This is a genomic window from Flavobacterium agri (assembly GCF_013401995.1).
Lineage (GTDB): Bacteria > Bacteroidota > Bacteroidia > Flavobacteriales > Flavobacteriaceae > Flavobacterium > Flavobacterium agri.
The window spans coordinates 229439-460124 of the sequence record NZ_JACBJI010000003.1; the positions used below are offsets into that span (position 1 = coordinate 229439).

General features: G+C 47.1%; 215 protein-coding genes, 2 tRNA genes and 1 pseudogene (2 of these 218 cut by a window edge). 104 read left to right on the forward strand and 114 right to left on the reverse strand.

Annotated elements, in window-relative coordinates:
• The 6 genes in view from HZF10_RS08355 to HZF10_RS08380 are tightly spaced (at most 55 nt apart) and all read left to right on the forward strand, a layout consistent with a single transcriptional unit that may run on beyond the window.
• Positions 1 to 582 carry the 3' portion of a glycosyltransferase gene (locus tag HZF10_RS08355; RefSeq protein WP_176005740.1) on the forward strand. 543 nt of this gene lie to the left of the window's left edge, so the window shows 582 of its 1125 coding nt (coding positions 544–1125); its start codon lies off the left edge, out of view; it ends in the stop codon at positions 580 to 582.
• Positions 569 to 1558 (forward strand): glucosamine inositolphosphorylceramide transferase family protein, encoded by a 990-nt coding sequence (locus HZF10_RS08360; RefSeq protein WP_176005741.1) that lies wholly within the window; start codon positions 569 to 571, stop codon positions 1556 to 1558. Before HZF10_RS08355 ends, HZF10_RS08360 begins: the two co-directional genes overlap by 14 nt.
• On the forward strand, positions 1558 to 2625 hold the full coding sequence (locus tag HZF10_RS08365; protein ID WP_176005742.1) for a glycosyltransferase: 1068 nt from the start codon (positions 1558 to 1560) through the stop codon (positions 2623 to 2625). Before HZF10_RS08360 ends, HZF10_RS08365 begins: the two co-directional genes overlap by 1 nt.
• Complete coding sequence (locus HZF10_RS08370; RefSeq protein ID WP_176005743.1) at positions 2622 to 3968, forward strand: O-antigen ligase family protein; 1347 nt, start codon at positions 2622 to 2624, stop codon at positions 3966 to 3968. The genes HZF10_RS08365 and HZF10_RS08370 overlap by 4 nt, the downstream gene beginning before the upstream one ends.
• A complete protein-coding gene (locus HZF10_RS08375; RefSeq protein WP_176005744.1) occupies positions 3934 to 4944 on the forward strand; it encodes a glycosyltransferase family 4 protein in 1011 nt (336 codons plus the stop codon). Before HZF10_RS08370 ends, HZF10_RS08375 begins: the two co-directional genes overlap by 35 nt.
• A gap of 55 nt (positions 4945 to 4999) precedes the next feature.
• Positions 5000 to 6388 carry an exopolysaccharide biosynthesis polyprenyl glycosylphosphotransferase gene (locus HZF10_RS08380; protein ID WP_176005745.1) on the forward strand — a complete coding sequence of 463 codons (1389 nt, stop codon included), beginning with the start codon at positions 5000 to 5002 and terminating at the stop codon, positions 6386 to 6388.
• Between the two features lies 1 nt (position 6389).
• Here HZF10_RS08380 and HZF10_RS08385 read toward each other — a convergent pair whose 3' ends face one another.
• The 3 genes from HZF10_RS08385 to HZF10_RS08395 are packed head-to-tail and all read right to left on the reverse strand — an operon-like array spanning position 6390 to position 8986.
• On the reverse strand, positions 6390 to 6767 hold the full coding sequence (locus tag HZF10_RS08385; RefSeq protein ID WP_176005746.1) for a hypothetical protein: 378 nt from the start codon (positions 6765 to 6767) through the stop codon (positions 6390 to 6392).
• Positions 6768 to 6769: 2 nt separating this feature from the next.
• Positions 6770 to 7891: an Lnb N-terminal periplasmic domain-containing protein gene (locus tag HZF10_RS08390; RefSeq protein WP_246282513.1), complete on the reverse strand. Its 1122-nt coding sequence runs from the start codon at positions 7889 to 7891 to the stop codon at positions 6770 to 6772.
• A gap of 27 nt (positions 7892 to 7918) precedes the next feature.
• Positions 7919 to 8986, reverse strand: coding sequence for a putative type IX sorting system protein PorV2 (locus HZF10_RS08395; RefSeq protein ID WP_449531340.1), 1068 nt, complete (start codon positions 8984 to 8986; stop codon positions 7919 to 7921).
• Positions 8987 to 9140: 154 nt separating this feature from the next.
• On the opposite strand from HZF10_RS08395, the gene HZF10_RS08400 reads away from it, so the two are divergent.
• From HZF10_RS08400 to HZF10_RS08410, 3 genes are read left to right on the forward strand one after another with little or no spacing between them, the layout of a single operon-like run.
• On the forward strand, positions 9141 to 9851 hold the full coding sequence (locus HZF10_RS08400; protein ID WP_176005747.1) for a CDP-alcohol phosphatidyltransferase family protein: 711 nt from the start codon (positions 9141 to 9143) through the stop codon (positions 9849 to 9851).
• 53 nt (positions 9852 to 9904) lie between these two features.
• The gene (locus HZF10_RS08405; protein ID WP_246282515.1) at positions 9905 to 10693 is read left to right on the forward strand and encodes a glycoside hydrolase family 25 protein; all 789 of its coding nucleotides are present in this window, start codon (positions 9905 to 9907) and stop codon (positions 10691 to 10693) included.
• Entirely contained in the window at positions 10693 to 11649 is a 957-nt protein-coding gene (locus HZF10_RS08410; RefSeq protein ID WP_176005749.1) for a tetratricopeptide repeat protein, read from the forward strand. The genes HZF10_RS08405 and HZF10_RS08410 overlap by 1 nt, the downstream gene beginning before the upstream one ends.
• A gap of 243 nt (positions 11650 to 11892) precedes the next feature.
• Here HZF10_RS08410 and lptB read toward each other — a convergent pair whose 3' ends face one another.
• The 4 genes from lptB to HZF10_RS08430 all read right to left on the reverse strand — a co-directional run bounded on the left by lptB (position 11893) and on the right by HZF10_RS08430 (position 14900).
• The gene (gene lptB, locus HZF10_RS08415) at positions 11893 to 12666 is read right to left on the reverse strand and encodes an LPS export ABC transporter ATP-binding protein (RefSeq protein ID WP_176005750.1); all 774 of its coding nucleotides are present in this window, start codon (positions 12664 to 12666) and stop codon (positions 11893 to 11895) included.
• An 87-nt stretch (positions 12667 to 12753) separates the two neighbouring features.
• On the reverse strand, positions 12754 to 13101 hold the full coding sequence (locus tag HZF10_RS08420; RefSeq protein WP_176005751.1) for a carboxymuconolactone decarboxylase family protein: 348 nt from the start codon (positions 13099 to 13101) through the stop codon (positions 12754 to 12756).
• A 3-nt stretch (positions 13102 to 13104) separates the two neighbouring features.
• Entirely contained in the window at positions 13105 to 13935 is an 831-nt protein-coding gene (gene tatC, locus HZF10_RS08425) for a twin-arginine translocase subunit TatC (protein WP_246282517.1), read from the reverse strand.
• A complete protein-coding gene (locus tag HZF10_RS08430) occupies positions 13935 to 14900 on the reverse strand; it encodes a KpsF/GutQ family sugar-phosphate isomerase (protein ID WP_176005752.1) in 966 nt (321 codons plus the stop codon). The genes tatC and HZF10_RS08430 overlap by 1 nt, the downstream gene beginning before the upstream one ends.
• A gap of 90 nt (positions 14901 to 14990) precedes the next feature.
• Here HZF10_RS08430 and recQ point away from each other — a divergent pair, with 90 nt between their 5' ends.
• Both recQ and HZF10_RS08440 read left to right on the forward strand, forming a co-directional pair.
• Positions 14991 to 17186 carry a DNA helicase RecQ gene (gene recQ, locus HZF10_RS08435; RefSeq protein WP_176005753.1) on the forward strand — a complete coding sequence of 732 codons (2196 nt, stop codon included), beginning with the start codon at positions 14991 to 14993 and terminating at the stop codon, positions 17184 to 17186.
• 141 nt (positions 17187 to 17327) lie between these two features.
• Positions 17328 to 18470, forward strand: a complete 1143-nt coding sequence (locus tag HZF10_RS08440; protein ID WP_218833180.1) for a transglutaminase domain-containing protein — start codon at positions 17328 to 17330, stop codon at positions 18468 to 18470.
• A gap of 123 nt (positions 18471 to 18593) precedes the next feature.
• Here the strand turns inward: HZF10_RS08440 and HZF10_RS08445 are convergent, their stop codons facing one another.
• The gene (locus HZF10_RS08445) at positions 18594 to 18830 is read right to left on the reverse strand and encodes a hypothetical protein (RefSeq protein ID WP_176005755.1); all 237 of its coding nucleotides are present in this window, start codon (positions 18828 to 18830) and stop codon (positions 18594 to 18596) included.
• 104 nt (positions 18831 to 18934) lie between these two features.
• On the opposite strand from HZF10_RS08445, the gene HZF10_RS08450 reads away from it, so the two are divergent.
• Positions 18935 to 19981 carry a DUF2891 domain-containing protein gene (locus HZF10_RS08450; RefSeq protein ID WP_176005756.1) on the forward strand — a complete coding sequence of 349 codons (1047 nt, stop codon included), beginning with the start codon at positions 18935 to 18937 and terminating at the stop codon, positions 19979 to 19981.
• Positions 19982 to 20008: 27 nt separating this feature from the next.
• Entirely contained in the window at positions 20009 to 21574 is a 1566-nt protein-coding gene (locus HZF10_RS08455; protein WP_176005757.1) for an NAD(P)/FAD-dependent oxidoreductase, read from the forward strand.
• Positions 21575 to 21619: 45 nt separating this feature from the next.
• Here the strand turns inward: HZF10_RS08455 and HZF10_RS08460 are convergent, their stop codons facing one another.
• Both HZF10_RS08460 and bla read right to left on the reverse strand, forming a co-directional pair.
• The gene (locus HZF10_RS08460) at positions 21620 to 22603 is read right to left on the reverse strand and encodes a HEAT repeat domain-containing protein (RefSeq protein WP_176005758.1); all 984 of its coding nucleotides are present in this window, start codon (positions 22601 to 22603) and stop codon (positions 21620 to 21622) included.
• Between the two features lie 173 nt (positions 22604 to 22776).
• Positions 22777 to 23478 carry a BlaB/IND/MUS family subclass B1 metallo-beta-lactamase gene (gene bla / locus HZF10_RS08465; protein WP_176005759.1) on the reverse strand — a complete coding sequence of 234 codons (702 nt, stop codon included), beginning with the start codon at positions 23476 to 23478 and terminating at the stop codon, positions 22777 to 22779.
• 134 nt (positions 23479 to 23612) lie between these two features.
• Here bla and idi point away from each other — a divergent pair, with 134 nt between their 5' ends.
• From idi to HZF10_RS08490, 5 genes are all read left to right on the forward strand, one after another.
• The gene (idi, locus tag HZF10_RS08470; protein WP_176005760.1) at positions 23613 to 24140 is read left to right on the forward strand and encodes an isopentenyl-diphosphate Delta-isomerase; all 528 of its coding nucleotides are present in this window, start codon (positions 23613 to 23615) and stop codon (positions 24138 to 24140) included.
• A 35-nt stretch (positions 24141 to 24175) separates the two neighbouring features.
• Positions 24176 to 24586: a 6-pyruvoyl trahydropterin synthase family protein gene (locus HZF10_RS08475; RefSeq protein WP_176005761.1), complete on the forward strand. Its 411-nt coding sequence runs from the start codon at positions 24176 to 24178 to the stop codon at positions 24584 to 24586.
• A gap of 216 nt (positions 24587 to 24802) precedes the next feature.
• Positions 24803 to 25765: a type I phosphomannose isomerase catalytic subunit gene (locus HZF10_RS08480; protein ID WP_176005762.1), complete on the forward strand. Its 963-nt coding sequence runs from the start codon at positions 24803 to 24805 to the stop codon at positions 25763 to 25765.
• A gap of 44 nt (positions 25766 to 25809) precedes the next feature.
• Positions 25810 to 26076: a hypothetical protein gene (locus tag HZF10_RS08485; RefSeq protein ID WP_176005763.1), complete on the forward strand. Its 267-nt coding sequence runs from the start codon at positions 25810 to 25812 to the stop codon at positions 26074 to 26076.
• Positions 26077 to 26146: 70 nt separating this feature from the next.
• Positions 26147 to 26220, forward strand: a tRNA-Thr gene (locus HZF10_RS08490).
• 783 nt (positions 26221 to 27003) lie between these two features.
• Here the strand turns inward: HZF10_RS08490 and HZF10_RS08495 are convergent.
• From HZF10_RS08495 to HZF10_RS08560, 14 genes are all read right to left on the reverse strand, one after another.
• Complete coding sequence (locus tag HZF10_RS08495) at positions 27004 to 27729, reverse strand: DUF4369 domain-containing protein (protein WP_176005764.1); 726 nt, start codon at positions 27727 to 27729, stop codon at positions 27004 to 27006.
• 76 nt (positions 27730 to 27805) lie between these two features.
• Entirely contained in the window at positions 27806 to 29644 is a 1839-nt protein-coding gene (locus HZF10_RS08500; protein ID WP_176005765.1) for a M61 family metallopeptidase, read from the reverse strand.
• Positions 29645 to 29700: 56 nt separating this feature from the next.
• Positions 29701 to 30627 carry an alpha/beta hydrolase family protein gene (locus HZF10_RS08505; RefSeq protein WP_176005766.1) on the reverse strand — a complete coding sequence of 309 codons (927 nt, stop codon included), beginning with the start codon at positions 30625 to 30627 and terminating at the stop codon, positions 29701 to 29703.
• 45 nt (positions 30628 to 30672) lie between these two features.
• Entirely contained in the window at positions 30673 to 30951 is a 279-nt protein-coding gene (locus tag HZF10_RS08510; RefSeq protein WP_176005767.1) for a DUF2805 domain-containing protein, read from the reverse strand.
• Positions 30952 to 31041: 90 nt separating this feature from the next.
• Positions 31042 to 31878, reverse strand: a complete 837-nt coding sequence (locus HZF10_RS08515) for a sterol desaturase family protein (RefSeq protein WP_176005768.1) — start codon at positions 31876 to 31878, stop codon at positions 31042 to 31044.
• A gap of 61 nt (positions 31879 to 31939) precedes the next feature.
• A complete protein-coding gene (locus HZF10_RS08520) occupies positions 31940 to 33295 on the reverse strand; it encodes a sensor histidine kinase (protein WP_176005769.1) in 1356 nt (451 codons plus the stop codon).
• A gap of 230 nt (positions 33296 to 33525) precedes the next feature.
• Positions 33526 to 33891, reverse strand: a complete 366-nt coding sequence (locus HZF10_RS08525; RefSeq protein WP_176005770.1) for a DoxX family protein — start codon at positions 33889 to 33891, stop codon at positions 33526 to 33528.
• Positions 33892 to 33923: 32 nt separating this feature from the next.
• Entirely contained in the window at positions 33924 to 34835 is a 912-nt protein-coding gene (locus HZF10_RS08530) for an EamA family transporter (RefSeq protein WP_176005771.1), read from the reverse strand.
• A 63-nt stretch (positions 34836 to 34898) separates the two neighbouring features.
• Entirely contained in the window at positions 34899 to 35522 is a 624-nt protein-coding gene (locus HZF10_RS08535; RefSeq protein ID WP_176005772.1) for a matrixin family metalloprotease, read from the reverse strand.
• Positions 35500 to 36057, reverse strand: coding sequence for a pentapeptide repeat-containing protein (locus tag HZF10_RS08540; protein WP_176005773.1), 558 nt, complete (start codon positions 36055 to 36057; stop codon positions 35500 to 35502). The genes HZF10_RS08535 and HZF10_RS08540 overlap by 23 nt, the downstream gene beginning before the upstream one ends.
• 26 nt (positions 36058 to 36083) lie before the next feature.
• Positions 36084 to 37082, reverse strand: a complete 999-nt coding sequence (locus HZF10_RS08545) for an LLM class flavin-dependent oxidoreductase (protein WP_176005774.1) — start codon at positions 37080 to 37082, stop codon at positions 36084 to 36086.
• 88 nt (positions 37083 to 37170) lie between these two features.
• Positions 37171 to 37617, reverse strand: a complete 447-nt coding sequence (locus HZF10_RS08550; protein ID WP_176005775.1) for a GNAT family N-acetyltransferase — start codon at positions 37615 to 37617, stop codon at positions 37171 to 37173.
• 5 nt (positions 37618 to 37622) lie between these two features.
• Positions 37623 to 37781: a hypothetical protein gene (locus HZF10_RS08555; RefSeq protein WP_176005776.1), complete on the reverse strand. Its 159-nt coding sequence runs from the start codon at positions 37779 to 37781 to the stop codon at positions 37623 to 37625.
• A gap of 93 nt (positions 37782 to 37874) precedes the next feature.
• Positions 37875 to 38753 carry a hypothetical protein gene (locus HZF10_RS08560; protein WP_176005777.1) on the reverse strand — a complete coding sequence of 293 codons (879 nt, stop codon included), beginning with the start codon at positions 38751 to 38753 and terminating at the stop codon, positions 37875 to 37877.
• 160 nt (positions 38754 to 38913) lie between these two features.
• Here HZF10_RS08560 and HZF10_RS08565 point away from each other — a divergent pair, with 160 nt between their 5' ends.
• Entirely contained in the window at positions 38914 to 39519 is a 606-nt protein-coding gene (locus HZF10_RS08565) for a murein L,D-transpeptidase catalytic domain-containing protein (RefSeq protein WP_176005778.1), read from the forward strand.
• A 335-nt stretch (positions 39520 to 39854) separates the two neighbouring features.
• Here HZF10_RS08565 and aqpZ read toward each other — a convergent pair whose 3' ends face one another.
• Positions 39855 to 40574, reverse strand: a complete 720-nt coding sequence (aqpZ, locus tag HZF10_RS08570; protein WP_176005779.1) for an aquaporin Z — start codon at positions 40572 to 40574, stop codon at positions 39855 to 39857.
• Between the two features lie 247 nt (positions 40575 to 40821).
• A complete protein-coding gene (gene htpG, locus HZF10_RS08575; protein ID WP_176005780.1) occupies positions 40822 to 42708 on the reverse strand; it encodes a molecular chaperone HtpG in 1887 nt (628 codons plus the stop codon).
• 194 nt (positions 42709 to 42902) lie between these two features.
• On the opposite strand from htpG, the gene HZF10_RS08580 reads away from it, so the two are divergent.
• The 5 genes from HZF10_RS08580 (at position 42903) to HZF10_RS08600 (ending at position 47858) form a co-directional block, all read left to right on the forward strand.
• The gene (locus tag HZF10_RS08580; RefSeq protein ID WP_176005781.1) at positions 42903 to 43379 is read left to right on the forward strand and encodes a lipocalin family protein; all 477 of its coding nucleotides are present in this window, start codon (positions 42903 to 42905) and stop codon (positions 43377 to 43379) included.
• Between the two features lie 18 nt (positions 43380 to 43397).
• On the forward strand, positions 43398 to 44087 hold the full coding sequence (locus HZF10_RS08585) for a YiaD family glycine zipper/OmpA-like lipoprotein (RefSeq protein WP_176005782.1): 690 nt from the start codon (positions 43398 to 43400) through the stop codon (positions 44085 to 44087).
• A gap of 196 nt (positions 44088 to 44283) precedes the next feature.
• On the forward strand, positions 44284 to 44946 hold the full coding sequence (locus HZF10_RS08590; protein ID WP_176005783.1) for a TetR family transcriptional regulator C-terminal domain-containing protein: 663 nt from the start codon (positions 44284 to 44286) through the stop codon (positions 44944 to 44946).
• Positions 44947 to 45225: 279 nt separating this feature from the next.
• On the forward strand, positions 45226 to 46548 hold the full coding sequence (locus tag HZF10_RS08595) for an ABC1 kinase family protein (RefSeq protein WP_176005784.1): 1323 nt from the start codon (positions 45226 to 45228) through the stop codon (positions 46546 to 46548).
• A 368-nt stretch (positions 46549 to 46916) separates the two neighbouring features.
• Positions 46917 to 47858, forward strand: a complete 942-nt coding sequence (locus HZF10_RS08600; protein WP_176005785.1) for an ABC transporter ATP-binding protein — start codon at positions 46917 to 46919, stop codon at positions 47856 to 47858.
• An 89-nt stretch (positions 47859 to 47947) separates the two neighbouring features.
• On the opposite strand, the gene HZF10_RS08605 is transcribed toward HZF10_RS08600, so the two are convergent.
• The 3 genes from HZF10_RS08605 to HZF10_RS08615 form a co-directional block, all read right to left on the reverse strand.
• Positions 47948 to 50374: a S9 family peptidase gene (locus HZF10_RS08605; RefSeq protein ID WP_176005786.1), complete on the reverse strand. Its 2427-nt coding sequence runs from the start codon at positions 50372 to 50374 to the stop codon at positions 47948 to 47950.
• A gap of 90 nt (positions 50375 to 50464) precedes the next feature.
• Positions 50465 to 51286, reverse strand: coding sequence for an AraC family transcriptional regulator (locus HZF10_RS08610; protein WP_176005787.1), 822 nt, complete (start codon positions 51284 to 51286; stop codon positions 50465 to 50467).
• 35 nt (positions 51287 to 51321) lie between these two features.
• Complete coding sequence (locus tag HZF10_RS08615; protein WP_176005788.1) at positions 51322 to 52341, reverse strand: SDR family NAD(P)-dependent oxidoreductase; 1020 nt, start codon at positions 52339 to 52341, stop codon at positions 51322 to 51324.
• 197 nt (positions 52342 to 52538) lie between these two features.
• Between HZF10_RS08615 and HZF10_RS08620 the strand changes: the two genes are divergently transcribed.
• Genes HZF10_RS08620 through HZF10_RS08630 form a run of 3 tightly spaced genes read left to right on the forward strand, consistent with a single transcriptional unit; the run spans position 52539 to position 54698 of the window.
• Positions 52539 to 53546, forward strand: a complete 1008-nt coding sequence (locus HZF10_RS08620; protein WP_176005789.1) for a 3-oxoacyl-ACP synthase III family protein — start codon at positions 52539 to 52541, stop codon at positions 53544 to 53546.
• 15 nt (positions 53547 to 53561) lie between these two features.
• Positions 53562 to 54056 (forward strand): L,D-transpeptidase family protein, encoded by a 495-nt coding sequence (locus tag HZF10_RS08625; RefSeq protein WP_176005790.1) that lies wholly within the window; start codon positions 53562 to 53564, stop codon positions 54054 to 54056.
• Between the two features lie 3 nt (positions 54057 to 54059).
• A complete protein-coding gene (locus HZF10_RS08630) occupies positions 54060 to 54698 on the forward strand; it encodes a hypothetical protein (RefSeq protein ID WP_176005791.1) in 639 nt (212 codons plus the stop codon).
• Positions 54699 to 54831: 133 nt separating this feature from the next.
• Here HZF10_RS08630 and HZF10_RS08635 read toward each other — a convergent pair whose 3' ends face one another.
• Both HZF10_RS08635 and HZF10_RS08640 read right to left on the reverse strand, forming a co-directional pair.
• Complete coding sequence (locus HZF10_RS08635) at positions 54832 to 57204, reverse strand: TonB-dependent receptor (protein ID WP_176005792.1); 2373 nt, start codon at positions 57202 to 57204, stop codon at positions 54832 to 54834.
• A gap of 212 nt (positions 57205 to 57416) precedes the next feature.
• Positions 57417 to 62012, reverse strand: coding sequence for a T9SS type B sorting domain-containing protein (locus HZF10_RS08640; RefSeq protein WP_176005793.1), 4596 nt, complete (start codon positions 62010 to 62012; stop codon positions 57417 to 57419).
• A gap of 442 nt (positions 62013 to 62454) precedes the next feature.
• Here HZF10_RS08640 and argS point away from each other — a divergent pair, with 442 nt between their 5' ends.
• The 7 genes from argS to HZF10_RS08675 all read left to right on the forward strand — a co-directional run bounded on the left by argS (position 62455) and on the right by HZF10_RS08675 (position 70342).
• Complete coding sequence (gene argS, locus HZF10_RS08645; RefSeq protein WP_176005794.1) at positions 62455 to 64233, forward strand: arginine--tRNA ligase; 1779 nt, start codon at positions 62455 to 62457, stop codon at positions 64231 to 64233.
• Positions 64234 to 64275: 42 nt separating this feature from the next.
• On the forward strand, positions 64276 to 64629 hold the full coding sequence (locus HZF10_RS08650) for a four helix bundle protein (protein ID WP_176005795.1): 354 nt from the start codon (positions 64276 to 64278) through the stop codon (positions 64627 to 64629).
• A gap of 153 nt (positions 64630 to 64782) precedes the next feature.
• Complete coding sequence (locus HZF10_RS08655) at positions 64783 to 66135, forward strand: SGNH/GDSL hydrolase family protein (protein ID WP_246282519.1); 1353 nt, start codon at positions 64783 to 64785, stop codon at positions 66133 to 66135.
• Positions 66125 to 67549, forward strand: a complete 1425-nt coding sequence (locus tag HZF10_RS08660) for a LysM peptidoglycan-binding domain-containing protein (protein WP_176005797.1) — start codon at positions 66125 to 66127, stop codon at positions 67547 to 67549. Before HZF10_RS08655 ends, HZF10_RS08660 begins: the two co-directional genes overlap by 11 nt.
• Entirely contained in the window at positions 67546 to 69042 is a 1497-nt protein-coding gene (locus tag HZF10_RS08665) for an MBOAT family O-acyltransferase (RefSeq protein ID WP_371315645.1), read from the forward strand. Before HZF10_RS08660 ends, HZF10_RS08665 begins: the two co-directional genes overlap by 4 nt.
• Before the next feature lie 242 nt (positions 69043 to 69284).
• The gene (locus HZF10_RS08670) at positions 69285 to 69749 is read left to right on the forward strand and encodes an META domain-containing protein (RefSeq protein WP_176005798.1); all 465 of its coding nucleotides are present in this window, start codon (positions 69285 to 69287) and stop codon (positions 69747 to 69749) included.
• A 134-nt stretch (positions 69750 to 69883) separates the two neighbouring features.
• Entirely contained in the window at positions 69884 to 70342 is a 459-nt protein-coding gene (locus HZF10_RS08675; protein WP_176005799.1) for a hypothetical protein, read from the forward strand.
• 209 nt (positions 70343 to 70551) lie between these two features.
• Here HZF10_RS08675 and HZF10_RS08680 read toward each other — a convergent pair whose 3' ends face one another.
• The 3 genes from HZF10_RS08680 to HZF10_RS08690 all read right to left on the reverse strand — a co-directional run bounded on the left by HZF10_RS08680 (position 70552) and on the right by HZF10_RS08690 (position 74448).
• On the reverse strand, positions 70552 to 72858 hold the full coding sequence (locus HZF10_RS08680; RefSeq protein ID WP_176005800.1) for a TonB-dependent receptor plug domain-containing protein: 2307 nt from the start codon (positions 72856 to 72858) through the stop codon (positions 70552 to 70554).
• Positions 72851 to 73750, reverse strand: a complete 900-nt coding sequence (locus HZF10_RS08685) for a FecR family protein (RefSeq protein WP_176005801.1) — start codon at positions 73748 to 73750, stop codon at positions 72851 to 72853. The genes HZF10_RS08680 and HZF10_RS08685 overlap by 8 nt, the downstream gene beginning before the upstream one ends.
• 155 nt (positions 73751 to 73905) lie before the next feature.
• Positions 73906 to 74448, reverse strand: coding sequence for an RNA polymerase sigma factor (locus HZF10_RS08690; protein WP_246282521.1), 543 nt, complete (start codon positions 74446 to 74448; stop codon positions 73906 to 73908).
• 132 nt (positions 74449 to 74580) lie between these two features.
• Between HZF10_RS08690 and HZF10_RS08695 the strand changes: the two genes are divergently transcribed.
• Positions 74581 to 75903, forward strand: coding sequence for a LamG domain-containing protein (locus tag HZF10_RS08695; RefSeq protein ID WP_176005802.1), 1323 nt, complete (start codon positions 74581 to 74583; stop codon positions 75901 to 75903).
• 64 nt (positions 75904 to 75967) lie between these two features.
• Here HZF10_RS08695 and HZF10_RS08700 read toward each other — a convergent pair whose 3' ends face one another.
• The gene (locus tag HZF10_RS08700) at positions 75968 to 76141 is read right to left on the reverse strand and encodes a hypothetical protein (RefSeq protein WP_176005803.1); all 174 of its coding nucleotides are present in this window, start codon (positions 76139 to 76141) and stop codon (positions 75968 to 75970) included.
• Positions 76142 to 76681: 540 nt separating this feature from the next.
• Here HZF10_RS08700 and ffh point away from each other — a divergent pair.
• From ffh to HZF10_RS08720, 4 genes are all read left to right on the forward strand, one after another.
• Entirely contained in the window at positions 76682 to 78022 is a 1341-nt protein-coding gene (gene ffh / locus HZF10_RS08705; protein ID WP_176005804.1) for a signal recognition particle protein, read from the forward strand.
• Between the two features lie 148 nt (positions 78023 to 78170).
• A complete protein-coding gene (locus HZF10_RS08710; RefSeq protein WP_176005805.1) occupies positions 78171 to 79055 on the forward strand; it encodes a bifunctional 5,10-methylenetetrahydrofolate dehydrogenase/5,10-methenyltetrahydrofolate cyclohydrolase in 885 nt (294 codons plus the stop codon).
• 90 nt (positions 79056 to 79145) lie between these two features.
• Positions 79146 to 79781, forward strand: a complete 636-nt coding sequence (locus HZF10_RS08715) for an HD domain-containing protein (protein WP_176005806.1) — start codon at positions 79146 to 79148, stop codon at positions 79779 to 79781.
• A gap of 253 nt (positions 79782 to 80034) precedes the next feature.
• Entirely contained in the window at positions 80035 to 80961 is a 927-nt protein-coding gene (locus HZF10_RS08720; RefSeq protein ID WP_176005807.1) for a magnesium transporter CorA family protein, read from the forward strand.
• On the opposite strand, the gene HZF10_RS08725 is transcribed toward HZF10_RS08720, so the two are convergent.
• The 3 genes and pseudogenes from HZF10_RS08725 to rluF form a co-directional block, all read right to left on the reverse strand.
• A complete protein-coding gene (locus HZF10_RS08725; RefSeq protein WP_176005808.1) occupies positions 80962 to 81513 on the reverse strand; it encodes a hypothetical protein in 552 nt (183 codons plus the stop codon).
• Entirely contained in the window at positions 81510 to 81980 is a 471-nt protein-coding gene (locus HZF10_RS08730; RefSeq protein WP_176005809.1) for a hypothetical protein, read from the reverse strand. The genes HZF10_RS08725 and HZF10_RS08730 overlap by 4 nt, the downstream gene beginning before the upstream one ends.
• Before the next feature lie 330 nt (positions 81981 to 82310).
• Positions 82311 to 83096: pseudogene (rluF, locus tag HZF10_RS08735) on the reverse strand (23S rRNA pseudouridine(2604) synthase RluF); the annotation flags it as partial.
• A gap of 92 nt (positions 83097 to 83188) precedes the next feature.
• Here rluF and HZF10_RS08740 point away from each other — a divergent pair.
• Both HZF10_RS08740 and HZF10_RS18170 read left to right on the forward strand, forming a co-directional pair.
• Positions 83189 to 84778, forward strand: coding sequence for a S8 family peptidase (locus HZF10_RS08740; RefSeq protein WP_176005811.1), 1590 nt, complete (start codon positions 83189 to 83191; stop codon positions 84776 to 84778).
• A gap of 95 nt (positions 84779 to 84873) precedes the next feature.
• Positions 84874 to 85200 carry a GIY-YIG nuclease family protein gene (locus tag HZF10_RS18170; protein ID WP_371315646.1) on the forward strand — a complete coding sequence of 109 codons (327 nt, stop codon included), beginning with the start codon at positions 84874 to 84876 and terminating at the stop codon, positions 85198 to 85200.
• 87 nt (positions 85201 to 85287) lie between these two features.
• Here the strand turns inward: HZF10_RS18170 and HZF10_RS08745 are convergent, their stop codons facing one another.
• Genes HZF10_RS08745 through HZF10_RS08760 form a run of 4 tightly spaced genes read right to left on the reverse strand, consistent with a single transcriptional unit; the run spans position 85288 to position 88620 of the window.
• Positions 85288 to 86130 (reverse strand): alpha/beta fold hydrolase, encoded by an 843-nt coding sequence (locus HZF10_RS08745; RefSeq protein ID WP_176005812.1) that lies wholly within the window; start codon positions 86128 to 86130, stop codon positions 85288 to 85290.
• Between the two features lie 30 nt (positions 86131 to 86160).
• Positions 86161 to 86949, reverse strand: coding sequence for a zinc ribbon domain-containing protein (locus tag HZF10_RS08750; protein WP_176005813.1), 789 nt, complete (start codon positions 86947 to 86949; stop codon positions 86161 to 86163).
• A 2-nt stretch (positions 86950 to 86951) separates the two neighbouring features.
• Complete coding sequence (locus tag HZF10_RS08755; protein ID WP_176005814.1) at positions 86952 to 88046, reverse strand: Nif3-like dinuclear metal center hexameric protein; 1095 nt, start codon at positions 88044 to 88046, stop codon at positions 86952 to 86954.
• Between the two features lies 1 nt (position 88047).
• The gene (locus HZF10_RS08760) at positions 88048 to 88620 is read right to left on the reverse strand and encodes a hypothetical protein (protein ID WP_176005815.1); all 573 of its coding nucleotides are present in this window, start codon (positions 88618 to 88620) and stop codon (positions 88048 to 88050) included.
• Between the two features lie 45 nt (positions 88621 to 88665).
• Between HZF10_RS08760 and lpxK the strand changes: the two genes are divergently transcribed.
• Positions 88666 to 89682: a tetraacyldisaccharide 4'-kinase gene (lpxK, locus tag HZF10_RS08765; protein WP_176005816.1), complete on the forward strand. Its 1017-nt coding sequence runs from the start codon at positions 88666 to 88668 to the stop codon at positions 89680 to 89682.
• On the opposite strand, the gene HZF10_RS08770 is transcribed toward lpxK, so the two are convergent.
• The gene (locus HZF10_RS08770; RefSeq protein ID WP_257008558.1) at positions 89662 to 90738 is read right to left on the reverse strand and encodes an acyltransferase family protein; all 1077 of its coding nucleotides are present in this window, start codon (positions 90736 to 90738) and stop codon (positions 89662 to 89664) included. The two genes, lpxK and HZF10_RS08770, sit on opposite strands and share 21 nt — an antisense overlap.
• A 175-nt stretch (positions 90739 to 90913) precedes the next feature.
• Here HZF10_RS08770 and HZF10_RS08775 point away from each other — a divergent pair, with 175 nt between their 5' ends.
• Entirely contained in the window at positions 90914 to 91726 is an 813-nt protein-coding gene (locus HZF10_RS08775; protein WP_176005818.1) for a purine-nucleoside phosphorylase, read from the forward strand.
• A gap of 79 nt (positions 91727 to 91805) precedes the next feature.
• Here HZF10_RS08775 and HZF10_RS08780 read toward each other — a convergent pair whose 3' ends face one another.
• The 5 genes from HZF10_RS08780 to HZF10_RS08800 all read right to left on the reverse strand — a co-directional run bounded on the left by HZF10_RS08780 (position 91806) and on the right by HZF10_RS08800 (position 98236).
• The gene (locus tag HZF10_RS08780; protein ID WP_246282523.1) at positions 91806 to 93935 is read right to left on the reverse strand and encodes a tetratricopeptide repeat-containing hybrid sensor histidine kinase/response regulator; all 2130 of its coding nucleotides are present in this window, start codon (positions 93933 to 93935) and stop codon (positions 91806 to 91808) included.
• Positions 93936 to 94005: 70 nt separating this feature from the next.
• A complete protein-coding gene (gene gap / locus HZF10_RS08785) occupies positions 94006 to 95004 on the reverse strand; it encodes a type I glyceraldehyde-3-phosphate dehydrogenase (protein WP_176005820.1) in 999 nt (332 codons plus the stop codon).
• A 54-nt stretch (positions 95005 to 95058) separates the two neighbouring features.
• A complete protein-coding gene (gene lipA, locus HZF10_RS08790; protein WP_176005821.1) occupies positions 95059 to 95928 on the reverse strand; it encodes a lipoyl synthase in 870 nt (289 codons plus the stop codon).
• Positions 95929 to 96065: 137 nt separating this feature from the next.
• Positions 96066 to 96824 carry a TerC family protein gene (locus tag HZF10_RS08795; protein ID WP_176005822.1) on the reverse strand — a complete coding sequence of 253 codons (759 nt, stop codon included), beginning with the start codon at positions 96822 to 96824 and terminating at the stop codon, positions 96066 to 96068.
• 167 nt (positions 96825 to 96991) lie between these two features.
• On the reverse strand, positions 96992 to 98236 hold the full coding sequence (locus HZF10_RS08800) for an MFS transporter (RefSeq protein ID WP_176005823.1): 1245 nt from the start codon (positions 98234 to 98236) through the stop codon (positions 96992 to 96994).
• Between the two features lie 156 nt (positions 98237 to 98392).
• Here HZF10_RS08800 and HZF10_RS08805 point away from each other — a divergent pair, with 156 nt between their 5' ends.
• Positions 98393 to 98602 carry a zinc ribbon domain-containing protein YjdM gene (locus HZF10_RS08805; protein WP_176005824.1) on the forward strand — a complete coding sequence of 70 codons (210 nt, stop codon included), beginning with the start codon at positions 98393 to 98395 and terminating at the stop codon, positions 98600 to 98602.
• Between the two features lie 128 nt (positions 98603 to 98730).
• On the opposite strand, the gene HZF10_RS08810 is transcribed toward HZF10_RS08805, so the two are convergent.
• The 8 genes from HZF10_RS08810 to recF all read right to left on the reverse strand — a co-directional run bounded on the left by HZF10_RS08810 (position 98731) and on the right by recF (position 106032).
• Positions 98731 to 99537 carry an energy transducer TonB gene (locus HZF10_RS08810; RefSeq protein ID WP_176005825.1) on the reverse strand — a complete coding sequence of 269 codons (807 nt, stop codon included), beginning with the start codon at positions 99535 to 99537 and terminating at the stop codon, positions 98731 to 98733.
• Positions 99538 to 99812: 275 nt separating this feature from the next.
• A complete protein-coding gene (locus HZF10_RS08815) occupies positions 99813 to 100364 on the reverse strand; it encodes an RNA polymerase sigma factor (protein WP_176005826.1) in 552 nt (183 codons plus the stop codon).
• Positions 100355 to 101458, reverse strand: a complete 1104-nt coding sequence (locus HZF10_RS08820) for a glycosyltransferase (RefSeq protein WP_176005827.1) — start codon at positions 101456 to 101458, stop codon at positions 100355 to 100357. The genes HZF10_RS08815 and HZF10_RS08820 overlap by 10 nt, the downstream gene beginning before the upstream one ends.
• Before the next feature lie 649 nt (positions 101459 to 102107).
• Positions 102108 to 102470: a hypothetical protein gene (locus HZF10_RS08825; RefSeq protein WP_176005828.1), complete on the reverse strand. Its 363-nt coding sequence runs from the start codon at positions 102468 to 102470 to the stop codon at positions 102108 to 102110.
• A 55-nt stretch (positions 102471 to 102525) separates the two neighbouring features.
• The gene (gene murB, locus HZF10_RS08830) at positions 102526 to 103539 is read right to left on the reverse strand and encodes a UDP-N-acetylmuramate dehydrogenase (protein ID WP_176005829.1); all 1014 of its coding nucleotides are present in this window, start codon (positions 103537 to 103539) and stop codon (positions 102526 to 102528) included.
• Positions 103539 to 104207, reverse strand: a complete 669-nt coding sequence (locus HZF10_RS08835; protein ID WP_176005830.1) for a DUF2461 domain-containing protein — start codon at positions 104205 to 104207, stop codon at positions 103539 to 103541. Before HZF10_RS08835 ends, murB begins: the two co-directional genes overlap by 1 nt.
• Positions 104207 to 104914 carry a thioredoxin domain-containing protein gene (locus HZF10_RS08840; RefSeq protein ID WP_176005831.1) on the reverse strand — a complete coding sequence of 236 codons (708 nt, stop codon included), beginning with the start codon at positions 104912 to 104914 and terminating at the stop codon, positions 104207 to 104209. The genes HZF10_RS08835 and HZF10_RS08840 overlap by 1 nt, the downstream gene beginning before the upstream one ends.
• Before the next feature lie 38 nt (positions 104915 to 104952).
• Entirely contained in the window at positions 104953 to 106032 is a 1080-nt protein-coding gene (recF, locus tag HZF10_RS08845) for a DNA replication/repair protein RecF (RefSeq protein WP_176005832.1), read from the reverse strand.
• A gap of 130 nt (positions 106033 to 106162) precedes the next feature.
• Here recF and HZF10_RS08850 point away from each other — a divergent pair, with 130 nt between their 5' ends.
• The 6 genes from HZF10_RS08850 to HZF10_RS08875 all read left to right on the forward strand — a co-directional run bounded on the left by HZF10_RS08850 (position 106163) and on the right by HZF10_RS08875 (position 112303).
• Positions 106163 to 106954, forward strand: coding sequence for a tetratricopeptide repeat protein (locus HZF10_RS08850; RefSeq protein ID WP_176005833.1), 792 nt, complete (start codon positions 106163 to 106165; stop codon positions 106952 to 106954).
• A gap of 1 nt (position 106955) precedes the next feature.
• Entirely contained in the window at positions 106956 to 107474 is a 519-nt protein-coding gene (gene ribH, locus HZF10_RS08855; protein ID WP_176005834.1) for a 6,7-dimethyl-8-ribityllumazine synthase, read from the forward strand.
• Between the two features lie 236 nt (positions 107475 to 107710).
• Complete coding sequence (gene mutL, locus HZF10_RS08860) at positions 107711 to 109576, forward strand: DNA mismatch repair endonuclease MutL (protein ID WP_176005835.1); 1866 nt, start codon at positions 107711 to 107713, stop codon at positions 109574 to 109576.
• Positions 109573 to 110391, forward strand: coding sequence for a rhomboid family intramembrane serine protease (locus HZF10_RS08865; RefSeq protein WP_176005836.1), 819 nt, complete (start codon positions 109573 to 109575; stop codon positions 110389 to 110391). The genes mutL and HZF10_RS08865 overlap by 4 nt, the downstream gene beginning before the upstream one ends.
• A 3-nt stretch (positions 110392 to 110394) precedes the next feature.
• Entirely contained in the window at positions 110395 to 111249 is an 855-nt protein-coding gene (locus HZF10_RS08870) for a rhomboid family protein (protein WP_176005837.1), read from the forward strand.
• A gap of 1 nt (position 111250) precedes the next feature.
• Positions 111251 to 112303, forward strand: a complete 1053-nt coding sequence (locus HZF10_RS08875; RefSeq protein WP_176005838.1) for an endonuclease/exonuclease/phosphatase family protein — start codon at positions 111251 to 111253, stop codon at positions 112301 to 112303.
• A gap of 122 nt (positions 112304 to 112425) precedes the next feature.
• Here the strand turns inward: HZF10_RS08875 and HZF10_RS08880 are convergent, their stop codons facing one another.
• From HZF10_RS08880 to HZF10_RS08945, 14 genes are all read right to left on the reverse strand, one after another.
• Complete coding sequence (locus HZF10_RS08880) at positions 112426 to 113037, reverse strand: WbqC family protein (protein WP_176005839.1); 612 nt, start codon at positions 113035 to 113037, stop codon at positions 112426 to 112428.
• A gap of 4 nt (positions 113038 to 113041) precedes the next feature.
• A complete protein-coding gene (lepB, locus tag HZF10_RS08885) occupies positions 113042 to 114598 on the reverse strand; it encodes a signal peptidase I (protein WP_176005840.1) in 1557 nt (518 codons plus the stop codon).
• Positions 114599 to 114660: 62 nt separating this feature from the next.
• Positions 114661 to 115359 (reverse strand): 4-hydroxy-tetrahydrodipicolinate reductase, encoded by a 699-nt coding sequence (gene dapB / locus HZF10_RS08890; protein WP_176005841.1) that lies wholly within the window; start codon positions 115357 to 115359, stop codon positions 114661 to 114663.
• Positions 115360 to 115920 carry a DUF5683 domain-containing protein gene (locus HZF10_RS08895; protein ID WP_176005842.1) on the reverse strand — a complete coding sequence of 187 codons (561 nt, stop codon included), beginning with the start codon at positions 115918 to 115920 and terminating at the stop codon, positions 115360 to 115362.
• Positions 115917 to 116816, reverse strand: coding sequence for a ParB/RepB/Spo0J family partition protein (locus HZF10_RS08900; protein WP_176005843.1), 900 nt, complete (start codon positions 116814 to 116816; stop codon positions 115917 to 115919). Before HZF10_RS08900 ends, HZF10_RS08895 begins: the two co-directional genes overlap by 4 nt.
• A gap of 6 nt (positions 116817 to 116822) precedes the next feature.
• On the reverse strand, positions 116823 to 117587 hold the full coding sequence (locus HZF10_RS08905; RefSeq protein WP_176005844.1) for a ParA family protein: 765 nt from the start codon (positions 117585 to 117587) through the stop codon (positions 116823 to 116825).
• 263 nt (positions 117588 to 117850) lie between these two features.
• Positions 117851 to 118681: an alpha/beta hydrolase family protein gene (locus HZF10_RS08910; protein ID WP_176005845.1), complete on the reverse strand. Its 831-nt coding sequence runs from the start codon at positions 118679 to 118681 to the stop codon at positions 117851 to 117853.
• A gap of 44 nt (positions 118682 to 118725) precedes the next feature.
• Entirely contained in the window at positions 118726 to 119607 is an 882-nt protein-coding gene (locus HZF10_RS08915; RefSeq protein WP_176005846.1) for an SDR family oxidoreductase, read from the reverse strand.
• Between the two features lie 70 nt (positions 119608 to 119677).
• On the reverse strand, positions 119678 to 120079 hold the full coding sequence (locus tag HZF10_RS08920; RefSeq protein WP_176005847.1) for a response regulator: 402 nt from the start codon (positions 120077 to 120079) through the stop codon (positions 119678 to 119680).
• Positions 120076 to 122406 (reverse strand): PAS domain S-box protein, encoded by a 2331-nt coding sequence (locus tag HZF10_RS08925; RefSeq protein WP_176005848.1) that lies wholly within the window; start codon positions 122404 to 122406, stop codon positions 120076 to 120078. Before HZF10_RS08925 ends, HZF10_RS08920 begins: the two co-directional genes overlap by 4 nt.
• 149 nt (positions 122407 to 122555) lie before the next feature.
• Positions 122556 to 124679: a methylmalonyl-CoA mutase gene (gene scpA, locus HZF10_RS08930; protein WP_176005849.1), complete on the reverse strand. Its 2124-nt coding sequence runs from the start codon at positions 124677 to 124679 to the stop codon at positions 122556 to 122558.
• A gap of 1 nt (position 124680) precedes the next feature.
• Positions 124681 to 125397: an energy transducer TonB gene (locus HZF10_RS08935; protein WP_176005850.1), complete on the reverse strand. Its 717-nt coding sequence runs from the start codon at positions 125395 to 125397 to the stop codon at positions 124681 to 124683.
• 48 nt (positions 125398 to 125445) lie between these two features.
• Complete coding sequence (locus HZF10_RS08940) at positions 125446 to 126819, reverse strand: methylmalonyl-CoA mutase subunit beta (protein ID WP_176005851.1); 1374 nt, start codon at positions 126817 to 126819, stop codon at positions 125446 to 125448.
• Between the two features lie 36 nt (positions 126820 to 126855).
• Positions 126856 to 127695 (reverse strand): AraC family transcriptional regulator, encoded by an 840-nt coding sequence (locus HZF10_RS08945; protein WP_176005852.1) that lies wholly within the window; start codon positions 127693 to 127695, stop codon positions 126856 to 126858.
• Between the two features lie 111 nt (positions 127696 to 127806).
• Between HZF10_RS08945 and HZF10_RS08950 the strand changes: the two genes are divergently transcribed.
• From HZF10_RS08950 to HZF10_RS08980, 7 genes are all read left to right on the forward strand, one after another.
• The gene (locus HZF10_RS08950) at positions 127807 to 128637 is read left to right on the forward strand and encodes a phytanoyl-CoA dioxygenase family protein (protein ID WP_176005853.1); all 831 of its coding nucleotides are present in this window, start codon (positions 127807 to 127809) and stop codon (positions 128635 to 128637) included.
• Between the two features lie 61 nt (positions 128638 to 128698).
• The gene (locus tag HZF10_RS08955; protein ID WP_176005854.1) at positions 128699 to 129472 is read left to right on the forward strand and encodes an IolE/MocC family protein; all 774 of its coding nucleotides are present in this window, start codon (positions 128699 to 128701) and stop codon (positions 129470 to 129472) included.
• The gene (locus HZF10_RS08960; protein ID WP_176005855.1) at positions 129459 to 130829 is read left to right on the forward strand and encodes a sugar porter family MFS transporter; all 1371 of its coding nucleotides are present in this window, start codon (positions 129459 to 129461) and stop codon (positions 130827 to 130829) included. The genes HZF10_RS08955 and HZF10_RS08960 overlap by 14 nt, the downstream gene beginning before the upstream one ends.
• Positions 130830 to 130869: 40 nt before the next feature.
• Positions 130870 to 132783 (forward strand): beta-L-arabinofuranosidase domain-containing protein, encoded by a 1914-nt coding sequence (locus HZF10_RS08965; RefSeq protein WP_176005856.1) that lies wholly within the window; start codon positions 130870 to 130872, stop codon positions 132781 to 132783.
• Between the two features lie 130 nt (positions 132784 to 132913).
• A complete protein-coding gene (locus tag HZF10_RS08970; RefSeq protein WP_176005857.1) occupies positions 132914 to 133528 on the forward strand; it encodes a hypothetical protein in 615 nt (204 codons plus the stop codon).
• 115 nt (positions 133529 to 133643) lie between these two features.
• A complete protein-coding gene (locus HZF10_RS08975) occupies positions 133644 to 134591 on the forward strand; it encodes an IS1595 family transposase (RefSeq protein ID WP_176005858.1) in 948 nt (315 codons plus the stop codon).
• A gap of 110 nt (positions 134592 to 134701) precedes the next feature.
• Positions 134702 to 136228 carry an alpha-amylase family glycosyl hydrolase gene (locus HZF10_RS08980; RefSeq protein ID WP_176005859.1) on the forward strand — a complete coding sequence of 509 codons (1527 nt, stop codon included), beginning with the start codon at positions 134702 to 134704 and terminating at the stop codon, positions 136226 to 136228.
• Between the two features lie 63 nt (positions 136229 to 136291).
• Here the strand turns inward: HZF10_RS08980 and HZF10_RS08985 are convergent, their stop codons facing one another.
• Both HZF10_RS08985 and udk read right to left on the reverse strand, forming a co-directional pair.
• Positions 136292 to 136642 (reverse strand): FtsB family cell division protein, encoded by a 351-nt coding sequence (locus HZF10_RS08985; protein WP_176005860.1) that lies wholly within the window; start codon positions 136640 to 136642, stop codon positions 136292 to 136294.
• Between the two features lie 55 nt (positions 136643 to 136697).
• On the reverse strand, positions 136698 to 137306 hold the full coding sequence (udk, locus tag HZF10_RS08990) for a uridine kinase (protein WP_176005861.1): 609 nt from the start codon (positions 137304 to 137306) through the stop codon (positions 136698 to 136700).
• A 193-nt stretch (positions 137307 to 137499) separates the two neighbouring features.
• Between udk and HZF10_RS08995 the strand changes: the two genes are divergently transcribed.
• From HZF10_RS08995 to HZF10_RS09010, 4 genes are all read left to right on the forward strand, one after another.
• Complete coding sequence (locus tag HZF10_RS08995) at positions 137500 to 137946, forward strand: lipocalin-like domain-containing protein (RefSeq protein ID WP_176005862.1); 447 nt, start codon at positions 137500 to 137502, stop codon at positions 137944 to 137946.
• Between the two features lie 191 nt (positions 137947 to 138137).
• Positions 138138 to 138896: a LexA family transcriptional regulator gene (locus HZF10_RS09000; RefSeq protein ID WP_176005863.1), complete on the forward strand. Its 759-nt coding sequence runs from the start codon at positions 138138 to 138140 to the stop codon at positions 138894 to 138896.
• Between the two features lie 19 nt (positions 138897 to 138915).
• Complete coding sequence (locus tag HZF10_RS09005; RefSeq protein WP_176005864.1) at positions 138916 to 139368, forward strand: VOC family protein; 453 nt, start codon at positions 138916 to 138918, stop codon at positions 139366 to 139368.
• A gap of 128 nt (positions 139369 to 139496) precedes the next feature.
• A complete protein-coding gene (locus tag HZF10_RS09010) occupies positions 139497 to 139775 on the forward strand; it encodes a hypothetical protein (RefSeq protein ID WP_176005865.1) in 279 nt (92 codons plus the stop codon).
• Here the strand turns inward: HZF10_RS09010 and HZF10_RS09015 are convergent.
• Both HZF10_RS09015 and trhA read right to left on the reverse strand, forming a co-directional pair.
• Positions 139772 to 140326: a dihydrofolate reductase family protein gene (locus tag HZF10_RS09015; protein ID WP_176005866.1), complete on the reverse strand. Its 555-nt coding sequence runs from the start codon at positions 140324 to 140326 to the stop codon at positions 139772 to 139774. The two genes, HZF10_RS09010 and HZF10_RS09015, sit on opposite strands and share 4 nt — an antisense overlap.
• Positions 140327 to 140384: 58 nt before the next feature.
• On the reverse strand, positions 140385 to 141020 hold the full coding sequence (gene trhA / locus HZF10_RS09020; RefSeq protein WP_176005867.1) for a PAQR family membrane homeostasis protein TrhA: 636 nt from the start codon (positions 141018 to 141020) through the stop codon (positions 140385 to 140387).
• A 361-nt stretch (positions 141021 to 141381) separates the two neighbouring features.
• On the opposite strand from trhA, the gene HZF10_RS09025 reads away from it, so the two are divergent.
• Positions 141382 to 141570: a hypothetical protein gene (locus HZF10_RS09025; RefSeq protein WP_176005868.1), complete on the forward strand. Its 189-nt coding sequence runs from the start codon at positions 141382 to 141384 to the stop codon at positions 141568 to 141570.
• A 212-nt stretch (positions 141571 to 141782) separates the two neighbouring features.
• Here HZF10_RS09025 and HZF10_RS09030 read toward each other — a convergent pair.
• The 7 genes from HZF10_RS09030 to HZF10_RS09060 all read right to left on the reverse strand — a co-directional run bounded on the left by HZF10_RS09030 (position 141783) and on the right by HZF10_RS09060 (position 151442).
• Positions 141783 to 141857 (reverse strand) — tRNA-Pro (locus HZF10_RS09030).
• A 162-nt stretch (positions 141858 to 142019) separates the two neighbouring features.
• On the reverse strand, positions 142020 to 144035 hold the full coding sequence (locus tag HZF10_RS09035) for a glycoside hydrolase family 97 protein (protein ID WP_176005869.1): 2016 nt from the start codon (positions 144033 to 144035) through the stop codon (positions 142020 to 142022).
• 13 nt (positions 144036 to 144048) lie between these two features.
• Positions 144049 to 145287: a glycoside hydrolase family 99 protein gene (locus tag HZF10_RS09040; RefSeq protein ID WP_176005870.1), complete on the reverse strand. Its 1239-nt coding sequence runs from the start codon at positions 145285 to 145287 to the stop codon at positions 144049 to 144051.
• A gap of 63 nt (positions 145288 to 145350) precedes the next feature.
• Complete coding sequence (locus HZF10_RS09045) at positions 145351 to 146856, reverse strand: RagB/SusD family nutrient uptake outer membrane protein (RefSeq protein WP_176005871.1); 1506 nt, start codon at positions 146854 to 146856, stop codon at positions 145351 to 145353.
• A gap of 24 nt (positions 146857 to 146880) precedes the next feature.
• Positions 146881 to 149817, reverse strand: a complete 2937-nt coding sequence (locus tag HZF10_RS09050) for a SusC/RagA family TonB-linked outer membrane protein (RefSeq protein WP_176005872.1) — start codon at positions 149815 to 149817, stop codon at positions 146881 to 146883.
• 25 nt (positions 149818 to 149842) lie between these two features.
• A complete protein-coding gene (locus HZF10_RS09055) occupies positions 149843 to 150922 on the reverse strand; it encodes a hypothetical protein (protein WP_176005873.1) in 1080 nt (359 codons plus the stop codon).
• A gap of 1 nt (position 150923) precedes the next feature.
• Entirely contained in the window at positions 150924 to 151442 is a 519-nt protein-coding gene (locus tag HZF10_RS09060; RefSeq protein WP_176005874.1) for a DUF5004 domain-containing protein, read from the reverse strand.
• 383 nt (positions 151443 to 151825) lie between these two features.
• Here HZF10_RS09060 and susR point away from each other — a divergent pair, with 383 nt between their 5' ends.
• The 3 genes from susR (at position 151826) to trxB (ending at position 154954) form a co-directional block, all read left to right on the forward strand.
• Complete coding sequence (gene susR, locus HZF10_RS09065; protein WP_176005875.1) at positions 151826 to 153424, forward strand: SusR family glycan utilization regulator; 1599 nt, start codon at positions 151826 to 151828, stop codon at positions 153422 to 153424.
• An 89-nt stretch (positions 153425 to 153513) separates the two neighbouring features.
• Positions 153514 to 153894: a hypothetical protein gene (locus tag HZF10_RS09070; RefSeq protein WP_176005876.1), complete on the forward strand. Its 381-nt coding sequence runs from the start codon at positions 153514 to 153516 to the stop codon at positions 153892 to 153894.
• Positions 153895 to 153988: 94 nt separating this feature from the next.
• Positions 153989 to 154954: a thioredoxin-disulfide reductase gene (trxB, locus tag HZF10_RS09075; protein WP_176005877.1), complete on the forward strand. Its 966-nt coding sequence runs from the start codon at positions 153989 to 153991 to the stop codon at positions 154952 to 154954.
• Between the two features lie 151 nt (positions 154955 to 155105).
• Here the strand turns inward: trxB and HZF10_RS09080 are convergent, their stop codons facing one another.
• From HZF10_RS09080 to HZF10_RS09120, 9 genes are all read right to left on the reverse strand, one after another.
• The gene (locus HZF10_RS09080) at positions 155106 to 155939 is read right to left on the reverse strand and encodes a GIN domain-containing protein (protein ID WP_176005878.1); all 834 of its coding nucleotides are present in this window, start codon (positions 155937 to 155939) and stop codon (positions 155106 to 155108) included.
• Between the two features lie 104 nt (positions 155940 to 156043).
• A complete protein-coding gene (locus tag HZF10_RS09085) occupies positions 156044 to 159619 on the reverse strand; it encodes a M1 family aminopeptidase (RefSeq protein WP_503328421.1) in 3576 nt (1191 codons plus the stop codon).
• Positions 159620 to 159636: 17 nt separating this feature from the next.
• Positions 159637 to 160509, reverse strand: coding sequence for an ABC transporter ATP-binding protein (locus tag HZF10_RS09090; protein ID WP_176005880.1), 873 nt, complete (start codon positions 160507 to 160509; stop codon positions 159637 to 159639).
• A gap of 185 nt (positions 160510 to 160694) precedes the next feature.
• Complete coding sequence (locus HZF10_RS09095) at positions 160695 to 161468, reverse strand: nuclear transport factor 2 family protein (protein ID WP_176005881.1); 774 nt, start codon at positions 161466 to 161468, stop codon at positions 160695 to 160697.
• A 69-nt stretch (positions 161469 to 161537) separates the two neighbouring features.
• A complete protein-coding gene (locus HZF10_RS09100) occupies positions 161538 to 162275 on the reverse strand; it encodes a head GIN domain-containing protein (RefSeq protein WP_176005882.1) in 738 nt (245 codons plus the stop codon).
• Positions 162276 to 162279: 4 nt separating this feature from the next.
• Complete coding sequence (locus HZF10_RS09105) at positions 162280 to 164067, reverse strand: PspC domain-containing protein (protein WP_176005883.1); 1788 nt, start codon at positions 164065 to 164067, stop codon at positions 162280 to 162282.
• Positions 164064 to 164402, reverse strand: coding sequence for a PadR family transcriptional regulator (locus HZF10_RS09110; protein WP_176005884.1), 339 nt, complete (start codon positions 164400 to 164402; stop codon positions 164064 to 164066). Before HZF10_RS09110 ends, HZF10_RS09105 begins: the two co-directional genes overlap by 4 nt.
• Positions 164403 to 164441: 39 nt before the next feature.
• A complete protein-coding gene (locus tag HZF10_RS09115) occupies positions 164442 to 165191 on the reverse strand; it encodes a GIN domain-containing protein (RefSeq protein WP_176005885.1) in 750 nt (249 codons plus the stop codon).
• Between the two features lie 186 nt (positions 165192 to 165377).
• A complete protein-coding gene (locus HZF10_RS09120; RefSeq protein ID WP_176005886.1) occupies positions 165378 to 165965 on the reverse strand; it encodes a DUF4870 domain-containing protein in 588 nt (195 codons plus the stop codon).
• A gap of 155 nt (positions 165966 to 166120) precedes the next feature.
• Here HZF10_RS09120 and HZF10_RS09125 point away from each other — a divergent pair, with 155 nt between their 5' ends.
• Together HZF10_RS09125 and HZF10_RS09130 are read left to right on the forward strand one after the other, a co-directional pair.
• The gene (locus HZF10_RS09125) at positions 166121 to 166573 is read left to right on the forward strand and encodes a DUF4442 domain-containing protein (protein ID WP_176005887.1); all 453 of its coding nucleotides are present in this window, start codon (positions 166121 to 166123) and stop codon (positions 166571 to 166573) included.
• A gap of 80 nt (positions 166574 to 166653) precedes the next feature.
• Positions 166654 to 167559: a TIGR01777 family oxidoreductase gene (locus HZF10_RS09130; RefSeq protein WP_176005888.1), complete on the forward strand. Its 906-nt coding sequence runs from the start codon at positions 166654 to 166656 to the stop codon at positions 167557 to 167559.
• Positions 167560 to 167722: 163 nt separating this feature from the next.
• Here the strand turns inward: HZF10_RS09130 and HZF10_RS09135 are convergent, their stop codons facing one another.
• On the reverse strand, positions 167723 to 170305 hold the full coding sequence (locus HZF10_RS09135; RefSeq protein WP_176005889.1) for a T9SS type A sorting domain-containing protein: 2583 nt from the start codon (positions 170303 to 170305) through the stop codon (positions 167723 to 167725).
• Between the two features lie 212 nt (positions 170306 to 170517).
• On the opposite strand from HZF10_RS09135, the gene HZF10_RS09140 reads away from it, so the two are divergent.
• From HZF10_RS09140 to HZF10_RS09175, 8 genes are all read left to right on the forward strand, one after another.
• Entirely contained in the window at positions 170518 to 171066 is a 549-nt protein-coding gene (locus HZF10_RS09140; protein WP_176005890.1) for a nucleotide exchange factor GrpE, read from the forward strand.
• 46 nt (positions 171067 to 171112) lie between these two features.
• Entirely contained in the window at positions 171113 to 172228 is a 1116-nt protein-coding gene (gene dnaJ, locus HZF10_RS09145; RefSeq protein ID WP_176005891.1) for a molecular chaperone DnaJ, read from the forward strand.
• A 236-nt stretch (positions 172229 to 172464) separates the two neighbouring features.
• Positions 172465 to 173412, forward strand: a complete 948-nt coding sequence (locus HZF10_RS09150; RefSeq protein ID WP_176005892.1) for an ABC transporter ATP-binding protein — start codon at positions 172465 to 172467, stop codon at positions 173410 to 173412.
• Positions 173409 to 174707 (forward strand): ABC transporter permease, encoded by a 1299-nt coding sequence (locus HZF10_RS09155; RefSeq protein ID WP_176005893.1) that lies wholly within the window; start codon positions 173409 to 173411, stop codon positions 174705 to 174707. Before HZF10_RS09150 ends, HZF10_RS09155 begins: the two co-directional genes overlap by 4 nt.
• 439 nt (positions 174708 to 175146) lie before the next feature.
• Entirely contained in the window at positions 175147 to 176310 is a 1164-nt protein-coding gene (locus HZF10_RS09160) for a sigma-54-dependent transcriptional regulator (RefSeq protein WP_176005894.1), read from the forward strand.
• Between the two features lie 100 nt (positions 176311 to 176410).
• Positions 176411 to 177061 (forward strand): DEAD/DEAH box helicase, encoded by a 651-nt coding sequence (locus HZF10_RS09165; protein WP_176005895.1) that lies wholly within the window; start codon positions 176411 to 176413, stop codon positions 177059 to 177061.
• 74 nt (positions 177062 to 177135) lie between these two features.
• On the forward strand, positions 177136 to 177978 hold the full coding sequence (locus tag HZF10_RS09170; RefSeq protein ID WP_176005896.1) for a hypothetical protein: 843 nt from the start codon (positions 177136 to 177138) through the stop codon (positions 177976 to 177978).
• Between the two features lie 6 nt (positions 177979 to 177984).
• On the forward strand, positions 177985 to 178791 hold the full coding sequence (locus HZF10_RS09175; protein WP_176005897.1) for an alpha/beta hydrolase: 807 nt from the start codon (positions 177985 to 177987) through the stop codon (positions 178789 to 178791).
• On the opposite strand, the gene HZF10_RS09180 is transcribed toward HZF10_RS09175, so the two are convergent.
• Both HZF10_RS09180 and HZF10_RS09185 read right to left on the reverse strand, forming a co-directional pair.
• Complete coding sequence (locus HZF10_RS09180; protein WP_176005898.1) at positions 178784 to 179680, reverse strand: archaemetzincin; 897 nt, start codon at positions 179678 to 179680, stop codon at positions 178784 to 178786. The two genes, HZF10_RS09175 and HZF10_RS09180, sit on opposite strands and share 8 nt — an antisense overlap.
• A 245-nt stretch (positions 179681 to 179925) precedes the next feature.
• Positions 179926 to 181146: an MFS transporter gene (locus tag HZF10_RS09185; RefSeq protein ID WP_176005899.1), complete on the reverse strand. Its 1221-nt coding sequence runs from the start codon at positions 181144 to 181146 to the stop codon at positions 179926 to 179928.
• Between the two features lie 130 nt (positions 181147 to 181276).
• Between HZF10_RS09185 and HZF10_RS09190 the strand changes: the two genes are divergently transcribed.
• The 3 genes from HZF10_RS09190 to HZF10_RS09200 all read left to right on the forward strand — a co-directional run bounded on the left by HZF10_RS09190 (position 181277) and on the right by HZF10_RS09200 (position 183844).
• Positions 181277 to 181804: a GNAT family N-acetyltransferase gene (locus tag HZF10_RS09190; RefSeq protein WP_176005900.1), complete on the forward strand. Its 528-nt coding sequence runs from the start codon at positions 181277 to 181279 to the stop codon at positions 181802 to 181804.
• Positions 181805 to 182319: 515 nt separating this feature from the next.
• Positions 182320 to 182898, forward strand: coding sequence for a Crp/Fnr family transcriptional regulator (locus HZF10_RS09195; protein ID WP_176005901.1), 579 nt, complete (start codon positions 182320 to 182322; stop codon positions 182896 to 182898).
• Positions 182899 to 183103: 205 nt separating this feature from the next.
• Positions 183104 to 183844 carry an SDR family oxidoreductase gene (locus tag HZF10_RS09200; protein ID WP_176005902.1) on the forward strand — a complete coding sequence of 247 codons (741 nt, stop codon included), beginning with the start codon at positions 183104 to 183106 and terminating at the stop codon, positions 183842 to 183844.
• A gap of 69 nt (positions 183845 to 183913) precedes the next feature.
• On the opposite strand, the gene HZF10_RS09205 is transcribed toward HZF10_RS09200, so the two are convergent.
• Both HZF10_RS09205 and HZF10_RS09210 read right to left on the reverse strand, forming a co-directional pair.
• Complete coding sequence (locus tag HZF10_RS09205) at positions 183914 to 187144, reverse strand: reprolysin-like metallopeptidase (protein WP_176005903.1); 3231 nt, start codon at positions 187142 to 187144, stop codon at positions 183914 to 183916.
• 308 nt (positions 187145 to 187452) lie between these two features.
• Positions 187453 to 189012, reverse strand: a complete 1560-nt coding sequence (locus HZF10_RS09210) for a T9SS type A sorting domain-containing protein (protein WP_176005904.1) — start codon at positions 189010 to 189012, stop codon at positions 187453 to 187455.
• 78 nt (positions 189013 to 189090) lie between these two features.
• On the opposite strand from HZF10_RS09210, the gene abc-f reads away from it, so the two are divergent.
• Entirely contained in the window at positions 189091 to 190725 is a 1635-nt protein-coding gene (gene abc-f, locus HZF10_RS09215) for a ribosomal protection-like ABC-F family protein (RefSeq protein WP_176005905.1), read from the forward strand.
• Positions 190726 to 191035: 310 nt separating this feature from the next.
• Here abc-f and HZF10_RS09220 read toward each other — a convergent pair whose 3' ends face one another.
• The 4 genes from HZF10_RS09220 to HZF10_RS09235 form a co-directional block, all read right to left on the reverse strand.
• Positions 191036 to 193207 (reverse strand): VWA domain-containing protein, encoded by a 2172-nt coding sequence (locus tag HZF10_RS09220; protein WP_176005906.1) that lies wholly within the window; start codon positions 193205 to 193207, stop codon positions 191036 to 191038.
• A 31-nt stretch (positions 193208 to 193238) separates the two neighbouring features.
• On the reverse strand, positions 193239 to 194273 hold the full coding sequence (locus HZF10_RS09225; protein WP_176005907.1) for a hypothetical protein: 1035 nt from the start codon (positions 194271 to 194273) through the stop codon (positions 193239 to 193241).
• Positions 194274 to 194275: 2 nt separating this feature from the next.
• The gene (locus HZF10_RS09230; RefSeq protein WP_176006076.1) at positions 194276 to 194776 is read right to left on the reverse strand and encodes an RNA polymerase sigma factor; all 501 of its coding nucleotides are present in this window, start codon (positions 194774 to 194776) and stop codon (positions 194276 to 194278) included.
• Between the two features lie 180 nt (positions 194777 to 194956).
• Positions 194957 to 195787: a DUF6929 family protein gene (locus tag HZF10_RS09235; protein WP_176005908.1), complete on the reverse strand. Its 831-nt coding sequence runs from the start codon at positions 195785 to 195787 to the stop codon at positions 194957 to 194959.
• Between the two features lie 101 nt (positions 195788 to 195888).
• Here HZF10_RS09235 and HZF10_RS09240 point away from each other — a divergent pair, with 101 nt between their 5' ends.
• A complete protein-coding gene (locus tag HZF10_RS09240; RefSeq protein ID WP_176005909.1) occupies positions 195889 to 196770 on the forward strand; it encodes a PPK2 family polyphosphate kinase in 882 nt (293 codons plus the stop codon).
• Positions 196771 to 196913: 143 nt separating this feature from the next.
• Here the strand turns inward: HZF10_RS09240 and HZF10_RS09245 are convergent, their stop codons facing one another.
• Positions 196914 to 197489 (reverse strand): hypothetical protein, encoded by a 576-nt coding sequence (locus HZF10_RS09245; RefSeq protein WP_176005910.1) that lies wholly within the window; start codon positions 197487 to 197489, stop codon positions 196914 to 196916.
• A 283-nt stretch (positions 197490 to 197772) separates the two neighbouring features.
• On the opposite strand from HZF10_RS09245, the gene HZF10_RS09250 reads away from it, so the two are divergent.
• Positions 197773 to 199158, forward strand: a complete 1386-nt coding sequence (locus HZF10_RS09250) for an MATE family efflux transporter (protein WP_176005911.1) — start codon at positions 197773 to 197775, stop codon at positions 199156 to 199158.
• A gap of 111 nt (positions 199159 to 199269) precedes the next feature.
• Positions 199270 to 199497 (forward strand): DUF8828 family protein, encoded by a 228-nt coding sequence (locus HZF10_RS09255; RefSeq protein ID WP_176005912.1) that lies wholly within the window; start codon positions 199270 to 199272, stop codon positions 199495 to 199497.
• A gap of 24 nt (positions 199498 to 199521) precedes the next feature.
• Here the strand turns inward: HZF10_RS09255 and meaB are convergent, their stop codons facing one another.
• Both meaB and HZF10_RS09265 read right to left on the reverse strand, forming a co-directional pair.
• A complete protein-coding gene (meaB, locus tag HZF10_RS09260; protein WP_246282525.1) occupies positions 199522 to 200607 on the reverse strand; it encodes a methylmalonyl Co-A mutase-associated GTPase MeaB in 1086 nt (361 codons plus the stop codon).
• 111 nt (positions 200608 to 200718) lie between these two features.
• The gene (locus HZF10_RS09265) at positions 200719 to 201126 is read right to left on the reverse strand and encodes an Rrf2 family transcriptional regulator (protein WP_176005914.1); all 408 of its coding nucleotides are present in this window, start codon (positions 201124 to 201126) and stop codon (positions 200719 to 200721) included.
• A gap of 151 nt (positions 201127 to 201277) precedes the next feature.
• Between HZF10_RS09265 and HZF10_RS09270 the strand changes: the two genes are divergently transcribed.
• From HZF10_RS09270 to HZF10_RS09280, 3 genes are all read left to right on the forward strand, one after another.
• On the forward strand, positions 201278 to 202189 hold the full coding sequence (locus HZF10_RS09270; RefSeq protein WP_176005915.1) for an AEC family transporter: 912 nt from the start codon (positions 201278 to 201280) through the stop codon (positions 202187 to 202189).
• Positions 202190 to 202476: 287 nt separating this feature from the next.
• Positions 202477 to 203115: a peroxiredoxin gene (locus HZF10_RS09275; RefSeq protein WP_176005916.1), complete on the forward strand. Its 639-nt coding sequence runs from the start codon at positions 202477 to 202479 to the stop codon at positions 203113 to 203115.
• Between the two features lie 40 nt (positions 203116 to 203155).
• Positions 203156 to 204574 carry an FAD-binding oxidoreductase gene (locus HZF10_RS09280; protein WP_176005917.1) on the forward strand — a complete coding sequence of 473 codons (1419 nt, stop codon included), beginning with the start codon at positions 203156 to 203158 and terminating at the stop codon, positions 204572 to 204574.
• Here HZF10_RS09280 and HZF10_RS09285 read toward each other — a convergent pair.
• From HZF10_RS09285 to HZF10_RS09315, 7 genes are all read right to left on the reverse strand, one after another.
• Positions 204569 to 204730 carry a hypothetical protein gene (locus HZF10_RS09285; RefSeq protein ID WP_176005918.1) on the reverse strand — a complete coding sequence of 54 codons (162 nt, stop codon included), beginning with the start codon at positions 204728 to 204730 and terminating at the stop codon, positions 204569 to 204571. The genes HZF10_RS09280 and HZF10_RS09285 overlap by 6 nt on opposite strands.
• Before the next feature lie 596 nt (positions 204731 to 205326).
• Positions 205327 to 205917 (reverse strand): hypothetical protein, encoded by a 591-nt coding sequence (locus HZF10_RS09290; protein ID WP_176005919.1) that lies wholly within the window; start codon positions 205915 to 205917, stop codon positions 205327 to 205329.
• Between the two features lie 16 nt (positions 205918 to 205933).
• On the reverse strand, positions 205934 to 206512 hold the full coding sequence (locus tag HZF10_RS09295) for a hypothetical protein (protein WP_176005920.1): 579 nt from the start codon (positions 206510 to 206512) through the stop codon (positions 205934 to 205936).
• Positions 206513 to 206612: 100 nt separating this feature from the next.
• Positions 206613 to 209972 carry a preprotein translocase subunit SecA gene (gene secA, locus HZF10_RS09300; protein ID WP_176005921.1) on the reverse strand — a complete coding sequence of 1120 codons (3360 nt, stop codon included), beginning with the start codon at positions 209970 to 209972 and terminating at the stop codon, positions 206613 to 206615.
• Between the two features lie 92 nt (positions 209973 to 210064).
• A complete protein-coding gene (locus HZF10_RS09305; protein ID WP_022828503.1) occupies positions 210065 to 210286 on the reverse strand; it encodes a DUF2795 domain-containing protein in 222 nt (73 codons plus the stop codon).
• Between the two features lie 161 nt (positions 210287 to 210447).
• Positions 210448 to 211017 carry a cob(I)yrinic acid a,c-diamide adenosyltransferase gene (locus HZF10_RS09310; RefSeq protein ID WP_176005922.1) on the reverse strand — a complete coding sequence of 190 codons (570 nt, stop codon included), beginning with the start codon at positions 211015 to 211017 and terminating at the stop codon, positions 210448 to 210450.
• 9 nt (positions 211018 to 211026) lie between these two features.
• Positions 211027 to 211743: an ABC transporter ATP-binding protein gene (locus HZF10_RS09315; protein WP_306454592.1), complete on the reverse strand. Its 717-nt coding sequence runs from the start codon at positions 211741 to 211743 to the stop codon at positions 211027 to 211029.
• Positions 211744 to 211957: 214 nt separating this feature from the next.
• Here HZF10_RS09315 and HZF10_RS09320 point away from each other — a divergent pair, with 214 nt between their 5' ends.
• From HZF10_RS09320 to HZF10_RS09340, 5 genes are all read left to right on the forward strand, one after another.
• Complete coding sequence (locus tag HZF10_RS09320) at positions 211958 to 212626, forward strand: hypothetical protein (protein WP_176005923.1); 669 nt, start codon at positions 211958 to 211960, stop codon at positions 212624 to 212626.
• A gap of 280 nt (positions 212627 to 212906) precedes the next feature.
• A complete protein-coding gene (locus HZF10_RS09325) occupies positions 212907 to 213596 on the forward strand; it encodes a phage tail-like protein (RefSeq protein WP_176005924.1) in 690 nt (229 codons plus the stop codon).
• A gap of 1 nt (position 213597) precedes the next feature.
• Positions 213598 to 214293: a phage tail-like protein gene (locus HZF10_RS09330; protein WP_176005925.1), complete on the forward strand. Its 696-nt coding sequence runs from the start codon at positions 213598 to 213600 to the stop codon at positions 214291 to 214293.
• A 78-nt stretch (positions 214294 to 214371) separates the two neighbouring features.
• A complete protein-coding gene (locus tag HZF10_RS09335) occupies positions 214372 to 214623 on the forward strand; it encodes a DUF7218 family protein (RefSeq protein ID WP_176005926.1) in 252 nt (83 codons plus the stop codon).
• Between the two features lie 57 nt (positions 214624 to 214680).
• Entirely contained in the window at positions 214681 to 216045 is a 1365-nt protein-coding gene (locus HZF10_RS09340) for a T9SS type A sorting domain-containing protein (protein WP_176005927.1), read from the forward strand.
• Here HZF10_RS09340 and HZF10_RS09345 read toward each other — a convergent pair whose 3' ends face one another.
• Together HZF10_RS09345 and HZF10_RS09350 are read right to left on the reverse strand one after the other, a co-directional pair.
• Positions 216046 to 216819 carry an O-methyltransferase gene (locus HZF10_RS09345; RefSeq protein ID WP_176005928.1) on the reverse strand — a complete coding sequence of 258 codons (774 nt, stop codon included), beginning with the start codon at positions 216817 to 216819 and terminating at the stop codon, positions 216046 to 216048. It abuts the gene before it with no gap.
• A complete protein-coding gene (locus tag HZF10_RS09350; RefSeq protein WP_176005929.1) occupies positions 216819 to 218678 on the reverse strand; it encodes an ABC-F family ATP-binding cassette domain-containing protein in 1860 nt (619 codons plus the stop codon). The genes HZF10_RS09345 and HZF10_RS09350 overlap by 1 nt, the downstream gene beginning before the upstream one ends.
• 373 nt (positions 218679 to 219051) lie before the next feature.
• Here HZF10_RS09350 and HZF10_RS09355 point away from each other — a divergent pair, with 373 nt between their 5' ends.
• From HZF10_RS09355 to HZF10_RS09365, 3 genes are all read left to right on the forward strand, one after another.
• Positions 219052 to 219483: an Hsp20/alpha crystallin family protein gene (locus tag HZF10_RS09355; RefSeq protein ID WP_176005930.1), complete on the forward strand. Its 432-nt coding sequence runs from the start codon at positions 219052 to 219054 to the stop codon at positions 219481 to 219483.
• Positions 219484 to 219594: 111 nt separating this feature from the next.
• Positions 219595 to 220728, forward strand: a complete 1134-nt coding sequence (locus tag HZF10_RS09360; RefSeq protein ID WP_176005931.1) for a glycosyltransferase family 2 protein — start codon at positions 219595 to 219597, stop codon at positions 220726 to 220728.
• A 117-nt stretch (positions 220729 to 220845) separates the two neighbouring features.
• Positions 220846 to 222270 (forward strand): dihydrolipoamide acetyltransferase family protein, encoded by a 1425-nt coding sequence (locus HZF10_RS09365; protein ID WP_176005932.1) that lies wholly within the window; start codon positions 220846 to 220848, stop codon positions 222268 to 222270.
• Between the two features lie 58 nt (positions 222271 to 222328).
• Here the strand turns inward: HZF10_RS09365 and HZF10_RS09370 are convergent, their stop codons facing one another.
• A complete protein-coding gene (locus tag HZF10_RS09370; protein WP_176005933.1) occupies positions 222329 to 222589 on the reverse strand; it encodes a hypothetical protein in 261 nt (86 codons plus the stop codon).
• 151 nt (positions 222590 to 222740) lie between these two features.
• Here HZF10_RS09370 and HZF10_RS09375 point away from each other — a divergent pair, with 151 nt between their 5' ends.
• The 10 genes from HZF10_RS09375 to HZF10_RS09420 all read left to right on the forward strand — a co-directional run bounded on the left by HZF10_RS09375 (position 222741) and on the right by HZF10_RS09420 (position 228236).
• Positions 222741 to 223514: a 3'-5' exonuclease gene (locus HZF10_RS09375; protein WP_176005934.1), complete on the forward strand. Its 774-nt coding sequence runs from the start codon at positions 222741 to 222743 to the stop codon at positions 223512 to 223514.
• A gap of 55 nt (positions 223515 to 223569) precedes the next feature.
• Positions 223570 to 224181, forward strand: a complete 612-nt coding sequence (locus tag HZF10_RS09380) for a fumarylacetoacetate hydrolase family protein (protein WP_176005935.1) — start codon at positions 223570 to 223572, stop codon at positions 224179 to 224181.
• A complete protein-coding gene (locus tag HZF10_RS09385; protein ID WP_176005936.1) occupies positions 224181 to 224525 on the forward strand; it encodes an Hpt domain-containing protein in 345 nt (114 codons plus the stop codon). Before HZF10_RS09380 ends, HZF10_RS09385 begins: the two co-directional genes overlap by 1 nt.
• A gap of 65 nt (positions 224526 to 224590) precedes the next feature.
• On the forward strand, positions 224591 to 225847 hold the full coding sequence (locus tag HZF10_RS09390) for a CinA family nicotinamide mononucleotide deamidase-related protein (protein WP_176005937.1): 1257 nt from the start codon (positions 224591 to 224593) through the stop codon (positions 225845 to 225847).
• 75 nt (positions 225848 to 225922) lie between these two features.
• Positions 225923 to 226159 (forward strand): 50S ribosomal protein L28, encoded by a 237-nt coding sequence (gene rpmB / locus HZF10_RS09395; RefSeq protein ID WP_176005938.1) that lies wholly within the window; start codon positions 225923 to 225925, stop codon positions 226157 to 226159.
• Between the two features lie 29 nt (positions 226160 to 226188).
• Positions 226189 to 226371 (forward strand): 50S ribosomal protein L33, encoded by a 183-nt coding sequence (gene rpmG / locus HZF10_RS09400; RefSeq protein WP_176005939.1) that lies wholly within the window; start codon positions 226189 to 226191, stop codon positions 226369 to 226371.
• 10 nt (positions 226372 to 226381) lie between these two features.
• Positions 226382 to 226534, forward strand: coding sequence for a DUF4295 domain-containing protein (locus HZF10_RS09405; protein WP_169528377.1), 153 nt, complete (start codon positions 226382 to 226384; stop codon positions 226532 to 226534).
• A gap of 372 nt (positions 226535 to 226906) precedes the next feature.
• A complete protein-coding gene (ftsY, locus tag HZF10_RS09410) occupies positions 226907 to 227860 on the forward strand; it encodes a signal recognition particle-docking protein FtsY (protein ID WP_176005940.1) in 954 nt (317 codons plus the stop codon).
• A complete protein-coding gene (locus tag HZF10_RS09415; protein ID WP_176005941.1) occupies positions 227861 to 228040 on the forward strand; it encodes a hypothetical protein in 180 nt (59 codons plus the stop codon).
• Positions 228033 to 228236 (forward strand): hypothetical protein, encoded by a 204-nt coding sequence (locus tag HZF10_RS09420; RefSeq protein WP_176005942.1) that lies wholly within the window; start codon positions 228033 to 228035, stop codon positions 228234 to 228236. Before HZF10_RS09415 ends, HZF10_RS09420 begins: the two co-directional genes overlap by 8 nt.
• Here HZF10_RS09420 and HZF10_RS09425 read toward each other — a convergent pair whose 3' ends face one another.
• Positions 228237 to 229100, reverse strand: a complete 864-nt coding sequence (locus tag HZF10_RS09425) for a hypothetical protein (RefSeq protein ID WP_176005943.1) — start codon at positions 229098 to 229100, stop codon at positions 228237 to 228239.
• A 17-nt stretch (positions 229101 to 229117) separates the two neighbouring features.
• Positions 229118 to 230179 (reverse strand): serine hydrolase domain-containing protein, encoded by a 1062-nt coding sequence (locus tag HZF10_RS09430; protein ID WP_176005944.1) that lies wholly within the window; start codon positions 230177 to 230179, stop codon positions 229118 to 229120.
• Between the two features lie 163 nt (positions 230180 to 230342).
• Between HZF10_RS09430 and HZF10_RS09435 the strand changes: the two genes are divergently transcribed.
• A protein-coding gene (locus HZF10_RS09435) for a lipocalin-like domain-containing protein (protein WP_176005945.1) crosses the window boundary here: on the forward strand, positions 230343 to 230686 show its 5' portion. It continues 76 nt past the right edge of the window; only the first 344 of its 420 coding nucleotides appear in the window; it begins with the start codon at positions 230343 to 230345; its stop codon lies off the right edge, out of view.

Sequence of the window (230686 nt, forward strand, 5' to 3'; positions counted from 1 at the left end):
TATTCTGAAGGCGACAAGACCGATGTGCCGATGCGAAGTTTCGATTCCGGAGTGAAATTTCTGTTCGTAGGTTCGCTCGCGCCGGGGAAACAACCGATGTATGCGCTTAAGCTCGCACAAAAAATCGGTCAATCGGGAATTGATGTGAAAATCGATTTTTACGGAGAAGGAAAAGAACGTCAATCGCTCGAAACATACATTTCGGAAAACCAGTTGCAGCAATTGGCCGAACTCAAAGGCAACCGCAATGAAGCCGAAGTGCGCGAAGCTTATAAACACTCGCATTTCGTACTTTTACCGTCCAAAAGCGAAGGCTGGCCTAAAGTTGTGGCCGAAGCCATGTTTTGGGGAAGCGTTGCCGCAGCGACCGCGGTTTCCTGTGTGCCTCAAATGCTTGCCGATGGATCGAGAGGCATTTTGCTCACGGGCGATATTGACCGGGACGCGTCACAAATTCTAAACCTCATTTCGAATACAGATTCATACCAAAAGATTTCAATCAACGGGACGCAATGGTCAAGAACCTACACACTCGACCGTTTCCGTTCCGAAATAAAGCATTTGCTCGATGAGAAAGTATAGGAAATTGCTGTTTATTTTGTGTATTTTAGGAATTATCGCGTTGGTTTACATCCATTCGCGCACACCGTTCTGGCTTGAAGAAGGGGGAGATTGGTCGGTTGGGCACGGATTGTCGTCTGAATCGCTGCCGACGGTAGTTCCGAACCCATCGAAGCTCATCACGCCGAAAGACCTTCAAAAAACAGACAAGAATTCCAAATTTTTGGCCGATCCGTTTTTCATCAAGGAGAAAGATTCGTTCTACATTTTTATTGAACACCGCCATTTCGAACCGTTCAAAGCTAATCTTGCGGTTTTGGGTTCGGCCGACGGCGAGCATTACCAATTCAAAGGAACGGTGCTCGACGAACCGTTCCATTTGTCGTATCCGCAGGTTTTTAAACACAAAGGCAAATTCTACATGGTGCCCGAAAGTGCGGCGGCCGAGAAGATATTGCTGTATTCTACCGATAAATTCCCATATGGATGGAAGGTCATCGACACGCTTTTCGCGGGCGGAAGACTGAAGGATCCGAGCATTTACGTTTCGGATTCGCTCAACATCATGGTCGCTTCGGACGACAATCTCAACATGTTCCTGTTCAAAGCCGATTCGTTAAGAGGACAATGGAAAAAGGTAAAACGCATCCTCAGAGGTTCTGAAGCGCGTGCCGGCGGACGAATTTTCGAGAACAAAGGCGATCTGATACTTCCGGTACAGGATTGCGCGCGAGGTTACGGTTCGGCTTTGTCGTTGTACAAGTTCGATTTTTCGGGCAAATCGCCCGAATTGGTCAAACTCACCGACGATTATCTCAAAGCCCAGCCTCATATCCCCGAATTGGCTTACGGTATGCATCAGTTCGATATCCAAAAGACCGACAAAGGCTATTACTATGTGTACGACGGTAACGATGTGCTCAAAGGTAGGGCGAAACAGTCGGTCTATTATGCGTTGAAACTTACGTTTAACGATTTGCTCAATGTTTTCCGTTAATGAGAATTCTGCAGATTATCGATTCGCTTGAAAGCGGTGGAGCCGAACGCATGGCCGTCAATTACGCCAATGCGTTGGTTTCCAGATCCGATTTTTCGGGTCTCGCCGTAACGCGTAAGGAAGGCGGCCTCAAGCAATCCTTGTCCGACAAGGCCGGCTATGTTTTCCTTGGGCGCAAATCTACTTTCGACTTTGGAGCGATTTTGAGATTGCGCGCGTTCTGTAAAAAAAACCGCATCGGATTTCTTCATGCCCACAGTACTTCGTGGTTTTTGGCGGTTTGCGTGAAGTTGACGATGCCTTCGGTAAAAATCATCTGGCACGACCATTACGGTTTGAGCGAATTTGCCGAAAAACGCAAGGATAAAGCGCTGCGGCTCGGATCGTATCTGTTTTCGGGAATCATTTCGGTCAATGAAAAGCTAAAGAGTTGGGCCAAATCGGAACTCAAATGTTCAAACGTGGTTTACCTGCCGAATTTTGCGCAGCCGACGCCCGAAACCGCATCGACAGAATTGCAAGGACAAGCCGGAAAACGCATACTTTGCCTGGCCAACCTACGCGAACAGAAAGATCATTTCATGTTGGTCGAGGCCGCTTTGAAAATGCGATCGCACGACTGGACGTTCCATTTGGTCGGTAAAGATTTCGAAGATGCGTATGCTGCCGATTTGCGCAAGCTGATTTCCGATAAAGGCCTTTCGGATCGCATTTTCATTTACGGATCCAGACTCGACATCAATCACATCATTTCACAATCCGACATTGCGATACTGACGTCCAAATCGGAAGGTTTGCCCGTGGCATTGCTCGAATACGGATTCGCCTCGAAACCGGTAGTAGTGACAGCGGTCGGTGAAATTCCCACCATTGTCGAGTCGGGAAAGAATGGTATCTTGTGCGTCCCGTCCGACGCTGAAAGTTTCGCCAAAGCGCTCGATGAATTGACTGGGAATGAAGCGATGCGCAAGGCATTCGGAGAACAACTTTACGACACCGTGAGTTCACAACATTCCGAAAATGCGGTGATGGAAAAATATTTGGGCTGGCTTGGTCAAATGCTATGATACAGATCGATAAGAAATACTTGTTTTTGATTTTGGGACATCTGTTTCTGGGAGCGGCGATTTACGCGATTTCGCCATTGTCCAAGGTGTATGCCGTAGCGATGTTTGTGGGCGGTGTCTACTATATCATGAAAAATCGTGACAGGAACAACGAAGCCCTTTACGTGGCGGCTTATATCGTCGGTGCCGAGGTGTTGTTGCGTATGACGGGCGGAAATATCCTTTACGAGTACGCAAAATATACCGTAGTTGTCGTGATTTTGCTCGGAACTTATTTCAGCGGATTTTCCAAAAACGGTGTTCCTTATTGGATTTTCCTCGTGTTGCTTGTACCCGGCGTAGTATTGGCCACACAAACACTGGGTCCCAATGTCGAAATGCGAAAAACCATTTCGTTTAACATATCTGGACCGTTGTGTTTAGGGATTTGTTCACTTTATAGCTACAGGCGAAAAATGACCCAACAAGAAATTTTCGACATTTTGCTTTGTGCCGGACTTCCGATCGTTTCGGCCATGACGTACCTCATCATTTTCACGCCCGATCTCAAGGAATCTATAACCAGTACGGGATCGAACTATCTCACTTCGGGAGGTTTCGGCCCGAATCAGGTGGCAACCGCTTTGGGTTTGGGTATGTTCGTGTTCGCATCGCGCGTGATTTTCAACTCGAAAGGCATGTTTCTACTGGTCATTAACCTTATTCTTGCATTGAACATCTCGTATCGAGGCCTTATTACGTTTTCAAGAGGCGGTATGATTACCGGAATGATGATGTTGGTCGCACTGATCGCAACTACTTATTTCCGCGTAAATGATTCCGGGAAATCCAAAATGAAAATATTTATGGTAGGCGCGGTGGCCATGTATTTTTTGGTATGGGGATACTCATCTTCCCAAACCGGCGGATTGATTGATAAACGCTACGCCAACCAGGACGCCACCGGTAAGGTCAAAGAAAGCAGGTTTAGCGGTCGTGAAGAGCTCGCGGCCAATGAAATTGAAGATTTCCTTAGTCATCCGGTATTCGGAATCGGCGTGGCAAAAGGAGCTGCATTAAGGGCAGAATCGGGTCAGGGAGGTCTTTCGCATAACGAATTGACACGTTTGCTGGCCGAACACGGTTCATTCGGAATACTCGCGCTGATCATCCTGATCGTAACGCCGCTGATGCTCTACCTTGACAACAAAGAACACATTTTCCTGTTGCCGTTCCTGGTGTTCTGGCTCTTCACGATCAACCATGCGGCCATGCGATTGGCTGCACCTTCTTTCATTTATGCGCTGGCCTTGTTAAAAATCACTTCGTATGACAAAGAAAAGGCTGCTGTACATCGGGAATAAACTCGCGGGTCGCGGCAAAAATCCGACTTCTATCGAAATTCTCGGGCCTTTGCTCGAATCGGAAGGATTTGAGGTGAGATACGCTTCATCGGCCAGCAACAAAATCGTTAGGTTGTGGTCTATGTTTTTCTCTACCTTGCGCAACGCATTTCGGATTGATTTCGTTTTAGTCGATACCTACAGCACTTCAAATTTCTGGTACGCCATTATGGTAGCAGGATTGTGCCGCATACTTCGCTTAAAATATATCCCGTTGCTTCACGGTGGGAATCTTCCGCAAAGAATAAAGAAAAACCCGGAGCTCGCGCGTTTCATTTTTGCGCATTCGTTCCTCAATGTGGCGCCTTCACCTTATCTCAAAAGCGTTTTCGAAAGCGAAGGTTTCCAGGTGGAGGTTGTCCCGAATCCTTTGATGACCGAAGTGGAAGCCCAGAACCGATCGGTTTTTCGCCCTAAGTTGCTTTGGGTGCGTTCTTTTTCGACGATTTACAATCCTGCAATGGCGGTAGATGTCGCCCGATTGCTGTCTCGCGACTTCGACGATGTGGCTTTGTATATGGTCGGCCCCGATGTAGAAGGGAACCTTGAAAAAGTAAAGACGTATGCCCAAAACCACGGCGTACACGTACTATTCACGGGTAAACTTTCCAAAAAAGAGTGGATGCAAATGGCGCATGAGTGCGATTTCTTTATCAATACGTCAAACGTAGACAATACGCCTTTCAGCCTGATCGAAGCCGCTTCACTGGGTTTAGCCGTCGTTTCTACCGATGTGGGCGGCATACCGTACCTTTTCAAAAACGACGTATCGGCTGTTTTGGTGCCAACCAATGATGCCCGACAAATGGCCCGACGCATTTCCGATTTAGTCGCCGATGTTTCGAAAGCGCAAACTTTGGTCGCTTTGTCCAAAGAACTTGCCCAAAGCTTCAAATGGGAAAACATCAGGCCAAAATGGCTTGAAATTCTGAAATAAGCACCGTTTCATTTTAAGCTAATTCCTTAACTTGCGCGCTCATTCAAGGTTGACGATGAATAGGAAAAAGATACATTTTGAAGTTTCGGAACGCAAAATCCTGCTCAGGGTTTTCGATATGCTTTCCGTACTCGTTGTTTTGTATCTTATGGGTAAGGTTTTTAATTTCAACTACTTTGATATTTCGGCGAGCAATTTTATTTGGACGATCGTACTCGGGCTTTACCTCACGATCATCGGAAGCGTGTTCGAGATGTACAACCTGCAGGTGGCGAGCAACGAGTTCCAGATGACCAAAAGCATCGTGCTGACGGCTTCGGTGACGGTACTCATTTACCTGCTCACGCCGTTCTATTCGCCCGTGCTTCCTAATAGGATCCAGATTTTGTATTTCTATCTGGCCGTTTTGGGCGCACTTTTCCTTTGGCGTATTTTTTACGTAAAATTTCTGGCTTCACAGCGTTTCATCAAAAAAGTGATCCTGATTTGCGACCGCGACCAGGCCAAGGAGCTTATCACTGGGCTAGAAAGCGTCGATCCGCATTACAAGGTTTTGGGATATGTGAATACCGACAGCAATTCGCCCCATACGCCTGAATTTGGGTTCATCGAGCACATCGGTTCCGAAAAACTCGACAAATTCGTAGAGGACAACATGGTTTCAGAGGTCGTCATCGCATCACAAAAAACCGATGGCATCACGGTAAATATCTACAACCAACTGATCCATTTGCTAGAGAAAGGCTTCATCATCAGGGAATATACCCAGGTTTACGAAACCATTACGCAACGCATACCGGTTCAATATGTAGCGCGCGATTTTTACCGATATTTCCCTTTCAGCCGAAGCAACCAAAACCATTTGTATCTGTTGGTGGTGCGTCTTGTCGAAATCCTGTTCTCGATTTGCGGGATATTGGTCGGCATCGTGCTTTTGCCTTTGATCCTCATCGGAAACGCCATAGGTAATAGAGGTTCGTTATTCTACACACAAGAACGCGTCGGGCGCAACGGAAAGGTTTTCAACATCCTCAAATTGCGTACGATGATCAAGAATGCCGAGGCCAACGGAGCGGTTTTCACGACCACGAACGATTCGCGCATCACGCCTTTCGGGAAATTCATGCGAAAGACGCGTATAGATGAATTCCCGCAATTCATCAACATACTTAAAGGCGATATGGGCGTGATCGGCCCTCGTCCCGAACGTCCGGTTTTTGTGAAGGAAATCGCCGACGTCATGCCGTTTTACGAAACGCGTCACGTGATCAAGCCAGGTTTGACGGGATGGGCGCAGGTCAATTATTCATACGGCGATTCTATAGACGACAGTTTGATGAAGCTGCAATATGACCTGTATTACATCAAGCACCGCAGCGTTTTTCTCGACATCAACATCACCGTAAAGACTTTGAGTACGGTTTTGTTCTATCGCGGACAATAAATCACAGAAGTGTAGGCTGGGAGAAGATTCTTCCCACAATCGCCAAGAAACTCAGCGCTTGAATGATGATGAATCCGATCAACGACGCGCGCAAGTACTTTTTCATGTACGTCGCTTTGCGGAAAGGAAACAACGCGATTACAAATCCGATCACGAATCCTGCAATCAAAGGCCCGACGAGATAAGCGCCCAATGCATATCCGATTTTGACCGCCGTATCCATGCCATTGCGGATCAACAGCAGGAAAAACGTAATGTTCACCGCGCTCACCATTACCGAATAATTCAGGAATCGCTTCGTAGACAATTTTAGGTCGCGTCCGCGTTGGTCGCTCTCGAGTTGCTCGACGAAATTTTGGTCTATCTGGTCTTGTTCCATAATTATCTGAAAAGCGATTTGTTTTTGGCGCGCAATCCCAAACGCAGCAGCAAAACCGCATGGGCCACGATCATTGGCGCTACGATAAGCAAGTGGGATTTGTTGAGCATGTAGATCAAATAGACGCCGAGGCATCCCAAACACAATAAACTGGTTATATATACGCCTTTCGCGTTGCGTCGTCCATAGGAAATCACCAAAAACAGCAACAACGGGTTGATGAGCAAGGCGTTGTAATTCCATTGCAGTTCGGTGTGGAACGAATACCATCCGGCCACGCAAAAGAAAATGCCCAAAAGCGACATCACCGTAAAATAGACGAGCGTTACCTTGTCGTTGTTGACGAAAACGATCAGCAACAAAAGCGCGATGTATGTGTAGACATTGTTCCACCACGATTTCGCAGCGGCTTCTTCCTCGAAAACCAACCACGATTTGTTCGATTTGAGTAACGGTTTGCCCGAATTTTTGGCCGATGCGATGCTTTGGTACAATTCGATCGGAAGGAACAATTGCTTGGCGTTTTCGTCTACCCTTGTCCCGAAAAGGACGCTGGTTCCCCATTGCTCGTAGAAATGTCCGTCGAATTCGGGATAAATGATCGCGCGGTACGAGGTTTCGGTATTCCCGATTTTCACGACCGTGTTTGGCGCTACATATTCGTTGATCAGATCGGCTACTTTCGTCGTACAGTTGCGGTCGATGAACTTATACGTATAAAAACGCTCCTGGGAAACCAGAACCGTATTGAGTTTGTTGAAAAGCTGCTGTTTTTGAGGCTGCGTCAAATCCAAAACCTGTTCAAAAACAGAGCGTTTCTCGTAATCGTAATTGTAAAGGAAATCCTCGAAAGTGCTCGTCGATACGAAATACTGCAGATCGCCCTTGACGAACTTGAGCGCGAAATTCGGCGTCGAAAAATCGAACGTGCCGTAATTGTAAACTTTGTCGATGCCGTTTGCCGAATCAGAAATGCGCAATGCCGTATGCCCGAAAAGCGAGTACAGTTCATTGCCTTTGCCGCACGTGAGCACGCTGACTTGGGCCGAATCGGACAACGTCATGAATTGGGCCGAAGCCGAAATACCGACAAACGCAAAAATCAAAAGGAGAAGCCGACGCATCGAAAGGAATTTCGTGCAATTTACGAATTAACGGAAAATGCTGAGGTCGACTTTGAGTGAAAAGATATTCGAATACAAAGCCGCGCTCTGGTCGCCCAAATCGGTCAACGCATAATCGACCTGAATGCCTTTGTACTTGAAGCCGACGCCTACGTTGGGCTGGAATCCGACGCGTTCCGAACCGTCGAGTTCGGTGATGTTCTGGAAGTTTCCGACGCCTGCGCGAACGAAAGCCAAATCGATATAGCCGAGTTCGAAACCGACCGCCGGATCGATACTGACGGCCGAAGTCGAAATGATGTCGTTCGTCTGCTCAAAACGGCAGTTGAGATTAATCGCGCCCAAAAGCGTCATCTCGTTGTGGAATTCGTGTTTTTTGGAAATGCCGAGTTGTAGTTTCGGAAGCGTGATCTCTGTACTTTCGGGCAATTCCTGGTTTTGTCCCTCGACGGCGTCCTGTACTTTTTCGAATTCTTCCTCGTCTATCGCCCAAATGTTGTACGTGGTGGTGATGTCGCGCGCCATGGCCCCGAATTTCCATCCGTTGCGTTCGAACTGGATGCCCAAATCGAACCCGAATCCCCACGAATTCGCGAATTTACCTATGATGCGACGGATCACTTTCGCGTTCGCACCGATCGACAATCCTTCGATTTTCATGTGGCGCGCATACGAAAATAGGAAAGCGTAATCGGCGGTCGAGAAAAGGCTGATGCGGTTATAATCGATATTGCCCTGCTCGTCGATCAATTGGGTAGTGTTCATGATGTCGTCGACTCCGAAACGGATTGCAGAAATTCCCCAGGCGCTGCGGTCGTCAATCGGTTTGGCGTAGGCGAGGTAATCGTATTGGGCGATGTTGGCGAAATAGCTCGCGTGCATCGCGCCGACCTGTCCGTCCTGAAGGTTGAGGATTCCCGCAGGATTCCAATACACGGCATTCACGTCGTTGGTACTGGCCGTCACGGCGTTCGACATACCGAGTGCCGCCGCGTCCACACCAATATTCATGAACTCGTTCGAATACTTGCGCGTGGTCTGTGCCGAGGCATGCAGACATCCGAAAGCGAACACGAGCGTGAGAAGTTTTTTCAAAGCGGAATTTTTTTTCAAAAATAGTCTTTTTTGGACGCATCCAGCCTATAAAATCGGCACGTGCGCAAAGCGTTAAAAACTCTCTTAAAAACGTATTCGGCTTAAAGTTATTGTACTACATTTGCGGGAAACCGACAATAAAAATCCAGACTTGATGCGCCTTTTGCGACAATTGCCCAACCTGATTACGCTTCTCAATCTTTTTTCGGGTTGTATCGCCTTGATTTTCGCCTTCCACGACAATTTCCTGTACGCTTTCGGCTTTGTGGCTTTGGGTATTTTCTTCGATTTCTTCGACGGATTTTTCGCCCGAATCCTCAACGCATCGTCTCCATTAGGACTGCAATTGGATTCGTTGGCCGATATGGTCACGAGCGGCGTCACACCAGGTTTGGTGATGTACAAAATGCTTTTGGATACGGTAAAAAGCCACGATCTTCCCGTTTGGCTGCCGTATTTGGGATTTGTGATTACGTTGGGTTCGTGCTACAGATTGGCCAATTTTAACATCGACACGCGCCAGACCGATTCTTTCATAGGATTGCCGACGCCTGCGAACGCTTTGTTTATTTTGAGCCTTCCGTTGGTTTTGGCCAACACCGATTCGTTGATCGTGCTCGAATTGCTCGTCACGCCCTGGGTGTTGTTGCTCATTACCGCTTTGAGCGCGTATATGCTCAATGCCGAAATCCCGCTTTTCGCGCTAAAGATCAAGAAGTTTTCGCTTAAGGAAAATTCGCTCCAGATTACATTCCTGGCGATTTGCATCCTGCTTTTGGTTTTCTTCAGATATGCCGGAATCCCGCTTATCATCTTAACTTATGTGGGCATGTCGCTCGTGACCAACAGACTCGTGAAAAAGTAATGGCGTTGCGCAAAAGTTCAACGCGTTCGCGTTCAAAGTCGAAGAAAACACCCATGGAAAAATGGCTCGTGCGTTCCGTATGGATCGCGATCGCGCTTTTGGTCTTCGTTGGCGTGGCTTGGCATTATAGAAACGGGCTCGCGTATTACTTCAGTTTTAAAACCGACAAAAAGATTTCCGCAGAAGAACAGAAGCTCATCGACGTGCGAAATGTCGAGGTTTTGACGCGCCATCACGGCAACGCGATCGGTTTCGACGTATCCGAATATCAAGGCGAGATCGATTGGACGAAAGTCGATTCGGTAGAAAGTTTGTATCCGATCGATTTCGTATTCATCCGCTCGACGGCCGGAAAGGACAAAATGGACGCCTGTTTTAAGGAAAATTGGGTCGGAGCCGGAAAAAGAGGCTTGATTCGCGGCGCTTATCATTATTATCGTCCCAACGAAAATTCCCTCGAGCAAGCCGCGCATTTCATTTTGAATGTCCGACTAAAACCAGGCGATCTGCCTCCGGTGCTCGACATTGAGAAAATTCCCGAAAACCAGTCTATGGATAGTTTGATCGTCGGTCTTCACAGATGGTTGAACGCCGTAGAAAAGCACTATAAAGTACAGCCGATCATTTATTCGGGCGAAAAATACTACGACGATTTCCTAAAAGAGGAATTCGAAGGTTACACGTTCTGGATTGCCAATTACAACTTTTTTGTCGAGCAGATAGAAGACGAGTGGACGTTTTGGCAATTTACCGAAAGTGCCGAGATTCCGGGTGTTCCGGGTCCGGTTGATATCAATATTTACAATGGGCCTAAGGCCAGGTTACAAAAGCTCCGGATTTGATGGAATTTCTTAAATCTTTTTTTTCGGGTAAAACGCAAACCGACGAGGACAAAGCGTTCACCGATTTTTTCAACGATTCTTTTGCGCGTTATTTCAGTTTGGCCGATCCCGATTTCCGGGCAGAACTCGACAATAAGTTCGGCGATCCGATGTTGCCGCAGGAATATTTTCCTTCAGCCTATGAAGAATGCCTCAAAACTACCGAGGTTTGGGAAAAGCGAAGTATTCTTTTTGCCGCTCTCGACCAGCATTACTTGCTCATGCTTACCAAATGGCAGGCGATGGAGCGTTTCCTTATCGATCGCTTTCCCGAGAAAGCGTTGGCTTATGTCAAGGAATTCGGCAATGAACAGGATTTCGAGGATGTCGATTTCCTGACTTCGTTCGCGCGTTGCCTGTTCGTGCTTTCGCGTTATTCCGAAGGGTTGAAATATGCCAGAAAAGCGGTTTCCCTCGATCCTGAATCCAATCGCGCACAACTCGCTTTGGCCGATTTGCTGCATCTGACCGGTGAACGAGACAAGGCGCACGAAGTATTCAAAAAAGCGGTCGCATCAAGCTCATTGGCGCGTTCGGGTACGACGGGATACGGTTTGTACGATTTGGTGTGTTTCAAGAACGATATCGTGCACTCTTCGGTGTATGCGGTCGGGCTTTTGAAAAGTTCCGAAGCACCGGAAACGGAGTGGGCAAGGGTAGAACCTGAGTTTTATTTTTGTCCGTATTTCAAGTCGCAGCACGCATTTTACCTGATCCAAAACAAGCAAAGTCTTAAAGGGATGAACAAACTCGTCGCGCTTGCAAAAGAATTCCCGACGTATAAAGAAGGAGTCGTAAATGCGTACAGTGTAATCAAGCAGTACCAACACCAGATGGGCAAAGATGACTTGATGAAAGGCGATGAGGAATTTTTGTTGAAGGTTTTGAATAAAAACGGATGGGTTGGGAAACCGTGATTTTTCGTTTTTAGTTTAAGACCTAACAGGTTTCCTAAACCTGTTAGGTCTTAAGGTCAAAGTTCGGGTTTTACAGAATATATGCGCTACAGTTTTTCTGTACTTATTGTTAAAAATCGGATTGAGATGAATCTTCCGCTGAATGTTCAGAAAAAATTAGACCTAACAGGTTTCCAAAACCTGTTAGGTCTAACAACCTCAAAGTTAAGTCTCAAAATCCAACTTCAAGTACATATTTTATACCTATTCTGTTAAATCTGCATTTTCCGATTTAGGCTTGAAATCCAACTTCTTCTTGCGCAATTCAAAGTTCTGACCTAAATACACGCGACGAACCATTTCGTCCTGAACCAATTCTTCGGGCGTCCCTGCTTTGAGGATTCCGCCTTCGAACATCAGATAACTCTTTTCGGTAATCGCCAACGTTTCCTGCACGTTGTGGTCGGTAATCAGAATCCCGATGTTCTTGTCCTTGAGTTGGGCCACGATACGTTGGATATCTTCTACCGCAACCGGGTCGACGCCCGCGAAAGGTTCATCCAAAAGAATGAATTTCGGATCGGTCGCCAAAGCGCGTGCGATTTCCGTACGACGTCTCTCGCCGCCAGACAAAAGATCGCCGCGGTTGGTCCTGATGTGCTGAAGCGAGAATTCATCGAGCAACGACTCCATTTTGGCTTCCTGTTCGTCTTTGGTGAGATTCGTCAGCTGCAACACGCTCATGATGTTGTCCTCGATGCTCAATTTGCGGAACACTGAGGCTTCCTGAGCCAGATATCCGATACCGTTCTGTGCGCGTTTGTACATCGGGAAATCGGTGATGTCGGTCTGGTCGAGGTAAATCGTGCCGCTGTTCGGCTTGACCAAACCCACGATCATATAGAAAGAAGTCGTTTTTCCGGCACCGTTCGGCCCGAGCAAACCTACGATCTCGCCTTGGTTCACTTCTACCGAAATCCCTTTGACGACGGTTCTTTTTTTATAGGTCTTGATTAAATTTTCGGCTCTTAATTTCATAGTCGGATGTCCAAAGTCTGATATCGAACGATATTGCCGACAAATAAACGAATCGGCTCATTAACCTTTTATTCTTTTAACAAACAATTATTTCGATTCCTCGAGCTCTTCCCAAAATTCATACGCGCGTCTCAAATGCGGGATCACGATCGTACCGCCGACCAAAGTCGCGATACCCATAGCTTCCATCATTTCTTCTTTGGTTACGCCTTCCTTGAAACTCGTCTCGAGGTGATATTTGACGCAATCGTCGCAACGCAAAACCGTCGAAGCCACCAATCCGAGCAATTCCTTGGTCTTCACATCGAGCGCGCCTTCCGCGTAAGCGTTGGTGTCGAGGTTGAAAATACGCTTAATGACCTTGTTGTTGTCGGCCAAAAGCTTCTCGTTCATTTTGGAACGGTAGTCGTTGAATTCTGTAACTAAATCAGCCATAACTTACGTTTTTTCGATTATTTCTTTCTTTTTCCCGACGATGGCCGCAATCAAGATACTGCCTTCGAAAATAATCAGCATCGGAATTGAGACGATGATCTGGCTCACCACATCGGGCGGTGTCACGATGGCCGCGACGACGAGGATTCCGACCACCGAATATTTGCGTGTCTTGCGAAGGAATTCGGCCGAAACCAATCCGAGTCGGCTCAGGAAATAAATGATGACGGGCAATTCGAAAAACAATCCGCACGCGATCAAAGACGTCTTGAACATGCTGATGTACGAATCCAGATTGAACTGGTTCTTGATCAGGTCGCTCACTTTGAACGTGGCGAAGAAGTTGACCGACATCGGAATGATCAGATAATACCCGAACAATACGCCCAAAAAGAACAAAAGTGACGAAACCGAAATGAACAGTCGCGCGCCTTTGCGTTCCTTCTCGTACAAGGCCGGGCTTATGAAACGCCAGAATTCCCAAAGAATGTAGGGAAATCCGATGATAAATCCGCCCACGATACACACCCAGACGAGAATATTCACCTGGCCTTCCATGTCGGTATTCTGAATGATGAAATTGAAGTCGTTCGCCGTAATGCAGATGTCCGAAACCTCGAGCTGGTGCGCCAAATCGCAGAAGAAACCGTACGTGACGAAATCGGGTTTGAGAGGCGCGAGCACCAAATCGTCGAAAATATAATCGCTTACGAAAAAAATCACCGTCGCCATAATGAGCACGACGATCGTACTGCGCACCAAAAGCCAGCGCAATTCCTCGAGATGATCCATGAACGACATTTCGTTCAAGGGCTTTTTTGGATTTTTAGCCATTATACCACTCCTTCTTTTAAAATGTCATGCAAATGGATGACACCTTTATAAGTGCCTTCATCTACGACGATAAGTTGGGTGATCGCGAAGTCTTCCATAGTATTCAACGCGTCGGTCACCATATTTACGGAAGATACCATTTTCGGGTTTTGCGTCATGATGTCTTTTGCGGTCAAATCTGTAAAAGAATCGCGTTTTTCGAGCATTCTTCGGATGTCGCCGTCGGTGATGATGCCGATCACATGGTCGTTTTCGACAACCGCGGTCACGCCCAATCGTTTCTGCGAAATCTCGATGATGACGTTCTTGATCGACGAATCGGCCGAAACCACGGGACGATGCGTCTGGTCGAGCATATCGCCCACACGCAACAGCAGTTTCTTTCCGAGCGCGCCTCCGGGATGGTATTTCGCGAAATCCTCGGCTCCGAAATTGCGCATTTCGATCAAACAAACCGCCAAAGCGTCGCCCATAACGAGTTGAGCCGTGGTAGAATTGGTAGGAGCGAGGTTGTTCGGATCGGCTTCGGCAGCGACGGTCGTATCGAGGACCAAATCGGAACCTTTGGCCAAAAACGACGTGACGTTTCCGGTCATGCCGATGAGTTTGTTTCCGAAGCGCTTCAATATCGGAACCAAAACCTTGATTTCAGGACTGTTTCCGCTTTTCGAGATGCAGATGATGACGTCTCCGGGTTGCACCATTCCCAAATCGCCGTGAATGGCTTCTGAAGCGTGCAAAAACATAGCAGGAGTTCCCGTAGAATTCATCGTCGCCACGATTTTCTGGGCGATGATCGCGCTTTTGCCGATTCCCGTAACGACGAGTCGGCCCGAAGCGTTGAGTATAAGTTCGGCCGTCTTGGCGAAATCTTCGGTAAGGATGTTGGAAAGGTGGGCAATCGCTTCACTTTCAGCGAGTATGGTTCGCTTAGCCGAAGCCAGTATTTTTTCGGTATTTATCAAAAGATTGTGATGCTAATAAGTTTGTAAGCCTGAAAATAAGTGTTATCTTTAGGGAAAGCAAATGTACGTAAATTACCCTTATCCCTTAGAATGAATCTACCCGAAATTGATATACACCAGCAGTTACGGAAGTATTTTGGTTTCAGCCAGTTCAAAGGCTTGCAGGAGCAAGTCATCCGAAGCATTTTAGCAAAACACGACGTTTTCGTCATCATGCCTACGGGTGGCGGCAAGTCGCTTTGTTACCAATTACCGGCGCTGATAGAAGACGGAACGGCCATAGTCGTATCGCCTCTTATTGCGCTTATGAAAAACCAGGTCGACGCCATCCGCGGGATTTCTGCCGAAGTCGGTGTCGCCCACGTGTTGAATTCCTCGTTGACCAAGTCTGAAATCCAGACGGTCAAAAACGATATAATGGCGGGAAAGACAAAGCTTCTTTACGTTGCGCCTGAATCGCTCATCAAAGAAGAGTACGCCGATTTCCTCAAAACCCAGAAATTGTCGTTCGTCGCCATAGACGAAGCGCATTGTATTTCGGAATGGGGACACGATTTCCGTCCCGAATACCGCAATCTGCGCAGTATCATCAAAAACTTTGGCGATATTCCGATAATCGGATTGACCGCTACGGCGACCCCGAAAGTCCAGGAAGACATCCTCAAAAATCTCGATATTCCCGATGCCGATGCTTACAAAGCGTCGTTCAATCGCCCGAATCTGTATTATGAAGTGCGTCCGAAAACGAAGAACGTCGAGGCCGATATCATACGGTTTATCCGCAGTCACAAAGGAAAATCGGGTATCATTTATTGCTTGAGCCGCAAAAAAGTCGAAGCTATTGCCCAGGTTTTGCAGGTCAACGGGATCAATGCCGTTCCGTATCACGCCGGATTGGATGCCAAAACGCGCGCGAAACATCAGGACATGTTCCTCATGGAAGACGTTGAAGTGGTTGTGGCGACGATCGCTTTCGGAATGGGAATAGACAAGCCAGACGTGCGTTTCGTAATCCATCACGACATCCCGAAATCGCTCGAAAGCTACTATCAGGAAACCGGTCGCGCCGGACGTGACGGAGGCGAAGGTCATTGCCTTGCGTATTATTCGTACAAAGACGTCGAAAAACTCGAAAAATTCATGTCGGGGAAACCCGTAGCCGAACAGGAAATTGGGTTCGCATTGTTGCAGGAAGTCGTGTCGTATGCCGAAACGTCTATGTCACGCCGCAAATTCCTGTTGCATTATTTCGGAGAGGAATTCGATCCCGAAACCGGCGACGGAGGCGACATGGACGACAACATGCGCAATCCGAGGAAGAAAAAAGAAGCCAAGGACGATGTCAAATTGTTGCTCGAAGTCGTGCGCGACACCAAGCATTTGTACAAAGCCAAAGAAATCGTCTTCACGCTTATAGGAAAAGTCAACGCCGTCATCAAGGCGCACCGCACCGATATGCAACCGTTTTTCGGAGCCGGTGCCGACCAGGAAGAACGTCATTGGATGGCTTTGATACGGCAAGTACTCGTAGAAGGTTATCTGTCGAAAGACATTGAAACATACGGCATCCTCAAAATCACCGAAAAAGGACTCGATTTTATCAAAAGTCCGCATTCGTTCATGATGACCGAAGATCATGAATACGACGAAAACGAAGACGATACGGTCGTTACCGCGTCCAAATCTTCGGGAACCGCCGACGAAGCGTTGATGGCCATGCTGCGCGACCTTCGCAAAAAAGTGGCGAAAAAGCTCGGTGTGCCGCCTTTCGTGGTGTTCCAGGATCCGTCGCTTGAGGATATGGCGCTCAAATATCCGGTGTCCGTAGACGAACTTTCTAACGTACACGGCGTAGGCGAGGGCAAGGCCAAAAAGTACGGAAAGGATTTTGTCGAACTCATCGCACGTTATGTCCAGGACAACGACATCACACGTCCCGATGACCTCGTCGTAAAATCGACAGGAGCGAATTCGGCCAACAAATTATACATCATCCAAAGTGTCGACCGCAAACTTTCGCTGGACGATATCGCCAAAGCCAAAGGCATGAACATGGATGCGCTGCTCAAGGAAATGGAAATGATCGTGTACTCGGGTACCAAACTCAACATCAAATATTGGATAGACGACCTGCTCGACGACGACCAACAGGAGGAAATACAGGACTATTTCATGGAATCCGAAACCGACAGGATCGAAGACGCGCTCAAGGAATTCGAAGGCGATTACGATATTGAGGAGTTGCGTTTGATGCGGATCAAGTTTATTTCGGAAGTCGCGAATTGATACAGCTTTAAACCAATCGTTCCTGAATTTCGTTTTAGGGAATTAGGTTTTGTGGATTCCGACGAAGGAGGAATCTAGTTAAGTGCGCATTGGCTGAGATTCCTCCTTCGTCGGAATCCCAAAATGAAAACAACAAACAGAATGCAGAAAGCCAAAATCATTTTTCTCCTTGCGCTTCTGCAATATTTCTGTGTTTTTTCCCAAGAAATCGATACCCTGGACACGGACGGATATTCCGTCCATATACTCGAAACGCCGCCACCTCACTACATTCTGCCTTTCCATTCGCTAGACAGCATCGCCCACACGATCAAATACACGGGCAACCTGGAAAAGACGACTTACGAACTCACCAAAAACTATACGTCACAAACAGAAAAAGCGCGCGCTATCTTCGCTTGGGTCACTTACAACATCGCGTACGACTACAAATCCTACAACAAACAAAAAGACCCCAAGTTCCCGAAATGTAAAGGTCACGATGATTGTGCGCAAAAGATGCTCGAATGGGAAAACGATTATCTTGATAAAATCCTAAGGAATAAAAAAGCCGTTTGCGAAGGTTATTCTCGTCTTTTCAAGAGAATGTGCGGTCATGCCGGAATCCAATGCAGCGTCGTTCCGGGTTATGTAAAACGCTCGTCTCGCGCCATCGGAAGAATGGGTTCGCTGAACCACGCCTGGAACATTGTAATTCTCGACGGCAAATCATATTATCTCGACGCCACTTGGGCCGCAGGTTTTTGTACCCTCGACGAAAAAAAAGGAAAACTCGACGGTTATCAAAGATGGTACAATGACTTTTATTGGCTGATGCCGCAAGAAAAATTCAGGCTCAACCATTTCCCGAAAGATACCATCTGGCCGTTCACTTCAAAAGCGGATAAGATCAAATACCGCGACCAGCCTTACATCAACTCACATTTTATCTCGTCCTTAGACGTCCTTTCGCCAGAAACCGGCGTACTCAAAGTAAAAATGTGCGACAAGATAAAATTCAGGCTGCATTTAGAATACGCAATTGGCAAAATCCAGATCAACACCAATGTTTTCAAAAACCCCAAAATCGATTGGTATTTTAATGAAGAAGGCGAAAGAGTGGCCGACAAACGAATTCTTGGTCGTCAGAAATATGTCGATTATGTCGGGAAAGACCAGATTTATGAATTCGAGTACGAAGTCAAAAATACAAATCTGCGATACATCGAAGTACTGTTCGATTATGAAACCGCATTAAAATTCAAGGTAGAAGTCCAGAAACCAGAGTTGTCGGCGCTTCCGTAAAACTTCAAAATTCGTTGTTCGTTAATCGATTGTTCAACATTCAAAAAGATATAGAATAACGAATAACGAATAACGAATAACGAATAACGAATAACGAATAACGAATAACGAATAACGAAGTTGTTAACCTTCGTACAATTCTCCCCGATGCGGCTTCAAAGCATCGCGCACCTGAATCATTTCGGCATCCGTGACCACGACGTAAGCGATCGCGTGCATATCGTTCAAAGTTTCAAAGCCTGTGATTTCCAACGGAAGTTTTTCCATTGCGATGTATTCCTTTAAGTGTATTTCGTGATGTTCGGCCGTTTTCGCCGCCGCCGGACCGCGAAAATCCCAGATCATTTTGATTTTTCTCATGTTGAAGTGCTTAAGTCCAAAAGTGCCTGAGTGCAAAAGTAAAGTGCAAAGATGAAGGTGCAAACTTTTTATTTTAAAACAGTAGCTTTGGAAAAACACCGACTATGAAACGTCTCCTGCTTTTATTTTTGATCGTTCAATCTGCGTTTGCGCAACAACTGACACTCGAGCAAGCCAATCACCTCGCGACGCTTCCGCTCAAATGTCTGCAACAGGAATATCCGAACAAACCGGGCGAATCTCTGTCCAGCGCATCCGAAATCATGAGCCCAAAGCAAGCGCATCCGGCGTTTTACGGTTGTTACGACTGGCATTCGTCGGTTCACGGCCATTGGAGTCTGGTGTATTTGCTGAACCGTTTTCCGCAATTGGCAAATCGCGATGAAGTCATATCCAAACTCAAAACCAATCTTTCAAAAGAAAATATCGAGGCCGAAATCGCTTACCTGAACCGACCGCAGGAAAAATCGTTCGAGCGCACTTACGGCTGGAACTGGCTGTTCAAATTGCAACTTGAACTTGACCAATCCAAAGAATCTTATGCGAAAGAACTTTCTTCGAATTTGCTGCCTTTGACAAATGTTTTCATAGAAAGATACATCGCGTTTTTGCCGAAATTACTGTATCCGGTGCGCGTCGGAACTCATAACAACACGGCATTCGGCTTGACTTTCGCTTGGGATTATGCCGTTTTCACAAAGAACGAAGCGTTTCAGAAATCCATTCGCGAAAATGCAGTGCGATTTTTCGGAAAAGACACGAACTATCCGTATCAACTCGAGCCTTCGGGTACCGATTTCCTGTCGCCTTGTCTCGAAGAAATCGGGATCATGCAACGCGTGTTGCCAAAAAAGGAGTTTTTGAAATGGGCTCATGCGTTCTTTCCGTCTTTATCCAAAAAGAATTTCGATTGGGAAGTAGGGAAAGTCGCCGATGCTTCCGATCCGCAGTTGGTGCATCTTTACGGATTGAATTTTTCACGGGCGTGGAATCTTTATCGCCTTATCAAGCAATACCCGGGCGAATTTTCGCATTTGAAATCACTCGCAGACAAACATCTGCTGTATTCGCTTCCAAAAGTCGTCGACGGCAATTACGAAGGCGAACATTGGCTTGCGTCATTCGCTTTCCACGCTTTCGAGGAAAAATAGTCGCGATAAAAGCATTAATTTTGCCCCATGCCAAAAGAGCTTCTCATCCAAGTTTCGCCAGAACAGGCGACCCAGAATGCTTTCTTGAAGGAACACGTGGCCAAATTGTTGCGTACTTCCGTAAAAGAAATCCTGCACGTCAATATCTTAAAGCGTTCGATCGACGCACGACAACGCAGCATCAAGATCAATCTCAAACTCGAGGTTTTCTTTGCGGGAGAACCGATAACCGAGCAGAAAATCGACCTTCCCGATTACAGGGATGTTTCCAATGCACAAGAAGTGATCGTTGTCGGAGCCGGACCTGCCGGATTGTTTGCCGCACTCCAACTGATCGAGCTTGGCTTGAAACCGATTGTCGTGGAAAGAGGAAAAGACGTGCGCGGACGCCGACGCGACCTCAAATCGATCAACCGCGACCACATCGTAAATCCCGATTCCAATTATTGTTTTGGCGAAGGCGGAGCAGGTACATATTCCGACGGGAAGCTGTATACGCGTTCAAAAAAACGCGGCGATGTAGACCGGATCCTCAAACTTTTGGTCGCTTTTGGAGCGACTCCCGATATTTTGGTCGAAGCGCATCCGCACATCGGCACGAACAAACTGCCGAAAATCATCGAAGACATCCGTGAGAAAATCATCGAATGCGGCGGAAAAGTGCTTTTCGATACCCGCGTGGACGATATTTTGGTCAAAAATGGCAAGGTGCAAGGCATCGTGACCCAAAACGGAGATGTTATCGAAGCCGATAAAATCATTTTGGCGACCGGACATTCGGCCCGTGATATTTTCGAACTGTTGCACAAACGTAAAATCGCCATTGAAGCCAAACCGTTTGCTTTGGGCGTGCGAGCCGAACATCCGCAGCAGCTTATCGACCAAATCCAATACAGTTGCGATTATAGGGGTGAATTTTTGCCGCCAGCACCTTATTCGATCGTCAAACAAGTCGGCGGACGCGGTATGTATTCGTTCTGTATGTGCCCCGGCGGAGTGATTGCGCCTTGTGCGACGAGTCCGGGCGAAGTCGTGACCAACGGCTGGTCGCCTTCTAAACGCGATCAGGTTACTGCCAATTCGGGAATAGTCGTCGAGTTGCGACTTGAGGATTTCAAGGCGTTTTCGAAGTTCGGGCCTCTTGCCGGTATGGAATTCCAAAAAAGCATAGAACAACGTGCTTTCCACTTGGCTGGTGAAACCCAAAAAGTTCCGGCCCAACGCATGGTCGATTTTTCACAATCCAGGGTTTCATCGGATATCCCGAAGACTTCATATGTTCCCGGAACCGAATCGGTAGAATTGGGTCAGGTTTTCCCAGGTTTCCTGACGCAGATCATGCGCGAAGGTTTCCGTGAATTCGGCCAGTCGATGAAAGGTTATTTTACCAATGAGGCCATTTTGCACGCACCCGAATCCCGCACATCATCGCCCGTAAGGATTCCAAGAGATCCGGAAACGCTTGAGCATATCGAAATCGAAGGACTTTATCCGTGCGGAGAAGGCGCAGGATACGCCGGAGGCATCATTTCGGCCGCGATAGACGGGGAGAAATGCGCGATAAAAGCTGCGGAATCCATTTTCAGGAAATAAAAAAGCCTCGCAATCGCAAGGCTTCCTCTGTTTTATATTACCGATTTATAGCATCAGTTTGTCGATTTTCTTCAGTACGCTGTCGTACGTTCGGCAATTGCGTTTTTCGATGATGCTGTAAAGCTGGAACAACTTGTCGTCGCGATTCGCTTTTACTGCGTTACCGTTGCAGATGTTTCGGCATATTTTTTCAAGAACCGCTTTCGATTCGGCATTTCGGTAAGCCGTGATCGCATTTTGGAAATCCTTGTTCTCAAAATCCTTGTCGACATTCATTTGAAGCGAAGGGAAAAAAGCCGCATGCGGATAAACCGAATAGGCCAGATAAGAAGCCTGGGCGTGTTTGGTGAGATACGAAATGTCCGCAGGATTTTTGAAATTGGCCAGCGTCGCGAGGATTTCGGCAGTCGGGTACTTCTGGGCGAAATATTTGACCCTTGCGTAATTCTTGCTTTTGAAATCGTTCGTGTAGAAAATCGTGTTCAATGTGCGTGGCGCGATGTTGTTTTCGGCCAAAGCCATAGCCGTGAGTTTGGCAAGACAAGCGTCTGTTTCGGCAAGCGTCCACTTGGTGTCGTAATCGCGTCCGAACATGCCTTTGAGTTCTTTTTGCAAGCCTTTTGTCGTAGTGCGCTCGTAATATCTTTTGCGATCGGCTTTTTCCTTTTGATGCGAAACGGCCACATACAATTCGCTGGCGGCGTTGGTCTGGTAGGATATCACCCCTATTTTACGTTCGGCAACGTCGTCATTCGTAAGCAGTTTCGAAAAAGCGTCGGCGATTTTAGGCGATTTTCTTTCGACGAGTTCTTCAGCTATAGCGATTTTCGTTTCGGCATTGGCCGATGAAATGGCCTTGAGCAGTTCGTCTTCTGTATAATTTTTGATTTCGGGAGATGCCGTGGCAATAGCTTTATTGCTTCGCGAAACGACGGGTGTGTCGTTTTCTGCGACCAGGTTGGCATCGTTAAGTTGCGGATAAACTGCCGTTCCCAGGAAAAAGGTAAGGCAAACGATGAGTTTCTTCATAACATCAGGGGCGTAGGTTAAATGTTTGCTTGGAACGCTATTTACTAAAGTAAAATTCAGCATGTTAGCAGATTTTTTGGGAAACGTAAATTTAATTGAAAAAGTATTACACAAGCAGTTCAATCGGCACTTTTTAACGGAAAACCACTTTTCTGTATAGATTTTTCTTACCGTTAGTGCTGCTCGAGAAGTTGTATCGTATGCTGAAGTGCCTCGCGTCCAGACCATTTGAAATGCCCGGGAATGACGGTCAATGCGTCGGGGAAACGTTTTTGCGCCTTTCGGATACTTTTGGGCCATTCGGTAAGATTGGCGTCGGCAATATTGCCAAGACTAGAATTTTCGATGCTTTTGACGAAACAACCGCCGTAAAGGACTTTGCTTTCGGGCATCCAAATCATAATATTGTCCGGAGTATGGCCTTCACCCGGATAAAAAGTCTGGATCAACCGTCCGCCTACTTTAAAAATCGTATCGCGAGAAAAGGTGAATTCGGCCTGTTTTTCGTTGTTCTTGATGCAAAGTTTTTTGGTCGCGACCGATGAATATGTCTTGATGCCTTTTTTTCTGAAGTATTCCAAACCCGCCGTACGATCGGCATGCGAATGCGTCGAAATACACAAAACCACTTTTTGTTTGTGTTTTTTTTCGATGCTGTCGAGAAGCGGTTGAAATTGCGTCTCGTCCCAAGGTGTATCGATCAAAGCGACGCCGGAATCGGTGACCACATAAAGCCCGTTCGAAGGAAACGGATTGCCGTCCAGATTCTTATACGTCGTGTAGACATACGTGTTTTTCGTCAATTGATAGATTTCCAACGGCTTGTTTTGTGCGAAGCAGCACAATCCGAGTAATAGCAGCAAAAACCTTCCCATATCGTTCGCTTTGCCGTAAAATTAGGTATTTATAACAGAGCCACGCGCAATTTTTCGATATCGGACGCAACAAAAACACCGCTTTCAAGTTTCAAAAAAGCCAAGCCAAATTTTCTTACTTTTGAAGTCAAGCCATGAACGAAGAAAAAGTAATCCTAGTAAACGAAAAAGACGAGCAGATCGGCCTGATGCCCAAGCTCGAAGCTCACGAAAAAGCCATGTTACATCGTGCGTTTTCGGTATTTATCCTCAATGATAAAAACGAATTGATGCTGCAGCAACGCGCTTCCCAAAAATACCATTCGCCTTTATTGTGGACGAACACTTGTTGCAGTCATCAACGCGAAGGCGAATCCAATCTCGAGGCCGGGACGCGTCGTCTGCACGAAGAAATGGGCTTCACGACCGAGCTTCGCGAACTGTTCCATTTCATTTACAAAGCGCCTTTCGAAAACGGTTTGACCGAACACGAGCTCGACCATGTGATGATCGGTTTCTATAACGGTGAACCCAAAATCAATCCCGACGAGGTCGAAAACTGGAAATGGATGCCGATAGACGACGTAAAATCAGATATGGAACAACACCCAGAAAGATATACCGTCTGGACGCGCATCATTTTCGACGAATTCTATCATTACCTCGAAGACCACAAAGTTTAGTCATCCGTTAATTCCCACATTTTCGCCAATTGACCATGAAAGTCACCGTCTCCAGAAAAGCCCATTTCAACGCCGCGCATCGCCTGTATCGGCCCGATTGGTCGTTCGAGAAGAACGATTCGGTTTTCGGCAAGTGCAACAACGCGAACTTTCACGGCCATAATTACGAGCTCATCGCAAGCGTGACGGGCGAGGTGAATCCCGAGACCGGTTACGTGATCGACATCAAGACGCTTGCCGACATGATCTACGAGGAAGTCGAAATCCCGTTCGACCACAAGAACCTCAATCTCGACGTACCCGAGTTCGCGAACCTGAACCCGACGGCAGAACACATCGCTTACGTGATCTGGCACAAATTGCGAAAACGCCTCGAGACCGCGCTCGAACTCGAGATCACGCTATACGAAACACCTCGGAATTTTGTAACATATCGAGGCGAGTAAATCACTAAATTGTATCTCGATTTTCAGGAGCTGTTCCGGCTGCCCGCTGCTAGCTTTCTCGAAAACTGCCGTTTTTTCAACTTTTGTCACGGGCTTCCTGCGGTCGCCCGCAAAAAAGCGAAAAACCAGGCCGTTTTCTTCAAAAGGCTATCCGCTTGCATCCGGGCTAGGATTCCGACGAAGGAGGAATCCCAAATAAAAAATAAAGAATAAAAAATGAACTTATATCCCATCCAATTCCATCCAATCTTAAAAGAAAGAATCTGGGGCGGCACCAAACTCAAAACCGTCCTGGGTAAAGACATAACATCCGACATTACCGGCGAAAGCTGGGAACTTTCGGGCGTAAAAGGCGATGTGAGCGTCGTGGCCAATGGCGAATACGAAGGCAAATCGCTTCAGGAATTGCTCGACGAATTCCCGAACGAAATCCTCGGAGAGAAAATTCACGAACGTTTCGGAAACGAATTTCCGTTGCTGTTCAAATTTCTCGACGCGCGCGAAGACTTGTCGATCCAGGTACATCCGAACGATGATTTGGCCAAGAAGCGCCACAATTCGTTCGGTAAGACCGAAATGTGGTACGTGATGCAAGCCGATTTCGATTCGCGCATCATCGTCGGTTTCAAGCATCGTTCAAGGCGTGAGGAATACCTGTTCAATTTACAGCAGAATTCGCTTCTCGACATTCTCGATACGGTCAAAACCAAGGCAGGCGACGTATTTTTTCTCGAAACGGGAACGGTACATGCGATAGGGGCGGGCGTTTTGATTGCCGAAATCCAGCAAACCTCCGACATTACCTATCGTTTGTACGACTTCGATCGCAAAGACGCCAATGGGAACAAACGCGACCTTCACGTCGATCTCGCGCTCGATGCGATCAATTACGAAGTCACAGATACACAGAAATCGTATTCCGACAGGCAGAACGAAGCCAACACAATCGTCGATTGTCCCTATTTCCACACGAGTTTCATTCCGGTGAACGGTGAATTCAACGTGTCTAAAAATGGCGAGCGTTTTACGGTGTATATGTGTGTCGAAGGCCATTTCAGCCTGGAATTCGACAATAAGAAATACGAGTATAAGATGGGCGATACCGTTTTGGTTCCCGCTGCGATGAAAGAATACAAAATCGACGGTTTCGGATCGGTGCTCGAAGTTTTCGTGCCTTAAAAAAAGAATGCTTACTTTTGCATCGCAATTCAAAATGAAAAGAAATGGCAAACGTTAAAAACCTAAAGAAAGACATCAATTACGTATTGGGTGACATCATCGAAGCGGTTTACATCCACGAGATGACCACGGCAGGAAAACCGACTCCTGAAACCAATGCGCTTATAGATGAGGCGATTACCGCTTTCGACAACCTGATCACCAAAGTGAACCAGAAAGGTGTCGAGAACAAAAAAGCGCACTTCGCACAAATCCACAAAGATCTTGAAGCGGCTGCGAACCAATTGGTTGCTAAAATTAACGCGCTTTAAGGTTAAAAACAGTCAATATTTTTTTGCAAATATGAATTTCGCTTTTATATTTGCACCGAAATACTGAGACGCCGGTGTAGCTCAGCTGGCTAGAGCAGCTGATTTGTAATCAGCAGGTCGTGGGTTCGAGTCCCTCTATCGGCTCAGTTAAAACCACTCCAAACGGAGTGGTTTTTTTATTTCTATCAGTTTCTGCGCAAACTCGTTTGCTGGAAATGTTTCGCTTGCCAGCGGGGTTTTCTTTTGCTTCGCCGCAAAAGAAACAAAAAGGCGGAAGCAGCACACAAAATTGGCTAAAAACCGGCACGGCTGCGCAAGCCAAATAAACTACTCACGCGCTAATATTGTTTTTTAAGGTATTCGTGAATCTTCGATTTCGCTGCGCTCAGACAGTATTTGGCTTTTTGCGGCATCCTGAGCCGTTTTTCTTGACGCCAATTTTATGACGCCGCGATTAATCGGACGTGTTTATTTTATTTTTGGCTTGCAGGCTGCGCCAAAAATCTTCTAAGAAAATCTATTGTATGTCTTTGACGGAAGTGCTTCCAGATTTCTCCTTCGTCGAAATCAGACGTTCTTCAAAGGAAATACGTTCCGAAAAACACAAAAGGTCCTTTCGGAGACGCATTTTCCAAAGCGCAGCGGCGGGAAATGCCAATAAACACTTCCTATTCCAGCGCCATGAGCGCGCAGGCGGGCACCTGACTTGCTGAAGATTCGGAAAAAACGAAAAGCTGTCTGAGCCGCAGGCGAGTTCTTTTCGTTTCCGAAGCAAGGCAATGTCAGGTCGCCGAGCGGTCGCGCTTACTGCATTTTTGCTTCTTTTGTTGCAAGACAAAAGAAGGTCGCACCGGCAGGTGAAGTCTTCTAGCAAGCGAAGCTTGCGTAGAAAATGACATAAAAAAACCACCAAAAGGTGGTTTCAAATTATTTCATCGCAACAGTCGTCTCCGTCTTCTTCCTCTCTTCATACAACTGTTTCAAAAGCTTGCCGTATTTCGAAGCTGCAACCTTAGGTGACATCGCGTCGATGACCTGTTTCATAAAAGTAAGGCCAAGATCGGGTGTTTCGGAAAGGATTACATAAGGCGCGACCTCATATTCCTTATGGTTCACTGCGAAATTGGTCGTGTACAGATAACGGCTTTTAAGGATGGCGTTGTATTTCTCGACTTCGGCTTCCGGAAGCGATGTATTCTTGAGTTTCGCTTTCATATCGGCAACGGTGATGTCGAGCTCCTGAGTGGTGTATCTCGATTTGACCTTTTTGTATTCCTCAAGCAAATCGTTGTTTTTCGATCCCGTGATTTTTGCTTTCGCGTAAAACGTTTCCAGATCGGTATCGATGTTCATCTTGCCGGGCTCGGCGAAAAAACGCAAACTATTGTCGATTGACGTCGTTTGGCCGCGATCCAAAAACAAATAAAGTACTTCGGGTTCGGCAATGTCGACAGCTGTTTTGAAATGCGAATCGCCGTCAATGGCAATGCTGTCTAACGTCACCAAAGTCGTGTCGCTGATTTTCTTGAGATAAAGCATCCCTTTTTTAAGGCCTTTCACATTGCCCGTGATTTCAAGATTGCCTTTCTTTTCTTCCTTGCTGCACGAGGCCAAAGCCAAGATCGCGAACAAAGCTGCGATATGTTTTTTCATGTGATTCCTGTTGGTGCGCAAAAATAAAAAAATCCCCGGAGCAGCGAACCGTCCGGGGATTTTATTTGAGTCGGCATTAGCCTTTTAGCCAAGCATCGCGCAATTTGTCTTTGCTGTGGTCGGTCGCGATGTAACCCGTCGCTTCTTCATACGACAATTTTACTTTGCCCGATGTGGTCATATCTTTTCCGTCGCGTTTGTATTTGATGGTGATCGCTTCGTCTTCTTTCCATTGCTGGCTTCCCATGACCAAGTCGTAGATATTGTCGAGGTTATAGGCTTTTCCGTTGACTTCGGTAATGATATCGCCTCCTTTCAAATCTAAAGTCGTCCAGAAAGCGCCGAGTTCGATTCCCGGCATCACGATGATTTCCTTAGTGTCCGGATTTACCGTCACATAAGGCGTCTGTCCTTTGATGAACACGTTCCCGGGAACCTGGCGCGTCGTTTTCGTTACGCCCATTTTCGCGAAGAATTCATCATAATTGATAGGTGTCGTGCCACGAACGTATTTGTTTAGGAAATCCCCGACTTCAGGATACGTGAAAGCCGTGATTTTTGCGAAAAGATCAGCGTCCTTAAACGGTTTTTCCATACCGTATTCTTTCGAAAGTTTCTTCATCAGATCTAGAATTCCACGCTCTCCGTTGCTTTTCTCACGGATGATGATATCGATGCACATGCCGATCAACGCACCCTTTTCGTACACGTTCAGATACTGAGCTTTGTAAGGTTCGGTCAAAACGTTCGCACTCATTTCGGTAAACGACATCGTATCGTTCAGGCGTGAGGCATTCTTGATTTTTCCGGCCATGCGGTTGTAGAAATCCTCTTCAGAAATCAAACCTTGGTTCACCTGGAAAAGGTTCGCGAAATACTCGGTTACGCCTTCGTACATCCAAAGATGTTCCGACATTTTCGGCGCGGCGTAATCGAAATACTGGATTTGGTCGGCGTGGATCGTAAGCGGCGTCACGATATGGAAAAACTCGTGCGAAACCGTGTCTACCAACGCAGGCAACAACTGCTCTTTCGGCATCTGTTCAGGGAAAACGACAGTCGTCGAAGTGTTGTGTTCCAAAGCGCCGAAACCTTGAGCGTCCGGCTTCATCATGTCCGACAGGTACAAGATGATCGCATATTTCTTGGTCGAATTCACCGATCCGAGGAAACGTTTCTGCGCCTGCATCATCTTTTCCATTTCGGGAGCGATATCCTTAGCGTCGAAAGTTCCGTTCGGAGAATAAATCGCCAAAACGATGTCCATGTCGTCAACCTTGAACGTCGCGTAATTCGGTTTCGAGTACATGATCGGATGATCTCCGACCTCGAAATAACGGCTGTAGTTGAATACGTCTTTGGTGTCTGCGGCATCGGCATCGGTCAATGAAGTCGCACCCCAAAGTTCGGCCGGATGCGAAATCGTCACTTGGTAAGGCAATTGTCCTTTGTCTTGGAAGTAGCCCACGAATCCGTGCATGTTAAGCATGAAATTTTTTCCTGCATCGATATTCGTTCCCGCAGGTGAAAACACGTCGTGCTGATCTTCGATATCATAAGTATCGTTTACCCAATACGTCACTTTCGACAGTTTTTTCGCACCTGTGATTTCCCACGAATTGTCATCGGTTTTGGTCACGGCGAGTTCTTTTCCTTTTGCGTCGAAAGCTTTAAGATCGTCTACATATTTGCCGTAATTGTCGGTGGAATACGTTCCCGGAACGGTTTTCGGGATGTGATACACGATTTTGTCCGAAGAGATTTTAGGAGCCGAAACGGTCACCGGGACTTTGTCGTCCTTTACGCCATTGAGGTCGATGGCCACTTTGATCGGGTTTTCGGCTTTAGATTGCGCGATTGCCTCGAAACTCCATACGGAAGCCAAAAGTGCCAGCGCGAGCGTTATTTTTTTCATCAGTTTGGGATTAATTTACAAGCGTTAGTGCGCGAAGATATATAAAAGTTACAACCTCAAAGGCTTTTTATGAATTGATTAACCGAGGTGGTGAGTTTGTCCGAAATCGGCAATTCGGGGTTGCTGTAAGACGCTCCGTTTTCCTGGTCGCCACCCGAAATTTCCTTTAGGACGTGGTTCATGTTTTCGATGATGACGAGCTTCGCATCAGGTTTTGCGGCTTTGAGCAATTCGGCTTCCGACTGGTTTACCTGAAGGTCTTTCGTGCCGTTTATGATCAGCACCGGAATCTTGAGTTTCGCGATTTCTGCCGTCGGATCGTATTTGAGCCACGAAATCAGGTACGGTTGCACACTTTCGCGAAACAACATCGCAAGCGTTTGATCCTGTAGCGTGAACGTTTCGCCTTTTTTAAGCAATGCAAAATCCTTTTCGACTTCATCCTTTAGCATCGGTGCTTGTTTTACGATTTGGTCGGTGACGACTTTATCGATGCTGCGTCCTGCGCCCGAAATCGAGATGAAACCGTCGGCATTTCCGTTTGCGGCGATCATTCCGATCAACGAACCTTCGCTATGACCGGCGACCACGATTTTCGAATATTTCTTTTTCGCACGGAAAAATGAAATCACTTGTTTGGCATCGTTGATGAAGTCTTCAAACGAAAGCGTTTTCTCGTCCACGGTTCCGTTTTTCATTTGCGCGATGATGCGTTTGTCGAACGTATACACCGCGATTCCGGATTTCGCCGCCGATTCGGAAAGCATTTTCAAACTGTTGTTTTCCATTCCCGCCTGATTGCCGTTGCGGTCGGTTGGGCCCGAACCCGACAACAGGATCAACAATGGGGTTTTCTTGGCATTTTCGGGTGTGTACAAAGTGCCTTTAAGCAAATCGTTGACGGCGATTTCATCGGTCTTGAAAGTTGGTTTCTGTGCCAGCAATACCGATGGGATCAATAGTAGGAGTAAGATTTTTTTCATTCCCGAAAGGTAACAAAAAACCCGCCGTGAAGCGGGATTAAAAGGTCAGTCAAATTTGTTTTTGATATAGTATTTTCCGTCGAGGTCTTCGTCGAACTCGTCAATTTTAGGTGGTTTCGGTTTGGGTTTGGCGGCCATCGCCTTTTTTTTCCAAAGCTCGAATTTATCGGCTTTGAGCCTTTGTTTCATGATTTCGAGCACTTCCTGTTCAGACAGCCCGAATTCTTTTTTGATGATTTCGAAAGGATTGCGTTCTTCAAGCGCGAGCGTGGTCAGCCTTTCGGTCTGTTCCCGCGAGAGTTCGGGGCGTTTGCTCTTTCTCATTGTAATCGGAAGAAAATTGTATAAAAAAATCAGATTTCTGTTTCAATATTAATAAAAAATCCGATTCGTCGATAAGTGGCTCAAAAAAAATTATTTGGATGGTTTTTGAGTCGTCGGCCGGTATTTTGCAAATGGTATTTTCAGCAAGTTTCCAAGCCGGTTGTGGTCTTTCGGATCCATATGGGTATCTACTCCATATACGATTTGAGCCTTGTCGAGTTTGCGGAACGTTCCGAACAAACGGTCCCAAACCGAAAAAATGTTGCCGTAATTCGAATCGGTATAAGGCAAAACGTAATGATGGTGGACTTTGTGCATATCGGGCGAAACGATCACATAACTGAGCCAGTCGTCAAGCTTGCGCGGAAGCGTGATATTGGCATGGTTGAACTGGGAAAACACCACCGACAGCGATTGGTACAAAAAGACTAACCACATCGGGCTACCCGAAACCAAAACCGCCAAAACGGTAAAAATAAAACGGATGACGCTTTCCCCGGGATGATGACGGTTGGCCGAAGTCGTATCGATCCACGTATCGGTATGGTGAATCAGGTGAAAACGCCACAAACTGCGCGTCTTGTGCTGCACGAAATGCGCGAGCCATGCGCCGATCAAATCGAGTAACAACAATCCGATTATCGCATACAGCCAAACGTTCATTTGCGGCAGCCAGTTCAGGATTCCGAAGCGATTTTCATGCACGAAATCGGCCGAACGCAACAACAGGAAAGCCAATACGAAATTCACGACGATCGTCGTCAGCGTGAAAAAGAGGTTGATGCCGGCGTGATGCCATTTCCGATATTCGAATCGGAACAGCGGATTTACGCTTTCGGCCAACCAAAAGAAAGCGATGCCGCCGGCGAGGATGGCGGCGCGGTGCGATGACGGGATAGTCGAGAAATAGGCGATGATCGTTTCCATTGGATGTCGATTTGGCATTCCAATGTAATGAATAAATTCAGATTATACTGAAAACGAAGCTTTAACGCTTTCCGAAGTTTACGGTAAAGGTACTTCCGTTAATTCCGTCACTTGTCACGGTAATCGTTCCTCCCAAATTCTCGATCTGCGCTTTTGTGATGAAAAGCCCGATTCCTTTGGCGTCAGGATGTTTGTGGAACATTTGGTACATCCCGAAAATCTTGTTGCCATGCCTTTCAAGGTCGATTCCGAGGCCGTTGTCTGAAATGTGGAGCAGGATTTCGCCGTTCTGTATTTCAGACCGCACTTTGATTACGGGATCGCGATCGGGAGACTTGTATTTCATCGCATTTCCGATAAGGTTCTGCAACACGCTTTCGAGATGGATTTTCGAGAACATCACCGTCGGTGCTTCGTTGAAATCCGATTCCAGCGTCGCTTTGTTGTTGAGGACATCGCCTTGCAGCGTTTCGGTCACGCGCAGATACACGTCTACGAAATGTACGGGTTCCTTATCGGCTGGACGGCTTTTCTTGATGCGTAAAATCTCGATGAGTTCGTTAAGCGAATCGTTGAGGTTGCTCGCGACTTTCCTCATCATCGTGAATACGTTGCGGTATTCTTCGACGCCGCTTTTCTCGTCGACCAAACTTATCAAAGACGTCATATTGGCCGCCGACGACCGCAAATTGTGAGACGTGATGTTCGCGAAATCGTTCAATTGCTGGTTTTGGTACGCCAATTCGTCGCTGAGTTTTTCCTGGATCACGCCGTCAATCATCATTTGCTTGGCGTTCATTCGAATTCTGCCGTAAGCGAAAACCAATAACGCGAACATCACGATCACGAACAAAAAGAAGTTGAAGTTACGCGCCTTGATGTTCGCATCGGTTTCGGCGAGTTTTTCGGTGAGGATCTGGAGTTGCGATTTCTGGTAAACCGCGATCCGTTCGCGCAACGAATCCATGATCGCTTTTCCTTGTCCGGTAGAAATCATCGCCGCGGCCTCTTCCATGCCTTTGTTTCGTCTGGCTTCGATGGTCAGTATAGTAAACGCTTTTTTGCTGTCGATAAGCCGTTTGAGTTCGCTGATGCGTTTGTCGTCTGCCGATTTTCCGCGTTTCATGTCTTCGAGCGAATCGATCCATTCCTCCACATCCTTATTACCGCTTTCGTAAATCTCAAGGAAATTTTCTTTTCCCGTAATCGTGTAGCCGCGCGCTCCCGTTTCTATATCGATCATGCTCGACAGGATTTTTTCGAGAACCGTATTGGTGTTGTAGGTTTGGGAAATGATGTGGCGGTTTTTGGTCACCGAGTAAGCGCGGTTGTAAGTGGACCAGATGAGACCGCAAAAAACGACGGCGACCAGTAAAAAAGTAAGGTCGATCTTGTTCTTGAGGGACAAAACTTTCATGTGTTGTTTGGAAATTATTGGCACCGAAATACTTCGATGGCGCGAAGTTAATCCAATAATCTGCCGCTTCCAAAATGCGAAGTAATAACTGATGGGTTTTGTTTTTTCGGATGTTAAACAAATATGCCATAACATGTCCGAATTGAGGTTCAAAATGAGATTTTTGATAGCTTTTGAGTCATTGTCCTACGCAAAACCCGAATTTTGTTTAAGGAAAACCCTGTGGAAAACTATTTGATGAATAGGGTGTACGCGTAGGCCCATAAAATCAATACGATTTGAAACGGAAGCCGTAAAAGTCGCATCCACAACGGCAGCCCGAGTGCGGCCGTGTCATCGAACACCATAAAAAGATTGGCTGGGAAAACCGCGACCAGCAAAGCGATGATGCCGATGGCGCAATATTCAGAAATGGCCGGAATGCAAAGTCCGATGCCCAAAGTTATCTCGGCGATTCCGGTTATGGCGTTGAGCAGTTTCGGATTCGGGAAATAAGGCGGGATGATTTTCTTGTACATATCGGGTTTGCGGAAATGGTTCGCTCCCGCAAGTACGTACAAAACCGCCATCAGGTATAAATGCCACGGCAAATCCATAGAAGTTTGGTTTTGCCTAAAGTTAGTGATTTTTAACGTCCGCGCTTTCCGAAATTAACATTCATCATCACGATCGCGAACAAAATCAAGACAATCCCGAACCATTGCAACCCGCTTACTTTTTCGTGCAGCAACAGCCAGGCCATGGTTACCGATACGGGAAGTTCAAGAGCCGAGACGATACTTCCGAGCCCGATTCCCGTTTTCGGAAATCCCGAATTGAGCAGCATAGGCGGGATGATCGTCCCGAAAACCGCCACAAAAACGCCCCATTTGTAAAAGATGTCGTAGTTGTAAGGCGTATGTTGGGTCGCCAGAACGAAAAATACGATTACGAAAGCACCTCCCAAAAGCATGTAAAGGCTTCGAAGAGAAGACGAAAGCCCGATTGCGATACGATTCGAAGTGAACATGGTCGTCGTAAACGAAGCCGCGGCGAGCAAACCAAGCACGACGCCTCTCCAATCGAGAGAATCTGCGTTCGCGATGAGGTTTGTGGCTAAAGCCGTTCCTGCTAGCACGACGAGAACCGCAACGATTTTCATGGCCGACGGACGTTTTTTGTCCAAGATCATTTCGAGCAAAACGCCCATCCAGACCGTTTGCATCAGCAACACGATTCCGATCGAAACCGGAATGTATTTCACGGCCATATAATAGAAAATGCTCGTCAAACCCGTAGAAGTTCCGGTCAGGAGCAATTGCCAGATGTCTTTTCGCGAGGCTTTCGGCGCATCGGCTTTCTTCTTTTTGAACGCATTTATAAGAAGCAACACGGCAATCCCGATCGCGAATTGGGACGAAATGACTTCTGCCGGAGTGAACGGCAAGCCCGTAATGCCGGTATCGTGATAAGCCAGTTTTACGAAAGTGGCTAACATACCGTAGCTCGTCGCACCAAGCCCGACTAAAATGACGCCTTTAAGGATGTTATTGTTTGACATTGAGTAAATAAAAAAGCGGGCAAAGATAGACGTTCGAGTTTCAGCGAACAAACGCACACCGACTTATTTCAAATTCCAGCCCGAAGCGATGAGTTTGCGTTTGCAACTTGCACAGAAATCTTTTTCCTCGTCCTTGTGGTTTTTGCCTTTGGCATCACGCATGAAGCAAGTCTTTTCGGGACAATGCGGCAAGCCTTCGGTATGGCCGAGTTCGTGAATGGCGACTTTGAAGAGTTGTTCGAACTTGTTTTTCTCATGCAACCTAAAACTCGAGGCCACGCACGATTTGCCGGGACAAAAGCCCAATCCCATCACGCCCCAATCCTTGAATTTGCCTTTGGTCGTGCTGATGTCTTTATGTGTAAGTCCGATGGTAAGCTGGTTTTCGGATGTGCGTCGGTCTAAAAACCGGATGATCGAATCGGCACGATGACGTGTTTTTGCTGCATTCCAGCTGTCTTTAGGGAAATCGATAGGTTGAAGTATTTTAACATCGGAATAGACTTTTTGGAGTTCGGCCTGGATTTTTTTGGTGTCCGATGCGGAAAAATCCGAAAACGGCTGCAGGCAAATCGTTCGCTTCTGTGATTGCCGACAATTCGAGAAAACCACCAAAATCAAAACGAGAAACGAAATCCGTAAGAATCCGTTCAGGCCAAAAAAACTAAAAGTCGATTTCCAATCCATATTTCCCTAAAAGTCCGATGCTTCCCGAAAGCGCAATTTTCATACCGCGCACGTAATTGTTTTCGGGATCGATAGAAAAATGACGAGCGTTACGCAAATCGGCCTTTTCCAAAATGGTATTGTCGAAAATCGCATTGCTGAGGTCGCAGTCGTCAAAAACGGCTTGTGCCAGATCGGTTTCCGAAAAATCTGCTTCGCGCATCGAACAGCCCGTGAATTTCTGTTTGCGCAATTTGAGTCGGTAAAAAGAGGCCAAATCGAGCTGGCAATTGCGGAATTCGGCCGAAAACAACATCTCGTTGCATTGGTCGAACCGAAAACCCAACAATTTGCAATCGGCAAAAACCACATCGCGGAAAGAGGTTTTCGAAACTTTGGCCATACTGAAATTGCAATCGGAAAACGTGCAGTCGATAAAACTCGAATCACCCAAATCCTTATCCGAAAAATCACAATTGTCGAACGAACAATTGTCGTATTCGGCCTTTTTGAAAGAAAAACTCTTGTCGAACAATTTGTCTGCGATGAAGTCCATGCATCAAAAATACGGATTCCGCCGAATCAGAACATCTGCGCGATCAATTCGTACGATTTCTTGCGGTCTTCCCAGCTTTCGGCCGGCGTCGCGATCATAATCTCGTCGGTTTGGTATTTGTCTGCGATTTTTAGCAGTTCGGCCTTGACGACATCGGGCGTTCCGGCTATGAATCGTCCGTGGTTGAAGGCCATGCGCGCTTTTTGCTGAAGCGAGAAATGCATGTTTTTTATTTCTTCCAAAGACGGAAATTCACCGACGCCGCCCATTTCGATATACAAGATGCGGTATTGGAAATCGGTGATCCAATCCTGAACTTTTTGTTCGTCTTCTGAACAGAACGCAAAAATCCCGACGTTGAGTTTGGGCTCTTTTAGTTCTTTGGACGGTTTGAAATTGTGACGGTAGAATTCTGCCGTGTCTTCTCCGCTTTCGGGGTTTATGAATTGGGCGAACGATAACGCCATGCCCAAATGTGCCGCGAATTGTGCGCTTCCGCCGCTAGAGGTAAGCATCCACATTTCGGGCAATTCCTCGGGTTGCGGAAAGGCACTTACTTTTTCCTGTACCGATCCGGGTTCGCTTTCGCCTCTCAAAAATGCCTGTAAGTCGAGGAGTTGCTGATAAAAATCCTTTTCGGAAAACGTATTGGTCGGATTCAACAGATAAGCCGAAAGTCGGTCTCCGCCCGGAGCGCGCCCGATTCCGAGGTCGATGCGGTTCGGATATAACGTTTCGAGCAATCCGAAATTCTCGGCGACTTTCAAAGTGCTGTGGTTCGGGAGCATGATGCCACCCGATCCGATGCGAATTCTCGATGTCTTGGACGCTAGATACGGAATGAGCACTTCGGGAGAGGTTCCGGCGACGAGCTTGAAATTGTGATGTTCCGAAACCCAGTAGCGCACGAATCCGAGTTGTTCGGCCAATTCTATTAATTTGCCCGATTCCTCCAAGGCTTCACGCGCGTTCGAACCGCGTCGTATTTGGGATTGGTCGAGAACGGAAATTTTGATTTTTGACATTGCGTAAAGGTAATCGACAATCGACAAAGCCTAATTATCAATTAACAGTGCTTTACGGTGAGTTGCTTTACGTGAAGAAAGTTGCTGTTCAACGGGAAGCTTTGAAACGCGACCATTCGTTGGCCGTCATCTCGAATTTGGTTTCGTTGCCGTGCATGCCGGTTTCGGTCCAACCCGATTTGCGGTAAAAGGTTTCGGCCCGTGTTCCAGGAGCGGTTCCGAGCCACACATGGTCTTTGTTTTGCGAAAAATACCAATCGAGCATCGCATCGTGAAGTTTTCTGCCGATGCCTTTATTTTCGTGTTCCGGATGCAGGAAAAGCGCCCAAATGTTGTCTTCTTTGAGGTCGGCGATGGCGAATCCGACGATGGTGCCGTTTATTTCGCAAACCCATCCTTTGCCGCGATCGAACATAAATTCGCGGCAATCCTCGTCTGAAACCAATGCAGGATTAGACAAAGCGTTTTCCTTTACGGAATTGCGTACGATCTGGATTTGAGCAATGTCTGCCGGTTCGGCTTCCCTGAAAATCATCGCGTTTAGGCCGGAATTGAAACGGTAGTGGTGAACTCGTTGGTTTCGGCCACGCGAATGTTTTTCTGCGGACAATGCCAGATGATACCCAAATACAGCAATCCTGCGGCCGCTACTGCTATGCCAAGGAACAGGAAATTAGGGGTGTTGAAGAATCGTTTCATTTGATTAGGATGATTGATGTTCTTATAAGACGGATTCCGAACGGAAATGTTACAGAAATCTTAAATTTTTTTTCGGAATCCGTCCCAATCACATCATTTCAATTCTGCTTTCAAGGTTTTTTCGATGCGGAAAGCGTGGCTCGAGCCCATGGTCACGAATACTTTTTTGCCGTCTTTTACCAATTCTGAAATCGCCGAACACAAATGGATGTCGCGTACCTGATTCGACATTGAGAAAATGTCCGAAAGGTAGCCGTCGGGCCATCCGTATTCATCGCTCGTATCGCGCCAATCTTTGAGTTTCGGATAATCCTTTTTCCAAAGACTGTCGACTTGTGAAACTTTGGTAATCGCGCCCCGAAGGCCGTTTACATCGGTTCTCGAGTCGATGCATTGCTGCAGCGAGGCGTCGGGATCGCTTGGTTTTCCGAATCGAAAGTTGCTCAGATACGGACGCAGCGAATAAAACGCCGCAACCTGTTTGGCCGGGAATTTCTCGAGGATGATTTTGACCTCGTCTTCTTTTTTGGGTTCCCAAGTGTAAAAAGGGATGCCGTTTTGTTTGGCGAGAGAAACCGTCTGTCCGCCTTCGCCATATTCGGTTACCGGGTTTTGTAGCCCTGAAAACAAGAAACCGAGACGGCCTTCAACAAGCGCCACGTCCGGATCGAGAGCTTGCCATTTTTCGTTGACGAGCCTGATTTGCGCATCATTCGGGTCTTTGGTGTGTTCAATGCCGAGGATGCACACCGAACCTTTGCCGGACGTGATCTGGTACACGTACGGTCGTGCGTGTTCGCCTCCGAGCGTGTCGTAGGCTTCCATGTCCATGATCGGGACGGCGAAGGATTTTTCTTTTTTTACGGAATAGAATTTAGGCGATCGCCAGATGATTCCGGTGGCCAACAGCACACCGAACGTTGCGGAAAGGGCAAGCAAGCCCAATCCCGCAGCTTTTAGGATTTTTTTCATTTCGATTGATTTGCGGATGCCGATTTTCGCAGCATTCCATGATTGATGATTGCCCGTTAGTTTCCCTCGCTTTCAAAATGTTACATCGCGTTTTCGGAATTGTCGTCGTAGTTGAAATAAATGCGTGTGTTTTGCAGTTATGAGGAAAAACCTGACTAACATGAAACTCACAGTATTGCTCGGCATATTGGCCTTCGTATGCTGTAATTCGGCGGAAACTCCCGAAATCAAAAAAAGCATCAGCAAGGATTACGCTTCGACCAATTCTGAAGCGTTCGACTATTGCAAAAAGAACGGCTTCAACGAAGATTTTTATTTCCTCGTGGATTTGAGCATCCATTCAGGTAAGAACCGTTTTTTCGTGTACGACTTCGAAAAAAGCAAAGTAATAGAGAGCAATCTGGTGACCCATGGCACTTGCGACAAACCGATCGCTTACAAAGACATGTGGGAAAAAGCGCGCTTCAGTAACACCGACGGCAGCCATTGTTCGGCTTTGGGGAAATACAAAGTGGGCGCTCGCGATAAAAGCGGTTGGGGAATCAAAATCAAGTATTGGCTTCACGGATTGGAGAAGACCAACGACAATGCCCAGAAACGCGTGATAGTTTTGCATTCGTGGGAAGCCGTAGCCGATAAGGAAATCTATCCCGATTATAGTCCGTTGAGTTGGGGATGCCCCGCGGTTTCGGACAATTTTATGGAAAAGCTCGACGCAAGACTTCAAAAAGTAAAGAAGCCTGTGCTGTTGTGGATCGTGGAATGAGATTCGCTTGAACCATAGCGTTTAAGTCGGAGAAATACCCTAGCCCCGATAGCAGCGGACAGCCTTTTGACAAAACGGTCAGGCATTTGCCGCAAAAGCGAAGCGACCGCAGGAAGCTCTTGCTTTTGGGGTGCAAGTGCAGGCCGGTTTGAGAAAGCTGGAAGCGGATAGCGGGAATAGCTACCGATAAAATCACTTCTGATTTTAGGAAAATGTACAGAAAAACTGTAATTGGTTTTTTGCTTTTCCCGGTAATTTTAGACCTAACAGGTTTCCAAAACCTGTTAGGTCTAAGAGTGCAATTTTCAAATTGCCGATCTGTACCAAAAAGAGAATTATTCCCTCAAATCGTCTTCGGTAAATTCTGTTTTCCGCAATAGATTTTTATAAACGGCGCCTCCCGCCATGCCTCCAACGATTGGGGCAACAATAAACAGCCATAACTGCTCAAGTGCCCAGCCTTGAACGAATACGGCTTGGCTAATGCTACGTGCAGGGTTCACTGATGTGTTCGTAACCGGAATGCTTATCAAATGGATCAGCGTCAGGGCAAGTCCTATGGCAATGCCGGCAAAGCCTTCGCGTCGGCGGTCTTTTTCGGTCGATCCGAAAATGATGATCACGAAAAACATCGTCATGATGAATTCTATAAGCAGGGCCGAAATCATGTTATAACCACCCGGAGAATGCTCGTCGTATCCGTTGGCGGCGAAATTACCGACGTCCTGTCCGTTGCCGATTGCGATGGCGTACAGAATTCCCGCTCCTGCGATTCCTCCAAGGATTTGGGAAATGACATACGGTAGAACGGTCGACGATTCGACACGTCCGCCAGCCCAAAGACCTATGGTCACGGCCGGATTGAGGTGAGCGCCCGAAATTCTACCCAACGAATAAGCGATGGTCAATACGGTAAGGCCAAAAGCGAACGAAACGCCCACAAGACCAATTCCGATAAAAGGTTCAGATTTGAAGTTGGCGGCCAAAACGGCGCTTCCGCAACCGCCCAAGACCAGCCATAGAGTTCCCAGGAACTCAGCAGCGAATTTTTTCATGAAGTTTGGTTTTAAGGTTGGAAATTCAGTAAGTTACTGATAATGTGGTAAGATAAAGGTAGTCATTGTTTTGGATTTTAAGATTTTTTATAGAAAAAATGTACCAAGCGTAAGCATGTTATTCTTAAATTTAAGACCTAACAGGTTTCCAAAACCTGTTAGGTCTTATCACTTGAGCCCCGAGGATTTCTTTCAATAAAAAAAGCCCGCGGTTTCCCACAGGCTTTTTCAATATAATTCAAAAAGGTTATTTGATCAACCCGAAACTCCTTTTCACGAAAGCCGTGAGTTCTTCGCCTTTGAGCAGGTTTTGTGACAATTTCGCCAAATCGAGCGCCTGTTTCACAAGATTTTCCTGTGTGTTTTTGTCTTCGGCGTTCAAAATTGTAGTGGCCAGATCGGAATTCGAATTCACGACCAGATTGTACATTTCAGGGAAATTACCCATTCCGAACATTCCGCCGCCGCCGCTCATGCTCATTTCTTTCATACGACGCATAAACTCGGGTTGGGTAATGATGAACGGAGCGGCATCGCTGTCGAGCGCTTCCAATTGTACGGTATACGTTGTCGAAGGCACGATTTCCTGTACGGCTACTTTAAGTTTCTCCTGCTCTTCTTCGGATAGTTTTGAAATCGCGCTGTCCTCTTTTTTGATCAGGTTGTCGATATGATCCGAATCCACACGCACGAACGTAAGGTTCTCGTTGTCGCCCTCCAATTTCTGGATTAGGTGGGAAACGATAGGAGAATCAAGCAACAAGACTTCATAACCTTTGGCCTGCGCCGCCTCGATATAACTGTGTTGGGCATCTTGGTTTTGTGCGTAAAGCACGACCAATTTTCCGTCTTTATCCGTTTGTTTGTCCTTGAAGTTTTCCTTTAGTTCGTCGATGGTGTAGAATTTACCGTCTACGGTCGGATACAAAACGAAAGCGCCCGCTTTTTCATAGAATTTGTCTTCCGACAACATTCCGTATTCCAAAACGATCTTGATGTCGTTCCATTTTTGTTCGAAATCTTCGCGGTTTTCGTTGAACAACGACTTGAGTTTGTCGGCGACTTTACGTGTGATGTAATTCGAGATTTTCTTGACGTTTCCGTCGGCTTGCAGATACGAACGCGACACGTTAAGCGGAATATCGGGCGAATCGATCACGCCTCGTAGCATCGTCAAAAATTCAGGTACGATGCCTTCTACGTTGTCGGTCACGAATACCTGGTTTTGGTACAATTGGATTTTGTCCTTCTGGATTTGCAGGTCTTTCGAAAGTTTCGGGAAATACAAGATTCCGGTAAGGTTGAACGGATGGTCCACATTCAGATGGATGTTGAACAACGGCTCTTCGAACTGCATCGGATACAATTCACGGTAAAAATCCTGATAATCCTCTTTCGTCAAATCTGCAGGCTGTTTCGTCCAGGCTGGATTCGGATTGTTGATGATGTTGTCGACCTCGATCGTCTCGGCTTTATAATCGTCCGCGGCGTCTTCGGGCTTCGGCAACGTTTCGGTGCGCGTCCCGAACTTGATCGGCACAGGCATGAATTTGTTGTATTTCGAAAGCAATTCACGGATGCGCGATTCTTCAAGGAATTCGGTCGAATCGTTTGCTATGTGCAGGATGATTTCGGTTCCTCGGTCGGTTTTGTCGGATGGCTCTAACGTAAATTCAGGACTTCCGTCGCACGTCCAATGCGCGGCAGGTTCGTCCTTGAAAGATTTGGTGATGATTTCTACTTTATCGGCCACCATGAATGCGGAATAGAATCCGAGTCCGAAATGTCCGATGATTCCCGTGTCTTTCGCCGAATCCTTGTATTTGTCAAGGAATTCCTCAGCTCCCGAGAACGCGACCTGGTTGATGTATTTTTCGACTTCCTCGGCCGTCATGCCCAAACCTTGGTCGATGATGTGCAGTTTTTTGCCTTCCTTGTCGATCTTGACCTCGATGATCGGATTGCCGTATTCAACCTTTGCTTCCCCGATAGCTGTCAGGTGTTTGAGCTTCAATGTCGCATCTGTGGCGTTCGATACCAATTCGCGCAAGAAAATCTCATGGTCGCTGTAAAGGAATTTTTTGATTAACGGAAAGATGTTTTCTACCGAAACATTGATTTTTCCTGTCGTCATATGTTTTTGTTTAAGATGGATTTGTTAAATTTAAGTGGACGGATTTCAAAAAAAATACCAGTCCGTCATCGGGTGACAAATTGTCTGCCTTTGTTAATCTTTCGATAAATGTCGAACCGAAATTTAACATTTCGAACCATGCGATTGTATCTTTATCTAACGAAAATAACCTAGAAATCTAAATTTACCACAAAATGAAACAGTTACTATTTATTGGGCTTTTCGCATTGCTGGCGATCGGATGCAAATCCACTTCGGCAACCACTACAAAGCTCGACCGCAGTTCCCAATCGGGCATAAAAGGTAATTGGGTGATTACTTCGGTGAACTATCCCGGAAAAGATTATATCACCGTAAATTCTTTCGGTTTGGCCGATTCCCAGTGCTTTGTGAACAGCAATTGGAAATTCGTGTCGAACAACAACAAAGGAAATATGGAATTGACCAAATCGGGTTGTCCGGCTTTCAGTTCGCCGATTACCTGGTTCGTCAACAAAGATGGCCAATTCGTGCTCAAGGTGTTGAGCGCGGGCGAAAAAGCCAAAAGAGTGCGCGACGGTTACGTGCTCAATGTGGCCAACCAATCCGAAACCTCGTTCCAGCTTATCGACAGGATCGATGTCGGCGGAAAAATGACCGATGTGGTGTACCAGTTCCAAAAAACAAATTAACCTATAACAACGAAGAAAATGAAAAAGTTATCCATCATAGCATTGGCGTTGATCACGACGGTATCCGTAAACCTTACCGGATGTGAAGCAGTACAGAATACGAACCACACCCAAAGAGGCGTCGCCGTTGGAGCGGCCAGTGGCGCAGTTATCGGAGGGGTACTCGGAAACAACGTCGGAAAAGGCGGAAAAGGCGCTCTCGGAGCGATTGCGGGCGGTATTATTGGAGGTGTCGCAGGCGGTGTCATCGGAAACCGAATGGACAAACAAGCACGTGAAATCGACAATGCGGTTCCGGGTGCCGAAGTAGAACGTGTAGGCGAAGGGATCAAGCTTACTTTGAAAGAAAATGCGGTGCGTTTCGATATCGACAAATCGACGTTGACTTCGACCGCGAAAGCCAACCTCGACAAACTCGTTCCGGTTTTCAAGGAGTATCCCGATACGAACATCCATATTTTCGGATACACAGACAACACGGGAACTGTCGAGCATAATCTTGCGCTTTCGGAACAAAGAGCCGCTTCGGTAAAAAGTTACCTTTCGGGTAAAGGGCTTTCTTCAAGCCGTTTCGTAACGACAGGTTATGGCATTGCCGATCCTATCGCGACGAATGAAACCGCCGACGGACGTTCGCAAAACCGTCGCGTCGAATTCGCTATTGTGGCGAACCAGAAAATGATAAATGATGCGCAAAGCGGGAATTGAGTTTCCGTTTTTGGAATCTACGATAGAGAAAGCCGCGTAAGCGGCTTTTTTGTTTTTATGATATAGGTCGTAGAAGTCTTTTGTTGCCTGCAAAAAGAAAATTTCACCTTTCATTTTTTTTGAACGAACATTAACAACAATTTGCAAATCAACCCAATCGAAGCATTTTATCTTTGAAATACCAAAAAACATCACCATGGCTACAGCAAAGAAAAATCCTCCGAAAAAAGAGGCGATTGACGACGACAAAATCATCGGGTTGTACATGAACGACGTGCTCGAAAACAACGCCGAGCCTTCGAACGTTTACCTGTTTTGCAAGCGCAACGGGATTGACGAGACGCAGTTTTACACCTTTTTCAACTCGTTGGGTGCGTTGCGTCGGCAGATTTGGGTAAAGTTTTTCGAGAATGCCGAAACGATCATGGCGCAATCGGCCGATTATCAAGGTTATTCCGAAAAGGACAAACTGCTCACGTTATACTATACGATTTTTGAGATATTGACGCTCAACAGGACGTACGTTTCCTGGTCGTTGCGCGACAACAAACAAGGTCTCAGGAATTTGGCCGACCTCAGGGAATTCCGTGACCGTTTTCGCGATTTCGTAGAGGAATTGCTCAAAAATCAAAACCCCGAGAAATTCAGGAAAGTGCGCAACATTACCGAGCCTGTACTCAGTGAAGGTGCATGGGTTCAGTTTTTGTTCATTCTCAAGTATTGGCTCGACGACGATTCGAATGGATTCGAAAAGACCGATATCATCATCGAGAAATCGGTGAATACGGTCGTGAGTTTGCTCGATACGAAACCGCTCGAGAACCTGATCGATCTGGGGAAATTCCTTTGGAAGAATTGAGGTGAATGTTGAACGAGACTGCGTGAGGGATGGCGGTCCCGAAGTTTCGGGATTTGAGCTCTTTGCTAAACCTCAAAGGTTTTGAAAACCTTTGAGGTTTGTAAAAGCGAGTGCCGACAGCCCGACGGCGGTTTACCCGAAACTTCACTCAATTGGAACTTTCCAAACCGCCGGCACGCCCACCCGAGCGAAGCGAACTGTTGCTTTTCAGCAAAAAAAAAAATAAACACAACGGCGAAAAGCTTATTGCCTACAGCTTAAAGCCTAAAGCAAAGAACGATGAAAACCCTAGATAAAATCCCGACCGGAAAAATCGGAAGGGCAAGCGAACTCGTGAAAACCGGAATCAAGGTCGGAGGAAATTACCTTGCCTATTACGGCGAGAAAATCGTCAACCCTTCGCTTACCAAAGACAAACTCAACGAAAATAATGCTGAGGACATTTACGACGGCCTCAAAAACCTCAAGGGAAGCGCCCTGAAAGTCGCGCAAATGCTGAGTATGGACAAGAGTATCATGCCTCAGGCATATGTCGAGAAATTCTCGCTTTCGCAATTTTCCGTGCCGCCTTTGAGCGCGCCTTTGGTCAGAAAAACTTTCAAGAAATATTTTGGGAAGTATCCCGACGAATTGTTCGACAAATTCACGTCCGATTCGGTCAACGCCGCCAGTATCGGCCAGGTGCACAAAGCCGAGAAGGATGGAAAACAGCTCGCAGTGAAAATTCAATATCCGGGTGTAGCCGAAAGCATTTCGTCCGATCTGGCGCTTGTGAAACCGGTCGCGATCCGTATGTTCAACATCAAAGGCAAGGATTCTGAAAAATATTTCAAGGAAGTCGAGGATAAACTGATCGAGGAAACCGATTACGTGAATGAGCTTAAGCAAGGAAAAGAAATAGCCGAAGCATGTGCGTCGATCCCGAATTTGCGATTTCCCGATTACTATCCGGAATGGTCTACCGACAAGGTTTTGACGATGGATTGGATGGAAGGCGAGCATATTTCGGAATTTGCGGCGAAAAATAAAGATCGGGCAAAAGCCGATAAATTGGGGCAGGCGATGTGGGATTTTTATATGTTCCAGATGCACGGTCTCAAAGCAGTTCACGCCGACCCGCACCCGGGGAATTTTCTAGTTGATGAGGATTCGAATCTGATTGCGATCGACTTTGGTTGCGTGAAGCAGGTTCCCGAGGATTTTTACGATCCGTATTTCGAATTGATCAGCCCGGAGATTTTCGACGATCCGACACAGTTCGAAGAAAAATTGTTCGAGTTGGAAATCCTGCGACATGATGATAAGCCCGCCGAGAAAACGTATCTGATTAAACTTTTCCGCGAATTGCTCAATGTTTCGACGATGCCGTATCGTTACGACGAATTCGATTTTGCAAACGAGGAATTCTTCGGACGACTTGCCGCGATGGGCGAGGAGTTCTCAAAAGACACCCAATTGCGGAAAATGAACGGCAATCGCGGATCGAAGCACTTTTTATACGTCAACCGCACGTTTTTCGGATTGTATAGTTTATTGCACGATTTGAAGGCGAAGGTCGATACGGTCAAGTATCGCGAGTATCTTTTAGAAGCGAAACGTTAAGATTTGATACAGGAAATCTGTAATTGCGTAAACTGGATTTTCGCGACCTTTAGACCTAACAGGTTTCCAAAACCTGTTAGGTCTAACGCAATCGTTTGAAATCTACATAAACCAAGATTTTTACTCCAAAACCAAATCTGTTAATGAAAATTTTGCATTCGATTTAACAAATGTTTGAATTTCCTTTAGTAAATCGAACCTTATCTTTGTGATGTGAATATTGCATTGTTGCCCGACCGGGTACAACTCTAGACACAAGAACATTAGTTTGTTTATTTATTGGTTAGGTTGGCAAGAGCGTTTTCATCCGATGACGCTCTTGCTTTTTTATAGGGTTTCGCGAACCGCTTTTGTGTTATTTTTGCCGTATGCTAGAAGTTGCCGACATTTCCTTTTCATACGATTCCCAAAAGACCATAGACCAAGTGAGTTTTGCGCTCGAAAAAGGCAAGCAACTCGCGCTTATCGGCGAAAGCGGCTGTGGCAAAAGTACGTTGCTCAAGTTGCTTTACGGGCATCACGATCTGCAAGAAGGTGAAATCGTTTACAACGGAAATGCGATACTTGGCCCTAAATTCAACCTGATTCCCGGAGATGACCGCTTTAAATACCTGGCTCAGGATTTCGGGTTGATGCCGTTCACTACCGTTTCCGAAAACGTCGGGAATTATCTGTCGAACATCCACAAAGAGAAAAAGCAACAACGAATAGCCGAATTGCTCGAAATGGTCGAGATGACCGAATTCGCCAACGTCAAAGCCAAATTCCTCAGCGGCGGCCAACAACAACGCGTCGCGCTTGCAAAAGCTTTGGCCGTTGAACCTGAATTGTTATTGCTCGACGAGCCGTTCAGCCAAATCGACGCATTTCGATCGGCGACCTTGAAGCGCAACCTGTTCCGATATTTCCGCGACAAGCAGATTTCGTGCATCATCGCTACACATGACGGAAGCGACGTGCTGTCGTTTGCCGATGAGGTCGTGATCATGAAAGACGGCAAAATCATCGAAAGCGGTCGTCCGAAAGCGATTTACGCGAATCCGGGTTCGGCTTATATCGCGCGTATGTTCGGCGAAGTCAGTGAAATCCCATTGCGCCTGTTAAAACCCGTCGTCACTGATGAGACGGTTTTGGTGTACGCACACCAATTGAAGATTGCGGGTTCGGGATTGCGTGCATCCGTAAAGCATTCCTATTTCCTCGGAAATCATTATTTGATAGAAGCCAATTACGAAGGCGGTACTTTATTCTTCGAAAATCGTGTACCGATACTTGACGGAGAAGGCGTTTTCCTTTCTTTAAGCCAATAAAAAAGCAGCCCGAAGACTGCTTTACTTTATATTGTCATTTCCTATTTTTTATTTGGCTCCGAAATGAACCAATAAAAAATAAATAATGATCAATTCTTAGCCGTACGCTCATCTTTTCCCTTTAGATTCTTTTCAAGAAAACGATCCTGTTCCCAAAGTAAGTGAAGTATGTTTTCTTTGGCCGCATATCCGTGCGATTCTTTCGGAAGCAAAACCATCCTTACGGGCGCGCCCAAACCTTTCAATGCCTGGAAATAACGTTCGGTCTGTAGCGTGAACGTGCCCGGATTGTTGTCGGCATCGCCATGAACCAAAAGCAAAGGCGTCTTCATTTTTTCGGCATTCATGAATGGCGACATACCATTGTAAACGTTCGGGATTTCCCAATAATTGCGTTGCTCGCTTTGGAATCCGAACGGCGTCAAAGTCCTGTTGTAAGCGCCCGATCTTGCGATTCCGCACGCGAAAAGATTGGAATGCGTCAGTAGGTTCGCCGTCATGAAAGCGCCATACGAATGTCCGCCCACGGCCACTTTTTTGCGGTCGATGTAACCGAGTTTGTCCACGGCATCGATTGCGGCGGCAGCATCGTCCACGAGTTGCGTGATGAACGTATCGTTGGGTTCGCTTTCGCCTTCACCGATGATCGGGAACGAAGCGTCGTCGAGCACCACATAACCGCGCGTCACCCAATACACGAAAGAGCCATAATACGGGAACGTGAATTCGTTAGGATTTTTGTTGTTTTGTCCGGCGCTGGCCTTGTCCTTGAATTCTTCGGGATATGCCCAGATCAAAAGCGGTAGTTTTTCCTTTTTCTTGGTGTCGTAACCTTTCGGCAGATAAAGTGTTCCCGACAAATCAACACCGTCTTTTCGCTTGTACTTGATTACTTCTTTATGGACGTCTTTAATACTTTCGAACGGATTCGCGAACGCCGTCAATTGCGTTACTTTCTTCTTTTTGATGTCGCGCAGGTAATAGTTCGGATAATCGGTTTTCGACTGCAACTGTGTAAGCACGATGCCGTTCTTGAAATCTTCCATCGAGAAAATGTCCTCTTTCTTGTCGGTATAAGCCGATTGGTACAGGCGTTTTTTCTTTAGCGTTTTTGTATTGAACTCGTCTATGAACGGAAACTGTCCTTTTTCGGTAAATCCGTCGCCCAAAAGGAAAGCGTTGCCGTTATCGAGCGCCAGGACGTAGCGTGCGTACTTGTTTTTGACGGTTTCGAAATTCCCCGGATCCGAATAAATGTCCTGTGAATTCCTGTCCGAAATCGTAACCGCAGCTTTCGCAGGATTCGAAGGATCGATCAAAAACGTCTTCGTATTGCGCGTGTCGTACCATTCTTCCGAAACGATGGCCGTATGTTCGTCTCCCCAAATCAGGTTCGAGAAGCGTTGAGGCGTTTTCATCAAAGAAACGGCTTGAGCCGTGAAAGGCGCGTCCCAAACGAAAATTTCGTCGCGGAAATCGGCTTTGTTGGCCGGATTACCTTCATCCAAAGCGACCACATAGTACAAACTCGCCGGTTTGTCGCTTCTCCAACCCATATTTCTTTTTCCCTTGCGCACGGCCATAAAACCTTTCGGCATGATTTCGTTGAGCGGAATTTCGTTCACGGTCTTGATTTCCTTGCCCGACAAATCGCAAACCACGGTTTTCATCGGGAAACGCCCAAGCGGCACGATGTACGAGAACGGTTTTTGGATAGTCGTAAGCATCAAAAGGCTGCCGTCGGGAGAAAAGCTTTCGTAGGCATAAATATCTTTCGGTTTGTACAAAGTCGCCTTTCCGTTAAGGTCTACGGTATAAAGTTCCGATGTCACTATCGTTTCGAAATTCTTCTCATCCATCGGATTCTTGAGCAAATCCTGATACGTGCGATTTTGCGAAACCTGCCCATCCGATTGGGAAACCGTCGGTCCTGTCGGCAAATCCTTTTTGGTGTCGATGAGTTTCGCGCGGTCTTTCGGCAATTCTTTCACGAGCAATCTCTTGCTGTCGCCGTACCAGCTGAACGGACTTCCCAAAGCTGCATTCACGTTGGCTTCGGTAAGTTTTTTGGCCGTAGCCGATGCGATGTCCAGAACCCAAAGTTCAACGCCTGTCGCGGCCGTGTTCGAAAACGCGATTTTTGTCTCATCCGGCGACCAGAAAACATTCGAAATCCTTGCGTTTTGTGGCAATCCCGAAACCTGGATCTCGTTCTTGTCCTTGACTTTGCGCACTTTGAGGTTCGTGATATACGTGACCGTCGTCGAAATGTTCGTCACCGGATTGATGCGCAAGCCCGCGAGCCTCAGTTCGTCCTGGTTCAAGTCGTCGAGCGTTTTGTAGGTCGAACGGTACGAAAGCAGCATATTCTGCATTTTAGAATCCATCTGTACCGACGGCGGACGTTCGTAATCGGCCAAATCGAGGATTTCCTTCGGCGGCTTCTGGTACGTAAGGTTTTCCTGTGCCGACACCGCGAACGAAGCCATCAAAAAGAACAAGAGAAGTTTTTTCATGTCGTGTGGTTTTTTATTGGTCTAAAATAACGAAAACGCCCGCGGGATGCAAGGCGTTGCGTTATACAAGTCGCTTGTTTTTGTAAGGTGTTACAACTTTTGGTCGGTCAAAGCCAAATCTTTAGGTGCATATCCGAAGCGTTTCTTGAAAGCGAAAGAGAAATGCGACAGGTTTTCGAACCCGATTTCCAGATACACGTCGGTAGGTTTGCGTTTTTGTTGCGCCAACAGGTAATGGGCTAGCTCGAGCCGTTTTTGGGTCAGCCATTTTTGAGGCGTGTCGTTGAACGCTTTTTTGAAATCGCGCTTGAACGTCGTGAGGCTGCGTCCGGTGAGGTAACCGAATTTTTCCATCGGCATGTTGAAGATGAAATTCTTTTCCATGAACCCGACGAGGTCGATTTTTCCGGGTTCGTCGAAATCGGCCAAAAAATCGTCTATGTTCGAATCGATCATTCGCAAAATGCTGATGGCTTCGGTAATCTTCAGCTGCGCCAAATGTTCAGGAAACGGTTCTTTGACATCGAAATACGGAATCAGCGACGCAAGGCAGCTTTCAAGCAAAGGATGTTTGTCGAAACTCCTGATTTTAGGTGTCGTCGCGGTCTTCGGCTTGATTTCGACATTCTGGTAAAATCGTTTCAAGATGTCCGAAGTCAGCAGCATCACGACCGTTTTGTGCGGTTTTCCGTCTTTCGGATAATTGATCACCGTAGCGGGTTGGTTTCTCGGAATCAGGAAAATATCGCCCGCACCGAATATGTGCGTCGAATCGGCCTGTACGATTTTCGTCTCGCCCGACAAGAACCAAACGAGCATATGTTGGTCGAATACGATTTCCGATTTGAAAAAACGGTCTTCGTAGCACGAAAGCTTGATATCGGGCGTAAGGTATTTCGATTCGTGGTCCATTGCCGAAAGTTACGATTCAGATTGGTTTATGTACATCAATCGACACGGAATTCGATTCCCGTCATCTGCTCGCTGAGTTTCCACAACCGTTTGGCGTTCGATTCATCGACAGAATACGGTTTGACGCCGCGCAACGTCCAAGGTTTGTCGTATTGATGTGCGATGTTCCCAAGGTCGAGTTCGGCTATGTCGCAGTTCTCGCAATACACGCCGCCGATATTACTGAGCATCGGGCTTGTCGCACACCAAACCGTCGTGGCCGCACCTTGTTGCAATGTTTTGAGATTGGCCGCGACTTCGGGTTTGAGGTCGCCGTTTTCGTCGTGCGTGCCCATTTGTTTGAAGAGTTCGATGGGTGCTTCGCGTCCCAAATCGGTGCCGTTTACCGAACCCGGATGAAGCGAATAGGAGCGAACCCCAAAGCGCTTTCCAAGATTGTCGAGCTCGAGCGCGAAAAGGTTGTTGGCGGTTTTCGATTGGCCGTAACCTTGCAGCGTTTCGTATTCGCGTCCTTTAAAATTCGGGTCGTCGAAGTTGAAAGACGCGATTTGATGCCCGAAAGAAGACACGTTCACGACTCTTGCACCGTTGGCTTTTTTGAGCGCGGGCCAAAGTCTCGACACGAGTTGGAAATGTCCGAGATGGTTCGTCGCAAGTTGTGATTCGAAACCTCTAGCATCCCGTCTCAACGGCACCCACATGATGCCCGCGTTGTTGATCAGCAAATGCAACGGTCGGTTCGATGCGAGGAATTTTTGTGCGAAATCGTCGATCGATTGCGGATCCGTCAAATCCATGGTTTCCAATTCGATGTTTTCGATTCCGATAAGGTTTTTTCGCGCTTTTTCGATGTCGCGCGCCGGTAGGATGATTTTCGCTCCGGCTTGCGACAGCACTTTTACGGTTTCAAGCCCGATGCCGGCATATCCGCCCGTGACGATGACCGTTTTTCCGTTGAGGTCGATGCCTTTGATCACGTCGTCGGCCGTCGATTTTGCATCAAAACCCGAACCGATGGGTTGCTGAAGCTTTCCTTGATAATTGTTCTGTTCCATTTCTTAAAAGTTTATGGGACAAAATTAGCGGCACATTACACGCCCAATTTTGTTCAGAAGACCGAATTTACTTTGTTCAAAAGACCATTTCGACAGGCATTCCTTGCATTTCCGAATTCGGCCCAATTGCGTATCTTGTACCCAAAAATTAGCGAATACGCAAAATCGGCATGTCGATTTTATCAAAAAGACAAAATATGTACAATTCCAAAATATCGGGCCTCGGTTTTTATGTACCTGAAAACGTGGTCACAAACGACGATCTTTCCAAAATCATGGATACAAATGACGCCTGGATTCAAGAGCGCACGGGGATTCAAGAAAGACGGCACATCATAAAAGGCGAGGACACGACCACATCGATGGGTGTGAAAGCCGCACGTATTGCGATGGAACGCGCAAAAGTAGGAGCCGAAGACATCGACTTCGTGATTTTCGCGACGTTGAGTCCCGATTATTATTTTCCGGGTCCGGGCGTTTTGGTGCAAAAAGAACTCGGATTGCGTACCGTTGGCGCGTTGGACGTAAGAAATCAATGTTCCGGATTCGTATACGCGGTTTCTATCGCCGACCAATACATCAAGACGGGCATGTACAAAAACGTGCTTGTGATCGGTTCCGAAGTGCATTCTTTAGGTTTGGACATGACCGATCGCGGTCGCGCCGTTTCGGTAATTTTCGGCGACGGAGCAGGAGCGGCCGTGATGACGCGCGAAGAAGATACGACCAAAGGAATCCTTTCGACACATCTGCATTCCGAAGGCGAACACGCACTCGAATTGACCGTTACCGCTCCGGGAATGGGCGGGCGTTGGGTCAGTGACATCATTGCCGACAACGACCCGAACGACGAAAGCTATTTGCCGCACATGAACGGCCAGTTCGTATTCAAGAATGCCGTAGTGCGTTTTTCGGAAGTCATCATGGAAGGCCTTCAGAAAAACGATCTTCAGGTTTCCGACATCGATATGTTGATTCCGCACCAGGCGAACCTGCGCATCTCTCAATTCATCCAACAGAAATTCGCGCTTGGGGACGACAAGGTGTTCAACAATATCCAGAAATACGGCAATACCACGGCCGCGTCTGTGCCGATAGCGTTGACCGAGGCTTGGGAAGCCGGTAAAATCAAGGAAGGCGACCTCGTCGTGCTCGCGGCTTTCGGGTCGGGATTCACTTGGGCAAGCGCGATCATCCGTTGGTAAACAAAACTGCGGCCTATGATTTTAGTGACCATAGGATCTTTGCTGGCGTATTATTTCTGGCCTTCCAAAAAACTGCCGAAAGAGGCGCGTATCGACTTTATCGAAGTTTGGAAATCAAAGCGCAAAATGGATGTTTTCGGAAACGGCAAACTTTTAAAAACCTATCGTATAGCTTTGGGCAAAAATCCTGGCGGACGTAAAGAATTTGAAGGAGACAACCGCACGCCCGAAGGTTCATACCTAATCAACGCGCGTAATCCGAACAGCAAATTCTACAAAAACCTCGGGATTTCATATCCGAACGAATCCGATTTGAGGCATGCCGAAGCATTAGGTAAGCCTGCAGGCGGCGACATCAAAATACACGGACTGAGAAACGGTCGCGGCTATCGCGGGAAATTCCATCGGTTGAAGAATTGGACGGCGGGTTGTATTGCGGTTACCAATAGCGAAATGGATGAACTGTTCGAATCGGTGACCGACAATGCACGTATTACAATCCATCCATAAAAAATGGGAAGACAAACCAAGCAAGCCAATAAAAAAAAGAAGAAAACCACTGCGGAAAAAAGACGCGAAAACCTGATATATAGGATTTACGTCGGTTTTGCCATCGCATTTTTATTGTATACCTGTTTTGCCGAGCCTTGGATTGTCGGAAAAGACTACGACCGCTTGTTGTATTTTACAGCATTGCCTTTGAGTGTCGGTATGGTCGTGCTTGCGATCGTCTGTCGTGGTTGGCTCAAGGAAATTTTTACCGAAGACGGCAATCTTCCTAAAGACGGCATTCTTCCTAAAATTGCAGCGGTTATATTGTTGCCGCTGATGGCGATCGTTTTCCTGTATCCGACCGTAGGTTTTATAGCGAATGTCATTTGGGATCGCATCAATTTGAATGAAGCCCAAAACAAACCCGCAAAAACCTTCAGATGCGCTATCTGGGATTTCCATAAAAAACGTTCGACAAGAGGCAGCAATAGTATTTACTTTAATTTTAAAGGGGAAAGCGAAAGTTTTAATGTCAGTAAGGAAACCATCAAAAAATACGTGAATGAGGATCCGAAGGACTATTATCTGGAAATTACGGTTCGCGAAGGGATTATGGGGAACTATGTCGTCGATGATTGGGATGTGGTGAAAAGGGATTGATTTTTTTGGTGAAGGAAGCATCACGAAAAACAAAACAAAAAACAAACCCCGGGTGCATTACGCCCAGGGTTCTCACCAAACAAAATAAATTTCTTTAACTCAATTTCTAAATTTATTTTTTGAAGCAGGACATTTAGAACATCCCGCCGCCTTGTTTAGTATTGTCTTCACGTTGCCTACGTTCCATCGCGCGGTTTTTTCCGGCTCCGAACATATAGTTTAGGCCTACGTAAACCGATTGGCTTTCCCATTGGAACTGGCCCGTTTGCGGATACGGGTTGTCGCCTTCGAAACGAAAGCGCTGCGTGTAGAAAATATCGTTCCAACGCACGCTCACCGTGGCTTTGTTGCTCAAGAACGAATAACGTGCTCCGATATCAGCCTTGTACATCGCCTGCGGATTGAACTGAATGCCGTCCACCTTACTGCGGTAGAATCCGAAAACGAGGAAACTCAAGTTCTTGGTCGCCTTGAAATTGCTGTTCAAACGCGCGTTCAGAGCCGAAGCCGTCACTTTTTTGGTCGTAAACTCGAATTCGCCCGTGTCTTCGTTGCGCAAGGATACCAAACCTTGTTGCTTGATACTTGAGAAATCTACGGCCGGCTGTACATCCCACCATCTTGTGATTTTGTAGTTGGCCGAAACCTCGAAACCGAAAGCCGTATTGTCGTCGAAATTGTCGTAAGTCATGATCTGCTTGTTCTCGTTGTCGGGATCCGGGTACAAAATTCGGTTGATCTCATCTTGTATGTTGCGCAAGAAAACGCCCGCACTCACAGAACCTTTTTCCAATTTACGCGTGTAGTTCACTTCTACCGAATTCGTGAATTGTGGATCGAGCTCCGGATTCCCTACAGATGTAACAAGCGGCGTCGAAAATTCCCTAATCGGGCTCGTCTGATCCAATCCAGGACGATCGACGCGACGGCTGTAACTCATCTGGAACATGTTGTTTTCGCTAGGCGAGTAGGTAAGGGAAGCCGATGGGTAAAGCGTGATGTAATCGTCTTCGTACGCATCGTCACCGTTCAGGATCGCTTCCACCTTATAACTTTCGAAACGCGCGCCCAACTGATAGCTGAATTTGCCGAGTTTCTGTCCGAAAGTGGCATAAGCCGAATAAATGTCGAAGTTGTAGTAATAATAAGCTGTTCCGGGTAATTCGGTGTGATAGTCGTTTTGTGAACGGTTGAAGCGGGTTTCCACACCCAATTCAAGCGTCGATTTTTCACCGATAGGCGTCACGAAATCGGCGTTCAAAGTCGTCAATTGTCGGTGGTTCAACGTCGAATCCTTATATCCGGTGTCAATCACCGACGGATCGTCGTAATTGCTGAAATAATCCGCATTCTGGTCGCTCTTGGCCGCATTGTGGTTCAATTCGATGTCGAGCGTGCGTCCTTCCTTGTCGAAAAGATGCTTGTACGCGATGTTGTACGCGCCTTCGTGGTTCTTGTCGCGGTAATCGCCTTTCTGGATTTGGGCTTCGTTGATGTTTGTCGAATTGATGTCGGTCACGATCGTCGTCCCGCCATGGAAGATGTTCTGGTTGGTGTACACCGAAATCGTGTTCTTGTCGTTGAGGTAATAATCGATACCGAATTTCACGAGGTTCGAGTTGTTGTCGTTCATCACGTCGATGGCCTGGCGCGTGCCGTTGTCGAGCCTGCGGATGTCGCCTTCGTTGAAACGCTCGCTGAAATCGTTGCCATATGTTCCGAAGAAATTCACTTTGCCGGTGCGGTAATTCCAGTTCATCGAGCTGTTGAATTTAGGCGTACGCGCAACGGTCACACCCGAATTGATGCTTGCGTTGAAACCGTCGTTCGCGTTCTTGTGCAACACGATGTTGATGATACCCGACATACCTTCGGGATTGTATTTCGCGCTCGGATTCGTGATCAGTTCGATTTTTTTGATCGATGTGGACGGGATTTGTTTGAGAAGCGTCGCGGCATCGGTATTCGTCGGACGGCCGTCGATAAGGATGCGCACGTTCTCGTTTCCGCGAAGCGATATTTTTCCGTCCTGATCGACGTTTACCGACGGGATGTTGTTCATGATCTCGGAAGCCGTCGCGCCTGCCGTAGTCAAGTCTTTACCGACGTTGACGACTTTGCGGTCGATTTTCTGTTCGATGGTGGAACGTTCGGCCACTACGTTGACTTCCTTGAGTTGGACGGCGTCTTCGGCAATCGAAATCGTGCCCAACGACGCTTTTTGTCCCGCTGTGAGCGCTACTTCCTGAGAATGGGTTTTGTAGCCCATGAACTGTACTTCGACCTGATAGGTTTTGGGTTCGAGCTTTTCGATGTTGAAATTTCCGGCATCGTCCGTAATGCCCCCGGTCACGACCTTTCCGTCGAATTTGACTACTACGGAGACATAAGAAAGCGGAGCGCCATTCGCCTTGTCGGTGACCTTTCCGCTAAGGGAAGCTAAGCTTTGGGCATGCGCAGAGAACAAGGTCGCCAACAGGCAAACCAATAGTAATTTGAGTTTCATTGTTCGATTAGATTGATGATTATGACGCAAAAGTAATACAACTGGAAGTTAGTTTGTATTACATAGTACTATTTTTAGCAAAGTTTAACATTTATTTAATTAGGTTGCGTCGTGTGCATAAGACTAAACAGAAGGCCTATTGTTACAAGGAATTCAAAAAAAAAGAGGTTCCGTGCTCGCGGAACCTCTTTGAAAATCCAATATGAGATACTTTATCGTTTCATCGAGAAGTGGGCACGGAATTCTTTGTCTTTTCCGCCTTCGGTATAGTTTACTGTAAACCAGTAATCTGTAGAAGGCATGACTTTTCCGTTGTACGTTCCGTCCCAACCTTGTCCGTTAGGCGTGATTTGCGTGAGCAGTTTTCCGTAACGGTCAAAAATGCTGATTTTCGAATTCAATTGCGCTTTAAGATCCTTGATGTTCCAGGTGTCGTTCGCTCCATCGCCGTTAGGAGTGAAGAAATGTGGATAATTCACCACGAGCGCGGTTGTCTGTGCTGTTCCGCAACCGTTCTTGTCACGTACGGTCACGATGTGCGTTCCCGAAGTCACGTTCTCGAATACGTTGCTGTCTTGCCAAGCGCCTTCGTCCAATTGGTATTCGTAGTCTCCCGTTCCGACGGCAGTTATGGTAATCGACATATTATCGCTGAAATCGGGGCTGGTCTGATACGTCACTACCGCAGGTTCAGAACCTTGTACGGTAACGGTTACCGGCATCGAGATACAGCCCGTAGCGTTGCTGACCGCGATAACGGTATAATCTCCGGGCAAGACCGCTGTATAATTGCTCGATGTTCCTACAACATCGCCGGCTTCATTGAGCCATTGGAACGTATGGGTGCTTGCACTCAATCCGCTGTGGATCACGAACGGGTTCAAAAGCGTCTGGGTTTCCGAATCGAAACAAATGATTCCGCCTTGAGGTGTAGGTTCGGGCAATTTGTTCACGTGAAGTGCGATGGCGCGTACATCGAAACAATTCGGAGCCAGAGAATTCACGACTCTTACAAAAACATTCGGCAAAGATGTAGACGTCACTGGGTTGAGTGCAGATGTAGCGTCGGACATGCTCTCGTGATACGTCACAGAGAATTCAGATCCGGTCTGGCTGCCCAAAACCGTTGCTGTCAATGCGCTCAGGTCGAAGGCGGTAAGGCCGTCGTTGGTTCCGTCCTCGTCGCAAGTCGTAGCCGTGGCTGCTGGAACTGCATTTGCGACTGGTTCAGGCACAATCGTCACTACGAACGAGCTTTCATCCGTACAACTCGGGTTGAAAGGCGAGTGTGCATATACGTAAATCGTAGCCGTCTGGGTAATGTGCGCACCGGCGTTCAAGTGGTTTCCTGTTCCGCCAGGTCCGGTGTAATAACTGCCGATGGTCAAAGCCGGAAGCGTGTAACTTTCGCAAGTGGTCACCGCAGGCAATTCGTCTACGTTGAAAATCGTGAGGTTGAACGAGACTTCATCGGTACAGTTCGGAGTCGTTCCCGTTTCAGCATACACGTAAACCGTCTGGCTTGTCGTAAGAATATCTCCAGCGTGTAACTGTGTGCCTGTCTTGTTCGGTCCTGTATAGTAATCGCCTTGGGCTAGAACCGGCAATTCATAAGAGTTACAAACGAATTGGTTGGCGATCGATGCCAATTGAGGCGAATTGTTGATCGTAATCTGGAATTGGTTCTCATCGATACAATTGATACGCTCTCCCGATTCGGTATAGATGTAAAGCGTAGTCGATGCCGTGATCACGTTTCCTGCAAACAAAGCGTCACCTTCGGCATTGTTCGTCGGTCCTCCCGAATTCTTGAAATAATTACCCACGGTAAGCGGTTGCAATACATAGCTGTCGCAAGCGGTAACCGGCGCTGGCGAATCGGCTTCAATAGAGAAAATACTGATCTCGAAGCTGTTTTCGGCCGTACAGAAAGGCGCTTGCGTGCTTTGTGCATAAATATAAAGCACTTGAGTTTCGGTGATGACCGTTCCCGCAGGAAGCATGGTGCCTGTTCCGCCAGGTCCGGTGTAATAATTCCCGACGCCAAGTGGTGTAAGTGTATATGAGTTACATACGTCGATGTTCGAACGCGAATCGATCGGCGGCGCCGGATTTATCGTAACCGTAAAGCTGTTCTGGTTGCTGCAGCTTGCGTTCAATTGCTTGTAGATGTATATCGTCTGGGTAGTGGTGATCAAATCGCCAGCGCTCAATTGGTCGCCTGTTCCGCCGCTTCCGGTGAAATATTCGCCATTGGTAAGAGCCGGTAATACGAAACCGCCACAAACGCTTTGGTTAGGCACAGAATCGATCGGCGGCTGAGAAATGTTGAGGTTGAAGTGGCGATCTGGGTCGCAATCTGTTCCTCCAGCCACGTAAATGTAAACGGTTTGAGGCGTCGCGATGACCGTTCCTGCAGGCAACAAAGTTCCTGTTCCGCCTGGACCTGTATAATAATTTCCGATCGGAAGCGCAGGCAACGGATAACCCGCACACTGATTCACATCCGAAGGCACGTCCATACCGATGAAAACCGTGAAACTATCTTCGGAAGTACAGCTGAATTCCGCTGTTCCCGTTTGGGCGAACACGTAATACGTTGTCGTAGCGGTCACGACAGTTCCGGCGGCTACCGTTGCGCCTTGTCCGCCAGGTTGGGTGTAATAGTTTCCTACGGCAAGCGTCGGAAGTGTATAAGAAGTACAGTTAAATACATTGTCAAAAGTACCTACGTTCACGTTGTTTACGATGGTCACGTCAAAATCGGTGTCGATCACGCAAAACGGTGCTACTTCGGTAATGAAATAGTAGTAAAGCGTTTGGGACGACGTGATTTGCGTACCAGCTGGAATCGGGCTTCCTTGCCCTCCTGGCTGTGTGAAAAACGCACCGTATTCCGGCGTTCCAACCGTGTAACTGCCACAATAGGTGCCATCGCCTGGCGACATTGTCAAAGGATCGACGATCGTAACCTTGAAATTGCTTGCAGAGCTACAGTTAGGCGGTCCGCCCGGTTGGTTGAAAATGTAAATGGTTTGGGTTTCGGTAATGACATCGCCAGCAAAAAGAGGGTCGCCTGTACCGCCCGGAGCCGTGAAATAATTTCCGTTCGTAAGCGCAGGCAACACGTAGTTCTCACACACGATCACATCTTCAAGAACGTCCACCTCAGGCAAAGGCAAAACAGTAACGGTGAACGAAGTCGTTACGAAACAATTAGTATCCGAAACGTTCTGTACGCGAACATAGATTACCTGTCCGTTTGTAGCCGTAGTATTTACACCGTAAGGATTCGCGCCGGAATTGGCGTCGGCTTGGGTGGCGTGGTACGTTACAAGGTTCAATGCAGGAGATTGCCCGTTAAGGATGCCCGCAGTCTGATTGTTGAGATTGATCGTCGCGAAATGTTGTGTCAGCGATCTTTCGCAAGTCGTGATATTTTGCGGTTGTGTGATTGTCGGACCGTTGGTTACCGAAAGCTGGAAAGGTTTCACCGTAAAACAACCCGTTGCAGGATTGTTGATGCGAACGTAAACCGTTTGGTTACCAGGACTTGAATAGTTGGACGGAAGCGGGCTTGCGTTGTTGTTCGCATTAGCCTCCGAAGCAAAATAAGCCACGGTCGTGCCCGACGGAAGGCCAGCCGTTACGATAGGCGTATTCAACGCCAAATTGTAGGAGTAGCTGGCAGCACCGGTGTCGCACTTGTATAAAGTAGTAGGGTTAGGTGTCGTAAATTCCGGATAGAACTCGATGTTGATCGAATCGGTAGTCGCCTGGCACGAATTCGTGATAGGCGCATACGTCACGCTGTATGTTCCGGGTTGGATCACGTTGATAGACGGACCTGTAGCGCCTGGGATCATCAGGTTGTTTCTTTTCCACGAGAATGTATATTCCGCCGGATTCAAGCCAGAGCTCAAAACATAAGTCTGTCCGAAGCAGATCGCCGTGTGGTTGGCAACAGTCAGATCAAGTCCCAAAACCTGTTGACCGATGTTGAAACTGTCCGAAGCGATGAAAATAGCCGAATCCGATTCCGCATCGGTACGGTCGGCGATCACAAGCTTGATGTGGTAAGGCGTGTTCGGCGTCAAAGTCGAGCTCGCGTTCATCAAAACCGTCTGTCCGTTGAAATTGGTGGCCGAACCTGCCGCAGCCGATCCTCCGTTGAAGCTCCCGAAATACTGGGCGTTCGCCGAAGGACAAGACGAATTGTACAAAAAGTCGCGGATCGTAACCACCGAAATCGGCAAGTTCGTACTCGGAACCACGGCAAGGTTGGTCGTAACTCCCGTGTTCATGTTCGTCAGTAGGAAGGCGAACGCGTCCGAGAATTGGCATTGAAAGTTTCCGTATTCTTCAGAAGCAAATACGAAATCGAAATTAAACTGGGGCGAAATAGGGGTGAAATCAAATTCAAGGACCGTTGCATTGGTCGAATTCATCGAGATGCCGGCTTGGGCCAAAGTAGTCTCGAGAGAAGGGTCTCCCGGCCAGTTCGCGGCACCATCGTTGAGCATGCTCGTGTTCGGGCCTACAGAATGCAAGGCGTCGCCAGTACTTAGGATCACACCTGCCTGCATCGGGAAATTAGGATTTGTGTTCTGGAAATAACCGATCCCGTTCGTCGAACCGAAATTCGTACCCGTGCTCCACGTAATGTTGTTCGCCTCCACGCAAGGGGAATTGATCAACACGTTGTTTACGAGTTGGGGCACCGAATAGGAATTGGTGTTCACCGTGATCGACTGTGCGAATACTGGAAAAGAAAACGCAACAGTTAAAATGAGTAGGAATTTTTTCATAACATAAAGCTTTAGGGAAGCTGCCGAATGTTTTTTATTTGAATTGTTTTGACACTGCAAAGATTACCTCAAACATCGATTAAACGCAAATAAAGTCGATGAAATGCACGATTTTGATATATACATTGGATATTTTCCTACAATTTTACTTTTCGAAAACCTTTTCGTATTTTTTTACCGAACTGCCTGAATACGTGATGGAAAAGATCTTTTTGTCTGTTTTTCGTCCGTTGTGAGAAAAAGTCAGGCACACGCGTTCATGCGAAATGCCGTCAACGTATTTTTTATCACGGAATGCGACTTTTTTAAGATTGGTATCGATGACAGGTCTTTTAATCGACGAACTGCACTTCTCTGCAAGATTGTCCGTCGCGATTTTAGTCGAGCTTTATTCCGAACCGATAATTTACCTATCTTTGCACGCCTAAAAAACACAGTAAAAATGACACCAAACGAAATCCTTTTGCCAGCCGTGCAGGCAGCCGTGAGCGAGCTGTACGGAGTTGCCGTCGAACACTTTGAGTTCCAGGCCACGCGACGCGATTTCGAAGGTGACGTCACGCTCGTCGTTTTTCCGCTTTTAAAGCAAATCAAAGGCAATCCGGCCCAAATCGGGAATGCGATCGGTGAATATTTGAAAAACAATGTTGCTCAAGTCAAGGCGTTCAACGTCGTACAAGGCTTTTTGAACATCGTGATCTCCGATGGTTTCTACCTCGACTTTTTCGCTAAAGTGAAAGACGACGCCAGATTCGGTTTCGTAAGCGCTTCCGCGGATGGGAAAGCCGTAATGGTCGAATATTCGTCCCCGAACACGAACAAACCGCTTCACCTGGGCCACGTCAGGAACAACCTTCTCGGATATTCCGTAGCCGAAATCCTCAAAGCCGCCGGAAACAAAGTCTACAAGACCCAAATCATCAACGACAGGGGAATCCATATCTGCAAATCGATGCTCGCGTGGGATAAATTCGGAAATGCCGAAACACCCGAAATGTCAGGATTGAAAGGCGATAAGCTTGTCGGTAAATATTACGTCGAGTTCGACAAGGAATACAAAAAGCAGATCGATGCGCTCAAGTCTCAAGGAAAATCGGAAGACGAAGCCAAAAAACAAGCCCCGATTCTTCTCGAAGCTCAAAGCATGCTGCGCGACTGGGAAGCCGGAAAACCCGAAGTCATGGCGCTTTGGCAAAAAATGAACCAATGGGTTTACGACGGTTTCGGCGAGACGTATAAAAGGCTTGGCGTCGATTTCGACAAATATTACTACGAATCCAACACCTATCTTTTGGGTAAGGAAGTCGTGCAACTCGGTCTCGAGAAAGGCGTTTTCGTAAAAGACCCAGACGGTTCGGTCTGGATCGATCTCACCGAAGACGGACTCGACCGCAAAATCGTATTGCGTTCAGACGGAACCGCGGTTTATATGACGCAAGACATCGGAACCGCAATCCAGCGTGTCAAAGATTTCCCGGACGTAGGCGGAATGGTGTACACCGTAGGAAACGAGCAGGATTACCATTTCAAGGTGTTGTTCCTGATCCTTAAAAAACTCGGTTTCGATTGGGCCGACAATCTCTATCATTTGTCATACGGAATGGTCGATTTGCCTTCGGGAAAAATGAAAAGCCGCGAAGGAACGGTCGTCGACGCCGACGATTTGATGGACGACATGAGCGAAACCGCCCAAAAAATATCCGAAGAACTCGGAAAGCTCGACGGGTATTCCGATGAAGAAAAAAAACGTCTTTATACGATTATCGGGCTCGGCGCACTCAAATATTACATCCTAAAAGTAGATCCGAAGAAACGCATCCTGTTCAATCCCGAGGAATCTGTAGATTTCGCGGGCAACACAGGTCCGTTTATCCAATACACGTATGCGCGTATCCGTTCGATCTTGAGAAAAGCAGATTTCGATTATTCTCGACCGATCACTACGATCGATCTGCACGAAAAGGAAAAGGAATTGCTCAAGCTCGTCTCGACTTTCCCGTCCGTGATCCAGGAAGCGGCCCAAAACCACAGCCCGGCGTTGGTCGCGAATTTCACGTACGATCTGGTCAAGGAATACAATTCGTTTTATCAGGTCGTCCCGATTTTGGGTGCTGAAAACGAAAACGAAAAAGTCTTCCGTACGCAATTGTCGAAAAAAGTCGCCGATACGATCGAAGCAGGTTTTGGATTGTTGGGAATTGCCGTTCCTGAAAGAATGTAATTGATAATTATAAATTATGAATTATGAATAAGGGTAATGGTAATGGGAGACAATGTAGTTAGAGAAAAGAGTTTTTCTTTTGCGGTCAAAGTAGTGAAGGCTTGCAGAAAAATTTCCGATGAGAAAAAAGAGTTTGTCCTAAGCAAACAATTGATGAGATCCGGAACTTCAATAGGAGCTAACGTTCGGGAAGCGATCAATGCTCAAAGCAAAGCCGATTTTATCCATAAATTGGCAATAGCCCAAAAAGAAAGTGATGAAACTATTTACTGGTTGGAGTTGATGAAGGCTACAGATTTTATTGGTAAAACTGAGTTTGATGAATTGCATACAGAAGCAACAGAAATCCTGCGGATCATCCGTAGCATCATTCTGTCCACGAAACGCAATTCATAATTCATAATTCATAATTTATAATTGGAAAATTCTAAATCGTATTTCTTTTCCTCCTTCCTGATTGTTTTGCTATCAGCCGTTTTCTTTTTAGGAATAAAAAGAGTACTTCCAAACAAAATCTTTTCCGATAAAGCCGGAACGACCAAAAACGTTTTGATCGATTCGATGTTGATCGACGCATTCGAAGAAGAAAAGAAACAAGCCGCGCTCGATTCGCTTAAAGGCGATGCCGATGCGCAAGACGGAGAAGGGATGTCGAACCAGCCTGTCGTGTATTATCCGACCGACGGCATCCAATTTCCCGAAGAAACATTCGAAAATTACAAAGGTGACCAATACCTGATCTCGTTTTTCGAAAAGCTGTACCAACTCGAAACCACCGGAAAAGGCAACGTGCGCATCGCGTATTACGGCGATTCGATGACCGACGGCGACATGATCGTACAGGATTTGCGTACATCGATGCAGGAGCAATTCGGCGGGCGAGGCGTAGGTTTCGTGCCGATCACGTCCGAATCCGCTGCGTCGCGGAATTCGATCAAACACGAATATTCAGGCAACTGGAAATCCCAGTCGTATCTGAACGTGAAATGGCCAAAACGCTCTTTCGGCGTAAACGGACACGTGTTTTTCGCCAACGATACGGCGCGTACCGAATGGGTGAAATTCAAGACCGGAAAAGGCAAATTCAACCAGGAACTCGACAATCCGACGGTTTTCTTCGGAAGTTCGGGCAATAAGAAAGGCGTCGTCGCTTACGTTTCGGGCAAAGACACGATCCGCAAGAAAATGTCGACTTCGGCCACTTTGAACACGATCACGCTTTCAAACGGCGCGCTCAAAGGCATTAAGGTCGATTTCCATCAAGCCGATTCTATTCCGGTTTACGGATTCAATTTCGACGATGGGAAAGGCGTCCATGTCGATAATTTCTCGCAGAGAGGAAATTCAGGCATCCCGATCTCTAAATTCAACGTGCCTTTGATGAACGCGTTCCAGGACAAGCTCGGATACGACCTTATCGTGCTGCATTACGGAACCAACGTGCTCAATTACGGCACGCTCGACTACAAATGGTACGAGCGCGCGATGACCAAAACCGTGAACAAAATTCACGAATGCTTTCCGGGAGCGGCCGTCTTGATTATTTCCACAGCCGACAAAGCCACGAAATACGATCTTGAAATGCGCACCGATTCGGCCGTAGTTCCGTTGACGAAAGCACAGAAACGATACGCGCTCAACACCAAATCGGGATTCGTGAACCTGTACCAGCTCATGGGCGGAAACGGATCGATGGTCAAATGGGTAGAAGAAGAACCCGCGATGGCCGGAAAAGATTACACACACCCGAATTTCAAAGGTGCCAAACGTTTCGCAAGCCTGATTTACGGACAGATCAAACAAGGATACGAACAGTTCAAAAAACTGCGCGCCGATAAAAAACCTGTGGCTTCCCCGACCGACAGCCTCAAACGAAAAACCGATTCATTAGATGCGAATTAGATTCCTGCTCATTCTTTTGTTCATGGGCAGCTTTGAGTTGTTTGCCCAGGACGATTCCACGGCGGTAGCGGTCGATTCGGCCTTTGTCGATGCCGATACGCTCGAAGTGCCGATTCCCGACAACCGTTTCCAGAACACGAATTCCATAGCGTCTTTTTATAAAAAGCTCGCCGATCTGGAGTCGAAGCGCAACCGCAAGATCAATATCGTGCACATTGGCGATTCGCACATACAGGCCGATTTGTTTTCGCACCGCACGCGACAGGATCTGCAGGCGGCTTTCGGCAACGGCGGCCGCGGATTCGTGTTCCCGCATCGTTTGGCCGGCACGAACGGCTCGTCCGATTACAAATTCACGTCGAACGTAAAATGGAGCGGCTGGCGTAACATCAATTCGGTAAATCCCGATTTCCCTGTTGGTTTGAGCGGTATCGGATTGACCACGAACGCGCGTGAATTCGCGATTGAGTTCGATGCGAAAGTTGCGGATAACGCCTTCAACCTGATCCGTGTGATCACGCCTCAGAATCGTCCGTTGTTCGATGTGGCGACCGCGAAAAAGACGATCGTGATGGAATCGAACGTGCCCAAAAAAATCACGCACCGCATCAAGAACGGCGAAGTTTTGGGATCGATCGCGAACAAATACGACATTTCGATTTCGGCCCTTAAAAAAGAGAACGGATTGAAGTCGGACCGCATCCGCGCAGGCAAAACCTTGAAAATCCCGACCAACGAAAGAGAACCGAAGAAAATATATCGTTCCGAATTCTTGCCGTTGCCGATGCAGGAAGACGAGCTTTCGCATTACTATCGATCCGAAAAACCGCTCGAACAGATTTACCTGATTCCGTCCGAAGGCGCTTTCGACGTGGCTTTGAACGGTGTCGTGCTCGAAAACAACCTTCCGGGAATCATTTATCATTCGATAGGCGTGAACGGATCGAAGTTTTCGGATTACAATAAATATCCTTCGTTCTTTTCCGAACTCAAAGCATTGAATCCGGACTTGATCATCCTATCGCTGGGCACGAACGAGTCGTTCGACAAAATGTCCGGAGAGGCGTATATCGCGCAAATGGATCAGTTCATCGCGAGCCTCAAAAAAGAAAACCCGAATGTCGATATTCTGGTGTTGACGCCGCCGCCCTCGTTGTTCAGAAGGCGTTATCCGAATACGTTCGCTGCCGATTACGCGCAGAAAATCATTAACGGTGCCGATTCGAAAAACTATACCGCCTGGGATTTGTATTCCCAACTCGGCGGATTGTACGGAGTAGGCCGCAACGCCAAGAAAGGCATCATCGGAGGCGATCGCGTACACTACACGCACGAAGGTTATTACAAAATGGGGAAATTGTTATCGGAAGCAATTTTGAAAGGATATCAGGATTTTAAGGCGGCTGGCAAATGATGGATTTGGTCGACATTCAACACTGGATTTTAGACAACTACCAAAGTTGGTTCACGTTCAACAAGAAGGAACCGATTTTGTTCAACACGCCTTTGTTTTTGGGCATGTTCCTGATTTTCTATCCGATTTACATCTTTACGCTCAAATCGAAAACGCATGCGATCCGCAACTTGTACGTGTTCGCGTTCTCGCTGTTTTTCTATTACAAATCGAGCGGATTGTATTTTTGTTTGTTGCTGGTTTCGGGCATAACCGATTACAACCTCGCGAAACTGTTGTATAACGAAACGGTCCAGGCGTACCGCAAATTCTATCTGGTATTGTCGGTCGTGCTCAACCTGGCGTTCCTGGGCTATTTCAAGTACACGAACTTCTTGATCGACAACTACAACGGGATTTTCAGCGGCAACGTGGCGTTCCACGACATCATTTTGCCCGTAGGGATTTCGTTCTATACGTTCCAGTCGATGAGCTACATCATCGATATTTACAGAAAAGAGCTGCAACCGACCAAAAACATTCTCGATTACATGTTTTTCGTGTCGTTTTTCCCGCAATTGGTGGCCGGTCCGATCGTTCGCGCTTCAGAATTCCTGCCTCAGATTTACAAGAAGATTACGCTTTCACGCGAGGAAGTCAATTATGCTTTGTTCCTCATCATCGGCGGATTGCTCAAGAAAACCGTGATTTCCGATTACATTTCGGTCAATTTCGTCGACCGTGTTTTCGACCAGCCGAATTTATACACGCCTTTCGAGAACCTGATGGCGTCTTACGGCTATACGATCCAGATTTACTGTGACTTTTCGGGCTATTCGGACATGGCGATCGGTATTGCGATGCTCATGGGTTTTAGATTGTCGACGAACTTCCGAACGCCTTACAAATCTGCGTCCGTCACTGAATTCTGGAGACGTTGGCATATTTCGCTTTCGACGTGGCTGCGCGATTACCTATACATTTCTCTTGGCGGAAACCGAAAAGGCAAATTCCGGACGTATCTCAATCTTTTCCTTACGATGCTTCTCGGCGGATTGTGGCACGGCGCTTCGTGGAAATTCGTGATTTGGGGCTGTCTGCACGGAATGGCGCTCGTCGTCGAACGTTTGTTCAAAGGACTTATCCATTGGCCGAAAAATTGGTTCGTGCACGGTTTCAAGATTTTGCTCACGTTCCATTTCGTGGTTTTCTGTTGGATTTTCTTCCGCGCGAAAGACTTTACGACGGCATTCGAAGTCATCCGGAATATCGGTCTCATCAAGTTCCATCCGAACGAATGGCTTACGATCTTGGCGGGTTACCGCAACGTGTTTATCGTGATGCTGATTGGCTACCTGTGGCATTTCCTTCCGATGAAATGGATCGATTTTCTCAAATCGGCTTTCGACAAAATGCCGGTTCCGGGCAAGGCGCTGGTACTTGCGCTTACGTATTGGGTCGTGTATGCGACGGCCACGAGTGGTCCGCAACCGTTTATTTACTTTCAATTTTGAGTGCCGAGGTGCTCAAGTGCGAAAGTTAAAAAAAACTCAATCTGTACTTTTTGAGTGCGAAACCAGTCGGCTTGCTTAAGACTTGAATCTGAATTTTTTAGATAGATTTTCTCTTGCACAGGAGCACCTTAGCACTTTAGCACATTATCAAAAAATTTCTTAAAATCGATTCCGCACCATACTTTTTCCTCTACAACGCTCGTTGTTTCTAGACTAACATGATTAACCTAAAGCAACACACAATGAAAAAAGGAATCTTTTCGATTTTTGCGGCAGCGCTTGCCCTGACGAGCTGTTCGGACGACGACAACGGAAACAACGCCAACATCACCGTACAGGCACTCACGAACACGATTACGAACCAAACCTGGCGCGTGACTTCGTTTACCGAAGACGGCATCGACCACACTTCCGATTTTACGGGCTACAACTTCACGTTCGACGACAACAACACAGTTTCGGCTACCAACGGCACGAATACGTATAGCGGAATCTGGACGATTACAGAAGACGATGACGACAGCGATGACAGCGTCGACAGCTCGAATCCCGATTTCTACATCATGTTCGCCGAACCGGAGACGTTCACCGAACTTACCGAAGATTGGGACCCGATCGAGCGAACCGGCAATAAAGTGCGTCTGCGCCACGTGAGCGGAGGAGACGGCGGAACCGATTACCTTACTTTTGAACGCAATGCCAATTAGTTTTGGATCTCTCTGAATGAAAAACCAGTCTGAAAAGGCTGGTTTTTTTTATGTGGTTTTTCCTATAATTTTCTTAAATCAAAATGCTGTGATCGATAATTTTATAATTTCGGAATTCATCTAAATCATCAATCATGAAAAAAATTATCTCTTTAATGCTGGTTGGATTCCTTTCGATCGGTTTTTCTTCTTGTTCAAGCGACGACGGCAATGCGTCGGGAACTACTTCTAAAAAAGTACGCGAAGCCTTGCTTGCGAGTCAATGGGAAATCGGTTCGTTGATCATCAATGAAGCGGGCGAACCCAATCAAAACCTGAACGATGTATACGACGACTATCGTTTTACGTTCTCAGATCCGAACACCGTGACTTTTGCGAATGCGTCCTCTCAAGAAACGACGACTTTCTCGATTCCTGAGCAAGCTTCGTGGAGTTATGGGCATCTCGGGTTTCATTTGCGTTTTTCAGAAACCGGTGAGTTCGCGTTTCTTGGCCAAAACTGGATTATCCAGAAAATGGTGAACAACCAAATCTTCTTGAGGTTCATCGATCAGGACGGCGCAAGTGGTGTGATGATCCTGAATAAGATATAGCTGACAAACAGCCTGGTGCAAAAATATTAACAGGAAATTCTTATAATTTTCTTAATCGTTTTGCCGACCGGTTTTTTTACTCGATATTTGAGTAGTTAGTTAAGTAAATTTCAAATAGAGGCCTTTCGGAAACGGGAGGTCTTTTTTGTTTTTTAAGCCACGAATTACACAAATAAATTGGTGAACATTCGTGCGATTCGTGGCTTAATTCAAAACACCATTTTGAGGCTCAAGTTCAACGTCCTGCCCAAAGAATACGTATTCACGCGCTCGATAGAATTGTCGTCGTTGCGTCTGTAATAGCGGTTGATGATATTTCGGTTGTCGAAAAGGTTCAAAACCGAAACGCCTAGTGAAAGCGTAGATTTTTTAGAAACTGCCCATAAATAAGCCGCCGAGAAATTCGATTGGAAGTAATCGTCGAGATTGGCATTGTTCGGATCGTTGTATTGAATTTGTCCGAAATTCGGGATCGATTGACCTGCAAGTGGCGTCGTTTGCGGTTTTCCGGTATACCAACGCGCACCGAGCGAGGCTTTCAGACGTTGGCTTTCGTAGCTCAAGGCGCCTGCGAACGCGTGTACGATTTCGAAATTGTTCGCAAAATCGGGAGGCGTGAGCGCATCAAACGTGTACTCGTTGCGGTTGAAACTATACGAAATCCAGGCGCGCCAGTTTTCAAAAAACGATTTCTGGGCCAAAACCTCGCTTCCCCAAACCTTGTAATCGCCGTTGATGCGCACGAATTCGAGCTGGTTCTGGAACGACTGGCTCGCGCTCGGAATGCCTTTGACCGTTTTGTAGAAACCATCGACGGTAAAAAGCCAGCCCGAATTGTCGTACGTGAATCCGATCGATGACTGGAAACTCTTTTGTATCGGTACCGAACCATCGTTCGAAGCGACCCAACGTCTCTTTTCAAGCCCGAGGAAATCCTGTTGCAGATCGATGATTTGGGATGCGGTCTGGCTTTTCGATTCGGCGAGCGCTTCGAAACGCAAATTGTCCGAAAGCTTGAAACTCGATTGCAGACGAGGCTCAAGCCTGAATTTGCCGAAGCGGTCGTAATAATTGAAGCGAAGTCCGGGTTGTATCCAAAATTTTCCATCGACAGAGCGATAACCTAATTGGCCTTCAAGCGCGTGGTTGCGCAATACGGTCTTGTCGCGACGGTTGTATTCGGGATTGTCGATGTTGTCGTAATTCGCGATTCCGGTCTCGTTGTACTGATAGCCGTTTTCAAACGTCAGCTTGTCGGATAAACGATGGAAGTTCGAAAGCCGCAAACCCGTATCGAGTACCTTGTTTTCCTGGTCAAGGCGTTGGTCGTTTTCTACCGAACGGTTCATCGCGCGCAAGTCGTAATGCGAGAAATAAGCGTTGACCGAAGTCGAATTCCGGTCGTTCCAACGCGTTTTCCAATCGAGCGAAACCCCGAAGTTCTGCTGGTCGAGACGGCTGCTTTTCGCGCTCATCTGACCCGAATCGACTTTTTTTTGCAACACGTCCAATTCGTTGAACATGCCGATTCCCGAAATCGAGAACTTGCTTTTTTTTCCGACGGCCTGATCGTACCGAACCGAAAAATCGTAAAAGTAAAAATCCTTGTCGACGCCATAACGCACGGTTTCATTGCTCTGCAGGTCGGTCACGTGCGTATTTTGGAAAATCCTGTCGGAATATTCGCGATACGTAGGCGTGTCGATCCAATCGGTGATAGAGCGACGGCCCGAAACCGTAAGCCCCGATTTTTTGCCGAGCTTGAATTGCCCGAAGACTTCAGCGCTTATCATATTGGCCGCAAAACCCACGCGTGTGGAATCGGGCGCTTTGGTGAAAATGTTCACCGTAGAAGAAACGCCTTCGCCAAACAACGAGGGCGTGCCGTTCTTATAAACGTCGATCTGCTGCGGGATTTGAGGGCTGAACACCGAAACCAACCCAAAAAAATGCCCCGTCTGGAACATCCGGATGCCGTTCCATAAGAACAAGTTCTGGTCGTGCGTACCGCCGCGTACGTTGATGTTCGAAATCGTCTCGTCTACGCTCAACACGCCCGGAAGCTGTTGCATCGTCTGCAAAACGTCCGCTTCGGTAAGCCCGGGAAGCAACCCGAATTTTTGAGGGGAAATCCTAAGCGAAGCATCCGAATTCTTGACGATGCCGCGCGCGAGGTAGTGGTTGATCACGACTTCCTTGAGTTGCTCGGAAAGCGTGTCGGTCATCATTTCGGCATTCTCGTCGGTTTTGGTGATGGTGATGTGCGAGTCGTCCGAAAACGCGAAAGCCAGCCCTGTGAGCTGACCGATGTATTCAATTTTTTGTTTGAGGTCGGAATCGGGCGGAGGCGCAACGATCCTGATTTTGGCGACATCCGAATCCAAAAATGCAAAACTGACGTTGTGTTGCTTCTCGATTCGGTTCAAAATGTCGCGCAACGGTTCGGGCTTTGCGTTTTGGGCGAAAAGTCCGAAAGAAAAAAGCAATAAAAAGATCGTGGTAAAGATTTTATTCATCGGCAGACAAAATCACGACGTTGTTTTGGGTTTTGGCATTCAATTTATAAAATTGGCAAATCGGCTGCAACGTCGCATTGATATCGGAACCCGAAAAAGTGCCCGTTACGGTTTCGCTTGATTTGGCTTTAAGTTCGATTTTCACGTCGAAACGCCTTTCCAATTCGGCCACGACCTGTTCGAGGGAGGCCGAAACGAAACGGATTTCCCCTTTTGTCCACTCGGGTTGGGTTTCGAGTAAAATCGGCGTGCCTTTTGGTTGGCCGTTTTCAAAGATGACCATCATTCCCGGAGTGAGCATGGTTTCGGATCCGTTCGTGCGGACTTTTACCTTTCCTTCATAACATTCGACCTCAAACCTTTTCTCGCGCGCTTTTACGTTGAATCGCGTACCGACGACGGTCACTTTGCCCAAATCGGTGTTCACGTCGAATATCTGGCCTTTTGCAACTTTGAAATAGGCTTCCCCTTTAAGCGTCAATTCGCGGTGGTCGTACCAAGACGATTTGTCGTACGTGATTTCGGAACCCGAATTAAGTTCGACTTGTGATGCGTCGGGCAAAACGATCGAAGCCATCTTTCCCGAAGCTGCCTTTTCGATGATGTCCGATTCGGGACGGAATGTCAAAAATAGGCCCAATCCGATTATGAAAATCGCCGCTGCCCTGAAAATCGTCGAACGGTAAAACGGTATCACTTTGGGTTCTTTTTCTTTTTTCGGAAGTGAAGTGACGCGCGCCAGCATCGCGTCCTCGTCGAAACTTTGCGTCTTGAAGCCACGGCTCAGGCGGGCGATGCGTTCGTAGTCGTTGTATTCGGGCGAATTGCGGAAGGCGGCCAGTTCGCTCTCGTTCATTTCACCGGATAGCCATTTTGCGAGGTCGTGTTCCATTTTTTTATTTTTAGATGATGGATGATAGACGAATAGATGACAGACGGAATCGTATCTTCTGGTAGGTCTATAATTAATTCATCAATTTATTTTGATGGTCGATGATAAACAGAATGTCTATTGGTCTATCATCTATTGGTCTATTCTTTTTTACTTTATTTCCCAAATCCTATCTCATTCCTTAGCGAAACCAAAGCCCCGCTGATTCTTTTTTCTACCGCTTTGACCGAAATGTCCAATATCTCGGCGATCTCGTGGTATTTTTTGCCGTCGATGCGGTTCATCAAAAAAGCCGTGCGTTGTCCTTCGCTTAAATTTGAGATGGCGCGTTGTAATCGGTCGCGGAATTCCTCTTCCTCATATAAAAACTCAGGACTTTCGGTCGTGACCGCTCTTGCCGTCGTGTTCTGCGCATATGCCAATACTACTTTTTTATGTGCGATTTTATTGAGTGCGGCATTATTCGCGACGGTATACAGATAGGATTTCGCTTTTTCCTGAGGCACGTCGGCACAATTTTCCCATAATTTGGCGAAAGCGTCTTGGGTCACGTCGTTGGCTTTTTCCTCATCGCCGAACTTGTACAGCAGGTAATTGCGCAACGAGCGCGCCTGTTGCCTGAAAATCGACGAGAAAAGGTTTTCCTCGCAAACGCCTTGAAGCGAACAATTGTCCATATACGTACTTGAATCCGACATCTAAAACAGATGAAGCTTGTTTTACCCTACCTTTAGCGCGAGAGATTTTTTCACTGTTAAAAATACGGCATTTGGAGTAGGGTTTTCCCAATCGCGATTGTTTTTAGGCTGTAACCAAGAAAAAAAATTCACATGAAAAATTTTATCAAACCTTTCCTGCTGGTATTCGTGATCGGGTTGGCCACTTTGATTTCGTGCCAGGACGAAGAGAACCAGAACAATCCGAGCGCCGGGCTTCTCGACAAAACTTCGGCCGTCACCCAAAAACTACAACAGCTTACGGGCAACAACACTTCGATCGACAATGTAATCGACAGTACCGATTGTTTCAGTGTAAAACTTCCGGTCCAAGTGATGACCAACGGCGCGATCATTACGGTAGACGACCCCGAAGATTATCAGACGGTAGAAGACATTTTGCAACAAACGCCTGTGGGAGGATTCGTCGATTTCGTTTTTCCGATCACATTGATCACAGCTTCTTATGAAGAGATCGTCGTCAACAACGAAGACGAATTGGTGAGTGAAGTCGCCGATTGTTTCGGTTTTGAAAGCATCGGATGCCTTTCTCTGAATTATCCGATAAACATCAATTTGTACGATACGGGTTCGCAAAATCCATCGACGATAACGATAGACAATAACCAGGAATTTTATCTCACGCTGTTCAATCTGACGGCAACCGATGTGTACGAGATCGATTATCCTATAACAGCCATAAACGCATCGGGCCAAACGATCACGATAAATTCTAACGACGAATTGGATACGGCGATCGCTTCGGCTATTTCAGACTGTGATTGTGACAACGATACGCCGTTGCGCGACGATTTGATCTTATACCTGACTTTCGCAAATGAAGTGAATGACCTCACCGGGCTCGGAAACTCTCTTGCGATAGGTGAAACCGAATTCGTCAACGACCGCAATGACAATGGCAGCGGAGCGCTTTCTTTAACTCAAGGGAACGCCGACAACCAGGTCGTGACGGCAGGTAACGTCAACAACGATATGTTGCAGAACAACGCGTTCACGGTAAGTATTTGGTTCAATCGTCAAATCAACAATTTCCAAGGACCGGCAGAAATCCTGTTCCAAAACAGCCAGTTGCAGATTTCGCTCGAAGGTCCGGCTTCCGAAATCCGTGCGCCTAAAGTCATCGCTCCGGGTGCCGAAATGGTTGATCAGGATTGGATCGACGGACAGCTTTTCGGCCAGATAGGAGTGTGGCACCATGTAGTCGTGACTTGGGACGGAAATATGCTGAGTTTGTACCGCGACGGGGAACTTCGCGCAGAATCGACCGCGGAATTTTCGGGCGTGATGCCGCCGAACTTCATCGGCGGGAATTTCCAGGGATTCGTAGACGATGTCCGCGTATACAAACGCGCGCTCAATTTCAACGAAATCAACACGTTGTTCAATCTCGAAGGCGACATCAACACTTGTCTCTAAACAAGGGCTTTATCATAATTTGGGGAGAAACCGGTCTTAGGATCGGTTTTTTTATGGCTTGCGTTTAAGGATTTCGCAGGCTGTGCGCGGTTCCCGAAGGCACTTTGCCGTTTCCGTTGGTCGCGCCGTTGGTTCCGGTGCGGTCGGCGGCCGATCCTCTGTATTGCGTTCCGCAGGCAACCATAAGTGCGGTCACGGCTATAATGATGCTGGCTCTGAGGGCATGTATCGCTTTCATGGCAGTAGGTTTTAAAGTTGAATCCTAAAATTACCCTGTAAATCAATGATTTGTCGTACACGGTTTCAGGGTAATTTTATACGATTTGTGTTTTGGTTGAGCGATTGTGTAATGCTCGAATCTGAACTATGTGAATCTCGTAACTTGTCAATTAAGGATTTTGCTATATGTGGACTTGGGCTTTCGCCAGATTTAACAAAAACGGCAGATTTCGTGTATCGATTGTATTTTGGGAAATCCGAACTTTGCGATAAGGGGAAAGGGCAATGCGTCCCTACAAAAAAATCAGTCCGGACAAGTACAGAAAAACTGGAAATCTTGTTAAAGTTTACTTCAGGATTTGAGTCTTGAGATAATAATCTCAAGAGGTCGGAATATGGAAAATCCCATTGTAATTTGAAATTCACAATGCACTCCCGCTTGTGTCTTTTCACAAATGGCATTTCACATTTCACCATTCCCAATCGACTATTTACTATCCATTATTCACCTTGCCTCATACACTAATTAGCCTTATATTTGCGACTTCATTCCACTATTATGTTCGATAATTTATCCGATAAGCTCGACAAAGCTTTCCACATACTCAAAGGACACGGTAAAATCACCGAGATCAACGTAGCCGAAACCCTCAAGGAAGTACGCCGCGCGCTTCTCGATGCCGACGTCAACTTCAAGATCGCCAAGGATTTCACCACTCGCGTGAAAGACAAAGCGATCGGCGAGAACGTATTGACGACGCTCCAGCCGGGCCAGCTCATGGTGAAACTCGTCAAGGACGAACTTACCGAGCTCATGGGTGGAGATGTTGCGGGAATCAACCTTTCCGGGAATCCGACGGTCATTTTGATGTCGGGTCTTCAAGGTTCGGGTAAAACGACGTTCTCCGGAAAACTCGCGAACTATCTCAAGACCAAAAAGAACAAGAAACCGCTTTTGATTGCCGGTGACGTATATCGTCCGGCGGCGATCGATCAGTTGCATGTTGTAGGTGGACAGATTGGAGTGGAAGTATATTCCGAAAGGGAAAACAAAAATCCGGTAGAAATCGCGCTCAACGGGATCAAGCATGCCAAAGCGAACGGTTTCAACGTCGTGGTCGTCGATACGGCGGGCCGTTTGGCGGTCGATGAGGAAATGATGACCGAAATCGCGAACGTACACAAAGCGATCAATCCGCAGGAAACCTTGTTCGTCGTCGATTCGATGACGGGACAGGATGCGGTCAACACGGCAAAAGCATTCAACGACAGATTGAATTTCGACGGTGTCATCCTGACCAAACTCGACGGTGATACGCGAGGCGGTGCGGCGCTTTCGATCAAATCGGTCGTAAACAAACCGATCAAATTCGTCGGAACAGGCGAGAAAATGGAGGCCATAGACGTGTTCTATCCGTCGCGTATGGCCGATCGTATCCTCGGAATGGGCGACGTGGTTTCCCTCGTGGAAAGAGCGCAGGAGCAGTTCGACGAAGAGGAAGCACGCAAATTGCAAAAGAAGATCGCGAAGAACGAATTCGGGTTCGACGACTTTTTGCAGCAAATCCAGCAAGTCAAGAAAATGGGTAACATGAAAGATTTGATCGGCATGATTCCCGGCGCGTCCAAAGCCATGAAAGATGTGGAAATCGAAGACGACGCGTTCAAACATATCGAAGCGATCATCCAATCGATGACGCCGAAAGAAAGAAAAAAACCATCCATCATAGACGTCAAGCGCAAGAACCGCATCGCAAAAGGTTCGGGCACGAAAATCGAGCAGGTCAACCAACTTATGAAACAGTTCGACCAAATGAGCAAGATGATGAAAATGATGCAAGGTCCGGGAGGCAAACAGCTCATGAAGATGATGGGCGGCGGAATGCCCGGGATGAGATAAAATAGAAGACGTGTGTGAACGCGTCTTTTTTTTTGGATTATAGATTTGCAGATTGTCAGAAGTCGAATGAATGCGATCATGTTCTGTATATCCGATAATCCTCAATCTATCAATCTTTTCAAAGAACTCTAAAATCAAACACAATACAATGCAATTACTCGACGGAAAGAAAGTTTCAGACGACATCAAGAACGAAATCGCGGCCGAAGTCGCCCAAATGAAAGCCCGTGGCGAAAAAGTGCCACATCTTGCGGCGGTCATCGTGGGTAACGACGGAGCGAGCTTGACTTATGTAGGCAGTAAAGTGAAAGCCTGCGAAAAAGTAGGGTTCGAATCGACTTTGGTCAAGATGCCAAGCACGACATCGGAAGTAGAACTGCTCAAGAAAATCAAGCAACTCAACGAAGACGACAACATTGACGGTTTCATAGTGCAATTGCCGTTGCCGCCTCAAATCGATACGCAAAAAGTGATTATGGCGATCGATCCGACAAAAGACGTGGATGGTTTCCATCCGGAAAACTTCGGAAAAATGGCTTTGGATATGTCGACTTTCATACCGGCGACTCCTTTCGGCATCCTCGAGCTTTTGGAGCGCTACGGAGTTGAAACCCAAGGAAAACACACCGTGGTCATCGGCCGAAGCCATATCGTAGGACGTCCGATGAGCATTTTGATGGGACGAAAAGGTTTCCCTGGAAATTCGACGGTGACGTTGACGCACAGTTACACAAAGAATATCGCACAGATTACCACTCAGGCCGATATCGTGATTTCCGCTCTCGGCGTGCCGAATTACCTGAAAGCCGAAATGGTCAAGGACGACGCGGTGATCGTAGACGTCGGTATCACGCGCGTGAACGACGAGACTACCGAAAAAGGCTATCGCATTAGGGGCGATGTCGATTTTGAAAACGTGAGCAAAAAAGCGTCTTTCATCACGCCGGTTCCGGGCGGAGTCGGGCCGATGACGATCGCGATGTTGCTTAAGAATACGCTTTTGGCGCGCGAACGCAGACGCGATAACGAATAGATATGATTTTTTAGCCACGAATTCCACGAATTTTCCACAAATAATTAGTGACAATTCGTGGAATTCGTGGCTTCATTTTAATTCACGCTTATGGAAAAATTGCTTCAACAGATCGTCTTCATCAAAGAAATGGACAAACTCAAATACATCCTGCGCAAAACCAAACTGCTCAACAGCGACCGATGCGAGAACGATGCCGAGCACAGCTGGCATTTGGCGGTGATGACCATCGTTTTGGCCGAGCATTCGAACAAGCCTATCGATGTGCTCAAAGTGCTCAAAATGGTGTTGATCCACGACATAGTCGAGATTGACGCTGGCGATACATTCATTTACGATTCTGTGAAAAATCATGTGAATACGGATGAGGAAATGCTTGCCGCACAAAGAATTTTCGGGCTTTTGCCATCGGAACAAGCGCAGGAATTCATCTCGATCTGGAAAGAATTCGAAGACTGCGAAACCGATGAAGCGAAGTTCGCAAGGTCGATGGACAGGCTGGAACCTTTGCTTCAAAACACGTCGAACAATGGAGGTACTTGGGTGGAATTCAATGTTCCTTACGAAAAAGTTTACGAGAAGAAAAAAGTGATTGCGAACGGTTCGGAATCCATCTGGAAATATGCCGAGCAACTCATCAATGAAAGCGTTGAGAAAGGCATTCTGAAAAAAACATTTGAAATCTTTCTGGGTAAAAATTGCCACCACCACCCACCCTCAAGTTAACGCAGTTTCAAACCATCCCAGTACAGAAAAACTGTACCAAATCTTAAATTTCTCCCCATCCCATTCTCCTTAACCCAAACCAACCAATCCATCTCTATTCGTAAAAAACTCCCAAAACGCCAACCAAACCAAATTAAAACCCTACTTTCGCGGCGCAAAACAGAAGAAAATCCTTAAATGGACGATGATCCCAAATTGTTGAACTTCTCCTGAAACCGCTCTCTGCGCGGCTTCGGGATAAAGCCGTGCAAAAATGAAAACCTTCTACCAAAACCAAAACGGTCTTGTGGCCGTAAACGATTGGCATCCGAACTGTTGGGTAAACGTTGAAACGCCCGACAAAGCCGACAAGAAATTCCTTCTCGAAGATTTAGGCGTTCCCGAGTCTTTTTACAACGACATCAAAGACTTTGACGAACGTCCGCGCATAGAAATCGAAAACGGCTGGTGGCTTATCATCATGCGTATTCCGTTAAAAAGCGACGACGCGAAATTGCCATTCTATACCGTTCCGCTCGGAATGGTATTCAAAGACGACATACGCGTGACCATCAGTTTCAAGAAAACCGAGATGCTCGACGATTTCGTGACCTATTCACGCCGCAAGAAAATCGACATTTCCGATAATTTCGACTTGGTTCTGAAGCTGTTGCTGTCGTCGTCCGTGTGGTATCTCAAATACCTCAAACAAGTCAACCAAAAAATTAAACTCGCCGAGGACAACCTCGAAAAATCGATCAAGAACGAAGAATTGCAAGCACTTTTGCAAATCGAGAAATGTCTCGTTTACTTCATGACTTCGCTCAAAGGCAACGATATTTTGCTGCACAGACTGAAGAACATCCGCAGCCAGCGCGAGAATTACGATGCCGAACTCCTGGAAGACGTCGAAATCGAATTGCGTCAGGCGCAGGAAACCACGAACATCTATTCGGATATCTTAACCGGAACGATGGATGCCTACGCTTCGGTCATATCCAACAACATGAACAACATCATGAAGCAGATGACCTCGATTTCGATCATTTTAATGATTCCGACAGTGATAGCGAGTTTCTACGGCATGAACGTGCCCAACAGTTTGCAGGAAAACCGCTTCGGATTGTGGATCATCATAGGGATTTCGCTACTTTTCTCGACATTCGGCGTATTGCTGTTCCGCAAGCGCAGATGGTTCTGATCAATAATTGTTGAAACCTCCGATCAAGACGATACTTTTGCGTGCCCAGACACCGTCGGCTTTTTCGCAATAGTAATAATTGTCAAGGATGACGCTGCGTCCGGTGAGATACCAAACATAAATCAACGCTTTGGTGCGGTCGTTGCTGAAAAGTGGAGGCGAATACAAATAAACGCCGGTACGGTTGTGGTTTTTGTAGAACGCGTCTATATCCAATTCTCGGTAATTGACATATTCGGCCGCTTTCACACGCGGTTGCCACGTTTCTATATGCAGCAGGCTTTTTTTCCAAAGAGTGACGTTTCCGCCGATGTATTTCGAAATCGTGTCGAGGCGCTTCTGGAATTTCTGCTTTTCGAACTCGCTCTCGGTTTTGGGTTCGGTAAGGTAATCGCCCCAAAAGTTATTGACGTCGCGGCACATGTAAATCGCAGGTTTGTTCTCGGCCTTGTTGAGGTCGTTGATGAGCTTGAACGATTCGGTGACTACGGGAGGTTCTTTTTGGGAAAACAAAGTGCCGAAACACAAAAGCAAAGCGTAAAATAATTTCATCGGATTGGGTTCTCGTCGTAAAAGTAACGCAAATCTACCCAAAGTTTTCCGCTTTGCGTATCTAGCAGCATGCTGTACGAATTGGTTTGGGTTTTGCCTTCTCGCAGGAACAGTTTCGGATTTTTGAGTGCCGAAATCCCGTCGGCGTCGAAATCGCGGAAATTGGCAGGAATCGAATCCGTTTTTTTGAAATCGTGCAATCGCGAATATTCGACGATATCGAATACTTGTTTATTGAGGATAAAAACGGTCGTCTTTCGCTTTTTGTCCGCGTCATAATTGCAATCGGCATCCAAAACCGGCGGAATGTTGACTTTGGCGCGTACCTCGATATGATCGACGTTGAACGATTCGCAGTCGCGGCTGTTGGCGATTTTTTCGGTAAACGACACAAGTCCGAAAAAGCCCAGTCCTAAAAGTGCGAAGACGGCAATTCCGCCTACGATGATTATTTTTTTTGTGCTCATGAAAATTGGTTTGGTTTCTTCATGAACGCCAAAAGCGATGCGGAAATTGTATTAAAATTCGCCTTCTTTGCGATAACGCGGATCGTCTTTCTTGATGACTTCTATATTGCGTTTCGGAGACGGCTTGAAACTGTCGGGTCTTTGCGAATCGTCGCTGTTGCGGAAATCGCGTTTGCCGTACTCTTTTCTGCCTTCGTTTTTGTCACCCGAATCCTTTCGCGGGAAATCCCTTTTGGTAAAATCTTTTTTGGTGAAGTCCTTTTTCTGGAAGTCGCGCTTTGGCCTGTCCGATGTTTTGGCATCGGGAGCCTCCGAATCGTTTCTCGTATAATTCCTTTTCTGGAAATCGCGTTTCGGGGCAGGCGAACGGAATTCGTCCTTTTCAAAACTCGCTTCCTCGGTCTTGCTCGACGGTTCGATCAACAAACTAAGTTGCGAAATTTCGTCCTCGGTCAATTCGCGATGGCGTCCAAGCGGCAAGTCGAGCTTGATGTTGATGATGCGCACGCGTTTCAATTTCACGACCTCATAACCCAGATATTCGCACATGCGACGGATTTGTCGGTTCAAACCTTGCGTCAAAATGATGCGGAACGAATCCTTTCCAGTCTTTTCGACGAAGCATTTGCGCGTGACGGTATCCAGAATCGGGATGCCGTTGCCCATTCTGTCGATGAAGCGATCGGTGACCGGCTTGTCGACGATGACCTCGTATTCTTTTTCGTGGTTGTTCCTCGCACGCAATATCTTGTTGACGATATCGCCGTCGTCGGTCAGGAAAATCAAGCCTTCACTGGCTTTGTCGAGACGTCCGATAGGGAAGATGCGTTTCGGGAAATTAAGAAAATCGATGATGTTGTCGCGCACGTCGGTGTTGGTCGTACACTCGATCCCAGGCGGCTTGTTGAGCGCGAGATACGTGAACTTGCCTGTTTTTTCGACAATGAGTTTGCCGTCGATCCTGATTTCGTCCGAAGGGCTCACTTTCATGCCCAATTCGGCCGGTTTCCCGTTTACCGAGACGCGTCCGGCTTCGATGATCTCATCGGCTTCCCGACGTGAGCAATGCCCGGTTTCCCCAATGAATTTGTTGAGGCGTTTAACGTTTTCTTCCATGCGGCAAAGGTAAGCACTCAAAATCAACTTCGTATGCGGCTTTCACATAATGTTGGTGAATATTGCTATTTTTGGAATACAACCTGCTGACTATGAATAAACTGTTACTCCTTTTTACGGCTTTTTGCTTTTGCTTCGGATTTTCCCAAACCCGAAAAGGGCAATTCCATATTTCCGATGATCATTCTGTTCACGAATTGTATGTGGTTTTCACCGATGACAACCACGACGTGTCGCATCTCCAAACCGAATTCGGATTCGCTTTGGAACGCAAGGCGTTGGTTTCGGATGCGAAATTGGACGCACTCTCGCGAAATGCTTCGGACGGTGGCAATGCCGCAAACCGTTTACGCCATGTTTTCGAAGTGATTACGGCCGATTCGACCAATGCTTTTTTGCTCAATTTGGCCGCAAGATTGGAAATGTTGCCGAACGTTGCGTATTGTGAATTGGTTTGCCTGAAACCCGTTCCGCCGCCAGCCGATATCGCGCCGACAACGCCCAATTATTTTTCGCAACAAGGGTACATCCAGACCAATCCGGGAGTGAACATGCAATTCGCATGGAATCTGGGTTTGACCGGAAACGGTATGCGTATACGCGACGTCGAGTACGGATTCAATAAAAACCACGAGGAATTCAACGACAATCCGGGTGTTTTCATGCAGCCCGGAGCCGTGCTCAACGCCGGTGTTTCCCAAGATTATTCCGAACACGGGACGGCGGTTTTCGGTATTGTCGCAGGCAATGACGGATCGTATGGCGTGACCGGAATGGCGCATGGCATTTCCGAAATGATACAGTTTCCGGAATGGACGACTGCGGGTTACAATCCGTCGGCCGCCATAGCCGATGCCATCGAAGTTTCGGTTGCCGGAGACATCATCATTCTCGAAATGCAGGAATACGGAATCAACGACCAGTTCGTTCCGGCTGAATACAGCCAATTGGTCTGGGATTTGACCCAGGCCGCGACCCAATCGGGAATCCTTGTCGTGGCGGCTGCCGGAAACGGGAATGCCAATTTGGATTCGGCGGCCTATCAACCCTATATGGACAGAGGCGACAGCGGCGCGATCATAGTTGGAGCCGGTTCATCGGACTTACAGCACGACAAAATTTCGTACAGCACTTACGGAAGTCGTGTAAACCTTCAAGGTTGGGCCAATGACGTACGTTCGACGGGTTACGGCAATTTTTCGGCTATTGGCGGCGATTTCAACCAACGTTACTGCACGTTTTCGGGGACGAGCTCGGCTACGCCGATAGTGGCCTCGTGTGCAGTTGTGCTGCAATCGTACTATCATGATCTGACCGGCGAATTCTTGTCGCCTGATGAAATGCGCCAATTGCTGATCGATACCGGAATCGCTCAAGGTTCTGGTGGACATATCGGTCCGATTCCCGATATGCAGGCGGCAATCGAAGCGGTCAATGCCTTGTCCGTGACGAAATTTGAAGGATTGAAGTTCGTGGTTTCACCAAATCCGTCAAAAAGTACCATTCAGATTTCGGGTAATTTTTCAGCAAACGCGAAAGTCGAAATCGTGAATTCGATAGGGCAAACCGTGGTAAGATCGGACAAAACGGATGTGGATATCGCGTTTTTGTCCGCCGGAATTTACTTTGTGAAAGTCGAGGATGGGAAAAATGTAGGAGTGAGGCGGTTGGTGAAGATTTAAGAAATAATACAGTTTTCCTGTAATTGATGGTTTGATGGATTTGAGAATTTTGGGAGACTCCGACGAAGGAGGAGTCTAAGCTTAAATCCTCATTTATGAAAACTGCACAAAATCCTCATTTTGTTTACATAGCTACCAATAAAAGAAAGACAGTACTTTACACTAACTGTACTGATGATTTGGATAGTCAGATGGATTTACATCGAAAACAAATCATCATGAATGTCAGGACGTTTACATCAAAATATAAAGTTTGTTATTTGCTTTTTTATCAACGATGTATTGATGCGAGGGAGGCCGAGCGGAGGAAAACCGAGATAAAAGGTTGGAGGCGTTCGAAAAAAATGGAACTGATTTATTCAATGAACCCGGAATTGGAATTTTTGGAGATTCCGACGAAGGAGGAATCTCATCCAATATAGACAAACTTAGATTCCTCCTTCGTCGGAATCAAACAACGGTCAAAGTCAAACATGCCAAAACCCTAGATTCCTCCTTCGTCGGAATCCCTAATCCTCAAACAAAAACCGCGCAACTTCGCCGTACAATTCGTCCCCGTGCATACTGTGCCCAAGTCCCGATGTCTTGATGACCTTGGCTTTAGACCACGCATCCGAAATCTTTTCCATTTCGGTAAACCTCACCACGTCATCTTCGGTGTCGTGCGCGACAAGACCGTCGAGATTCAGCGTTTTGCCGAAAATCCTGGCCGTGTAATTATCGGGATGGAAATTGAAGTGCTCCATAAAATACTGATTGAGCAACTCACGCGATTTACGCGTAAGGCCAAGCAGTCCGTCATAATTGTCGATGATCGGATTGAGTTCGGCCGGAGAGCCCAACATTACGAGTTTGCGCAGCTTAGGATTCTGGTACAAATGCTGATAGTACAAACTCGCCGATCCGCCGATCGAGTGGCCGATCAAATAATCAGGCTTGAATTTTTCGGCTGCCGCATTGATGAAAGCCGCGTATTTCGGAAGACTGAAACTCCCTTGCGACAAACCGTGGTCGGGCGCGTCCAGAGCCACGATCGTACTTCCCGACGCTTGAAGGAACGGCAACAGTTTTTCCCAACGCCACGAATTGCTGTCCCAACCGTGGGCGAGCAAAATCACGGCTCCGTTTCCTTTCCAGGTATAGGTTTGGATCGTATCTCCGTTTAATGAAATCGTTTCGCGGTGAGTCTTGGCCAGCAGTTCGGGCAACGCATCGTGCCTGAGTTTCCCATCGCGCGGTTTGCTGAAAAAATAGTACACGACTTCTTTGCCTTTCTTCGGAAGAAGGAAACTAAGCAAGTTGACGTACAACCCGATCGATTTGGTAAGTATGAAATACCTGATTTTTTGCATAAAAAAAGCCCCAATCACGGGGCTTGTATTTTAGTGTTTGAACTCCGAAAAGAGTTGGTCCATTTTTTCGCGTTCTTCGGCGGCAAGCACATTGTCGATAAGGATTCGTCCTGAATGCTCGTCTGTGATGATTTTCTTGCGGGCCGCGATTTCTACCTGCGTTTGAGGCGGAATCGTAAAGAAAGAACCGGCAGATGCGCCACGCTCGATCGACACTACAGCCAAACCGTTGCGTACACTCGTGCGGATGCGGTCGTAAGCCATAAGCAAACGATCTTCGATCTGCGCTCTGTATTCTGCAGATTTTTCGGCAAGGAAGCCTTCTTCCTTGGCAGTCTCGGCCATGATGTCCTCAAGCTCCGACTTCTTATGCTTCAAGTGAGACGATTTTGTCTCGAGTTTCTCTTTAGATTGTGAAATCACCTCTTTTTTGTGTTCGATGGAAGCCTTCATTTCCTTGATTTGCTTCTCGGCCAACTGGATTTCCAATTCCTGGAACTCAACTTCTTTGGTCAATGCGTTGAATTCGCGATTGTTGCGCACGGTTTCCTGCTGCTTGGTGTATTTCTTGATGGCTTCTTTGTGATCCTCGATAGCGGTCTTGCGACTCTTGATGCTGTCCTCGATCACTTCAAGCTCGCTTTTGAATTTGTCAAGACGTGTGCTCAAACCGGTAACTTCATCCTCGAGGTCTTCCACTTCGAGCGGCAATTCGCCACGTACGTTGCGGATCTCATCGATACGGGTATCGATCAACTGCAAATCGTACAATGCTCTCAACTTGTCTTCAACACTCAATTCTTTCACGGATGTAGCCATATTTAAAAATACTTAACGGGATTGGTATTAACTTCGGATAAAATGATTGCAAAATTAGGGATTTTTTCCTTAAGAAAATCAAGCATGTAATTTTTTGTAAAACGCTCGCTTTCAAAGTGGCCGATGTCGAGCAAAAGCAATCGGTTTTCGGCCTCGTAAAACTGATGGTATTTGAGGTCCGAAGTCACGAAAGCGTCTGCACCTGCGCGTTTTGCGGCCGAAATCGCAAAACTTCCCGAACCGCCCAAAACGGCAACTTTTTTCACATTTTTATTTCGATATTCCGAATGTCGGATGCCTTCCGCCTGCATCGCATCGGACACCAATTGCAGGAATTCGCGTTCGGTTCTCGCCGTCTCAAGCTCGCCGATCATGCCCAAACCGATATTCTGGTGCTCGTTTTTAAGTTCGTAAATTTCATACGCGACTTCTTCGTAAGGATGCGAACCGAAAAGCGCTTTTAGGATTTTCGATTGCAGATGCTTTTCGAAAGTCACCTCGATTTTGGTTTCGTCGGCGCTTACGAATTCGTGCTTTTGCCCGATTTTGGGATTGCTGTCTTCGTTGCCCTGATACGTTCCGATGCCATTCGAATTGAAGCTGCAGTTCTCGTAGTTCCCGATTTTTCCGGCTCCGGCATCGAACAACGCTTGGCGAACCGAATCGGCGTTTGAGGTCGGGGCGAATGTCACGAGTTTGTGGATAAAGTCCTTCTTCGGAACCAAAATCTTCGTATTCACCAATCCGAGCGCATCGCAGAAAATCTTGTTCACGCCGTTTTTGTGGTTGTCCAAAGCCGTGTGCACCGCATAGATCGCGATGTCGTTTTTGATCGCTTTGAGTATTGACCTTTCGACGTAATTCGCGCCCGTAATCTTCTTCAATCCCGAAAACAAGATCGGATGGAAGCATACTACAAGATTACAATTTTTAGAAATCGCCTCGTCGATCACCGTTTCCAAAGCGTCGTGGCAAACGAGGATTCCCGTGGCTTCTATATCGGCATCGCCCACGAGCAGTCCGACGTTGTCAAAATCTTCGGCATAAGCCAATGGCGCCATCTCATCGAGTATGGCCAGTATATTTCTTATTTTCATGTCAGGTCGACCAGGAATTTAAAAAGTCTTTGATGATCCAGCCCGAATCGGTTTTTTGCATGAGCAGCACGCTTCCGTTATTGTGCTCGATCGTACGGTAAAACGTGACTTTGACGAGGGCTTTCGTATTGTTTTCGAACAGTACGGGTTTGCTCACGATCATGAGCCTTTGGTTGTTCAGGTTGAGTTTGGCGCGCTTTTCCTGGTATTGTTCGACGCTCAGGCAATCGTTTATTTTTTGTTGGATCTTGGTTTGGTCGTCTTGATAGAGCGCTTCGAGTTCGACTTGCCAGTTCGCGGGCTGCGTATCCGAATTGACCGCCGTACGGATTCGTTTCACCTCAGAAGTTGCGAGTTTCAACCCTTGCACCGCCTCGAAAATCTCCTCGTTGTTATTGGCCTTTTCGCAATAAAAGAACAAAAGTTGCTGTCGGCCTTTGACCACGACTTTCTCGTTCTTGTAATAGTTTTTTACGATGGTTTCGAGAATGCGTGACGAATCCTTCTGTTGGGCAAAAACGCCAATACTTCCGGAAAGCAGGATGACGACGGCTAAAAATACGCGCAGTTTCATTTTGGCTGGGTTCTACAACCAAAGATAAAAATTATATTTGCCTACATGATCCTGATCCGCAAAATACTGTTCCCGTTTGCCGCGATTTACGGGCTTATCACGGGATTGCGCAATTGGTTTTACGATATTGGGATCTTCAAGTCGGCCGCTTTCGATGTTCCCGTGATCGCCGTGGGCAACCTCAGTGTCGGCGGAACGGGCAAATCGCCCCAAATAGAATACCTGTTGCGCTTGCTTATTCCCAATTATAAAGTGGCGACGCTAAGTCGGGGTTACAAGCGCAAATCACGAGGTTTTGTGTTGGCCGATGAAAACTCGGATGCGCAAATTTTGGGAGACGAACCATTCCAATTCCACAGAAAATTTCCCGAAGTGGCGGTCGCTGTCGATGCCGATCGCGTGAACGGCATCACAAAACTGCTGGAACTCGCGAAACCCGATGTCATTCTGCTCGACGACGCTTTCCAACATCGCAAGGTCAAAGCCGGATTTTATATTTTGCTGACGACTTTTCACGAATTGTATATAGACGATTTCCTGCTTCCGACGGGAAATCTGCGTGAAAGCAGGCGAGGTGCGAAGCGGGCCGATATCATCGTCGTGACCAAATGCCCGAAAGATTTGTCGCAGCAACAGCAAAATGCGATTCGGATGAAAATGCGTCTGGAATCCCATCAACAATTGTTTTTCAGTTTTATCGATTACGACGATTTCGTGTTTTCCGACACCGATAAAATCAACATTGATATAATCCGAAACAAAAAGAAAGTGCTGATTGCCGGAATCGCGAAGCCGAAACCGTTTTTCGAGCATCTAAAGTCAAAGGATGACGTTATTTTGGAATTTTCCGACCATCATCATTTTTCGGAATCGGAAATATCCGAAATCGTCAAAAAAGCCAACGGAAACCCAATCGTCACAACAGAAAAAGACTACGTTCGACTGAAAGGGCGCAAGCTCGAAAATTTATTTTACCTGCCGATCAAAAGCGCGTTTGTTTCGGGAAGCTACGATTTCGACGGCGCGATTTCGCAGTACGTTTCAGGTCGGCAATTTAGTTGACGTCAAGACCTGTATTTTACCAGCGTTTTTGATCTTGTTGCGCAGCGGTTTTTCAAAATAAAGGTAGCTCACTGCAGCTATCGCAATCAAGACGGTAACCCGGACCAGTAACAAAACCGTAAAATCGACGTGTTTTTGCAGCCCGAGCTGGTGTTCGACTATCGTGAAGATTTTCATGACCGGACTTTGCAGTATATAGATTCCAAAACTGATTTCGCCCAAAAACACAAAATTTTTACCGCTTATCGTTCTGGTAACCAAATCGTTGCTAATTGCTATGAACACGATCAATGGAACGAATAGGACGGCCAGGAAACCGTTGTGGAAATCGATTCCCGTTGGGAATTTCAACAAAACAACCAGCGCAAACAAAATGGCTAGAATTGCAGGCAAACAGTTCCTTTGCGCGTTTTTCAATCGGGAAACGAAGAACAAGCCGGCTAGATTTCCGGTCAGGAATTCGTTGAGGTGCATGATCGGATTGAACAAAATGTCCGACTTACGGTATAAAGGAACGCTAAGTTTTTCGTAAACAATCAAATGGAACAAGATCTGACTGGCCAACCAGAATCCAACAATCCAGAATGCATTGAATTTGAGCTTGGTCTTTGAAAATACGCGGTTCATCAATAGCGGCAACAACGCGTAAAAAAACAATTCGACCGATAACGACCAACCAGGCCCGTTCGTGGTCAGCGCTTTGGCCGGAACCCAGGATTGGAGCATGAGCAAGTTCAGCACGTAATTTCCGATAACGACTTTGTTTTTTAATAGTTCGATCCCGAAAGTCAAAAAAAGCGCAAGTAAGTATACGGGGTAAATTCGCGCGAGCCGATTCCTGAGGTAGTCGGCAAAGCTAACGGGGCCTTTATTTCCGTAAGCCACGATCATCACGAATCCCGACAGGATAAAAAAGTAACTTACGCCAACATTCGCCTGCCGGAAAATGAACGAAACGTATTCGTTGTCAATCAAAAAGCTGCCTTTGCCGTAATGAAATATCACTATGGACATCGCCGCAATAAATCGTGTAAAGGTCAGTTGTTCTATTCTCAAACCGAAGTGACTAATGGGTAGAAAGCCGTTTTTCGGGCGTAAACATAAGGATTTTTCGGGACTGTTTAGGAGTCAATTTATCATAGTTTTTCCAGGTATTCGACGTGCTAATGGCGCGATTCGGTTAAATTTGTAAAGCCGGTCGACGAAAGGCACGCAATAAAAACAAATGACTATGTGGGAAAAAGTACAGCAGACTGTTGAATTCATCAAAAGCAAAATCGACATTTCGCCCGAATACGGCGTAATCCTAGGTTCAGGCCTTGGTGGATTCACCCAGGACATCGATATCGAGTACACGTTGCCGTACCGCAAAATCCCGAATTTCCCGGTTTCTACGGTCGAAGGACACAAAGGCGCTTTGGTTTTCGGGACGATCGATGGCAAAAAAGTCGTCGCAATGCAAGGCCGTTTCCATTTTTATGAAGGTTATGCGATGCAGCAGGTGACATTTCCGGTGCGTGTGATGAAATACCTGGGCGTGAACAAACTTATCGTGTCCAACGCGTCGGGTGGCGTGAATCCGAATTACAAAGTCGGCGATATCGTGATCATCAACGACCACATCAATATGATGCCCGAACATCCGCTTCGTGGTAAGAACGACGAGCGTTTCGGGCCGCGTTTCCTCAACATGGGCGAACCGTACTCGAAAAAACTGATCGCAAAGGCCAAAACGATCGCTTCCGATTTGGACATACAAGTCAAAGACGGCGTGTATATGGGCTTGCAAGGCCCGACTTTCGAAACCTTGTCCGAATACCGCATGGTCAAGATTTTAGGTGCCGATTGCGTCGGGATGTCGACCGTTCCGGAAGTGATCGTGGCGCGTCATATGGATTTGGAAGTGCTCGGCGTTTCGGTGATTACCGATATCGGCCACGAAGATTCCATAGCCGAAGTCAATCACGACGAAGTGCTGCAGGCCGCGGCCAAAGCCGAACCGAAAGTACGCGCGCTGATCAAGGCTTTCATCGGGCAAGTGTAGCCTTCGATTTTGTCAAAAAAAAGAAATTTGAATTCACTGCGAACCAAGCTTAAAGCCTAAAACTTATCGCCTACAGCCTTCAGGAAATCACCTGCGCAATCACCCTATAAAACACATTCGGGTCGAAAGGCTTCGTAATCACGTCGTTCATGCCGTAAGACAACAGCATTTCGCGGTTTTCGTTGAGTGAGATCGCAGTGAGTGCGATGATACGCGTGTGTTGGTCGAAAGTACGGATGGTTTGGGTCGCGATCGTTCCGTTGATACCGGGTAAGTGTACGTCCATCAAAACCAGATCGTAGTAATTGTTCTTGACGGCTTCGATCGCGTCTTCGCCATTGTCGATGATTTCCACGAGCATTTGCTTGTTCTCGAGCATTTTAGCCGTGATCATCTGGTTGATTTTGTTGTCCTCGATGAGCAGCACTTTTTTGTTCACGAACACATTTTCGTCGTAATCGTCGTCGTTCACGACCATTTGGCCCGAACTTACCTTGAAATCCAGATCGAACGAAAACGTAGAACCTTGCCCGATCTTACTCTGCAATTTGATTTCCCCGCCCAAAATATCGATGAGTTTCTTGACGATGTTCAAACCCAATCCGGTGCCGCCGTATTTGCGGTTGATTTCGATCGAACCTTGCGAAAAGCTGTCGAAAATCGTTTCCTGTTTGTCTTCGGGAATCCCGATTCCGGTGTCGATGATCTTGAAATGGATATACGCGATGTCGTCTTTTATCGTCGTCATTTGCGCAATCACTTTCACCTGGCCGTTTTTGGTGAACTTGAGCGCGTTGTTGATCAGGTTCATGAAAATCTGCGACAACTTCGTAGGGTCGCCGATCAGGATGTCGGGAATGCGCTCGTCAATCTCGATCGTGTATTTGTTGTTGTTCGAAGCCGCGAGTTCCTTAAGCGAATTCTGGATGTTTTCCAAAAGCAGCTTGAGGTTGAAATTGATGCATTCTGCCACGACATTGCTCGATTCGATGCGGTTGATTTCCAAAATCTCGTTGATGAACGTGAGCAGGTAATTGCCCGAAAACTGAAGCGAGGTCAGGTAATTCAACTGTGATTTTTTCGGACTTTCCTCAAGCAACAAATGCGTGATCCCGTTGATCGCGTTCAAAGGCGTGCGCAATTCGTGGCTCACGGTCGACAGGAATTCGGCTCTTGCCTTCGAGGCTTTTTCGGCTTTGTCTTTGGCGATCTGAAGTTCCTTGTTCGTCTCCTTTAGCAAAAGGTTCGATTGGTTTCGGATGATGTTGTTCTTGTACAGCGACAAACTCAACAGCGACAAGATCGAAATCAACGCGATCGCCAAAATCGAGATCAACTTGGCGAATTTGCTGGCTTTTTCCTGTTGACGGTTCTCGTGGTCGAGCTGATCGATGCGTTTAAGACGTTCGCTTTCCTTGAATTTCGTGTAATCTTCGGCTCCAAGTTTGGCATTGCTTATCGCGGCTATGCTGTCTTTGAGTTCGAGGTGTTTCTTGAGGAAAGCGTAAGAATTCTTGATATCCGATATTTTATCGTATGCTTGGCTAAGCGCGATGTAAATCTGGGCTTCAAGCTCGTAATTTTTGTACTGTTCGTTGAGTTCAAGCGCGCGGTTCAAATAATTTAACGCCAGATTGTTGCGGTTGCGTCCGGTTTCGATGACGCCCATTTGGTACAACGCATCGGCCTTGATCTTATAGGTGTCGTCCCGATCCTGTTTGGCGATGATACGCCCGAAAATATTGGCGGCTTCGGCGTTTTTTCCTTTGGCGCGGTACAAAATCCCTTTTTGCAGGTTGAGCAATTCTATCGCATCGGGAATCTTCAGCGTCTCATAAATCGTCTTGGCTTTTTCGAAAGTCGTCTCGGCTTGGGAATAATTTTCCTTTTCCATAAGGCACAACCCGAGATTGTAATAAGCATAGGCTTGCTCTGCCGAAGGTTTTAGCGTGTTGAAAAGCGCGATCGCACGGTTGAGTACTTCGATCGCGTCGTTGTATTTCTTGATTTCGATATACAGGTTCGCCAAAGCCAACGCCGCACTTGCCTCACCTTTTACGTCCTTGTTCTTCTTGGCGTAATCGATGGCTTTTTGGGTGTAATCGAGTGAATTCCGGTAATTGTTGATACGGGTATTGAACTGTGCGAGCTCAATATAATAAGCAGAACTGTCCACCGGCTTTTTTTGAGGATAGGCGCAGAAGGACATAAAGAAAACTATTAGCAATAATCTCCTCATTAGTGCTGTTTATTCGGTTAGGGGCTTTAAAATTAGGCAATTATTTCCGAATTGAGGAAATAAGGTCGACAAGACGCGCGGAATATCCGATTTCATTATCATACCAGCCCACGACCTTGACCATTTTACCGATGACCGAAGTCAGTTGCGCATCGAAAAGGCAAGAGTTGCGGTTGCCCAAAATGTCCACCGAAACGATCGGATCTTCGGTATAGGCCAAAATCCCTTTGAGTTTGCCCGACGCGGCATTTTTAAAGGCTTCATTGATTTGTTCGATGGTCACTTCTTTGCGCACATAGCATGTGATGTCGGTAAGCGAACCGTCCGGAACCGGAACGCGGATCCCGCCGCCGCCGATTTTTCCGTCCATTTCGGGAAAAATTTTCGTAAGGGCTTTGGCTGCGCCCGTAGTCGTAGGCACGATCGATTGGGAAGCGCCTCTGGCCCGACGCAAATCCTTATGCGGCTGGTCGTGCAGGCTTTGGTCGGTAGTATAGGAGTGGACTGTCGTGATATATGCCTGTTCGATTCCGCAAAGCTCGTCAATGATTTTGATCATCGGAGCGGCGTTGTTGGTCGTGCAGCTCGCGTTCGAAATGATGGTTTCCGAACCGTCGAGGATGTGTTCGTTTACGCCAAGCACGACCGTTTTGATTCTGTCTGTTTCGCTCGGAGCGGAAAGGATCACTTTTTTCGCACCCGACAAAATATGCTGGTTGATTTCGTCGAACGTCTTGAATTTCCCGGTCGATTCGATCACGACATCAATATCATATTTTTTCCAATCGATGTTCATGACCTCGCGTTCGTGCAGGAAAGCGAAGTGTTTTCCGTCGACGATAATCCCGTCATCGTCAAACGAAACCTCTGCGTTCAAGACTCCGTGGATGCTGTCGTATTTGGTGAGATGCGACATCGTGCGGTTGTCGGCGATATCGTTTATCGCGACGACCTCGATTTGCGCATGATCTAAAAGCAGTCGGAAGAGATTGCGGCCGATGCGACCGTAACCGTTGATGGCAACCTTGGTTTTATTCATTGGAATATTGGAAGTCAAAAAATGTCGGTTCGAATCTAAAGTGCAACGAGTCTATTAAAGAATATGCTTTTGAGCATGATACGAACTTCTCACCAAAGCCCCGCTTTCTACATGTCGGAAGCCCATCTCCTTACCGATTTCCTCGTATTTTTTGAATTGCTCAGGCGTGATGAATTCCTTGACAGGCAAGTGTTTTTTTGAAGGTTGGAGATATTGCCCGAGTGTGACCACATCTACATTGGCGTCCCTTAAGTCGCGCATCGTCTGGATCACTTCTTCCTCGGTTTCGCCCAAACCAAGCATGATGCCCGATTTGGTGCGTCGTACGCCTTTCTCTTTCAAATATCTCAAAACTTCGAGGCTGCGGTCGTATTTCGCTTGGATGCGGACTTCGCGCGTCAATCGGCGAACGGTTTCCATGTTGTGCGAAACCACTTCCGGGTCGGCTTCGACGATACGGTCGAGGTTGCGCTCGTTGCCCTGGAAATCGGGAATCAACGTCTCTAAAGTCGTCTCGGGATTCATGCGTCGGATCGCTTGTACGGTTTCGTACCAGATGATCGAACCCATGTCTTTCAAGTCGTCTCGGTCAACCGAAGTGACTACGGCGTGCTTGATTTTCATGAGTTTGATTGAACGCGCCACTTTTTCGGGCTCGTCCCAATCTACGGTTTCGGGGCGTCCGGTCTTCACGCCGCAAAACCCGCACGAACGCGTACAGATATTGCCCAGAATCATGAACGTGGCCGTGCCTTCGCCCCAGCATTCGCCCATGTTCGGACAACTTCCTGATGTACAGATCGTATTGAGTTTATATTTGTCGACGAGTCCGCGCAGCTCGGTATATTTTTGCCCGATCGGCAATTTCACCTTGAGCCATTTTGGTTTGGCCTGTGGCGCGGCGTTTTCGAGAACGGTGTCCATGTCGTTGGTTTTAGAGACGCAAATTTACGCAGAAAGTTTGTTAATACGATGTTAGGATGTAAGTCGGGTGAAAAGCCACGAAAGGCACGAATTTCACAAATTTTGATTAGTGCAATTCCGTGCCATTCGCGGCTAAACTAAAATTTCTTTTTGGCTTGCGATTCTTCTTCTTTCCGGTAATGTTCATGCGTTTCCACAGGCTGCGATTTCTTGCCCATTTTCATCTGGAAGACATCGACCAAAAGCGCGAACGCCATCGAAAAATAAATATAACCTTTCGGGATATGGACGCCCAAACCTTCGGCCACAAGCGACGTCCCGATCAGTAAAAGGAACGAAAGTGCGAGCATTTTGAACGCCGGATGTTTGTTCACGAAATTCGAGATCGGTTCAGAAGCGAACAACATGATGATTACCGTGACGACGACGGCCACGTACATCACCCAAACCTCCGTGACCATGCCGATCGCGGTGATGATCGAATCGACCGAAAACACCAAATCCATGATCAAAATCTGGATCAACACCTGCCCGAAAGTCGCCGCGACGATATTTTTGGTCTGGTCGCCGCTTTCGCCTTCCATCTTGTGATGGATTTCTTTGGCCGATTTGTAGATCAGGAACAATCCGCCGGCGATCAACACCAGATCTTTCCCCGAAATCCCAACTTCGAGAACGGTAAAAAGATCGTTGTCGAGCTTCATGATCAGCGAAATCAGCAACAGCAATACCAAACGCAAAATTCCGGCGAGGATCAGACCTAAACGACGCGCTTTCTTTTGTTGGTCGGCAGGCAGTTTATTCGCAAGAATCGAGATGAAAATCACGTTGTCGATACCCAAAACGGCTTCGAGTGCGACCAGGCTTAAAAGGGAAATGACGATTTCGATATCCATAGGAAGTTTTCCCCTAAGATAAGCCAATCAAAATTAAAGAAACATTAAAATTTACGGGCTTTTCGATGCTTTCGGATGCAGATGAAAGCGTGAACTGGTAGTATTCCATTTCGAGCAGAAAAAATGAGGATTCCGTATCACGATTTTCCAATAATCATTTAAGAGATTTATTCGGTGAATTCCAAATCGCGCCCATGCGTTTCCTGAATCGTCATCGTCGCATAAATCGCAAGCGCAAAAACGACAACGCCAACGATCAATGCCGAATGCACGACGTCTACCTTAGTCTTGAAAAAGTCGAAACCCAGCAACATCACGGGTAATAAACCACGCACCATATTCGGGACGGTCGTCGTGGCCGTGCTTCTGATATTCGTGCCGAATTGTTCCGCGGCGACTGTGACGAACATCGCCCAATAGCCCGTTCCTAATCCGAGCCAGATACAAAAGAAATAATAATGCGCTTCCGATTTCGAACCGCCGAACAACATCGCGCAAATGCCGACAGCCGTGAACAAAATCATGTACAGGATCGCTTTTTTGCGCGAATGCAATGCGTGGGAAATGAATCCGCTGGCGAAATCACCGGCCGAAATCCCGACATACGTCCACATGATCGCTTTTCCGGGATCGATGCTATCAATGCCGAAAGACGGTGCGAACTGGTTGCCCATCGTGGCCAAAATCCCTACGCAAAACCATGTCGGAAGCCCGATGGCGATACATTTGAGGTATTTTACGAGTCGTCTGCCGTTCGAGAAGAATGAGGCAAAATTTCCTTTAGCTATGTGTTCTTTCGATTCGATTTGCTTGAACATGCCGCTTTCGAGAACGCCGATGCGCAGGAAAAGCAACAACAATCCCAATCCGCCGCCTATAAAGTAAGCTGTCGACCAATCGCCCGTGACGTTTTCGGTGAGTTTGGCCACGACCGCACCCAAAAGCCCGAATCCGGCGACCATCGAAGTGCCGATCGCACGAAGTTCCTTGGGTAAACTCTCGGCGACTAACGTGATTCCGGCGCCCAATTCTCCGGCAAGCCCGATTCCCGCAATGAAACGCAATCCGGCGTATAAGGCCAATGTGTTCGAAGTTTCTATATACGGAAGGAATCCGCATGCGATGTTGGCCAGCGAATACACGAGAATCGATCCGAAAAGCACCGAAAGCCTTCCTTTTTTGTCGCCCAAAATTCCCCAAAGGATACCGCCGATGAGCAATCCGGTCATCTGGAAATTGAGGATCAACGTGCCGGCCTTGTCAATGTCGAGCCCAAGTGTTTTGAGGCTCGGAATCCTTACGATGCCGAAAAGCAACAAATCGTAAATGTCTACGAAATAGCCCAAAGCGGCCACAATTACAGGAAAGCTGAACAGATATTTGAGCTTTTCGGACAGGGTAAACGTTTGCATAGGTTTGGTTTGGTTTCTCAAATGTAGTGAAGGATTGCAATTCGATAATTAGATGATGTGAAAATTAGATAATCGGATTTGGCATACGATCCATTCGCCAAGTCCTGAGGCCTGATAATCTCCCCAAATCGCTACCTTTGCCGCAAATTCGATACGATGGAAGTAAAAGACAGCAACGGCAATATCCTCAACGACGGGGATTCGGTTACGGTTATAAAAGATTTGAAAGTACGCGGTTCGAGCGACGTGATCAAACGCGGTACGAAAGTGAACAACATCAGGCTTACCGATGATCCGGCCGAAATCGATTGTCGCGTAAACAAAACGGCAATGGTGTTGAGGACCGAGTTCGTCAAGAAAGTCTAAGAAATCCAAATCCCAAAATCCAATCGTTTTAGAAAGGACGATTGGATTTTGGATTTTTGCAATTTTCCATAAATTTAAAAGCAGGCTGGCCAGCCTGCTTTCGCGTTAAACTTTGTCTGTGTTTTGGTTTATTCGGCTTTGATCGTGATCGGAAGCGTGAACAAAGTGCGCATTTCCTGATGGTTCCTTACGCCGGGTTCCCATTTGTCTTTTATCGACTTGAGCACACGGATGGCCTCCTTCTCGAATTTTTCCCCTGGTTTGTTGAGTACTTTGATGTCGGTCATACGCCCGTCCTTTTCGATCACGAAAGATACAATGATGCGGACCGCGGCATTGTCTTCCATGTCTGGGTTATTGAATCCTTTGGCGACTTTTTTATAGAATTCGTTTATTCCACCAGGAAACGATGGTTGTTTGTCGAGAGCAGTAGTGATGACAGGTCCGGCAGGTTCATTCGGAATTCCTGGTTCACCAGCTCCAGGGGCGGCCGCGCCTGTCGTCGGATTGCCCGTGGCTGTCGTTCCCGGAGTTTCCGCCGGAGATCCTACAGGTTGCGGGTCGGGTGTCGCTTCTGCTTCAGGGACAATAACGGGATGTTCCCAGCTTGCAGGCGTTTGTGGTGACGTAGGAGGCGCTTCAGGCTGTCTTCTTGGTTCGACCATAGGCGGTTCAGGCTGGACTGGTGGATCCATATTCACCAAAACAATAGTGTCATTCGGGATTTCGGGAAGATTTCCCGGAGGTGCCGATTTGAACGAGCTGAATAAAAATCCCGCTCCCGAAATACCTCCGATAAAAAGCAATCCGTAAAAAAATGCAAGCAAAGTGGTTCTTGGGTTTTCAAGGCGCAGCTGATAGGCGCCATAAGCCTTGTTTTTTCCTTCGAAGACAAGATCGAGCCACCGTTTTTCAAAAATACTTGTTCTAGACATAATTAATTTAGTTTAAAAAGGTTGCGTAATTATGTTGCATTTTCGAAATCGATTGAGTGTTTGATAGGATAACTGTTAAGCCATCGGAAAAATTGTATAAATGTTAATGATTTTTTTAACAGGGGCTTTTTTAATAAAGATGATGGAAGTAGGCGGGAAGTTGGAATGGTCTCTTGAAACAAGTTAGACCTAACAGGTTTCCAAAACCTGTTAGGTCTAAAGTATCTCAAAAAAGAAAAAGGTGGCTACAGATTTTCTGTAAAATTTCCTAAATGTCATCGCTTACTCTCGATGATTTCGGCCAGCAGTTTCTTCGCACGCAACAATTTCACTTTTACGTTCGAAAGCGGCTCGCCCAAAGTATCTGAGATTTCCTGATACGAAAGTTCCTGGAAAAACCGCAATTGGATGACTTCCTGATAATGCGGTTTGAGTTGCTTGATGCATTGCAGTAAACTCGAAAGATTTTGTTCGGTAATCAACTTATCTTCGGCCGAAGGAGCCGAATCGGCCACATCGTAAGCCAATTGGTCGTCTTCATCGGTAATGTCCAAAAACAGCGCTTTCTTGCGTTTGCGGATCAGATCGATATGCACATTCTTCGCAATAGCGATGAGCCACGTATTGAATTGGAATTCGGGATTATAGACCGAAATCTTATCGAAAGCCTTCGAAAAAGTCTCGATCGTGATGTCTTCGGCATCAGTCTCGTTCTCGGTGCGTTTGAGCATGAATGCATACACCTCGTTCCAGTAGTGATCGAGCAAAAACGTGTAGGCCGACTGGTCTCCGTGTTTCGCTTTTTCTATGTACTGGTTTATTTCCAATGCACGGGTTTTGAGAAGATATTCGTAATAAAGATATTCAATTGGGTGAAGATGAGCACGATTTCCATGATCGGATAAAAGTACATCGTGTCTTTTTCCTTGAGCTTTCCGGCCGCCACACCTAAGGTGATCCAGGTGAAAAGATATCGGAAACCGATGATCGCCAACACGTAAATCCACATGAACTGAAACGCTAAAAGCGCGATCGGAAGTATAAAAAACAGTAGTTGGACCACAAAAAACAGTCCGAGCTGAAAACGGTCGAACGCTTTGTAATGTTTGGCTGTCGACACATGCCTGCGCTTTTGTGTGAACCAATCCTTGAACGATTTTTTAGGTTCTGAATAGGTAAAACTTTCGGTAGAATAACAAACCGTCGTGTTTTTTCCATTCGCCGCCTGGTTGATGAACAGATCGTCATCGCCCGAGCGGATCTTCATATGCTCGATAAAACCGTTCATATTGAAGAATTCCTCTTTTTTGTACGCGAGGTTGCGTCCGACACCCATGTACGGATGCCCGAGTTTGGCCCATGAAAAATATTGAACGACCGTCAAAACCGTTTCAAATCGGATGAGTTTGTTCAAAAAACCGGGCAATTTCTCGTAAGCGCCGTATCCGAGCACGATGGTTTTTTGCATCGTAAAACGCGACGTCATCTCGCGAATCCAGTCTTTCGAAGACGGACGGCAATCGGCATCGGTAAACAACAGATATTCCTTTCTCGCGGCCTTGATTCCCAAAGTCAACGCGTACTTTTTATTGCCCCAAAACGCCTCGTTGTTCTCGACTTTCACGAGCCGGATATTCGAATATTGCTTCTCGAACTCCTCGAAAATCTCAAGCGTATCGTCGCTCGAAGCATCGTCTATAAGCACGATTTCGAAATCCGGATAATCCTGTTCGGCCAAAAGCGGCACGAACCTGCGCACGTTTTCCTCTTCGTTTTTAGCGCAGACGATCACCGAAACCGGAATGCGTTTCGGCGTGCTTTTCTGGGGTTTCGAAAACGCGAATTTTCCGAAAACCACCACGTAATAAAGGAATTGGATGAAAACGACAGACGCGAATACACAAAAAGTAATGAACAGCATAGGCTGGGGTGTTTTGACGCCGCAAAGATAAATTGAAATGTTTTATCTCGATGAACGGTTTGCCGGTTTATTTACTCGAATTCGGCTTTGTGTTCGTATGCTTGTCAGAAGCTATTCCCGCTGCCCGTTGCAACTCCGCATTCCCAAATCGCATTTTTATGCTTTTTGTCGCGAGCTTCCTACGGTCGCTGCACAAAAAACTAAAAAAGTCGCTTTGTAAATTTGCGGGGTTTTCGCTTGCATCGGGGCTAGGATTGTCGTTCCTGTCGTGGCTATATCCTGAAAGATGGTGCTTTAACACTTTCGGTAGAAAAACTATACCACTTAGTTCGAAACGACCGTTAACTTCGGTAAGACCTAACAGGTTTCCAAAAACCTGTTAGGTCTTGAAGTCAAAAGCAAAAAAATGAATAGGCCAAAAGCAAAACAAAATTTTTTGAATTTTGAATCAAAGCGACTTTAACATTTTTGGCATAAAAACCATCGGCGCATCTCAAAAATTGCCGCTAACTTCCGCAAGACCTAACAGGTTTCCAAAACCTGTTAGGTCTTGACCCAGAATTCTAAATACTCAGAATCCGTCAAACCAAACATCAAAGTATAATGAATTTTTATAAAAACGATTTCTAGAAAGAAACAAAAAGACATCTCAAAACCCTCTCGTCTTCGTTCCCGTATAATCCGTCAACATCCAAATCAACAAAATCGAAATGCCAAGGCTCGAATAGAAATATTGAGGTAATCTCCCTTCAAAACCGCCCAAATAATAAGCGATACCAAATAATACGAACACTTCGGCCAACTCGATCAATCCGTGTACGCGAAAAGGAATGCGTCTCAAAAGCCCGAGCCTGAAATCGGTCAAAGCGGTCAACAGCAAATGCACGCTTCCGAAAATGTAAGTGAAAACAGAAGTGGTTTCGGGCAAATTGAAATAAGAAGGCGACAAAAATAGAAAAGCGACGATAGCATAATCCATCGAGCCGTGCGCATGCGAATTGATGACTTTCATGTTGAAGGAAATTGAATTTTCAAGATACGAAAATCAATCCCTCGCGATTGCCAATTTAGATAACGTTAACCTCGGCCTCGATCGCGATCCCGAACTTCTCGAAAACCGCACCCTGTACCATTTTTGCGACGTTGAGGATTTCGGCTCCGGTCGCATTGCCGTAATTCACCAAAACGAGCGCCTGGTTTTTGTGAACGCCCGCGTCACCAAAGCGTTTCCCTTTAAATCCGGCCTGTTCGATAAGCCAACCCGCAGGCACTTTCACTTCGGTTTCAGAAACCACGTAATGCGGCATTTCGGGATAATTGGCCTTCGCCTGTTCGTAAACCGATTTGGGCACGATCGGATTCTTGAAAAAACTTCCCGAATTCCCCAATTCTTTCGGGTCGGGCAATTTGCTTTGTCTTATCGCGATCACGGCATCGCTTACGTCTTTTATCGTAGGGTTTTCGATAGAATTCGCGGCCAATTGCTTGATGATGTCGCCGTAACCCGTATTGATCTTATGCGTGTCTTTGGTCAATCGGAACACCACCGACGTAATGATGTATTTGTTCTTTTCGGCATTTTTAAAAATGCTTTCGCGATACCCGAATTCGCATTCGTCCTTCGTGAAGGTACGCATTTGCTGGGTTTCGATGTTCATCGCGTCACAGCTCACGAACGTATCCTTGATTTCGGCTCCGTAAGCGCCGATGTTCTGGATCGGCGTCGTGCCCACGTTTCCGGGAATCAACGACATGTTTTCGAGTCCGCCGTAGTTTTGCGAAATCGCCCACAACACGAATCCGTGCCAGCTTTCGCCAGCCTGGGACTCGACCAAAACGTGATTTCCGTCTTCACCCAAAACCTTTTTGCCCTTGAGGTCTACGTGGATTACAAGCGCATCGATGTCTTTCGTAAGCAACATATTGCTGCCGCCACCCAAAATGAACTTGTTTTCGAGGCGATGTTCTTCCAAAACGGTTTTCAAATCGTCGAGAGAATGCACGGCTACGAATTGGCGCGCTTTGGCATCGATTCCAAAAGTGTTGAAATTTTTAAGCGAAAAATCGGGTAAAATCTGCATTATTCTTCTGTAGATAAGGCGCGGTTGAGGAATTCGTTAAGTGGTTTGATAAGCGCAAGTTTGGCCGATACGTTTTGTACGAAGTCTTTGCTTGCGAGCAGTTTGTCGTCGATTTTTTGCGAAACCACAAACGATTTGAGCTTCAGGTGTTCAATCGCCGGATGGTCTTTTTCTAGGCCTTTCGGAGCGGTTTTCAACGAGTCCTCTCGGTCGAATCCGCCAAATTCGGATTGGAATTTTTTATCGGCTATGATTTCGTCGAGCTCATCGTGGAAAAACTCGATCTCCTTGCGGATTTTCTTGAGGTCGGATGCTTCGGGCTGCCATTTTCCGCCGGCGATAAAGCTTTGTCCTTTTTCGATATGGATGTAATAGCCCGCGAGATTCGTGTTCTTTTGTCCGGTCGACATCCAAATACCCATATGTGTCTTGTACGGCGATTTGTCTTTCGAGAACCGGATGTCGCGGTTGATGCGGAACGTGCAGTCTTTCACGCTCAACGATTCGAGTTTTTCATCGTAAGTCGACATGACTTTGATGAAATCCGAAATCAGCGCGTGATAGTTTTCCTTGTATTTGTCGTATCGTTTTTTTTGTGAAATGAACCAGTCGCGGTTGTTGTTTTTCCTCAAGTCCTCAAGGAATTCCAGGCTTTCTTTTGCTAGCATCACAATTGTTTTTTAAGGTCTTCTTCCGATATGAAACCGTCGTGTTTCCAGGTTTCCTTTCCGTCCACATATAAAAGAAGGCGAGGCAAGGAGTCGATTTTCATTTCCTTCACCAGGGTTTTGTGCTCGTCGGCGTTGAGGCGGACGATCTTCACATCTTTGCGTTCGGTTTCCATTTTGGTCAGGTACGGCGCCATTTTCTTGCACGGTTCGCACCAAGGCGCATAAAAATCGACAAGGACTTTCTTGTCCGATTTGATCATTTCTCCATATTCCTGCGAACACATGCCGATGATTTTCTCGGGTTCACCCGAACTGGAAGCGTCCGAAGTCTCGGCATTCCATTTCACGATGCCGCCTTGTAAATCGTAGACATTTTTGAATCCCAATGAATACAATTTGTTCGCGGCTTTTATCGAACGCGCGCCGGCCGCACAATACACGAAAACCGGTTTCGATTTGTCGAGTTTGGCCACCTTCGATTCGAACGCCTGTTTCTCATACCAGTCGATGTTGACGGCATTGTCCAGATGTCCGCCGACGAATTCATCGGGAGTGCGCACGTCTAGAATCTGTGCGTTAGGGTTGTCTTTTATTTTCTGGGCGAAATCTTTCGGAGGAATGGTCTTTACTTGTTCCGAAGTTTGTCCCTGACACGAAAAAAGCAAAGAAATCGAGGCGAAAAACGCGAAAATCTGTGTTTTCATAAACGGTAAAAAAGTGTTGCTAAAGTACGTCTTTTACTTTAGAGATTGAAGATTTTATAACTCTGGTGCGTCTGTTTCACAATAGCTTCGGTGCGCTCCGGATGCGTGTCCGAAATGAACAATTGCCCGAAAGCGTCGTTGTTGACCATCTCGACGATCTTGCCGACGCGTGTCTCGTCGAGCTTGTCGAAAATGTCGTCGAACAGCAAAATCGGCTTTTGGCCCGATTGCTTCTTGACGAACTCGAACTGCGCGAGTTTGAGCGCGATCAGGAACGATTTCTGTTGGCCTTGGCTTCCGAATTTCTTGATCGGATGCGCGTCGATCTCGAACGACAGATCGTCTTTGTGCACGCCGACCGATGTGTATTGTAAAGCGCGGTCGCGTTGCACATGATCGTTCAAAAGCGCGAGCATGTTGTTTTGCGCGAGGTGGCTTTGGTAGACGATCTGTACGTTTTCGGCCGAATCGGTGATCGCTTGGTGATATTCGTTGAAAATCGGGACGAACTGTTCCAGGAATTCACGTCGTTTCTCGAAAATAGGCTGGGCGAGAACGTCGAGCTGCTCATCGTAAATCACCAAAGTATCGGCTTCGAATGTCCTGTTCGCCGCAAAATATTTGAGCAAGGCGTTTCGTTGCGTCAGTATTTTCTGATATTGGATAAGGTTTTGCAGATAGGTCGCATCCAATTGCGAAATCACGCTGTCGATAAAGCTTCGCCTCACTTCGCTGCCTTCGACGATCAGGTCGCGATCGGTCGGAGAGATGATCACGAGCGGGATGAACCCGATATGATCCGAGAATTTTTCGTAAATCTTGCCGTTGCGCTTGAGGATTTTCTTCTGGCCTTTCTTAAGGCTGCAAACGATGAGTTCGCTGCGTTCGTCTTTTTCGAAATCGCCTTCGATCACGAAAAATTCCTGTCCGTGCCTGATGTTCTGCATCGCCATCGGATTGAAATAGCTGCGGCCGTACGCCAAATGGTAAACCGCGTCGAGTACGTTGGTCTTGCCCATGCCGTTCTTTCCGACGAAACAATTGATCTTGTCGTCGAAATCGAAAGAGGCGTCTTCAAAATTCTTGTAATTGAGTAGGGAAATCGTCTTGAGATGCATGGGCGAAAAGCAGCTTTCACACAGAAATTCAGGATTCTGGAAGCGGGCGTAAATTTCCGAAAAAATACACATTTTCGCTTTTCAATTTGAATAAAAATTTTATTTTTGCCCCGCATTAATTTAAAGCTAAATGGCAACATATAACAAGAGAGGTTACAAGTCTCCTAAAGAGAAAGAAGAAAAAGACCCGGCGTTGGACGGAGCTTACATCGAAGACGTGAACGTCGAAGAGAAAGACAGTACGACCGCGGGCGTTTTCAACACGCTTGACGAAACGGCCAACAAGACAGAGGCATGGGTCGAGAAAAACCAGAAAGCGATTTTTGGTATCGTAGGAGCGATCGCTTTGGTGACCATCGGTTACCTCGCTTACCACAAGTTCGTTGCCGGACCTAAAGAAGAAGATGCTGCCGAGGCGATGTTCGTTGCCCAGCAGAACTTCCAGAAAGCCGTTGACGGTGTGAAACCGGATTCGCTTTTCGTCCTTGCGTTGAAAGGTTCTGAAGGACAATACGGTTTTGTAGACATCGCCGACAAATATTCGGGTACAGATGCCGGAAACCTTGCCAACTACTACGCAGGTGTTTCCTATTTGAACACAGGAAAATACAACGAGGCGATCGAGTCTCTCGACAAATTCAAATCGGAAGATGTCGTACTGGCTGCAATGGCGATCGGATTGAAAGGAGATGCGTTCTCTCAGAAAAACCAGCCGAAAGAAGCGTTGGAATACTACGAGAAGGCCGCTGCCGCAAACAAAAACGAATTCACGGCTCCTATGTATTTGTTGAAAGCCGGAAAAACCGCTTTGGCGTTGAACCAAAAGGAAACCGCGCTTAAACATTTCCAGGACATCAAAGACAATTACGAGAGTTCTCCTGAGGCTTCTCAGGTAGATGCGCTCATCGGATTGGCCCAATAATATGGCTACAGCGAACAAGAATTTATCGGAATACGATAAGAACCAACTCCCGGATGCGAAAGACTTCACATTCGGGATTGTTGTTTCTGAATGGAACACGAAGGTCACCGAAGGCCTTTACAACGGATGCGAGACCGCGCTTTTGGACTGCGGCGTAAAACCCGAAAACATCACGCGCTGGAACGTTCCCGGAAGTTTTGAATTGATTTACGGAGCTTCGCGTATGCGCCAGGCGTTGACCGTTGACGCGATCATTACGATCGGATGCGTGATCAAAGGCGAGACGATGCATTTCGAGTTCGTTTGCGAAGGCGTGACCCAAGGCGTCAAGGATCTGAACGTCAAAGGCGATGTTCCCGTGGTCTTTTGCGTGTTGACCGACAACAACGAAGAGCAGTCGCTCGCGCGTTCGGGCGGTTCCCACGGAAACAAAGGCACCGAAGCCGCGATTACCGCAATCCGGATGGCCGATTTGAGAAAACGCACATCGGGCCAGAATTCGAAGATGGGATTCAAATAAAGAGACCAGATTTTGGATATAGATAAGCTCGTTCGTTTGGACGGGCTTTTTTTATCCGCGAATGACCCAAATTCCACAAATTAAACAGATAGGATTAGTGATATTCGTGTCATTCATGGCTGAAAAGCTTTCAACTCTACCGTTGATTTTTGTGCAAAACTTTAACCCGCCTTTCACCTTTCCATCCTCAATTTTTGCGTTAATTGTGGTACATTTGACGTCCACTCAAACAGACCATGTCGAGCATTATTCAACTCCTTCCAGACCACGTAGCCAACCAGATAGCCGCGGGCGAAGTCGTCCAGCGACCCGCTTCGGTCGTCAAGGAATTGCTTGAAAATGCCGTCGATGCAAAAGCCGATGACATCAAGCTCATCGTCAAGGACGCGGGCAAATCGCTCGTCCAGGTAATCGACAACGGAGTGGGCATGAGTCCGCAGGACGCCAAATTGTGTTTCGCGCGCCATGCGACCTCCAAAATCCGCAATGCCGAGGATTTGTTTTCGCTGCATACGAAAGGTTTCCGCGGGGAAGCATTGGCTTCTATTGCCGCGATTGCGCACGTCGAGATGAAAACGCGCCAGTCCAATGAAGAATTGGGTACGCATTTGATCATCGAAGGCAGCAAATTCGTTTCCCAGGATGTGGCGGTTTTGCCTCAAGGTACGTCGTTCGCTATCAAGAACCTGTTTTTCAACATTCCCGCGAGACGGAACTTTTTGAAATCCGATACGGTCGAATTCAGGCATATCCTCGATGAATTCCAGCGCGTGGCCATGGCGCATCCGCAAATCCATTTCACGATGTACCACAACGGCAGCGAGATGTTCAATCTGCCTGCTTCGAATTTGCGACAGCGCATCGTGGGTATTTTTGGCGGACGAACGAATGAAAAGCTCGTTCCGATAGCCGAATCCACCGAAATCGTTTCGCTCGAAGGATTTGCCGGCAAACCTGAATTTTCCAAAAAGAACAAAGGCGAGCAATTCTTTTTCGTCAACGACCGATTCATCAAAAGCGGCTACCTGCACCATGCGGTCATGGCGGCTTACGAAGGTCTTTTGAAAGAAGGTTGCCAGCCGTCTTATTTTATTTATCTCAAAGTGCCTCCGCACTCGATAGACATCAACATACATCCGACCAAAACAGAAATCAAGTTCGACGACGAACATGCGTTGTATGCGATCCTGCGCGCTTCGGTCAAGCACAGTCTCGGCCAGTTCAGCGTGTCGCCCGTTCTCGATTTCGAACGCGACGCTTCGTTGGACACGCCTTACGGATACAAGGACCGCGATGCCATTTTACCGACGATAGAAGTCGATGCGGCTTTCAATCCGTTCGGAGAAGTCGAGGTCAAAGAGAAAAAGCAGGTTTCTCCTTCGGGAAGCTACCACAGAAAAAACGAACACGCAAGTTGGGAAAGCCTTTACGTGGGCCTCAAGCATGATACGGAAACGATTGCCGAACCCGTAGAAATGCAGTTCGAGACCGAAGAAGTCACGGCTTCGTTGTTCGATGAATCGGAAACGGCCGCACAGGAAAACCGCATGTACCAGTTGCATCGCAAGTATATCGTGAATCCGATCAAATCGGGAATGGTGATCGTCGATCAGCAGCGTGCGCACCAACGCGTATTGTACGAGCAATTCCTCACGAACATGACCGTACGCCAGGCGTCGAGCCAACAGTTGCTGTTTCCGCTCAATATGTATTTTTCGACTATCGAGATGAGCCTGATCCGTGAACTTCAGCCGTCGCTTGAAAATACCGGATTCGTGTTCAGCGAAATCAATCACGATCATGTAGTTGTTTCGGGATTGCCGGTGAATGTTGCCGAAAGCGAGGCGTCCATCGTCATGGAAGAATTGCTGAGCGACCTTCAGGACGGCATTCCGGAAACGAGTTTCAGCCAAAACGATTCCATAGCCAAATCGATGGCGAAAAGCCTTGCGGTAAAAACGGGCACTTTGCTTGCCGAACGCGAGCAGGAAAATCTCGTGAACGGGCTTTTCGCGTGTAAAGAACCAGATGTTTCACCCTTCGGGAAACCGACTTTCATTACCTTGCGTGTGGAAGATATCGATAAGAAATTCGCCATATGATGCCAATTACACCGGTGGTCAAGCAGCTTTTGATCATCAACATACTTTTTTTTGTGGGTTCTCAGTTGGTGCCCCAAGCTTACGATTACCTTTCGCTTTATTATTTCGATAACGATCAGTTCCATTTTTGGCAATTGCTGACACATATGTTCATGCACGCGCCGATCAGCAACATCGGGCACATCATGTTCAATATGTTCGCGCTGTATATGTTCGGGTCGTCGCTTGAGCATTTTTGGGGTGGCAAGCGCTTCATATTTTTTTATATTTCCTGCGGATTGGGCGCTGCAGCATTGCAGTTGCTGATCAATTACATTTCCATACAGCAAACCCTTGAACCGGCAGCTTATCTCAATTTGTCGCATCGCGAGCTTTACGAGATTTTCAATACAGATTTCAGGCAAGGAACTTCTTATACCTCGGAGCTTCTGTTGCCCAAGATTGAGGAAATCTTGCGCACGGGCCATCCGGGTGTTTCGTTGACACAGGAATCTTTGTCGGCGATCTTTAACGCGGCTATAGAAAGCAAAGGCGTGATGGTCGGCGCTTCGGGTGCGATTTATGGACTTTTGGTAGCCTTCGCTTTCATGTTTCCGAATGCCGAAATGTTTATTATCTTCCTTCCGATTCCCATAAAAGCGAAGTATTTCGTGCCAGTCCTGATAGGATTCGATCTCGTTTCGGGCATATCCTCTACATGGTTTGGCACCGGAAGCAATATTGCGCATTTCGCACACGTCGGTGGAGCGCTTTTCGGCTTCATCATGATGTGGTACTGGAGAAAGAATCGATTCAATCACAACCGTTGGAATTAAGTTATGTCGCGCATTTGGAATGACATCAAAAGCGAATACGCATTAGGAGGCCCGGAGACGCGTCTGATTATCGTCAATGTGGCGATTTTCGTCGTTTCGGCTTTGTACTTCGCGTTCGTACCGAATTCGAGTTTCCCGCGTTGGCTCGCGTTGAGTCCGAACGATGCGTTGTTCTATCCGTGGACGCTGGTGACGTATGCGTTCCTTCACGCCAATTTCATGCACATCCTGAGCAATATGCTCGTGCTGAATTTCGCGGCTCGTCTTTTCCGTACATATTTCAGCATCAAACAGTTCATTGGTGTTTATTTTTTGGGAGCGATTTTCGCCGGATCGGTGTTCGTCGTCACGTACTACGTCATGGGAACGTCGACGATATTAGTCGGTGCTTCGGCGGCCGTCATGGCGGTTTTGGTTGCGATCACGACATACAATCCGACGATGCAAGTGCGTTTGTTGCTCATCGGAAACGTCAAACTATGGATACTTACGGGATTCCTGATTTTCCTCGATGTGATCTCGATCCCTTCGACGAGTCCGGTAAGCCATCTGTCGCATTTATCGGCGGCGCTTTTCGGGTTCGTTTACATGAAGATGCTCGAATCGGGAACCGACATGAGCCGCGTCGTTACGGTAGTCATCGACTTTTTTGCGAATCTGGGAAAGCCTGGCGAGAAGAAAACCAAGTTCAGGACCGTGCATCGCAATTACAAAAAACCGGTACAGCAAACGTCGCGTATCGTAACAAAAGACAAGACCCAGCAACAGATAGATGAAATACTTGACAAAATAAGCCGTTCAGGTTATGACAGCCTGACGCAGGAAGAAAAGGATTTCCTGTTTCGCGCCGGAAAGTGATATGAAGAAGCTCTCTTGGTTCAACAAGTTCATGTGGATACTCAATATCGTGCTCACGGTATTGACCGTAATCGCCTATGTCTTGCCGTTCCTCGCGCCCAAGTTGTTTCCGATCCTTTCCGTATTGACGTTGTTCATGCCTTTGTTCCTGATATTGAACGCTTGCTTTTTTGTGTATTGGGCCGTTTTGCTCAAAAAACAGGTAATCCTTCCGGCTTTGCTGTTGCTTGCGGGCATCACGTTCATCAATAAATTCTATAAATTTTCGCCTACCGAATTGCCCGATTCCGAAAAGGATTTTACGGTGATGAGTTACAACGTGCGGCTTTTCAACTTATTCGATTGGATTCCGAAGGACAATGTAGGAGAAACCATAGAAGACTTCATCAACGAGAAGAATCCCGATATCGTGTGTCTTCAGGAATATTCCGAAAGGGCCAACGTCGACCTCAAGGTGTATCCGCACAAGTACATCATGATGCAGGGCAACCAGGTCAAGACGGGGCAGGCGATCTTTTCGAAATTCCCGATCATCGAAGAAGGCAAATTAGAGCTTCCGAACTCGAACAATAACGTCGTGTTCGCCGATATCCGCAAAGGAAAAGACACGATCCGCGTGTACAGTATGCACCTGCAATCGGTAAAGATCACGCCCGATGTAGACGAGATCAACAACGACCACATCAACAGTATAGACGAGAAGAAACGACAAGTGATTTTCCGTCGCATCACCGACGCGTTCAAACGTCAGCAGCAACAGGCCGAGATCATCCAGAAACACAGGCGCGAATGCAAATATCCCGTGATCATTTGCGGCGATATGAACAACAGCGCGTTTTCGTACGTCTACCGTGTGATCAAAGGCAAACTCGGGGATTGTTTCGAAGAGGCCGGAAAAGGCTTCGGGCAAACGTATAAGTTCAAGTATTATCCGGCGCGTATCGACTACATTTTCGCCGATCCGAAACTACAGGTAAAAAGCTTCGAGAATTTTTCGGAGTTCGAGAATTCCGATCACTTTCCGGTGATGACGAGATTGGAAATGCGGGAATAGGTTTTCTGCCACGAATGGCACTAATTTCTCGAATTATTTATTGCGCAAAACAATTTCTTTCGGATGTCTCTACAATAATCCGTTAAGATATTTGTGGAATTTGTGGCATTCGTGGCAAGAGATCAAACTTGCTGCCGCTTCAAATAATCCAAAGCATACCTTCCTTCATTGAACAACAAATCCAGAATGCTCAAGTTGTTCAGGTAGCCGTATTTGTCACCGAAAACCTGGGTGTATTCCTCAAATTGGCGATCGTCTTTTTTTCCGTTGGCCAAATGGCGAAAATCGACCAGATCCGGTACTTCGTGAAAGTATTCCTCGGTCTTTTTAGGATCGAACAGCAATCCGAGGCATTTATAGACGATCTCGAGCGCCTCGAAGTTCAAGTCCATGAGGAATTGCTGCTTCTTGAAGTAAATAGGCGCGATCTCGTCTTCGTAATATTCAAAGAAAGGCGAACTCCGGTACGCAGCTTCGAGCGATTTGAAATGCAGTTTCTGCCAGTCGAACGCTTTCTCGATTCGGATGTCCTTTGTCTTTTGATGGGCCGAACTCGAATGCTTCACCGGAATGTTCAAAAGTTGCCTACCGTTCGGGCTGTAAATGTACATGCGGTTGCGGTTCGTCTGCTTTTGGAAGTTGTCTTCCACTTCAAAAGTGACCGATTCGGCTTGTGCGATCGCGGCGAATTGCGAAATCGACGGGAAATAGGTCGGATAAACTAAAATGTCCATGCAATTATTCTTGGGCGGCTTTTTTCTTCTTGATGAAAAAGTTTGCAACAAAGTAGAAACCAAGCGCAATCAGGAAAAACTTAAAGTACGAAACCGGCTCGCCATCGCCTCCGACAGTCGTAAACACGCGTTCCCAACGGATTTTGTCGAAGCCTTTCTTGTTCGGGTCGAGACTCATCCAAATGAACACCGGTTTTCCGACTACGTGGTTTTCGGGTACGAATCCCCAATAACGGCTGTCTTCAGAATTGTGGCGGTTGTCACCCATCATCCAATAATAATTCTGGCCGAATGTGTAAGAAGTGGCGACTTTACCGTCGATACGGATTTCGTCTCCGTTCACCTTAAGGTCATGGCCTTCGTATTCCGAAATGATTTTTTTGTAGAACGGAAGCGATTGGCGGTTAAGCGCAACGGTTTTGCCTTGTTCCGGAATATAGATCGGACCGTAATTGTCGATTGTCCAATTCGTATAGCCTTTAGGGAAAACCACAGTTGGGGAAACCCCTTTCTTTTCATTGTTTTTGGTCACCGAAACCACGCCCGGAACTTTGCGCAACTGTTCGGCTCCGCGTTCGGTCATCGCGCTGATGAGCAAAGTGTCGCGTCTGTCGCTGATGAAACCGGCTTTGTCGGTCACGTCGAGATTGCCCAAGACATATTCGAAATCGATAGGCGTCTTGCCGTCGAAAGTTACATAATAGGCGGTTTGCGGTCGCGCTCTTTCGGGCAATACCAGTTTTTTGCCGTTGATGACCACGTCTCCGTCCACGATCGAAAGACTGTCGCCTGGCGTTCCAACGCAGCGTTTCACGTAATTCGATTTCTTGTCTACGGGTTTGTTTACGCGAGGTCCGGGCACGAAAAAGCGCTCGACCGTATCGACGGGCCAATTAAAGACCACGATGTCGTTCTTTTCGATCTTTTCGAATCCAGGAAAACGGAAATTCGGCAATTGCGGCTTGAACAGGTACGAGCGTTTGTTGATTACCGGAATCGTGTCGTGTACCATCGGCAAAGCGACCGTCGTAGAAGGCGTACGCGCGCCGTAATGGAACTTGCTTACAAAAAGGAAATCGCCGATCAACAACGATTTTTCAAGCGATGATGTCGGAATCGTGAACGGCTGCATTATGTACGTATGCACTACCGTAGCCACTACGACCGCAAAAAGCAACGAACTCAAGGTATCTCCGGCCTTCGATTTGGCGCGCAGTTCGCGGTCCGGAATATGGTTCAGCGGCTGTGTATAGTTGACGTAATAGATGTAGAGACCCAAAGTGAAAATACCCAAAAGCGTATCTGAAGTCGAGTTTTTACCGAAGCTTCTCAACGTTTCCACCCAAACCACAGGGAACATGATCAGGTTGACGATGGGTACGAAAAGCAAAATCGTCCACCATGGCGGGCGATTGATGATTTTCATAAGCACGATGGCGTTGTATACCGGAACGGCGGCTTCCCATCGTTTGCGGCCGGCAGCCTCATATAACTTCCACGTTCCTGCAAAATGTACTACCTGCACGATCAGGAAAAAGATAAACCATTGGGTCAAGGTCATATTGTTTGATTTTTAGGCGTAAGTCGGGGCATTTCCCGATGCGTTACCAATTTAAGATTTTTTTAAAGTTCGAGTACGTCTTTCATAGAGAACACACCAGTCTTGCCGACGAGCCACTCCGCTGCGATTACCGCTCCGTATGCAAAACCTTCGCGTGAATGCGCGGTGTGCGTGATTTCTATGCGGTCTACGTTTGAATCATAGGCAACCGTATGCGTTCCGGGCACGTTCTCGATGCGTTTGGCGTCGATCAAAATTTCGTCCTGTTTTGCATCTTTCAAAGCCCAGCTCGAATAATCGGAGTTCTCGATGATGTCTTTGGCAAGTGAAATCGCCGTTCCGCTTGGCGCGTCGAGTTTTTGCGTGTGATGGATTTCTTCCATGCTCGCTTTATACTCGGGGAATTTCGCCATCATCTTGGCCAGGTATTCATTGAGGTTGAAAAACAAATTCACGCCGAGGCTGAAGTTCGATCCGTACAAAAAAGCTCCTTGTTTTTCTTCGCACAAGCCGACCATGTTGTGGTAGTGTTCGAGCCATCCGGTCGTTCCCGAAACCACGGGCGTATTGCCGTTGAGACAGGCCGAAATGTTCCCGACGGCCGCATCGGGCACGCTGAAATCGATCGCGACATCGGCGTTTGAAAGCCCTTCGAACGAATCGGAACTCTTTTTACGCATCACGATCTCGTGTCCGCGTTCCAAAGCGATGCGTTCGATGATCTGGCCCATTTTGCCGTATCCCAAAAGTGCTATCTTCATCTAGAATTTATAGTTTAAGGTAAGCCCGACCGAAGGTTTCGAGTACATGTCCGATTCGATCAATCCGGGTTCGAGCGTCAAATCGTCGCTCACGTTGAACTGCTTGAGGTGTGCGTCGATATTGGCGTCGACGATATTCAATACATAAAATCCGACGGCGAACAAAAGCGAATATTCACGGTTTTTCTTGTAGCCGCGTTGGGCCGCGATCAAACGTTGGTCGTCAAGGTATTGGTATTCGTCGTCGTGATAACCTGCAAGACGCCTTTTGTAGGCGTCGCGTACCTTTTTGTATTTGGTATTCTGGTCGGAGTAGAAGTAAAGGCTCGTGCCGATCGCGCCGTACACCAAAGGCACTTTCCAATACCGCTTGTTGTAGACTTGTCCCAATCCGGGCAAAATGGCCGAATAAAAAGCCGCTTTCGCCGGACGCAACGGGTCGATAACCTGATTTTTAGTCGTATCGGCAACAGCCAATGGAGCGTCTATTTTCTGTACTTTCTGAGCCGAAGCCGAAAAAGCCGAAAACAGCACTATTGCTATGAAAGCCGAAAGTCTCACGAACCTTGGATGAGTTTCACGATGCGGTTGAAATCTTCTTCCGAATGGAACGGGATCGTGATTTTGCCTTTGCCGTTAGCTGCGACTTTAACATCGACTTTAGTGCCGAAATACGAAGCGATGGCTTTCTTCTGTTCGATATCTACCGAAAAACCCGAAGATTTCGATTTGGCCGATTTCGGCAACAGGCTTTCGTGGTAATTCTTCACCAAAGCTTCGGTCTCGCGTACCGACAGGTTCTGGCTGATGATCTTGTGGTAAATGTCGGTTTGGGCGTCGTGGTCTTCGATGTTGATGATCGCGCGTCCGTGACCCATCGAGATGAAACCGTCGCGGATTCCCGTCTGGATGATCGGGTCGAGTTTCAAAAGGCGCAGGTAATTCGCAATCGTAGAGCGTTTTTTGCCCACGCGCTCGCTCATCTGTTCCTGAGTCAGGCTGATTTCATCGATCAAACGCTGATAGGACAACGCAATCTCTATCGGATCCAAGTCATGGCGTTGGATGTTTTCCACAAGCGCCATCGTAAGCGAATCGTTGTCGTTCGCGATACGGATATAAGCCGGAATCGTGGTCAATCCCGCGATTTTGGACGCGCGCAAACGGCGTTCACCCGAAATCAGCTGGTATTTGTTGAAGTCGGTCTTTCGGACGGTAATCGGCTGGATCACACCCAATTCACGGATGGAAACCGCGAGTTCCTGAAGCGCTTCCTCGTTGAAGTTCGAGCGCGGCTGAAACGGGTTGATCTCGATCAGGTCGAGTTCGAGTTCGATGATGTTTCCGATCACTTTGTCGGCGTTCTTGTCGTCTGCCGATTGTATGTTGTTTTCCGGATCTTTGAGCAAGGCCGATAAACCTCTTCCCAACGCCTGTTTTTTGATAGCCTGTGCCATGCAGTATTAACTGTTTTTCTTGATGATTTCTTGTGCAAGGTGCAGATAATTCGTCGCACCCTTGCTCGTCGCGTCGTAATTGATGATGCTTTCTCCGTAGCTCGGCGCCTCACTCAATTTCACGTTTCTCTGTATGATGGTCTCGAAAACCATGTCCCCGAAGTGTTTCTGCACTTCCTCTACGACCTGGTTGCTCAAACGAAGACGCGAATCGTACATCGTAAGCAGCAAACCTTCGATATCGAGGTTCGGGTTGTGTATTTTCTGCACGCTCTTGATCGTATTGAGCAATTTGCCCAAACCTTCGAGCGCGAAATATTCGCATTGTATCGGAATCACTACCGAATCGGCCGCCGTAAGCGCATTCAGAGTCAAAAGACCCAAAGAAGGCGCGCAGTCGATCAGGATGTAATCGTATTTCTCGCGGGTTTCCTCAAGTGCCTGTTTGAGCATGTATTCGCGGTTTTCCTTGTCGACAAGCTCGATTTCGATGGCCACAAGGTCGATGTGTGCGGGAATCACGCTCACGTTGGGAGCGGTCGTGACCACGGTTGCCTCATCGGCCGTAACGCTGTGTTCCAAAAGCTGGTAGGTGCCTTTCGTGACGTTCTCAATATCGAGCCCCAACCCAGAACCGGCGTTTGCCTGAGGATCGGCGTCGATAAGCAATACTTTTTTCTCAAGGACACCAAGCGCGGCGGCAAGGTTTACCGAAGTGGTCGTTTTTCCAACACCGCCTTTCTGGTTGGCGATGGCAATGATTTTACCCATGAATCAGTTTGAAATTTTGAGCCGTAAAAATACAATTATTTGCGGGATGTTCAAGGGTTAGTTGTTAACAGAAAGGCAAAGTTTTTACAGTAGCAGTAGCTGTGGCAGTGACGGTCACAGAAAGCGGTGCTGATCCCGATTGCACAGGTTTTTTAACGCAGGCCAAAGTCTGATGCCGGTTCAAAATACTTGTATTACATCCAAGCTTGTGTGGCATTACCTGCAACTCCAACTCCAACTCCAACCGCCTTCTGCTACTGCAACTATCTTCTGCTACTGTTGTGCGCTTTCGTCCACGCTTCGATCGCATCCAAAACCTTGACTTCGGTTTCAGGGCTTCTCAATCCGACATCGTGACCTTGGCCTTGCATCACGAGAAGTTTCGAATCGGCGCTTTGTTTCTGCAGGATTTCATACAAAAACCGCGCTTGCGAAATCGGCACCAAATCGTCCTGGTCACCATGAATAAGCTGCGTCGGGATATTCTTCACGAACGCATACGGGCTTATTTTCTTGAGTTTTTCAAGATTCTCGGGCGTATTCTCGAGTTTGGCTTCGGCTAACAGCATCACGGCCAAAACCAGATTGAATTTTTTGGCCACTTCGAGCATTTGCGGATCGTCGAGTCGCGTAGGAGCGCTCATGGCCGTAATCGATTTGACGGGTTGGTCGGTCGTATACGCATACATCAATGCCAAATGTGCTCCGGCACTGATGCCGCTTATGTGATAACCGCCGTCACTAAAACCGAAATCCCGCGAAACGACCCTGACTTTCGCCACGGCATTCGAAATATCGGCTACAAGATCTTTGCCGTGCACTTTTTCCGAAACCGTGCGATAATCTACATTTACGACCACCATCCCACGGTCGCGAAGATCTTTTGCGTTCTTTTCGGTCATTTCGTTCGTGCCCATGACCCAAGCGCCTCCGTGTATCAGGATAAAAACCGGGGTCGATTGATCCATTTTTGCAGGCATGTACAAATCGAACGTTTGTTTTTTGTCCTGTCCGTACGGGATGTGCTCAATGTCGAGCTGGGCAAAAGCTACAGAACAAAGCAGCAAGAAAAAAATCGGTAATTTGATTCTCATGGATAGGTGATTTGGGCCTGTTTATTTTGTTTATTTCGAACCTTTTACGAATTCTTTTTTGCCTTGATCATCGCTTCGAGCATGTCCCACATTTCCTCGGGAATCGCCTCGAGCAAATTGAATTGGCCCGCGCCTTTGAGCCATTCGCCGCCGTCCAAAGTGATGACTTCACCGTTTAGGTAAGCCGAAAAATCCGAAACCATGTAAGCCGCGAGATTCGCAAGTTCCTGATGGTCGCCCACGCGTTTAAGCGGCACTTTCTTCGCAAGGTCGAATTGGTCTTTCAGATCGCCGGGAAGCAATCTGTCCCAAGCGCCTTTTGTAGGAAACGGACCCGGCGCTATGGCGTTCGAACGGATGCCGTATTTGGCCCATTCCACGGCCAAACTGCGCGTCATGGCCAAAACGCCGGCTTTCGCAGTAGCGCTCGGAACCACATAAGCCGAACCGGTCCACGCATAAGTCGTCACGATGTTCAGGATGACCGATGAAGCCTGTTTGCTGTCGATCCAGTGTTTCCCGAAGGCTAATGTACAGTTCTTGCTGCCTTTGAGCACGATGTCGATGATCGTGTCGAAAGCATTTGCAGACAGCCGTTCGGTAGGTGAAATGAAGTTCCCGGCGGCGTTGTTGAGCAACACGTCCACGCTTCCGAATTCTGCCAAAACCGATTGCAGCATGGCTTCGACCTGATCGTAATGACGCACATCGCAAGCCACGGCAAGGCACTTTCCACCCGTCTCGGCTTCGAGTTCGCTTGCGGTGGTTTTGAGTTTTTCGAGATCGCGCGAAGTAATGGCGACGTTCGCTCCCAATTCGAGGAAATACTTGGTCATCGATTTGCCAAGGCCGCTTCCTCCGCCTGTCACGACTATGTTTTTGCCTTTCAAAGCGTCGTCGCGCAACATTTTTGCTGTAAAGTCCATTCGGTTTGTTTTTGCTAAATGTAGCGATTCGGCCCAAAACAAAAAAGTATCTTCTGAACGGTTTTTGCGTTTATTTGATGCTCGACAAAAATTCCGGAGTCACAGGTTTTTCTTGGAACGACAGCACGTTCGGATCATTTTCTGCCTTTTGGATATCGGTATTGTCGATAGACGACGAAATGATGAAAATGCGGCATTTCTTCTTCAAATCTTCAGGAAACTTGTCGTAAGCCGCCATAAATTCAAAACCAGACATGCCCGGCATGTAAATGTCCACAAGCATCAAAGCGGGCCAGGCATGCGAATCGTCCTGGTTGTCGCGCAAATAATCGAGCGCTTTTTGGGCCGAACTGAATTCGAGCAGCTTATCGGCCAATTCCATTTTTTTGATCAGACGTGTGGCTACATACAGGTCGATCGGATTGTCGTCTATGACCATGACGACTTCGAAAATCGGGTTCTCGTTTTTCATTGGTGTAAGTTTTTTAGGTGTATTTCAAATGTGGTTCCCGTGCCTTCTTCAGAGTACAAAGTGATCGAGCCGTCGAGTTTTTCGGCGATCTGCCTTGAAATGTAAAGCCCGATTCCGGAACCTTCTGTAGGTCCGGGCAAACGGAAAAACATTTCGAAAACTTTCGAGTGGAATTCTTTCGGGATGCCGACGCCGTTGTCCGAAATCACAAGCTTAAGTCCGGATTCCGTAGACGAGCCCGAAATCTTCACATACGGGTTTTGCTTTGACGGATCCCGAAACTTTATGGCATTGGAAACAATGTTCTCGAGCAAGGTGCAAACGCTTTGCAAATCGGAATGGAAAGGCACTTTTGTCTCGAAATGGATGTGGAATTCGATACCGTCCGACTTTTCGACCGATTTCATCGAATTGACGATCTTGTGCAGTATAAATTCCATATCTATCTCTGAAACATTTAAAGACGCACGGTTCGTATGCGCGTAGTTGAGCACGTTCTTGATGAAAATGTCGAGGCGGTCGACTTGTCCGTTTATAAGCCTTAAATGTTCGCGTGTCGAAGATTCGTTGGTGTCTTCGTTTATGATGTCGAGCAATCCGCGGATAGAGGTGAGAGGTGCGCGCAAATCATGCGAAATGCTGTATACGAAGCGGTCGAGTTCAGAATTGGTGCGTTTTAGTTCTTCATTGTAGCGCTTCAGGCTCGAAATGTTGCGCGCGTGGCAAGCCGTCCCGATGATGTTGTCTTTTTCGCGTATCGGATAGAACGAAATTTCCCACCACAAATCCGATTGGCCCGTCAACTCGACAGTCTCGCTGAAGATTTCACCAAGAAACGCACGATGGTAGAAATTGCCGTAATATTTTGCGATTTCCGCTCCGAGGCCGTCGTGCAGTATCGATTGTCCGGGTCGGATGCGATGTCCGATAAACGTGAGCATCGCTTCGTCAAACGCGCGGTTAGACGTGATGAGCTTCATTTCCGTGTCGACACTCCAAAGCAGGTCGTTCGTGTTGTTGATCAGCGCGAACAAATTGTTGCGGTCGAATTCCTGTTGTTTTTGGGCTTTTTTCTTGTCGTTGATGTCGATGAAATTCGAAATGATCGCCTCGACTCCGGGTTCGTGCAGCAAGTTCGTGGCCGTTCCTTCGCACCAGATCCAATTGCCGCTTTTGTGCCGCAGCCGCATCTCGAAATGGAAAAAACCTCCGGGATGTTTGATGAGCTCCGACCTTTTGGCTGCATAATACGGTTGGTCGTCGGGATGGATCAGGTCGAAGATGTTGAAGCGGTCGGTGTCTTCGTATTCATATCCGAGGACACGCGTTATCGACGGGCTTCCGTACAACAATTTCCCATCTTTCGACGCCATCGACTTCATGTCGGCACTTTTTTCGATGAGTGCGCGAAACCGTTTCTCGCTTTTCTCGAGTTGCGCCTCGGCCTCGCGCTGCCTTTTGGACATGACGGCGTTGTCGAGTGCATATGATAGGTCTTTGCTGACTTCCTGAAGCAGTTTGATTTCCTCGTCTTTGACGAAATCTTCCTTGTCCGAATACAAATCGAAAACGGCAACGACCTTGCCCGAATTGAACAACGGCAGCGAAATCAGCGTAGGCATTTTATAGCCTTTACCCATTGCAAGCGTTTGGTCACCGTTGATTTCGATTTGAAATTGTCCCGTTCGCATCAGCCTGTGATGGATGTCTTTGGATTCGTACGCGACAAAATCGGGGAATTTCGTTTTCTTGGGAAATCCGAATTGTGCTTGCGGGATGATGCCTTTGTTTTGCCGGTCGATAAGCCCTATCCACGCCGACGAGAACAGCCCTTGCTCGACAGCCGTGCGGCAAGCCGAAGCGAACAGCCTTTTTTCGCTCCTGTAATGCACGATGCTTTGGTTGATCTGGCTCAGGAACGCATACAGGCTTTTGGTCTTGCGGATGTTTTCTACCGCTTCCTTGTAAGGCGTGATGTCGAGCGAAAGGATGCAGATGCCTTCTTCGGCTGGTTCTATGCACAGGTCAAACCACTTCACGACACCGTTCGGGAACGTGAATTTGTTTTCAAGTCCGACGGCCTCTCTTTCGTACATGCATCGCTTGAGGCTCTGGAACACTTCTGTATCCTCTATGCCCGGGAATTTTTCCATCATCGTATGACCCACGAGTTGTTGGCGGGTCATCCTTACTTGATGAAGCATAATGTCGTTTATGTAGACGTACTTCCAGTTAAAGTCAATGATTTGGATACCTTCGAGCAATGAGTCCAGACGTTCCCGAAGCCGCGCAGTACCTGAAGCTTGGGTTTTAACGTGTTTATTCATCAATCTAGCTCAACCTGATATTATGAGAAGAAAGATAAAGAATCGAAATCTCAAAAGGTTACATAATTCGCGTATTGTGATTTATTTAAACCATGAAAAAGCGCGATTTGCCATTTTGGATATAACTGAAATATCTTTGCGCAGATGACTTATTTCTCTAACAAAACCTCGAGTATCTTGATTGCAGCCTCGCTGATTTTCGTGCCCGGCCCAAAAACCGCCGTAGCTCCCGAATCGAACAAGAATTGGTAATCCTGAGCCGGAATCACGCCGCCCACGATCACCATGATGTCGTCGCGACCGTATTTTTTGAGTTCTTCGATCACTTGAGGCACGAGCGTTTTGTGACCGGCGGCCAAAGACGAAACGCCCAAAATGTGCACGTCGTTTTCCACAGCTTGTTTTGCGGCTTCGGCCGGAGTTTGGAAAAGCGGCCCGATGTCTACGTCAAAACCTACGTCGGCATAACCCGTCGCGACTACTTTAGCGCCGCGATCGTGTCCGTCCTGACCCATTTTGGCGATCATGATACGCGGTCGGCGTCCGTCTTGTTTGGCGAATTCGTCGGCCAATCGTTTGGCTTTCTCGAAACTCTCGTCGTTTTTGATTTCTTTGCTGTACACGCCGCTGAAAGATTTGATTTGTGCTTTGTAACGTCCGAAAACAGATTCTAGCGCATCGCTGATTTCTCCTAAAGTCGCACGGTTTCTCGCTGCGTCGACCGCGAGTTCGAGCAAGTTGCCTTTTCCTGTTTTTGCCGATTCGGTCAAAGCCGAAAGACATTTGGCGACCTTATCGGAATCTCTTTCGGATTTGATTTTTTCAAGACGCTCGATCTGTTGTTTACGGACCAACTGGTTGTCCACATCCAAGATATGCAAAGGATCTTCTTTGGCCAAACGGTATTTGTTGACGCCCACGATCACGTCCTGTCCGCTGTCGATACGCGCCTGTTTGCGTGCGGCTGCTTCTTCGATGCGAAGTTTCGGGATACCGGCCTCGATCGCTTTGGTCATGCCGCCGAGTTCTTCGACTTCCTCGATGAGCGCCCAGGCTTTTTGGGCGATTTCCGACGTAAGCGATTCCACGTAGTAACTGCCCGCCCAAGGATCGACGGTTTTCGTGATTTTGGTTTCTTCCTGAAGGAAAAGCTGTGTGTTTCTGGCGATGCGCGCCGAAAAGTCGGTCGGAAGCGCAATGGCTTCGTCGAGCGCGTTCGTGTGTAAAGATTGAGTTCCGCCAAAAGCAGCCGCGGCCGCTTCGATCGCTGTCCTGGCGACATTATTGAACGGATCTTGTTCGGTCAAACTCCAACCCGACGTCTGGCAATGCGTCCTTAGTGCCAACGATTTCTCGTCTTTCGGATCGAACTGCTTGAGCAATTTCGCCCAAAGCATACGTCCGGCACGCATCTTCGCGATTTCCATAAAATGGTTCATGCCGATCGCCCAAAAGAACGAAAGGCGAGGAGCGAAGTCGTCTATTTTCATGCCTGCCGCCAATCCGGTCCGGATGTATTCGAGACCGTCGGCAAGCGTGTACGCCAATTCGATATCGGCCGTTGCGCCTGCTTCCTGCATGTGGTAACCCGAAATCGAGATTGAGTTGAACTTGGGCATGTTTTTGCTCGTGAACGCGAAAATATCCGCAATGATTTTCATCGATGGCGCGGGCGGATAAATGTAGGTGTTACGCACCATGAACTCTTTCAAAATGTCGTTTTGGATCGTCCCTGAAAGCAATTCGGGCTTTACGCCTTGTTCCTCGGCCGCGACGATATAGAACGCCATGATGGGCAAAACCGCTCCGTTCATCGTCATCGAAACCGACATTTCGTTTAGCGGAATCTGGTCGAACAGCACTTTCATGTCTTCGACCGAATCGATGGCCACGCCAGCTTTACCGACATCTCCGATCACTCGCTCATGATCGGAATCATATCCGCGGTGTGTTGCCAAATCGAATGCGACCGAAAGTCCTTTTTGTCCGGCCGCGAGATTTCGTCTGTAAAAGGCGTTGCTTTCCTCTGCAGTCGAAAAACCGGCGTATTGACGGATCGTCCACGGTCGGCGTACATACATGGTCGCGTACGGACCGCGAAGATTCGGGGCGAAACCGGCAGCGAAGCCAAGGTGCTCGAGATTCTCGGAATCGGCTTTTGAATACTGCGATTTTACGGGAATGCCTTCGGCCGTCAGGAAACTTTGGTCGTTTTCCCTTGTTTGTTCCGCATTTTGCGGTGCTAACGTGATATGTTGTAGATTTTTCCGCATTTTAATTTACTGTAAAAGTCCGGGTCATTTGCGTCCTTACGAACCAGTTGTCTTTTTTACCGGCTCTCCATCGCGGAGCAGAAGTCAATACGCGTTTGATTTCGGTACAACTGTCCGGGCTTGTAGTTGGGTCGCATTTGATGAAGGTCAGCATGCCGTCTGGTTCGACTATGAAATTGACGGTGAATGTTCCTTTTCCTTTGAAATTCTTTTCGAAAAAGGAGTTCAGTCCACTTTCGCCGGTAGCAAACTCAGGCTTCAGGTTAACTTCGGCTTCCGGGTAAATCGGATCGGGTTCGGGCGCCATGACCTGTATCGGGATTGTAAACATGGTACGCACTTTCCTTCCATTTTGTTCGCCCGGAGACCATTTCGGCGATTTGTTGAGTACGCGGACGGCTTCTTCGCCGGTCCCGAATCCCATGTCGCGTAGAATCTTGACATTCGTGACCGAGCCGTCCCTTTCGATCACGAAACTCGCGATTACTTTTCCAGACTGCATTTCCGGATGTTCAGGCGTTCGGTAATTTTTGGCCACGAACATGTAGAATTGTTGGATGCCGCCGGGAAACTCCGGCTTGACATCGATTCCGGATACATTTCTCGGTGTATCGTCGTCATTGGCAGCCACGACTTTAGGAGGTTCTTCCAGCTTTTGCGTGGTTTGGGCGGCAAGCTGCAAAGTGCCGATACAGAGTAGGGCAATAAGTTTTTTCATTGTTTGATTGCTTTTGGTATTATCGAGTAAGCAAACCGAGAGTTAAAATCATTTTAATTCGTTTTCGGATTCGAGTCGTTCCTGCTCCAGTCTCTCGGCCAGACGCTTCTCTACCAAAGGCGTGAAAAGGGTTTTGCGCGCTTTCTTTTTGATGAACGGATACAACTCCAGATCGTCTTTCATCCTGTCGTTCTTGTTCGGATATTTGTTTGTGCCGATCAGGATTTCCTTTCCCGAATCGAAAAGCGCTTGTTCCTTTTCGGCGGCTTCCTTGACTTTGCGTTGGATCGTGCCGTCCTTGAGTTGGGCCAAAAATCCGCCATCAGCCTCGATTTCCTTGAAAAGCATCAACGCTTGAGAGGCCAGTTGCTGTGTGAGGTTTTCGATGTAATACGCGCCGTCTGCCGCATTTTCGACCTTATCGAAATAGCTTTCGCTTTTGAGGATGAGCAGTTGGTTTCTCGAAATGCGTTCGCCGAATTCGTTGCTCTTGTGGTACAAAGCATCGTACGGCAAATTGCAGACCGAATCCGCACCGCCCAAAACCGCACTCATGCATTCGGTGGTCGTGCGCAGCATGTTCACGTTGTAATCGTAAAGCGTTTTGTTGCGTTTGGTAGGTGTGGCCAGGATGTGGATATCGGAAACGATTCCGAATTCTTTCATGACCGATGCGAGCAAAATCCGCAAGGCGCGCACTTTCGCGATCTCGAAAAAGTAATTCGGCCCGATCGAAATCTGCACCAAAATCGTTTTGTCGATGGGCATGCGGTTGAAATACTCGGTCGCATGCGCCAACGTATACGTCAACTGCTGGACGATGTTCGCGCCCGAATTCTGGTACAGCCGCGCATCTATCGCATGTACGGAAAGGTTTTTCGTTTGCGTGGAAAGTTTGGCCAAATCTTCGAAATCGTCTTTTTTGCCGAACCAGTTGCCGTCCGAAACCAGATTCCCGATCGGGTCGATGCTGCAAAAAACGACGAAGGACTTGCCGTTCAACGCCGAATCAAGCCGTTTTACGAAATCGATTGAGAGGAATTTCAAATCGAAATACAGCGTGGCGTTTTCGAAAGCAAGCCCGTTTATGAGTTGTGTGACGTCGGCTTTTTCGTCCGAAACCACGAACCTCAAGCTTTCCGCACCGCGACTCATCGAATCGTTTGCACGCCTGATGGATTTTTCCACGTCGAAAACAAAAATCTCCTGACACACCAAAAACGGGTGAGAGGCGCTTGCGGGAAGCGAAATCGCGTCTTCGTCGGCGTGATAGAAAGGGCGTACTTTGATGCCTTCGGGCGATTCCCAAACCAGGGTTTCGTTGAAATCGGCTCCTTTGAGTTCGTATTGGATCTGCTGTTTCCACTGTTTCGAGGAAACGCCTTCGAACCCTTCGAATAAATTGTCTGAAGTTGTGCTCACTGTAAAATCTTCTGCCGCAAAGATAGAGAAATGCGACTAAGCGAACATCCTGAATTTCACGGGTGTCGTGCCTTTTTTCTTGAGGAAGACGCGATTGAAATAGGTGAGGCTTTCAAAACCCGAATCGGAGGCGATCTCGCGCACGGTCTTGTCGGTATCGCTCAAAAGCAGGCAGGCGTTCGCGATGCGGATTTCATTGACGTAATCGGAGAAGCTGGTTTTCATGTTGCGCACGAAGAATTTGCAGAACGCGCTTTTCGAAAGTGAAACCAACGATGCGGCCTTTTCGAGCGAGATTTCCTCGGAGGCGTTTTCGTACACATACCGGCAGACTTTGTTGATGCGGCTCGCGTTTTCGGAACTTCGACTACCCGAATACACAGACGAAGAAAGTTCCGAACTCGTGTTTTTGCACAAGTTTTCGAGGATTTCGAGAAACGACGTGATGCGCGCCAACCCTGTTTTTTCTGGAAGTGTCACAATCGCTTCAATCGTATCGGCATCGGGTTTCGCGAAAAAACTGCCGCGCACCGAATTGTCGAGCAGGTTCAGGATCGGGCGGCATTCGTAAAGCGTGGCGAACCGTTTGACGAATTCCGACGAGAATTGGATCACGACCGCCGCCGATTCTTTGCCGCCTATGTTTTCGTTCGACCATGTATGCGGTAATTCGGGTCCGATGAGCACGAGATCGCCCGGGAAGAAATTCTCATGGCTGTCGCCGACGATGCGCTTTCCGTAACCTTTTGTGATCAGCGTGAGTTCGTATTCCGGATGGTAATGCCACTTGAATTCGAAGAAAGGCACGGTGAACGCATAAGCTACGAACGCGTCTTTTCCTTTAATCGGTTCTACGTTTTCAAATGCCGCTTTCATACACGTATTGGATGAATGTGTCGATTATCGGAACAAATTTAGTCAATATAGTGTCGTGTTTTGGTTTTTTCGTGTCGGATTGCGTAATCGTTTTCGTCTAGTTTTACCGATATGGATTTACAGCACAACACATCGTACGATTTAAAGGTTCTCGATGAGCCTTATACGCTCGGGCAGGAGCAGATCGATTTCTATCAGAAGAACCGGTACATCAAATTGAAACACGTTCTCGACCGCGCGACTTTGGATCATTTCAACAAGGTCATTTCCGATCAGGTCGACAAGATGAATACGCAGGAAGTGCCCCTCGATGAACGAGATACTTATGGGAAAGCGTTTCTTCAGTTATTTAATCTATGGCTTGAAGATAGTGAAGTTAAACGTTTGGTTTTCAGTAAACGAATAGCAGGTATCGCAACACAGCTCATGAAAGTTCGCGGAGTGCGAATGTATCACGATCAGGCGCTTTTTAAAGAAGGTTTCGGCGGGATAACGCCTTGGCATGCAGATCAATACTATTGGCCGTTGGATTCCGACAAGACCGTGACGGCCTGGATCCCGCTTCAGGAGACGCCACTCGAAATGGGGCCACTCGAATTCAGTGCCGCAAGCCATGCGATCGTCGAAGGACGCGAGCTTGCCATTGGAGACGAATCCGAAAACATAATCAACCAGCGTCTTCGCGTCACCGATTTCAAACACGTGATCGAACCGTTCGACGCAGGCGAGATCAGTTTCCATTCGGGTTGGGTTTTCCATCGCGCCGGAGCCAACGCCACACCCGAAACCAGAAAAGTCATGACGATCATTTACATGGACATCGACATGAAGCTCAAAAATCCCGAAAACAAGAACCAGGAACACGATTGGCACACGTGGTGTCCCGGCGCTAAAATCGGAGAAGTGATAGACACACCCATAAACCCGGTCTTATTCCCTTGAAATGCAAGTAAAATTTTGTGGTACGTTCTGGGGTTGTGAGGATAAAAGTCCGGTTGATTTTTTGAAAGACATTGTAACAGATGGATTTTCAGGGGCCGAAATCAACCTGGCTTCCGGGTTTTTCGATAATTCGGATTTTCGAAATGCACTCGCCGAATTGCGTTCGGACGGTTTTTCGTTTATCGCGCAACAGGTTTTGGACCCACGCATCGAATCGGTCGACGAATACATCGGACGCATGCTCGACCGTTTTTACTTTTTGGCGAGTTTTGAACCCGATTTCATCAATTCGCACACGGGAAAAGATTTTTATTCGTTTGACGACAATTGCCGTATCATAGAAGCCGTCGAAAACTTTGCCGTACGCACCGCGATTCCCGTCGTACACGAAACCCATCGCGCACGTTTTACGTTTCATTTGTCGACGTTGCTTCCGTATCTCGAGAAATTCCCCGAACTTAAATTGACGGCCGATTTTTCGCATTGGTGCAACGTGTCCGAAAGCCTTTTGGAAGAGCAGGGCGATATGTTGGAAAGCATCATTACAAACATAAGCCACATCCATGCGCGTGTCGGCTGGCAGCAATCGGCCCAGGTGAACGATCCTTTTGCGCCGGAATGGGAACATCATCTTTCTGTTTTTACCGATTGGTGGCGAAAAATCGTCGCGTATCATGCCGAAAATGGACGCGGATCGATGACGATCACTCCAGAAGCCGGGCCTTTCCCGTATATGCCACAAACTCCATACTCAAAAGAAAACCTTGCCGACCAACGGCAAATCAACTCGAAAATGAAAAACTACCTAAATACCACACTTTATGGCCGCTACTGATCTGCGCTTTGTAACCCTAAGCGCAGCTCTCGGCGGTTTGTTGTTCGGATACGACACGGCCGTGATTTCTGGCGCCATCGGCAATTTGACCGAATATTTTTCGCTATCGGCGGCACAAACGGGTTGGGCGATTTCGAGCGCACTTGTAGGTTGTCTCATCGGCGCTTTCGTTTCCGATTTTTGCAGCGACAGGCTCGGACGCAAGAAAAGCATGCTCATCGCTGCGTTGTTGTTTCTCGCATGTTCTATAGGAACGGCCGTTCCCGAGACGTTTTCGATGTTCGTCATTTTTAGGATCATCGGCGGAATCGGTGTCGGGATCGCTTCGATGGTCGTGCCCATGTACATTGCCGAAATCGCGCCCGCCGACAAAAGGGGAGAACTCGTCGCGTACAACCAATTGGCGATCGTGATCGGAATTGTAGTCGTATATTTTGTAAACTATTTTATTGCAGTTCAAGGCGATGCGGCCTGGAACCTGAACATGGGTTGGAGGTTGATGTTCGCTTCGGAAGCCATTCCGTCCGTTTTGTATCTCGTATTGGTTTTGTTCATTCCGGAAAGTCCGCGGTGGCTATTGCAAAAGGGCAGAGAAGCTGAGTCGATCGCTGTTTTAGAGAAATTCAACAATAAGGAAAACGTCGCGTATTTGGTGGCCGATATCAGTTCGTCGCTTCACGTTTCAAGCGAAAAACCTTGGAAAGCGTTGCTCGAACCTCAATTGCGATTGGCACTTGTCGTCGGGATTGGATTATCGATTTTCCAGCAAGTGACGGGAATCAACGCGATTTTATATTACGCACCCGAAATTTTCAAAAGCTTCGGAAGCGACGTAAACGCCTCGCTTTTGGAGACAAGCCTGCTTGGTTTGGTCAATTTGGTCTTTACGATCATCTCGATACGATTGGTGGATAAAATCGGTCGCAAACCTTTGCTCAACATCGGAAGCGTGGGCATGTTAGTATCGTTGATTGTCGTCGGATATTCGCTCCAGCACCAAATTGCTGGTTCTTGGCTGCTCGGGTTTCTGATGCTTTTTATGGCGTCGTTCTCGATATCTTGGGGTCCGGTCGTATGGGTTTTGCTCGCCGAGATCTTTCCGAATCGCATAAGAAGTTTGGCGCTGTCTATTTCGGTTTTCATCCAATGGGGTGCGAATTTCGCGGTTTCCCAAAGTTTTCCGATGCTGGTTCAGGACAAAGTCTTGCAGGAGCGCTTCCATGGCGGTTTCCCGTTTGTGATTTTTGCGGGATTCGCGATGATGGCACTTGTGTTCGTGTGGAAGCTTGTTCCCGAAACAAAGAAAATGACGTTGGAAGAAATGGATGCGATGTGGGAAAAACGTAAATTGAAGTGAAAAGCAAATTCCAAATATTAGAGCCTGGTGGTTCAAAGAAATGAAAAGAATCGTCCTCATATTGTTCATCAACGTAGCGGTATTCGCCCAGTCCGATCCGTATCAAAAAATCAAGCCAATCCCCGAAAAGCTTGAGATACTGCCTTTGAATACCGTCAAGCCCCAAGGTTGGCTCAAAGACCAAATCCGCCAGAATCTTGACGGTTTCACGGGCCATCTCGACGAACTCGCTCCCGATTTGATCGTGTCCGACGACATTTACGTCAAAAACCGACTCAGTAAAAAGGTCAAGAACAAAGACGTAGGTGCGATTGGTGCCGAAGGCGATTGGCAAGTCCAGTTCCTGTGGTGGAATTCCGAAACGCAAAGCAACTGGCGCGACGGGTATATCCGCAGCGCGATTCTCGCCGACGACAAAGAGCATTTGGCCAAAATCAAAAGCTATATCGACAAAATTCTCGCAAGCCAGGACAAAGACGGTTATTTGGGCATTTACGACGAAGAACTGCGCTACAAATTCGACAACGAAAACGGCGAACTTTGGGCCAAGGCGACTTTGCTTCGCGGACTTTTGGCCTGGTACGAGTATTCGAAGGACGAAAAAGTGCTTTCGGCGATCAAACGTGCGGTCGACAATACGATGAAAGGCTATCCGATTAACGCGTCCCATCCGTTCTATTCCAAAAACGAAAACGTCGGCGGATTGTCGCACGGGCTTACGTTCACCGATGTGCTCGAAGATTTGTATCGGATCACGAAAAAGCGGAAATATCTCGATTATGCGTTGTTTTTATACAAGGATTTTTCGGAAAACAAACTCAACGAAGACGCCCAATACGCCAAGTTGATGGACAAAAACCGCCTGCTCAACGGGCACGGCGTGCATACATACGAACACTTGCGCAGTTTGGCTTCGGCCTACCAAGCTTCGGGAAATCCGAAACTCAACGATGCGATTTCGAATTTCGAGCACAAAATCGACATGGAAACCACGGCAACAGGCGGACCTGTCGGAGACGAATGGATCGGTTCGCGCAAGGCCGACGCGACCAAACGCGGTTACGAATACTGTTCGCTACAGGAACTCATGCACAGTTACGAAAGCCTCATGGCGAAAACTTCGGATGCGAAATACGGCGATAAAATAGAAAAGCTGTTCTTCAATGCGGCCCAAGGTGCGCGTCATCCCGAGCAAAGTTGCATCGCTTATCTCAAAAGCGACAATTCATACGAAATGACGGGCGGTTTGAACGGCGACAAATCGGATGCGAAACAAACCCGTTACCGCTATTCGCCCGTTCATAAGGAAGCCGCCGTATGCTGCGTGCCGAATGCCGGAAGGATTGCGCCTTATTTCGTGCAATACATGTGGATGAAACAAGGAAATTTGCTGATTGCCGGTTTGCTCGGGCCAAGCGAAGTCGAGACGCAAATCGACGGGAAAAAGGTTCGTGTAGAAGAATTGACGAATTATCCGTACGACAACAGCTTTACGTTTTCTATTCTTTCGGAGACCGATTTTACCTTGAAGATAAGAAAACCCGATTGGTCGAACGGCGAAATCATGGATGTCGATTACGACGAAAACGACGGTTTCCTGATTGTTCCGATTACGGCCGGCGAGAACAAAATTTCGCTGGCTTTCACGGCTAAACCCGAAACGCGACAGGACTTGAACGGTGAAATGTATTTCAGTTACGGCGCTTTGGTTTTGGCGCATCCGATAAAATCGCAGACGCAAGTTACCAAAACGTATCCGCTTGACGGTTTTGCGGACATGAACGTTACGCCAGAGAATTTGGTGGTGTATGAATACGTCTCGTCGGATGTCTTAAAATTGGGAGGTTCCAGATTCGAGGTGAAGCTTGTGAATCCGCAAACGGGAAAAGAAGAACCTGTCGTTTTGGAACCTGTTGCGAAAACGGTTTTGCGCCAAGTGACGTTCAAGCGTTAATTGTGATTTTGTGTAGAAAAACTGTAATGACGGATTTTTTGGTTTTTTAATTCGTACCTATCCATATTATGACAAATGAAAAAGCAAGGTAAAAAATAAAAACCGATATTTGATTCCAAACCAGACATTTATGGAATCGAATATTGAAGCACCGCAAGCCGAGAGTTCGCACGCGAAAGGCTTACGTCTCGAAAAGGAGTTCTCTGAATTTATGAAAAGTGATTTAGGTTGGGAGAAGACCATAAACCGTAAGCAAATGCGCTCTCATTGGAACGCCGCAGGAACGAACGTCGATATTATTGCGGAACGACCTAATGAAAAAGGAGAGAGATTCAAAAGGGTTTCACGGGCATATTTGTGGCTCTGTATAACGCCAATTTTATATGGTGTTTATGAGAGTTATTATGGAGATTCCGAAATAGGCTTGCCGATTTTTTATCTAGGAATTTTCATTGAGTTTTTGGCGTTGGGTTCTAAAATATATGGAGATAGGCTTAACAAAGAAAACGCTTGGGTTGAGTGTAAGAGTTTGAAAGGAAAGGCCACTGTAAAACAGTTGCAGATTATGATTGCCGAACGTAACGCATATTTGGCGAGCGGTGACAGTGAATATAAAATAGTTGAAACTTATTTTGTTTCAGAAAACGGCTTTGTAGAGACTGCGTTGCAATATGCTCACGATATGAATATCTTCTGTTATCAGAAAACTGACATAGGATTTGAATACATTACTAATTGGACGTAAAAGCAATAAAAATGTACAAGAAATTTATAGACTGGAACAAAAAGAATCTTTGGTTTCCAACAAGCCTTGGAGTTATCACTATTGGTTTAGTAATCTATTCAACTCGCAAATAACAATGAACCTGAACCAATTGCGCAAGGATTTTGGTACTCAAAAGAAGTGCATTGCCTACCTCGAAAAAATCAGGTGGGGCAAAACGCCCTTGTGCGCACATTGCGGTTCGGACAACGTCACCAAACGGATCATCGGTTATCGATGGCACTGCAATAGTTGCAGGAACGATTACAGCGTTCTTATCGATACGATTTTTGAGGGTACGAGATTACCGCTTCCGCAGTTCTTTCAGGCTATGTTCATTATGAACAACGCGAAGATGGGAATGTCGGCGTCAGAACTTTCAAAACTTGTCGGAATCAAGTACAACACGGCGTGGTACGTGGGACATCGCGTCCGTTGCGCTATGATTGACAACGAAATCAGGCTCGAAGGTATCGTTGAGTTCGACGAGGCTTACATTGGCGGTCGCGCCCGAAACAAAAAGTCGAAGGATAACGATGCGAACCTTTCGGGAATCACAAGCGAACGCGGTAGGGGAACGTCGAAAGTGCCGATTGTCGGCGCGGTGGAAAAGAAAGGCAAAGTGTACGTGAAAATCATCGAGAAGCTCACTCGCCGCAATCTGTTGGCAATGCTTCGGCAGGTAGTCAACACGAAGGAAAGCATAGTGATTACGGATAGCTTCAAAAGTTATAAGGCATTTGATGATGAAGTAACGCACATATCAATCAATAAGGCCAAAGACGGTTACGGGCACGGCATGAAGACCATCAACACGATTGAGGGTTTTTGGAGCATCCTGAAAAACGGAATCAAGGGCAGTTACAGAAGCATAAGCAAAAAGTATCTTCCATTTTATTTGGCTGAATTCACGTATAAGTACAACAACCGTCATTTACAGAAGGATAGTTTTTTGAAACTCCTTGAAAATGCGGTAGTTATGGAACCCAAGTTTGTCAATTACAAACCGATAGGAAATCCTAAACAAATAGTTTATAATCAATAACTTAACCTAATCCATTTGTCATAAGATGGATAGGTGCGTTTTAATTTTATAAACCTCAAAGGTTTTCAAAACCTTTGAGGTTTCCTCCAACACCAATCAAAACTTTAAACATGATCAAAAAACTACTGTTCCTGCTCACGTTTTGCGTCACTTCGGCCCAAGCCCAAACCGAAGTGTTCTACCATGTTTTCCAACGCAGCTTCTTCGATTCGAACGGCGACGGAAATGGCGATTTGGCAGGAATCGACCAAAAACTCGATTACCTGCAAGAGCTTGGCGTCAACACGATTTTGCTTACGCCTTTGTACGCATCCGATTTCTATCACAATTATTTTGCGTACGATTTCGAGAAGATTGACCCCGAATACGGCAAAATGGTCGACTACGTCTTACTGGTAAAAGAAGTCCATAAAAGGAACATGAAGATTTACCAGGATGTCGAGATGCAATATGTGGCCGGGACGCATCCGTGGTTCAAGGATTCGTTCGGAAATCCAAAATCGAAGTATTCCAAATATCTGATGTACGACGATGCCGAAAACAAAAAGCCGTGGAATTTCTGGAACATCACCGATTTTACGCTATACGACGGGCGAAAGGAAAAGATCATCGTCGTGAACATGAACGAAAAGAAAGTCAAGGAATACACGCAAAAAGTGCTCGATTTTTGGGTCGATCCGAATAAAGACGGCAAATTCGATGACGGCGTGGACGGTTTCAGGCTCGACCACATGATGGACAATCTCGACAACGCGAACAGGCTTACGAACCTTTTCGCCGATTTCTGGACGCCGTTGTTTTCGAAGTTGCGTGCGAAGAATCCGAAATTGAAATTTGTAGCCGAACAGGCGAATTGGGGTTCGTACGGTCACGATTATTTCACCAAAGGCAATGTCGATTTCGTGTTTGCGTTCCGTCTCAAGTTCGCGATCAACAAATACGACAAGCTCGAGATCGAGAAAGCCGCAGACAGCACGTTCAATTATAATCCGTTTTCGAAAAACCAACTCGTGTTCATCGAAAATCACGACACCAAGCGATTCGCCTCCGAACCCGGAATGACGGTCGAAAAATCTAAAGCCGCAGCCGCAATCCAACTATTAATCGGCGGAATACCGTCTTTGTATTACGGTCAGGAACTCGGCATGAAAGGCGAACAGCGCCAGCTCGGCATGACCGACGGCAACGACATAGGCGTGCGCGAATCGTTCGAATGGTACAAAAACGAGGAAGGAAACGGAACCGCGAATTGGTACAAAAACACCGGCCCTTGGTGGGACGGGCGATTCAATAAGTCCGATGACGGGATTTCGTACGAAGAAGAAAAATCCGACCCGAATTCGCTATACAATTTTTACCGCTCGCTTCTCAATCTGCGCAAGTCGCACCGCGCGCTCGAAAAAGGCGCGTATTCGAAAATCAGTAACGGGAATCCGCAGGTGTTGAGTTTCGGAAGAAGCGATTCGGGAGAAAAAATCGCGGTATTCGTCAACCTTTCAGACAAACAACAAGCAACCTTGTCTACGATCGATTCAAGAGCGGTAGAAACCTTGGCCGGTGAAAAGGCGGCTTTGGAAAACGGACGCGTTTCGGTTGTTTTGCCGGCTTATGGCTTTTCGGTCGTGTTGTTGAGGTAGTCGTTAGCCACAAATAGCACTAATATATTTGTGTTATTCGTGCCATTCGTGGCGAAAAGATTATCAATTCGGCACATAAGTACTCGAGTCCTTTTTCTCGCCTTCGTATTCGATGATGTAAATATCCTCACTATCGCGCTTCATGTAGTATTTTTCGCGCGCGTATTTCTCTACCTGATTTGGATTCTTGAGCAGTCTGATGTTTTGCGAATCCCGTTTTATTTCGTTCTGGTAATACTGTTTGTTCTCTTCGAGTTCCTCGATTTCCTTGTCGAGCGCCCGATGGTTGAACCACGAATAATTGTCGAGGAACAAAATCCATACGATGAAAAACAACGTCACGAGCACATATCGGTTGCCGATAAAGCGCATCCATTTGCGTTTGTCCTTTTTTTCTTTGGTCTCGTCCGACATGGTGGTTTTAGCTCAGAAGCCCTAAAAATAGAAAATAATTGATACCGATTCGCAATTATAAAATGCGTTGGTGGATTACCGCTCGTACCACATCGATCGCGACCGTATTGTACTTGTCGTTCGGGATGATGATGTCGGCGTGGGCTTTTGTCGGTTCGATGAACTGTTCGTGCATCGGTTTCAACGTTTTTTGGTAGCGCTGCAACACTTCTTCCATATCGCGTCCGCGTTCGGCAATGTCGCGTTTAAGACGTCGGATAAGCCTTTCGTCCGAATCGGCGTGCACATACACCTTGATGTCGAAAAGTTCGCGCAGTTCGGGGTTCGCCAAAATCAGGATGCCTTCCACGATCATCACTTTTCTCGGATGCGTCATGATCGTATCGTCGGTGCGGTTGTGCGTCACGAAAGAATACACGGGTTGCTCTACCGTTTCCCCGGCTTTCAATGCCTTGAGATGGGTCGTGAGCAACTCGAAATCGATGGCACGCGGATGGTCGAAATTGATCAACGCACGTTCGTCATACGACAAATGACTGGTTTCCCTATAATAATGATCCTGCGAAATCACGCCTACTTCCTCAAGTGGAATCTCGTTCATGATTTGGCGCACTACGGTCGTTTTTCCGCTTCCGGTTCCTCCGGCAATACCGATTATCAGCATAAAATGGATATGTGTATGTCGCGGCAAAGATAAGAAACGGCCTTAGTTTCGAAAGCGAAAATCCATTATGACAAAAACGACTGATTTTCAGATGTTTTATATCGGATTTGTATTTTTTTAAATAATTTTTTAGAAATTTTTTGCTGACGAAAGAAAAAACCTATATAATTGCGCATAACTTAAAACAAAAAACATGAAAAAAATTTTGATGGGTGCTTCGGCCCTAGTGATGGCGCTTTCGCTTAACTCTTGTAGCAGCGATGACAATGGAGGAGGAGTTTCCGCAGCGAAACTTGAAGGAAAATGGGAATTCAGCAAAGAGAAATTCAGTGCTGCTGGCCAGGCTCTTCCAGAAGAAGACTACGAGGGGAACCAAGCTGGTTGCTCAAAAGATTATATCACTATGAGCGAGACAGGCACTTACGTTTGGGGTGACTATTGGGATTCAGAGTGCAGCCTTGACCTAACAGAAGGGACATGGTCGTTGGACGGAAAAACCCTTACTATGACAGATGAGTTCGGAACGGACGAGATGACTGTTGTAAGCGTTTCTTCAACAAAGCTAGTCGTAAAAAGCGTTACTACAGAAGGTGGTATCGAGTGGACAGAGCGTTACACCCTTACAAAAGCAGCTCAATAATTTGAGATATTTTTTGAAGAGAAGACCGGTCTTATGGCCGGTTTTTTTATGCAATAAATTTAGGTTTCGAGTACAATACGTTGTAATTCAGCCATGGTGATTTTTTCAAATAATGGAATTACTCCAATATTCCGATGGAAAAAATCCAACTTTAACAGTAAGAAGTTAACGGCAATCTCTATATTTGTTTCATGGCACAAGATTTACCGATAGAAACCCAAAGATTCAAGCAGTTACGCCAGGAATTAAGCCTCACCCAACAGGCATTTTCGGAAGTGCTACATATAAAAGGCAGCATAGCCGATATTGAGCGCGGCAAAACCAAACTCCCCGGCGCTGCGGTCGCGCGACTGTTGCAAACGTACAACATCAATCCGTTGTGGTTGTACGGAGAAAGCGACCAGAAACATCTGGAGCTGGCTTCTTCGGTTTTGCCCAAAGTCGTTACACTCGACGGTACGAGCAACGAAAACATCGCGATGGTCAACGTCAAGGCGTCGGCGGGTTATGCGCACAATTTGCAGGATACCGAATGGTACGATGCGTTGCCTGCTTTCCATTTGCCGCTTCCCGAGTATAGGAATGCAAGTTTTCGTGCGTTTCAAGTACAAGGCGACAGTATGCTTCCCGTCTTGCAGCCGGGCGAGTGGGTAATCGCAAGAGCAGAAGAATCGCTTGCCGAGCTCACCGAAAGCCAGGTTTATGTAGTGGTTTTAGTCGATACGGTCGTGGTCAAGAAAATACAAACGACAGCTTCAGGTTTACATCTGATTTCGTTAAATGCGCTGTATCCGCCAATTGAAGTGAAGCCTCAGGAAATCCGCGAAGTTTGGCGCGTCACCGCAAAAATCACGACGAATTTCGACCAGCCGGCCACGTCTTTGGACGATTTGACGCGCGAGATGCGCGAAGGTTTCGTGAGTCTGAAGTCGTTATTGCTAAAGGAGTAATCAGTATAAAACCCAAGCTATGGAAAAGCACAATTTGCTTCGGATGGACAACGTCGGGATTGTAGTCGAATCGCTCGACGACGCCATTTCATTTTTCGTTGAGCTCGGCCTTGAGCTCGAAGGAAGAGCGATGATCGAAGGCGAGTGGGCCGGCCGTGTTACAGGACTTGGCGACCAATCGGTAGAAATCGCGATGATGGTTACGCCAGACGGGAACAGCCGACTTGAACTGTCGCGCTTCATCAGGCCAGCGGTGATAGAAGACCATCGCAAAGCTCCGGTCAATGCTTTGGGTTATTTGCGCGTTATGTTCGCCGTTGCCGATTTGGACGATACGCTAGAAAGGCTTTACAAACGCGGCGCACAGCTTGTCGAAGAAGTCGTCCGATATCAGGATGTGTACCGACTTTGCTACATCCGAGGGCCAGAAGGCATTTTAATAGGGCTCGCCGAATCACTTAAAGACAAATAAATACAGCAGTAACTCGTATGAGAATTTTTATCTCAATAACGATTGGCATTTTACTGATAGGCGAACTTTTTTTGTGGGTGATTTTTGGCGCTTCTTCCCACAAAGTCGCGTTATCCAATATATTTGTCGTGAACGTCGTCACCCTGGCGCTATTGACTTTGCTGATTGTCATCAACGGATTTTGGTCAAGGACAAAGTTTTGGCTCGGCATCCTGCATTTGGAAACACTGCTGTACTATTGCTATAAAATAATGCAGCCCAACTGCGAGCCGTGTTTGCCGAACGAATATTGTCCGCCATGCGTGACACAAGAGCAAACCATCATAAAATTCTTGGGATTGGCCATCGCAGTACTTTTCCTGATTTGGCAGATGATTGCGGCATTTCGAAAATCCTCAAATCGTTAGTCCGGCGACTTGACGGCATCATAAACAAGCTGCACAACCCCAGATTTGAATCGATTCACTTCGGTCAACTTCAAATTGATGCGCTTGCCGAGATTCTCGAACAAAGGCTTTCCGTTGCCCAAAGCGACCGCATGTACCGACAATCTGTAAACGTCGATCAAATCAGAGTCGATGAACGTTTTGATAAGCCCCGCGCCTCCGTACAACCAAATGTCCTTTCCAGGCTGCGACTTGATTTCGGCCACTTTGTTCGGGATGTCCGAAGCGATGAACTCGGCGTGGGCATCCTGTCGATGCTGGCTCGAAAAAACGACTTTCTTTTTAGAATGTACCGCGGCCCAAAGATTTTTTTCCGCTTCCGACGCATCTTCATCAGGTTCGAAATTTCCCCACGCATCATAGCTTACGCGACCGTAGAATATAGTGTCGATGTCCGAAAGGAAGCCGTCGAAATCCATATCGTCGTCTAAAATACACCAATCGATTTCCCCGTTCGGGCCTTCTATGAAGCCGTCCAACGTCACGGCCAAATCCAATACAATTTTTCTCATGATCCAAAAATAGCGTTTTCGGCCGCCACCAAATCAATATTAAAAAACAAATGGAAAATTATGGGACGAGATATAAGAACACCCCAAAAAAGTGGAACGCGCTGCCGCCTAAAACGAACAAATGCCAAATCGCGTGGTAATACGGTTTCTTTTCCTTTGCATAAAAGTAGATGCCGAACGTGTAGCACAAGCCGCCTGCCAAAATCAACAGCAATGCGCCCGGAGCGACGGTGTCGATCAACGGTTTTATAGCTACGATCGCCATCCAGCCCATCAATCCGTAAAGAATCAAAGACAGTTTTTCCGATCGTCTCAAAGGCGAAAACTTAAAGATGAAACCTGCGATCACGAACGCCCAGCTCATCCCGAAAAGAATCCAGCCCCAAGTGCCTCGCAGTCCCAAAAGTGCGACGGGCGTATACGTTCCAGCAATCAAAAGGTAAATGCACAAATGGTCGATGCGTTGAAAAACCCGTTTCCAGCGCAACTTCGTCATCGCGTGATAAATCGTCGAGGCCGAGTAAAGCAAAATCAGCGTGAGCCCGAAAATTCCCGAAGCGACCACGTCGAGCGTGCTTCCGTCCTTGAGCGAAAAAGCGATCATGAAAATCGCGGCAACCATAGAAAGTAAAGCGCCGAGACCGTGTGTGACGACGTTCCAAAATTCTTCTTTTGCTCGGTTGCGCTTAAGCATGGTCAGGTGTTTCGCGTAAAGTTACGTATTGACCTGGAGTGTAACTTTTAACGAAATGATAAAATTTCGGGCAGCTTATCCGGCTTTCGCTCCAACTCCTCATGGCATATGCCGTTTTGCACTTTTGTCGTCTTGCTTCCGTTGGTCGCGGCCATCAAAAGGCAAAACGCGCACATCCCATTTGCGGGGTTTCCGCTGCATCCGGGCTGCATTACGTCAAAATGAGACTTCGCGTTTCAAAGAAAGTGAAGACGCTAGACTTTTGGCGGCTCCGCTACGCTACGCCGCTGCTTCAAAACCAAATCGCGTACTATAAAAATCCTTCACGACAGCAAAGGATTCTCTTTGTCATGTAAATCAGTTGATCAAAAGGACGATAATAGACGATTATCCCGTGAGGATCGTGTATAAATCGGAACCGTATGCGGCTACGCTGAATCCTATCATTTTTGCATTGAAGGATTGGGGATTGAACCATCGCAGGAAACTTTTTGAAAAAGGGTTCGTGATGGAGTTGGGAGAGGCGCCTGAGTGTTTGCCGGTGGAATAGTTTATCCGATAGGTTTTGTGGAGGTGATTCTTGGCAGGATTACGCTGCGCGTGATCCTGGGTTAGGGGAGACGATTCCAAAGAAAATCCTTTTGTGCGATGCGTAGCATCACACGGTCTTTTTTGTTTTGTATAAAATCGCTCAAGCGAGCTCGGCCATTTTTCCTCAAAACAAAAAATCCCTCTGCATTGCATGCAGAAGGATTTTCTTTGTCGGGGTGGCAGGATTCGAACCTGCGACCTCCTGGTCCCAAACCAGGCGCGATGACCGGGCTACGCTACACCCCGAATGATTGCGTGAATCAGGGTGCAAATATAGGACTAATTTTTATGCGCGCAAGCAATTTTTTCAAACTTGTGGTTTTTCTTGTGCAGCTGTCTGATTTCCAGTAAAAAAATAGCGGGACAAATTTCGCCCCGCTACAAACTAACCCAAATTAATGCATGAAATTATGAGTTGGGAACGAACCTTATCGCGGTTCCTCCGCCCGCCGCAAGATCCAATTCTAACGTATCGGTAGATTTTAATGTCTTTTTTGAGATTTTCACAGGATACGGATTCGACTTATAATCAGCGCCCGGTCCATCTTCGTAGACTTCGGCTTCATACGTCTTTCCTTTGTCGAGAAAATCCAAAGCAATCGTCATTTTACGCGCCTTGCTGTTCGTGATCGAACCCAAATACCAATTTTTGCCATTCCAGTCTTTGCGTGCGATGTTCACGTATTCACCAATTTTTGAATCCAGGACTTTTGTTTCCGACCAAATTTCGGGTACGTCCTTGATGAATTTGAATTCCGGTTTTCCGACATAATTCTCGGGCAAGTCCGAAGCCATCTGCAACGGACTGAAAATCACCACGTACAAGGCAAGCTGCTTGGCCAAAGTCGTCTGCACTTTTGCTCCGGCAGGCGTCTTGTAATCGAAGTTGAACGTTCCCGGCGTAAAATCCATAGGAGCGGAAAGCATGCGCGTAAAAGGCAAAATCGTCGTGTGTTCGGGCGTATTGCCGCCATCGGACGACCAGGCGTCGTATTCCTGCCCGCGGCCGCCTTCCTGCGACATCAGGTTCGGATACGTGCGCTGCAAGCCCGTGCCTTTGATCGGTTCGTGATTGTCGATCATGATATGGTATTTAGCCGCCGTTTCAACGACTTTTCGGTAATGACGTACCCCGAACTGTCCGTCGTGCCATTCTTTTTTGTCGAGATATTTGTTCACGTAACCCGTCTTGACCGTATTCACGCCTACTTTGTTGTACAGCTTGAACGCGTCCTCGAGCTGGCTTTCGTAATGGCTCGCGGCTCCGGCGGTTTCGTGGTGTCCGATAAGGCGTACGTTTTTCATGGCCGCGTACTTCGTGATTTCCTCAAGATTGAAATCCTTGTACGGTTTGGTAAAGCTGAACGCGCTGCCGTCTGCGGTCCAATCGCCGTCCCAGCCTTCGTTCCAGCCTTCTACGAGCACGCCGTTGAAACCGTTCGCCGCAGCAAAATCGATATGGCGTTTGGTGTTTTCGGTCGTCGCGCCGTGTTTTTCGCCTTGTCCCCAAGTATATTTTTCAAGGTGCATGCCCCACCAGATCCCGATGTATTTCGATGGCGTAATCCACGACAAATCCTCGATTTTAGAAGGTTCGTTGAGATTCAACATCAAATTCGAAGTCACGAGATCGCCCGGTTTTTCGCCCACGATAATCGTCCTCCAAGGCGTTTTGAAAGGCGTCTGCGCATATACTTTCGTGCCGTCACGCCAAGGGACAAGCTCGCTCTTGTATTGGTTTTCTCCCGATTTGAGCAACGTCATCGAAGCAAAATCATTGAGATCGGCTTCGTGCACGGCGAGATACAATTTGTCTTTAGTCTCGAAAGTCGCGGGCGTGTTGATCGTATCGGTTTGTGAAATAGGTGATTTCCGGTAAAAACTCTCGTAATACGAATTTTCGCGGTGTACCGGAATCCACCAAACGTCATTGTCGTGCGCGAACGTGAACTGGGTGACTTCGTCCGAAATCTTGACTTTGTCCAATTTCGGTTGCTTCGGAAACAGATACCGGAAACCCAATCCGTCGTCGAAAACCCGGAAAACGATGTCTACCAAGCGTTCGTCACCGCCTTTTTCCTTAAGGTGCACGATGAGTTCGTTGTGGTGGTCGCGCACTTTTCGGGTTTCGCCCCAAGGTTGTTCCCAAGTGTTGTCGGCGCTGTGTTTTTCGGTACTTACGACTTCAAAATTCTCGGTCATTTTGGGCAATCCGATGAATTCGAATCCCATGAGCGAAGGCTTCAAAACCTCTTTTCCGTTCGATGAAAAACGGTATTGAGGCTCGCCTTTTGGCGTCAATTCGAAAGTCAATTCGTTCTTTTTGCCAGGCGAAACGACCTTGTAAACGGTCGCCGTACCGCACGACCACAGCAATAAAGCGGAAGCGGAAAGCACCAGGCAGATATGTTTTAGATGTCTCATTTTACCGTGTCGGTTATTGGATTTCGTTGAGTTTAGCTATGGCTTTGTCGGTTTGGAGCGATACGAAATAGTAAAAAGCCTGGTCCAGTTTGCGTTGGATGGCGGTATTTTGGGCGTGTTCCAACCTCAAATCGTACAATCGGCTTATGTCCGAAAACACGGCAGGCGTATTTTGCACTCCGGCAAACGTGCGGATCTTGTTCACGTAACTGTATCCGAATTCTACGGTCGGTTCGATCATCGTGCCTTCGCCGAAATCGTTCCAGGTGATCAGTTGCAGGTAATCTACGCCCGCATTCGACGCCAATTGAAGTGTGTCGTCAAGCGTCGCGCCGTTGTTGTGCGCGATGGACCAACCGATGATATTTCCTGCTCCTCCTTCTTCGTAATAATCGTCAAAACCGGGATACGCACTGCCAAAAGCTACATTGAGGTTCGGCAAATTGTTGTTGTAAAAACTCGTGAGCGCATTGCTGTTTTGGTACACCCAGGCGAATTCTCCCGAAGCGTTCGTTCCCGCATCTGCGGATTCGTTCCAAAGCGTCAAAAATGTCGGTTTCGGATTCAGGTTCTCGAAAGCGTCGGTCCAGCCCGATTCGGTTTGGATTACGATAGGACCGAAATTGAGCAACAACGGTTTCCCGTCGATCTTGATGTAATTCGCGTCGTTGAAGCAATTGTTCTGCAGATACGAAAAATCGGTGCGCGCGGCAGAAGTTACCGAAGGAGCGAGTCCTGCATTGACGATATCGGGCAGAAATCGATCTTCGTAAACGATCGCATATTCGAGCCCGACCTCGTCGAGCATGTCGATCAATTGTTCGGTGTTTTGCTTGATCAGACGAAAATCGTTCAAATCGTAAGTGCCGTACCAATCGATCAGGATCCCGTCGATTCCGGCGTATTTCATCATCAGAAGGTGGTTTTCGATAACCTGTTTGTCGCCCGAATGATACGGTCCGATCATCGGATAATAATGCGAGGCGATTTCCCTTTTTCCGTTGGTAATGATGTCGGGATTGCGGTTCGACATCGTCCAATGATAACCCCATTGTCCGTTCGGGCTGCTGGCTTTGGTCTCGAACCACGGCATATAATGCATGTAAATTTTGGTCGGATTGGTCTTGGATATGGCGACCGGATCAAGCTCCTCAAACGGATCTGACGGTCCGGACGGATCCGAATCGCTGCATCCGAAAGCCAGGAAAGCGCTGCAAAAAATTGCCGCCATTATCGAAATAGATGTCTTCATGTTGCTTTTGGGCTAAAAAAATGGCCTTCCGCACTAACCACACGGAAGGCCGAAAATCAATAGTTAGTAGCCTGGATTTTGGACCAGGTTAGGATTGGTGCTCAAAACGTTGGCTGGTATCGGATAGATCGCACGCGTCGCATCGGTCGCGCCTTTTTCCCACCAAGGCTGGAAGAACGTTCCGAATCGGATGTTGTCGGTGCGTCTGCGGCCTTCGAACGTGAATTCGCGCAACAATTCCTTGTCGATGAAATCAAGATCGATGATCGCCGGCATTTCGACTCCGGCACGCGTACGGATTTGCTGCACGTAAGACGCGGCAAGGTCCGGGGAACCGAGGCGGACGTAACATTCGGCCTGCATCATCAAAATTTCGGCATAACGGATGACGACCAGATCGTGATCGCGTTCCCAAGTTTCGCCGGCCTTGTCTTCATATTTGTCGAGACGCACGCCCTCGTTCTGTTTGGCGTCGGTGAAATTGACGATGTCTTCGGTATAGTTCAACGGTTCGCCGCTGTCCATGACGATCACGGAATTCGTCGCAAGGCTTATCTGTTCGCCCGAAAGCATGCACTTCTTGCGTCGGTCGATGTCTTCGAACGATGAGAAAACGCCCGGCTGCGCGCACATCCCGTTAGCCGACCACGGATAATCGCCGGTTGCGGACAACGTGAATCTATGCAGGTAGTGCTTGCTCATCGACGACATATAATTGCCGACGGTTCCCGCTTCGTGGTCGTACGGGATCGCAAAAATGATTTCAGGCGACGTTTGGTTTTCGGTCAGGAAATTCGCAAAGAAATCAGGCGTGAGCGAATAACCCGAAACCTGTTGGCACATGTCGAGACAATCCTGCCAACGTGCCACTCCGATGAACGCTTCAGAATTCAGGTACAAACGCGCAAGCATCGAATACACGACATTTTTCGTGAATTTCGAATACACCACACCCGATTGCAGGTGCGGTAATGCGGCGAGCCATTCCGATTCCACGAAATCGTACACCTGTTGGCGTGTGGAATTCGTCGGAAGGCCCGTGTCTTCGAAGTTGGTGACGATCGGCACGTTTCCGAACCAATCCAAAAGATTGTAGTAATAATACGCGCGGATGGATTTGAGTTCGGCGTAAATCGGCGCTTTTGCCTCCTCACTCAAACCCGAACGGTCCACTTGGTAAATGATAGAATTCACTTTTGCGATCCCGGCATACGCATAGCGCCAGGCCGAAAGCAACAAACCGTTTTGCGGCGTCCATTGGTGACGTTGGATTTGCTGGTATTGGCCGCCGTCGAACCAGTCGGTGCCGCGCGTTGGGATCGTAGCCTCGTCCGAAGCGACTTCGTTGAGGAAAAACACGTATTCGCAAGTCGGGTACGAGATGGTGATGCCGTCGTTGAATCCGCGAAGCGAGGAATAAGCACCTCCGACCAAAGCCTGGACTTCGCTTGGCGTCTGCCCGAAATCGCCGTCTTCGACACGGTCGTACAAATCCTCGTCGAGGTCGGTACAGGAATAGTTGAGAAGCAGGCAAGAGAGCAATGCGGCTGCTGTTATTTTAACTTTCATCGTTCTTGATTTAGGTTAGCGATTTTATTTGTTGAGCGTAAAGCTGACGCCGAATGAAACGGTCGTCGGACGCGGATAGTTGTTGAAACGGTCGATGCCCGGATTGGACAATCCCGTGTTGTCGATTTCGGGATCGGTGCCTTTGTAGCCTGTCAAAACGAACAGGTTTTCGCCCATGATGTACAACCTGAGGCGGTAATCGTCTTTGTTCGTGAACGGAACGGTATAACCCAAAGTCATGTTCTGCAACCTGAAAAACGACGCGTCCTGTATCCAATAACTCGAATACGTCGGAGCCGAAGTGATGCTGCTTCCGACGAAATCATCCGGAATGTTGTACTGCGGCATGCGATTCGGATCGTACAGCATCATGTTCGTAGCGTTCAAAACTTTCTGTCCGAACATGCCGTAACCCGAAACCGAAGCGTCGAAATTCTTGTACGTGAAGTTCATGCCGACGCCAAGCGTAAAATCGGGTTGTACGTCTCCGATCGCTTTCTTTTCGGCGCTTAGGATGAATTGACCGTTTTCGTCGAATCCTTCGAATTGGTATCCCCAGAATTGTCCGACTGGATAACCTTCGGCAATGATCTGCGAGTATTGGTTCGACATGCCCGAAAGCCCGTGAAGCGAGCCGCTGTTGATCACGTCGGTTTCGTAAATATCGTTCGAAAGCTTCTCGATTTTCTGTTTGTTCTTCGCAAAAACGAGGTTCGCATCCCAAGTGAAATCGCCTGTATTGTCGGCCTTTATGATGTTGGCGTTGAGCGTGACCTCAATCCCTTTGTTCGACAATTCGCCCACGTTGGCAAGCATCGTACCGACGAGATACGGCGGCTGCGGCACTTCGTACGTGTACAGCAAATCCTCGGTTTTCTTGTCGTAATATTCGATGCTTCCGGTAAAGCGTCTCAGGAACGCGAAATCGAGTCCGACGTTGATCGTTTTGGTCTGTTCCCATTTCAAATCGGGATTCGGGTTTTGGGTAGGCGAGTAGGCCAGACTCCATTGTCCGGTCGCCGGATCGTAGTAACTGTCGTTGCCTACGCCGAGTATCGAAAGCGAGCGATATTCGCCGATTCCGTCCTGGTTGCCCGTAACGCCATATCCGACGCGCAATTTGAGATCGCTCACGACGTCCTTGATGCCCGACATGAAACTTTCGTTCGAGATTTTCCACGCAGCCGAAGCCGACGGGAACCAACCCCATTTATTGTTCGCCCCGAATCGGCTCGAACCGTCGCGGCGGATTGTAGCCGTCAATAAATAACGGTCGTCGAATCCGTAATTGGCGCGTCCGAAGAACGAGACGAGGCGCGATTTTCCTTTGTACGAATACACGTCGCCCAAGCGATAATCGGTTCCGGCGCCGAGGTTGTTGTACAGGAACAGGTCGGTAGTGAAACCGCTGCGTTGCGCACCCAATCCTTCGTACATGTTTTCGAGGAACGAATAACCTGCCGTCGCGTTGATCGTGTGCTTGCCAAAGATTTTGTTGTAACTGAAATACGTCTCGATCTGCGAATTCGTGTAATCGCCATAGGTTTTCTGGGCATAACCGCCTTCGGTCTGGCCTTCAAGAACCGCATACGACGGCTTGTAAATGTTGCCTTTGAGCGCATTGTGTTCGAGCGAAAGGTTCGCGACCCATTGCAGATCCTTGAACAGATTCGCTTCGGTCTTGAAATAACCGAGAATGCGGTGACGTTCGCTGTCGGCTTTCCTGTTCGTCAAAATTTCGACCGGATTCTCATACAAAGTGCCACCTACAGATGTGAAATTCCCGTTTGCATCGCGCACCGGAATTGTCGGATTCAGGTTGAAAGCGCGTTCAAAAATCCGGTAATCGAGCGGATGCCATTTGTCGATGTTCGCGAAAATGCCTACATCGAACTTTAAGTTTTTCTCGAGCATATATTGGTACATACTCACGTTTGCCGCAAGACGTTCCATTTCGGAGGTCTTGATGATGCCTTCGTTCTTGAAATACGAAAGCGAGGCGCGCGAACCCGAAAATTCCTTTCCGTTCGAGATGCTCAACGTATGCGATTGGGTAAACGCTTCCTGTTCGAGTTCGTCCTGCCAGTCGGTATTCCCGCCGTAATCGACAGCGTCAACGATGTTGTTGTCGCGAACGTATTTGCGCCATTGATCGGCAGAAAGCATATCGATGTGGTTCGAGGCCCATCCGATTCCCGTAAAACCGTTGTACGTGACCGATGTGCCACGGCTTCCGCCTTTTGTCGTGATGATGATGACGCCGTTCGCGCCTCTCGATCCGTAGATGGCCGTGGCCGATGCGTCTTTGAGTACGTCCACCGATTTGATGTCCGATGCCTGAACCGAGTTGATGTCGACACCCGCGATCCCGTCGACTACGATGAGCGGATTGTTGCTCGCCGTAAGCGATGTTCCGCCGCGCAGGCGAAGCGACGAACCGCTGCTTGGGTCGCCAGTGCCTCTCACAACGGCCAATCCGGCGACTTTTCCTTGCAGCACTTGTTCGGTAGAGACGATCGTTCCTTTTTGGAGCTGTTTTTCGTCGAGGGAAGAAATCGCGCCGGTAAGGTCAGACTTCCTGACTTTTCCGTATCCGACCGAAACCAGTTCGACCGCATCGAGCATATACGCATCTTCTTTAAGCCTTATCTGCAAAGCAGAAGTGGATGCGTCGACCGTGATTTTTTGGGTGATGAAACCGATGAAACTGATTTCTATCGAATTGCCTTCGGTGGCTTCGAGGACGAATTTTCCGTCGGTATCGGTAATGACGCTTTTGGTCGTTCCCGTTTCGATCACGGTAGCTCCCGGAAGTGCGATTCCGGCATTGTCGTAAACCACGCCCGTGATGATTTTTTTCTGTTGCGCCTGCATGCCCGCACTAAGCAAAAGCGTCAGGAAAAGCAACAGAGACGCAACCCTTGCGTGTGGCAGGGCACATTTCGTGATGATACTGTTCATTAGTGTTTATTTTTTGGTGGTGGGTTTAGTCGAGGGTTTTGAGCGGGATGTCGACGTCCGAAAGCACGCGGTCGGTGTTGTCGGTCACATGCACGTGTATCGTCGTGGCGTTCACGTTCTGTAAAGCCGCCGGAAGATTCACGAATCCCTTGATTTCGGCCATGTTTCCTGAAAACGATCCTGTGATTTCCGTCGATCCGGCCGTGATGGTATACACCAATGTGTTGATGCCGGGCTCGTTATCGGTTCTCATGATTCCGAGAAAGTCCTTCTTGCTGATTTGCTGCGGGAAATACTTGAAAGCCGGCGGTGGTGGCGGAATGACTTCGGCCGCGTATAAAATCTGGTCTGGGATCGTACCGGCCCACTCATCCTTGACGAACAGGTAGGTGATGTTCTCGAAAACGAATCCGTCGGGAATGCCGTTGTAGTATTCGGACGGTATCAAATCCATTTTCCAAAACCCGTTACCCATGTTCTTCAAAGCCGTCTTGGCCACGATTTCGGGCAACCACGCCTGATATTCCTGAAGGATAGCCCAATTGTTGAGTCCGCTGTGGAAATGCACGCTCGTCGCGTTCTCGAATCCCGGAGCGAGATTGGCGTTGAACAATATGCTCAAACCGCCGTCGAGCGTAGGATGTTCCGGATAAGGACGTACGAGTTCGTTGGCTGTGTAAAACGAATCGAAATTCGTGTACGCCATGTTCGCGACATCAGATTGCTTGGTTCCGGCATCGTCCTTAAGCCTGAACCAAAATCCGGCGCTGGCCGCAATCGCTTCGGGCGTCATGTTGAAATAAGTGGTCGGCGTAAGCGTGAAACTCCATACGAAGTCGTGTTCCCAGGTCAGTTTGGCGAATTCGGACGAATTGTTCCAGTTTCCGGCATCGGGCTCAGAAGGCGACCAGATCCAGAGGTATACGTCGTCGCCTTGGTTCCAGGTCGTGCCTGTCAGATCGAAATACCATTTGACTTGTTCGTCGTATTTGTAGACGACGGGATACGACCACATGTCGGCAACGGCTCCGGCGGCTTCCTGTGCTTTTGAAACGTTCGGAAGTGCCAATAACGCAAGCATAAAAGCGTAAAGTATCTTTTTCATATCAGTCGATGGCGTTTAGTTTGAACGTATACGAAACGAAAGGCGTTCCCGCCGAGGTGCGTACTACCTGAATTTCCATTTCCTCGTTGCTTCCCGGAACCGATGTGATTCGCAGCTCGTCAGTTTTGTTGGCGTGTTCGGCATCGCTGTAGAGGTAAACGCGCACGGCATTGCCGCCGGTCGGTTGAAAATCGCTGCTGAGTTCGTAATAACCTGTAGGTGCGAAAAGTGGAGGTACGTCTCCGCTTACTTCATAAGTCGTCGGACGCATTTCTTCATCTACGTTGAACCGGATCGCGAAATCCTCATAATTGAAATAAGTGCTGAGGTTTTGTTCGTTGGGCGTGATGCCGTTGGCCTTGGCGACTTCGTCTGTCATCTTGACGCTCATCAATCCCCAATTGCCGTTTATCTTTTCGTAAAGCGTGATCGGGTCGACGTGTTCGCCGTCGTCCTGCTCGTTGCATCCGAGCGCAAAAACGCCCAGTACAGCGAGCCATAAAAATGGTTTGATTCTCATAAATTTTGTTGGTTTTAGTTATTGATTTTTTAATGATTTTGCTCTCGAGAAAAAGAGTGGAACGAAGCTAAACCTTAAAAAAACCTTAAAAAAAATGTTGGGTAAAAATCAAGATAAATCAAACGATTTCGTAATGTCAATTAATTGATTGTCAGTTTTTTGTGTTTTTTATTGCCGTGCAAAAATCAAGTGATTGTTAAGATGTTTTTCTGATTTTTTTAGCCATCGAAATGTCGATATGAAAATTTATGCTGCTATTTTTTCGGAATACCATATATTGGCCCTACGATTTTTACGGATAGCGAAATCTGGCGGCAAATCCTGCCCGTTTTTCCAAATCCGACATCGCCTGATTACTTAAAAACAGGTACAAACCAAACAAGATGCGCGTTTCCCATGTGATATTTTTCTTTTTGTTGACCCATGTCCTGTTGGCCAAAGACATCAATCCCGTCATCGACCGACTTGACAAGGTCTTGCAGGACAAAGAAATCTATGTGCGCAAGAAGTACGCGAAGATCAAGGAACTCAAACGCAATGTTGACAAATACACGCTGAGCAAGGACGACCGCCAGTTATATACGTATTATTTGGAGTTGTTCGACGAATACAAATCGTTCAAATACGACTCGGCCTATTATTACCTGGAATCGGCAAAATCGAAGGCATTCGTGCTAAAAGACGATCAATTGTTGTCGAAAGCCAGGATAAAAGAAGGTTTCGTTTTGCTGTCGTCGGGCTTGTTCAAGGAGGCTTTAGATACGCTCAACAGCATTGCGGTAGAGAAATTGCCGTCTAAAAACCAGTTCGAATATTATTCGATCAAAGCGCGTGCGTATTACGATTTGGCCGATTACAACAAAGATCCGCGCTTCAACATCGCGTATGTCCAAAAAGGGAATGAGTACATAGAAAAGGCGCTCAAACTTGTGAGCCCGAATACGAACGAATATTGGGCCACCGAAAGCCTCAAGCGCATGAAACAGCAGGATTGGCGCGGTGCCGAATTCGCGTTCAGCTATTGGATCAACAATTTCAAACTGCCCGAGGAATACTACGGCATCGCAACCTCAAGTCTTGGATACATTTATTCGGAACGTGGTTTTACCGAAAAAGCGATCGAATATTTGGCGCTGGCTGCGATCGGAGACGTGAAAAGCGCCACGAAAGAAACGGTCGCATTGCGCAATCTCGCTAACGAATTGTTCAAACTCGGATATCTCGAAAAAGCCAACAGTTACATCAGCCTGGCGATGGACGACGCGACGTTCTACAACGCACGTCATCGCAAGATCGAGATTTCGTCCATACTTCCGATCATCGAGAAAGCGCAACTCAACAAAATTCAGGGACAGAACGACACTTTGGAGCGCATCGTGATTTTGCTTACGGTTTTGGCGGTCATCATCATCGTGTTCCTTGTCATCATTTTCAAACAGCTCAAACACAAGAACGCGGCGCGAAAGGAAATGGCCGAATCGTATGTGAAGTTGCAGGAAATGAATACGTCGTTAAGTGAAGCCAACGCAATCAAACAGGAATACATCGCGTATTTCATCAAGGCGACGTCCGATTTCGTCAATAAGATCGACCATTTCCAAAAGTCGACAATTCAGAAAGTCATCGCCAAAAAGACCGAGGATTTGCTGCAATCGCTCAAGAAATATGACATAAAGCACGAACGCGAGAACTTGTTCCATCAATTCGACGAGATTTTCCTGCGCTTGTTCCCGTCGTACATTTCCGATTTCACGTCGTTTTTCGCGCCCGAACATCAACCCATCATCAAAAAAGGCGAACTTTTGAATACGGAGATGCGACTTTTTGCGCTGTATCGCCTCGGTATCCAGGACGCGAACCAAATCGCCGAATTCCTTGAACTTTCGGTCGCGACGGTGTATACGTATAAGACGCGCATCAAAGGAAAATCATTCCACAAAGATTGTTTCGAGGATAAGATCATGGCGATCAAGACGATTTAAGATGCGACGAACTTTCTGAAACCGCCAAGTTGCAAAGCTTAACTTCCTTAACTATCTTAATGGTTCAAATAAATAAGGCATCGAACTGAATGTTACGCAAAGACTACCTCGTTTTCCAAATCGAAGAGCTCGCCAAATTCATGGCAAAACTGCTCGCGACCTTATCGGGATTGACGTTCGATGAGGCGATCGAATCGGTAGAAACGGCTTTGGCCGAAAGAGGTTTGGTCTTGGACGACATCTTGCATCTCGAAGATTCCGAGCTCATCGAAACCTTGAAGCAAAATCCCGCTTTCGATTCGGGGAATATCGAAAACCTCGCCGATATTTTGATCGCTCTCGGCGACAAGTCCGACGATGTAAAATGGTATGGCAAAGGCTTATTTTTACTGGAGTATCTCAACGCTTCCGATAAGATTTTTTCGCTTGGCAGAAATGCGAAAATCGAGTACCTCAAAACACGTCTCTAAACTTATCCACATATAGGCAAAAGTAATTTACAATGGGTTTTTTTACGCGTTGAATCTGTTACATTTGCAGTCGAAAATCCAACTACCAAACATTATGTCAGATTCAATAGAAAAAGTGAAATGCCTTATCATCGGATCGGGTCCTGCGGGTTATACCGCCGCGATTTACGCTGCCCGTGCCGATATGCATCCTGTTTTATACACCGGCCTCGAACCAGGCGGACAGCTTACCACCACGACCGAAGTCGACAACTTTCCGGGTTATCCCGAAGGCATTGACGGACCAACGATGATGGTGCAGCTTCAACAGCAAGCCGAACGTTTCGGTACCGACGTACGCATCGGGATGGCGACGATGGTACAATTCCACAAAGAAGTTGGCGGATGGCACAAAGTCATCATCGACGGGGCAAAAGAAATCCATGCCCAAACCGTGATCATCTCTACTGGCGCGACCGCGAAATACCTCGGATTGCCTAGCGAGCAAAGATTGCGCGGAGGCGGCGTTTCCGCATGCGCCGTGTGCGACGGATTCTTCTACAAAGGACAAGACGTAGCCATCGTGGGCGCCGGAGATACGGCTGCAGAAGAAGCGACGTACTTGGCCAATATCTGCAAAAGCGTAACCATGCTTGTTCGAAAAGGACATATGCGCGCTTCGAAAGCGATGCAACACCGCGTGAACAACACGCCTAACATCACCGTTTTGTACAACAGTGAAATCGATGAGGTTTTAGGCGATCAGGTTGTGGAAGGCATACGCGTATTCGACAACGCGACTTGCGAGAAAACGGATATTCCTGTGACTGGATTGTTCATTGCGATCGGCCACAAACCGAATACCGAAATCTTCCAGGGCCAATTGCAGATGGATGAAACGGGTTATCTGATCACTCACGGAAAATCTACCAAAACGAACCTGCCAGGTGTTTTCGCTTGTGGAGACGTTCAGGACAACGTATACCGTCAGGCCGTAACCGCAGCCGGAACGGGTTGTATGGCGGCTTTGGATGCCGAGCGTTATTTGGTTTCGCTTGAGCAGCCTGTGAGCGCGGAATGATTTTGGGGCCACGAATGGCACGAATTTCACAAATAAGAGAACGCTATTAGAAATTATATTATAGTTCTAATGAAAAATCCCGATGAGAATCGGGATTTTTCATTAGCGATTGGTATTGGATTCGTGAAATTCGTGCCATTCGTGGCTAAACTCACTTCACCTTATTGTTCTTCTTCGAAATCAAAGCATTGTCGCTAAACTTATTGATCTCGATTTTCTGTTCTCCATGCAAATCGATTTCCGATTTTCCCGAAGCCGAAATCACCGCTTTTTCCAAGACTTCGATACTGCAATTGCTGTTGCCTTCGGTCGTAAGGTCGGCGTTTTTGGTCGTGAGGTTCTTACCGACGAAATTCACGTTATTGTCCAAACGAAGCTTTAGCGTATTCACGTCGCCTTCGATGGCCGCGGACGCTTTCTGATACATATCGAACGTAAGTTTATCCGAAGAAATCAACGCTTTCAGGTTCGCGCCGTTGTTCATTTCCACGACCGATTCGGTAGCCGATACGTTGAGTTCGGTTTTCGACTTGTCGTTGGCCATGAACGTGAATTTCTTGCTTTTTACGGTCGCGAAAATCTTGGCGTTATCGAACGTTTTGATCGTGAAATCGGTCAGGATAAGATCCGTAAGCGCCGTCACGTTCGCACTCCCTTTTGCCGTAAGCAGTTTGAAGTCGTCCGTATAGGTAATCTTCACGCTGAGTTTCTTGAAGCTGCTGATTTGTTGATTGGCCGAAATCCGCAAAATGCCCGTGTTTTCAGAAATCGAGATGACCTCGTGCAGGTTGTCGTCGGCTTCGATTTCGGCATCGGCCTTGTCGCCTTTAGACAGGAAAAGCTCGATGTTGTCGGCCACTTCGATCGCCTCGAAATTCCCGATTTCCTTTTGGGACGTCGTGACCACTTTCGTGCCTTTGAGCTTTTGTGCCGACGTGTTGAGCACGTTGAAAGCCACAAATAAGATAAGTAGGAAATTTTTCATGTTGTTTGGTTGTGGCACAAATATAAAAATTAGGACGATTGTTTTCGTAAGGCCATAAAACAACGACGGCGGAAATTATCTTTCCGCCGTCGCCTTGCTATCGTTTAATCGAATTTTTTGAGATTGTCGTCCGTTACGCGATCGATGAGGTAATTATACGGATCGATTCCCGCATTGTAAGGCAGCTCGCTCACAGTAAACTTGAAGGTATTCTGTTTTTGAGTCACTTTCACACGTTTTTTGGCGAGTACTTTACCGAATTGGGCATCGTCTTTAGGTTCTGCGAAAACCGCAACGTCGATATAATCGGCAATCGGGATCGGTTTTTCGACACCTATCGAATCCGAACGGAATTTCTCTGATTTCGTTTCGAGCGTCACCAAAAAATCCTTGCCTTTTTTCTCGTATGACGCTTTCATCAATCGGTTGTCGAACAAGGTGATGTTCTCGAACATGTCCGAAATCAGGTATTGGAGCGAATCGGGTGTGACTTTTCGGAACTCGCGCACCGCATAATTCGATGTCGCATACGGCGGTTCTTTATACGCGAATTCGTTCAAAAGGTTGCGCAAGGCCTGGTTCGTCTGGTTTTCGCCTATCATTTCCTTGAGATAATACATCACGACACTCGCTTTGTTGTAGTGGATGTACTGCTGGCTCTCGGTTTTCATGAGCGGGCGTTCGGCCTCAGATTCGGCGCTGCGTCCCGAAAGATAATCGTCCATTTCGTACTTGAGGAACTTTTTCATCTTGTCCTTTCCGTATTCCTTTTCCATGACCATCAAAGCCGAATATTGTGCAAAGCCTTCGCTCATCATCTCGCTTCCCTGCATGTTCGCGCCGCAAAGTTGATGCGCCCAATACTGGTGGCCCATTTCGTGGGCGACGACGTAGAATACCATGTCGATGTCGCTGTCTTTCACGTCCCGCAGATCGGTGATGAAACCGATGGATTCGCTGTACGGCATCGTTCCCGGAAATGCCTGCGCAAAGCTCGAATAGCGCGGGAATTCTATGATGCGACACTGCTTTTGGTAATACGGCCCGAAATTTTTGGTGTAATATTCGAGCGATTTCTGCATCGCCTTTAACATGTTCGGAACGTTATACGCATGTTTTTTGTCGTAATAGACTTCGAGGTCGATACCATTCCATTTTTGGCGCGCGACCTGGTAATCCGCCGAAATGAACGAATAGAAATTAAGTGCTTTCTGGTCGAGTTTGTACTGGAAATAGCGTCTTCCGTTTTTCTTCCATTCCTTGACGAGCGAACCCGGAGCGATCGCGATCTGGTTCGGCGACGTGCTGATCGTCGTGTTCACCGTAACCCAATCGGAATCGTTGCCGATGTAAGTGTTCGAACGCGCTACAAGGTTGTTATCGTCGAGTTTGGGCATGCGTTGGCGCACCGGAAGCTTGAGCTTGGCGCGTTTGTTCTTGTCCTGGATCTCGTATTCGCGTTGGTATCCGAATCGCGGCAACAAATTATCGCTGTTGAAGAACGTACCGTTTTGCGTCAATCCCGTAAACGTGACTTCGTTTTCGAAACCGCGGTTCACTTTGGTCAAATTGACCTCGAACTTAATCGAATCACCTGGCTGTAAAGGTTTGTCGAGCGAGTAGACGCGATACAACAAGCGCTGTTCCTTGAGTTTGATTTTGGCGTTCGGGATTTTCATCTCGATACTGTCGGTCAAATCGGGCATCGTGAAATGGAGTTCCGAAATCGGCTTGTTCGAAACATTGTGCGCCCAAGCCGTGACTTTTGCGGTCATGCTGCGGTTTTCGGGCTGCAGGTCGATTTGGTAATCGAACTTGTAATAGCGCGGCTGCGTGATATTCTCGTATTTCTTGAACTGCTTTTCGTATGCCTCGCGTTTGTCCTGACCTTGTTTGTTCGAATCGTACGTGTTCAATACCAACGTGTTGTAATACACGAATCCGGCGCACAATACGAACAACGCCAAACTGGCGGCTATGGCGATACTGCTTTTCGAAAAACGGGTTTTGGCATTTTTCCATCGGCTTTTCCAGTCTTCTTCCTTACCTCTGATATAGGAAGCCGAAATCACGAAGAACAGCAACAAACAGAACAATCCCCAATACGCGCTATACCAAGTCAGTCCGGGAATGAATGGCCCGTAACCGTTCATGTCCGAATAAATCGTACGCGGACGCGCCCCGAAAGCCACCATGTTCGTATCGATTTCCAAAACGCTCCAGATGAAACTGTTCACGATCAGGAACGCGATGAACGCGAACCACGCGATATAGCGGTTGTTGATCAGGTAATGGAACAAAAGCGAAAGCGTAGTCAGGAACAAGATGCGCGACATCTGGATCAGGATCAATTCCTTGAAATACACGTCGATTTCGAAATTCGTATAGCCGTAAAGCATTTGGGTAAAAATACCGAGCACGATCGAAACAACGATCACGAGTAATATCGAAAGGAAAATCGCAATGAATTTAGACGTGAACAACATACCCGACAAAACCGGTGTCGCATCTTGTATCTCGTTGATTTTCGCGTCGCGTTCCTTCCAGACCAGAACGCCCGTGTAGAACGCGATAAATCCGTAGAAAAAAACGGCGTACGAATCGAGGATACTGTCGGCCACGATGTAGGTGGTCGGATAACGCGTCGTGCCGAAACTGTCGGTAAGCGTACAGAATCCGACGATCAAAATGATGAAACCGATGGCCATCACCGTAATGTAAACCGGATTTTTGATGATCGATTTTGTTTCGAATTTAATCAGGTGCAACCACGAACCGAACGTAAAAACGCCGGCTTTTTTCGGTTCGAAAACCGCGTTGGTGACCACGGGCTGTTTGAGGTTTTTCTCTTTCTTTTCCTTGGCTTTTCGGTTTTTCGCGTTGAACGAGAACTTCCAATAGATCGCCATCAATATAATAAAAGCTATACCCAGCCATAACAATCGGTTTGTTAATAACTCACCACTTAAATGCGTAACGCTATAATTCTTTTCACCCAACGTCAGATATTTGGTCATGACGTCAAAAGGACGTACTCCAAAAGGGTCTATTACCGTTGCAAGCCATTCAGTTTGTATATCTTTTGTATAAGCATCTGCCACAAAATAGAGAACGAGCATGAGTACTGATCCAACAAAAGAAACGATAGTACTTCTAAAAGTTACGGCGAGACCAAAGAGCAGAACTCCAGTAATAAAGATATTGGGAATTGCGAAGGAGACTAATCCTTGTAAATGTGCTGACCAATAAATTGCTCCATAACGTTCTGCGGGTGTCCAATCAAAAGCGGGCGCAACCAATGGTGCAATCAAAGCCCCGAGAGAAATTCCGAGTGAGGGAATCAACGAAATTATTAACGCTCCTATGAATTTGCCGAAGAAGTAATCACGTTTTTTTATTGGACTCGAAAATACGAACTGGTACATACCTGTTTCGAAATCGCGGTTGGCGGTCGCATTCATAAAAGCGGTCGTCATTAAAAGAGTAACCGTCGACATGAATACATAATAATTGATGATTTGGAAAGGTGCGTTTTTGAAAATATTACCAGGATTGCTACCTATGATAACATTTTCTGAGGCTGTTGCGCCAAAAGTGAACAACGCACAGATAAGCATGAATATCCATACCATCGGTGTTTTGAGCCAATATTTTAGCTCATATCGTATAAATTTCCACATGTAGTTTACGGTTTAGGTTAGACGAGTTCGTGGATTTTGGCGAAAAATACGTCTTCGAGATTTTCCTCGGCCTTGATGAAACCGTTGCTCGGATTGTCCTCGGCGAACACGTGGATCAACGGATTGCCGCCCACGAGTTTGTTCGAAATCACCTTGTATTCAGACTGATATTGGCCCAAAGCGTGCTTGTCGACTTTCTTTTCCCATACTTTGCCTTTGATTTGGGCGAGCGCTTCGTCCGTATTGCCGCTGAAAAGCACGCGGCCTTTGTCCATGATGGCCATTTGGGTGCACAATTCGCGCACGTCCTGTACGATATGCGTCGAAAGGATCACGATCACATTTTCCCCGATCTCGCTCAAGATGTTGTAGAATCGGTTTCTTTCACCAGGGTCGAGTCCCGCGGTCGGTTCGTCTACGATCACGAGTTTCGGATTTCCGATAAGGCATTGCGCAATCCCGAACCGCTGGCGCATCCCGCCGCTGTAACTGCTCACGGCATTTTTACGATGTTCCCAAAGGTTCACTTTGACCAAAAGTTCGCTTACGATTTGTTTGCGTTCCGATTTGTCTGCGAAACCTTTTAAAAGGGCGAGATGGTCGAGCAGGTCGACGGCCGAAGTCCTCGGATACACGCCGAATTCCTGCGGCAGGTAGCCCAAAACCTTGCGCAGGTTTTCCTTGTCCTTGAGAATGTCGATGTCGCCAAGGAAAGCCGAGCCGCTGTCTACGTCCTGAAGCGTGGCGAGCGTTCGCATGAGTGAAGATTTTCCGGCTCCGTTTGGGCCAAGTAGCCCGAACATGCCTTTTTCGATTGTGAGGGAAACATCGTTGAGCGCGTGTACGCCGTTAGGATATTTCTTGTCGATGTTGTTGATGACAAGTTTCATGTGTCGTTGGTTATTGATGGTGATTTATGGATGAATGGTTGTTTGTGAATAGTTGTTGGTGAACGGTTTATATTCTCAAAACTAACGGTTTGCTTCGATTTTAAACGATTCAAGATAGGAATTGTAACGGCCTAAACGAAAAACTCCCGCTTAGTAGACGGGAATTTTTGTAAAAGGGTTGCATGCTATTTTAAAATCGGGTCTTGTTCTACGATATTACCGTTTTCGCGTACGATAAGTTTCAAGATCTTGCCGTCGGTTTTGACGAATTCGAACGTCAGGTCGCGTTCTTTCGAGAAGAAGATCGTTTCCGATTCGGGATAAAGGATCGTCGTTTTTCCACCCAAGGTCAACGACAGCGAATTGTCGTTCGGCGCGACTGTAATAACGCCTTGCTTGCTGTCGTATCTGCCTTGGAACTGCTTCAGGGTTTTATTTGGAAGCAAAATGGATTTCCTTGTCGTTTGGTACGGCGCGGGCTGATGGTCGAAACTCAAGATGCGCTTCATTTTCCACGATCCGTTTTCCAATGTCCACAAATGTGTGAATTTGGCGACGCCCGACCAATATTCGGGTTGGTTGTTTTCGGTGATCAGGAATTTGTGCTCTCCCGAAATGATCGCGCCGTAAACCTGTCCGTTGTTTTCCATCGGATAGATTTTCACGCTTCCGCTCACGGCTTCACGACGGATTTTCCAGTTGACGCGTCCGCAAAGGTTGCGTTTGGTCGTCTGCTCGAAAGTTGGCCAGCCGTTTTGGAAACCGCCTTTGTCGTGGTAGAATTCGACGTCTTCGGCCACGAATCTGTGCATGCCGTCGATATCGCAATGGTTATAGGCAACCCAGAAAAGACTGTCGTTTTCGTGTATTGTTTTTTGTAAGTCAGTGCTTTGTGAGAAAGTTGAGCCGCTAAAAAAAAGCAACAGCAACCCGGCCATGTTCAAAAGAGATGGTTTCATAAACTATAAGATAATTGGGTTGCTGATTGCTTTTCGGCCTAAGCCAATAAAGAACAGTTAGTAAGTAAATTATTGCTTGGAGACGCTTCCGCCCGAACTTTCGTCTTTGGTGAACGATTTCGGATCGTTGTTATAGCGCACGGAACCGCCGCTTGATGCTTTCCCGTCGAGTTTTACAAGCGGGTGCACCAAAATGTTGCTGCCCGAACTTGCATCGGCAGAGACGTCGTTGGCAAGCAAATCGCCTGCCTTGATTTCGCTTCCGCTTGAAGAATCGGTCCTGAAATCAAGTGCTTTCCCGGTCACTTCAAGGTGGCTTCCGCTCGATGAACCGGCCGAAAGATTATCGGCTTCTACGACTACTTTCATGTCGGCTCCGCTCGAAGTGCTCAGGTCGAGGTCTTCGCTTCTGAGGTTTCCGCTTGACGTGAGGCTTGATCCGCTTTCGGCTTCAAGCGATGAGATTTTCGGCATTTTGACGGTCACTTTTTTCGAAGCCACGTTCGAATAGCTGTTGTAATCGGACGTGATGATAAGTTTGTCGCCTTCGAGTCTGGTCTTGATGCCGTTTATTACGTTATCATCGGCCTCGACCACCACCGATACCTGGTCGGCTTGTTCGATCACGACGTCAAGCCCGCGTTCCGATTGGACTTTGGTGAATGCGCCGTCGATCTTGCGCGTTTCTGTTTTTACGTTTCCGCTGCCTACTACGGTCTTCATGTCGAAATCCATGCAGGAATTCAGCGAAAGTGCCGCGATTGTGGCGAGTACAAAAGTGGTGGTCGATTGGATGATGCGTTTCATGTTATTATTCGGTTTTGATGATTACTCCGTTGTCGTCTATTTTGAGACTTTTCAATTTTCCCGATTCGTTTTTGTTGCCGTTCTGCACGCGAACCCCGTTTTTGTCTACGGTGATGGTTTTCGTACTGTCGCCGTTGTTCTCGATGATCACGCCGTGAACGTTGATGCTGTCGTTGGCTTCGTCCCAATTTTCATCGGAATCGTTCCATTCGTCATTCTCGTCCGGCGGGCAATTGAGGCATTTCACCTGGTCTTTCCCGACTTTGTAATCGTACTCGCCAGACCAGTGAAGGTTAAAGAATCCGTCGTCGCTCCAGTCGAAATTCTCTAGGCTTTCGTCTGGTTTGAGGTAAATTCCTTCAGGAACGTATAGGAAAATCTCGACTTCCTGCTTGCGGTATTTGTTTTCTACGTCGGTAAGCAGATAGTTGTCTAAAATTAGGTGATTTCCTTCAATTGAGAAACCGTATCTGATTTTTTCTGAACGTTGCTTGGCTTCCGAAAGCGATTTGCCGCGTGCAACCTTCTCGACCTGCACATACGGGAACTTCTCGTCTGTCTTGAGGATTTCGATATGCACCTCGTTCGAATAGATCACGTCTTTGCCTTTTTCGTCCTGCGTGAATTCGAAGTCGTGGCGGTTCTCGACGTTTTTCGCATAGTAATCGTTATAGCGGAATTTCACATGAAGCGTGTCGTTTGTCGCGATCTGCAACGTCTGTTTTTCGACGGTCTTTCCTTCGTATCCGATTTCGGTGGCTTGTTTTACGCCAAGTGTGATCAGGATTCCGATAGAGATCAGCCACAAAGCCAACAACGTGTATTTCGCGACATTTCCGATAGATTTCAAGTTGCTCACGAGCAGTTTCAATCCCAAAATGAACAGGAAGAATACCGGGATTCCGATGGCAAGGAAACCAAGCGTAGCCACAGACCACAACGGGAAATCGGTGTAATTGAGCGCGTCGGCATATTTTTGCCAAGGCACGTCGATGAAAGACGATGATCCCAAAGTGAACAGGCTGATGAATCCGCTTATCAGCAATAGTGCCGTGAATACAACGATGAGCGCCCCAAGCACCTTAGCGAACGCTCCGAAAACCTTTCCCAGCACATCGAGGATGTTGTTGGCGACACGTTCGGCACCGGTTTTTACCTGATTGCCCATTTGGTCGTAGTTGGCGTTCTTGAACTTGTCGGATACGTTTTCGAATTCCTCACGCACTTTCTTTTCGATGTTAGAAATGGTCACGGGCTCACCTCTCATTTCGAGCTTTTCGGCTGTGGTTTGGGCGGCCGGCGTTACGATCCACAATACGAAGTAGGCGATGATTCCGGTTCCGAAACCTGCGAATACGAAAATCAGGAACAAGATCTTGATCCACACCGCGTCGATCCCGAAATAATGCCCGAGGCCTGTCGCAACACCGCCAACCATACCTTTTTCGGTATCGCGGTACAGTTTTTTCATGCGTTTCGGAGCCGTGTATTCAAAGTTGGCCGAAGCCGCCGCAGGCTGTCCGTCGTCTTCGATGCGATAGTCTTCGGGTTGTCCCATGATGGCGATGACCTCGTCGACTTCGCGTGAATTGATGACTTGTTTTTCGTGCGTGTGTTTTTCCGAAATGATTTCGGCTATGCGCATCTCGATGTCCTTGATGATCTCATCTTGGCCCGTCGAGTTGTTGAGCGAGCGTTTTATCGCCTCGAAATAGCGATTCAGTTTTTGGTAGGCATCTTCGTCTATGTGAAAGAACATCCCGCCGAGATTGATATTTACAGTCTTGTTCATGATTGCGATTTTTGGTTGGTGATTATGTTCACGGCGTCGGAAAGCTCTGTCCAGGTACCGTTCAATTCTGTTAGAAAAATTTTGCCGTTTTCGGTAAGCCCGTAATATTTTCGCGGCGGTCCCGAGGTTGATTCCTCCCAACGGTAATTGAGAAGTCCGTCGTTTTTGAGCCTTGTGAGCAGCGGATAAACCGTTCCTTCAACCACAAGCAGTTTGGCGTTTTTCAATGTGTCGAGGATTTCCGAAGTATAAGCATCCTTTTCTTTAAGGACACTCAGTATGCAGAACTCGAGCACACCTTTGCGCATCTGGGCTTTTGTGTTTTCAATATTCATAATTCCACTTTTATTGTTTTTAAAATCCGGATTTGGGAATCAGATTCCTGAGATCGCGGTGGTATTTGATTTTACGATTTTGGCATCTTCGGGCAACGTCGTGCTCGTCGGATAGCCTGCCCAGCTGATCTGGGAACCTTCGGTGATTTTCACCAATACTTCTTTTTCGACGTTGGCCGCGATCTGCGAATTGCCCGAAGCGTCGAGCGCGCTTATTGAAGTATACAATGTTTTGGCGAAACACTTGGAACCGTGCGCGGCATTGATCGTCGCGTTGGCGGCCCATCCTGAAAGTCTTGCCGTCGATTTGCCGTCGATGCTGGCCGAAAACTCACGAGCGGTCACGTTTCCGCTGAAAAAAGAACCCGCTTTGAGGTCAAGGCCTAATTTCGATGCGTTCACGTTTCCGGTAAAAATCGAGTGAGACGCGAGGCTGATTTGCAATTCAGGCATGTTGAGCTCGTTGGTAAGGCTCACTTGCGAATTTTCGGACACCGTAAGGCTTGATAGCTCGCTAAGCGAAATGTACACTTTGGCATCGCCTTCGAGTTCGTCTTTGGTGTACACGAACAATGTTTCGTCTTTCACTTCGGTGACCAAATCGTTGAGCGAAAGCGCATCGGGTGCCTGTGCGAAGAGTTCCGATGTACCGCTTTGGGTGAGCACGAGCTCGACGCCATCGTTTACGACTATTTTACTGAAGTGTTGCATTTCTCTGGTTTCAGAAACCTGTGACTGCGCTAAAGTCCCTACGAGGAACATGCTTAGCTGGGTGATGATTTTTAACATGATCTTTTTTGATTTTTCCCGTCGCGCTACAACAGTCTGATTGCGCTTCGGGGTGATGATTGGACTTGATTTTAAATGGATTATGAATATTGAAACAACGTTAATGACTGATTAGGTCGCTTTTTGTTTCAATCCGATTGATCATAATCGCGATTTTGATTGATGATGAACGTTTGAAAAGATTGATTAGGCCTTTTCGTTTTCGTCTGGTTCGACTGATTCGTTTGATGATGATTGAACTCCCGATGATTGTATTTCTGTTTCTTTTTCTTTTTCTGCAACTGTTTCCTCTGCTTCCTGAACTTCGGGTTGATTATTTCCTGAAATAAAAGGTATGCACAGCGGATATTTGTATTCCTTTCCTTCGCTTGCCCGTACCGACGCGTAGACCACGAGGAAAAATTCGGCCACTTTCAAAAAGCAGAACAAGACGACGGCGAGGATGGCGAGGATTACGATTCCCGAAATGTTCTCGGGTGTCAAGTCGTTCCCTATATAGACTTCGTCATGCATCATGGCGCGAAACGGGGCGTGCTTAAAAATCGTGAACAGGAAGATCGGGATCGCGATAAGGCAAAGAGCGAGCGTGTAGACGAAAATGCTGAGTTGGAAATTGATCGACTGACGTCCGTGTTCGTCTATGAATTTTGAGTCCTTTTTCGTGCTGCTCCAAATGACGAGCGGAAAAATGAAGTTCCCGAAAGGGATGAACCATTGTGCGAAAGTGCTCAAGTGCACCAACATCGCTTTGCTTTTATTTCCTTGTGTTTCCATGATTGATGAGTAACATAGTAATTTCTTATGCAAATATATATATGAAATAAGGTATCTTGTTTTGCATAGTACTTATAATTAACAAAATGTTAACATTTAAATAGGTTCAGAAGATGTGCGGAAAATGCTTATTTTAGCCTCAAAACATAGTAGTTATGGGCGTTTCCGCGAGTCAGTTGAATAAATTCCTGTTTGTTAAACTTCCGTCGGCTTTTTTGTGCGGAGTACGTGTGAAAAGCATCGATGAAGCGAAATGTGTGACCTCGGTAAAGTTCAGATGGATCAACCAAAACCCGTTCAATTCCATGTATTTTGCCGTCCAGGCGATGGCTGCGGAACTGTCTACGGGCGCGCTTGTCATCAATCATATCAACAATTCGGGAAAGAAAGTGTCGATGCTCGTCGCTTCGAATAAAGCCGTTTTTACCAAAAAGGCCGTCGGGCGAATCACCTTTACGTGTAATGACGGCGACAAAATCCGCAGCGCGATCCAGGAAACCATAAGAACCGGAGAAGGCGTCACATGCTGGATGACCTCGATTGCCGTAAACGAAAAAGGCGAGCAGGTTTCCGTGATGGATTTCGAGTGGACGCTCAAGGCCAAATAGACGTTAAATCCTTTATAATTAACGTTGTCTTTCCAAACGCGCGCGATTATCAAGCGTACCTTTAAGCAAAACGAATCCGCATGAAAGTATTGATTACAGGCGCGACAGGGCTTGTCGGGAAGCAGTTGTCGGTCAAATTGGCGGCCCATAAGATCGATGTCCATTATCTTACCACAAGCAAGAAAGACATCAGGAACGAACCTCACTTCAGCGGGTTTTTCTGGAATCCCGAAAACGAGATCATTGACGAAAAATGCCTCGAAGGCGTGGATGCGATCATTCATTTGGCGGGCGCGAACATTTCGAAGCGCTGGACGAGACGTTACAAACAACAAATCATAGAAAGCCGCGTATTGTCTGCGAATCTGTTGTTCAAACTACTCAAGGAAAACCAGAACCAGGTCAAACAATTCATTTCGGCTTCGGCCATCGGAATCTATAAGGATAGCCTTTCGATCTATCACACCGAGGATTCGAAAGATATCGAACAATCGTTCATAGGCCATGTCGTCTCAAAATGGGAATGCGCCGCCGACCGTTTCGCTTCGATAGGATTGAAAGTCTGCAAAATCAGGACCGGACTCGTCTTGGCCAAAGAAGGCGGAATGTTGCCGCAAGTGGCAAAACCCGTAAAATTCGGGTTCGGCGCTGCTTTCGGAACTGGCGAGCAATGGCAATCGTGGATACACATACACGATTTGGTCAACATGTACGTCACCGCTTTGCAAGAAAACTGGGAAGGCGCTTTCAATGCGACGGCTCCGCATCCGGTAACGAACCGCGAAATGGTAAAAGCGATCGCCAAAACACTCCACAAACCGTATTTTATGCCCAACTTGCCCGAGTGGCTGCTTAATATGATGTTAGGGGAAATGGCGAGTCTATTGTTTCTGAGTCAAAAAGTGAAACCGGAAAAGACTTTGGATAAGGGTTTCCGATTCCAATACGAAACGTTGGATTCGGCCTTAGAAAACCTGCTCAAATAAAAAAAGCTCCGCGTTTACCGGAGCTTTTTCTATTAACGGATGAATTAATAATGTCTTTTTCGCCCGAAGGCCTAACCTTAATATTTTTTCTTTAAAACAAACATAACGAAACGAAATCGAAATAGTTGTAAAAAAGTGCTAAAATTTTTCGATTAGCTCATTTCTAATACATTACGTTTAATTTTTTGATGAGTTTGACGCTGTTCGAACCTTGGACAGACGACATTCTCAGGATGTATTGTCCGGTTTGGATTCCATCAGGCATATCGATGATCAAATCGTGTTTTCCGGTCGCTTGTGTTTCGTTTGGCAGATAGGTTTTAAGCAGTTTTCCGTTCAAATCGTAAAGCGATACGGTAAGTTTTGTGTCCTGTGTTAATTCGTAGGTGAAGGTGGTTTGGTTTTCGACCGGATTCGGATAAATCATAGATTCGTTTTTGGCGAAATCGATCGTGCCCAATGCGCCGTCCTGAAGCAGCCTGAAAATCCGGATTTGCCCTGAGTCGTTGCCGCCATTGCCTACGGCCAGTATTTTCCCGTCAGACTGGCGTTTGAGTGTTTCGATTATGGTGTAGTTTCCATCAAAGGAAAGATCGAGCAGTCCATTTACTCCAAACGAAGTGTCGAGTGCCCCGTCCGGATTCAATCTTGACAATTTGTTGCCTCCGAAAATAATGTCACCATTGTCTGCAAGACATAAAGCCAGCGCATAGGTACCGGTCGTAATGTATTTGCCATTGGTTGCGAAAGAGGTATCGATGCTTCCGTCGCTGTTGAGTTGCATAACATAACTCCCATTGGCCGAGGTCACGGCCAAAAGGATCTTGCCAGAGGCTGTGACGTCCATCCAATGTACATTCTCATTGGGATCAAAATCGAAATTTGCGATACCGTTTGTGCCGAAAGAAGTCGCTAAGCTTCCATTTTGATTGATTTTGGCAACGAATATGTCCAATTCTGAACTGGTGCTCCATTTGATTCCTGAAACAAGGCACGATCCGTCGGGAAAAACTTTATAGGCATCGATTTGCCCGCTAAAAGGCAATGTGCAATAAGCGTCATCGGAAAAAGTTTGGTCATAGTAATAGTTACCCTCTATTGTCTTCATACGGACGATAAGGGGTTCGTAAGTAAACTGCGTATGCCCAAACAGCATCGTTTTCCCGTTTGTTTCCTCTGAAGATTCATGGAAAGTGTAATTGTCATACAAAGCTAACACTGCGTTAGAAGTCCCATTCTCATTATAGATGCATACCCTTCTTCGGCCTTCAGTTAGGAATATGTGTCCATCAGGCGCCAAATGTTGCCTTACCTCGAACGCTTCGGTAGTATAGGACATGCCCTGCATATAAGCACTGCCGTTTTGCCCGAATCCGGAATCGGGTTGACCATTGGCTAAAAAGCCCAAAAGACAAACGGAATCACCTCCATTGCGAGAAGCATCCGGGCCATAAGCGCAAACGACATACTTCCCGTTTGCTAAACGGTCAATGTCGCGCGCTTCCACACTTCCGGACGGGAGAGGGATGCCGAGCGTGACAGGGGTCGATAAATCGGCATAAAAATTTTGAAAGTCATTGATTAAGTCGGCTGAATAGAGTCTGCGGTTTTTACTGCCAAAGCAGGCAAGATTTCCATTGTTTGAAAAGGCAAATGTGGTTTCTGAAAGAGGTGTGAATATTTCCTCACCCACTGATACACTTGAATTCGCTATTGTCCAGGTAAAAATTTCTATTGGGTAGGTAGACGTGTATTTATAATTTCCATAGAAGGCTATCCTGCCGGAAGTGTCCACGATTGCTTTTTTCCAAAGAGCAAGAGTGGCATCCGTGTATGTCGAAAACCAGCTCGTAATGTAGTTTTGATGTGTCGGGTCCAATGTGCCGTCACTAAGTATTTCATTGATGTAAAACCTCTGTTTTCCGTTTGTGATATAACTACCCGCAACATAAACTTTTGAGTTGCTTGTAACCGCTATGGTGGAGGCGAAATCATTACCGCCAATGTTAAACACTTTCAGTCCGTTGGCTTGAAACGTTATATCAGGCGTACCGTTTGAGAGATATTTGAGCACAAAAGAATCTTTTGTAGTGCCATTGATCGATTGTCCGCAAACCCATATCGCATCCGTCGTGACGAAAATCCCTTCGCCCAGGGTTCCGGTTGTACCCACGCCCACGGCGAGTTGTCCGTTCGTGCCGAAAGTAGTGTCAAGAGAAGCGTCGGTATTTATCCTGATCAGGGTTGAGACCGGCTCCGTTGATGTGGCCGGGGAACTCAATAAAACCAATACTTCGTCGTCGCTCGAAACGCGCATGTCTTTCAGGGTTTTGCCATCGAGAGCCAATTCCATGGCGCCTTGGTTGCCGAATGAGGGATCAGGGATTCCCGAGGCGGTCAGGCGGTTCACGAGCAGCGCGCCGTTGTTTTCGATGGCCACGACGATCTTGCCGTCCGACTGCAATCCGAGCAACGCTTTGGAAGTCGCCGATACATCGGAAGCATAATCATATAAAATGCTAGTCCCGTTTTGGCCGAATGCCAGATCGGTCCTGTTTGCCGAATTGTATTTGGCCAGAAACAGTCGCGATGTGTTTTCGACTGCTGTGATCGCCGCAAAAATATAGCTGCCATCCCCAAGGCGTAGGGCATCCTTTGCGGTTTCTTTAGATTGCATACCGAAACCACTGTAGACGGCATGTCCGTTTGTGCCAAAATCCGGGTCGGGAACATTGTTTTGTCCCACGCAAATCTTGCTAAACAGAAAAACTGTGAGTAATAATTTCTTCGTAAAAATAATTTGGGCGCGAAAGTATAGATTTTAATGAATTAATTCCGATGACAATTTGACATCTAACCCATTTTGGAACTACTTTTGCACCCTCGCACGCAAATCGCTGCCAGAAATACAGCCTGGCGGTGTCGAGATATTGAATAAAATCACACAAAATACCAGCAATGGCAACAGATAACAACGAGAACATCCACGACAACCAACCCGAATTCGACGAGACGACATTAGAGGCGAACGCCAACGGCGAACAAGTGATCGTTGACGAAAAGTCAGTCGAGGAACAACTTCGTGACGATTTGGGCAAGGAAAAAGACAAATTCCTGCGCCTTTTCGCCGAATTCGAGAATTTCAAGAAACGCAACGCCAAAGAGCGCGTCGAATTGTTCAAGACCGCGAACCAGGAAGTGCTTTTGGCGCTTTTACCGGTTCTTGACGACTTTGATCGTGCGTTGGCCGAAATCGGTAAATCGGCAGACGAAAACCTACTAAAGGGCGTTTCTTTGATACACGACAAGTTCAAAAGTACGTTGACATCCAAAGGATTGGAGCAAGTCGAAGTAAATCCGGGCGACACGTTCGATGCCGATTTTGCCGAAGCCATCACCCAAATCCCGATGCCCGAAATGAAAGGCAAAATCGTCGACGTGATCGAAAAAGGCTATAAATTGGGCGACAAAATCATCCGTTTCCCAAAAGTCGTGACCGGACAGTAATCCTGTTAAAACCAAACAAAACAGCTGAATCCAGCCTGAGAAGAAGATGAAAAAAGACTATTACGAAGTACTCGGGGTTTCCAAATCGGCAGACGCGGCCGAAATCAAGAAAGCCTATCGCAAAAAAGCGATCGAATATCACCCGGACAAGAATCCTGGCGACAAGCAGGCCGAAGAGAATTTCAAGACGGCAGCCGAAGCCTATGAAGTGTTGAGCGATCCGCAAAAGCGCCAACAATACGACCAGTTCGGACACAACGCGTTCAACGGAGCCGGCGGTTTCGGTGGCGGTCATCACATGAACATGGACGACATCTTCAGCCAGTTCGGCGATATTTTCGGATCGGCTTTCGGCGGTGGGTTCGGTGGCGGATTTGGCGGCGGACAGCAACGTCGCGCCAAAGGAAGCAACCTGCGCATCAAAGTGAAAATGACTTTGGACGAAATCGTCAACGGCGTCGAGAAAAAAGTCAAGGTAAAGCGCAAAGTGCAGGCGAAAGGCGTGACCTATAAAACGTGTCCGATGTGTAACGGCCAAGGTCAGGTGATGCGTGTGACCAATACGATTTTGGGACGTATGCAATCGGCTTCGACGTGTCCGCAATGTCAGGGAATCGGCCAGATCATCGACCACAAACCAAAAGATGCAGACGCTTTCGGAATGATTGCCGAAGACGAAACCGTATCGATCAAAATCCCGGCTGGTGTTTCAGACGGCATGCAACTCAAAGTCGCCAACAAAGGAAACGATGCTCCCGGCAACGGGATTCCGGGCGATCTGATCGTGGCGATCGAAGAGGTCGAACACGAGTTCCTCAAGCGCGAAGGCGAGAATTTGCATTACGACCTGTATATCAGTATCCCCGAAGCGGTTCTCGGAATCTCGAAAGATATCGACGCCGTAAACGGAAAGGTGCGCATCAAGCTCGAAGAAGGCATACAATCAGGAAAAATATTAAGGCTTAAAGGCAAAGGTGTGCCAAGCCTGAACAGTTACGGTTCGGGCGATCTTTTGGTACACGTAAACGTTTGGACGCCACGCGAGTTGACCAAAGAGCAGAAGCAATTTTTCGAAAAGGCGCTCAACGACGACAGTTTTGCGCCATCGCCCGAAAAGACAGAAAAATCTTTTTTTGAAAAAGTCAAGGATATGTTTTCATAATTAAAAAAACATTTTTATTTTTGACGGTGTTACTAGGTGACTAGTAATTTCTTTTTCATAGCAATTTTTCCCATCCTTGTGCAAATAAGGGTGGGTTTTTTTTGCTTCGCGCTTTAAGCAATAGGCTTTTATACTCCATAAATGGGAGAATCGTGATTTTTTGCCGTTTCGTTGCCTACTGCTTATAGTTTACGGCTTATTGCATTTCACTATCTTTACGCCACTAAAAAACAATCATGTCCAACATACTCGAAGCAAGGAACGTCGTCAAGCAATACGGCGACTATACGGCCTTGAATTCTGTGTCCTTGTCTGTTCCGAAAGGCAGCATTTATGGGCTTTTGGGGCCGAACGGTGCCGGAAAGACCTCACTCATCCGAATCATCAACCAAATCACGTTCCCAGACTCGGGTGAAGTGTTGCTCGACGGCGAAAAACTCAGCGCGAAACACATTTCCCATATCGGATATCTGCCCGAAGAACGCGGCTTGTACAAATCGATGAAAGTAGGCGAACAATGCCTGTATCTCGCCCAACTCAAAGGATTGTCGTATCCCGAAGCCAAAAAGCAGCTCGAATATTGGTTCGACAGGCTCGAGATACAAGGCTGGTGGAACAAGAAAATCCAGGAACTCTCGAAAGGCATGGCGCAAAAGATCCAGTTCGTGGTGACTGTGTTGCACAAACCAAAATTGCTGATTTTCGACGAGCCATTCTCGGGTTTCGATCCTGTGAACGCCAACATCATCAAGGATGAGATCCTCGAACTCAAAAAGCAGGGCGCGACGATCATTTTCTCGACGCACCGCATGGAATCGGTAGAAGAATTGTGCGACGACATCGCATTGATCCACAAATCGAACAAACTCATAGAAGGCAAGCTCATAGACGTGAAGCGCGCGCACCGCAGCCAGAATTTCGAAGTCGGGATTTTGACCGATAACGTCGAAGGATTGATGTACGACCTTACTCAAAAATTCATGATTTCCCAAGCCGATTTCAAGTCGCTCAATGACGAACTCAAGCTCAACATCCAGATCGGGAATTCCAAGCCCAACGAATTATTGTCGGTACTTACCAACCGCGGCCAGGTCACGCATTTCGTGGAAAAAATCCCGAGCGTGAACGACATTTTCATACAAACCGTAACGTCTAACGATCCATCCGAAGTCTTGCATTCATGAGCGCACTTACCCTAATCATCAAACGCGAATTCATCGCCAAGGTCCGCAACAAGTCGTTTATCGTGATGACGTTTTTGAGTCCGTTGCTGTTTGCGGGAATTGCCGTACTCGTCGGATATCTGAGTTCACTCAAGGCCGACGTCCAGACCATCGCGATCCACGACGAGACCGGATTGTTCGTCAACGAATTCAAAAGCGGAGACGCATTCAAATACGAAAACCAATCGTCTGTCGCGGTCGAAATCTTGCGCGACAGTATCAAATCGGGGAAATACGAAGGCGTGTTGTTCATTCCGAAAGCCAAAGACAGCAAATCGCTCGAGAAAAGCATCAAATATTATTCGGACGACGATCCCGGAATCGCATTCGTGGCCGGGCTGGAAGACATCATCGCCAGCAAACTCACCGAAACCAATTACGTCAACGCCAAGCTCGATACGCTGCAGATCCGCAATGCCGAAGCCAATGTAGAGATCAGCCTTTCGAAATCTTCGGGCGAAGTCGGACTCAAGTATTTCAACGAAATCAAGATTGCTTTCGGATGCGCGTTCGGCTACCTGATCATGATGTTCATCATCATTTACGGAAACATGGTCATGCGTTCGGTGATCGAGGAGAAGACGAACCGCATCATCGAAATCATCATTTCGTCGGTCAAACCGTTCCAATTGATGATGGGCAAAATCATCGGAACATCACTCGCAGGCGTACTTCAATTCGTGATCTGGTCGATTATCGGTGTGCTATTGTTGCTCGTGGCCGCTTCGTTTTTCGGCGTGACGCCAGGAGTCGGTGTTTCGGGCCAGATGGCTTCCCAAGCGAGCCAAATGTCCGATTCCCAATTGTATATAGCCGAATTGGGCAAACTCCCGATCGGGACGATGATTTTCGCGTTCATCGTGTATTTCATCGGCGGATATTTTCTGTACAGTTCGGTTTATGCCGCAATCGGTGCCGCAGTAGACAGCGAAACCGATTCCCAGCAATTCATGATGCCGATCATCATGCCGCTTATGTTGGGCGTTTACATCGGGGTTTTCACGGTCATAAACGATCCGCACGGAACGGTCGCCACGACATTTTCGATGATTCCGCTCACGTCGCCTATCGTCATGCTCATGCGTATCCCGTTCGGTGTACCTTGGTGGCAGATCGCGTTGTCTATGGGTATTTTGTTCGGCACGTTCTTCGCCGTGGTTTGGTTCGCGGCCAAGATTTACCGCATCGGCATCCTTATGTACGGCAAAAAGCCGACGTGGAAAGAGATGTTCAAGTGGATGAGGTATTCGGGTTGAGTTTTCAAGAACAGCTAGTTTCTGCAACCACCTTCTGAATAAGAAGCCAATCCGGCTGTCCGCTATTAGTTTTACGGGTCGCGCGTTTTTTTGCAACTCGTTTAGCGGGCTTCCTGCGGTCGCCCGCACACTTCGGCAAAAAATGCACACGACCCGCAAAAGCTAGCCGCTTCCATCGGGCTAGGGGAATTGGGTGATTTTAAGATTTGGTGTATGAAATCTGCAATTGGGTAACGGGTAGAATCGATAAATTGTGCGTGGGCGGGCACGCAGTGCCGCCATTGTAAACGCTTCCTCAAATTTGACAAACCATTAACGCCAAGCTTCAGCAGAACTTTCGTAAATTCCCACGTCTAATCCAAAAATCTAAAGCAAAGCGTATCCAAAACGCAGCGTGTCTAAAGCGCGGCGTGTCTGAAAGCGCAGCGCTTCTAAAAAAATGCCAAAAATCCTGCTCATAGAAGACGAAGCCGCCATCCGACGCGTGCTCGGCAAAATCCTTTCCGAAGAAAGCGACACCTACAAAGTCGAAGAAGCCGAAGACGGCGTACAAGGTTTCGAGAAAATCAAAGCCACCGATTACGACCTGGTTTTGTGCGACATCAAAATGCCCAAAATGGACGGCGTCGAACTGCTCGAAGCCGTCAAAAAGATAAAACCCGAAATCCCGATGGTCATGATCTCGGGCCATGGCGACATGGAAACCGCGATCCAGGCCATGAAACTCGGCGCGTTCGATTACATCTCGAAACCGCCCGACCTGAACCGTCTTTTGAACACGGTAAGAAATGCGCTCGACAAGAAGCAACTCGTCGTCGAGAACAAGATCCTCAAGAAAAAAGTCTCGAAAAATTACGAGATGATCGGCAATTCCGAACCTATCGACCATATCAAGGACATGATCGAAAAAGTCGCACCGACAGAAGCGCGCGTGCTCATAACCGGCCCGAACGGCACCGGAAAGGAACTCGTCGCCCACCAATTGCACGAAAAAAGCGAGCGCGCAAACGCCCCGTTGATCGAGGTCAATTGCGCGGCGATCCCATCCGAACTCATCGAAAGCGAATTGTTCGGGCACGTAAAAGGCGCGTTCACCTCGGCCGTAAAAGACCGCGCCGGCAAGTTCGAAGCCGCAGACAAAGGCACGATCTTCCTTGACGAAATCGGCGACATGAGCTTATCGGCGCAAGCCAAAGTGTTGCGTGCGCTCCAGGAAAACAAAATCTCGCGCGTCGGTGACGAAAAAGAAATAAAAGTCGATGTGCGCGTGATCGCCGCGACAAACAAAGACCTGAAACACGAGATCGCAGAAGGCCGTTTCCGCGAAGATTTGTACCATCGTTTGGCGGTCATCCTCATAAAAGTTCCGGCGTTGAACGACAGGCGAAGCGATATTCCGTTACTTGTAGAACATTTTGCGGCCAAAATCGGCGAGGAGCAAGGCAAGGAAACCAAATCGTTCTCAGATCCGGCATTGAAACTGCTTCAGGAATACGATTGGACTGGAAATATCCGCGAATTGCGCAACGTTGTCGAAAGGCTTATCATCCTTGGCGGAAGCGAAATTTCCGAAAACGACGTCAAACTTTTCGCAAGCAAGTAAGCCTAATCAGATAATTTTAAAATTGGAATAATTAGAGAAGGACAACCGTTCGCATGGCGATTCGTTCTCTAACTTTGCAAACCAATTATCACATCGATTCATGCAACTCAAAAAAATAAACCCGAACCTTCAAAAAGCGCTCGTCGAAAATGGGCTTGAAGATGCGTTCGAACTCATAGCCGATACGTTCTCAACCGTCAAAAGCGGTTCCGACTGCGTGATCGCATCGCCAGGCGCAACCGGAAAAACGACCTTGCTCGTCATCAATGCCATCCAAAAGCTGCAAAAACCCGAAGGAGAAAGTACACGCGCGGTGATAATCGTCGAATCTAAGGAAAAAGTACTCGAAATGGTGGAATTGTTCCGCAAATACGGACAATACACGGGTTTGCGTGTGATAGGCGCGCATGACAAAGGCGACATCGATTACGACAAGAACCAAATTTCGTTGGGAATCGACGTATTGGTCGGAACTCCAACGAAAATCAACGCCATGTTCGCTTCTGCAGGATTCAATTTGACGACGGTTCGATTTTTCGCGATAGACGACGCCGATGTGCTGTTCAAAAACCGTCAAGATGCCGTCATTCTTAGATTGGCCGAAAGTATCGTCAAGACTCAATTCGTATTTACCTGCTCCGAAATCACCGAAAGGGTCGAAATAATCGCCGACAAAATCATGACCGAACCTTTGTTTTTCGAAACCGACGATTCGTACGAAGACGACGATTCAGATGACGAGGAAGAATAAATAAGTAAAGTCATGCGTTCGACACAAAAAGAGAGATGCGATTTTTTTACTTCTTTTCAATAGGTTGTATTTTTGTGACCAACGTACTTTTTGCCCAAGAGACGGCGAACCATAAAGATCCGAGTCCGGAAGCCATCGCATTTCTTTCAGAAGTTGACAGTCTGGGTTGTATGAAAGACACGATAGGCGTCATTCGGATTTTGGAAGATTTTGAAAAGACTTTCCCGTATGAAGGGCTTATAACCAGGACAAACCAAGCACTTGCCCGTTTATTTGCGGCTAAAGGGATGTCTCTTAAGGCTGTCGAGAAGCTCGAGTACATCCTCGACTATAAGCCTGAAACCAAAATTTATGGGCGCAATCTCGATTCTTGTTCGACCATTTTCGGTCCGTATTACGGTTGGATGGATAGTAAGTTCAACGTGAGTACGACATTGGTATCGTTATATATCAAGAATAAGGATCTCGAGAAAGCAGCCGATATTTTAAGAAAAGCCGAAACGGAATATTTCCCACCTTACGATTGTGGAAATGCGATAGATATGCGCATGTCTGAACTGGATGTCGTAAAAGCAGATTATCTGATAGCAATCGGAAATCAGAAAAAGGCACTAGAAATATTGTTTAAGAATTTTTCTAACGGGGATGCCTCCATGAGTGTGTTCCGTAAACTAGGGCAGATTCTTCTAATGTCGTATACATCTGCTGAAATCGCCTCCGAAATAGAGAAAGGAATCCGTAATTCCAAAATTTCAGAGAAAGACGATTACGGAGCATCGGTAAGCATGTCCCTTTTTGGATATGAGATAAGCATCAGGATGCCGGTCAAATGGGGAAATATTCGAAAAAACGTAAAATTCCATCCGCGGTTGTTACTTTTGGCTGGAAATGAGGCCGAATATGCTTCCCGTTATTAATCTGTTATGCGCAAACTCCGTATTTTCCTATATGTGATCGTCGGGCTGCTTACCTTGCATGTTTCGGTATTGACAGTTTTGTATTTTTTCCAGGAAAAGCTGATTTTCCACGCGCCCGAAAGGCTTGCCGCCGATTACAAATTCGATTATACATCTTCTTTCGAGGAAATCAACATCGCGACGTCGGGCAACGTTTCGCTAAACGGATTGCTGTTTCACGCCCAAAAACCCGCGAAAGGTCTTGTGTTTTACCTACACGGAAACGGCGGTTCGCTCGAAGGTTGGGGTTATATGAGCGAAGTTTACACCAAATTGGGATACGACCTGTTCATCCTCGATTATCGCAGTTACGGAAAAAGCGGCGGCGATATCACGAGCATGGACGAATTCCTAGAAGATGTACGAACGGCATATAAATACATGGCAAAGCGATATCCCGAAGACGAAATAACCGTTGTCGGATTTTCGATAGGAACGGGTCCGGCGGCTTGGCTTGCGTCTGAAGAACATCCGAAAAACCTGATTTTACAAGCGCCTTATTACGATTTGGCTTCGGTGGCGATCAAGCGTTTTCCGATGGTTCCGATGTTTTTGCTTCGGTATAATTTCACGACTTCCGATTACCTCAAAAACGTGAAATGTCCGATTTACATGTTCCATGGTACGGCCGATAAGGTCGTCGTTTATGAGAATTCGGTAAAAATCAAGGCCGAAAATCCCAAAGTAAAATTCTATTCGATAAAAAACTTAGGTCATATCCGATTTAACGACGATCTGGAATATCAATCCCGACTGGCTGAAATCCTCAATTAGGAAAACTATTCAGGTCTTTGGCAAGTAAAGCTGTGTCGAGTCCGTTCGATTGGGTGAAAGCGACCAACATTTCAAGTCTTTTCGTATTGTCGTACCCCAAATTCCAAGTGAATTTCTTTTGGCAATCGCTGCACAAACGGTTCGGGCTGACGTCGGTCTCGTCCATATTGTTGCTGCCGTTCATCACGCATTTGGCGAATTGGCAATGCTTCACGGAAAGCATGTGCCCGATTTCGTGAGAGGAAACGTTGATAAGCCGCCTCAGGCAGAGCTTGAAATTCGATTGCGAAAGATATTCGTCCTGCAACCGGTAAACAGAACTGACACCGATGCGATCCTTATACGACGCCTGCCCGAAAACGTAATTCCAGTCCTCGTCGGGATACAGGTCTTTTTCCGAAATCGCCATGAGCGCCATCGCATCGTCGGGAACGGCGGGAAGCAACATTTTTTTGAGGATATGGCCCGTAAGCAATTGTTCGTGCCCGGAATTCTCTCGTCTTGCATTTGGCGGAATATACGCGTCCGAAACAGGCGGAAGGACAACCGTTTTGCGTTGGAAAAAAATCTCGAGATAGTCGCGCGTCAATCCGATCGCTTTCATCTGCAAAGACGTGAATTCGCCAAGCGGTTGCAGGTAAATTACCGATTGTTCGGAATTTGGACTGAAAGGACGCTCCGAAATATAGTCGTCAAAAGATTGTTTTTGCTCGTGATGATGATAACGCCATTGTCCGTATAAAGGTTCGGGAAGCGCTTCGTCATTGGCTTTGATCGCTTCGAAATACGCGAGGTCTTTTTCGGAAAACCGATTTTTCTCGCCAAGTTCTTTTTTGTCGGAACAAGCCACGATAAAAAATGACAACGCCAAATACATCAAATTTTTCATATCGGTAAGGTTAGGATTAACCAAAACGGAAAAACCTTGCGCGTTCGTGTGATGCGAGGAAGATTAGCCGCGAATTCCACGAATTGACACAAAGCATTGGTGAAATTAGTGTCATTAGTGGCTATATTTTTTCGGCCACGAATTCCACGAATTGGCACGAAACATTAGTGAGATGGTGTCATAGTTTAGCCACGAATTGACACGAAATATATTAGTGAAATTAGTGTCATTCGTGGCAAACCCAATCACCGTATGTCCTTCACGAATTTTACTAGAATCGAAATCGCCACCCCAAAAATCGCCACAAACGCAAACGAATACCTCAAACTCGATTGTTCCGCTATGTAACCGATGACGGGCGGACCGGTCAAAAATCCTAGAAAACTTACACTCGTCACGACAGTCAAGGCCGCGCTTGTCGGAACATCGGGATTCGAACCGGCGATACTGAACACGATCGGGAAAATCATAGAAACGCCTATACCGACGAGCATGAACGAAAAAGTGGCCGGAATCAGGAACGGAAATGCGACCGAACACGCCAATCCCAATGAAACCGTGACACCGCTTGTGATCAGGATTCTTCTTCGTCCGAATTTGGCTACGAGTTTGTCGCTTAAGAATCGTCCGCAAGTCATCGTGATCATAAAAGCCGAATAGCCGACCATGGCCAAAGCACCTTTCGCATTCACGACTTCTCGAAAATAGACGCCGCTCCAATCGTACATCACGCCTTCGCTCGTACGGCAACAGAACGCGATCACACCAAGCCAGATCAAAACGCCTCCGAACGTGGCAAAAAATCCTGCCTTCGGTTGATCGGTGCGCGGTTTGGCCTTGACGAGATATTTATAATTGAACAAAACCAACAGGCAGACGATAAAGGCCGTGAATCCGAAATGGACCGCGGGCGAAAAGCCGAATGCGTTCATGCCCATTCCCGTCAACGCTCCGAAAAAACCCGCAAGGCTCCACGAACCGTGAAACGAACCCATGATGGGCTTTGGGAAAAGTCCTTCGGCGTAAACCCCTTGCGTGTTGACCGAAATGTTGCAGAAATTACCTGCAATCCCGAACAATACGAGCGAAAGTGCCAATTGCCACGAAACCTGCGAAAGTCCTAACAAGCACAGTGAGGCCACGTACAGCAAAAGCGAGATGATCGATATCTTTATGCTTCCGAATTTGGTGACGGTTTTTCCCGAAATCGGCAAGGCGATCAATTGTCCGATGGGAATTGCGAACAAAATCGTACCGAGTTCGGCTTCGCTTAAATCGAGATTGCTCTTGATATCGGGAATACGGCCGGCCCATGACGCGAAGGTGTAACCCATTCCGAAGTAGAACATGGTCACGGCCCAACGCATACGGTTCAGGTACGATTGCTTGGCGTTGCGGAACGACTTTTTGTACTTGGGTTCAGGAAGTATCTTGTCGAGGAAGTTGCTGTAGTCTATTAACGGCATGCGCGTGGCTTTTTGCAAATTTAGGCAATCGGTTTTTTAATGACGTGGGATTTGGTAAACCTCAAAGGTTTTTAAAACCTTTGAGGTTTCTCCCTGCAATTTCAACATTCTAAAATCTGTATATTTGGATATGAAAACTTCCATAGAAACCTCAAGACTACTGCTTCGACCGTTACAGCCGTCCGACGACGCGGGTATGTTCGCACTCGATTCCAATCCGAACGTACATCTGTTTTTGGGCAACCAGCCTGTGAAATCGATAGAAGAAAGCCAGAACGTGATCGCTATCATCACCAAACAGTATGTCGATAACGGGATCGGTCGTTGGGCCGTGACCGACAAATCGTCGGGCGAATTTTTGGGATGGGCCGGACTCAAACTTGAGCGCAACGTGAACGGACGCGAGACTTTTTACGATTTCGGATACAGGCTTCGCGAGGAATTCTGGGGCAAAGGTTACACGACCGAAGCCGGTAAGGCTTGGATAGATTACGGGTTCAACGAAATGAAACTTCCCGTCATCAATGCGTTCGTGGCGGCCGGAAATGCGGCTTCGCGTCGGGTGCTCGAAAAATGTGGGCTTCAACATACCGAAAATTTCCTGTACGATGACGGACCCGAATGTTGGTATGAAATCAGGCGTTCAGACCAATCGTGACTTTTATGCAAGAGAAATTGGAGCGTCTGAATGGTTTGGAACTGCACGATTGTAGCGTTGAAAGTCTGCAGATCGGATTTTCCGATAAAATCATCTCGATAAGTATCGATAAAGGTGACGGTTCTTTGTTGACTTTGAATTTTATGGGATTTCGCAATTTTTCGTTTGAAGGTCAACAGTCGTTTGAGGATTTAGAAATTTCAAGCGCTAATTTTTCGATTCGAGAGAATGCGTTTTATGCCGAGTTTGTATTCCTGTTGGGATTTGGATTACCGTCTTGTAGTTTGAAGTTCGCTTTCGCAGATTATCAAATTTTTGTCTGACGGATTTAAATTTTAACACAAATGACAGAAAATCTGTTTTGGACCAAACGGTATATCCCATACTTTTAAACCTAACAGGTTTCCAAAACCTGTTAGGTTTAAACCGCATTTTAAGGGTCATCATGTCGTAACCAGATTTCCTAAATTAGCTATGGTCAATTACAATACGAAAGACGAAACAACCTTCAATCCATGCTTCATATTTTCCACGATTACCTGCACGCCAAGTTCCCGATTACCGAACAGGAATTCGCGCTTATCGAGCAGGTAGCCATACAGCGCAGACTTCGTAAACGCCAATACTTGCTGCAGGAAGGCGACGTGTGGAAATACGACGCTTTCGTATGTAAAGGTTTGATGCGCACTTATCGCGTAGACGACAAAGGCCAGGAACACATCATACAATTCTGTCCAGAAAATTGGTGGACGGGCGACCGACAAAGTTACGTCACGGGTGAACCCGCACGATACAACATTGAAGCTTATGAGGATTCCGAAGTCATTTTGATTCCAAAAGCCGATTTTCGCGAAATCCGCATGAAAATTCCGGCGCTCAACAATTTCATATTCGATCTGCTCGAACGCAGTTTCATCGCGTTACAGAACCGCGTCAATTCGAACATCATGCACACGGCCGAAGAAAAATACGCCCAATTCCTCAAAACCTATCCCGATATGAGCAACCGAGTGCCTTTGCACATGATAGCCTCTTTTCTGGGCATCACACCCGAAACCTTGAGCCGTGTCAGAAGCCATCAATTAAAAAAATAATAGCTATAGATCAAAAGACTTTTATTAGTGCCATTCGTGTAATTCGTGGCTAAGATTTACAGCCTTGACATTTGTCAAGGTTTTTTTATGCCTTTTATCAATGGAAGGACACGACGTTCCGACCCAACTTTGTAACTGTAAATCAGCGACATCTAAAGCCGATTTCAAAACAAAAAAAAGGATAAACAATTAAAAAATTAAAGTCATGTCACATCTAACACAAAAATCAGCAATCGTAACCGGAGGAAGCCGCGGAATAGGAGCAGCAATCGTAAGAAGACTAGCCCAAGACGGCGCAAACGTAGCCTTCACCTATTTAGGAGGCGAATCTCAAGCACTCGAATTGGCGAAAGAAATAGAATCTTTGGGCGTAAAAGCCTTGCCGATCAAAGCCGACAGCTCAAACGAGAAATCACTTTCGGAAGCCGTAAAGAAAACCGTATCCGAGTTCGGAAAACTAGACATTCTGGTCAACAACGCCGGCGTTGCCATCATGGCGCCTCTGGATGAATTTTCGATCGAAGATTTCGACAAGACCTTCGCGATTAACGTCCGTGCGCCTTTCATCGCCATCAAAGAAGCGGCAAAACACTTGCAACGTGGCGGGCGCATCATCAATATCGGAAGCATCAACGCAGACCGCATGCCGTTTGCGAACGGAGGCGTGTATGCGATGAGCAAGGCAGCCGTCCAAGGTCTTACCCGTGGATTGGCTCGCGATTTGGGCCCGCTTGGCATCACGATCAACAACGTGCAACCCGGCCCGGTAAATACCGATATGAATCCAGAAGACGGACCTTTCTCTGCCGTTCTGAAACCGTATCTGTCGGTAGGTCGTTATGGGCAACCGAGCGAAATCGGGGCATTGGTCTCTTTCCTCGCCGGACCTGATTCAGCCTACATCAACGGTGCGAGCCTTGATATCGACGGAGGTTTCGGAAATTGAGAAATCAGTTTTAAGTAAAAAAGAACAGCCGGATGTGAGTCCGGCTGTTTTTATTTTTAAGTTGTCGCATCAATTCACGATAAACCGTTTTACGCTGCGTCGGTCTTCGTGTTCCACTTCGATCAGATAAACGCCGGCCTCGACGTTGAGGTTCACGGTCTGCAAAAGGATACCGCCGCCGGAAACCGTTTTCTTTTCGAAAATACGTCGGCCTCTCATGTCGTACACCCTGAAATCGAAATCGCCATTATAGCCGTTGAGCTGTATCGTGAAGCTGCCGTTGTTCGGATTCGGATACAAAACAAAGTCGATAGGTTGGTCATCGCGTACCGACAAAGCTGGCTCGATGCTGCACAGGTTCAACGACCACGAATTGATGAAACCTCCGTCTTCGGGATATTCGTCGTAAACCTGCAAAGCCCATTGCCCTGCACTGTTTTCACCAATAAGGTTGGCCAATGGAGTTTCAGGTCTAAAAGCCCCGTTGATTACAGGCGTTCCGTTGCAATTGAGCGTCGCTCCGTTGTCATCGAATGTAGCCAATACATCGTCCGCATCGCCACACACATGACTGAACAGGTGAATTTCCGTTCCCGTCGGGCTGATAAGCGTCACGGCCATATCGGTCACCCAAGTATGGGAAATATCCATGGAAACGGTCGCTTTCTGTATTTCGAACGATTCGCTAAGATTCAGGTAACCCGCAACGGTGATTTCTTCGCTGGCCGGAATTTCCACGGGCACATCGACGGCCGCAAAATCGTTACACTCGAGTTGCCCCGTCGTAAATTGCAATGCCGTACTGAACGAGCCTTCGCAAGCCGCATTTTTTGGTTTGACTCTCCAATAATAAATCGTGGCTTCCGAAAGCCCGGAAAACGTATAAGAATTCGAGGTCACGGTTGCCGAAGCGACAATGTTCGCAAAAGCCGCATCGGTCGCGATTTGTACGTCATAAGCCGAAGCGTTCGGATCGGCATTCCAGGTCATCGTATCGGTGGTTGCGATCCCGACGGCAAGATTGGCGGGTTCGTTAAGTGTAAGGTTAGTGAAATTCGGACTAAGCAAATTCAGATAGACGGTAGCCGTTTTGACGATGCTTCCCGAAGTTCCCGTAATCGTAAGGGTATAAAATCCGATAGGAGAAGTCACAGTGTTTGCAATCTGGAGCGAAACGATACCGTTGGAATTTGTCGAAGTCGGATTAAAAGTCGCCGTCGCATTTGCCGGAAGCCCGCCGATCGTGAAATTCGTCGTACCCGAAAACCCGGCCACGTTGGTATAATCTAAAGTATACGTGACATCCGTTCCCTGACACGCATTGAGACTTTGGCCTTGAGCCGCCAAAAGGAAAGTTGCCGTCGGAGCCGTTATCGCGAAATTCTGGTTCGAAACGTCGTAAAAGATGTTACCGTGACCGCGCACCATCATGCGGTTGGCTGTTCCCGGAAGATTGGGCACGCTGATGGTTTCCGATCCGTCGTTCGGCACGTTTTCTGCCAATACGATGTTGAAATTCAAACCGGCGTTGGTCGACATCAAAATATCGACTGTCGGCGTATTGACGCCATTTGCGGTCGTTCCGGCCACGTTCCAGGTCACGTTTTGGTTCGAGGCGGCCTGCCAACTTAAAGCCGAACTAGGTGAAGTGACCACAAACGGACCGGCTGCGCCCGCTACATTCACTTTCATGAAATCGGTAGTCGATTCGCCACCGTTCAGGTGATTGTCGCGTACCGTAAACGCAAAATTGTATTCACGTCCGACATTCGAAATCACTTCCCACGTAGGCGTGAGGTTATTGGCCAAAACGTCCGACAATTGGGGCAGGTAACGCACGGGAACATCGGTCAGGACCTGCGGTTTGAAATTAGGCCCGTTAGTAGAAGTCGCGGCCGGCGGTTGGGTCGAGATTTCCCTGTCGTATTGTTCCCAAGTATACGTCAAGGCATCGTTGTCGGCATCTGTGGCCGAACCCGTAAGGATAAAAGCCGTGCCTTTCGGAATCGTGTAGTCGCTTCCCGCATTCGACGTCGGACGCGCGTTGTTGTTGCTTGTCACTGCGGCGCAGCTTCCGCCGTTGCCGTTGATCGTATTGCGGATCTGGGCGATGCTTCCCGCAAAAAATTGGGCGTTCGAATTGTTTTGGATATTCGGCGGACAAATTCCGGCATACGCCATGATCGAACTTCCCGAACCCGGTTCGTACGACCAGTTGTTGTCTCGGTTGCCGCCGCACGAATTGTTGAACGTGTGCGCCGCTCCGAACTGATGACCCATTTCGTGTGCGACATAATCGATGTCGAACGGATCGCCTACAGGTGCGCCAAGTCCGGTCGCGCCGAATGCTTTGGCACCTTCGGCACATGGTTGTCCGCCGCCTAGTCCGCCGCCAGAAGTTCCGACGCCGTGCCCAAAATCGTAGTTTTCGGTTCCGATGATATCGTCCATGGTGGCTTGTGTTTCGTTGATCAACGCGCCAACATCGTCATCAGTAAGATTGTCCGTATCGACGAAAATCACGTCTTCCTCGTTCGGAATCAATTGCAGGAAAACCGACAGATCGCGTTCGAACATAGAATTGACACGCGTTATCGTGATGGTGACCGCCGCCAAAACCGCTGCTTTCTTTTCGGCCAAAGTGCCAGCCTCGACACCTGCAGCTGCAATGTGGAAGGCCGAAAATTCGACCGTTGTTACGATTCCTGTGCGATAGGTGCGGTGCACGCCGTTGTCGAGTGGAAGGGCGTTGATGTCTTCGATGCGCAGTTGGGGTTGTTCGTCTGTCGTGAGGCAGGTAAAACTTCTCATCGAAGTCAGGCCTTGACGCGCGTACGAAACATAATATTGGCCGTCGTTCGAATACGGATCGATGTAAGACGTGCCGTCGTTGGCCGCCAACGTCATCGTATGAAGGCCGAAAATCGTGACGCTGAAGCGGATGATTGACGATTTGTTCTCTATACCTTGTCCGATATACGATTTGATATCAGGATGTTTCGCCGCGAGATCAGGATGCATAACGGGCGCTTCCCAGATGCGGAAGTGTTGGACGTTTCCGTCGCTGTCCGGGAAAGGAAGCACAAGATTTGATGTTTGGCTGCGCATAGGAGCGTTTGACAATGCCAGTTTAAAAGCATCGAGATCCAATTTGAAGAACTGCTGTTTCTGCGGAATGGACGTCCGCTCTTTTTTGCCCGATTTGGAGGCTTCGCGTTCATCGGCTTTGCGCCAGAACTCCTGGGCGAAACCGGTAGCGAACGAAAGCAGCATCAGCATTAAAAATAGAAGTTTTCTCATAAGGTAGTTGTTTATACTAAGATAATCAATCTGGTTTATTGGTGTCCGGGATAATCAAATCTCAAAGAAAGCATCTATGCCATTTTTTGAAGAATTCTTCAATTATAAGGGAGACGTCTATGGCTACGAATCGGCAATAGCACTCATTGGATTTAGTTTTGACGAAATAAACTTCCGCGATGGCTTATGTCTAACTCCCCGAAAATAAAGCATCTGTCCGAACCCCTAGAAAAGCGGAATGAAGTTCGTCCATAATTTTAACGACGACGGCGATTTTTAAACGTGGAATGATCTCTATAATCCCGAAATTAAGGAACGATGATTTTTTTCGCAATTGACTTATTGTCGATGCTTACAAAATAAAGCCCCGATGTAAGATTCAGGCGAATGCCGTTTTCTTCGATTCGAACGGAATGTACCGATTGTCCGCGCATGTTGTAAATCGTCAGGTCTTTCCCGGCGAAATCGTCGATGTTTTTAAACGTCAGCACGCCATCCGAGAATATATAATCAGCCGCACCCAAAACGTGTTCGGGTGTAGACAAAAACGGGCTTTCAATCGCGCCGCGGTCGACAACACCTTGTTGGATCCGTTCGTTTCCATTTAAATCCAACGTATTGTAGCCGGCAATCAAATATGTCGCGTTTCCAGAATTTATGCCCGGCGAAGAAGAAGTCAGCGAATAGTCAAATGCCGACGAGTCAAATGGCGCGCCTGCTAAACTTCCCGGATTTGCAAAAAGCGGATCGGTAAAAACATTATTCGTTCCGGTCGGCAAACTTCCAGACAATATATTGTTCGCGGTATAGTTGGTAGACGGTAATTGATAAGCGCCTGAAGTATGATTGTCGTAAATGATGCAATTTCTAAAATGCGCGCCATTATTCAACGTCCTGATTCCAGGATACAACATCGCATCGGGTGTCGTGCTTTTGTTATGACAGATCGTATTGTTGACCAGATAACAACTGTTTGCGTTTGGCGGACTGATGCTCATCAAGGTACCATAGCTTCCGCCAAATTGGTTGCCGACAACCAGACAGTTCGTCATTTTAAAAGTCTGTGTCGGGCCAACGCCGATAATGCTGTACGACGTTGCGGCATTTCCGCAAAATACCGTACGGTCGATTATAAGGTTCGGTCCGTCAAAGCTGATTGCTGCGCCCGAACGCGATGTGTTTCCGACAAATTTACATTTGATTAAAGTGATATTAGAGCCCGAAACATTCGAAGCGTAAATCGCTCCGCCGCCGTAATCAAAATTCGAGTTATACAAAAATTCGCAATTTTCGAAATTCACATCGGATTGGTCGATAAAGAGTCCACCGCCGTAGCCGTATGCGTAATTGTCGTAAAAAATACAGTTTTTGATCGTGATTATTCCCGGATTGTCCTGAATGAAAGCGCCCGCGCCTTCAGAACCGTCATTTTGATTGTATCCCGAAACGATTCGAAAACCATCCAACGTAATTCCGATTGTGATGTTTTCGATTTTCATGACTTTGTAACTGTTGTCATTATTGTTTCCCAGCGTTCCGATATCGCCCGACAAAGTCGTTGGCGCCGTTGCAATATTTCGCTCGGACAGCATCGTTTCGGTTCCCGCAAATCCCCCGTAGAGATTAACGCCGTTTTTCATGACGAATGACGCAGATCGTGAAGTTCCCGGCTTGTATGTTCCGGTCGCGGCCCAAATCTCATCTCCTGCAATAGTAGCGCTTATGGCAGCTTGAAGACTTGTAAACGCATTTACCCAAGTTAACCCATTGCCGTTGCCGGTCGCCGAAGCGTTGACATAATATCGCGTAGCGTGACTGTTACTGGAAAAAAGCAGCATCGCTGCGAAAAGGAGTAATTTTTTTTTCATCGAAATTTATTTTGCAGCCAAATATATCAAAATTCATGATGCTACAATTATCTTTGCGCCTTCAAAAAAACAGATACTATGATTACGGTCAACGATATAGCCGTGCAATTTGGAGGCACGACACTTTTTAGCGACGTCACGTTTTCGATCAACGAGAACGACAAAATCGCGCTTATGGGCAAGAACGGAGCGGGAAAATCGACGCTTCTCAAAATCATTGCGGGCGTGAACAAACCGAGTTCGGGCACTATTTCTGCGCCGAAAGAAGCCGTGATCGCGTATTTGCCACAGCATTTGCTTACCAAGGACGACGCGACGGTAATGGAAGAAGCGTCGAAGGCATTCGCCGAAGTGTTCCAGATGAAATCGGAAATCGACAACATCAACGAACAATTGACGGTGCGCACGGATTACGAAAGCGATGAATACATGAAACTGATCGAACGCGTTTCGGAACTTTCAGAGAAATTCTATTCGATTGAAGAAGTCAATTATGAGGCAGAAGTCGAGAAAGTTTTGAAAGGATTAGGATTCGAACGCGAAGATTTCACACGTCCGACTTCTGAATTTTCGGGCGGATGGAGAATGCGCATCGAACTTGCCAAAATCCTGCTTCGCAAACCCGATTTGATCCTTCTCGATGAGCCGACGAACCACATGGACATCGAATCGATCCAATGGCTCGAGGAGTTTTTGGTGAATTCGGCCAAGGCGGTTATCGTGATTTCACACGACCGCGCTTTCGTCGACAACATCACGAATCGTACGATCGAGGTCACGATGGGTCGCATTTACGACTACAAAGCCAAATATTCGCACTACCTCGAACTCAGGAAAGACAGACGCGCGCATCAGCAAAAAGCATACGAAGAACAACAGAAAATGATTGCCGAAAACACCGAATTCATCGAGCGTTTCAAAGGCACGTATTCGAAAACGCTTCAGGTGCAATCGCGCGTCAAAATGCTTGAAAAGCTTGTGATTGTTGAGGTTGATGAAGTCGATAATTCGGCTTTGCGCTTGAAATTCCCGCCTTCGCCACGTTCGGGCCAATATCCGGTCGTGGTAAACGAACTCAAGAAAAGTTATGGCGACCACGTGGTTTTCAAAGATGCGAACTTGGTTGTGGAAAGAGGCCAGAAAGTCGCTTTCGTAGGCAAGAACGGCGAAGGAAAATCGACGATGATCAAAGCCATCATGGGCGAAATCGACTACGACGGCGGAAAAATGGAAATCGGGCACAACGCCCAAATCGGATATTTCGCGCAAAACCAGGCGTCGCTTTTGGACGGTGAGCTCACGGTTTTCGAAACGGTCGACCGCATCGCATTCGGCGACATCCGTACCCAAATCAAAAACATTTTGGGCGCGTTCATGTTTTCGGGAGACGACATCCAAAAGAAAGTGAAAGTGCTTTCGGGTGGCGAAAAAACGCGTCTGGCGATGGTAAAACTATTGCTCGAACCGGTCAACGTACTGATTCTCGATGAGCCGACAAACCACCTCGACATGAAAACCAAGGACATCATCAAAGACGCTTTGAACGATTTCGACGGCACGTTGATCCTCGTTTCCCACGACCGCGATTTCCTCGACGGATTGGCGACAAAGGTTTTCGAATTCGGAAACAAGCGCGTAAAAGAGCACTTTGAAGACATCAAAGGCTTTTTGGCACATAAGAAAATGGAGAATCTGAGAGAGATTGAGAAGTAAAAACAGTACTTCTTAATACTTCGAAATTTGAAAAGGATGGCTTTGGTCGTCCTTTTTTGTTGGAAAAAGAAAAGGACGGTAAAATCCGTCCTTTCCAGCTAAACCAACTTTTAACCCAACTAAAAATGGTACTGACGTGATCAAAAAAAGCGCCCGGCACGGTTTAGGATTTTCTTCGAGCAAGCACCGAACCGGACGCCAAAATCAATAATCACTAATTCGTTATTTTCTATTTTCATTGTTTATTATTTATTGATATGGCCGTCATTTCGGAACACATAGCATAAAGAATAACAATAAAAAATAAAAACTAATTCTTTGCATAACCCAACGTCTGTGCGCTTTCCACCAATCGGATGAATTCTGCGCGATAACCGTCGGCGTCTTTCGAAAGCCCTTGTTTCGCGAGTTTTTTGATGTCTTCGGTCGAAATGTTCGAGATCAGTTTCGATTCGCGGAGCTTGAGTCCGAACCAAGCCACGGCGGTTGCGAATTGCATGTCGGCCGAAGCTTTGGCGATTTCCTGCGATGTCGTTCCGATCACGTGTACCATTTCGGTACTCTTGTCGCCATCGGGCTTTTTATATCGGAATTTCACGGTCGCGAGTTCGTCGGTAAACTTCGGATCGACGTTTTTCTGATCGGTGTATTTAAGGTTCGTCGATTCGTTGAAAAATTCGCTTTTCACGCCTTGCGGAATGATTTCGTACAAAGCCGTGACGTTGTGTCCGCTGCCGAGTTCGCCCGCATCGATCGCATCGTTCGTGAAATCTTCGGGGCGCAATTTTCGGTTTTCGTATCCGATAAGACGATAACTCTGCACGTGTTTCGGATTGAATTCGATCTGGATTTTCACGTCTTTCGCGATCGCGTACATCGAACCGTTGAATTCCTTGACCAAAAAGCGGTTCGCCTCCTGGATGTTGTCGATGTAGGCATAATTCCCGTTTCCTTTGTCGGCTAAAATTTCCATTTTGGAATCTTTGTAATTGCCCATTCCATAGCCTAAAACAGTCAGGAAAACTCCCGATTTGCGCTTTTCCTCGATCAACGTTTCCATATCCGAATTCGAGGATGCGCCCACGTTGAAATCGCCGTCCGTAGCCAAAATCACGCGGTTGTTGCCGCCTTTTATGAAGTTCTCGGACGCGGTTTTGTACGCTAGCTCGATTCCCGCGCCACCGGCCGTGCTTCCTCCGACTTCGAGATTGTCGAGCGCGGCGATGATCTTGGCTTTTTCGCTTCCTTTTGTCGGAGGCAAAACCATTCCTGCGGCTCCGGCATAAACCACCATCGACACTTTGTCTTCGTCTCGCAATTGGGCTACGAGCAGTTTCATCGAAGCTTTGAGAAGCGGCAGTTTGTTGTAGCTCGACATCGAACCCGAGACGTCGATCAGGAATACGAAGTTTGACGATGGCAGATTGTCGGTCGGGATGTTTTTGCCCTGAAGCCCGATCTTGACGATTTTGTTGTTCGCGTTCCAAGGACAATCGGCAATTTCGGTATTGATCGAAAACGGATGCTCACCTTTAGGCTGCGGATAATCGTATTTGAAGAAGTTGACCATTTCTTCGACTCTCACGGCATCTTTGGGCACTTTCTGGCCGTTGTTCAAAAAGCGGCGTACATTGGTGTAAGAAGCGTTGTCGACGTCGATCGAAAATGTCGAAAGCGGTTCGTTTTTGGGGCTTGTGAACGCGTTTTCTACAAAGGAATCATAATCTTCGTCGTTAGGTTCGACCGCATTCTGAATCTGATAAGCGCCAGATTTAGTGTTGACGACAATTACACCATTTGCACCTTGCTGGCCGTAAAGGGCCGTTCCTTGAGCGCCTTTGAGCACGTTCACGTTGTCGATCTGGTCGGGAGCGAGCTTTTGGTATTCGGCTGTCGAAGCGACTTTCCCATCGATCACGACCAAAGCCTCGTTGTTTTGCGTCAATGAACGATTGCCGCGCAATACCACGCGAGTGCTCGAATTGACGGCAGAATTGGTCGTATTGACTTTTACACCCAAAGCTTTTCCTTGAAGCGCCATGACTGCATTTGGGGCCGGTTGGGCCGATTTGTCTTTTTTGGATTCGGTTTGCTCTCGTTGTTTATAAGGCTTGCTGTCGTAATCGTCATCGGCTTGGCTTTGTACTATGACTTCACCTAAAGTCTGGACGTCTTCTAGCAATATTACGTCGATGGTGTTCGTCTTGCCCACGCGTATCTTTTGGGTTTTGTAGCCGATGTAGCTGAAAATCAAAATGTCGCCTTCTTTGGCTTCGATGGAATACATGCCGTTCACATCGGTCGAGACCGTTGTTTTTCCGCCTTTGACATTGATACTGACGCCTGGCAATGCACCCGATGCGTCGGTTACTCTTCCTGAAATGATTTTGGAAATGTGCAGTTCTGTGTTTCGGTTTCCTGCAAAACACAGGAAACTTATGAGCATGGCTACGCCCAACGAAACGATTTTGAGTTGTTTCATGATATTGTTTGTTACTTAAGGTTATTGAAAATTATTTCTGCTTTGCCGCCGGTTTTCCGTTTTTGGTCGTGATTACGATGACACCGTTTTTCCCTTTGTCGCCAAATCGTTTCAAGGCTTCTTTTCCGGTGTAGATTCTTGTCGTCATGCCTTCTTCCTGCAGGTTCAGAGGCGCATAAGGACTCGTTGGCGTCGCCCCGAAAAGCGAATCTTCGCTGTATTCGGTTCCGTTGATGATATAAAGCGGCTCTTTGAGGTAAAATACCGTATCGCGTTCGGTGGGTACAGATTCCATCATTTCATTGAGTTTGGAATCGTATTCTTTTTGGGTTTTGGCCACGAGCGGTTTGCCGTCTACGATGAGCAGAGGTTTTTGTTTGCCGGCGGGCATTTGCGTTTTGGTTTTTTTGGTTTCGGTTTGGTTGTCTTCGTCCGATGTCACGATGTGCGCATCAAAAACCCGTCCTTTTGCCATGATGCCTTTGGTACGCGATCGTTTGAACATTTCTTCTGAATTGTCGTCGCGGTCGCTGTCTTCTTTTTCTGCTTTATGCATTTCTTCCTTGGCGTCTGCCACGACAACCGATTTCATAGCCGGTGCGCTCATTTCCATTGCTTGACGGTGTGGTGTGGCAACTGGTTCGGTTGCCGTCGAAAGGCTTTGTTCTTCCGATCGCGCCACGATGGGCTGGGTTTCGAGTTGCCTTTTCAAAATAGTGCCCGCGTCTTTTTTTATTACCGAAGATGTATCTATCGGAGCCGATACGACATCGCTTTGGCGTTTGATTTCCGGCATTTTGTTGGCCTTCACCACGAATGTTTTCCCGTTATTTTGGGCAGGCGTTTCGGTTTCGGCCTTGAACAACTGATAACCCAACGACACAACTGCCACGACCGAAGCCGCCACTGCCCATTGTTTCCATTTCTTGTTTTGCTTGGTAAGCACTTTGTTGTCGAGTTTGTCCTCGACGCGCGACCAGACCGATTCGAGTGCGGGAAACTCCTTCGACTCGGAGTTGTCGGCCGCCTGTTTTATCTGTTCGAAAATTTTATCCTGATTCTCCATCGTCATTTTGCTTGTTGGTAATAGTAGTTGTTCACCAATTCCTTGAGTTTGGTTTTGGCCACGTTGAGTTGCGATTTAGACGTGCCTTCAGAAATCGAAAGCATATCGGCAATTTCCTTATGGCCGTAACCTTCTATGACGAACAGGTTGAAAATCGTTCGGCAACCTTCGGGAATCAATGTCACCAATTTGAGTAAGTCTTCTTCCTCGAGCGCATTGTGTTGCACGTTGTCGGCCACCTTGATGCTTTTTTGGTCTTCGAGGTACAAGTTGAAATTTACGTTGCGACGCAGTTGCTGCAGGCACATATTTACCGTTATCCGACGTGCCCAGGCTTCGAAAGCGCCGTTTTCCTTGAGTTGGTCGAGTTTGGTGAAAATAGTGTAAAAGGCGTCCGCCAAGGCTTCTTCGATCTCTTCTTCCTTTTTGAGATACCTTTTACACGTACGGTACAACTTGGGCGCCATCGCGTCGTACACTTGCCGTTGTGCGTCGCGTTGCATCCGGCGGCAGGCTTGTATGAGAGTATCGTTGATCACGTCGTTGGCTTTTTTAATATAGATAGCGGAATCGTGGAAAAGGTTGGAATTGTTTTTTATTTTTTATTGATGTTATTCATTTGAGCCTGTTTTCGTGGAGGTTATGGTATAGTCTGGGCCAATAAAAAATGACAATAAAAATAATCAATACGACATTTTCAACAAAAAAATCCCCGATTCCATCCCGTCCGTATCGTTGTCTTCGCACAAAAAGAATGAGATTTCATTGTCCGATTTCGAATATAAGGCCAGGCCTTCGAATTTCTGTTTGTCGGTAATCTGTTCGGAAAACACGACTTGCATCGTTTCGAAATCTATTTTTCCGATAAGGCTTCCCAAAACCTCTCCGTCCTCATAAGTCGAATTGGTGTCTTCGGCCGTGGCGAGGAACCAAATTGTGTCGTCGATCAGGATGGCGTCGGTAAAACTCGTCGTGACATGTTTGATTTTGGGCAATTCCATCGGCAGGTAGTTCACTTTAGAGAACTTCCCCAAACTTCCGATGATTTTGAAAATCCCGTTGTTTCCGCCGCTTCCGTTTCCTCTTTGGAAGAAAAACCACGCATCGTCGGTTGCAAAAGCGCCTTCGAGGTTGAAATTGTCGGCATCGATTTTCGAAACGTGGCGCATTTCGGCATACAAATCCGATAGGTCTTGATTCGTGATTTCCTTCGTTTTCACATCGACGACGCTGACCGCATTGCGTTTGTCGGTCGAACCCGAACCGAACAGATAAAGTTTGCCGTCTTTTTGGGCTACGGCTTCAAAATCGGGCTTGTGTTTTTTGGGAATGTTCTCGAGCGTTTGCGAATCGAACAGTTTGATTTTAGACAGAGTTTGGTCTTTCGTTCGGAATTCGTACAGATAACCCGCGTTGTCCGAAGCGATGAATACCGAACCATCCGCGTAAAACAGGCCGGATGCCGAACCGATTCCGACGATGTGGTACAGGAGTTCGAGTGAGAAGCGTTTCATCAGGATGCGGATTGGGTTTGCGGTACATCCAAATTTACATTCAAAATAAGGTTATCACACTTTAAATCCGTAATTTTCTTATGACCAATCCATTCGCAATTATGAAAGATATTTCCGCATCCGATTTCAGAGTGACTTCTTCTGTTCAATTGTCGGCCATTCCGACAGTATTCGACCTCAAATCGGACGAAGACGCGACAGAGGAAGCGCTCGCCGAAATCCGCGACGATTTGAGCAAGATCCAGGACAAGATGTACGCCCATAACAAATACGGCGTCTTGATTTGCCTTCAAGGTATGGACACTTCGGGAAAGGACAGCCTGATTCGCGAAGTGTTCAAGGAAATCAATCCGCGAGGCGTGGTCGTGCACAGTTTCAAGACGCCGAATTCGACCGAACTCGAACACGATTACCTGTGGCGGCATTATCTCGCGTTGCCCGAAAAAGGCAAGATGGCCGTATTCAACAGGACGCACTATGAGAACGTTTTGGTGACGCGCGTGCATCCCGAATACATCCTCAACGAAAACATTCCGGGAATCGGATCGGTAGGCGATATTGACGAAAAGTTTTGGGAACACCGCATGGAATCGATCAACCAATTCGAGAAACACATTTCGCGGAACGGCGTGATCGTGCTCAAGTTTTTCCTGCATCTTTCGAAAGAAGAGCAACGCGAACGGTTGTTGAGAAGATTGGAAGAAGAGAAGCACAACTGGAAATTCTCTCCAGGAGACTTAAAAGAACGCGCGCTTTGGGACAAATACCGCGAATGTTACCAGCTCGCGATCAACGCCACGTCTAAAGAAAACGCGCCTTGGTTCGTGATTCCCGCCGATGATAAGGCTTCGGCCCGTTATATCGTCGCAAAAATCATCCTTGACGAACTCAAAAAATACAAAGACATCCAACATCCCGAACTCGAAGACGAGGTAAAGGAAAACATGACGTCCTTCCGCAAACAGCTTGAGAGCGAGAAATAAGTTAGCCACGAATGGCATGAATTTCATTAATTAAGTATTGAGTGAATTAGTGAAATTTGTGCCATTCGTGGCTTAAATCCAAAACAGAAACGCCTCCCGAGATCGAAAAAGGAGGCGTTTCCAAATAATATAGTGTTTTGAGCTTATAACCTGAATCCGTAGGCGAAGCGCAACGCGATCTGATGGTTCCCGTCGCGGAAAGCGTCATTCCTGTATCCGGGGAAATCCGAATAATATTCATAACGCACACTCACGTCGAAATATTTGTTCGCCCACCCGATACTTGGCGACAAAATCGCGGTAGTGTCGTCGTAATCTCCGGTAACGGCGAATCCGGCTCCGGCTTCACCCATCGCATAGAACTGGTCTTCCCACCAAAAAGCCTTGAAACCGGCTTTTACGGGAATGAATCCTAAGTCGTCAACATCTACGCCGTCTACTTCATTTCCGAACAGATGCGTATAACCGGTGGTCAATGTGACTGAATAACGTTTCGAGAAGTCGTATTGAAGTCGTACGTCTGCGCCCAATCCGAATCCGTAAGGATCTTCGAATACATAACCGGGAGCGATCCCGAATCCGAGTCGGAAACCTTTGTCGTAGTTGGCGTCTTCGGCTGGTGTGGTCGTTACGCCCGCGCTCTGTGCCGACATTGCCGTCGTAAAGAAGAACACGGCAACGGCGGTAAGCAATAGTGATTTGATTTTGATCGATTTCATGATGCAAGTGTTTAGGTTTAACATTTGGAGGCAACGTTGTGCCGGTTTAGTGAATCAAATATAGAATCGGGGTTTTTGAGCGTGTTTACATAGTTTTCAGATAATTTTATATACCATTTCCGACAAATTTTGAAAGCCTTAATCCATAAGGGTTTAGATGTGATTAAGGATTTTAAGAATTGTTCATGCTTGTTATCATACTTAACATTTTTTAACATATTACACGCCATTTGGCCGCGATATTTCGGTTTGGTCGGTCTACCTTTGCTTTCGAAAATCAGCTATGTCACTCGCTACTTATACAAAAGAATTTTCCCAAAACATCAAATTGGCGTATCCCGTCATTTTGGGCATGATCGGTCATACATTGATCCAAATCGTAGATAAATTGATGGTCGGGCGTTTGGGTTCGGCAGAATTGGCGGCTGTGTCACTTGGAAACAGCTTCATCTTTATCGCAATGTCTATCGGAATCGGATTCTCTACTGCAATTACGCCGATCGTGGCCGAAGGCGATGCCGCGAAAGACGACGGCCAGGTGCGTTCGGCGTTCCATCACGGGCTTTTCCTGTGTACGGTTTTGGGTATCTCGATGTTCGCGATCGTGTATTTTTCGAAACCGCTGATGCATTTCATGGGCCAGCCCGAAGAAGTCATCGTCTTGGCCGGACCGTATCTCGATTGGGTGGCATTTTCGCTTATTCCGATGATCGTTTATCAAGGATACAAGCAATTCGCCGACGGCATGTCGCTGACCAAATTCTCTATGTATGCGATCGTTTTGGCCAACATCATCCACGTACCGATCAACTTCGTGTTGATTTACGGCATCTGGATTTTTCCGAAAATGGGAATCGTCGGGGCGGCGATGGGAACGGTCATATCGCGTATCGTAATGGTTCTCGTGATGCACTTCATGTTGTCGCGCAAAAAAGAACTCGACAAGTATTTCCACGGGTTTTCGTTTTCGGAACTCAAGAAAAGCGTCATCAGGAAAATAATCGCCATAGGCGGACCTTCGGCCATGCAGATGTTGTTCGAAGTCGCGCTGTTCACGGCTTCGGTCTGGTTGTGCGGAAATTTGGGCAAGACGAGTCAGGCGGCTAACGAGATCGCGTTGAGTTTGGCGACGCTTACTTACATGTTCGCGATGGGATTCAGCGTCACGGCCATGATCCGCGTAAGCAACCAGCGAGGGTTCAACGATTTCAGGAAACTGATTGTCGTGGCGCGTTCGGTATTTTTGATCACGATTCTGATCGAGACGGTGTTCGCGTTGCTGTTCATCGTTTTCCACGCGTACCTGCCTCAATTTTTCCTCGATACCGACAACGGTTTGCAGGCACACGACAATCTTGAAGTCATTTCAATTGCGTCCGAATTGCTCATCATCGCCGCGCTTTTCCAACTTTTCGACGGCGTCCAGGCCGTGGTTCTCGGCGCTTTGAGAGGCGTACAGGACGTAAAGATTCCGATGTACATTACGTTTGTCGCGTATTGGGTTTTCGGATTTCCGATTTCGTTCTATCTGGGGCAATTCACGAAACTCGGCGCTTTCGGCGTTTGGATCGGTTTGCTCGCCGGATTGGCCGCAGCCGCCATATTTTTGTATCTTCGCTTCAACTTTGTGACGCAAAAACTTGTAAAAGAAGAGTTGGTGGATAGATAAGGGATTGACGGATCGCAGATTTTCAGATCGACGGATGAATGTCGGTCTTAGGTCTGATATCTGAAAATATACCATCTAAAATCTGCTGATCTCCAAATCAAATTCTCAAAAATGGAACTTCCTAAATTCTTGCTCGGCGACAATACCGATCATCCGGACGATATCTTCATCATCCACCTCGATTATCCGCGATTCATCATCAATCTCAAAGACGACGAGATCGAGATCATTGACGACATAGACGACGAGGAAGAGGAAGAGCTTCAGGAAGAAATGGAGAATCTGGTAAAGCTTGCCAACGAATTCTACGACCGCGAGATCGAGCGTTACGAAGAGTAAAGGCTTGATGCTGGCGTGCTAAAGTTATTTCCCCAAAAACAGTTTGAGTAATTCCTGGGCGGCCGAAAAAGGAGAGAGGCGGTGTTCCATGACGTTTTTTCTGGTGTTGTCTATCGTCGAAGCCACTTTTCCGTCGTTGTAAAAATTCAGTTTCAACTGCTCGTTTATCGCTTCGTGCATCCATTCGAGGTTCTGTTCGCTGCGACGTTTTTCGAAATAGCCGTTTTCTTTCGTCAGAGTTAGATAAGCCGAAACGATTTCCCAGATTTCAGGAATCCCGTCTTTGGTGATCGCACTGCAAGTGAGCGCGGTCGGCATCCAGCCCGAGCTTTTTTGCGGAAAATAATGCAGGGCGCGCCCGAATTCGGTTTTGGCGAGTTTCGCTTTTTTGATGTTGTCACCGTCGGCCTTGTTGATCACGATCGCGTCGGCCATTTCCATAATGCCGCGTTTGATGCCTTGCAATTCGTCTCCGGCGCCTGCAATCTGAAGCAATAAAAAGAAATCCGTCATACCGTGAACGGCGGTTTCCGATTGCCCGACGCCGACAGTCTCGATGATGATCGTATCGAATCCGAAAGCTTCGCAAAGCGTAATGGTTTCTCGGGTTTTGCGCGCCACGCCACCCAAAGTTTCGCCCGAAGCCGAAGGTCGGATGAACGCATTTTTGTCTTTGACCAATTCTTCCATCCGCGTTTTGTCGCCCAAAATGCTACCGTGCGAAAGCGAGCTGCTGGGATCGACGGCGAGTACGGCTACTTTTTTTCCTATACCTGTCAAATACTTTCCGAACGCTTCTATAAAAGTGCTTTTGCCGACGCCGGGCACACCCGTAATCCCGATCCGAACCGAATTGTTGGCTTTGGGAAGACAGGCCGAAATCACTTCGGACGCTTTTTGCTGATGTTCGGGATTCGTGCTTTCCACAAGCGTGATCGCGCGGCTCAAAGCAGTGATGTTTCCGTCGAAAATACCGTTAATGAGGTCTTGGGCCGATACGCTGCGCTGTCGTTTGGATACGAGATTTCTAGCCGCTGACGAACTGACCGCTTCAGGTTGGTCGACCCCGTTAACTTCGGTAAGTGCGGATATGTTCTTTTTTGCGGTCAAGGATAGGTTTCGTGTGTTGTTTCGGTAAATATAGGAACAATCCCGCGGCCAAAAAAAATCCCGAAACATCGTTCCGGGATTTCACCAAATTTAAATAAATGTGTTATGCCGTCAGAAAGTATCCGAGAAGTTGAGCAACGACACCTCGCTGAGCTGTTTGCTGATGTTGTTGTTCAAATCGTCGTAAAGGTTCTGCAGGTTTTGGTTGATGCTTTTCCCCACAGGACATTCCTGATTCGGCTCGTTTTTGGAATAGCCCAAAGTAACGTGGTCGAACGTGATCTTGAAGATGTCATCGAGCGTAATGGTATCGGCCGCACGCAACAGACGCGTTCCTCCGTTTTTACCTTCGCGGCTTTCCACGACGTCGTTTTTCTTAAGGTTGGCGATTTCCTTACGAACCAAAACCGGGTTCATGTTAAGGCTGTTGGCGATGAATTCCGAAGACAGGAATTCGTCCTTATGCTTCGAAAGCAAAGTAAGGATATGGAGCGTTATAGCGAATTTACCTGAAATCATTCTGTAATATTTATGTTTGCGAAAATACGGCGAAGCGTTTGCCGTTAATCGAGAGGTGGTCTAAAATTTCGTTAAAATCGATGAAATGCGTTAAATTTTAAGTAGTCGATAGTTTCTGTTTATTGGAAATGAAAGCGTTACTTTTGTCGCGATGGAAAGTATTTTACTGTTGTTCATTTGTCTTGGAGTTGGTGTCGCCTTGCAATTCGCAAAAGCGTTTCCAGCCAACAGCCATCAGGTGTTGAACCAATTCGTGATACACATTTCGCTACCGGCTTTGGCGCTGTTTTACATACCTAAAATCCAGATTTCGAGCGAACTGCTTTTCCCGCTCGGCATCGCCTGGATCGGGTTTTTACTGTCATGGATTTTCTTCGCGACTTTAGGACGCTTGTTCGGATGGTCCAGAAAACTCACCGGATGCCTTATTTTGCTTTCGGGTTTGGGCAATACGTCTTTCGTCGGATTCCCGATAATAGAGGCTTTGTACGGCAATAAAGGATTGCAGACGGCGATCATCGTCGACCAACCGGGTTCATTTATGGTCATGGCGACTTTAGGCATAACGGTGGCGGCTATGTACTCGAGAGGCGTGCCGAGTGCGAAGGCCATCGCGATGAAGATTGCGTTCTTTCCGCCGTTCCTTGCTTTTGCGGTCGCGATATTGCTCAATTTGATCCACACCGATTTTCCCGACATGCTGCAATCGGTTTTCCAAAAGCTCGGAAATACCGTAACGCCCATAGCTTTGGTCGCCGTCGGACTGCAACTCAAATTAGGTGAACGCAGCAAACATTGGTCGTTTTTGGCACTCGGACTTTTCTTCAAACTTTTCATGACACCGGCTTTTTTCCTGTTGCTTTACAAAATGGCGTTCGACCAAAGCGGCCTGTCGATCGATGTCTCGATTATGGAAGCTGCGATGGCGCCCATGATTACCGCTTCGGTATTGGCCTCAAGCCACGGCCTCAAACCGAAATTGAGCAATATGATGATCGGTGTCGGAATTCCGCTGTCGTTTTTGACGTTGGCTTTTTGGTATTGGATTTTGGGTGGGATTTGAGATTTGGAAATGCTGATTAGTAAATAGTGATTGGTGAATTCGCAGTGATCAAGAATGTAATCGCAAGAGCCATATCAACCCATATTACAATCTACTATTCACTATTTACCAATCACTACTTACTAATCACTACTTACTAATCACTATTTACTAATCACTATTTACTAATCACCATTCACCAACTAAAACGTTTTCGTTCCCAATTACCACAATTTTAACGCAATCAACGACTTAGCCCGGTTTTTAAATTACCTATCTTTAAAGTGAACCTGATAAACACTTACGATATGGCATCTCTACGCTTGGGCGACATCGCGCCCGATTTTACCGCAATAAGCACCGAAGGCACAATAAATTTCCACGAATGGCTCGGTGATTCCTGGGCGGTTTTCTTTTCGCATCCGGCGGATTTTACGCCAGTTTGTACGACAGAACTCGGCACGGTCGCCAAATACATTCCCGAATTCGAGAAACGCAACGTAAAAGTCATCGCGCTGTCTGTTGACAATATCGACTCGCATTACCAATGGGTGAAAGACATCAACGAGACACAAGGCACTACAGTCAATTATCCGATCATCGCCGACGAGACCAAACAGGTTGCGCTCTTATACGATATGTTACATCCGAATGCGAGCGAGAATTTCACGGTGCGTTCTGTATTCATCATCGGACCCGACAAGAAAATCAAGCTCACGATGACGTATCCGGCCTCGACCGGACGCAATTTCGACGAATTATTACGCGTGATCGATTCGCTCCAGCTTACGGCCTATCATCAAGTGGCGACACCGGCCAATTGGAAAGACGGGGAAGATGTCGTGATCGTTCCCGCCGTATCCGACGAAGACGCGTTGCAGAAATTCCCAAAAGGTTACAAATCTGTAAAACCGTATTTGAGACTCACGCCACAACCCAACAAATAAATCTTGAATAAGTAGTACTTTTGGGTTTTATCCCGATACTATGAAATTTGCCGATATAAACCAGGAAATGATTGCCCAACTCGAAGCCGTTGTTGGGCAATCTTTCGTTTTTACCGATGCCCAAACCAGAAACGATTACGGGCATGATGAAACCGAAGATTACGTTTTTCCCGCGTCGGTTGTCGTAAAACCCGGAACAGCCGAGGAAATCTCGACGATTTTAAAGTTGGCCAACCAATGGAATGTCCCTGTTACGCCAATCGGAGGAAGAACCGGATTGAGTGGAGGTGCGTTGCCGATTCACGCCGGGATTGCGCTTTCGACAGATCGTTTCGACAAAATCATCCACATAGACGAACAAAACCTGCAGGTAATGGTCGAGCCGGGCGTGATTACGCATAATCTTCGCGAAGCCGTAGCCGAAAAAGGGCTGTTTTATCCGCCCGATCCAAGCAGTTTAGGGAGTTGTTTCATCGGCGGAAACGTTTCGGAAAATGCCGGTGGCGCCAGAGCTGTCAAATATGGCGTGACAAAGGATTACGTGCTCAATCTAGAAGTCGTGCTTCCCAATGGCGATATCATCTGGACGGGCGCCAATACGCTTAAGAACTCCACGGGTTACAACCTGACGCAATTGATGGTCGGAAGCGAAGGCACATTGGGCATCATTACCAAAATCGTGATGAAACTGCTCCCGGCGAATAACCACAATATTTTGATGCTCGTGCCTTTTTATGACGGAGCTCAGGCTTGCGAAGCGGTTTCGAGGATTTTCAAGGCCGGAATCGTTCCGAGTGCGCTCGAATTCATGGAACGCGATGCGATCGACTGGACGATGAAATTCGTAGACGGAGTAAATGTGCCGATCAAAGATGGGATCGAAGCGCATCTGCTGATCGAAGTCGACGGGAATTATCCCGACGTTTTGTTTGCCGAGGCCGAAAAAATCACAGAAGTCGTCGAACAATTCAACATAGACGAAATCCTGTTTGCCGATACCGAAGATTACAAAAACGCGCTGTGGAAATTAAGACGTGCGGTAGGAGAGGCCGTCAAATCCAATTCGGTTTATAAAGAAGAAGATACGGTCGTGCCGCGTTACGAGTTGCCGATGTTGCTCAAAGGCATCAAGTTTATTGGCGACAAATACGGTTTCAAATCGGTTTGCTACGGACATGCGGGCGACGGAAACCTTCACGTGAACATCGTAAAAGGCGAAATGTCCGACGAAGCGTGGAAAATCGAAGTTCCGAAAGGCATTCGCGAAATCTTCGAACTGACGGTTTCGTTAAAAGGAACGTTGTCGGGCGAGCACGGAATCGGTTATGTGCAAAAAAACTATATGGACATCGCGTTCGGACAGACTTCGCTTTTGCTTATGAAAGGTATCAAGGACGTTTTTGACCCGAACGGCATTTTGAATCCGGGAAAAGTCTTGCCCGATTATTTGCAGTCATAAGCCGTCGTCTATATCTTTTTCGTCTTTCGGACGGCTTTGGTTGTTGAGATATTCCTCGTAATCCTTCTGGTCTTTGTGGTTCTGTTTGTTCAAGAAAAAAATCAGGGCTATGGCGGCAGCGATTACAATCGCTATGATGATCCAATTGGCTTGCATAAGTGGTTTTCCTCAAATTTAGAAAGGCCAATGTTAAGCGAAAATCAATTCTAATGTGTTGGTTTTAAGATTTTCGGCAGAGAATCTGTAATTGACGATATTGAAAAATTGCGACCTTAGACCTAACAGGTTTCCCAAACCTGTTAGGTCTAAAAAAAATCAATGCGTTTTGGTCGTAAAAATCAAATTCGTCGCCACAACGAAAACCAGCCTTTAATCCGATAGGTAAATCCCTATAAAAAATACGGCATTTGCCCTATTGCCGATCTGTTTCGGCCGCACTAATTTTGGAACAGGGCAAGTAAGCGCCATGCCGACTGGCAGTTCGTGGAAGAAAGGCGCTTACAAAATTTGTTTTAGTTTTTTTAAAAAAGAAAAACCACCGTGTCGTTGCGGTGGTTTTTCATTTACTCTTTTTTGCCTTTTTTCTTTTCCTGCTTTTCGAGCCTTTTTTCCTTCAAGGTCTTGGCCGGTTCTTTTTTTTGTTCCTTTCGGGTATCGGTTCCTTTTGCCATGGTTCTAAGTTTTTAGGTTATGGTTTTTAAACGGTGCGTTGAGCCGTTTCGTATGCTAAAAATAACAAAAGTGATTCAAATTTATAAACCGAGTTGTGTTTTTTCGGCAGCGAACAGTTCATTGAAAATCTCCAGTTGCTGCAAATCGTCAAGGTTGAAGAATTTCCATTGGCCACCCGTTGATGAATCGGAAACCGCCACGAATTTCGAAATCCGCTTGACGTTGATGCTGTTGCGGTTGGGTTCACCAAAAACTTCTTTGGTAGAGGCGATGCGTTTCCATTGTTCGACTTCCTTGTTCATCTCGGCAGCATCCATTTTGTTTTCGTAAAAATAACGCGTCGGATTCCGATAAGAAACCACACAAAATTGCCTTCCTTCTATCGTTTTTGGCTGGTTCACCTGAAACACCGGTGCCGTCAATTGGAGGCGTTTGCGGAATTTTTCGTTCTGGTAGTCGCTGTCGAGCTTTTCGAGGAATTTCTGCTTTCCGCCAAGTTGTTCGACCACTTTTGGGTACGTAAGTTCGGCAATGGGCTCGAAATCCATATTGTAGTTCGAATCGTAAAGCTCGGAAACCGATTTGAGCACGGCAGGATCTTGCGCAAAACACATCGTTCCTACAAAAAACACTAGAGCGGATAAGGCTTTTTTCAAAAATGCGATCGACATCACGAAGTACTTTAATTTAGAGTCCGAGTTCTTTTTTGATGTTCTCGTTGAATACCAAATTGAACATTTCCTTGTTGTCGTAATTGACGAATTGCCATTGGTTTTTGGTCGATTCGTCTGCTACGGCAATCATCACCGCGTCTCCCGCGATCGAAATGCTGTTCGTTTTTTCATCATAAACGACACTTTCGTAATTGCTGGCTTTTTTCATACCGTCTATCATGCCGTCGACCATTGGTTTCTCGAACTGTTGCTTGAGGTTCACTTTCATCGAGTTCCGATAGCGGATCACGCTGAACTTCTTGCCTTCGATCGTTTTTATCGGATCGGCCTTGTATTGTACGGGAAGCGGATTCGTAATTTGGATGGACATGATTTCGTTGTCAAAAGCTTGCTTCATCGCTTCGGCAAGTTGTGCCCGGTCGATGCCTGTGCCTTCAAAAACTTTATTGTAGGTGAAGTCCATGACTTTGGCCATGTCTTGTTTGTTTGTAGCCGCGAAAAGCTCTTGCGCCCTTGTATTCAAAGTTTCGGCTGTCTGTGCGATGCCGCTCAAGGCGATCAATAGTATCGGAAGGATGAATTTCAGTTTCATGATGTCGATTTTCGGTAAATGTAGAAATATAATCGGGCAAGCGGCAAAAAAAATCCCCGAAAACGAAAGCTGTCGGGGATTGTCGATTACTTGTAATCCATTATTCGTTCACGATGACCCATTCGCCCGAATTGATCATGCTTTCGGCTTTCTTGAATTTCATCGTTTCGGTCTTTCCGCTCATCACGTGCTTGATCGTCACGTTGTCGTTGCGGTTGATTTTCGGCATTTCACGAACGATGGTTTCGGTCACGTGGCGTTGTTGTGTCTGTCCGGCTTCGCGCGCTTCCTGAGCCATTTCGTCCGTGTTCATCACATCTTCCTTAGAAGTGGTGTAATTCTCGGGCTGACGCGGCAATTCACGTGCTTCCTGGATTTGCGGAGCTTGCTGCTGTTGCGGCAAATCGCCTTTGAACAAGAACGAAATCACTTCTTTATTCACGTTGTTGATCATCGTGCTGAACAAGTTGAATGCCTCGAATTTGTAGATAAGAAGCGGATCTTTCTGTTCGTGTACCGCCAACTGCACCGATTGTTTCAATTCGTCCATCTTGCGCAAGTGCTTTTTCCAAGCCTCGTCCACGATCGCGAGCGTGATGTTTTTCTCGAAATCGGCGATAAGTGCGCGGCCTTCGGTTTCGTAGGCTTTCTTCAAATCGGTTACGACATTGAGCGATTTCACGCCATCGGTAAACGGCACCACGATGCGCTCGAACTGGTTGTTGGGCTGTTCGAATACGTTCTTGATGATTGGAAACGCCTCTCGTGCGCTACGGTCGGTCTTTTCCGTATAATACGCCAAAGCCGATTTGTAGACTTTTCCGGCGAGTTCCATTTCCGAAAGTCTTTCGAATTCCGATTCCGTCACCGGCGAAGTGATCGAGAAATAACGGATGAGTTCGAATTCGAAATTCTTGAAATCTTTGGTTTGTTTGTTTTGCGTGGCGATGAGTTCGGCCGTGTCGTACATCATGTTGGCGATGTCGAGTTTGAGGCGTTCTCCGTGCAAAGCGTGTTTTCTTCTCTTGTAAACGACTTCGCGTTGTGCGTTCATCACGTCGTCGTATTCGAGCAATCTCTTACGGATTCCGAAGTTGTTTTCCTCGACTTTCTTCTGCGCTCTTTCGATGGATTTCGTCATCATCGAATGTTGGATGACTTCGCCTTCTTTCAAGCCCATCCTGTCCATGATTTTGGCGACTCTTTCCGATCCGAACAAACGCATCAGGTTGTCTTCCAAAGACACGTAAAACTGTGAACTTCCCGGATCTCCCTGACGTCCCGAACGACCTCTGAGCTGGCGGTCGACGCGACGCGAATCGTGTCTTTCGGTACCGATGATGGCCAAACCTCCGGCGGCTTTCACTTCGGGAGTAAGCTTGATATCCGTTCCACGACCTGCCATGTTTGTTGCGATCGTCACGACTCCGGCTTTACCGGCTTCCTCTACGATTTGTGCTTCTTGTTTGTGCAATTTCGCGTTCAAGACGTTGTGCTGCACGTTTCTCATTTTAAGCATACGACTCAACAATTCCGAAATCTCTACCGAAGTCGTACCGATAAGCACCGGACGGCCTTCTGCAGACAATTTTGCAACGTCTTCGATTACCGCGTTGAATTTTTCGCGAACCGAACGGTAGATCAAATCCTGGTGGTCTTTACGTGCAATTCCTCTGTTGGTCGGGATTTCGACCACGTCAAGCTTGTAGATTTCCCAGAATTCGCCCGCTTCTGTAACCGCTGTTCCTGTCATTCCCGCCAATTTGTTGTACATACGGAAGTAATTCTGCAGCGTAATCGTCGCGAACGTTTGTGTCGCCGCTTCGATTTTTACGTTTTCTTTTGCCTCGATCGCTTGGTGCAAACCGTCGGAGTAACGACGTCCGTCCATGATACGGCCGGTTTGCTCGTCTACGATAAGGATTTTATTGTCCATGATCACGTATTCCACGTCCTTTTCGAACAAGGCGTACGCTTTCAAAAGTTGGGTCAATGTGTGGATGCGCTCGCTTTTTACAGAGAAATCCTGGAACAAGCGCTCTTTTTCTTCAGCCTCGGCATCTTTGTCAAGACCTAGTTTTTCGATGCGTGCGATTTCGGTTCCGATATCTGGTAAAACGAAGAAACTGTCGTCGGTATCTTTCGAAAGGTATTTGATACCGTTATCGGAAAGCTCGACCTGGTTGTTTTTTTCCTCGATCACGAAATACAATGCCTCGTCAACCTTGTGCATGTCGCGGTTGTTGTCGGCCATGTACGTGTTTTCGGTCTTCTGCAGGATTTGCTTGACGCCTTCTTCCGAAAGGAATTTGATCAACGCCTTGTTCTTCGGAAGCGCACGGTGCGCACGAAGCAAGTTGAAACCTCCGTCTTTGGTATTTCCTTCCGAAATCAACTTCTTCGCGTTCGCAAGGAATCCGTTGGCCAATTGACGTTGCTCGCCTACCAATTTCTCGATCAAAGGCTTGAGTTCGTTGAATTCGTGGCGGTCGCCTTGAGGAACCGGACCTGAAATGATAAGCGGCGTTCTCGCGTCGTCGATCAAAACCGAGTCGACCTCATCGACGATCGCGAAGTTGTGCTTGCGCTGAACCAGATCCGATGGAGAGTGCGCCATGTTGTCGCGCAGATAGTCGAAACCGAATTCGTTGTTGGTTCCGTAAGTGATGTCGGCTTCGTAAGCTTTGCGACGGCCTTCAGAGTTCGGTTGGTGGTTGTCGATACAATCAACGGTCAATCCGTGGAACTCGAACAAAGGCGCTTTCCACGTGCTGTCACGTTTGGCGAGATAGTCGTTCACGGTTACAAGGTGTACACCGTTTCCGGTAAGAGCGTTCAGATAGAGCGGAAGCGTAGCCACGAGGGTTTTACCTTCCCCTGTCTGCATTTCGGAAATCTTTCCTTGGTGCAAAACCATACCGCCGATAAGCTGTACGTCGTAGTGGATCATGTCCCACGTAATTGGTTTTCCGGCGGCGCTCCACGAATTTGCCCAGACCGCATCGTCTCCTTCTAGTTCGATATAGGTTTTTTCGGCAGAAAGCTCGCGGTCTTTCGGCGTCGCTTTTACGCGGATTTGTGTGTTTTCTTTAAAGCGACGAGCCGTTTCTTTTACGACTGCAAACGCTTCGGGAAGGATTTCGTTGAGTACTTTTTCAGAGATTTCATACGCTTCTTTTTCAAGAGTGTCGATGGCTTGGTAGATGTCTTCTTTCTTGTCGACATCTTCTGTAGTTTCGGCCTCGAGTTTCAGTTCGGCGATCTTGGCGTCCTTTTCGGCTCTCGCGTCTTTGATCTTCGCCTTGAATTTCACCGTGCGCTCACGCAGCTCATCGTGAGAAAGGGCTTGGAGTTCCGATTCGAAACCCTTTATTTTATTCACGTTTCCTTGTAAGGCCTTGATGTCCTTTTCGGATTTGTCGCCTATGAAAACCTTAATGATACTGTTGATGAAACTCATGTTAATCTAGTATGAATCTGTTATAAAAAGTGTGCAAATTTAAGCAAAAAAAAAGCCTCAGATGAGACTTTTTATGATAGTTTTATTTTTGTTTAGTATTCGTCTTCGTTCCAGAGATAATCCTCATCGGTCGGATAATCAGGCCAGATTTCCTCCATCGATTCGTAAATCTCACCTTCGTCCTCAATAGACTGAAGATTCTCTACAACTTCTAGCGGTGCACCCGCACGAATGGCATAATCAATAAGTTCGTCTTTGGTTGCAGGCCATGGCGCATCGCTTAAGTATGACGCCAGTTCTAGTGTCCAATACATCGTCTGTCGATTTAAATTTATGCAAAAATAAATTTTATACTGAAAAAGTCAAGTAAAAATGAATTTATTTTGAAAAAAGTCAAGAACGTTAATTCAATCTTTTGATAATCAAATGATTGTGCTGATTTTTTGAACCAAAAAAGCAATCGGATCCAATCGTTTTAGTTGCCCGGAATCCATTTCACTTCATCGGCGTGCAAATCGGCAGACAACTTCCTTGCCAAGACGAAAAGGTAGTCAGAAAGTCGGTTCAGGTATTTCAAAACGAGCTCGTCTATGGGTTCGTTATGTGACAAAGCGACCGAAAGGCGTTCTGCACGTCGGCAAACGCAACGCGCGATATGACAATATGACACCGTCGTATGCCCACCTGGAAGCACGAAATGTGTCATGGGCGGCAATTCCGATTCCATGGCGTCGATCTCGTTTTCGAGAAGCTGGATGTCGTCTTCGGTTATACGTGGAATATCGAGTCGCAGTTTTCCGTTCTTGAGCACTTCCTTTTCCGGCGGTGTGGCTAAAATCGCTCCGGCCGTAAACAACCTGTCCTGTGTACGGATCAATATTTCTTTGTAATGCGGATTGATTTCTTGATCGCGTATCAATCCGATATAAGAATTGAGTTCATCGACCGTGCCGTAGCTTTCGATCCTGATATGGTCTTTGGGCACGCGTGTTCCTCCGAAAAGGGCCGTCGTTCCTTTGTCTCCGGTTTTGGTATAAACTTTCATGTGGTTGTATTAAGTGTGTTGAAGCGGTTTCGGAGCGTTGATTCCCGAAGTGTCGCTCTCTATAAGGCCGTCGCGCAAACGGATCACGCGATGCGCATAAGCCGCAATGTCTTCTTCGTGCGTCACGAGAATCACCGTATTTCCGTTTTTGTGGATTTCGCCGAATAGGTTCATGATTTCGATCGAGGTTTTACTGTCGAGGTTTCCCGTCGGCTCATCGGCGAGGATGATCGATGGTTTGTTGACGAGTGCCCGCGCAATGGCGACACGTTGTCTCTGCCCGCCCGAAAGTTGGTTCGGTTGGTGATCCATACGGTCGGAAAGATTGACTTGTGTCAGTACTTCGGTGGCTCTTTCGCGTCGCTCCGATTTGGAATAACCGGCGTAAATCATCGGTAAGGCGACATTGTCCAAAGCGGTAGTTCTCGGCAAAAGGTTGAACGTCTGGAACACGAATCCGATTTCCTTGTTTCTGATGTCGGCTAGTTCGTCGTCGTGCATCTTGCTTACGTCTTTTCCGTTAAGGATATACGTGCCTGAAGTCGGCGTATCCAAACACCCCAAAAGGTTCATCAGTGTTGATTTGCCTGAACCCGACGGCCCCATAAGCGCCACGTATTCCCCTTTTTTGATGTCGAGATCTATGCCTTTGAGCACGTAAACGGTTTCGTTTCCGAGTGCGAAATTCCTTTTGATGTCTTTAATCTGGATCAGTGAATCGGCCATGAGATAGGTTTGTGGCCTAAAAGTAGAAAATTAAACCTTAATAAGGTACTTCCGATAGTTGAATATGTGTTACACGATTTCCATAATTCGTTGTATTATAAAGTCTAAAATTTCGATTTTACTAAACTATTCTTAATTAATTAGGTTAAAAATTGAAAATAAATCTAATTTTGTTCGTATATCTGATAACAATTATAAATCAAAACCAATAGTCATGAAAAAAGTCAATTTAATTTTAGGAGCGGCCGCGATCGCGTTGGCCTTCACTTCTTGTAAGAACGAAAACGAGGAAAGAGCAGAAAAAACAGTCGATACATATGTGGTTTACGTTGATTCCATCGGTAACATCGCTGCCGCGGACGCCAAGGCGAACTGGGCCGAAATTGAAGCCTCATACCAACAGCGTACCATGGAAGCCGAAGCTGCACTAGCCGATATGAAAGACAAAGAAGCGGCGCAAAAGAAACTGGATGAAAGCAAAGCCAAATATGAAGAGTTGAAAGCCAAAGTGCAGGCCGAGGCCGCAGCCGCAACGCCAGATCGTAAAACAGAAATCCGAAACGCGTTGTTCGGGGAAGGTGTAGTCGGAGAAGACATGAGTTTCGCGTGGGTCAACAAAGACAACATCCTAAAAGTGTACAACGATTTCTATAATGAATTCGACAAAAACCAAAACAGTTACAGCCGTGAAGACCTCGATGAGATCAAGTTGTTGTACGAAGCACTCGACGCACGTAAGAACACGGTCGAAAAAGAAGGTCTTGATGCAAAAGACAACCGCAAGATCGCCGAGCTGAAAATCAAGTTCGCGCCTAAGTTCAAATGGGAGCGCATCACGTCTAAAGGAGAAGAAAACGCCCAGGCTAAAGACAAAGCCGAATAAAATACGTTGATTATTAATTCAGGAAAAGCGGTGGCCGAAAGGTCGCCGCTTTTTTTATGCCGTGAAAAAATTATTCAACAGCATTCGCCAAACGACCTGATTCGAATGTGGAAACAGCCAATTAAATGCCGTATTGCGATGATTTTCAGATTTTAATTCCATATTCTCTCATTTTAAGAATAATCGATTGCGGGTTTCCTCAATTAACATTTTGTCGAACCGACGCCGTCCGTTAGAAGGTGCTACTTTTCGTACATTTGAAGCCTCTAAAAACAAGAAAATGCCTCAGTTTGTAAGGATTATCTTTTTGTGTGTCCTTTTTTCGGTAGGTGCGTTCGCGCAGGTCGGAATCGGTACGGCAAACGTAGATGCGAGTGCGCTTTTACAGTTGGAAAGCACGAATTCCGCTTTCGTTTTACCGCGTATGACTGATTCCCAAATGACGACTGTCACAAATCCGCCGGTAGGATCGATGATTTTCAACAATTCCGAAAACCTTCCGTATTTTCGCAGCGATGTCGGTTGGTCGGGGTTCGACATCAATTCCAATCCGACAATCATTTTGACCAAGAGCGGCGGAACGCTTTCCACGTCGACCACGTCGTCTTATCCGATAAATGTTTCATCCGCAAATATACTTTCTACGAGTTCTGCCTATTTTACTGTAGACGGGCCTGGAGCGATTACCGTAAATCGTTCCGGGGTGTATCTGATGTCGGCTTGTCTTTCCACGTCGAACATGCCTGCTGGCAGCCGCCGATATCATTTGGCTGTGTATCGAAATGGGGCATTAGTCAGTTATCTCGCCAAGTCCAAACTCGAAATGTCGTCTTCCGATTATTGGGGTATGACAGGAACGCTGATGTACTATCTTCAGGCCGGTGACCAATTGTATTTCCGATATTTTATCTCGAACACCACTACGCTCGCGAATGTTTTCCAAACCATCTGTATTACGAAACTCAACTGATATGAAAGGATTTTTAATGTTTTTGCTATTGACTTCGGGATGGATGTCGGCTCAGGTAGGAATCGGTACGACTACGCCAAGTTCGAGTGCGATACTTCAACTGGAAAGTACAGACAAGACGTTCGTGCCGCCGCGTATGACCAACGCCCAAATGGTTGCGATTGCGTCTCCGCTTAACGGGTCGATGGTGTACAATACGACGTATAACGCGATGTTTGTGAGGACTTCGAACGGATGGAAGAACTTTTTCGAAACTTCGAATGCGTCGATCGTGCTCAACAAGACCTTCAGTTCGGGCAATAATGTCGTCGCTACGGCCAACAATACCTATGCGAATTTTCCGCTGGCCTCGACAGATGCGATGACGATTGACAACGCAATTTATACGGTGACGGGTGCAGGTAAGATCAAAGTGGCCGAAAACGGCGTGTATATGATCACGGCCAGTTTTTCGGTATCCAACATGCCGACTGGTGTGAGGAAATACGTCATCGCGGTGTACCAGAACTCTAATATCGTTGGCTATTTGTCAAGAGGTACGGCCAATCTCGAATCCACCGACGAGTGGGGAACAAGCGGCTCATTGAGTATATCGGCAGCGCAAAACGACATCATCGAACTCAAATATGTCCTCAATAATGCGGGTGCGACATTAGATGCCAAAATCTTCAATATCGGGATCACCAAGCTTAAATAGTACAAATTATTGTACAAACGAGGTAATATTTTTGGAGATGGATACACGTAACTTTCGGTGAATCCAAAACCTGAAATTATGCCCGGAAAAGACCCAGGTCCGCAAATAAAAGACAAGGACCAATACGAAGCCTTGCGCGATAAAGGCTATAGCAAACAGAAATCGGCGCGTATCGCCAACAGTAAAGGTGCCGAACATAGGGGCGGTAAAGCCAAAGCCTATGAAAACCAGACCAAAGAACAAGTTTACGCCGAGGCCAAAAAGGTCGGGATCAAAGGCAGGTCCAAAATGACAAAGAAAGAGTTGATGCATGCCTTGCGTACGAATTGATTTTCAAATACTTGATTCTTAGTACGATATTTTTTAAATTGGCGTAAAAAATACGCTATGAAAAAAATTCTACTTCTTTTGGTGGGCGTTCCGTTTATGGCCCAAAGTCAGTGTTGGGATCAGATTTCCTCGCTCAACAATTCGGTTCTGATACAAAAAAGCGACGGTTCGCTTTGGGGTTACGGCACGAACAACGACGGATCGTTAGGGAGTGCCATCGGCCAGATCAATGCGCCGGTCGTAATTTCTGCCGATGCCGATTGGGCTTCATTCTCCTCAAGTCCCAAAACATCTTTGGCGATCAAGTCAGACGGAAGTCTTTGGGCATGGGGCATCAATGCCAACACTTTCGGTAACGGATCGAGTAGCACGACTCCCGTCACTTCACCTCAAATCGTTACCCAGATCACCGATGTCGCGTCTGTAAGTACCGACGGTTCCGCATCATTCGCCGTGAAGCAAGACGGTTCGTTATGGGCGTGGGGAAGCGACCAATACGAAAAACTCGGATTGGGAAGCGGCGACCAGACCACATCGTCTGCTGTGCAAATCGGAACCGACACCGATTGGGTCAGCGTCAAGACATGTGTGTATTTTGTACTCGCGCTCAAATCGGACGGCACACTTTGGGGTTGGGGTAGGAATTCCGCAGCCCAATTAGGGCAAGGTTATGCATCGCCGGGCGTCGAACCCGATGAAGTTTATGTGGCCGAACCCGTCGAAATAGGCGATGGCGCATGGGCGCAGTTTTGCGGATACGAACGCATGGCGTTGGCTATCAAAACAGATGGCACGCTTTGGAGTTGGGGTTACTCCGGCCATGGTGCGCTTGGTCTCGGCCAAATGGCCCAAACCGTATTGGTTCCTACCCAAATCGGATCCGATAACGACTGGAGTTCGGTTTCGACTGCTGGCCAAGTATCGGCCGCGATCAAAACCAATGGCGCGCTTTATACGTGGGGAATCGGAATGGCGGGTGCTTTAGGCAACGGCAGTTTAACCTGGACAAACGTGCCCGGCCAAGTCGGTACGGCTACAAACTGGACCAGTGTCGGTAACAGTTACGTGTGTACTTTTGCCTCAAATTCACAAGGTCAACTTTACGATTTCGGATATTCCGGGAATTGGGGCTATCAAAATTACTATACGCCTTTGGTGTTTACAAGTGCGGATTGCTCGCTTGGGATAGGTGAAAATCCGCGCAACTTTTCGGTATGGCCGAATCCTGTCGATCGGACCGTCTCGATCGCATTTGACGGAAATGTAGAAAAGTTCAGGCTGATTGACGCAAGCGGCCGCGTTGTCATTCAAGGCAGTCCGGTTCAAAATCAAATCGACTTGGCACAGCTTTCTGGCGGTCTGTATTTCCTCGAAATCGAATCCGATGGAAAATCCTATAGGACCAAACTGCTCAAGAAATAATCAGGCGCGGATCACGAAATCTTCTTTTTCCTGTTCCTTCCTGAAAAACACAAAACCCCATTGGAACGTGTCGATCGCAACCGTGACTTTGGGGTGTTTTTTTATGATTTCCCAGGCTTCGGTCATGCCTTCAGACCAATGGATGTCGTCGAAAATCCACACCGAATCGTTCGAAGCGGTCTTAAGCAGCGTTTCGAAATAACGCAAAGTCGCATCTTTTTGATGATTGCCGTCGAAGTAAATCAAGTCGAATTTTTTGTCGGAAAGTCGATTCAATCCAGATTCGAATTCATCGACCGTAATTTCTGCATTCGAAATTCCCGATTTCTCAAGTTGCCGTTTTGCTTCCGATGCCGTATTGGCACAGCCTTCAAGCGAAATCACTTTTGCCGAAGAATTGCCCAAAGCCAAAGCCGACGTGGCCAAACCCAGCGAAGTTCCGATTTCCAAAATGGTTTCGGGTTTGAAATAGCGCGAGATGCGAAACAGCAATTCGGCTCTCTTTGCGGAAATCCCGGCATTTTTCGCAATGTCCGAAACCTTGCGTTCATTCGATTTGAAAACGCGAGAACCCGCTCCGAAATCGGTAACAGAGATCGTTTTGTGGTTTTGCAGAAGCGATTTGCGATAGTTTCCAAGAGTTGTGTATTCCGGATAATCGGATCGGTCGTAAAAACATTTCGTGACCAGGTCGAACACAAAAGGCGAATGCACGCCGTGCTCATTGGTCGATTTGGACAAGAATCGCAGATATGATTTGACCTGCGTCCACATCACTGTTCCGATTTGGCACTCAGTTCGAACCAGCGCTCTTCCTTATTTTCAAGTTCCGATATGATTTTCTGAAGCTCGTCGGCTTTAGCGGAAATGTCGGCATCGGCCACTTTTCCGTCAGAAAACAATTGCTCGATTTCTTTTTTGCGCCATTCCAGATCTTTGATTTCCTTCTCAATTTTAGAAAATTCCTTCTGCTCGTTGAACGACAATCCGGTCGAGGCCTTGTTTTGTTTCCAGTTAGCCTTTTCCTTTGGCGTATCGTCTTTTGTGGGTTCGGCGCTGTCTTCGTAAATCCTGAAATCGGAATAATTGCCCGGGAAATCCTCGATTTTGCCTTGTCCGCGGAAAATGAAAAGGTGGTCGACGATCTTGTCCATAAAATAGCGGTCGTGCGAAACGACGACGAGACAGCCCGGATAATCGATAAGGAAGTTTTCAAGTACGTTGAGTGTGACGATATCGAGGTCGTTCGTCGGTTCGTCGAGAATCAAAAAGTTCGGGTTCTGGATCAAAACCGTACACAGGTACAAGCGTTTCAATTCGCCTCCCGACAGTTTTTCGACGAAATCGTGTTGTTTTTTCCTGTCGAACAAAAAACGTTCGAGCAATTGGCCTGCCGAAATCGTGCGCCCTTTCGCAAGCGGGATATATTCGCCGAATTCCTTGATGACGTCGATCACTTTCTGTCCGACTTTAGGATTGATGCCACTTTGGGTATAGTAGCCGAGTTTTATGGTGTCGCCGATCACGACTTTGCCCGAATCTGGTGGAATCGCGCCCGTGGCGATGTTTAGGAATGTGGATTTTCCCGTGCCGTTTTTGCCGATGATGCCGATGCGCTCGCCACGTTGGAAGTCGTAATCGAATCCGTCCAAAATCGTCTTGTCTCCGAACTTTTTCGAAACCTTGTGCATTTCGATCACTTTCGAACCCAAACGTTCCATGTTGATTTCGAGTTCGACTTGCTGTTCACGGCGTCGGCTTCTGGCTTTTTCCTGGATGACGTAAAAATCGTCCTGGCGCGACTTTGATTTGGTGGTGCGTGCTTTGGGTTGGCGTCGCATCCAATCCAATTCCTTTACGAACAGGTTCTGTGCTTTGTCGATACTCGCGTTTTCGGAAGCTATGCGCATTTCCTTCTTTTCGAGGTAATACGAATAATTGCCTTTGTACTGATATAATTTGCCGTTTTCGAGTTCGATGATCTCGTTGCACACGCGCTCCAGAAAAAAGCGGTCGTGCGTGACCATGAACAACGTCATGTTCTCTTTGGCGAAATAGTTCTCGAGCCATTCGATCATTTCGAGATCGAGGTGGTTCGTCGGTTCGTCGAGGATCAACAAATCGGGTTTGCTGATTAAAATGATCGCAAGCGCGAGACGTTTCTTTTGTCCGCCCGACAAATTCTTGACTTTGAGCTTCAAATCCTCGAGCTTCAATTTGAAAAGGATTTGCTTGAACTGCGTCTCGAAATCCCAAGCGTTATGCCGGTCCATATTGTCGAACGCTTTTTGGTAGGCTTCGGCATCTTCCGGGTTTTCGAGTGCTTTCTCGTATTGTTCGATGACTTTCAGGATTTCGTTGTCCGAAGCGAAAATCGATTCTTCTATGGTGAGTTCGTCCTGCAAATTAGGGACTTGAGACAAGAATGCCATCTTGATTTCCTTGCGCATCACGACCTGGCCCGAATCGGGTTCGTCGACGCCGGTCAAAATGTTCATGATGGTTGTTTTTCCTGTTCCGTTCTTGGCGATGAACGCGATTTTCTGGTCTTTATTGATGCCGAACGAAAGGTTTTCGAACAACGTTCGCTCGCCGTAATGCTTCGAGATGTTTTCTACTGAAAGGTAATTCATGCGGCAAAGGTAGTATTAAGCCGTTAATTGCGCGAACGCGAGGAGATGATTGTGGAAATTTGTGATATCGAAGTAAGATGAATCTGGATTTTGGCCGATGGTGTGGGTTTTTGGTTTTAGACCTAACAGGTTTTCAAAACCTGTTAGGTCTAAGGTAAAACGTTGGGAATAAATTCGGTTACATGAAATCTGCCAAAATCGTTAAAATTCGTAATTCATATCAACTTTTTTTAAGTGTATAAAAGTTGCTTTAAATGTTAAAATTGTCAAAAAGGCAGTAATTGCGACATTTTGACATCTAAAATTGAATGGGTACAGAACTTGACTATACGGATGCGAGAAACATTTTTATAACCATTAAAAACATAGAATCATGAACCTAGTGAAGAAAAACCACGGACATTTTTTTCCATCTGTATTAGATGAATTGTTCCGTCCCGATTTCGGCGGACGCCAATTGAATTTCAACACGCCGGCCGTCCCGCCGGTAAACATCCGCGAAACCGATAATGCTTTCGAAGTAGAGTTGTCGGCTCCCGGAAAAACAAAAGAAGACTTCAATATAGAAGTAGACAACGGCCTGTTGACCATTTCGTCCGAAATCAAAAATGAAACTACTGCCGAGGAAGGCAAATACACGCGTCGAGAGTTCTCGTTTTCGTCTTTCAAAAGATCGTTTACGTTGCCCGAAACAGTGAACGACGACGATATAAAGGCTTCGTACGAGGGTGGGATCCTCAAAATCAGCCTTCCGAAAAAAGAAGAAGCACTCCCAAAAGCGAAAAGATTGATTGATGTAGGTTAATGATTGATTGTGAGTGTTTAGTGAGAGAGCGTCCCGGTTTCGGGGCGCTTTTTTTTGTGGAGTGCCGAAGTGTGTCATTTAGTGCTTCGTCACTTTGCTTATATTTGCGTCATGCAGCTTTCCGTCGTCATCCTCAACTATAATGTGCGTTGGTTTTTACAACTCTGTCTCGAAAGTGTGCAGAAGTCGGTGGCGAATATCGACACAGAAATCATAGTCGTGGATAATAATTCTGCAGACGATTCGTGTGCAATGGTGAAAGCGCTTTTTCCTAATGTCAAGCTCATCGAGAACAAGGAAAATTCGGGTTTTCCCAAAGGCAATAATATAGGTGTGGCACAAGCAAAAGGCGAATATATCTGCATTTTGAATCCCGATACGGTCGTGGCCGAAGATACGTTCAAGAAGATTCTGGCTTTCGCGAATTTGCAGCCAAAACTCGGGATTGTCGGCTGCAAATTGATCGACGGCACCGGAAAATTCCTGCCCGAAAGCAAGCGCGGCATCCCGAAACCATTCACCGCGTTTGGAAAAGTTACAGGTTTGTACAAGGTTTTGCCATCGGTTTTTGGAAAATACTATGCATCGCATCTCGAGGAAAGCCAAACCGGCGAAGTCGAAATCCTCGTCGGTGCGTTTATGGTGATGAAACGCGACACCTACTTGTCCGTTGGCGGTTTCGACGAGGATTGTTTTATGTATTCCGACGACATCGACCTTTCGTACACGGTCCTGAAATCGGGCAAAAAAAACTTTTATTTCGGCGAGACCACCGTCATTCATTTCAAAGGCGAAAGCACGATAAAAGACGGATTGTACATGAAGCGTTTCCGCGAAGCGATGAATTTTTTCTATCGCAAACACTTCCGCGTGTCACCGGTTTTCGATCTATTCATGAAATTCGGTGCGTTTTTGTTTTCGCTCAAAAAACGCGAAGATGCAAAGGTCGAAATTCCCAAGCCGAACCATTATGGGGTTCTTCCGACCAATGGGCCGCTGTTTGAAAAAGCTTCCAAATTGTTAGGAAAAAACCTCGATGGCAATCGACACGTCAATGAAAAAAAAGTAAATTCGTCGACAGCACGAACGCAATACTGGCTTGATTCCGAAGCGATGCCGTTCGGTGAAATCATACAGGAAATGCAATCACTTTCCGCGAACGGGAACACGTTTAGGATTTTGATTAGCAGTGCCGCCATCGGCAGCGATTCCAGCAACGACAGAGGTGAAGTGCTAACATTCTGAAGCCGTTCAACGAAAACGATTGCACTTTGTCTAAAAATTATTGTATTGTTATTGTAATCGGATATAAATCGGTAATTTCGCAAGCAGATTTTAAATTCTAGCGTTCAGCTTATCAATATGGCAAGATACGAACTGAAACTCCCGAAAATGGGAGAAAGCGTTGCGGAAGCGACGATCACCAACTGGCTCAAACAACCCGGAGATCACATCAGCGCCGACGAGGCCGTGCTCGAAATAGCCACCGATAAAGTCGACAGCGAAGTGCCGAGCGAAGTTTCGGGAACTTTGGTTGAACAGTTGTTCCAAAAGGACGATGTGGTAAAAGTCGGTCAAACCGTAGCTATCATCGAGGTAGAGGGTGGAGTCGTGGTGGATGCGCCAAGCGCTCCGGCTTCAATTGAACAACCGACGCCTCAAGTGGCAGCCGCAGCAGTTGAAATAGAGAAAACGGTAGAAACCGCGCGCCAGTTCACGGCTGCTCCGGTTTCCTCAGGTACGCCGCCGACCAAAGAAGAATACCATAATTCCGACCGATTCTATTCGCCATTGGTGAAAAATATTGCGCTTCAGGAAGGCATCTCGATGTCGGAATTGGAGAGCATTTCAGGAACCGGTGCCGAAGGTCGTGTGACGAAGAACGATATTCTGGCTTATGTAGAATATCGCAAAAACGCGCCTCAACAAGCCGCACCTGCTGTTTCTGAGCCGGTACAATCCACACCTCAAGCGCAGCCAGTGCAATCACAGCCGGTACAGCAAGTCGCTCCGGTTCAGGAGGCGCCTAAACCTGCCGCACAAGCCGAACCTGCCAAAGTCCCGGTTTCGGTAAACGGACAGGACGAGATCGTCGAAATGGACCGCATGCGCAAACTCATCTCCAAATATATGGTCGAGTCGGTACAGACTTCGGCCCACGTACAATCGTTCATCGAGGTAGACGTGACCAACATTTGGGACTGGAGAGAGAAAAACAAAGACAAATTCGAGAAAAGAGAAGGCGAGAAGTTGACTTTCACGCCTATATTCATGGAGATAGTAGCCAGGGCGCTCAAGGATTTCCCGTTGATGAACATTGCTGTCGATGGCGATTACATCATCAAGAAAAAAGCCATCAACCTCGGGATGGCGGCCGCATTGCCTAACGGAAACCTTATCGTTCCCGTAATCAAGAATGCCGACCAGTTGAACCTTATCGGAATGGCAAAAGCCGTAAACGATTTGGGTAACCGCGCCAAAGCCGGTAAATTGAAACCGGACGATACGCAAGGCGGGACATATACGGTGACCAATGTGGGTACGTTCGGATCTGTTTTCGGTACGCCGATCATCAACCAGCCGCAAGTCGGGATTTTGGCTCTTGGCGCCATCCGTAAAGTGCCAGCCGTAATCGAAACGCCGGAAGGTGACTTTATCGGAATCCGCAAGAAGATGTTCTTGTCGCACAGTTATGACCACAGGGTTGTCGATGGTGCACTTGGCGGAAGCTTCGTCAAACGAGTTGCCGATTACATGGAAGCTTTCGACGTGGATCGCGATTTCTGATCCGTTTGGAATAATAAAAAACCTCGGCAAGTACCGAGGTTTTTTTTATGTGAATGAATCAAGGGTCGTTTCGGCTTTTTTTGGTGACGGATTTGATGCATCCGATCCCTAAAATTACCAAAGGCACGAAAAACACGAAAACCAGACCGAAAAACTTGAGCAATACAATAGCCGAACCGGTAAGGATCACGAAAGCGCCTACGTTTTTCCATGAATTGTCTTTGTCTTTTGAGCGCCAGCCATCTATGAAAAGCATTAGGATCGGGGCGAACGACAACATTCCGAAGAGCGCTAAAAATGGCGCGAAAGAAAGTTCCATATACGAATATAAGGGATTACGGGTATCGACTTACTTCGATTTCTTGTAATTCGAAACGGATGGATCAATATGATTTTGTACGCGCATTTGTGAAAATTGTGGCATCGGCAGCTTGAGAAAACCCCTATCTTTGCCTTCCCAACAAAATTTTATGGAACTAAAACTCACGCGTCCCATTTGTTTCTTCGACTTGGAAACCACGGGAATCGATATTTGCAAAGACCGAATCGTAGAGATTTCCATCCTCAAAGTATTCCCGAACGGTAACCGCGAAAGCAAGACGTGGCTCGTGAATCCGACGATTCCGATTCCGGCGTCATCTACTGCCGTTCACGGTATTTCCGATGAAAAAGTAGCCAATGAGCCGACGTTTAAGGAACTCGCTCCACAGGTTTATAATATGATCAAGGACAGCGATCTTGCGGGATACAATTCCGATCGTTTCGACATCCCGTTGCTTGCCGAGGAACTGTTGCGTGCCGAATACGACTTCGATATGAAAAGCCGCGTTTCTGTTGACGTACAGACGATTTTTCACAAAAAGGAAGAGCGTACATTAAGTGCCGCTTTGAAGTTTTACTGCGGAAAGGCGCTCGAAAACGCGCATTCCGCCGAAGCCGACACGACCGCGACTTATGAAATCCTCAAGGCTCAACTCGACCGTTATCCCGATTTGGAAAACGACATGAAAACCTTGTCGGAATTCACGACGCGTAAAAAATCGGTCGATTTTGCCGGATTCATCGCGCTCGACGATAAAGGCCGTGAAATCTTTACGTTCGGAAAGCACAAAGGCGCTTTGGTCGAATCTGTTTTCGATAGCGAGCCGGGTTATTTCGGTTGGATACAGAATGCCGATTTTCCGCTATATACCAAGAAAGTCCTTACCGCAATCAAGCTGCGCAAATTGAACAACAAATTCTGATTTGACCGAAAAAACGTCAGCACATCAGCACTTCAGCATCTCGCACTTTAGAATCATGAAAATCATCTGCATTGGCCGCAACTACGCCTCCCACATCGCCGAACTCCAAAACGAGCGTCCCGACGAACCCGTCATTTTCCTGAAACCCGATACGGCCGTTTTGCCAAAGCAATTCCCATTCGTGATCCCCGAATTTTCGCAAGATGTCCATCACGAAGTCGAGCTTTTGGTCAAGATCAACAAAGTCGGGAAGTACATCGATGCGAAGTTTGCGCACAAGTATTACGACGAAATAGGGTTGGGGATCGATTTTACGGCTCGGGATGTGCAGCAACGCCTTAAAGAAAAGGGGTTGCCGTGGGAAAAAGCAAAGGCTTTTGACGGTTCAGCGGTGATTGGCGACTTCTTGTCGAAAAAAATTTTTAGTTCGCATGAATCGATTACCTTTGAACTCACGAACAACGGAAAAACCGTACAAAAGGGTGATTCTGCAAGCATGTTGTGGAAGATTGATGAGATAATTTCCTACGTTTCCCAATACTTCACATTACGTACAGGAGACATCATTTTTACGGGAACGCCCGAAGGCGTGGCAAAAGTTTCTACGGGCGACGTGCTCGAAGGATTCATAGAAGATAAAAAACTATTCCGAATACAAATCAAATAATGGCCCTACATTACAATTTAGCCAAAGTCCATGCGCTATCGGACAACGACGACGACTTCGTGACGCAAATCATCACGTTGTTCGTTACCGAAGTGCCACAGGATGTGATGCAAATCAAACTTGGCATCAAGACAAAAGACCACAAGCTCGCCTATAGCTATGCGCATAAAATCAAACCCACGCTCGACCTTTTGGGTATGACGCAGGCGTTCGAGGAAATCCTCGAGATCGAAGCCTGGACAAAACGCGAAGGAAAGCGCAAAGAAATCAACGATACTTTCGATAGTGTTGAGGATCAGGTAGAAAAAGCGGTTAAGGAAATCAGGAAAGATTTTAACTTATAGTTTAAATTGTTTAAGGTTTAAAGTTTGGCCGATTCGCGTTAACTTTAAACCTTAAACTTTAAACCATGACTGCAACAATCGTCACCATAGGCGATGAAATCCTCATCGGCCAGGTGCTCGACACCAATTCGCAATACATAGCCAAGGCGTTCGACAGGATCGGGATCGACGTCCATGAGATGATTTCCATTTCGGACGACCGCAACCATATCCTCGACACCTTTTCCAAACTTCAGGACAATACCGATTTCGTTTTGATCACCGGCGGATTAGGCCCAACAAAAGACGACATCACCAAAAAGACACTTGCCGAATATTTCGACGATGAGCTTGTAAGCGACTCCAATGTGCTGGCTCACGTAGAAAACCTGTTCCATAAATTCACGGGAACCAAGGCGCCTTTGCTGCAGACCAACATCGATCAGGCATTGGTGCCGTCTAAGGCTACGGTTTTGCACAACGAGTTCGGTACGGCTCCGGGAATGTGGCTGCAAAAAGGAGGTACCGTTTTTATCTCGATGCCCGGCGTGCCATATGAAATGAAAGGATTGATCGATACGGTCGTGATTCCTAAAATAGTCCATGATTTCGAACGTCCTTACATCATCCATAAAACCATCATGACGTATGGCATGGGCGAAAGCCTGCTCGCCGATAAGATAGCCGACTGGGAAAATAGTCTTCCCGACTTCATCAAACTTGCGTATTTACCGTCTCCGGGGCGCGTGCGATTGCGTCTTTCGGCCAGAGGAAAAGACAAGCAAGTGCTCGAAACGGCTTTGTCTGAAAAAATCGAGGTCATATCCAAAATAATAGGAGACGTGATCGTCGGGTTCGAAGAAGACAAAACCATCGAAGCGGTACTCGGCGGTCAACTCGCCCAAAAAGGGCTTACGGTTGCTACGGCCGAAAGTTGTACCGGAGGCAAAATCGCCCAAATCATCACTTCGATTCCAGGTTCTTCCAAATACTATAAAGGCAGTATCGTTAGTTATTCGAAAGATGTTAAAATCAATAATTTAGGAGTGTCCGAGCAAACGATTGCGCAACATTCAGTCGTGAGTGCGGAAGTCGCAAGCGAAATGGCGGACAACGTGCGCAAAATCCTCAAAACCGATTACGGAATCGGTGTTACGGGAAATGCCGGCCCGACTTCGGACGATACGCCAGAAGAAATCGGAGTGGTTTTCATAGCGATCGCCACACCGAACGAAATTATCGCAGAGCGCTTCAATTTCGGCCAGCCGCGTGAAAAAGTGATAGATAGGGCCGTAAATAAATCGCTCGAAATGCTTCAAAAAGAAATTTTAAAAAATGTGTAACAAATGTTTTGCGCAAACGCTTTTTTTTACTTTCTTTGCACCCTGATTTTGAATAACGACTAAAGAGAAGCAATAATGTCAAGAGTTTGTGACCTTACAGGTAAGAAAGCGATGGTTGGAAACAACGTTTCCCACGCTATGAACAAGACCAAGAGGAAGTTTTCGGTTAACCTCGTGAAAAAGCGTTTTTATCTTGCTGAAGAAGACAGATGGATCACGCTCCGCGTAGCTGCCTCTACTATCAAAACAATTAACAAGAACGGGATTGCCGCTGTTTTGAAACAAGCAAAGGCGAACGGATTCATAAAGTAATCTTTTCCCGAAAACTACTATAGAGCAAAATGGCAAAGAAAGGCAACAGAATCCAGGTGATTTTAGAGTGTACAGAGCACAAAGGAACTGGTCTTCCAGGAACTTCGCGTTACATCACTACTAAAAACAAAAAGAATACTCCAGACCGTTTGGAGATCAAGAAATTCAACCCAGTTTTGAAAAGGGTAACCGTTCACAAAGAAATTAAATAAGTTTTAAGTCATGGCAAAGAAGACCGTTGCAACCTTGCAAACCCAGTCAAAGAGATTGTCTAAAGCCATCAAGATGGTGAAATCTCCAAAAACAGGCGCCTACACATTCGTAGAGTCTATCATGGCTCCAGAACTTGTAGACGAGTTTTTGAAAAAGAAATAAGTTGTACACTGTACAAGAGAAAAGCTGCTTCGACCGAAGTGGCTTTTTTTTTACGCTTAACTCTTCTTAACTTCTTAATGGTTGAAGTTTAAGAGGCAAGTTTTCTATATTTGCAGCTATTCCGGCTGTCCGCTACTAGCTTTCTTGAAAACGCCGGGTTTTGAAACGCCTGCCAAGAGCTTCCTGCGGTCGCTTTGGCACGCGAGCAAAACCAAGCCGTTTCCGTCAAAAGGCTATCCGCTTCCATCCGGGCTAGGGCGCGAGCCCAGATTCAACATTCGTTATTCGTTAATCATCTGTTCGTTATTCGAATTTTTGAAGTTTATTGAATGTTGAACAACAAATAACGAACAACGAATAACGAAGTATAGAATGTCCTTCTTTAAAAGAATTTTTTCAAGCGAGAAAAAAGAAACCCTCGACAAAGGCCTCGAGCAAACCAAAACCTCTTTCTTCTCTAAACTCACCAAAGCCGTTGCCGGTAAATCCAAAGTAGACGACGAAGTCCTCGACAATCTGGAGGAAGTCCTCGTATCTTCGGACGTTGGCGTAGAAACCACGCTCAAAATCATCGAGCGCATCGAAAAACGTGTTTCCGAAGACAAATACCTGGGCACGGAAGAACTCAATAAGATATTGCGCGAGGAAATCGGAGCGTTGCTGTCTGAAACCAACTCGGGTGAAGGTTCCGAATTCACGATTCCCGCTAACAAAAAGCCATACGTGATCATGGTCGTTGGCGTAAACGGTGTCGGAAAGACGACCACGATCGGCAAACTCGCGAACCAATTCAAGAAAGCGGGTTATAAAGTCGTGCTCGGAGCCGCCGATACGTTCCGCGCCGCGGCAATCGACCAATTGCAAATTTGGGCAGATCGCGTTGGCGTACCGATCGTGAAACAGCAAATGGGTTCCGATCCGGCTTCCGTAGCTTTCGATACGTTGCAATCTGCGGTTTCCCAAAACGCCGATGTCGTGATCATCGATACGGCAGGTCGCCTTCACAACAAGATCAATTTGATGAACGAGCTTACCAAAGTCAAGCGCGTGATGCAAAAAGTCGTAGCGGACGCACCTCACGATGTACTTTTGGTCCTCGACGGATCGACGGGCCAGAATGCGTTCGAACAAGCCAAGCAATTCACCGCCGCCACAGAAGTTTCGGCTCTTGCCGTGACCAAACTCGACGGAACGGCCAAAGGCGGCGTCGTCATCGGTATTTCGGACCAATTCCAGATTCCGGTGAAATATATCGGAGTAGGCGAAGGCATAGAAGACCTTCAGGTATTCAACAAATACGAGTTCGTCGATTCATTCTTCAAATAAATGGGACGTAGGAGACGCAGCAATTTACCACCGGGTTTGTCTACCTTTTTGGGAGGCGTAATCATTTTTGCGGCCGCGAATTCGATAAAAGAGTTCACGACCGCTTATTACATCCTGTTGGGATTGTCGGTGTTGGTTTGCGTAGCCGCCATTTATCAATACATTCGTCGCAATGGCTAAAACAATCAGATCAAGAAAATCTTCGGGATCGAAAGGTATTTCCCCGATAACGCTTTATGTATTGGCTGTCGGATGCTTCGTGTTTTCCAAACTGTTCGCCAATAAGATCGACGTCGCCGATTATGCGTTCGCGGCATTGGGATTCGTTCTGTTCGCTTTGGCTTTCTGGAAGTACTTCAAAAACCGCAAACGCTGATCAGAATCGATACGTGTCCGTTTCGGTCGATGGCGCTTTTTGGTTTTCTTCGAATCGTCCTCGATAAATCCTAAGTAGCTTCTCCAGTTCCGAACCTTTTTTATCAAGTTCGAAAACCTGAATTTCGTGGTAGATGCCTTGTGTCCGAAACACTAACAATTGCTGCATGTGTTTGCCGCGTCGCTTCATGATCACATCTTCTCCCGAAATGTGTTGCCAGCCCGTAAATTCGCCCTTTTTCTTTTTGAGTCCTTTTTCGTTGAGCACGAGCTGCGGATCGTTGTTGAAATAATCGCGAAGCGCTTTACCTGCAAAGAAAATACCGAAGGCGATCGAAATCCATCCGAAAATATCCTTTTTTGCAGGAATCGCCAAAAAGATTCCCATGGCAATAAATAAGACGCCCATCAATATCTGGAAAATCTTTTGCCCTTTCGAGAAATAAATGACGGTTTCGAAAGGAACTCCTTTGTCGTCGTGGAATTCATCGGGCACATTGAATTTGTCGAGCAAACGTTGCCATTGGGCTTTCTGTTCGGCCGAACGGATTTCCAACTTCTCAGTCCAGCTGTCTCTTCTGCCGATAATTTTGGCTTTGACCGCACGATGTTCGAGTTCATGGACATTTCGAACATTCGTGAACGCCCAGATGCGCCAACGCGTTGCGGCGATCGACCAATACACCAAAGGGGTTATGAACACGACGGGAAGTCCTATACCTGCAGCAAGTCCTTTATTTTCCAATTGTGTAGTACAAACAATGAATACTAGAAATCCGACAAAAAGAATGCCGATCACGGGCAAATTGACAGTATTTCGACCGTGCTTCAACGCTTGGTCAACAGAGGTATTTTCCTTTTTCACGCGGCAAAAGTAAAGCTTTATTCGATTACCGCATTTATTTTAACCCATAAGTCTTCGTCAAAGCCCGAAAGCGCCCAATTGCTTTCGTCGGCTGCGTCGCCCATGCGTACGACGACCATTTTCCTGCTCGGGATCACATAGATTTTTTGGTCGTTTTTGCCCAGTGCCATAAACATATCGGTTGGTCCGCTTGGAATGACGCTTCCCGGGAATTCAAGTTGGCTTTGCGGAAGATGATAACTTGATTCGCCGTTAATCCACCAAAGATAACCGTACGATTTGTTGATGTTTTGCGACGGGTGAGTGGCTGCATTCAGATAGGATTGCGGAATAACCTGCTCATTTTGCCATTTGCCGTCATTGAGCGCCAAAAGTCCGAAGCGCGCCATACTTCTCGTGGTCGAGAAATAAACCGAAAGTTCGTCCATTTGCGACCAAAGCCCCGTCATGCCGATTTTGTTCTTGATATTGGCATCAAAATACGCGTCCCACGTTTGTCCCGATGCCGAAGCGACCACTTGCTGAAGGATCACATACACATTGTCGTAAGCCCAACGCGTGCCAGCCGGGGCAAGGTAAACCAGACATTCAGGATCAGTGCAATCGCCGTTGGCTGCATCGTCCAGACCCGAAGTCATCGTGAGTAAATGTTTTATGGTGATTTGGCTTTCTTGGGTTGGTGTGAGATCCGTCCAGCCTTGTCCCAAATAATCCGAAACAGGATCGTTTATATCAAGAAGGCCTTGTTGCTGCGCGATTCCAACGGCAGTAGAAGTCAACGTTTTCCCTGCGCTTGCCCAATACCAGGGCGAAGCCGATGTATGTCCGTTGAAATAGTGTTCCATGACGATCTTACCGTTGACGAGGATCATAAAGCTTTTGGAATGCTTGAGTTGCAGAAAGTCGAGCAGCGACTGTATTTGGGATTCGTTCCATCCGAGTTCGGCCGGCGTTTTGGTTTCCCATGAATCGCCTGAAACCGCAGGAAAATACATGGCTTCAGGAGTAGTGCTGCCATCGTCGTTCGAACAACAGGCCAACGCAAACGCAATCGATAAGGTAAGTACTATTTTTTTCATCGCAAATCGTCTTTGTCTTAGGATTCCAAAAGTACGCAATGGTTTAATTTGTCGAGCGTCAAAAGTTTGATGGCAGACATCGGCTTGCGATCATAAGCCAAATTTTTCAAAAAAGCGACACGCACACAACCTTACAAGCTTTTAAAAATGGTATTTTTGGAACATGAGATATTTCGCTTCCCTAATCGTATTTTCACTGTTTTTTACTTCGTGCCAGCACAAGATTTCAAAAGACCAGATCGCCAAACTAAACGGGTATTGGCAAATCGAGAAGGTCATGACGGCCGATGGCGAACAAAAGGATTATCAAGCCAATACGTCTTACGATTATTTCGAAATAAAAGCCGATAAAGGATTCCGGGCCAAGGTAATGCCGCAACTCGACGGCTCTTTCCTGACGAACAATTTGAAGGAGAACGTGACCGTTTCTTACGAAAAAGACGGCACTTACCTCAATTATGTCACCGAATACGCCAAATGGCGCGAGCAGATCAAGGTTTTGGACGA

Bases quoted from the DNA above. Each gene is read 5' to 3' on its own strand.
- abc-f (WP_176005905.1), top strand. From the start codon at position 189,091: ATGATTACGGTCAACGATATAGCCGTGCAATTTGGAGGCACGACACTT.
- HZF10_RS09140 (WP_176005890.1), top strand. From the start codon at position 170,518: ATGGCAACAGATAACAACGAGAACATCCACGACAACCAACCCGAATTC.
- HZF10_RS08750 (WP_176005813.1), bottom strand. From the start codon at position 86,949: ATGGCTACATCCGTGAAAGAATTGAGTGTTGAAGACAAGTTGAGAGCA.
- HZF10_RS09210 (WP_176005904.1), bottom strand. From the start codon at position 189,012: ATGAAAAAAAAATTACTCCTTTTCGCAGCGATGCTGCTTTTTTCCAGT.
- HZF10_RS08495 (WP_176005764.1), bottom strand. From the start codon at position 27,729: ATGAAAAAACATATCGCAGCTTTGTTCGCGATCTTGGCTTTGGCCTCG.
- HZF10_RS09070 (WP_176005876.1), top strand. From the start codon at position 153,514: ATGTTACGCAAAGACTACCTCGTTTTCCAAATCGAAGAGCTCGCCAAA.
- HZF10_RS09060 (WP_176005874.1), bottom strand. From the start codon at position 151,442: ATGAGAATCAAACCATTTTTATGGCTCGCTGTACTGGGCGTTTTTGCG.
- HZF10_RS09330 (WP_176005925.1), top strand. From the start codon at position 213,598: ATGAAAGGATTTTTAATGTTTTTGCTATTGACTTCGGGATGGATGTCG.
- HZF10_RS08590 (WP_176005783.1), top strand. From the start codon at position 44,284: ATGGCTACAGCAAAGAAAAATCCTCCGAAAAAAGAGGCGATTGACGAC.
- HZF10_RS09385 (WP_176005936.1), top strand. From the start codon at position 224,181: ATGGCCCTACATTACAATTTAGCCAAAGTCCATGCGCTATCGGACAAC.
- ffh (WP_176005804.1), top strand. From the start codon at position 76,682: ATGTTCGATAATTTATCCGATAAGCTCGACAAAGCTTTCCACATACTC.
- aqpZ (WP_176005779.1), bottom strand. From the start codon at position 40,574: ATGAAAAAATTCGCTGCTGAGTTCCTGGGAACTCTATGGCTGGTCTTG.
- HZF10_RS08875 (WP_176005838.1), top strand. From the start codon at position 111,251: ATGAAGAAGCTCTCTTGGTTCAACAAGTTCATGTGGATACTCAATATC.
- lipA (WP_176005821.1), bottom strand. From the start codon at position 95,928: ATGGACACCGTTCTCGAAAACGCCGCGCCACAGGCCAAACCAAAATGG.
- HZF10_RS08670 (WP_176005798.1), top strand. From the start codon at position 69,285: ATGAAAAAAGGAATCTTTTCGATTTTTGCGGCAGCGCTTGCCCTGACG.
- ftsY (WP_176005940.1), top strand. From the start codon at position 226,907: ATGTCCTTCTTTAAAAGAATTTTTTCAAGCGAGAAAAAAGAAACCCTC.
- lpxK (WP_176005816.1), top strand. From the start codon at position 88,666: ATGATCCTGATCCGCAAAATACTGTTCCCGTTTGCCGCGATTTACGGG.
- udk (WP_176005861.1), bottom strand. From the start codon at position 137,306: ATGCTGATAATCGGTATTGCCGGAGGAACCGGAAGCGGAAAAACGACC.
- HZF10_RS09345 (WP_176005928.1), bottom strand. From the start codon at position 216,819: ATGTGGACGCAGGTCAAATCATATCTGCGATTCTTGTCCAAATCGACC.
- HZF10_RS09315 (WP_306454592.1), bottom strand. From the start codon at position 211,743: ATGGCCGATTCACTGATCCAGATTAAAGACATCAAAAGGAATTTCGCA.
- HZF10_RS08380 (WP_176005745.1), top strand. From the start codon at position 5,000: ATGAATAGGAAAAAGATACATTTTGAAGTTTCGGAACGCAAAATCCTG.
- HZF10_RS08605 (WP_176005786.1), bottom strand. From the start codon at position 50,374: ATGAAAAAACTTCTCTTGTTCTTTTTGATGGCTTCGTTCGCGGTGTCG.
- HZF10_RS08500 (WP_176005765.1), bottom strand. From the start codon at position 29,644: ATGAAAAAAATAACGCTCGCGCTGGCACTTTTGGCTTCCGTATGGAGT.
- HZF10_RS08455 (WP_176005757.1), top strand. From the start codon at position 20,009: ATGCCAAAAGAGCTTCTCATCCAAGTTTCGCCAGAACAGGCGACCCAG.
- tatC (WP_246282517.1), bottom strand. From the start codon at position 13,935: ATGGCTAAAAATCCAAAAAAGCCCTTGAACGAAATGTCGTTCATGGAT.
- HZF10_RS09340 (WP_176005927.1), top strand. From the start codon at position 214,681: ATGAAAAAAATTCTACTTCTTTTGGTGGGCGTTCCGTTTATGGCCCAA.
- HZF10_RS09090 (WP_176005880.1), bottom strand. From the start codon at position 160,509: ATGAAACTTGTCATCAACAACATCGACAAGAAATATCCTAACGGCGTA.
- HZF10_RS09120 (WP_176005886.1), bottom strand. From the start codon at position 165,965: ATGGAAACACAAGGAAATAAAAGCAAAGCGATGTTGGTGCACTTGAGC.
- HZF10_RS08630 (WP_176005791.1), top strand. From the start codon at position 54,060: ATGGGAAGACAAACCAAGCAAGCCAATAAAAAAAAGAAGAAAACCACT.
- HZF10_RS09195 (WP_176005901.1), top strand. From the start codon at position 182,320: ATGCTTCATATTTTCCACGATTACCTGCACGCCAAGTTCCCGATTACC.
- HZF10_RS08925 (WP_176005848.1), bottom strand. From the start codon at position 122,406: ATGAATAAACACGTTAAAACCCAAGCTTCAGGTACTGCGCGGCTTCGG.
- HZF10_RS08560 (WP_176005777.1), bottom strand. From the start codon at position 38,753: ATGAAAAAAATCCTAAAAGCTGCGGGATTGGGCTTGCTTGCCCTTTCC.
- HZF10_RS09055 (WP_176005873.1), bottom strand. From the start codon at position 150,922: ATGAAAAAGATACTTTACGCTTTTATGCTTGCGTTATTGGCACTTCCG.
- HZF10_RS08775 (WP_176005818.1), top strand. From the start codon at position 90,914: ATGTGGGAAAAAGTACAGCAGACTGTTGAATTCATCAAAAGCAAAATC.
- HZF10_RS08615 (WP_176005788.1), bottom strand. From the start codon at position 52,341: ATGGAACAGAACAATTATCAAGGAAAGCTTCAGCAACCCATCGGTTCG.
- HZF10_RS08535 (WP_176005772.1), bottom strand. From the start codon at position 35,522: ATGGATTGGAAATCGACTTTTAGTTTTTTTGGCCTGAACGGATTCTTA.
- trhA (WP_176005867.1), bottom strand. From the start codon at position 141,020: ATGCTTAAGCGCAACCGAGCAAAAGAAGAATTTTGGAACGTCGTCACA.
- HZF10_RS08975 (WP_176005858.1), top strand. From the start codon at position 133,644: ATGAACCTGAACCAATTGCGCAAGGATTTTGGTACTCAAAAGAAGTGC.
- HZF10_RS09280 (WP_176005917.1), top strand. From the start codon at position 203,156: ATGAAATTTGCCGATATAAACCAGGAAATGATTGCCCAACTCGAAGCC.
- HZF10_RS08825 (WP_176005828.1), bottom strand. From the start codon at position 102,470: ATGAAAGTCATCAATTCGCATGCGCACGGCTCGATGGATTATGCTATC.
- HZF10_RS08865 (WP_176005836.1), top strand. From the start codon at position 109,573: ATGATGCCAATTACACCGGTGGTCAAGCAGCTTTTGATCATCAACATA.
- HZF10_RS08365 (WP_176005742.1), top strand. From the start codon at position 1,558: ATGAGAATTCTGCAGATTATCGATTCGCTTGAAAGCGGTGGAGCCGAA.
- HZF10_RS09415 (WP_176005941.1), top strand. From the start codon at position 227,861: ATGGGACGTAGGAGACGCAGCAATTTACCACCGGGTTTGTCTACCTTT.
- HZF10_RS09350 (WP_176005929.1), bottom strand. From the start codon at position 218,678: ATGAATTACCTTTCAGTAGAAAACATCTCGAAGCATTACGGCGAGCGA.
- HZF10_RS09305 (WP_022828503.1), bottom strand. From the start codon at position 210,286: ATGTATTGGACACTAGAACTGGCGTCATACTTAAGCGATGCGCCATGG.
- HZF10_RS08795 (WP_176005822.1), bottom strand. From the start codon at position 96,824: ATGGATATCGAAATCGTCATTTCCCTTTTAAGCCTGGTCGCACTCGAA.
- HZF10_RS09080 (WP_176005878.1), bottom strand. From the start codon at position 155,939: ATGAAAAATTTCCTACTTATCTTATTTGTGGCTTTCAACGTGCTCAAC.
- HZF10_RS08905 (WP_176005844.1), bottom strand. From the start codon at position 117,587: ATGGGTAAAATCATTGCCATCGCCAACCAGAAAGGCGGTGTTGGAAAA.
- HZF10_RS08710 (WP_176005805.1), top strand. From the start codon at position 78,171: ATGCAATTACTCGACGGAAAGAAAGTTTCAGACGACATCAAGAACGAA.
- rpmB (WP_176005938.1), top strand. From the start codon at position 225,923: ATGTCAAGAGTTTGTGACCTTACAGGTAAGAAAGCGATGGTTGGAAAC.
- HZF10_RS08385 (WP_176005746.1), bottom strand. From the start codon at position 6,767: ATGGAACAAGACCAGATAGACCAAAATTTCGTCGAGCAACTCGAGAGC.
- dapB (WP_176005841.1), bottom strand. From the start codon at position 115,359: ATGAAGATAGCACTTTTGGGATACGGCAAAATGGGCCAGATCATCGAA.
- HZF10_RS08360 (WP_176005741.1), top strand. From the start codon at position 569: ATGAGAAAGTATAGGAAATTGCTGTTTATTTTGTGTATTTTAGGAATT.
- HZF10_RS08840 (WP_176005831.1), bottom strand. From the start codon at position 104,914: ATGAAAACACAGATTTTCGCGTTTTTCGCCTCGATTTCTTTGCTTTTT.
- HZF10_RS08515 (WP_176005768.1), bottom strand. From the start codon at position 31,878: ATGGAAACGATCATCGCCTATTTCTCGACTATCCCGTCATCGCACCGC.
- mutL (WP_176005835.1), top strand. From the start codon at position 107,711: ATGTCGAGCATTATTCAACTCCTTCCAGACCACGTAGCCAACCAGATA.
- HZF10_RS09375 (WP_176005934.1), top strand. From the start codon at position 222,741: ATGGAACTAAAACTCACGCGTCCCATTTGTTTCTTCGACTTGGAAACC.
- HZF10_RS08480 (WP_176005762.1), top strand. From the start codon at position 24,803: ATGAACTTATATCCCATCCAATTCCATCCAATCTTAAAAGAAAGAATC.
- HZF10_RS08760 (WP_176005815.1), bottom strand. From the start codon at position 88,620: ATGAAACTGCGCGTATTTTTAGCCGTCGTCATCCTGCTTTCCGGAAGT.
- HZF10_RS08980 (WP_176005859.1), top strand. From the start codon at position 134,702: ATGATCAAAAAACTACTGTTCCTGCTCACGTTTTGCGTCACTTCGGCC.
- HZF10_RS08985 (WP_176005860.1), bottom strand. From the start codon at position 136,642: ATGTCGGACGAGACCAAAGAAAAAAAGGACAAACGCAAATGGATGCGC.
- HZF10_RS08960 (WP_176005855.1), top strand. From the start codon at position 129,459: ATGGCCGCTACTGATCTGCGCTTTGTAACCCTAAGCGCAGCTCTCGGC.
- HZF10_RS08755 (WP_176005814.1), bottom strand. From the start codon at position 88,046: ATGAAAATAAGAAATATACTGGCCATACTCGATGAGATGGCGCCATTG.
- HZF10_RS09045 (WP_176005871.1), bottom strand. From the start codon at position 146,856: ATGAAAGTTAAAATAACAGCAGCCGCATTGCTCTCTTGCCTGCTTCTC.
- HZF10_RS09310 (WP_176005922.1), bottom strand. From the start codon at position 211,017: ATGAAAGTTTATACCAAAACCGGAGACAAAGGAACGACGGCCCTTTTC.
- HZF10_RS09275 (WP_176005916.1), top strand. From the start codon at position 202,477: ATGGCATCTCTACGCTTGGGCGACATCGCGCCCGATTTTACCGCAATA.
- HZF10_RS08835 (WP_176005830.1), bottom strand. From the start codon at position 104,207: ATGCTAGCAAAAGAAAGCCTGGAATTCCTTGAGGACTTGAGGAAAAAC.
- HZF10_RS08745 (WP_176005812.1), bottom strand. From the start codon at position 86,130: ATGCAAAAAATCAGGTATTTCATACTTACCAAATCGATCGGGTTGTAC.
- HZF10_RS09095 (WP_176005881.1), bottom strand. From the start codon at position 161,468: ATGAAACCATCTCTTTTGAACATGGCCGGGTTGCTGTTGCTTTTTTTT.
- HZF10_RS08540 (WP_176005773.1), bottom strand. From the start codon at position 36,057: ATGGACTTCATCGCAGACAAATTGTTCGACAAGAGTTTTTCTTTCAAA.
- HZF10_RS08880 (WP_176005839.1), bottom strand. From the start codon at position 113,037: ATGGACATTTTAGTTTATCCGACCTATTTCCCGTCGATTTCGCAATTC.
- recQ (WP_176005753.1), top strand. From the start codon at position 14,991: ATGAATCTACCCGAAATTGATATACACCAGCAGTTACGGAAGTATTTT.
- lepB (WP_176005840.1), bottom strand. From the start codon at position 114,598: ATGACCTTGACCCAATGGTTTATCTTTTTCCTGATCGTGCAGGTAGTA.
- HZF10_RS09390 (WP_176005937.1), top strand. From the start codon at position 224,591: ATGACTGCAACAATCGTCACCATAGGCGATGAAATCCTCATCGGCCAG.
- HZF10_RS08690 (WP_246282521.1), bottom strand. From the start codon at position 74,448: ATGTCGGATTCAAGTACGTATATGGACAATTGTTCGCTTCAAGGCGTT.
- dnaJ (WP_176005891.1), top strand. From the start codon at position 171,113: ATGAAAAAAGACTATTACGAAGTACTCGGGGTTTCCAAATCGGCAGAC.
- HZF10_RS09430 (WP_176005944.1), bottom strand. From the start codon at position 230,179: ATGAAAAAAATAGTACTTACCTTATCGATTGCGTTTGCGTTGGCCTGT.
- HZF10_RS08740 (WP_176005811.1), top strand. From the start codon at position 83,189: ATGAATAAACTGTTACTCCTTTTTACGGCTTTTTGCTTTTGCTTCGGA.
- HZF10_RS08660 (WP_176005797.1), top strand. From the start codon at position 66,125: ATGCGAATTAGATTCCTGCTCATTCTTTTGTTCATGGGCAGCTTTGAG.
- HZF10_RS08520 (WP_176005769.1), bottom strand. From the start codon at position 33,295: ATGAAAGTTTTGTCCCTCAAGAACAAGATCGACCTTACTTTTTTACTG.
- HZF10_RS08665 (WP_371315645.1), top strand. From the start codon at position 67,546: ATGATGGATTTGGTCGACATTCAACACTGGATTTTAGACAACTACCAA.
- HZF10_RS08720 (WP_176005807.1), top strand. From the start codon at position 80,035: ATGAAAACCTTCTACCAAAACCAAAACGGTCTTGTGGCCGTAAACGAT.
- HZF10_RS09250 (WP_176005911.1), top strand. From the start codon at position 197,773: ATGTCACTCGCTACTTATACAAAAGAATTTTCCCAAAACATCAAATTG.
- HZF10_RS08390 (WP_246282513.1), bottom strand. From the start codon at position 7,891: ATGCGTCGGCTTCTCCTTTTGATTTTTGCGTTTGTCGGTATTTCGGCT.
- HZF10_RS09035 (WP_176005869.1), bottom strand. From the start codon at position 144,035: ATGAGACATCTAAAACATATCTGCCTGGTGCTTTCCGCTTCCGCTTTA.
- recF (WP_176005832.1), bottom strand. From the start codon at position 106,032: ATGCATCTCAAGACGATTTCCCTACTCAATTACAAGAATTTTGAAGAC.
- HZF10_RS08945 (WP_176005852.1), bottom strand. From the start codon at position 127,695: ATGAAAGCGGCATTTGAAAACGTAGAACCGATTAAAGGAAAAGACGCG.
- HZF10_RS09165 (WP_176005895.1), top strand. From the start codon at position 176,411: ATGCAACTCAAAAAAATAAACCCGAACCTTCAAAAAGCGCTCGTCGAA.
- HZF10_RS08420 (WP_176005751.1), bottom strand. From the start codon at position 13,101: ATGGCTGATTTAGTTACAGAATTCAACGACTACCGTTCCAAAATGAAC.
- HZF10_RS08530 (WP_176005771.1), bottom strand. From the start codon at position 34,835: ATGTCAAACAATAACATCCTTAAAGGCGTCATTTTAGTCGGGCTTGGT.
- HZF10_RS09110 (WP_176005884.1), bottom strand. From the start codon at position 164,402: ATGAATATTGAAAACACAAAAGCCCAGATGCGCAAAGGTGTGCTCGAG.
- HZF10_RS09050 (WP_176005872.1), bottom strand. From the start codon at position 149,817: ATGAACAGTATCATCACGAAATGTGCCCTGCCACACGCAAGGGTTGCG.
- HZF10_RS09100 (WP_176005882.1), bottom strand. From the start codon at position 162,275: ATGAAACGCATCATCCAATCGACCACCACTTTTGTACTCGCCACAATC.
- HZF10_RS09370 (WP_176005933.1), bottom strand. From the start codon at position 222,589: ATGGAACTTTCTTTCGCGCCATTTTTAGCGCTCTTCGGAATGTTGTCG.
- HZF10_RS08440 (WP_218833180.1), top strand. From the start codon at position 17,328: ATGCAGAAAGCCAAAATCATTTTTCTCCTTGCGCTTCTGCAATATTTC.
- gap (WP_176005820.1), bottom strand. From the start codon at position 95,004: ATGAATAAAACCAAGGTTGCCATCAACGGTTACGGTCGCATCGGCCGC.
- HZF10_RS08965 (WP_176005856.1), top strand. From the start codon at position 130,870: ATGAAAAGAATCGTCCTCATATTGTTCATCAACGTAGCGGTATTCGCC.
- HZF10_RS08995 (WP_176005862.1), top strand. From the start codon at position 137,500: ATGAAAAAAATTTTGATGGGTGCTTCGGCCCTAGTGATGGCGCTTTCG.
- HZF10_RS09180 (WP_176005898.1), bottom strand. From the start codon at position 179,680: ATGAAAAATTTGATGTATTTGGCGTTGTCATTTTTTATCGTGGCTTGT.
- HZF10_RS09000 (WP_176005863.1), top strand. From the start codon at position 138,138: ATGGCACAAGATTTACCGATAGAAACCCAAAGATTCAAGCAGTTACGC.
- HZF10_RS08450 (WP_176005756.1), top strand. From the start codon at position 18,935: ATGAAACGTCTCCTGCTTTTATTTTTGATCGTTCAATCTGCGTTTGCG.
- susR (WP_176005875.1), top strand. From the start codon at position 151,826: ATGCGCGTTTCCCATGTGATATTTTTCTTTTTGTTGACCCATGTCCTG.
- HZF10_RS08810 (WP_176005825.1), bottom strand. From the start codon at position 99,537: ATGTCTAGAACAAGTATTTTTGAAAAACGGTGGCTCGATCTTGTCTTC.
- HZF10_RS09015 (WP_176005866.1), bottom strand. From the start codon at position 140,326: ATGAGAAAAATTGTATTGGATTTGGCCGTGACGTTGGACGGCTTCATA.
- HZF10_RS08370 (WP_176005743.1), top strand. From the start codon at position 2,622: ATGATACAGATCGATAAGAAATACTTGTTTTTGATTTTGGGACATCTG.
- HZF10_RS08595 (WP_176005784.1), top strand. From the start codon at position 45,226: ATGAAAACCCTAGATAAAATCCCGACCGGAAAAATCGGAAGGGCAAGC.
- HZF10_RS08920 (WP_176005847.1), bottom strand. From the start codon at position 120,079: ATGAAAAACGAGAACCCGATTTTCGAAGTCGTCATGGTCATAGACGAC.
- HZF10_RS08935 (WP_176005850.1), bottom strand. From the start codon at position 125,397: ATGAAAAAACTTATTGCCCTACTCTGTATCGGCACTTTGCAGCTTGCC.
- HZF10_RS09115 (WP_176005885.1), bottom strand. From the start codon at position 165,191: ATGTTAAAAATCATCACCCAGCTAAGCATGTTCCTCGTAGGGACTTTA.
- HZF10_RS08970 (WP_176005857.1), top strand. From the start codon at position 132,914: ATGGAATCGAATATTGAAGCACCGCAAGCCGAGAGTTCGCACGCGAAA.
- HZF10_RS08610 (WP_176005787.1), bottom strand. From the start codon at position 51,286: ATGGACCACGAATCGAAATACCTTACGCCCGATATCAAGCTTTCGTGC.
- HZF10_RS09160 (WP_176005894.1), top strand. From the start codon at position 175,147: ATGCCAAAAATCCTGCTCATAGAAGACGAAGCCGCCATCCGACGCGTG.
- HZF10_RS09290 (WP_176005919.1), bottom strand. From the start codon at position 205,917: ATGTCGATCGCATTTTTGAAAAAAGCCTTATCCGCTCTAGTGTTTTTT.
- HZF10_RS09085 (WP_503328421.1), bottom strand. From the start codon at position 159,619: ATGTGGAAATTTATACGATATGAGCTAAAATATTGGCTCAAAACACCG.
- bla (WP_176005759.1), bottom strand. From the start codon at position 23,478: ATGGGAAGGTTTTTGCTGCTATTACTCGGATTGTGCTGCTTCGCACAA.
- HZF10_RS09245 (WP_176005910.1), bottom strand. From the start codon at position 197,489: ATGAAATCGATCAAAATCAAATCACTATTGCTTACCGCCGTTGCCGTG.
- HZF10_RS08650 (WP_176005795.1), top strand. From the start codon at position 64,276: ATGGGAGACAATGTAGTTAGAGAAAAGAGTTTTTCTTTTGCGGTCAAA.
- HZF10_RS08565 (WP_176005778.1), top strand. From the start codon at position 38,914: ATGAAACTCACAGTATTGCTCGGCATATTGGCCTTCGTATGCTGTAAT.
- HZF10_RS08950 (WP_176005853.1), top strand. From the start codon at position 127,807: ATGGATTTACAGCACAACACATCGTACGATTTAAAGGTTCTCGATGAG.
- trxB (WP_176005877.1), top strand. From the start codon at position 153,989: ATGTCAGATTCAATAGAAAAAGTGAAATGCCTTATCATCGGATCGGGT.
- HZF10_RS08625 (WP_176005790.1), top strand. From the start codon at position 53,562: ATGATTTTAGTGACCATAGGATCTTTGCTGGCGTATTATTTCTGGCCT.
- HZF10_RS08375 (WP_176005744.1), top strand. From the start codon at position 3,934: ATGACAAAGAAAAGGCTGCTGTACATCGGGAATAAACTCGCGGGTCGC.
- secA (WP_176005921.1), bottom strand. From the start codon at position 209,972: ATGAGTTTCATCAACAGTATCATTAAGGTTTTCATAGGCGACAAATCC.
- HZF10_RS09230 (WP_176006076.1), bottom strand. From the start codon at position 194,776: ATGCAACGCGACGCACAACGGCAAGTGTACGACGCGATGGCGCCCAAG.
- HZF10_RS08725 (WP_176005808.1), bottom strand. From the start codon at position 81,513: ATGAAATTATTTTACGCTTTGCTTTTGTGTTTCGGCACTTTGTTTTCC.
- HZF10_RS09235 (WP_176005908.1), bottom strand. From the start codon at position 195,787: ATGAAACGCTTCTCACTCGAACTCCTGTACCACATCGTCGGAATCGGT.
- argS (WP_176005794.1), top strand. From the start codon at position 62,455: ATGACACCAAACGAAATCCTTTTGCCAGCCGTGCAGGCAGCCGTGAGC.
- HZF10_RS09325 (WP_176005924.1), top strand. From the start codon at position 212,907: ATGCCTCAGTTTGTAAGGATTATCTTTTTGTGTGTCCTTTTTTCGGTA.
- HZF10_RS08915 (WP_176005846.1), bottom strand. From the start codon at position 119,607: ATGGACTTTACAGCAAAAATGTTGCGCGACGACGCTTTGAAAGGCAAA.
- HZF10_RS08475 (WP_176005761.1), top strand. From the start codon at position 24,176: ATGAAAGTCACCGTCTCCAGAAAAGCCCATTTCAACGCCGCGCATCGC.
- HZF10_RS08510 (WP_176005767.1), bottom strand. From the start codon at position 30,951: ATGAGAAAGAGCAAACGCCCCGAACTCTCGCGGGAACAGACCGAAAGG.
- HZF10_RS09365 (WP_176005932.1), top strand. From the start codon at position 220,846: ATGGCAAGATACGAACTGAAACTCCCGAAAATGGGAGAAAGCGTTGCG.
- HZF10_RS08820 (WP_176005827.1), bottom strand. From the start codon at position 101,458: ATGCTGTTCATTACTTTTTGTGTATTCGCGTCTGTCGTTTTCATCCAA.
- HZF10_RS09205 (WP_176005903.1), bottom strand. From the start codon at position 187,144: ATGAGAAAACTTCTATTTTTAATGCTGATGCTGCTTTCGTTCGCTACC.
- HZF10_RS08800 (WP_176005823.1), bottom strand. From the start codon at position 98,236: ATGCAAACGTTTACCCTGTCCGAAAAGCTCAAATATCTGTTCAGCTTT.
- HZF10_RS08640 (WP_176005793.1), bottom strand. From the start codon at position 62,012: ATGAAAAAATTCCTACTCATTTTAACTGTTGCGTTTTCTTTTCCAGTA.
- HZF10_RS08680 (WP_176005800.1), bottom strand. From the start codon at position 72,858: ATGAATAAAATCTTTACCACGATCTTTTTATTGCTTTTTTCTTTCGGA.
- HZF10_RS08400 (WP_176005747.1), top strand. From the start codon at position 9,141: ATGCGCCTTTTGCGACAATTGCCCAACCTGATTACGCTTCTCAATCTT.
- HZF10_RS09125 (WP_176005887.1), top strand. From the start codon at position 166,121: ATGGGCGTTTCCGCGAGTCAGTTGAATAAATTCCTGTTTGTTAAACTT.
- HZF10_RS09270 (WP_176005915.1), top strand. From the start codon at position 201,278: ATGGAAAGTATTTTACTGTTGTTCATTTGTCTTGGAGTTGGTGTCGCC.
- HZF10_RS09285 (WP_176005918.1), bottom strand. From the start codon at position 204,730: ATGCAAGCCAATTGGATCATCATAGCGATTGTAATCGCTGCCGCCATA.
- HZF10_RS09040 (WP_176005870.1), bottom strand. From the start codon at position 145,287: ATGAAGACATCTATTTCGATAATGGCGGCAATTTTTTGCAGCGCTTTC.
- HZF10_RS08695 (WP_176005802.1), top strand. From the start codon at position 74,581: ATGAAAAATTTTATCAAACCTTTCCTGCTGGTATTCGTGATCGGGTTG.
- HZF10_RS09355 (WP_176005930.1), top strand. From the start codon at position 219,052: ATGAACCTAGTGAAGAAAAACCACGGACATTTTTTTCCATCTGTATTA.
- HZF10_RS09380 (WP_176005935.1), top strand. From the start codon at position 223,570: ATGAAAATCATCTGCATTGGCCGCAACTACGCCTCCCACATCGCCGAA.
- HZF10_RS08805 (WP_176005824.1), top strand. From the start codon at position 98,393: ATGGAAGTAAAAGACAGCAACGGCAATATCCTCAACGACGGGGATTCG.
- HZF10_RS09220 (WP_176005906.1), bottom strand. From the start codon at position 193,207: ATGAAACAACTCAAAATCGTTTCGTTGGGCGTAGCCATGCTCATAAGT.
- HZF10_RS08675 (WP_176005799.1), top strand. From the start codon at position 69,884: ATGAAAAAAATTATCTCTTTAATGCTGGTTGGATTCCTTTCGATCGGT.
- HZF10_RS08850 (WP_176005833.1), top strand. From the start codon at position 106,163: ATGGCAACATATAACAAGAGAGGTTACAAGTCTCCTAAAGAGAAAGAA.
- HZF10_RS08460 (WP_176005758.1), bottom strand. From the start codon at position 22,603: ATGAAGAAACTCATCGTTTGCCTTACCTTTTTCCTGGGAACGGCAGTT.
- HZF10_RS09190 (WP_176005900.1), top strand. From the start codon at position 181,277: ATGAAAACTTCCATAGAAACCTCAAGACTACTGCTTCGACCGTTACAG.
- HZF10_RS08900 (WP_176005843.1), bottom strand. From the start codon at position 116,816: ATGGCACAGGCTATCAAAAAACAGGCGTTGGGAAGAGGTTTATCGGCC.
- lptB (WP_176005750.1), bottom strand. From the start codon at position 12,666: ATGAAATTAAGAGCCGAAAATTTAATCAAGACCTATAAAAAAAGAACC.
- htpG (WP_176005780.1), bottom strand. From the start codon at position 42,708: ATGACGACAGGAAAAATCAATGTTTCGGTAGAAAACATCTTTCCGTTA.
- HZF10_RS09420 (WP_176005942.1), top strand. From the start codon at position 228,033: ATGGCTAAAACAATCAGATCAAGAAAATCTTCGGGATCGAAAGGTATT.
- HZF10_RS09175 (WP_176005897.1), top strand. From the start codon at position 177,985: ATGCGCAAACTCCGTATTTTCCTATATGTGATCGTCGGGCTGCTTACC.
- HZF10_RS09265 (WP_176005914.1), bottom strand. From the start codon at position 201,126: ATGATTTCAGGTAAATTCGCTATAACGCTCCATATCCTTACTTTGCTT.
- HZF10_RS09155 (WP_176005893.1), top strand. From the start codon at position 173,409: ATGAGCGCACTTACCCTAATCATCAAACGCGAATTCATCGCCAAGGTC.
- HZF10_RS08700 (WP_176005803.1), bottom strand. From the start codon at position 76,141: ATGAAAGCGATACATGCCCTCAGAGCCAGCATCATTATAGCCGTGACC.
- HZF10_RS09240 (WP_176005909.1), top strand. From the start codon at position 195,889: ATGAAAGATATTTCCGCATCCGATTTCAGAGTGACTTCTTCTGTTCAA.
- HZF10_RS09185 (WP_176005899.1), bottom strand. From the start codon at position 181,146: ATGCCGTTAATAGACTACAGCAACTTCCTCGACAAGATACTTCCTGAA.
- HZF10_RS08555 (WP_176005776.1), bottom strand. From the start codon at position 37,781: ATGAAACGATTCTTCAACACCCCTAATTTCCTGTTCCTTGGCATAGCA.
- HZF10_RS08505 (WP_176005766.1), bottom strand. From the start codon at position 30,627: ATGAAAAAAATCTTACTCCTACTATTGATCCCATCGGTATTGCTGGCA.
- HZF10_RS08445 (WP_176005755.1), bottom strand. From the start codon at position 18,830: ATGAGAAAAATCAAAATGATCTGGGATTTTCGCGGTCCGGCGGCGGCG.
- HZF10_RS09335 (WP_176005926.1), top strand. From the start codon at position 214,372: ATGCCCGGAAAAGACCCAGGTCCGCAAATAAAAGACAAGGACCAATAC.
- rpmG (WP_176005939.1), top strand. From the start codon at position 226,189: ATGGCAAAGAAAGGCAACAGAATCCAGGTGATTTTAGAGTGTACAGAG.
- HZF10_RS09200 (WP_176005902.1), top strand. From the start codon at position 183,104: ATGTCACATCTAACACAAAAATCAGCAATCGTAACCGGAGGAAGCCGC.
- HZF10_RS08620 (WP_176005789.1), top strand. From the start codon at position 52,539: ATGTACAATTCCAAAATATCGGGCCTCGGTTTTTATGTACCTGAAAAC.
- HZF10_RS09105 (WP_176005883.1), bottom strand. From the start codon at position 164,067: ATGAACAAGACTGTAAATATCAATCTCGGCGGGATGTTCTTTCACATA.
- HZF10_RS08635 (WP_176005792.1), bottom strand. From the start codon at position 57,204: ATGAAACTCAAATTACTATTGGTTTGCCTGTTGGCGACCTTGTTCTCT.
- murB (WP_176005829.1), bottom strand. From the start codon at position 103,539: ATGCAGATTTTACCCGATTTTTCGCTTAAAAATTTCAACACTTTTGGA.
- HZF10_RS08525 (WP_176005770.1), bottom strand. From the start codon at position 33,891: ATGGATTTGCCGTGGCATTTATACCTGATGGCGGTTTTGTACGTACTT.
- HZF10_RS09255 (WP_176005912.1), top strand. From the start codon at position 199,270: ATGGAACTTCCTAAATTCTTGCTCGGCGACAATACCGATCATCCGGAC.
- HZF10_RS08780 (WP_246282523.1), bottom strand. From the start codon at position 93,935: ATGTCCTTCTGCGCCTATCCTCAAAAAAAGCCGGTGGACAGTTCTGCT.
- HZF10_RS08545 (WP_176005774.1), bottom strand. From the start codon at position 37,082: ATGTCAAAAATCAAAATTTCCGTTCTCGACCAATCCCAAATACGACGC.
- HZF10_RS08910 (WP_176005845.1), bottom strand. From the start codon at position 118,681: ATGAGAATCAAATTACCGATTTTTTTCTTGCTGCTTTGTTCTGTAGCT.
- HZF10_RS08485 (WP_176005763.1), top strand. From the start codon at position 25,810: ATGGCAAACGTTAAAAACCTAAAGAAAGACATCAATTACGTATTGGGT.
- HZF10_RS08600 (WP_176005785.1), top strand. From the start codon at position 46,917: ATGCTAGAAGTTGCCGACATTTCCTTTTCATACGATTCCCAAAAGACC.
- HZF10_RS09405 (WP_169528377.1), top strand. From the start codon at position 226,382: ATGGCAAAGAAGACCGTTGCAACCTTGCAAACCCAGTCAAAGAGATTG.
- HZF10_RS08410 (WP_176005749.1), top strand. From the start codon at position 10,693: ATGGAATTTCTTAAATCTTTTTTTTCGGGTAAAACGCAAACCGACGAG.
- HZF10_RS08405 (WP_246282515.1), top strand. From the start codon at position 9,905: ATGGAAAAATGGCTCGTGCGTTCCGTATGGATCGCGATCGCGCTTTTG.
- HZF10_RS09320 (WP_176005923.1), top strand. From the start codon at position 211,958: ATGAAAAAAGTCAATTTAATTTTAGGAGCGGCCGCGATCGCGTTGGCC.
- HZF10_RS08685 (WP_176005801.1), bottom strand. From the start codon at position 73,750: ATGGAACACGACCTCGCAAAATGGCTATCCGGTGAAATGAACGAGAGC.
- HZF10_RS08580 (WP_176005781.1), top strand. From the start codon at position 42,903: ATGAAACAGTTACTATTTATTGGGCTTTTCGCATTGCTGGCGATCGGA.
- HZF10_RS09225 (WP_176005907.1), bottom strand. From the start codon at position 194,273: ATGGAGAATCAGGATAAAATTTTCGAACAGATAAAACAGGCGGCCGAC.
- HZF10_RS09130 (WP_176005888.1), top strand. From the start codon at position 166,654: ATGAAAGTATTGATTACAGGCGCGACAGGGCTTGTCGGGAAGCAGTTG.
- HZF10_RS09005 (WP_176005864.1), top strand. From the start codon at position 138,916: ATGGAAAAGCACAATTTGCTTCGGATGGACAACGTCGGGATTGTAGTC.
- HZF10_RS08730 (WP_176005809.1), bottom strand. From the start codon at position 81,980: ATGAGCACAAAAAAAATAATCATCGTAGGCGGAATTGCCGTCTTCGCA.
- HZF10_RS08870 (WP_176005837.1), top strand. From the start codon at position 110,395: ATGTCGCGCATTTGGAATGACATCAAAAGCGAATACGCATTAGGAGGC.
- HZF10_RS18170 (WP_371315646.1), top strand. From the start codon at position 84,874: ATGAAAACTGCACAAAATCCTCATTTTGTTTACATAGCTACCAATAAA.
- ribH (WP_176005834.1), top strand. From the start codon at position 106,956: ATGGCTACAGCGAACAAGAATTTATCGGAATACGATAAGAACCAACTC.
- scpA (WP_176005849.1), bottom strand. From the start codon at position 124,679: ATGCGGAAAAATCTACAACATATCACGTTAGCACCGCAAAATGCGGAA.
- HZF10_RS09360 (WP_176005931.1), top strand. From the start codon at position 219,595: ATGCAGCTTTCCGTCGTCATCCTCAACTATAATGTGCGTTGGTTTTTA.
- HZF10_RS08550 (WP_176005775.1), bottom strand. From the start codon at position 37,617: ATGATTTTCAGGGAAGCCGAACCGGCAGACATTGCTCAAATCCAGATC.
- HZF10_RS09150 (WP_176005892.1), top strand. From the start codon at position 172,465: ATGTCCAACATACTCGAAGCAAGGAACGTCGTCAAGCAATACGGCGAC.
- idi (WP_176005760.1), top strand. From the start codon at position 23,613: ATGAACGAAGAAAAAGTAATCCTAGTAAACGAAAAAGACGAGCAGATC.
- HZF10_RS09295 (WP_176005920.1), bottom strand. From the start codon at position 206,512: ATGAAACTGAAATTCATCCTTCCGATACTATTGATCGCCTTGAGCGGC.
- HZF10_RS08715 (WP_176005806.1), top strand. From the start codon at position 79,146: ATGGAAAAATTGCTTCAACAGATCGTCTTCATCAAAGAAATGGACAAA.
- HZF10_RS08585 (WP_176005782.1), top strand. From the start codon at position 43,398: ATGAAAAAGTTATCCATCATAGCATTGGCGTTGATCACGACGGTATCC.